General features: G+C 47.9%; 188 protein-coding genes and 3 pseudogenes (1 of these 191 cut by a window edge). 132 read left to right on the plus strand and 59 right to left on the minus strand.

The window, feature by feature from the left end; translation table 11 throughout:
- Positions 1-194: 194 nt before the first annotated feature.
- The 3 genes from P5G61_RS32020 (at position 195) to P5G61_RS32030 (ending at position 1,389) form a co-directional block, all read left to right on the plus strand.
- Entirely contained in the window at positions 195-374 is a 180-nt protein-coding gene (locus P5G61_RS32020; protein WP_435874014.1) for a transposase, read from the plus strand.
- Positions 375-548: 174 nt separating this feature from the next.
- The gene (locus tag P5G61_RS32025; RefSeq protein WP_435874015.1) at positions 549-1,013 is read left to right on the plus strand and encodes an IS3 family transposase; all 465 of its coding nucleotides are present in this window, start codon (positions 549-551) and stop codon (positions 1,011-1,013) included.
- Positions 1,014-1,044: 31 nt separating this feature from the next.
- Positions 1,045-1,389 (plus strand): IS3 family transposase, encoded by a 345-nt coding sequence (locus P5G61_RS32030; protein ID WP_435874017.1) that lies wholly within the window; start codon positions 1,045-1,047, stop codon positions 1,387-1,389.
- Positions 1,390-1,405: 16 nt separating this feature from the next.
- On the opposite strand, the pseudogene P5G61_RS32035 reads toward P5G61_RS32030, so the two are convergent.
- Positions 1,406-1,625 (minus strand): annotated as a pseudogene (locus tag P5G61_RS32035) (IS3 family transposase); the annotation flags it as partial.
- Between the two features lie 488 nt (positions 1,626-2,113).
- Here P5G61_RS32035 and P5G61_RS02900 point away from each other — a divergent pair.
- Positions 2,114-3,202, plus strand: a complete 1,089-nt coding sequence (locus P5G61_RS02900; protein ID WP_301244331.1) for a C39 family peptidase — start codon at positions 2,114-2,116, stop codon at positions 3,200-3,202.
- Positions 3,203-3,291: 89 nt separating this feature from the next.
- Positions 3,292-3,741, plus strand: coding sequence for a hypothetical protein (locus P5G61_RS02905; RefSeq protein WP_301244333.1), 450 nt, complete (start codon positions 3,292-3,294; stop codon positions 3,739-3,741).
- A 59-nt stretch (positions 3,742-3,800) separates the two neighbouring features.
- On the opposite strand, the gene P5G61_RS31890 is transcribed toward P5G61_RS02905, so the two are convergent.
- From P5G61_RS31890 to P5G61_RS02915, 3 genes are all read right to left on the minus strand, one after another.
- Complete coding sequence (locus P5G61_RS31890; protein WP_363325724.1) at positions 3,801-3,917, minus strand: IS3 family transposase; 117 nt, start codon at positions 3,915-3,917, stop codon at positions 3,801-3,803.
- A 399-nt stretch (positions 3,918-4,316) separates the two neighbouring features.
- Positions 4,317-7,124, minus strand: a complete 2,808-nt coding sequence (locus tag P5G61_RS02910) for a chitinase N-terminal domain-containing protein (RefSeq protein WP_301244335.1) — start codon at positions 7,122-7,124, stop codon at positions 4,317-4,319.
- A gap of 204 nt (positions 7,125-7,328) precedes the next feature.
- Positions 7,329-7,805 (minus strand): RNA polymerase sigma factor, encoded by a 477-nt coding sequence (locus tag P5G61_RS02915; RefSeq protein ID WP_301244337.1) that lies wholly within the window; start codon positions 7,803-7,805, stop codon positions 7,329-7,331.
- Positions 7,806-8,011: 206 nt separating this feature from the next.
- On the opposite strand from P5G61_RS02915, the gene P5G61_RS02920 reads away from it, so the two are divergent.
- The 9 genes from P5G61_RS02920 to P5G61_RS02960 all read left to right on the plus strand — a co-directional run bounded on the left by P5G61_RS02920 (position 8,012) and on the right by P5G61_RS02960 (position 20,966).
- The gene (locus P5G61_RS02920; protein WP_024628875.1) at positions 8,012-8,725 is read left to right on the plus strand and encodes a response regulator transcription factor; all 714 of its coding nucleotides are present in this window, start codon (positions 8,012-8,014) and stop codon (positions 8,723-8,725) included.
- On the plus strand, positions 8,722-10,185 hold the full coding sequence (locus tag P5G61_RS02925; RefSeq protein WP_301244344.1) for a sensor histidine kinase: 1,464 nt from the start codon (positions 8,722-8,724) through the stop codon (positions 10,183-10,185). Before P5G61_RS02920 ends, P5G61_RS02925 begins: the two co-directional genes overlap by 4 nt.
- Positions 10,182-11,339: a hypothetical protein gene (locus P5G61_RS02930; protein WP_301244346.1), complete on the plus strand. Its 1,158-nt coding sequence runs from the start codon at positions 10,182-10,184 to the stop codon at positions 11,337-11,339. The genes P5G61_RS02925 and P5G61_RS02930 overlap by 4 nt, the downstream gene beginning before the upstream one ends.
- Before the next feature lie 244 nt (positions 11,340-11,583).
- Complete coding sequence (locus P5G61_RS02935) at positions 11,584-12,288, plus strand: ABC transporter ATP-binding protein (protein WP_301244348.1); 705 nt, start codon at positions 11,584-11,586, stop codon at positions 12,286-12,288.
- Positions 12,285-13,655 carry an ABC transporter permease gene (locus P5G61_RS02940; RefSeq protein WP_301244350.1) on the plus strand — a complete coding sequence of 457 codons (1,371 nt, stop codon included), beginning with the start codon at positions 12,285-12,287 and terminating at the stop codon, positions 13,653-13,655. Before P5G61_RS02935 ends, P5G61_RS02940 begins: the two co-directional genes overlap by 4 nt.
- A gap of 87 nt (positions 13,656-13,742) precedes the next feature.
- Positions 13,743-14,834, plus strand: a complete 1,092-nt coding sequence (locus P5G61_RS02945; RefSeq protein WP_301244352.1) for an efflux RND transporter periplasmic adaptor subunit — start codon at positions 13,743-13,745, stop codon at positions 14,832-14,834.
- Between the two features lie 555 nt (positions 14,835-15,389).
- On the plus strand, positions 15,390-17,822 hold the full coding sequence (locus P5G61_RS02950; protein ID WP_301244354.1) for a glycoside hydrolase family 6 protein: 2,433 nt from the start codon (positions 15,390-15,392) through the stop codon (positions 17,820-17,822).
- Between the two features lie 489 nt (positions 17,823-18,311).
- Entirely contained in the window at positions 18,312-18,455 is a 144-nt protein-coding gene (locus P5G61_RS02955) for a hypothetical protein (protein WP_301244356.1), read from the plus strand.
- A gap of 93 nt (positions 18,456-18,548) precedes the next feature.
- A complete protein-coding gene (locus P5G61_RS02960) occupies positions 18,549-20,966 on the plus strand; it encodes a rhamnogalacturonan lyase (RefSeq protein WP_435874018.1) in 2,418 nt (805 codons plus the stop codon).
- Positions 20,967-21,171: 205 nt separating this feature from the next.
- Here the strand turns inward: P5G61_RS02960 and P5G61_RS02965 are convergent, their stop codons facing one another.
- Positions 21,172-21,774, minus strand: a complete 603-nt coding sequence (locus P5G61_RS02965; RefSeq protein ID WP_301244358.1) for a histidine phosphatase family protein — start codon at positions 21,772-21,774, stop codon at positions 21,172-21,174.
- Between the two features lie 221 nt (positions 21,775-21,995).
- On the opposite strand from P5G61_RS02965, the gene P5G61_RS02970 reads away from it, so the two are divergent.
- Complete coding sequence (locus tag P5G61_RS02970; protein WP_301245201.1) at positions 21,996-22,958, plus strand: AraC family transcriptional regulator; 963 nt, start codon at positions 21,996-21,998, stop codon at positions 22,956-22,958.
- Positions 22,959-23,138: 180 nt separating this feature from the next.
- On the plus strand, positions 23,139-24,644 hold the full coding sequence (gene melA / locus P5G61_RS02975) for an alpha-glucosidase/alpha-galactosidase (protein WP_301244360.1): 1,506 nt from the start codon (positions 23,139-23,141) through the stop codon (positions 24,642-24,644).
- Between the two features lie 113 nt (positions 24,645-24,757).
- Here the strand turns inward: melA and P5G61_RS02980 are convergent, their stop codons facing one another.
- Complete coding sequence (locus tag P5G61_RS02980) at positions 24,758-25,312, minus strand: hypothetical protein (RefSeq protein ID WP_301244362.1); 555 nt, start codon at positions 25,310-25,312, stop codon at positions 24,758-24,760.
- Between the two features lie 173 nt (positions 25,313-25,485).
- Between P5G61_RS02980 and P5G61_RS02985 the strand changes: the two genes are divergently transcribed.
- The 7 genes from P5G61_RS02985 to P5G61_RS03015 all read left to right on the plus strand — a co-directional run bounded on the left by P5G61_RS02985 (position 25,486) and on the right by P5G61_RS03015 (position 30,104).
- Positions 25,486-25,845: a PadR family transcriptional regulator gene (locus P5G61_RS02985; RefSeq protein WP_301244364.1), complete on the plus strand. Its 360-nt coding sequence runs from the start codon at positions 25,486-25,488 to the stop codon at positions 25,843-25,845.
- Positions 25,842-26,534, plus strand: coding sequence for a permease prefix domain 1-containing protein (locus P5G61_RS02990; protein WP_301244366.1), 693 nt, complete (start codon positions 25,842-25,844; stop codon positions 26,532-26,534). The genes P5G61_RS02985 and P5G61_RS02990 overlap by 4 nt, the downstream gene beginning before the upstream one ends.
- Positions 26,531-27,088: a DUF4825 domain-containing protein gene (locus P5G61_RS02995; protein WP_301244368.1), complete on the plus strand. Its 558-nt coding sequence runs from the start codon at positions 26,531-26,533 to the stop codon at positions 27,086-27,088. The genes P5G61_RS02990 and P5G61_RS02995 overlap by 4 nt, the downstream gene beginning before the upstream one ends.
- A gap of 132 nt (positions 27,089-27,220) precedes the next feature.
- Positions 27,221-27,991, plus strand: coding sequence for an amino acid ABC transporter substrate-binding protein (locus P5G61_RS03000; protein ID WP_024628860.1), 771 nt, complete (start codon positions 27,221-27,223; stop codon positions 27,989-27,991).
- A gap of 109 nt (positions 27,992-28,100) precedes the next feature.
- Positions 28,101-28,760, plus strand: coding sequence for an amino acid ABC transporter permease (locus P5G61_RS03005; RefSeq protein WP_024628859.1), 660 nt, complete (start codon positions 28,101-28,103; stop codon positions 28,758-28,760).
- Positions 28,761-28,822: 62 nt separating this feature from the next.
- Positions 28,823-29,578: an amino acid ABC transporter ATP-binding protein gene (locus P5G61_RS03010; protein WP_301244372.1), complete on the plus strand. Its 756-nt coding sequence runs from the start codon at positions 28,823-28,825 to the stop codon at positions 29,576-29,578.
- A gap of 175 nt (positions 29,579-29,753) precedes the next feature.
- On the plus strand, positions 29,754-30,104 hold the full coding sequence (locus P5G61_RS03015) for a DUF4190 domain-containing protein (RefSeq protein ID WP_301244374.1): 351 nt from the start codon (positions 29,754-29,756) through the stop codon (positions 30,102-30,104).
- A 127-nt stretch (positions 30,105-30,231) separates the two neighbouring features.
- On the opposite strand, the gene P5G61_RS03020 is transcribed toward P5G61_RS03015, so the two are convergent.
- On the minus strand, positions 30,232-32,418 hold the full coding sequence (locus P5G61_RS03020) for a YhgE/Pip domain-containing protein (RefSeq protein ID WP_301244376.1): 2,187 nt from the start codon (positions 32,416-32,418) through the stop codon (positions 30,232-30,234).
- 87 nt (positions 32,419-32,505) lie between these two features.
- Positions 32,506-33,084, minus strand: coding sequence for a TetR/AcrR family transcriptional regulator (locus P5G61_RS03025; protein ID WP_301244378.1), 579 nt, complete (start codon positions 33,082-33,084; stop codon positions 32,506-32,508).
- An 832-nt stretch (positions 33,085-33,916) separates the two neighbouring features.
- Between P5G61_RS03025 and P5G61_RS03030 the strand changes: the two genes are divergently transcribed.
- Complete coding sequence (locus P5G61_RS03030) at positions 33,917-34,600, plus strand: hypothetical protein (RefSeq protein WP_301244380.1); 684 nt, start codon at positions 33,917-33,919, stop codon at positions 34,598-34,600.
- Positions 34,601-34,996: 396 nt separating this feature from the next.
- Here the strand turns inward: P5G61_RS03030 and P5G61_RS03035 are convergent, their stop codons facing one another.
- Positions 34,997-35,227: a helix-turn-helix domain-containing protein gene (locus P5G61_RS03035; RefSeq protein ID WP_301244382.1), complete on the minus strand. Its 231-nt coding sequence runs from the start codon at positions 35,225-35,227 to the stop codon at positions 34,997-34,999.
- A 473-nt stretch (positions 35,228-35,700) separates the two neighbouring features.
- On the opposite strand from P5G61_RS03035, the gene P5G61_RS03040 reads away from it, so the two are divergent.
- The 18 genes and pseudogenes from P5G61_RS03040 (at position 35,701) to P5G61_RS03125 (ending at position 62,972) form a co-directional block, all read left to right on the plus strand.
- Complete coding sequence (locus P5G61_RS03040; protein ID WP_301244384.1) at positions 35,701-36,057, plus strand: hypothetical protein; 357 nt, start codon at positions 35,701-35,703, stop codon at positions 36,055-36,057.
- Positions 36,058-36,675: 618 nt separating this feature from the next.
- Positions 36,676-38,859, plus strand: a complete 2,184-nt coding sequence (cas3, locus tag P5G61_RS03045; RefSeq protein WP_301244386.1) for a CRISPR-associated helicase Cas3' — start codon at positions 36,676-36,678, stop codon at positions 38,857-38,859.
- Positions 38,860-38,863: 4 nt separating this feature from the next.
- Positions 38,864-39,553 (plus strand): type I-C CRISPR-associated protein Cas5c, encoded by a 690-nt coding sequence (gene cas5c, locus P5G61_RS03050; RefSeq protein ID WP_301244388.1) that lies wholly within the window; start codon positions 38,864-38,866, stop codon positions 39,551-39,553.
- On the plus strand, positions 39,550-41,403 hold the full coding sequence (gene cas8c / locus P5G61_RS03055; RefSeq protein ID WP_301244390.1) for a type I-C CRISPR-associated protein Cas8c/Csd1: 1,854 nt from the start codon (positions 39,550-39,552) through the stop codon (positions 41,401-41,403). The genes cas5c and cas8c overlap by 4 nt, the downstream gene beginning before the upstream one ends.
- Positions 41,404-41,434: 31 nt before the next feature.
- Positions 41,435-42,292 carry a type I-C CRISPR-associated protein Cas7/Csd2 gene (gene cas7c, locus P5G61_RS03060; protein WP_301244392.1) on the plus strand — a complete coding sequence of 286 codons (858 nt, stop codon included), beginning with the start codon at positions 41,435-41,437 and terminating at the stop codon, positions 42,290-42,292.
- 611 nt (positions 42,293-42,903) lie between these two features.
- Complete coding sequence (locus tag P5G61_RS03065) at positions 42,904-43,533, plus strand: TetR/AcrR family transcriptional regulator (RefSeq protein ID WP_301244394.1); 630 nt, start codon at positions 42,904-42,906, stop codon at positions 43,531-43,533.
- Positions 43,530-44,495, plus strand: a complete 966-nt coding sequence (locus P5G61_RS03070; RefSeq protein WP_301244396.1) for an alpha/beta hydrolase — start codon at positions 43,530-43,532, stop codon at positions 44,493-44,495. The genes P5G61_RS03065 and P5G61_RS03070 overlap by 4 nt, the downstream gene beginning before the upstream one ends.
- 276 nt (positions 44,496-44,771) lie before the next feature.
- A complete protein-coding gene (locus P5G61_RS03075) occupies positions 44,772-44,981 on the plus strand; it encodes a tautomerase family protein (RefSeq protein ID WP_024628846.1) in 210 nt (69 codons plus the stop codon).
- Between the two features lie 56 nt (positions 44,982-45,037).
- The gene (locus P5G61_RS03080) at positions 45,038-45,955 is read left to right on the plus strand and encodes an ABC transporter permease (RefSeq protein ID WP_301245203.1); all 918 of its coding nucleotides are present in this window, start codon (positions 45,038-45,040) and stop codon (positions 45,953-45,955) included.
- 12 nt (positions 45,956-45,967) lie between these two features.
- Positions 45,968-46,846 carry a carbohydrate ABC transporter permease gene (locus P5G61_RS03085; RefSeq protein WP_024628844.1) on the plus strand — a complete coding sequence of 293 codons (879 nt, stop codon included), beginning with the start codon at positions 45,968-45,970 and terminating at the stop codon, positions 46,844-46,846.
- Between the two features lie 43 nt (positions 46,847-46,889).
- Positions 46,890-47,927: a response regulator transcription factor gene (locus tag P5G61_RS03090; protein WP_301244400.1), complete on the plus strand. Its 1,038-nt coding sequence runs from the start codon at positions 46,890-46,892 to the stop codon at positions 47,925-47,927.
- Complete coding sequence (locus P5G61_RS03095) at positions 47,927-49,762, plus strand: cache domain-containing sensor histidine kinase (RefSeq protein WP_301245205.1); 1,836 nt, start codon at positions 47,927-47,929, stop codon at positions 49,760-49,762. Before P5G61_RS03090 ends, P5G61_RS03095 begins: the two co-directional genes overlap by 1 nt.
- Positions 49,763-49,792: 30 nt before the next feature.
- Positions 49,793-50,560, plus strand: a complete 768-nt coding sequence (locus P5G61_RS03100; RefSeq protein ID WP_301244402.1) for an SDR family NAD(P)-dependent oxidoreductase — start codon at positions 49,793-49,795, stop codon at positions 50,558-50,560.
- A 34-nt stretch (positions 50,561-50,594) separates the two neighbouring features.
- Positions 50,595-52,960 (plus strand): annotated as a pseudogene (locus tag P5G61_RS03105) (heparinase II/III domain-containing protein).
- Positions 52,961-53,102: 142 nt separating this feature from the next.
- Entirely contained in the window at positions 53,103-54,653 is a 1,551-nt protein-coding gene (locus P5G61_RS03110) for an extracellular solute-binding protein (protein ID WP_301244404.1), read from the plus strand.
- Between the two features lie 58 nt (positions 54,654-54,711).
- Complete coding sequence (locus P5G61_RS03115) at positions 54,712-59,133, plus strand: alpha/beta hydrolase fold domain-containing protein (RefSeq protein WP_301244406.1); 4,422 nt, start codon at positions 54,712-54,714, stop codon at positions 59,131-59,133.
- 152 nt (positions 59,134-59,285) lie between these two features.
- Positions 59,286-61,310: a CotH kinase family protein gene (locus tag P5G61_RS03120; RefSeq protein WP_301244408.1), complete on the plus strand. Its 2,025-nt coding sequence runs from the start codon at positions 59,286-59,288 to the stop codon at positions 61,308-61,310.
- Between the two features lie 240 nt (positions 61,311-61,550).
- Positions 61,551-62,972: a family 43 glycosylhydrolase gene (locus P5G61_RS03125; protein WP_301244410.1), complete on the plus strand. Its 1,422-nt coding sequence runs from the start codon at positions 61,551-61,553 to the stop codon at positions 62,970-62,972.
- A 92-nt stretch (positions 62,973-63,064) separates the two neighbouring features.
- Here P5G61_RS03125 and P5G61_RS03130 read toward each other — a convergent pair whose 3' ends face one another.
- A complete protein-coding gene (locus P5G61_RS03130; protein ID WP_301244412.1) occupies positions 63,065-63,979 on the minus strand; it encodes an AraC family transcriptional regulator in 915 nt (304 codons plus the stop codon).
- Between the two features lie 185 nt (positions 63,980-64,164).
- On the opposite strand from P5G61_RS03130, the gene P5G61_RS03135 reads away from it, so the two are divergent.
- The 13 genes from P5G61_RS03135 to P5G61_RS03195 all read left to right on the plus strand — a co-directional run bounded on the left by P5G61_RS03135 (position 64,165) and on the right by P5G61_RS03195 (position 79,532).
- Entirely contained in the window at positions 64,165-65,040 is an 876-nt protein-coding gene (locus tag P5G61_RS03135) for a fumarylacetoacetate hydrolase family protein (protein WP_301244414.1), read from the plus strand.
- Between the two features lie 21 nt (positions 65,041-65,061).
- On the plus strand, positions 65,062-66,528 hold the full coding sequence (gucD, locus tag P5G61_RS03140; RefSeq protein ID WP_301244416.1) for an alpha-ketoglutaric semialdehyde dehydrogenase GucD: 1,467 nt from the start codon (positions 65,062-65,064) through the stop codon (positions 66,526-66,528).
- A 16-nt stretch (positions 66,529-66,544) separates the two neighbouring features.
- A complete protein-coding gene (locus tag P5G61_RS03145) occupies positions 66,545-68,521 on the plus strand; it encodes a YjhG/YagF family D-xylonate dehydratase (protein WP_301244418.1) in 1,977 nt (658 codons plus the stop codon).
- 72 nt (positions 68,522-68,593) lie between these two features.
- Positions 68,594-70,195, plus strand: coding sequence for a glycoside hydrolase family 43 protein (locus tag P5G61_RS03150; protein ID WP_301244420.1), 1,602 nt, complete (start codon positions 68,594-68,596; stop codon positions 70,193-70,195).
- A gap of 76 nt (positions 70,196-70,271) precedes the next feature.
- The gene (locus P5G61_RS03155) at positions 70,272-70,916 is read left to right on the plus strand and encodes a Vat family streptogramin A O-acetyltransferase (RefSeq protein ID WP_301244422.1); all 645 of its coding nucleotides are present in this window, start codon (positions 70,272-70,274) and stop codon (positions 70,914-70,916) included.
- 267 nt (positions 70,917-71,183) lie between these two features.
- Positions 71,184-71,630, plus strand: coding sequence for a hypothetical protein (locus tag P5G61_RS03160; RefSeq protein ID WP_301244424.1), 447 nt, complete (start codon positions 71,184-71,186; stop codon positions 71,628-71,630).
- A gap of 33 nt (positions 71,631-71,663) precedes the next feature.
- The gene (locus P5G61_RS03165) at positions 71,664-72,902 is read left to right on the plus strand and encodes a sensor histidine kinase (RefSeq protein ID WP_301244426.1); all 1,239 of its coding nucleotides are present in this window, start codon (positions 71,664-71,666) and stop codon (positions 72,900-72,902) included.
- Positions 72,899-73,579 (plus strand): response regulator transcription factor, encoded by a 681-nt coding sequence (locus tag P5G61_RS03170; protein ID WP_301245207.1) that lies wholly within the window; start codon positions 72,899-72,901, stop codon positions 73,577-73,579. The genes P5G61_RS03165 and P5G61_RS03170 overlap by 4 nt, the downstream gene beginning before the upstream one ends.
- Before the next feature lie 204 nt (positions 73,580-73,783).
- Positions 73,784-75,595 (plus strand): ABC transporter substrate-binding protein, encoded by a 1,812-nt coding sequence (locus P5G61_RS03175; protein ID WP_301244428.1) that lies wholly within the window; start codon positions 73,784-73,786, stop codon positions 75,593-75,595.
- Positions 75,596-75,684: 89 nt separating this feature from the next.
- The gene (locus P5G61_RS03180) at positions 75,685-76,695 is read left to right on the plus strand and encodes an ABC transporter permease (protein ID WP_301244430.1); all 1,011 of its coding nucleotides are present in this window, start codon (positions 75,685-75,687) and stop codon (positions 76,693-76,695) included.
- A 1-nt stretch (position 76,696) separates the two neighbouring features.
- The gene (locus P5G61_RS03185; protein WP_090893845.1) at positions 76,697-77,533 is read left to right on the plus strand and encodes an ABC transporter permease; all 837 of its coding nucleotides are present in this window, start codon (positions 76,697-76,699) and stop codon (positions 77,531-77,533) included.
- Positions 77,534-77,537: 4 nt separating this feature from the next.
- On the plus strand, positions 77,538-78,671 hold the full coding sequence (locus P5G61_RS03190) for an ABC transporter ATP-binding protein (RefSeq protein WP_301244434.1): 1,134 nt from the start codon (positions 77,538-77,540) through the stop codon (positions 78,669-78,671).
- A 60-nt stretch (positions 78,672-78,731) separates the two neighbouring features.
- Complete coding sequence (locus P5G61_RS03195) at positions 78,732-79,532, plus strand: ABC transporter ATP-binding protein (protein ID WP_024628828.1); 801 nt, start codon at positions 78,732-78,734, stop codon at positions 79,530-79,532.
- Positions 79,533-79,803: 271 nt separating this feature from the next.
- Here P5G61_RS03195 and P5G61_RS03200 read toward each other — a convergent pair whose 3' ends face one another.
- Both P5G61_RS03200 and P5G61_RS03205 read right to left on the minus strand, forming a co-directional pair.
- Positions 79,804-80,076 (minus strand): HU family DNA-binding protein, encoded by a 273-nt coding sequence (locus tag P5G61_RS03200; protein ID WP_024628827.1) that lies wholly within the window; start codon positions 80,074-80,076, stop codon positions 79,804-79,806.
- Between the two features lie 73 nt (positions 80,077-80,149).
- Positions 80,150-80,350, minus strand: coding sequence for a cold-shock protein (locus P5G61_RS03205; RefSeq protein WP_024628826.1), 201 nt, complete (start codon positions 80,348-80,350; stop codon positions 80,150-80,152).
- Between the two features lie 172 nt (positions 80,351-80,522).
- Between P5G61_RS03205 and P5G61_RS03210 the strand changes: the two genes are divergently transcribed.
- Positions 80,523-81,449, plus strand: coding sequence for a tyrosine-type recombinase/integrase (locus P5G61_RS03210; RefSeq protein ID WP_301244439.1), 927 nt, complete (start codon positions 80,523-80,525; stop codon positions 81,447-81,449).
- A 103-nt stretch (positions 81,450-81,552) separates the two neighbouring features.
- Here P5G61_RS03210 and P5G61_RS03215 read toward each other — a convergent pair whose 3' ends face one another.
- Positions 81,553-82,065 (minus strand): hypothetical protein, encoded by a 513-nt coding sequence (locus tag P5G61_RS03215; protein ID WP_301244441.1) that lies wholly within the window; start codon positions 82,063-82,065, stop codon positions 81,553-81,555.
- 218 nt (positions 82,066-82,283) lie between these two features.
- Here P5G61_RS03215 and P5G61_RS03220 point away from each other — a divergent pair, with 218 nt between their 5' ends.
- The 6 genes from P5G61_RS03220 (at position 82,284) to mglC (ending at position 90,874) form a co-directional block, all read left to right on the plus strand.
- Entirely contained in the window at positions 82,284-84,050 is a 1,767-nt protein-coding gene (locus P5G61_RS03220) for a response regulator transcription factor (protein ID WP_301244443.1), read from the plus strand.
- Positions 84,051-84,067: 17 nt separating this feature from the next.
- Complete coding sequence (locus P5G61_RS03225; RefSeq protein ID WP_301245209.1) at positions 84,068-85,864, plus strand: cache domain-containing sensor histidine kinase; 1,797 nt, start codon at positions 84,068-84,070, stop codon at positions 85,862-85,864.
- Entirely contained in the window at positions 85,851-87,071 is a 1,221-nt protein-coding gene (locus tag P5G61_RS03230; protein WP_301244445.1) for a sugar ABC transporter substrate-binding protein, read from the plus strand. Before P5G61_RS03225 ends, P5G61_RS03230 begins: the two co-directional genes overlap by 14 nt.
- A gap of 127 nt (positions 87,072-87,198) precedes the next feature.
- On the plus strand, positions 87,199-88,260 hold the full coding sequence (locus P5G61_RS03235) for a galactose ABC transporter substrate-binding protein (RefSeq protein ID WP_024628820.1): 1,062 nt from the start codon (positions 87,199-87,201) through the stop codon (positions 88,258-88,260).
- Between the two features lie 74 nt (positions 88,261-88,334).
- Positions 88,335-89,840, plus strand: a complete 1,506-nt coding sequence (locus P5G61_RS03240; RefSeq protein WP_301244447.1) for a sugar ABC transporter ATP-binding protein — start codon at positions 88,335-88,337, stop codon at positions 89,838-89,840.
- A 14-nt stretch (positions 89,841-89,854) separates the two neighbouring features.
- Positions 89,855-90,874 (plus strand): galactose/methyl galactoside ABC transporter permease MglC, encoded by a 1,020-nt coding sequence (gene mglC, locus P5G61_RS03245; RefSeq protein ID WP_301244448.1) that lies wholly within the window; start codon positions 89,855-89,857, stop codon positions 90,872-90,874.
- A gap of 72 nt (positions 90,875-90,946) precedes the next feature.
- Here mglC and P5G61_RS03250 read toward each other — a convergent pair whose 3' ends face one another.
- Entirely contained in the window at positions 90,947-91,282 is a 336-nt protein-coding gene (locus P5G61_RS03250) for a hypothetical protein (RefSeq protein WP_301244450.1), read from the minus strand.
- 275 nt (positions 91,283-91,557) lie between these two features.
- Between P5G61_RS03250 and P5G61_RS03255 the strand changes: the two genes are divergently transcribed.
- On the plus strand, positions 91,558-93,114 hold the full coding sequence (locus P5G61_RS03255; protein WP_301244452.1) for an ATP-binding protein: 1,557 nt from the start codon (positions 91,558-91,560) through the stop codon (positions 93,112-93,114).
- A gap of 95 nt (positions 93,115-93,209) precedes the next feature.
- Here P5G61_RS03255 and P5G61_RS03260 read toward each other — a convergent pair whose 3' ends face one another.
- The 3 genes from P5G61_RS03260 to P5G61_RS03270 all read right to left on the minus strand — a co-directional run bounded on the left by P5G61_RS03260 (position 93,210) and on the right by P5G61_RS03270 (position 97,305).
- Positions 93,210-95,042 carry an ABC transporter ATP-binding protein gene (locus tag P5G61_RS03260; RefSeq protein ID WP_301245211.1) on the minus strand — a complete coding sequence of 611 codons (1,833 nt, stop codon included), beginning with the start codon at positions 95,040-95,042 and terminating at the stop codon, positions 93,210-93,212.
- Positions 95,026-96,801 carry an ABC transporter ATP-binding protein gene (locus P5G61_RS03265; RefSeq protein ID WP_301244454.1) on the minus strand — a complete coding sequence of 592 codons (1,776 nt, stop codon included), beginning with the start codon at positions 96,799-96,801 and terminating at the stop codon, positions 95,026-95,028. Before P5G61_RS03265 ends, P5G61_RS03260 begins: the two co-directional genes overlap by 17 nt.
- Positions 96,802-96,870: 69 nt before the next feature.
- Positions 96,871-97,305 (minus strand): MarR family winged helix-turn-helix transcriptional regulator, encoded by a 435-nt coding sequence (locus P5G61_RS03270; RefSeq protein WP_301244456.1) that lies wholly within the window; start codon positions 97,303-97,305, stop codon positions 96,871-96,873.
- Positions 97,306-97,526: 221 nt separating this feature from the next.
- Between P5G61_RS03270 and P5G61_RS03275 the strand changes: the two genes are divergently transcribed.
- Genes P5G61_RS03275 through P5G61_RS03290 form a run of 4 tightly spaced genes read left to right on the plus strand, consistent with a single transcriptional unit; the run spans position 97,527 to position 100,360 of the window.
- The gene (locus P5G61_RS03275; protein ID WP_301244457.1) at positions 97,527-98,456 is read left to right on the plus strand and encodes an NUDIX hydrolase; all 930 of its coding nucleotides are present in this window, start codon (positions 97,527-97,529) and stop codon (positions 98,454-98,456) included.
- A gap of 18 nt (positions 98,457-98,474) precedes the next feature.
- Complete coding sequence (gene ybiA / locus P5G61_RS03280) at positions 98,475-98,972, plus strand: riboflavin biosynthesis intermediates N-glycosidase (protein WP_301244459.1); 498 nt, start codon at positions 98,475-98,477, stop codon at positions 98,970-98,972.
- Complete coding sequence (locus P5G61_RS03285; protein ID WP_301244461.1) at positions 98,953-99,891, plus strand: TIGR02452 family protein; 939 nt, start codon at positions 98,953-98,955, stop codon at positions 99,889-99,891. Before ybiA ends, P5G61_RS03285 begins: the two co-directional genes overlap by 20 nt.
- A 46-nt stretch (positions 99,892-99,937) precedes the next feature.
- A complete protein-coding gene (locus tag P5G61_RS03290) occupies positions 99,938-100,360 on the plus strand; it encodes a macro domain-containing protein (RefSeq protein ID WP_301244463.1) in 423 nt (140 codons plus the stop codon).
- A 157-nt stretch (positions 100,361-100,517) separates the two neighbouring features.
- Here P5G61_RS03290 and P5G61_RS03295 read toward each other — a convergent pair whose 3' ends face one another.
- The 6 genes from P5G61_RS03295 to P5G61_RS03320 all read right to left on the minus strand — a co-directional run bounded on the left by P5G61_RS03295 (position 100,518) and on the right by P5G61_RS03320 (position 106,999).
- On the minus strand, positions 100,518-101,465 hold the full coding sequence (locus P5G61_RS03295) for an iron-hydroxamate ABC transporter substrate-binding protein (RefSeq protein ID WP_301244465.1): 948 nt from the start codon (positions 101,463-101,465) through the stop codon (positions 100,518-100,520).
- Positions 101,466-101,554: 89 nt separating this feature from the next.
- Positions 101,555-102,571 carry a FecCD family ABC transporter permease gene (locus P5G61_RS03300; protein ID WP_024633475.1) on the minus strand — a complete coding sequence of 339 codons (1,017 nt, stop codon included), beginning with the start codon at positions 102,569-102,571 and terminating at the stop codon, positions 101,555-101,557.
- A gap of 2 nt (positions 102,572-102,573) precedes the next feature.
- Positions 102,574-103,545, minus strand: coding sequence for a FecCD family ABC transporter permease (locus tag P5G61_RS03305; protein WP_052016823.1), 972 nt, complete (start codon positions 103,543-103,545; stop codon positions 102,574-102,576).
- A 202-nt stretch (positions 103,546-103,747) separates the two neighbouring features.
- Positions 103,748-105,466: a helix-turn-helix domain-containing protein gene (locus P5G61_RS03310; protein WP_301244468.1), complete on the minus strand. Its 1,719-nt coding sequence runs from the start codon at positions 105,464-105,466 to the stop codon at positions 103,748-103,750.
- A 33-nt stretch (positions 105,467-105,499) separates the two neighbouring features.
- The gene (locus P5G61_RS03315) at positions 105,500-106,249 is read right to left on the minus strand and encodes an ABC transporter permease (RefSeq protein ID WP_024633472.1); all 750 of its coding nucleotides are present in this window, start codon (positions 106,247-106,249) and stop codon (positions 105,500-105,502) included.
- A 9-nt stretch (positions 106,250-106,258) separates the two neighbouring features.
- Complete coding sequence (locus P5G61_RS03320; RefSeq protein WP_301244472.1) at positions 106,259-106,999, minus strand: ABC transporter ATP-binding protein; 741 nt, start codon at positions 106,997-106,999, stop codon at positions 106,259-106,261.
- Positions 107,000-107,226: 227 nt separating this feature from the next.
- Here P5G61_RS03320 and P5G61_RS03325 point away from each other — a divergent pair, with 227 nt between their 5' ends.
- Together P5G61_RS03325 and P5G61_RS03330 are read left to right on the plus strand one after the other, a co-directional pair.
- Positions 107,227-108,237 (plus strand): Gfo/Idh/MocA family protein, encoded by a 1,011-nt coding sequence (locus tag P5G61_RS03325; RefSeq protein WP_301244474.1) that lies wholly within the window; start codon positions 107,227-107,229, stop codon positions 108,235-108,237.
- 13 nt (positions 108,238-108,250) lie between these two features.
- The gene (locus P5G61_RS03330; protein ID WP_301244476.1) at positions 108,251-108,871 is read left to right on the plus strand and encodes a pyroglutamyl-peptidase I; all 621 of its coding nucleotides are present in this window, start codon (positions 108,251-108,253) and stop codon (positions 108,869-108,871) included.
- A 279-nt stretch (positions 108,872-109,150) separates the two neighbouring features.
- Here the strand turns inward: P5G61_RS03330 and P5G61_RS03335 are convergent, their stop codons facing one another.
- Positions 109,151-109,993, minus strand: a complete 843-nt coding sequence (locus tag P5G61_RS03335; protein WP_301244478.1) for a 1,4-dihydroxy-6-naphtoate synthase — start codon at positions 109,991-109,993, stop codon at positions 109,151-109,153.
- On the minus strand, positions 109,990-110,808 hold the full coding sequence (locus P5G61_RS03340; RefSeq protein WP_301245214.1) for a futalosine hydrolase: 819 nt from the start codon (positions 110,806-110,808) through the stop codon (positions 109,990-109,992). The genes P5G61_RS03335 and P5G61_RS03340 overlap by 4 nt, the downstream gene beginning before the upstream one ends.
- Positions 110,809-111,418: 610 nt before the next feature.
- Here P5G61_RS03340 and P5G61_RS03345 point away from each other — a divergent pair.
- From P5G61_RS03345 to P5G61_RS03390, 10 genes are all read left to right on the plus strand, one after another.
- Positions 111,419-111,808 (plus strand): GntR family transcriptional regulator, encoded by a 390-nt coding sequence (locus tag P5G61_RS03345; RefSeq protein ID WP_024633463.1) that lies wholly within the window; start codon positions 111,419-111,421, stop codon positions 111,806-111,808.
- A complete protein-coding gene (locus tag P5G61_RS03350) occupies positions 111,801-112,703 on the plus strand; it encodes an ABC transporter ATP-binding protein (protein ID WP_301244480.1) in 903 nt (300 codons plus the stop codon). The genes P5G61_RS03345 and P5G61_RS03350 overlap by 8 nt, the downstream gene beginning before the upstream one ends.
- Positions 112,678-114,705, plus strand: a complete 2,028-nt coding sequence (locus P5G61_RS03355) for a hypothetical protein (protein WP_301244482.1) — start codon at positions 112,678-112,680, stop codon at positions 114,703-114,705. The genes P5G61_RS03350 and P5G61_RS03355 overlap by 26 nt, the downstream gene beginning before the upstream one ends.
- 432 nt (positions 114,706-115,137) lie before the next feature.
- Complete coding sequence (locus tag P5G61_RS03360) at positions 115,138-116,046, plus strand: hypothetical protein (RefSeq protein ID WP_301244484.1); 909 nt, start codon at positions 115,138-115,140, stop codon at positions 116,044-116,046.
- Positions 116,047-116,216: 170 nt separating this feature from the next.
- The gene (gene nikR / locus P5G61_RS03365) at positions 116,217-116,738 is read left to right on the plus strand and encodes a nickel-responsive transcriptional regulator NikR (protein ID WP_301244486.1); all 522 of its coding nucleotides are present in this window, start codon (positions 116,217-116,219) and stop codon (positions 116,736-116,738) included.
- Between the two features lie 310 nt (positions 116,739-117,048).
- The gene (locus P5G61_RS03370) at positions 117,049-118,692 is read left to right on the plus strand and encodes an ABC transporter substrate-binding protein (RefSeq protein WP_301244488.1); all 1,644 of its coding nucleotides are present in this window, start codon (positions 117,049-117,051) and stop codon (positions 118,690-118,692) included.
- 41 nt (positions 118,693-118,733) lie between these two features.
- Positions 118,734-119,729 carry an ABC transporter permease gene (locus P5G61_RS03375; protein ID WP_301244490.1) on the plus strand — a complete coding sequence of 332 codons (996 nt, stop codon included), beginning with the start codon at positions 118,734-118,736 and terminating at the stop codon, positions 119,727-119,729.
- Positions 119,726-120,715, plus strand: coding sequence for an ABC transporter permease (locus P5G61_RS03380; RefSeq protein ID WP_301244492.1), 990 nt, complete (start codon positions 119,726-119,728; stop codon positions 120,713-120,715). Before P5G61_RS03375 ends, P5G61_RS03380 begins: the two co-directional genes overlap by 4 nt.
- 1 nt (position 120,716) lies before the next feature.
- Positions 120,717-121,673, plus strand: coding sequence for an ABC transporter ATP-binding protein (locus P5G61_RS03385; protein ID WP_301244494.1), 957 nt, complete (start codon positions 120,717-120,719; stop codon positions 121,671-121,673).
- Entirely contained in the window at positions 121,663-122,265 is a 603-nt protein-coding gene (locus P5G61_RS03390) for an ABC transporter ATP-binding protein (RefSeq protein WP_301244496.1), read from the plus strand. The genes P5G61_RS03385 and P5G61_RS03390 overlap by 11 nt, the downstream gene beginning before the upstream one ends.
- 195 nt (positions 122,266-122,460) lie before the next feature.
- On the opposite strand, the gene P5G61_RS03395 is transcribed toward P5G61_RS03390, so the two are convergent.
- Together P5G61_RS03395 and P5G61_RS03400 are read right to left on the minus strand one after the other, a co-directional pair.
- Positions 122,461-123,657 carry a MalY/PatB family protein gene (locus tag P5G61_RS03395; RefSeq protein ID WP_301244498.1) on the minus strand — a complete coding sequence of 399 codons (1,197 nt, stop codon included), beginning with the start codon at positions 123,655-123,657 and terminating at the stop codon, positions 122,461-122,463.
- Between the two features lie 358 nt (positions 123,658-124,015).
- Positions 124,016-126,016: a S9 family peptidase gene (locus tag P5G61_RS03400; protein WP_301244500.1), complete on the minus strand. Its 2,001-nt coding sequence runs from the start codon at positions 126,014-126,016 to the stop codon at positions 124,016-124,018.
- Positions 126,017-126,359: 343 nt separating this feature from the next.
- Here P5G61_RS03400 and P5G61_RS03405 point away from each other — a divergent pair, with 343 nt between their 5' ends.
- The 6 genes from P5G61_RS03405 (at position 126,360) to P5G61_RS03430 (ending at position 130,350) form a co-directional block, all read left to right on the plus strand.
- Positions 126,360-126,905 carry an STM3941 family protein gene (locus P5G61_RS03405; RefSeq protein WP_301244502.1) on the plus strand — a complete coding sequence of 182 codons (546 nt, stop codon included), beginning with the start codon at positions 126,360-126,362 and terminating at the stop codon, positions 126,903-126,905.
- Between the two features lie 40 nt (positions 126,906-126,945).
- Entirely contained in the window at positions 126,946-127,809 is an 864-nt protein-coding gene (locus P5G61_RS03410; protein ID WP_301244504.1) for an aldo/keto reductase, read from the plus strand.
- Positions 127,810-127,988: 179 nt separating this feature from the next.
- The gene (locus tag P5G61_RS03415) at positions 127,989-128,399 is read left to right on the plus strand and encodes a GntR family transcriptional regulator (protein ID WP_301244506.1); all 411 of its coding nucleotides are present in this window, start codon (positions 127,989-127,991) and stop codon (positions 128,397-128,399) included.
- The gene (locus P5G61_RS03420) at positions 128,392-129,090 is read left to right on the plus strand and encodes an ABC transporter ATP-binding protein (protein ID WP_301244508.1); all 699 of its coding nucleotides are present in this window, start codon (positions 128,392-128,394) and stop codon (positions 129,088-129,090) included. Before P5G61_RS03415 ends, P5G61_RS03420 begins: the two co-directional genes overlap by 8 nt.
- Entirely contained in the window at positions 129,087-129,827 is a 741-nt protein-coding gene (locus tag P5G61_RS03425; protein WP_301244509.1) for a hypothetical protein, read from the plus strand. The genes P5G61_RS03420 and P5G61_RS03425 overlap by 4 nt, the downstream gene beginning before the upstream one ends.
- 112 nt (positions 129,828-129,939) lie before the next feature.
- Entirely contained in the window at positions 129,940-130,350 is a 411-nt protein-coding gene (locus tag P5G61_RS03430) for an LURP-one-related/scramblase family protein (RefSeq protein ID WP_301244511.1), read from the plus strand.
- 180 nt (positions 130,351-130,530) lie between these two features.
- On the opposite strand, the gene P5G61_RS03435 is transcribed toward P5G61_RS03430, so the two are convergent.
- Entirely contained in the window at positions 130,531-131,424 is an 894-nt protein-coding gene (locus P5G61_RS03435; RefSeq protein WP_301244513.1) for a WYL domain-containing protein, read from the minus strand.
- Positions 131,372-132,727 carry a helix-turn-helix transcriptional regulator gene (locus tag P5G61_RS03440; RefSeq protein WP_301244515.1) on the minus strand — a complete coding sequence of 452 codons (1,356 nt, stop codon included), beginning with the start codon at positions 132,725-132,727 and terminating at the stop codon, positions 131,372-131,374. The genes P5G61_RS03435 and P5G61_RS03440 overlap by 53 nt, the downstream gene beginning before the upstream one ends.
- A 346-nt stretch (positions 132,728-133,073) precedes the next feature.
- Between P5G61_RS03440 and P5G61_RS03445 the strand changes: the two genes are divergently transcribed.
- From P5G61_RS03445 to P5G61_RS03465, 5 genes are all read left to right on the plus strand, one after another.
- On the plus strand, positions 133,074-134,567 hold the full coding sequence (locus P5G61_RS03445) for a TROVE domain-containing protein (protein ID WP_301244517.1): 1,494 nt from the start codon (positions 133,074-133,076) through the stop codon (positions 134,565-134,567).
- A 79-nt stretch (positions 134,568-134,646) separates the two neighbouring features.
- Positions 134,647-135,450 carry a nucleotidyltransferase domain-containing protein gene (locus tag P5G61_RS03450; RefSeq protein WP_301244519.1) on the plus strand — a complete coding sequence of 268 codons (804 nt, stop codon included), beginning with the start codon at positions 134,647-134,649 and terminating at the stop codon, positions 135,448-135,450.
- 18 nt (positions 135,451-135,468) lie between these two features.
- Positions 135,469-136,944: a methyltransferase domain-containing protein gene (locus P5G61_RS03455; protein WP_301244521.1), complete on the plus strand. Its 1,476-nt coding sequence runs from the start codon at positions 135,469-135,471 to the stop codon at positions 136,942-136,944.
- A complete protein-coding gene (locus tag P5G61_RS03460; protein ID WP_301244523.1) occupies positions 136,922-139,600 on the plus strand; it encodes a polynucleotide kinase-phosphatase in 2,679 nt (892 codons plus the stop codon). Before P5G61_RS03455 ends, P5G61_RS03460 begins: the two co-directional genes overlap by 23 nt.
- A gap of 248 nt (positions 139,601-139,848) precedes the next feature.
- The gene (locus P5G61_RS03465) at positions 139,849-140,100 is read left to right on the plus strand and encodes an RNA-binding protein (RefSeq protein WP_301244525.1); all 252 of its coding nucleotides are present in this window, start codon (positions 139,849-139,851) and stop codon (positions 140,098-140,100) included.
- Positions 140,101-140,292: 192 nt separating this feature from the next.
- Here P5G61_RS03465 and P5G61_RS03470 read toward each other — a convergent pair whose 3' ends face one another.
- Positions 140,293-141,213 (minus strand): AEC family transporter, encoded by a 921-nt coding sequence (locus P5G61_RS03470; RefSeq protein ID WP_301245216.1) that lies wholly within the window; start codon positions 141,211-141,213, stop codon positions 140,293-140,295.
- A gap of 120 nt (positions 141,214-141,333) precedes the next feature.
- Between P5G61_RS03470 and P5G61_RS03475 the strand changes: the two genes are divergently transcribed.
- The 3 genes from P5G61_RS03475 (at position 141,334) to P5G61_RS03485 (ending at position 144,215) form a co-directional block, all read left to right on the plus strand.
- The gene (locus P5G61_RS03475) at positions 141,334-141,849 is read left to right on the plus strand and encodes a mismatch-specific DNA-glycosylase (RefSeq protein WP_301244527.1); all 516 of its coding nucleotides are present in this window, start codon (positions 141,334-141,336) and stop codon (positions 141,847-141,849) included.
- A 199-nt stretch (positions 141,850-142,048) separates the two neighbouring features.
- Positions 142,049-142,621, plus strand: coding sequence for an RNA polymerase sigma factor (locus tag P5G61_RS03480; protein WP_301244529.1), 573 nt, complete (start codon positions 142,049-142,051; stop codon positions 142,619-142,621).
- A complete protein-coding gene (locus tag P5G61_RS03485; RefSeq protein ID WP_301244531.1) occupies positions 142,602-144,215 on the plus strand; it encodes a hypothetical protein in 1,614 nt (537 codons plus the stop codon). Before P5G61_RS03480 ends, P5G61_RS03485 begins: the two co-directional genes overlap by 20 nt.
- A 146-nt stretch (positions 144,216-144,361) precedes the next feature.
- Here P5G61_RS03485 and P5G61_RS03490 read toward each other — a convergent pair whose 3' ends face one another.
- Positions 144,362-145,417: a LacI family DNA-binding transcriptional regulator gene (locus tag P5G61_RS03490; RefSeq protein ID WP_301244533.1), complete on the minus strand. Its 1,056-nt coding sequence runs from the start codon at positions 145,415-145,417 to the stop codon at positions 144,362-144,364.
- Between the two features lie 447 nt (positions 145,418-145,864).
- Between P5G61_RS03490 and P5G61_RS03495 the strand changes: the two genes are divergently transcribed.
- The gene (locus tag P5G61_RS03495; protein WP_301244535.1) at positions 145,865-147,184 is read left to right on the plus strand and encodes a glycoside hydrolase family 125 protein; all 1,320 of its coding nucleotides are present in this window, start codon (positions 145,865-145,867) and stop codon (positions 147,182-147,184) included.
- A gap of 305 nt (positions 147,185-147,489) precedes the next feature.
- On the opposite strand, the gene P5G61_RS03500 is transcribed toward P5G61_RS03495, so the two are convergent.
- Together P5G61_RS03500 and P5G61_RS03505 are read right to left on the minus strand one after the other, a co-directional pair.
- The gene (locus P5G61_RS03500; protein ID WP_301244537.1) at positions 147,490-148,545 is read right to left on the minus strand and encodes a Gfo/Idh/MocA family protein; all 1,056 of its coding nucleotides are present in this window, start codon (positions 148,543-148,545) and stop codon (positions 147,490-147,492) included.
- Positions 148,546-148,620: 75 nt separating this feature from the next.
- On the minus strand, positions 148,621-149,508 hold the full coding sequence (locus P5G61_RS03505) for a sugar phosphate isomerase/epimerase family protein (RefSeq protein ID WP_301244539.1): 888 nt from the start codon (positions 149,506-149,508) through the stop codon (positions 148,621-148,623).
- A 130-nt stretch (positions 149,509-149,638) separates the two neighbouring features.
- On the opposite strand from P5G61_RS03505, the gene P5G61_RS03510 reads away from it, so the two are divergent.
- Positions 149,639-150,526, plus strand: coding sequence for a helix-turn-helix transcriptional regulator (locus P5G61_RS03510; protein WP_301244541.1), 888 nt, complete (start codon positions 149,639-149,641; stop codon positions 150,524-150,526).
- A gap of 124 nt (positions 150,527-150,650) precedes the next feature.
- Here P5G61_RS03510 and P5G61_RS03515 read toward each other — a convergent pair whose 3' ends face one another.
- Entirely contained in the window at positions 150,651-151,334 is a 684-nt protein-coding gene (locus P5G61_RS03515; protein WP_024632500.1) for a serine/threonine protein kinase, read from the minus strand.
- A 273-nt stretch (positions 151,335-151,607) separates the two neighbouring features.
- Here P5G61_RS03515 and P5G61_RS03520 point away from each other — a divergent pair, with 273 nt between their 5' ends.
- Positions 151,608-152,525: a PD-(D/E)XK nuclease family protein gene (locus P5G61_RS03520; RefSeq protein ID WP_301244546.1), complete on the plus strand. Its 918-nt coding sequence runs from the start codon at positions 151,608-151,610 to the stop codon at positions 152,523-152,525.
- A 146-nt stretch (positions 152,526-152,671) separates the two neighbouring features.
- On the opposite strand, the gene ald is transcribed toward P5G61_RS03520, so the two are convergent.
- Positions 152,672-153,805: an alanine dehydrogenase gene (gene ald, locus P5G61_RS03525; protein ID WP_301244547.1), complete on the minus strand. Its 1,134-nt coding sequence runs from the start codon at positions 153,803-153,805 to the stop codon at positions 152,672-152,674.
- A 190-nt stretch (positions 153,806-153,995) separates the two neighbouring features.
- On the opposite strand from ald, the gene P5G61_RS03530 reads away from it, so the two are divergent.
- From P5G61_RS03530 to P5G61_RS03540, 3 genes are all read left to right on the plus strand, one after another.
- Entirely contained in the window at positions 153,996-155,666 is a 1,671-nt protein-coding gene (locus tag P5G61_RS03530; protein WP_301244549.1) for a PucR family transcriptional regulator, read from the plus strand.
- A 109-nt stretch (positions 155,667-155,775) separates the two neighbouring features.
- Complete coding sequence (locus tag P5G61_RS03535; protein ID WP_293016766.1) at positions 155,776-155,928, plus strand: hypothetical protein; 153 nt, start codon at positions 155,776-155,778, stop codon at positions 155,926-155,928.
- Between the two features lie 433 nt (positions 155,929-156,361).
- Positions 156,362-158,431 carry an nSTAND1 domain-containing NTPase gene (locus P5G61_RS03540; RefSeq protein ID WP_301244551.1) on the plus strand — a complete coding sequence of 690 codons (2,070 nt, stop codon included), beginning with the start codon at positions 156,362-156,364 and terminating at the stop codon, positions 158,429-158,431.
- 77 nt (positions 158,432-158,508) lie between these two features.
- Here P5G61_RS03540 and P5G61_RS03545 read toward each other — a convergent pair whose 3' ends face one another.
- Both P5G61_RS03545 and P5G61_RS03550 read right to left on the minus strand, forming a co-directional pair.
- Positions 158,509-160,203 carry a sigma-54 interaction domain-containing protein gene (locus P5G61_RS03545; protein WP_301244553.1) on the minus strand — a complete coding sequence of 565 codons (1,695 nt, stop codon included), beginning with the start codon at positions 160,201-160,203 and terminating at the stop codon, positions 158,509-158,511.
- A gap of 611 nt (positions 160,204-160,814) precedes the next feature.
- Complete coding sequence (locus P5G61_RS03550; RefSeq protein WP_301244555.1) at positions 160,815-161,738, minus strand: proline dehydrogenase family protein; 924 nt, start codon at positions 161,736-161,738, stop codon at positions 160,815-160,817.
- Positions 161,739-161,983: 245 nt separating this feature from the next.
- Between P5G61_RS03550 and pruA the strand changes: the two genes are divergently transcribed.
- Both pruA and rpoN read left to right on the plus strand, forming a co-directional pair.
- Positions 161,984-163,531, plus strand: coding sequence for an L-glutamate gamma-semialdehyde dehydrogenase (gene pruA, locus P5G61_RS03555; RefSeq protein ID WP_301244557.1), 1,548 nt, complete (start codon positions 161,984-161,986; stop codon positions 163,529-163,531).
- Between the two features lie 122 nt (positions 163,532-163,653).
- Positions 163,654-164,961, plus strand: a complete 1,308-nt coding sequence (gene rpoN / locus P5G61_RS03560) for an RNA polymerase factor sigma-54 (RefSeq protein WP_301244559.1) — start codon at positions 163,654-163,656, stop codon at positions 164,959-164,961.
- Between the two features lie 159 nt (positions 164,962-165,120).
- On the opposite strand, the gene P5G61_RS03565 is transcribed toward rpoN, so the two are convergent.
- Positions 165,121-166,554 carry an aspartate ammonia-lyase gene (locus P5G61_RS03565; RefSeq protein ID WP_301244561.1) on the minus strand — a complete coding sequence of 478 codons (1,434 nt, stop codon included), beginning with the start codon at positions 166,552-166,554 and terminating at the stop codon, positions 165,121-165,123.
- Between the two features lie 322 nt (positions 166,555-166,876).
- Between P5G61_RS03565 and P5G61_RS03570 the strand changes: the two genes are divergently transcribed.
- The 3 genes from P5G61_RS03570 to P5G61_RS03580 all read left to right on the plus strand — a co-directional run bounded on the left by P5G61_RS03570 (position 166,877) and on the right by P5G61_RS03580 (position 170,125).
- Positions 166,877-168,154, plus strand: coding sequence for a methyl-accepting chemotaxis protein (locus tag P5G61_RS03570; RefSeq protein ID WP_301244563.1), 1,278 nt, complete (start codon positions 166,877-166,879; stop codon positions 168,152-168,154).
- 169 nt (positions 168,155-168,323) lie between these two features.
- The gene (locus tag P5G61_RS03575) at positions 168,324-169,169 is read left to right on the plus strand and encodes a hypothetical protein (RefSeq protein WP_301244565.1); all 846 of its coding nucleotides are present in this window, start codon (positions 168,324-168,326) and stop codon (positions 169,167-169,169) included.
- A gap of 248 nt (positions 169,170-169,417) precedes the next feature.
- Positions 169,418-170,125, plus strand: coding sequence for a stalk domain-containing protein (locus tag P5G61_RS03580; protein WP_301244567.1), 708 nt, complete (start codon positions 169,418-169,420; stop codon positions 170,123-170,125).
- A gap of 106 nt (positions 170,126-170,231) precedes the next feature.
- On the opposite strand, the gene P5G61_RS03585 is transcribed toward P5G61_RS03580, so the two are convergent.
- Positions 170,232-171,206, minus strand: a complete 975-nt coding sequence (locus P5G61_RS03585; protein ID WP_301244569.1) for a ring-cleaving dioxygenase — start codon at positions 171,204-171,206, stop codon at positions 170,232-170,234.
- Positions 171,207-171,434: 228 nt separating this feature from the next.
- On the opposite strand from P5G61_RS03585, the gene P5G61_RS03590 reads away from it, so the two are divergent.
- Entirely contained in the window at positions 171,435-172,196 is a 762-nt protein-coding gene (locus P5G61_RS03590; protein WP_301244571.1) for a YwaF family protein, read from the plus strand.
- Positions 172,197-172,352: 156 nt separating this feature from the next.
- Here P5G61_RS03590 and P5G61_RS03595 read toward each other — a convergent pair whose 3' ends face one another.
- Together P5G61_RS03595 and P5G61_RS03600 are read right to left on the minus strand one after the other, a co-directional pair.
- The gene (locus P5G61_RS03595) at positions 172,353-173,147 is read right to left on the minus strand and encodes an SDR family oxidoreductase (RefSeq protein WP_301244573.1); all 795 of its coding nucleotides are present in this window, start codon (positions 173,145-173,147) and stop codon (positions 172,353-172,355) included.
- Positions 173,148-173,308: 161 nt separating this feature from the next.
- Complete coding sequence (locus P5G61_RS03600; RefSeq protein WP_301244575.1) at positions 173,309-173,566, minus strand: YqkE family protein; 258 nt, start codon at positions 173,564-173,566, stop codon at positions 173,309-173,311.
- A gap of 128 nt (positions 173,567-173,694) precedes the next feature.
- Between P5G61_RS03600 and P5G61_RS03605 the strand changes: the two genes are divergently transcribed.
- A complete protein-coding gene (locus P5G61_RS03605; protein ID WP_024632483.1) occupies positions 173,695-173,877 on the plus strand; it encodes a hypothetical protein in 183 nt (60 codons plus the stop codon).
- A 181-nt stretch (positions 173,878-174,058) separates the two neighbouring features.
- Here the strand turns inward: P5G61_RS03605 and P5G61_RS03610 are convergent, their stop codons facing one another.
- Positions 174,059-174,706 (minus strand): peptidylprolyl isomerase, encoded by a 648-nt coding sequence (locus P5G61_RS03610; RefSeq protein ID WP_301244581.1) that lies wholly within the window; start codon positions 174,704-174,706, stop codon positions 174,059-174,061.
- Positions 174,707-174,963: 257 nt separating this feature from the next.
- Here P5G61_RS03610 and P5G61_RS03615 point away from each other — a divergent pair, with 257 nt between their 5' ends.
- Positions 174,964-176,175 carry an MFS transporter gene (locus P5G61_RS03615; RefSeq protein ID WP_285077896.1) on the plus strand — a complete coding sequence of 404 codons (1,212 nt, stop codon included), beginning with the start codon at positions 174,964-174,966 and terminating at the stop codon, positions 176,173-176,175.
- Positions 176,176-176,344: 169 nt separating this feature from the next.
- On the opposite strand, the gene P5G61_RS03620 is transcribed toward P5G61_RS03615, so the two are convergent.
- The 3 genes from P5G61_RS03620 to P5G61_RS03630 all read right to left on the minus strand — a co-directional run bounded on the left by P5G61_RS03620 (position 176,345) and on the right by P5G61_RS03630 (position 177,317).
- Complete coding sequence (locus tag P5G61_RS03620) at positions 176,345-176,548, minus strand: hypothetical protein (protein WP_285077897.1); 204 nt, start codon at positions 176,546-176,548, stop codon at positions 176,345-176,347.
- Between the two features lie 35 nt (positions 176,549-176,583).
- Positions 176,584-176,955, minus strand: a complete 372-nt coding sequence (locus P5G61_RS03625) for a hypothetical protein (RefSeq protein ID WP_301244585.1) — start codon at positions 176,953-176,955, stop codon at positions 176,584-176,586.
- 200 nt (positions 176,956-177,155) lie between these two features.
- Positions 177,156-177,317 carry a hypothetical protein gene (locus P5G61_RS03630; RefSeq protein WP_179132824.1) on the minus strand — a complete coding sequence of 54 codons (162 nt, stop codon included), beginning with the start codon at positions 177,315-177,317 and terminating at the stop codon, positions 177,156-177,158.
- Between the two features lie 135 nt (positions 177,318-177,452).
- On the opposite strand from P5G61_RS03630, the gene P5G61_RS03635 reads away from it, so the two are divergent.
- Positions 177,453-177,734, plus strand: coding sequence for a hypothetical protein (locus P5G61_RS03635; protein WP_079349793.1), 282 nt, complete (start codon positions 177,453-177,455; stop codon positions 177,732-177,734).
- Between the two features lie 163 nt (positions 177,735-177,897).
- The gene (locus P5G61_RS03640) at positions 177,898-179,799 is read left to right on the plus strand and encodes a sensor histidine kinase (RefSeq protein ID WP_301244588.1); all 1,902 of its coding nucleotides are present in this window, start codon (positions 177,898-177,900) and stop codon (positions 179,797-179,799) included.
- A gap of 77 nt (positions 179,800-179,876) precedes the next feature.
- On the opposite strand, the gene P5G61_RS03645 is transcribed toward P5G61_RS03640, so the two are convergent.
- Positions 179,877-180,137: an NHLP leader peptide family RiPP precursor gene (locus tag P5G61_RS03645; RefSeq protein WP_256984551.1), complete on the minus strand. Its 261-nt coding sequence runs from the start codon at positions 180,135-180,137 to the stop codon at positions 179,877-179,879.
- Between the two features lie 36 nt (positions 180,138-180,173).
- Positions 180,174-181,121: a hypothetical protein gene (locus P5G61_RS03650; RefSeq protein WP_301244592.1), complete on the minus strand. Its 948-nt coding sequence runs from the start codon at positions 181,119-181,121 to the stop codon at positions 180,174-180,176.
- A 220-nt stretch (positions 181,122-181,341) separates the two neighbouring features.
- Here P5G61_RS03650 and P5G61_RS03655 point away from each other — a divergent pair, with 220 nt between their 5' ends.
- Positions 181,342-182,076, plus strand: coding sequence for a hypothetical protein (locus tag P5G61_RS03655; RefSeq protein ID WP_301244594.1), 735 nt, complete (start codon positions 181,342-181,344; stop codon positions 182,074-182,076).
- Between the two features lie 41 nt (positions 182,077-182,117).
- On the opposite strand, the gene P5G61_RS03660 is transcribed toward P5G61_RS03655, so the two are convergent.
- Positions 182,118-183,380, minus strand: a complete 1,263-nt coding sequence (locus P5G61_RS03660) for an acyltransferase (RefSeq protein WP_301244596.1) — start codon at positions 183,378-183,380, stop codon at positions 182,118-182,120.
- Positions 183,381-183,536: 156 nt separating this feature from the next.
- Positions 183,537-184,526: an LCP family protein gene (locus P5G61_RS03665; protein ID WP_301244598.1), complete on the minus strand. Its 990-nt coding sequence runs from the start codon at positions 184,524-184,526 to the stop codon at positions 183,537-183,539.
- A gap of 184 nt (positions 184,527-184,710) precedes the next feature.
- Between P5G61_RS03665 and P5G61_RS03670 the strand changes: the two genes are divergently transcribed.
- From P5G61_RS03670 to P5G61_RS03690, 5 genes are all read left to right on the plus strand, one after another.
- The gene (locus P5G61_RS03670; RefSeq protein ID WP_301244600.1) at positions 184,711-185,262 is read left to right on the plus strand and encodes an undecaprenyl-diphosphatase; all 552 of its coding nucleotides are present in this window, start codon (positions 184,711-184,713) and stop codon (positions 185,260-185,262) included.
- A gap of 204 nt (positions 185,263-185,466) precedes the next feature.
- Positions 185,467-187,203: a methyl-accepting chemotaxis protein gene (locus P5G61_RS03675; protein WP_301244602.1), complete on the plus strand. Its 1,737-nt coding sequence runs from the start codon at positions 185,467-185,469 to the stop codon at positions 187,201-187,203.
- A gap of 332 nt (positions 187,204-187,535) precedes the next feature.
- Complete coding sequence (locus P5G61_RS03680) at positions 187,536-190,529, plus strand: glycoside hydrolase family 9 protein (RefSeq protein WP_301245218.1); 2,994 nt, start codon at positions 187,536-187,538, stop codon at positions 190,527-190,529.
- A gap of 94 nt (positions 190,530-190,623) precedes the next feature.
- Positions 190,624-193,899 (plus strand): glycoside hydrolase family 48 protein, encoded by a 3,276-nt coding sequence (locus P5G61_RS03685; RefSeq protein WP_301244604.1) that lies wholly within the window; start codon positions 190,624-190,626, stop codon positions 193,897-193,899.
- A 434-nt stretch (positions 193,900-194,333) separates the two neighbouring features.
- Positions 194,334-195,146, plus strand: coding sequence for a C40 family peptidase (locus tag P5G61_RS03690; RefSeq protein WP_301244606.1), 813 nt, complete (start codon positions 194,334-194,336; stop codon positions 195,144-195,146).
- A gap of 100 nt (positions 195,147-195,246) precedes the next feature.
- Here the strand turns inward: P5G61_RS03690 and P5G61_RS03695 are convergent, their stop codons facing one another.
- Positions 195,247-196,155: an ArsR/SmtB family transcription factor gene (locus tag P5G61_RS03695; protein ID WP_301244608.1), complete on the minus strand. Its 909-nt coding sequence runs from the start codon at positions 196,153-196,155 to the stop codon at positions 195,247-195,249.
- Positions 196,156-196,529: 374 nt separating this feature from the next.
- Between P5G61_RS03695 and arfA the strand changes: the two genes are divergently transcribed.
- Positions 196,530-198,035, plus strand: coding sequence for an arabinosylfuranosidase ArfA (arfA, locus tag P5G61_RS03700; RefSeq protein WP_301244610.1), 1,506 nt, complete (start codon positions 196,530-196,532; stop codon positions 198,033-198,035).
- Positions 198,036-198,369: 334 nt separating this feature from the next.
- Here the strand turns inward: arfA and P5G61_RS03705 are convergent, their stop codons facing one another.
- A complete protein-coding gene (locus P5G61_RS03705; RefSeq protein ID WP_301244612.1) occupies positions 198,370-199,140 on the minus strand; it encodes an MBL fold metallo-hydrolase in 771 nt (256 codons plus the stop codon).
- 127 nt (positions 199,141-199,267) lie between these two features.
- Between P5G61_RS03705 and P5G61_RS03710 the strand changes: the two genes are divergently transcribed.
- Entirely contained in the window at positions 199,268-199,699 is a 432-nt protein-coding gene (locus P5G61_RS03710) for an Lrp/AsnC family transcriptional regulator (RefSeq protein WP_301244614.1), read from the plus strand.
- A gap of 13 nt (positions 199,700-199,712) precedes the next feature.
- On the opposite strand, the gene P5G61_RS03715 is transcribed toward P5G61_RS03710, so the two are convergent.
- Positions 199,713-200,228 carry a DUF5381 family protein gene (locus P5G61_RS03715; RefSeq protein ID WP_301244616.1) on the minus strand — a complete coding sequence of 172 codons (516 nt, stop codon included), beginning with the start codon at positions 200,226-200,228 and terminating at the stop codon, positions 199,713-199,715.
- 40 nt (positions 200,229-200,268) lie between these two features.
- Between P5G61_RS03715 and P5G61_RS03720 the strand changes: the two genes are divergently transcribed.
- Positions 200,269-200,403, plus strand: coding sequence for a hypothetical protein (locus P5G61_RS03720; RefSeq protein ID WP_301244618.1), 135 nt, complete (start codon positions 200,269-200,271; stop codon positions 200,401-200,403).
- 4 nt (positions 200,404-200,407) lie between these two features.
- Here the strand turns inward: P5G61_RS03720 and P5G61_RS03725 are convergent, their stop codons facing one another.
- Together P5G61_RS03725 and P5G61_RS03730 are read right to left on the minus strand one after the other, a co-directional pair.
- The gene (locus P5G61_RS03725; RefSeq protein ID WP_152532745.1) at positions 200,408-202,153 is read right to left on the minus strand and encodes an ABC transporter ATP-binding protein; all 1,746 of its coding nucleotides are present in this window, start codon (positions 202,151-202,153) and stop codon (positions 200,408-200,410) included.
- Between the two features lie 106 nt (positions 202,154-202,259).
- A complete protein-coding gene (locus P5G61_RS03730) occupies positions 202,260-204,002 on the minus strand; it encodes an ABC transporter ATP-binding protein (RefSeq protein WP_301244619.1) in 1,743 nt (580 codons plus the stop codon).
- A 358-nt stretch (positions 204,003-204,360) separates the two neighbouring features.
- On the opposite strand from P5G61_RS03730, the gene P5G61_RS03735 reads away from it, so the two are divergent.
- The 9 genes from P5G61_RS03735 (at position 204,361) to P5G61_RS03775 (ending at position 218,032) form a co-directional block, all read left to right on the plus strand.
- Positions 204,361-205,284 carry an S-layer homology domain-containing protein gene (locus P5G61_RS03735; RefSeq protein WP_301244621.1) on the plus strand — a complete coding sequence of 308 codons (924 nt, stop codon included), beginning with the start codon at positions 204,361-204,363 and terminating at the stop codon, positions 205,282-205,284.
- Between the two features lie 275 nt (positions 205,285-205,559).
- Positions 205,560-207,299 carry an ABC transporter ATP-binding protein gene (locus P5G61_RS03740; RefSeq protein WP_301244623.1) on the plus strand — a complete coding sequence of 580 codons (1,740 nt, stop codon included), beginning with the start codon at positions 205,560-205,562 and terminating at the stop codon, positions 207,297-207,299.
- Positions 207,300-208,337: 1,038 nt separating this feature from the next.
- Positions 208,338-209,309 (plus strand): ABC transporter permease, encoded by a 972-nt coding sequence (locus P5G61_RS03745; RefSeq protein ID WP_079351018.1) that lies wholly within the window; start codon positions 208,338-208,340, stop codon positions 209,307-209,309.
- A 16-nt stretch (positions 209,310-209,325) separates the two neighbouring features.
- The gene (locus P5G61_RS03750; RefSeq protein WP_079351017.1) at positions 209,326-210,234 is read left to right on the plus strand and encodes a carbohydrate ABC transporter permease; all 909 of its coding nucleotides are present in this window, start codon (positions 209,326-209,328) and stop codon (positions 210,232-210,234) included.
- A gap of 41 nt (positions 210,235-210,275) precedes the next feature.
- A complete protein-coding gene (locus P5G61_RS03755) occupies positions 210,276-211,871 on the plus strand; it encodes an extracellular solute-binding protein (protein ID WP_301244626.1) in 1,596 nt (531 codons plus the stop codon).
- A 95-nt stretch (positions 211,872-211,966) separates the two neighbouring features.
- Positions 211,967-213,253, plus strand: coding sequence for an alpha-L-fucosidase (locus P5G61_RS03760; RefSeq protein WP_301244628.1), 1,287 nt, complete (start codon positions 211,967-211,969; stop codon positions 213,251-213,253).
- Positions 213,254-213,316: 63 nt separating this feature from the next.
- Positions 213,317-214,339 (plus strand): carbohydrate-binding family 9-like protein, encoded by a 1,023-nt coding sequence (locus P5G61_RS03765; RefSeq protein WP_301244630.1) that lies wholly within the window; start codon positions 213,317-213,319, stop codon positions 214,337-214,339.
- 7 nt (positions 214,340-214,346) lie between these two features.
- Entirely contained in the window at positions 214,347-216,980 is a 2,634-nt protein-coding gene (locus P5G61_RS03770) for a transglutaminase domain-containing protein (protein WP_301244632.1), read from the plus strand.
- Positions 216,981-216,985: 5 nt separating this feature from the next.
- A complete protein-coding gene (locus P5G61_RS03775) occupies positions 216,986-218,032 on the plus strand; it encodes a glycoside hydrolase family 18 protein (protein WP_301244634.1) in 1,047 nt (348 codons plus the stop codon).
- Between the two features lie 152 nt (positions 218,033-218,184).
- On the opposite strand, the gene P5G61_RS03780 is transcribed toward P5G61_RS03775, so the two are convergent.
- The 3 genes from P5G61_RS03780 to P5G61_RS03790 form a co-directional block, all read right to left on the minus strand.
- Positions 218,185-220,485 carry a helix-turn-helix domain-containing protein gene (locus tag P5G61_RS03780; protein ID WP_301244636.1) on the minus strand — a complete coding sequence of 767 codons (2,301 nt, stop codon included), beginning with the start codon at positions 220,483-220,485 and terminating at the stop codon, positions 218,185-218,187.
- A 337-nt stretch (positions 220,486-220,822) separates the two neighbouring features.
- On the minus strand, positions 220,823-222,334 hold the full coding sequence (locus P5G61_RS03785) for a glycoside hydrolase family 43 protein (RefSeq protein WP_301245222.1): 1,512 nt from the start codon (positions 222,332-222,334) through the stop codon (positions 220,823-220,825).
- Between the two features lie 12 nt (positions 222,335-222,346).
- On the minus strand, positions 222,347-224,023 hold the full coding sequence (locus P5G61_RS03790) for an ABC transporter substrate-binding protein (RefSeq protein ID WP_301244638.1): 1,677 nt from the start codon (positions 224,021-224,023) through the stop codon (positions 222,347-222,349).
- A 265-nt stretch (positions 224,024-224,288) separates the two neighbouring features.
- On the opposite strand from P5G61_RS03790, the gene P5G61_RS03795 reads away from it, so the two are divergent.
- Together P5G61_RS03795 and P5G61_RS03800 are read left to right on the plus strand one after the other, a co-directional pair.
- Positions 224,289-225,152 carry a helix-turn-helix domain-containing protein gene (locus P5G61_RS03795; RefSeq protein ID WP_301244640.1) on the plus strand — a complete coding sequence of 288 codons (864 nt, stop codon included), beginning with the start codon at positions 224,289-224,291 and terminating at the stop codon, positions 225,150-225,152.
- Positions 225,153-225,195: 43 nt separating this feature from the next.
- Positions 225,196-225,555 (plus strand): winged helix-turn-helix transcriptional regulator, encoded by a 360-nt coding sequence (locus P5G61_RS03800; protein ID WP_024632447.1) that lies wholly within the window; start codon positions 225,196-225,198, stop codon positions 225,553-225,555.
- 234 nt (positions 225,556-225,789) lie between these two features.
- Here the strand turns inward: P5G61_RS03800 and P5G61_RS03805 are convergent.
- Together P5G61_RS03805 and P5G61_RS03810 are read right to left on the minus strand one after the other, a co-directional pair.
- A pseudogene (locus tag P5G61_RS03805) lies at positions 225,790-226,318 on the minus strand (NAD(P)H-dependent oxidoreductase).
- A gap of 204 nt (positions 226,319-226,522) precedes the next feature.
- Positions 226,523-227,440 (minus strand): ArsR/SmtB family transcription factor, encoded by a 918-nt coding sequence (locus P5G61_RS03810; protein ID WP_024632443.1) that lies wholly within the window; start codon positions 227,438-227,440, stop codon positions 226,523-226,525.
- Between the two features lie 391 nt (positions 227,441-227,831).
- Here P5G61_RS03810 and abnA point away from each other — a divergent pair, with 391 nt between their 5' ends.
- The 3 genes from abnA to P5G61_RS03825 all read left to right on the plus strand — a co-directional run.
- Positions 227,832-228,752 (plus strand): arabinan endo-1,5-alpha-L-arabinosidase AbnA, encoded by a 921-nt coding sequence (gene abnA, locus P5G61_RS03815; RefSeq protein WP_301245224.1) that lies wholly within the window; start codon positions 227,832-227,834, stop codon positions 228,750-228,752.
- A gap of 132 nt (positions 228,753-228,884) precedes the next feature.
- The gene (locus tag P5G61_RS03820; RefSeq protein WP_094937226.1) at positions 228,885-230,225 is read left to right on the plus strand and encodes an ABC transporter substrate-binding protein; all 1,341 of its coding nucleotides are present in this window, start codon (positions 228,885-228,887) and stop codon (positions 230,223-230,225) included.
- 153 nt (positions 230,226-230,378) lie between these two features.
- A protein-coding gene (locus P5G61_RS03825) for a carbohydrate ABC transporter permease (protein ID WP_024632440.1) crosses the window boundary here: on the plus strand, positions 230,379-230,686 show its start. 583 nt of this gene lie beyond the right edge of the window; the window shows 308 of its 891 coding nt (coding positions 1-308); its start codon is at positions 230,379-230,381; the stop codon falls past the right edge of the window.

Consider the following 230,686-nt stretch of genomic DNA (forward strand, 5'->3'; position numbering starts at 1 on the left):
CACGAAAATGCTTGGGTTGGAGAACCGCTCACGAATCTTTCACAGAGGAACTGTCGCACTTGGTTTGACAATCTGTCGTACAAAAAAACCGAAGTAAGGTTGCCTGGAAGTGGTATTATCCCCTTTAAGTAGACACTTAAAAAAATCTTCATGTTATCATGAGGATTCAAGTGATACTTGGAGGGGATATTTTTATGGCGAAAAAAGGGCAAACATTTCAGACGTATACCGAAGAATTCAAATTGAATGCAGTTAGATCATATGTCGAAGGTTCTTCAAGTTATAAGGTGGTCGCTGAACGCGAAGGAATTCGAAACTGTTCACAACTGAAGGTGTGGGTGAAAAAGTGGAAAAACGGGGAAGCGTTCGGATGAGCGAAAAAACAATGTCCCGAATCCACTGAAGGGGCGTCTCCGTACTGCCTTTAGCAGTGTGGAAGAAGAACGAGACTATCTTCAAGCACAGGTAGATTATTTAAAAAAGCGGTATCCAAATCTAGTAAAGGAGAAGCACTGAACCAACGGGAGAACTACGATATCATAGATGAATTGCGCTGCTCGCATGGCATTACACGCCTATTATCGATTACAGGAATTCCCCGTTCCAGTTACTACAAATGGCGAGCAACACAGCCGCAGCGAGACGCAAGACAAGACCGTGAGCGTGAGATCAAAGAACACATGATGGCTATTCATCTTGCAAACCGAGAGTTTGGTTATCCTCGCATGACAACGGCGTTGTGGGAGGCTGGTCTGAACGTTAATCACAAGAAAGTATGGCGAATCATGCGGGAACTATCGATACAATCGGTAATTCGTAAGAAGCGGAAGAAGTCCAGCTATACGCCATCTGTGATTTGTTCGAATCGCCTGAAGCGCAAATTTCATGCCACAGCACCCCAGCAAAAAATGGTGACGGATATTACTTATATTTCAGATGGAAACACATTCGTTTACCTGTCTGTGATTCAAGACTTGTTCAACAACGAAATTTGTAGCTTGGCAATTATCTAAACGGAACGATGTTCAGCTCGTATTGGATACGGTGGAACAATGGACACAAAAAAGAGACGTTTCGGAAGCCGTGCTCCATTCGGATCAGGGCTTCCAATACACGTCTCAGGCGTACAACACACGATTAGAAGCATTCGGCGTGAAGGGCAGCCACTCTCGCAAAGCAACCAGCCTGGATAACGCATGCATCGAATCCTTCTTTTCGCATCTCAAGACAGAGAAGCTGTACCTTAACCAGTGTAATTCAGAAGTAGAGATTCGACAAGCCATGGAAGATTACAATTACAACTACCGACGCTTTCAAGCCAAACTCAAACAGGGCGCACCGATTGAATATCGATGCGCCCAGCATAGCTTTTTTCATTTGTCTACTTGACAGGGGTAAGACCAGGTTAAGCGGCGGCTTTTTCCCGAAATTCGACGGGGGAGAGGTCGCCCAGTTTGTTTTGGTAACGCTTTTCGTTGTAAAACAGAATATAATCCGTAAGTAAGCTTCTCGCTTGCTCCACATTCTGAAGTATCTCCAATTACAACGTATAGGTTACTTCGCTGAGAAAGCTCCCAGTGCCACATCTCATTGTTATACAAGTCCATCACGGCGGAAAGATAAGCAGAACCATGCAGTCCAAACATGCATAGTATTGGTTTCCAGCTTCTACTGGGCAGCCATAGTCGAGAATTCTCGGTCCTGTGGGCGACCACCTACTTTTGATAAGAGTCGTGATGGAAAAAAATATTATATTTTTTGGTATAAAAACTACAATTTAGAAACTTTTTGTCGTTAAAATGTGTATATAATTATGTACGAGCCTCATTCGTCTCAGTCAACTAAACTTTAGGTTGGGTGTTAAAATGGGCAAAATTTGAGTGTTGACTGCGGTCAACCAGGTACATCCTGTGCTTTTTATTTTGCTATTGTAGAGCGAACAGCTTAGTAGATACAGGAGAATGATAGTGCTTTATGATACAGCGAAAGATTCGAGCAGCTCACCAAGGAGAGGGGGGCTTTTTCGTCTGAATATGGTTTCTGGTTTATGCCAGTGTTATTTGTAATATGTAGCAACCAATAACGATAACCGATTAAGGAGGCCCATGTACTCATGAGAAAAATATGTTTATCCATTTTTTTAGGTGTACTTCTTATGTTAATGCCGGTAGCAGCTTTTGCAGATAGTCCTTCGGATTCCGCAATTCAAACCAGCACATATCATAAAGCAATGGAAGCGGCTGCTAGCTATGTTGGGATAGTACAAGCTAACACTGAAGATTGGAAAAATACAAAAATAAGCTATGATTTTCCTCTTTTTGATTTTGACGGAAACGTGACTGCATACTTGTTCTCGGTTAAATTAGAAGCTTCCAACAGCGGTTATTTAATCGTAAGTGCAGATAACAATCCTGTTGTATTGGAATCCGCTAGAGAAGGGGATCATCCTTACTTTAAAGCCAACGAAGGCCAGCCGATTTACGTTGGCGCAACAATGTACTACGTCAAATTAAACTCGTCTGAATTTATTGATATTCGGGAAGGCAAAACAATAACGAGCAACGATCTTAAAAGTAAAGGAACATTAAGCGGCAAAGCTTCCGATCAAGGCATTATTCCAGAAACAGATTCAGCTTCAGAGATTTCACCCTTAACGGTACAACCTCAAACCATAATTAGTTATTCTCAAAAACTGATTTCGGGCGTTCCTGATTTCACTTGGTACCTTGGATGCAGCCCAACCGTTTTCTCAAATATCACGAAATATTGGGATAATAACGGGTATCCTAACTTGGTTCAAAGCACTACCACCACCAACACATTAATTGAAGTAATGGCGAACTATATGAGTACGAATAGTGATGGAACAACAGGCTGGGATAATAGAGTTACGGGAATGAAGAAATTTTGGACAGATCGCAATTATAGCGTAAGCGTATCAAGGGTTAGTGCTAACTTTTCTACACATAAAACTGAAATGACGAATAATCGACCGGACGTTATTAATGTTGTAGGTGACGCGACATACGGCAATCACGATATGACAGGTGTAGGATACGAAGAATATCAGGATACGAATCAAAATCTTGCATGGTTCAGATACGTTATCGTACATGATACCTGGAGCAACACTCCAACAGACGTTTACATTTACTTGCCACAACTTTCTTGGAACGAGACGGTAAAGGTTGTACCAAACTAAAAAAGTAGGGGGTAGCCTTCTTGGCTACTTCTTTTGTTTAATGTAACTTTTTAATTGGAATCTTCGTCTTAAAGTTAGGGGGTGACAACATGCTTATTATAAGAAAATCTGCATATATGGTTGTGCTACTTGTACTATTTGCTTCGTTTCTTTCTGGATGTGGCAGTTTAGAAAACGATAAGTCGAAGGAGAAAATTATGCCTCTAACAGACGTATTAAAAAGTGATTTAACCAAAGTAAATAGTATCGATCTACAATTTGACGATGGACACAAGTTGTCGGTCACAGATTCAAAAACCATTCATGATATCGTTTCCCAAATAAAGAACATTAACGTTCAAGAAACAATTAGCAAGGGTGTCGGGTATCTGTATTATTTAGATTTGAATGAAGGGAATAAAACGTATCGATTAAATAGCAATTTAACTTTCGGGGAAAAGACTTACGAAGCCACGGACGATAATGCATATAAATTGAACGAATTTATTCTAAAGTTAGGTAGGGAAAAAATTCCCGGGCTGCTTCCAGGTGTAAAATAAATTCTGAATTTAATATAAGTCAAAGGGCGTTGGTCATAGCCCCGTCAAGTAGACATTTGTTAAGCGGCGGCTTTTTTTCGAAATTCGACGGGGGAGAGGTCGCCCAGTTTGTTTTGGCAACGCTTTTCGTTGTAAAACAGAATATAATCCGTAAGTAAGCTTCTCGCTTGCTCCACATTCTGAAGTATCTCCAATTACAACGTATAGGTTACTTCGCTGAGAAAGCTCCCAGTGCCACATCTCATTGTTATACAAGTCCATCACGGCGGAAAGATAAGCAGAACCATGCAGTCCAAACATGCATAGTATTGGTTTCCAGCTTCTACTGGGCAGCCTTAGTCGAGAATTCTCGGTTTAAGACCGTACCTGCGGTTTGTGGGCAGCAAAAGGACGGTTCTTGGGAATCACCGAAAGAATGTGTGCTTTTAGCTTAAGTAAGCATTTCCTTCCTCTAAACTACTAAAATGTTTCTTAGTCCATAACAAAAATCCCCTCCGTTTTCCAGTGTTGAGTTCATTTTAACATGATCTCTTTTTTTCACTGTCTACCTTGAGGGGATAATGGTTCTGAGTTGCTTAGCTTGCTGCTGGCAGAGATACCGATTTGGTAACCTTAACCGTAATGGTTTCAGTGCTTGTCACACCTGCTGCATTGATCAGCTCGGCGCGATACGTGTACGTTCCATTCGCGTGACCGGATACATCTGTCACGGCGCTTTGTGCATTAGGTGTTACTGCGTTTAGTGTTTTGGTATCAATCAGTTGATCATTCTCATAGAGACGGTATTCTGTTGCATTCGTTCCCCACCACAGATTCATCGTCACTTTGTAGTTACCGTCCCCATCCCAGTTGTCTTGGGAGAGAACAGCTTTGCCAGGGACAGCATTTGCAATTTTTACTGTGAGTACTTCACTGCTCGTTGTACCCTTGGAGTTCGTCAGCTCGGCTACATAGGTATAGGTACCATTAGCTTTGCCAGAAATCGTTGTTTTGGCTGATTGTGCCATCGGGGAAGCATCTGTCAGCTTTTGTGTGTCAATCAGCACGCCATTTTCATACAGCTTATAGCTTGTGCCATTGTTACCCCACCAGAGATTCATGCTGATAGTATACGATCCTTCAGACAGACCGTTGCTATAACCATTGTTGGAGGTAAGCGCAGGTTTACCCGGTGCGCCAACAGCTGGCGTAGAAGGTTCTTCTCCGCCGCCTTCCTCAACTTTTACAAAATCGTTCAAGCTTCTAGGTTTTAGTTGGAATACGTCTTTGAAAATAGCGGCAACACCTGTCACGCTGATTTTATCGCCTGCCGCATAAGGGAAGGTCGTTTGCGTTACACCTGTGCGTGTATCCACACGGACATGCGTGCTAGTTCCGTCCGCTGCAACCGCGTCAAATTCAAAGGAACCTACAGGTGTTGCACTAATGATATTTTGAACAGTTACTTCTTTCAATTGAACGAGTTGACCTTGGTTTGCAGCCGTTACTGCTGGAACCTCAACGGCAGCAGGGATGGAAGCTGTACCTGTTTTCTCAATTGCTACGATATCTGTAAGCTCGAATTCACTGTTGTACAGCGCCGTTGCTGCGGTTACTTTAACCACATCTCCGGCATGGAAGCCGCCAGTACTTTGGAAAACATAAAGGCCGCCAGTTGTGTCTTGAAGATAGAAGGATTGTCCACCAAATGCACCTGGCTCTGTAGTGACTACACCCTCAACCGTAACGGTTGAACCAGCTGCTTTGGCACGTGCATCAGCAATGCTGATCGTTGCCGGGATTGGACCTTCCTCTTCCGGAAGCTGCTCAGCCGGAACATTGCCGACTGTAACTGCATTGGTAATCAGGTTGCTGCCGTTCAGACGCAGACGCAGGCTAGCAGCGCCCGTAGTACCTGATTTAATACGGACATTAAGGTCCTTGATTGCGCGACCTTTGCTGTCGGAAGTAACGCTAAAGTTGGAGCTATAGCCGTACGAAGTCGGCCATGTGCCACTTTCGTTCTGAATCATGGCTACTTGTGTTCCGCCTGTCAGGTAGATCCCTGCACTGTAACCGGAAACCGTTGTGTTGGCAGGCATGTTCTCTACAACTACGCGGATTTGGAAATCCTCCGCATTAGGCAGGGTTTCTTGCTTCACGAAGCTGTAAGAAGCGTTCGCGCTTGAAGCTGGTCCACCATAAGAACCTGCTTTGAACGTGGAACGATCATACCATTTGTAGCCTGCAGCTGGTGCGGCCCAAGGTTCAGCCTGTGGTTCTGTAGTAGCAGCAGGTTGTTCAATTGGAAGCAATGCTGTTGCATTATCCAGTTGAAGTCCGTTCACTTGGGTCAGGCTCGTGTAATTTTCCTGATTAGCAAGCCAGTTGACTGTATTCACCAGCAATTTGCCGTCATCAACTTCTTTGAAGCCGTCATACGTTGTTTTGCGAGCGCCAGTCTCTTCGCGCAGATACTTCGGTGAAGCATCTTCAACCGGAGAGGAGTCTCCGATAAATGCTGCTTTACCGGCACCCAGCTTGGATACGGCTACGTAAGGACCTTCCTCAACGCCGCCGCCGTTGTATACACCTTGGTCAACAGCGTTTGGCCAAGCTTCATTTGTTTTCGGCAGGTATACAATACCTTTTGCCTTTGTTGGATCAGTGATCGCAAGTGTTGACCCTGCGTGCATCGCTACAGCAGATACACCTTCCGTGATGCCAAATGCTTGTCCAGCAGGCACAATGTTAGTGGCGTTAATATCGCCTAATGCGTTGTACCGGAAGCGTACACCGAAATTATCGGACAACCAGTCTGTGCTGGAAACATTTTGCATAGCCTCAGAGTTACGCTCCTCTGTGCTCATGCCTTTGGCTGGATCTTCGAATGCGCCACGACGATAGCCGTTAATCGCTTCGGAACCGTCCCAGCGGTTTTTGTTACGGTCAGCATTGTAGTGATCTCCAATGAAGAAGATGCTGCCGCCTTTTTCTACATACTCTTTCATGGCTGCCTGTTCTGTCGTTTTGAAGGGAACATTGGGTTCAGCGATGACAAACACGTTATATTCTTTCAAATCGTCATAGGTAAAAGGAGTCGTCTTGCGCAGTTCCTTAACATAATATCCATCATTCGCGAGTGCATTACCGAAGTCAGAGAAACCTCCGTCAATGACCCAGTCAGCCGCTCCGGCTGTCTGTGCATGAGTATTGTCGAACAGTACTTTCTTGCCTGCATTTCCGTTAACAACCTTCGCCTGTATGAACGGCGCAGGGTCGGTCGCCCATTCTGCCTGAACCGATGCATCTCCGTTCCATAATCCGATCTGAAGCGGCAATGCCATGGACAATGCCAGAAGTGATTTTACCCATACTCCTCGCATACGTGTCAATTTACCCAACCAAATCCCTCCCAAATAATAGTTACTACATGAGTTCGTCCATATCTTATCACACCAAAATCTCACCTAGTCATAACAATTTGTAAAAACGAACTCGACTTTTGTAAAAATGAGTCCTTTGTCATGCTCGATATAACAAATTTTGATACTTTCTAACATCATATGTTGATTTCACGACATTCCGAGTAATAAAAAAGCCATCTCTTAGGAGATGACTTTGGCCCGAATGCGATTAACAGCATGGAATACCGAGGATTTGATCATGCCTTCACTGCGGTTGACGAGCTGTGCAGTTTCCTTGATGCTGTACCCGTGAACCACGCGTAATTCAAGAATTTTGCGATGCTCTGTATTGTTGATGATTGATACAAGGTCGTTAACGCCTTCGGAGATTTCCAACTCGGATGCATCACAGTGATAGGTTTGCATCTCCAACTTACTGTCTCGCTTCAGTGTACGGGTTCGCTTGCGGAATGTATCCATAGCGAGGTTGCGGGCAATTCTTTTGAGATAGTAGAGAAGGCGTTCTTCCGGAATGTCTGCCGTTACATTCATCATTCGAATGAAGCACTCCTGCGTGAGATCCTCCGCATCCTGTTGATTTTTGACGATCTGAGATAGATAACGTGTCACTTCTGATTTATAGTTTACATAAGCATCATGAATGGCTGTTTTGTTCACGTGATGTTTTCCCCTTTGGATACCGATCTGGCCTTTTCCGGTCTGGTTTGTTCTCAATGTTCCAAGTATATCGGGATGATGTTTCCAAAGACGCCAGACTTGTATCCGAGTTGTAACATTTCCCGTGAACCTCTGTTCAATCCTGGAGCAGAGATACAAAATATAAGGCAGATGAAATTCATAGAGCAGGGAGATTAAGATTCATCATGAGACCGAAACAGATTTTGATTATTGAGGACGAAGAGTCCATTCGTGACATCCTATCCTATTCTTTGCGCAAGGAAGGATTTGAGATGACAGAAGCGGCAACTGGAAGAGAGGGACTGGATTTGCTCAGGGAGTCCAGACCAGATTTGATCCTGCTCGACCTGATGCTGCCGGACATGAGCGGGTTCGATGTATGCAGACAGCTTTCCGTGAATTCAAAGATTCCCGTGATTATGATTACGGCGAAGTCCGATATGCTGGACAAGGTGCTGGGCATGGAGCTGGGGGCGGACGATTATATTACCAAGCCATTCGACATTCGTGAGGTGGTTGTACGCATTCGGGCCATTTTCCGCCGGATTGATCTAATCAGCGAGACGCTGGAGAATCAGTCCTATGAAGTGGTACGGCTTGGCAGACACATTGAAATTCGCAAGGATGAGCGTGAAGTCTGGAAGGATGGGGAACGCGCCGGACTGACCAATAAGGAGTATGATTTACTGCTGTATCTGGTCAACCATCACCGGAAGGTACATACGAGGTCTGAATTGTTGGATAAAGTGTGGGGATTTGATTTTCCCGGAGATACCCGGACGGTAGACATCCATATTCAGCGCATCCGCAAGAAGCTGGATAGCGGGGAGCAGGGGATTTCACTTATTGAGACGGTCTTCGGCGTGGGGTACAAACTGAATATTCAGGTGCATACATGAAGTGGACGATTCAGTTCAAAATGGTCGTTCTTTTCTCGGTCATCGTATTTATCGGTTTTTCGGCCTTGCTCATTATTTCGAATAAAGTGGGTGAGGAGAACATGTACAGGGAAGTGCAGGAGGACATGGTACAATCCAAAAAAAATCTGGATATCGCGCTCAATCAATACTTCCTGATTCATAACAAACGGATTAGTGAGGACTCCCTGGGAACAGGGAATCGGGACCTCGCAGAACAGATCGGATCCGCTGTAGGTGGCAAGGTTATAGTCTATCGATCTGATGCAACCCCGTTTAGTACCGTGGGTGCTGAGGCGAAGCCGGGTGCTGCCAAAACCTCTGACCTACAGGCTGCCATGAAGTCAAAGATTGCTTATACAACCGTGGTGGATAAGGGCAGAGTAACAGGGGATCTGTCTTTCCCTGTGCTGTCGGAGGGGAGCATTCTTGGCATCATCCAGCTGGAAAGGGATTATACGGATCTGTTCAAACGGCATCTGCGTTTTCAGAACACTATCAAGGGCTTTGCAGCCGTCATTTTTGTCTTTGTTTTCATTGGCTCTGTCTTTATATCACGCCAAATTACGAAGCCCATTCGTGTGCTGACGAAACGTTCAGCCGAAGTTGCACAAGGCAGCCTGAATGCAGACATCCACATCTCAACGAAGGATGAGATTGGAGAGCTGGCTTCCAGCTTTACGATCATGATTGATCGGGTAAGGGAGCAGATTGATGTGATTGAGAGAGAACGGGATGAGGTCAAGCATTTGCAGGCACGCAACAAGGTTTTTTTTGACAATGTGACCCATGAATTAAAGACACCGCTGACTACGATACTCGGGTATGCCCAGATTTTACGGGATAATGGCTTTACGGATCAGGCATTCTTCGAGAAAGGGTTAAAATATATTATCAATGAGAGCCAGCGCCTCAACGTCATGGTTGCCGATATCCTGGAAGTGACCGTATCGTCCACACCGATTCAGACCTATCGCTTTGAGCGGGTGAATGTATCGAATATTATTCGGGAAGCTTGCGAAGACATGTCCATTAAGGCGGGCAAGTACAATATCGGCATTCGTTATGAGCTGGAAGAAACGCTGTATGTTCAGGGGGATTGGAACAAGCTCAAAGAAGTCTTCCTGAATGTACTGGATAACTCCGTCAAATACGGGAATGTGAATTCCATCATTCAAGTCCAATCGTTTCGACTGGGGGATTCGGTAGCCATACTGATTCGCGATGAAGGAGAAGGCATCCCGGAGGAAGCTTTGAAGCATGTATTTGAACCCTTTTACCGGGATAACGGGATGAACAGGACAGAGAAGGGAAGCGCTGGACTGGGCTTGTCCATTGTGAAAAACACGGTAGAGCAGCATGGGGGAACAGTGGAAATGAAGAGTATATTGAACAAGGGAACCCAGGTGAATATCAGTCTGCCTGGGGAATGGGACGTATGAAGAAACGAGGATTTTGGAGCAGACATCGCGATATGCTTATGTTATCCGGTTTGCTGATTGTATTTGTCGGAGGCATCTTTGGAATTGGCAGTCTCTTCAGTATTGGGCATGCGAAGCCGAGAACCGTTATTCTGCCGGATAAACAGTTCAACAGTCGCTTGACCCCACCGCCGAGCAGCACAATTCAGATTGAGTCGGCTACCAAGCTGCCCAATGATTTTGCCATCTATGATTTTGAGGTAGCTGATCCCAACACGGTGATATTGAATCGGCCGGATCGTTCCTATACCGGGATCAAGCTGTCACAGCTGCATATGGATGATAATCGGTTGAAAGACATTGCTACGAATACAGAGTATGGCATTACTCTGAGTCCGGATCAGAGCAAGCTGATCTATTCGCAGTATCGATCGACTCAGGCGCAGAAGACAACCTATAAATATGATTTGAAAACTGGAGAACATCACAAGTTGAAGAATGACAACTCCTATTCACGCATCTTTGTAGGCGATGAATCCTACATCGGATATGATGACCTGGTATTCAACATGGTGGATCTGAATACAGGAAAGAAACGCGAATTGTACAGTTATGATGAGTTAGTTGCCATGGTTGCACAGAAAAGCAACATTTCAAGTCAGGATGATACCCTAATCATGCTGGATTCGTATGAGATCAGTCGGGATCTGACCAAGGTGTATGTGCTGGTCAAACTGAAAGAAAATTACGCAGTTTATAGCTTCTCTCTTAACGACAAAAATGATATTACCGCATACCCCTCTGCCCAGGATATACAGCAATTCAAAGTATTGAAGAATGGGGATATGCTGATTCAAGGTATGATGAATAACGAACAGGGATTGTACAGGTACCGAGCGGATACCAAGAAGTTTGAGCTGCTGGTCAAAGGGCCCATCTGGAGCTTCGATCTGGATGAAGAGGAGTCTCGCATTGCTTATTTTCTGACACTTGAAGGACAGAAGAATGAGGTTCACATTGCCTATCTGAATGATCGCAAACTGGGGTCCGATACGATTATCTACCGGAATATCGATTACTTTATCAAATTGAAATGGAATGACAGTAATCTCTTTGTTGTTGGGAGCTCCATGGAAAAAAGCGAGTTATACCGATTTAGCTTCCGAGCGTGGTAAAGATGTGAATATGGAACGCTCAGACATAAGAGCCCTATGGAATGAAGTCGCTACGCAAGGACTCAACCTATAGGGCCTTTTTGTGATTCGAGTATTTTGCATAAATCCAAAGAGGGCATTTCAATCGCATCTCGATCCAATGGTGTAAAGGATGATTTTACAAATTGGATACAAGTCCAGATTGGACCGATACATCTGATGGCTATAATTACCTCTATTACATCGATGAGAGGAAGCCGGATTCATGCTGCGAGTAGAACAGGTGTCACACACGTTCCGCAATGCACAAGGGATCGTTCCCGTATTGCAGGACATTAACATATCCGTGGGCAAGGGCGAGATGGTTGCACTGCTGGGAAGCTCCGGTTCAGGCAAATCGACGTTACTGCACTTAATGGCAGGTCTGATGAAGCCGGACACTGGCAAGATCCTCATTGCGGATCAGGATATTGTGCGTATGAGTGAGAACCGGTTGGCTGAATTCCGCCGGACACATATTGGCTTTATTTTTCAGGCGTATGAGTTGCTGGCGAACCTGACGATTCGGGAAAATGTGGAGCTGCCGCTCGTATTTCAGGGCATTCGCCCATCACGACGTAAACAAAAGGCGATGCACCTGCTGGAACAGGTAGGCCTTGTCGGCAAGTCCGAATTATTCCCTTCCCAGCTATCGGGAGGACAGCAGCAGCGCGTCAGCATTGCACGTTCACTTATTACGGAGCCGTCCGTCATATTTGCAGACGAGCCTACCGGGAATTTGGATACGCGCACGGAGGAAGAGATCATTTCCATTTTGCAACAGCTGAATTGGGAGATGGATACGACATTTGTCATTGTTACGCATGAGGCGGAAGTGGCGGAGCAAATGCAGGTTGTCATTACATTGCAGGACGGATGCTTGGTGAAGAGTGGCCAGTCCAAGGCAGTAGAGCAAGGAGAGCGGTTGTGAGAATTCTGGATGTGTTGCGAATGTCATGGGGACAGATTGTACGCAGGAAGGTGGTTACCTTACTGTGCATGATTGGTCTGTCCATCGGATGTGCTGCCATGATTATCGCATTAAGTGTGGGGCAGTCGGTACAGGTCTATGGTGAGAAAACGTTAAACGAGAATTACAAAATGGATGAGATTACAGTATCTCCGAATGAAGGCATCAACTCGGGTGGGAGCGGGAGCAGTGGGCAAACGTCTACCTTTGAACGCGGAGCGCTAACGGCTCGGAAAATCGATATTATCGCCAGCCTTCCGCATGTCGTCGCCGTTGCTCCGATGCTGAAGCTGGATATGTTGGAGATGGCAACGCTGGATGGCAAGAGCTCCAATGTGGAAGTCATCGGTACAGAGCTTGGGTCATTAAGCCGTTTTGGCTACCGTTTTGACAAAGGGGGTGCATCGGGAATTAGCGGAGCCGCTATTGCGAATTACGGTGCAACCTTCGGACTTGTGGACGCCGAGGTCATACGTGAACTGAATGCCAAGCTCATGGAAGACTCGTTTAATGACGAGTTTCTACAGCAATACATGGCGTTGATGTCTACTCAAACCGAGCTATTTCAGGCACAGTTTAATCTTAAATATCAGGACATGAATGATGCGTCCAAAGTCAAAACAAGCTCGCCTTTGCGAGTGACAGGTGTGCTGAAAGTTCCTGGCGGCATGAGTGAGAATAATGCCATGTATGACAAAAAGGTCTATGTTTCCCTCGAAACCGCCCGGATGCTCGCCGAACAGTTCCAGAGCAGTCAGGCACAGGCCGCGGCAGCAGGACGATTGAACTCGGCGCTCGTAAAGGTGGAGGACAAGAAGTATGTGGCACAGGTGCAGGAGCAGATTCAGAAGCTGACACTGATGACAGACAGCAACCTGTATCAGGAGCAGGCGATGAAGGAGCAGCTCGGCATGTACCAGAAGGCCGCTATGGGCATTGGAATATTCGTCATGCTGCTGGCTTCGCTGTCCATTATTGTTGCGATGATCATGTCCACGCATCAACGACGCAAACAGATCGGTGTCATGAAGGTGCTGGGAGCCAATCTGTGGCAGATCCGGCAGATGTTCATTACAGAGGCCGCTGTACTTGGGGTATTGGGCGGGATTGTCGGTGTCTTCATCGCTTATGGAGCCATCCAGGGGGTAAACGGACTGCTCCAAGGGCAAATCTCGATGGAGGCAAGCACACCTCTCCAAGTGGTCATTCAGACGTCAGCTCTGCCTGCTGGAATAGCGTTTGCGGTATTAACCGGAGTGCTCTCGGGAATCTATCCGGCGATTAGTGCCTCGCGTACGAATGCGTTACAGGTGATCAAATCGGCATAAATGAAGCAGAGAGATACAGAGAATGCAAAGTTTAAAGATTGAACAGACAGAATCAGCAGACAGATTCAATGAAGGGACATAACGGCAATGAAGAATTCGGCAATAAGCAAATGGATAAAGAGAATCATCATGATCGGACTGCTCGCGGGTGCTGGATATTTCCTATACCAACAATATAAACCGGTACCCGAAGCGCCCATTGAGGCACCGCAGCCCATCACATTTGAAGTCACTCAGGAGACGGTCACGCAGGAAATTCAGGTCAAAGGCAAATCGGTTTATGCCAAGCAGACAGATGTTTACGCTCCTTTTGCCTCGAAAATAAAGCAGTGGAATGTGGAGAATGGCGAGCCCATTCGTAAGGGAGCCGTTATGTTCTCGCTTGATTCGAAAGCATTACAGACAGAAGTGCAGCAGTTGGAGACCGATATTGAGAAATCGAGGCTGGAAGCACAATTAAATGAGATTGGTCTTAATCAGGGAAACGGTTCCGAGCCATTAGGGGTCACCGAAGAAGAGCGGAAGAAAGCCTTCGCCGAGCGGGAGACCAAACGACTGACCAACGAAATGAACAAGGAATCCATCGCTGTGAAGGAGCAGGAGGTTCAGGCAAAGAAGGCGGTTATCGGTTTATCCACCGTGTATGCGCCGGTATCCGGCGTGTTTCTGATGAATGATACGGAGACCAAGACACGTATGATGAGCGAAGGTCAGTATGTGGGTACCATTGTAGATACGGGCAAACTGCAATTTGTGGCGACCATTAGTGAGCAGGACATTTTCAAAATTCAAACTGGTATGCCTGTAAGCGTACATATGACGGGCAATAAGGAGGTTGCGTTAACCGGAAAGGTCAGGAAAATCTCCAAGTTTGCCAAAAAGGGAACGGAAACAGATCTCAAGCAGCCTTCCCAATTCGATATTGTCATTGATCTGAAGCCAAACGCCAAGTTGATCGGTGGATTAAGTCTGGAGGGCAAGATTGAAACGCTGCGTAAGGAGAAAGCGACGGTGGTTCCCACGCTGGCGGTCATGCGTGATCAGGATACGGCATATGTAATGCTGGATCAAGGCAACGGGCAGTATGCACAGCAGACGATTCAAACAGGCATCGAGACGGATGACAAGACGGAAGTACTGAACGGTTTGAAACCGGGGGATATTGTAGTGCTTCCATAAAAAGAGAGCATGAAAATATACGATGTGAATTAGCTCATTACGGGGGATAAGTCCGTGATGAGCCTTTCTTATGGCTTGGGCAGGCACATCTCAAAATTCCTGCCTGATTTATGGAATTAATTATAATAATATTTAATAAATTCAATTTACAGTAATATTTACATAGAGTATAATCAGATTCATAAGGAGGTGGACACGCGATGTGAGGTTTGTATCGAGGGTAGCCTTTTTTTAAAACCTCTAAAAGTAAGCGCTTACTAAATTGAAGTCTGAGTATGCATTGAAAGTCGTTCACCGAAGATCACCCGCACACACCTACAGATGTTATCCCCCTTGATTTATCACTTAACCCCAGTGTAAGACACAATCTCTGTTTCTAGTTACAGTTCAGGCTCTATTGTTGTTGACCTACGCTTGTCCCAATTTGACTGCATTCATGGAGGTGAAGTTCCAACAGCTCATCATTATGTTCTCTACCGTGCATAGCATCTTGCCGACACAGAGGATCAGACATGAGTATATACCCAATCCAACCACAGGAAAGGTGGAACCCTAATGACAAAATCGAAAACCTTATCGAGAGGCGGAAAAATCCTTCGCAGAAGTGTGAAACAAATGCTGGCAGCAACGCTGCTCGCAGCGGGCATTTTCCCAGGCATGGCTCCAGGAGTGAGTCAGGCGGCTGAAGCACATGTGGATAATCCGTTTGTCGGAGCTACGGCGTATTTAAACCAGGATTATTCCGCTCTCGTGGATACGTCCATTGCTCTCACCAGTGATGCGTCGTTAAAAGCCAAGATGGAAACGGTCAAATCCTATCCAACGGCAGTTTGGATCGACCGTATTGCCGCCATTCATGGTGGAACAGACAATGCTGGACGCAAAAGTGTGGAGCAGCATCTGGATGCCGCTTTGGCACAAAAGAAAGCAGGCACTCCGATTACCGCTTCATTCGTAATCTACAACCTGCCGGGCCGGGATTGTCATGCTCTTGCGTCCAATGGTGAACTTCCACTAACACAGGCGGCGCTGCAGACGTATAAAAATGATTATATCAATGTAATCGCCGATATTTTTGCAGAACCTAAATATCAGGACATTCGCATCATTGCCATCATTGAGCCGGACAGTCTTCCCAATCTGGTAACCAACCTCAGTACACCAGCCTGTGCCCAGGCGAGTTCAACAGGCATCTACGAAGCTGGCGTGAAATATGCTTTGGAAAAGCTGCATGCCGTTCCGAATGTGTACAACTACCTGGATATTGGTCACTCCGGCTGGCTTGGTTGGGATAACAACCGTACAGGTGCAATCTCGCTCTATACTAGCGTTGTCCAAGGAACAACGGCAGGTCTAAGCAGCGCAGACGGATTCATCACGAACACAGCGAATAGCACACCCCTGAGCGAACCGAATTTGACCAACCCGGATCTGAACATCGGCGGACAACCGATCAAGTCCTCCAAGTTTTATGAGTGGAATCCGTACTTTGACGAAACCGATTTCACTGCTGCACTGTATAGCGGATTTGTACAAGCAGGTTGGCCGGCCAGCACAGGCTTCCTGATTGATACCAGCCGCAATGGGTGGGGCGGGGTTAACCGTCCAACGTCTGCCACAGGCAGTGATATTAACACGTACGTGAACTCCGGGCGTGTGGATAAGCGGGATCACCGGGGGAACTGGTGTAACAACAGCGGAGCAGGCATAGGTGAAGCACCAAAAGCAGCACCAGGACCAGCCCATCTGGATGCCTATGTATGGGTCAAACCTCCAGGGGAATCTGATGGCTCCAGCTCGGAAATTCCGAATAACGAAGGAAAAGGCTTCGACCGGATGTGTGATCCAACATTCACGACACGTGATGGTGTATTGACCGGTGCACTGCCTAACGCACCGGTGTCGGGTCACTGGTTCCATGATCAATTCGTTATGCTGGTGCAAAACTCATTCCCTGTTCTTCCCGACAGCAATGGTGGAGGGGGTGGAACGACAGCTCCAGCAGCTCCGGCAACACTGTCTGCGACAGTGGGCAACGCACAGGTTTCCCTGAGCTGGACCGCCTCCACAGGTGCGACCAGTTATAACGTGAAGCGGGCGTTGAGTGCATCGGGTCCATTCACGACGGTTGCTGCGGGCGTGACCGGAACATCGTATGCCAACACAGGTCTGATCAACGGTACAACCTACTATTATGTGGTTAGTGCCGTAAATGCCGCAGGTGAGAGTGCCAATTCGGCTGTAAAAAGTGCTGTACCCGTTGCAGGTGTGACTGCTCCTGCTGCGCCAACAGCGCTGACGGCTACGGCTGGCAATGCGCAAATTAGCTTGTCCTGGGCGGCTTCTGCAGGAGCGACAAGTTATAACGTGAAACGGGCGTTGAGTGCATCGGGTCCATTCACGACGGTTGCTGCGGGCGTGAGCGGCATATCCTACACCAATACAGGTCTGACCAATGGAACGACCTATCATTATGTGGTTAGTGCAGTGAACGCTGCTGGGGAAAGTGCCAATTCTGCCGCAGCTTCCGCAACACCACAAAGTGTAGTCGTTCCGACCAGTGACCTGGTTCTGCAATATCGTGCAGGAGATACGAACGCAGCAGATAATCAGATCAAGCCATTCTTTAACATCAAAAACGTAGGCAACACGGCTGTAAACCTGAGTGATCTGAAAATCCGTTATTACTTCTCCAAAGAAGGCACCGCAGCGATGGACTCTGCGATCGACTGGGCACAGGTGGGCGGTGCTAACATCCAGCGCACGTTCACCGATTCCTATGTGGAGCTCAGCTTTACTGCTGGAGCAGGTTCGATTCAGGCAGGTGCACAATCCGGGGATATCCAGCTTCGTATGTACAAAACGGACTGGAGCAATTTTGATGAATCCAATGATTATTCCTACGATCCAACCAAAACATCCTATCAGGACTGGAACAAGGTAACTCTTTATAAAGGTGGCACTCTGGTCTGGGGCATTGAGCCTTAATAGGAATGTAATACAGTTGGTTCGGTTGTGAAAAATGAAGTTCACTGATGAAGCGTTTAAGAGCCGCTTGAAGATCCGAAATTAGGGATGTGTGAACGGACGTATGAAGCAGGGCTGTCCTCTGATCATGGAAATGATCTGGCGACAGCCCTCTTTCTTTTCTAACGAACAGAGTAGACGCTATATTGGTGATATGGTGCAGTTGGAAATTCTAACGAATCCTAGACACGCTATTCAGTAAATTGGGGTGGATTTAGCCCCGCTTAGACCCGTTTTGGTCCGAATAAGGTTACTGAGGTTCTTTAGGATTCGTTGTTGGAGTTTTACGCCCCAATAGGGTGTGTGAGATTCGTTAGAAAAGAATTGGCGGTGAGCCTGAATCTTCCTTCGGACAGGTTCGTTCGTCGGTTTGAATCCCTAAATTTTTTCTGAACAACACTGAATATTGATCGTTTTGGACGGATATTTGCCTATGTCGCAGGAGGTAGGATGTCTATAATAATACCCGATGGGCAGGATGAAACTGCTCTGATGGAGAGGCAATGGAAGGGGGATGGAATCGAAGAAGTCCGAGAAGTCTGTTCAAGCAGATTATTCTCTATTATTTTTGTAAGCGCATTCAGTGAAATGTGAAGGATATGAACGTCTGTAGGATTGAAGGATGCCGCAACGATCCAGACACAACCACAAGCATCACCCATTCTGTCTCAAGGAGAGTGAAGGTCGATGAAATCCAAAACAACAGCGCCGATACATAAAGGATCGGTTTCAGGTATGCACTCCAATCGTAAAAAGGTACGTTTGCCACTTGCAGCCAAAATGCTGTCTTCGGCACTAAGCGTTGCTTTGCTCGTTGCGGGAACAGCGGGTGCGAGCGGAGCGGCAGCTTCCAATGAGAACAGCGCGGCTGAAGCCAGCCTGCAGTCACATAAGGGAGGTGGTTCTTTGAAAGACATTCAGCTTGAATATTTGGATCGCGGTCTGGTCGCGGCGTCTACTTCAGAGGGGGTTTTTCTCAGTTGGAGATTGCTTGGTGATGAGGCCACAGGGTATAGCGATAAAGGTCTGACAGGTACAGATTTTAACGTATATCGTGATGGCAAAAAGATTGCTACGGTCACCGACAGCACCAACTATGCTGATGCCGCAGGCAAATCGTCGTCCCGTTATGAAGTGGCAGCGGTAAGCCAGAAGGGCAAGGAGAGCAAACGCAGTGCATCCGTCAAACCTTGGGCGAACGGCTACGTTGATATTCCTTTGCAAAAACCGGCTGATGGCGTGACGCCAGTAGGAGAAGCCTACTCGTATTCTGCGAATGATATGAGTGTGGGCGATGTGAACGGGGACGGACAGTATGAGTTTTTTGTAAAATGGGACCCTTCTAACGCCAAGGATGTCTCTCAAAAAGGCTACACCGGTAAAACTTACGTGGATTGTTACACGCTGGACGGACAATTGTTGTACCGAATCGATCTCGGGGTAAACATCCGTTCGGGTGCTCATTATACACAGATGCTCGTTTATGATTTTGACGGGGATGGCAAGGCTGAGATGATGTTCAAGACCGCTCCGGGCACCAAGATAATCCAATATAACAAAAAAGGAAAAGTGACGTCCGAGAAGTACATCACCCTTCCGAAGCAGGATCGTAAGGCTGGTTACTCTAATGAAGATGATTACCGTTTAAGTGCAGATGGCTATTATGATCATGTTGTGGATATGTTCAAGAACTGGCATAAACATGAAGAGGTCGTGAAGGGCAACTGGCCTGCTACGCTGGAGGAAGCTTTTGGGATGGAGAAAAAGTATAGTTATCCATTGTCTCAGAAGGATGCTGAGAGCTTGGCCGATTACTTCATCGATGTGTATGCACCAAGCCGCAGTGGCAAGAATGAGCTGCGCAAGTTCGAAGGCTTCATCGTAGATGGGCCTGAGTATGTAACGGTGTTCGAAGGAGGGTCAGGCAAAGAGCTGGAGACCATTCCGTATGAGCCGGGACGGCAGGATGATGGATTGATGTGGGGCGATTACGCGATGGCGCGTATTGAACCGGCGAACCGGGTAGATCGTTTCCTGGCAGGGGTGGCATATCTGGATGGGAAGAAACCGTCTGCAATCTTTGCACGCGGGTACTACACACGTTCCACCATGGTCGCCTACAACTGGGATGGCAAAAAGCTCAAACGTGAATGGAAGGTAGACAGTGGTTGGACACCGATGAAGAACCCGTTCAATGACGGTCCACATGGGGTGGATGGTACAGATCCGGTGTATGGCTCGATTACAACGCAAGGCGCGCACTATTTCAGTGTCGCTGATGTGGACGGAGATGGCAAACAGGAGATTGTATACGGCTCGGCCACGATTGATCATGATGGCAGTGTGCTGTACAGCTCCAAGGATCTGATGCCTGCGGAGAGTGCTGCTCCGGGAACGATTGCACGTCTGGGCCATGGGGATGCGCTTCATGTAGCGGATATTGATCCGGATCGTCCGGGACTGGAGATCTTTATGGTGCATGAGGGTGGTCCTTGGGCGCCGTACGGATATTCCCTGCGGGATGCGAAGACTGGTGAAGTCATCTATGGCGGCTATACAGGCAAAGATACCGGACGCGGTATGATTGGTGATGTGGACCCGACCCGCCGTGGGCTGGAGACATGGGCCGTGGGATTGTGGACAGCCAGCGGTGAGAAAATAAGTGATAAAGCCCCTGGGACCAATATGAATATTCGCTGGGCAGGCGATATGACAACTCAGATCGTGGACGGTGCCATCGATGTCACACCTACGATTAAGGATTGGAATCGGGGCACGCTGCTGACCGCAACCGGAACGTTGACCAACAATTATACCAAGGGTACGCCATCTCTCGTAGCGGATATCTTTGGGGATTGGCGGGAAGAGATGCTGGTCAGAACCGAAGACAGCTCGGCGATCCGCATCTATCTGAGCACCGAGAAGACAGATCGCAAACTGTACACGCTGATGCATGACGCGATGTATCGTGTCGGCATTGCCGGACAGAACAGTGGATACAATCAACCGTCTTACCCATCCTTCTACATGGCATCGGATATCGACTGGTCGAAGGTTACACTACCCAAGTTCCACACGCCCAAGTCGGGTAAGGGTGGAAAGTGAGAAGTAAGAGATGATAGATGATAGATGATAAGTGATAAGTGGCCCAAAACGTAGATGATATGATCCTCTGAAGGTTGGGCTTGAAGAACGCAATACCTGTATGGTGATATAGCGGAACTCTGGAGTAACCTCGGTGCGTTTAGGCGTACGGGAGGTTACCCGGAGTTTTTTTGATATGGCTAAACCGACGCGACTGACGACATCATCATTCCAAATGTTTTACGGATGCAAAATCATGAATGGTGTAGTTCCCGTTCTCATGGATCAATGTGGTGATGGAGCATTCGGGAATCAGTTGACTTTGCATGGCTATAAAATCAGGATGCCAGACATTAAGTTCATGCTCTGAAAATGTGTTTACGAGAAAATCCGTAATTAACCCGCCGTGAGTAACGATAACGATATAGCTATCTGGTGAATCTACATTCACCAATTCCGTTAGGGAAGAGGCCAAACGTTCGCCTGCCTGCTTAGATGAGTCGCCTACGGGTGGCAGGAAGTCTGGATCGGATGTGCATCTGTCCCACATCGCAATGAATTCTTCGAAGGTTTGTTCAGGCAGGTCACCCCAGTTGGCGCGTTCCCGCAGACGCTGGTCCTCAGTCACTGTCACGTTTGTTTGGAGAGCAATATGCGCCGCTGTGTCGATTGCTCTTCGAAGTGGGCTTGCAATGATCTTGGTGACAGGTACATTAGACAAATAAAGTGCTGTTGACTTAGCTTGTACTACTCCTTCGGATGTGAGGGGTACATCTCCAATTTGCTTTTCTTTGACCCCATGTCTCACCAGAAAAAATGTAGTTTTCATCCTCAAGACCTCCTGCTTATAGATTGGATAAAAAAATGATTAGATTCATAGCTAATTATATAATTATCTAATTTATAATCGCAATGTTTTTCATTTACATGATGCTATACATCGCCAGGACTTGCTACAATGGAGAAAAGTGAGGATCGTTGAAGCAACGGAGGTGCAAGGCATTGGAAGCAAAACATTGGACAGGCAGTCTGTTTCAGGAGAAACTGCGCATGGAGGACTATGGACCGCGTTTCTATGCGTACTATTACAAGCAATGGGACAACTACCAGATGTCCTATCACGATCATGATTCCACGGAGATCATGTACATTATTTCGGGAATGTGCCGGGTCGATGTACAGATGCCGGATGGCAGCTCGGAACAGGCTGTACTGAAAAAAGGGCAATTCATTCTGCTGGACGCGGGGGTTCCGCACCGTCTGCTGGTGAAAGATGGCGTCCCGTGCCGCATGCTGAATGTGGAATTTGGAGTTGCCAGATCGGAGCCAGGGCAGCCTTCCATTCGCCAGATCGCGCAGGAAGAGGAAGAAGTCCATGCTTTTCTAACACAAGACTCGCCTTATCTGGTACTGCCTGACCCGGAAGAGGTGTATCACATTATGAAAAGCCTGGTGCTGGAGCTGGATCAGCGCGGTCTGATGGAGCAGGGACGACCTTCTGCACCCATGCGGATTATTCCTCCGGAGGAACGCTCACATCATCGCGAAGCCCGGGATCTGAAATCCCCTGAGCAGGGGACGCTGGTACGTACACTTTTTATCCAACTGCTGGTTAGGGTCGCACGACTTCGAGGGGAAATCAACCGAAGTGCGCTGGATCAGACGGAGCTGTACGTGAAACGTACGATTGAATTCATGCATCACAATATGGATCGCAATATTCAGATGAAGGATATTGCGGCAGCAGTGAATCTGCATCCGGGCTATTTGCATCGTATTTTTCGCCAGCACACGAAGCGCACGCCTACGGATTATCTCACGATGCTACGAATGGAGAAGGCAAAGATGCTGCTGCAACAGACGAATATTCCAATCTCCGAAATTTCCGATTACGTGGGGGTGGGGAGCAGACAATATTTTCATATGTTATTCAAGAAGTATACGGGCCAAACTCCGGTTGAATTCCGTTCCTCGATGGAGCGACATGTTAGTCATTATCCCGCTGAAGAATAAATCGTGCAGTTTATCTGGATAGTACGGCGCGATGGATACAAAAGTGAGGATTTTTGACAACCTTGTTGTGAAGAGGTCATGATTTTGATAACGCTTCCTTATAGCCCGTTGCTACAATGATTTCATAAAGTGAGATCATTAACCGGGACGAATATACTCGGATTACGGGAGGAACTGTGCATGTCGTTTAAAGTGGCATTTATCGGGGCAGGCAGTATCGGATTTACACGGGGGTTGCTGCGGGATTTGCTAGCGGTACCGGAGTTTAACAATATTGAGGTTGCTTTCTGCGATATCAATCAACACTATCTGGACATGGTTACCGAGCTGTGTCAGCGGGATATCCGCGAGAATGGGCTGAATATTCAGATTCAGCCAACAACGGACCGGAGAGAAGCGCTCAAGGACGCGAAGTATGTGCTGTGTACAATCCGTGTGGGTGGGTTGGAAGCTTTTGCAACCGATGTGGATATTCCGCTCAAATATGGGGTGGATCAATGTGTAGGGGATACATTGTGTGCAGGTGGAATTATGTATGGACAGCGCGGAATTGCCGAAATGCTCGACATCTGCAAAGATATTCGCGAGCAAAGCGCACCGGATGTGCTGCTCCTCAATTATTCCAATCCGATGGCCATGCTGACATGGGCCTGCAACAAGTACGGCGGTGTGCGTACGATTGGACTATGTCACGGCGTACAGCATGGGCATCACCAGATTGCGGAAGCGTTTGGACTGAAAATGAATGAAGTGGATATCGTGTGTGCCGGAATTAATCATCAGACCTGGTACATCAAGGCGTCCCATGAAGGCAAAGATCTTACAGGCGATTTGCTCGAAACCTTCGAGAAACATCCGGAGTACAGCCGCACCGAGAAAGTGCGGATCGATATGCTGCGCAGATTTGGTTATTACAGTACGGAATCCAATGGTCACCTTAGTGAATATGTACCTTGGTACCGAAAACGTCCGGAAGAGATCAAGGATTGGATTGATCTGGGCAACTGGATTAATGGCGAGACAGGCGGTTATTTACGCGTATGTACAGAGGGTAGAAATTGGTTTGAGACCGATTTCCCGAACTGGATGAAGGATGAGCCGATGCAATTTGTTGCAGAAAAACGCGGCGGAGAACATGGTTCCTACATTATAGAAGGGTTGGAGACGGGGCGCGTATACCGCGGACATTTCAATACAGTTAATAATGGTGTGATCTCCAACCTGCCGGATGATGCCATCATCGAAGCACCGGGGTATGTGGACCGCAACGGCATTTCGATGCCACATGTAGGCGATCTGCCGCTCGGTCCGGCTGCCGTGTGTAACGTAAGCATTTCCGTACAACGGCTTGCGGTTGAAGCTGCTGTACATGGTGACGACAAACTATTGCGTCAGGCGTTCATGATGGACCCACTCGTGGGTGCAGTATGTAATCCAAAAGAAATCTGGCAAATGGTCGACGAAATGCTGGTCGCTCAAGCCGAGTGGTTGCCACAATATGGTGATGCCATTGGCGCGGCAGAAGCAAGACTCGCTGCGGGCAATCTGATTCCAACGAAGGAATATGAAGGTGCTGCACGTCTCAAAGTGAAAACCGTTGAAGAGATGCAGCAGGATCGCGATGCCGCCAACAAAAATGCGGGTGAATCGGATAAAGGGAAAGATCGCGAGAAAGTGCAGCAATAGATAAAGATAGGATGTACAACAACGGAATATAAATGGGAATATGATCGAAAGAAATAACGAAATATAAACAGTAAACAGGGCCCTCTCCGGTAGTGGAGGGGCCCTGTTTGGTGTTATTTTTTCTCCACAACACGAACCACAAATGCAAAAGAAGTATCTCCCAGGCTGATCTGTGTATCTTGAGGGGAAGACCAGCGGACAAATGCTCCGTAATAATATGTCCCTGGTTCCTTGGGAAGTTGGAAGGTCCCACCCGTTGAAGTAATGGGTTGACTGCGGTTGTCCACATATTCAGAAATACTTATCTCATCCGGGGGGATATCTATGCCCATATCTATGGATACTTCCTCACCGGCAAGAACTGAGATCGGACTTTTGTCTTCAAAATTTAGGCTAGCGTAATCAGCGCACGTTCCACTCCAACAATAACTGCCCTGTACAGAAGGAATGGAGATGCCGCTTTTGCTCTTAATAATTGGTGTAGGCAGTTCCTGGGGTAAGTTGGGCTCCGCTTCCTGAGCTTTCTCCTGTTGTGATCCCATTTCGCCTTCCTTTGGATTAGTTGTTGGGGGCGAGGCAGTTCCGTTTGTACCATTAATTGAAGTAGGATTACAGCCGGATAATATCAGCAAAGTTGTAAGGAACAACAGTGAGATCAACGTTCCCATACTATTGAAGATTTTTATTGTATCCACCTCCCTAATATCTTCCAGACGAGAAGTAAGAGAAGAATGTTGCTCATTGCGATGTATATTTACCATGCGATACATATTACCTTTACAGACATAGTAATATGTCTTATAGTATACCCAGGATTGAAGAAAGTCGGTGAACCTGGCAGATGGATGAGCAAGCGATTAACAGTGATCTAATTCGAGGCAACATTGACCCCATTATTCTGAGTGTACTTATACTGAAGGATAACTACGGCTATAGCATTATTAAGGAAATTTATCGCAAGAGTGGAGAACGGTTTGAATTAAAGGAACCGACGCTATATTCCAGTCTGAAAAGGCTGGAGAAGAGTGGATATGTGGAATCCTACTGGGGGGAAGAGACCCAGGGAGGACGACGCAAATATTACCGGATTACAACGCAGGGCCAGGAAGCTTATACACAGCAGGTTCAAGCTTGGCACGCAGCCAAAACATTGATTGACTGCATGATTATTTCCGGGGAAAAGGGAGATGAAGGGATATGACATTAGAAGCTCGCATTACCCGCCATGTGAATCGTCTTTTCGATCGCGCGCAGGATACGTTAGCCAATCGGGAGTTAAAGGAAGAGATTCACAGCAATCTTGCTGCACGAATCGAAGATTATTTGGAGCAGGGAATGGACGAAGAGCAGGCTTTTCAGACCGCTATTCAGCATGCAGCTGGTATAGATCAGATCATGAGTGACCATCGCAGGGTACAGCGTGTTCCTTATTGGACTGCGGTGTTGCAGTCTGCCTTGATCTATTGTCTTATCGCCTGGATCATTACCATTCCAATGAGAGTCATGATCCAAGGTGCAACCATTAACAACTTGCTCATGCTCATGAGTGTGATTGTGGGTGGAATGTATGTATTTTATATGTTGAAAAATAAAAATACTTCGGCTGATCCAGAGGACATAACCGTAATTCGAATACCTGTGTTATGGCAATGGACGCGCAGAGTATGGTGGTTATGGGCAGGGCTCATCGTTGTGCTGTGGGGAACACAGGCTGCGCTGCGATTTGGAAGCAACATCTGGTATAGTCGTCCGATTCAGGTAGAAGGACCCTATCAATTTACGGTAATCGCGATTGCCTTTGCCATACCTTTGCTAAGTATTATTATTCCTTTGATCGTGCAGAGGGCGTATCGGATTGTGGGCAAGTATGAGGTCGGTGATGTCTTATGACGGGAAAGAATAAATGGATTATTGCACTGGTTATTCTCGGTATTTGTGGTGTCATTGTGGTTGAGGGTGTTGTTAATCCGAGAATAGAGGCCAAGCAGGCACAATATGAAGCGGAGCAGCAAGATCCGTTAACCCATGATTTTGCGGCATTAGCGAAATATCGCAGTGCTTATATGGGAGACTTCTCCAATCTCAGCCATTTAAATCAGGCCTTGCCTCTAAGCGACCAGTTGAATGGGTATCAGTTGTATCCAAAGACATTTACGGCTCAGATTAAATACAGGATGAACGCCAGTGATATGAAGCCCGAAGAGTTGAAACAAATCCTTGTATATAATGCTGCTGCCAATTTTGTATGGATTGATAATTTGGAGCATGTGCTTTATTCATTTAAGGATGTTCAATATACTTTGAGCCGTGAAGCCGCCCAGCAATGGGCTGGAACGGAACTGAAGACGCTCCAGGAACCGGATAAGTGGGATGCATCGGTGCGTAAGAAGCTGGTGGAACCGGCGCAAGTGAAAGAAGCTTTTTCACAAATTGTTGACAATTGACCGGAATAGATACGAATGAACTTGGCAACATGCTCGACTCTTCTCCCATGCTATGTTATTATAAGGCTCTGATAACGTGGTAACGAACTAAAGCGTTTGGGTTTTGGTTATAGACATGGAGGGGTTAGAGAGATGAGAAAACAAGCTATATTTTTATTATTGATCAGCATATGCATGATTGTTGTGGCGGGTTGTTCCAGTTCGGGAAGCAAGGATGATAATGCCATTATCGTGGGGATAGATGATAAATTCGCTCCAATGGGCTTCCGGGATGACAAGAATGAAATTGTAGGTTTCGATATTGATTACGCAAGAGCAGCAGCAGAGAAAATGGGGAAAGAAATTACGTTCCAGCCGATTGACTGGTCTTCCAAAGAATCGGAGCTGAACAGCGGCCGCATCGACCTGATCTGGAACGGGTACACGATTACGGATGAGCGGAAAGATAAAGTGTTGTTCACGAAGCCGTATCTGGAGAATAGTCAGGTTGCAGTTACACTCGCAGATTCACCGATCACGAAGCTGGATGAACTGGATGGCAAAAATGTAGGATTGCAGGCGCTTTCCTCTGCGGCAGATGCACTCGCGGCAAGTCCGCTGAAGGATAAAGTGAATGCGTCCGAGTTCCCGGACAATGTACTTGCGCTGACCGATCTCAAAACCAAACGTCTGGATGCAGTCATCATTGACGAAGTGGTCGCGAGATATTACATGTCGAAGGAAGAGGGCACATTCAAATTGCTGGATGAATCCCTTGCTCCGGAACAATACGGTATTGGTGTGAAAAAAGGCAATGAAGAACTGCTGAACCAGCTGCAAAAGGCATTGGATGAGCTGAATGCCGATGGAACAGCAGCCGAGATTTCCACCAAATGGTTTGGTGAGGATGAAGTTTTGAAATAGGATCAGGCCGTTTGCCTGACATATGTAGTAAACAACATGACCCCGGATTCCAAAAAGGAGCAAGTCTCCTGCGGAATTCGGGGTTAACAGATTAGAGGAGCCGATTGCGATGAGCTGGGAGTATTTACTGGGCGTTATGAAGCCCATGCTTGAAGGGGCACAGACCACGATCTTTTTATTTTTACTGGCGATTGTAGTGTCTGTACCCCTTGGATTTGGAGTAACCTTATTGATGAAAAGCCGATTCAAGCCACTGGCGTGGATCGCTCATACGTACGTCTATGTGATGCGGGGAACGCCGCTGATGCTTCAGCTGTTGTTCTTCTGCTTCGGTCTGCCGCTGCTTCCAGGCGTAGGGGAGTATCTTGTATTTGACCGCTTCACGGCGGCAGCACTGGCCTTTATTTTGAATTATGGTGCTTACTTTGCCGAGATTTTCAGAGGTGGATTGCTTTCCATTGATAAAGGACAACATGAAGCTGCACAGGTACTGGGCCTAAGCAAATGGCAGACGATGACGAAAGTCATCATCCCACAGATGATCCGGGTTGTGCTGCCTGCGACGGCGAATGAATCGATTACGTTAATCAAAGATACGGCGTTGCTGTATGCTGTGGCTGTACCTGAGCTGCTGCATTACGCACAGGCCGCGGTAAACCGTGATTTCCGTCTGACACCGTTCCTGATTGCCGGTATTATTTATTTGTTGCTGACCATGGTACTCACCTTGTTCTTCAAGGCACTGGAGAAACGTTATACATTTGAGTAAACGCGCACGAAACAGAAGTTTACGAAGTTATCCAATCTGATCAATTAAAGGACTGTCTGCATATGACACATATTATAGAAGTGAATCAATTAAGAAAATCATTCGGTACACTTGATGTATTGAAGCAGGTATCGTTCCACGTGGAGCCGGGTGAAGTCATTGCCGTGATCGGACCTTCGGGTTCTGGTAAAAGTACGATGCTGCGCAGCCTGATTCATCTCGAGGATATTTCGGGTGGATCGATTCGCATTCAAGGCCAGACGCTGGCTGAGAGCGGAACGTACGCGGGCGGCGCGGATATACGGAAGATTACGGATCGCATGGGCATGGTCTTTCAGCATTTCAACTTGTTTCCGCATCTGACGGTACAGGCGAATCTGGAACTGGCACCGAAGACGTTGAAAAAAGAAAGCTCGGCGATCATCCGGCAGCGCAGTCTGGAATTGCTCGGTAAAGTAGGGCTGTCTGACAAGGCGGATGCCTATCCCGCCAACCTGTCGGGTGGACAGAAACAGCGCGTAGCCATTGCTCGCGCACTGATGATGCAGCCTGACATTCTGTTGTTCGACGAGCCGACATCGGCACTCGATCCTGAGCTGACCGGAGAAGTCCTGCGTGTCATCAAGCAGTTGGCACAGGAGAATATGACGATGATGATCGTCACCCATGAGATGAGCTTTGCCCGCGATGTCGCGGATCGTGTCTTCTTCATGGATAACGGCGAAATTGCCGAGGCTGGACCTCCGGAGCAGATCTTTGGCAATCCGAAGCTTTCGCGTACGCGTACGTTTTTGCAGAGGGTGGAAGTGGAAGCGTAGGGGCAAGAAGAGTTAAGATATGGATATAAACGGAATCTGGGTTCATTGGATCGACGAAAGTCGACGATGAATCCGGATTTTTTTAATAAAATCGGAATATTTACAAATAATGGAGCATATTTCCTCAGCTAATCAAGTATAATGAGACTACTTAACCAACAGGGAGGATTTACCTTTGGATCAACGTCAGAATGATGTGGATCGTTATTATAGCGATTCGCTTCCGCCACCACCTTATGTAGTACCGAAAACCAATAGCAAGTCTATCGCAGCTCTAGTCTTGGGGATTTTGTCAATCGTGATTCCATACTTGGGATTTCTGATTGGGATTGTCGCTATCGTATTCGCATCTATTTCTCTTAAGGAAATCAGACTTCGCATGGAACAGGGAAGAGGACTCGCCATTGCCGGTCTCGTCTGTGGCATCATTGGTACGGCGATATATGCGATTCTCTTTTTGTTCATTCTGGTTGCATTTGCCGCATTCTCTAGCAGCGAGATTTCTTCTATTTCTTCTACATATTAGGATCATGAGGAAGGGCGAGCTGCATTTGTCTCCTCACTAAAAAAGCAAGGCCGTGTATAAGCAAACACCCGCTGTGTTCAGACGTGGGCCTTGCTTATACACATGCCTTGCTTTTTATTTTCCCATTTTATACGTGAAGTGCTGCCTCACCGCTTACTTCTTCGACCTCACTCGTACGATGCACCATGAAATACGTAAAGGTAGCCGCCAGACCAATCACGGCAAAGATGCACAGAATTCCGATCTGATCCCAAGCCACACCGAACTGTCCACTCGAAATAACAGCTTTATACCCGGTTACCGAATAGGTCATTGGCAGCCATGGGTTGAAACCTTTCAACCAGTTTGGAATGAGCTCCAACGGGAACGTACCTGCGCTGGTGGTCAGTTGGAAGATTAACATGAGGATCGCCAGGAAGCGTCCGGGATTCTCTAACCAAGTAACCAGAGCCTGAATGATGTACATGAAGGTCAGGCTGGTAACGAAACTGAATAAAAGGAACAAAGACACGCTTTGTACTTCCAGCCCCAAGCCGGACACTACAAGCCATGAGGCGAGCAGGGACTGCACGGCACTCATGATCGTGAACGCGAGTGTTCTGCTCACAAAACGATTCCACCCAGTCGCATCGGTAACCGAGCTGCCGCGTGTGGGCACAACTAACGTTGCAATCAATGCCCCGACAAACAGCCCCAATGACAGGAAGTATGGCGAGAACCCTGTTCCATAGTTGGGCACTTCGTTATGTTTATGTTCATCCACCTGAACGGGCTCTGCGTACATCGTTACGAGTTCATCCGTCTTTTTCACACTGCCTGTTTGATCGGCGGCTTCATTCAGTTTGGTGGCAAGCTCACCAGAGCCGTCGGTCAACTTGGCGGTACCTTCTTTTAAATCTCCTGCGCCATTGTCCAGCTTGTGGGAACCGTCTGCGATGGTGGTGATTCCATCTGAAAGTTGGTTCAACCCGTCAACCAGTTTACCTGCACCTGTGTTTAATTGACTGGAACCCTCTGAGAGTTTGGCTCCGCCAGCGGCAGCCTCAGATAATTTGGCGTTGAACTGCTGGAGGCCAGTCGCAAGCTGACCCTGTCCAGCGGACAACTGCGTTGCTCCTTCTAAAAGCTGCTGCTCACCCTGCACTAACTGGCTGCTGCCTTGATGCAGCTGCTGTTGTGCAGCTTGCAGGCTTTGGCTACCTTCGAGCAATTGCTGTCCCCCTTGATATACTTGTTCGCTACCAGTGGCAACAGCTTGACTTGCTGCCAGCAACTGCTGTACAGCCGGGTTAGCAGCTAACTCTGGACTGGCCTCAGCTAATTGGGCAAGACCTTGCGCAACGGCCTTGGCGCCTGTGCTTACTTTGCCACTGCCTTCGACTGAGGTTTGCAGTCCTGTGGTCAGCTTGGCGCTGCCTTCCTCGGATGCTGCCAGCCCTGCATCCAATTTTGCGGCTCCTTCCTGAGCGGATTGAATCCCAGCCTTCAATTGTTTGCCGCCAGCTTCAGCTTGTGCTGCTCCGTCACCGAGGTTCGTACCGGCTGCCGCCAATTGGGACAAACCATTGGAAAGGGAGCTGGCTCCCGTATGAAGCTCATCAATTCCCCGAGCCAAGGTGCTAGTGCCTTCTTTTAACGGGGCAATGCCTGTTTCGAGTTGGTCGGTTCCATCGGCCAGTTTGGATAGGTTCTCTTTCAACTTGGAGGCACCTTCATCCAGCTTGACCGCACCCTCGTTGATCTGACCTGCGCCATCTCCGGCATCTGCCAAACCGCTAGAGATTTTCTCCACCTGATCCAGCAACGTTTCGGTATAGGATTCCGTCACTTTGGCAGAGACTTTGGATTTGATCTGTTTGACCGCTGTCCCGCCAATCTGACCCGCAAGGAAGTTGTATCCTTCATTGGGTTCATAGATCAGCTCTGCCGGTTGGGGATGGTCATCCATTAGCGTGGTTGCTTTTGCAGAAAAGTCCTCTGGAATAACAATCGTCATATAATACGTGTTGTCTTCCATGCCTTTTTCGGCTTCTTCTCGGGACACAAATTTCCAGTTGAAGTCGTCACTTTTTTTCAATTCATCGACCAGATTCTGTCCGACTTCCAGCGATTTGTCATTGTAGGTTGCCCCCTGATCCGTGTTGACCACGGCGACAGGCAATTCATTCATTTTGCCGTAAGGGTCCCAGAATGCATTAAGGAACAGACCGCTATATAGCACTGGAATGAACAGCACCACGAGAATCGGAATAAATACCTTTGGTTTCTTGAAGGCGGATTTCAAATCCTGCCCAAATACAGTGAATGATTTCATCATGTTCTCTCCCCATCATTACGCTACTCTGTTACTATATCTATCTCTTTCTCTAATTTATAAAAGGATTCAGCCGCACATCTTTCTTTATGTAGGGGATAATCCACTTTTGAGAAAGAGGCCCACGAAATCCTTGATCTGATCCTTGTGCAGTGAAGGATGCGCTTTGTTCCAATCGGATGTTAAAGTGACATACAGCTTCAGCAGGACAAAAGACACCAGCCTGGGATCATCCTCGCGAATCTGCTGTAATTCCATAGCGCGCTGAACTTGGCGTTCCAAATATTCGAGAATGGCGGTCTCTACTTTCTGCAAACCTTCTTTGGCCTGTGGCGTGCCGAACTCGTTCACCTCCTGAAACAGCTTGATCAATAGCTCATGTTCCTCCCTATACTCCAGCAAAGAGTCCATGCTCTGGTGCACGTTTTCAAGAAATGGTTTGTCGTCCTGCACAGTTTCTTCCGTGATCTTCTTCATGTCAGCAATGATGGAGTGGAGGATCTCTCCGAACAGTTCTTCTTTGTTCTCGAAAAAAGTATAGATCGTACCCTTGCCCACATTCGCAAGTCTGGCAACCTGCTCCATGGTTGTTGCTTTGTAGCCAAACAGAGCGAATGATTTTTCAGCCGAGTCAATGACTTGCTGCCTTCGATCGATTGTTCTCATAGCAAATCCACCTCCTAGTCGTATGGAATGTTAAAGGGTAAACTCGAAATTGACTTGATTACTTAATTGGTCAATTGGTCGTTTATAACTGTAGCACTCGAACAGGCAGAGTGGATGTGATCTTTGTCATGGTGTGGATGGGGGGGATGAAAAAGGTTATTTAGGGGAATCGGTATGTGACTTAGGCAGGTGACGAATGTGATACTCACATGAAAACCCTGGGGGATTCGCACCTCAGATTTTGTCGAAAAGGGGTATTTATTGCCTTTTGGCAAAAGACAGACAGGAATAGATTGAATTATGATATGGAAAGTCATAGGATAATAGTGAAAAACGTGTTTTAGATGGATCGAATCGTTAATAAACGTATTTTTTCGGTGTCGCACTCTGTATGGAGTGCGTGGATTGAAATTCACATGAGCGTTTATTAAGGCTGCAGCCGGATCGAGTCGAACTCCGTATGGAGTGAGTGGATTGAAATAGCCTCATTGGGTAATGGGTCATCATCAAACGGGAGTCGCACTCAGTATGGAGTGCGTGGATTGAAATCGAATAGTACGTGGTCAATCGCCGGTAGAACCTTGGTCGCACTCCGTATGAAATGCAAATCGAATCGCTAAAAAAGTCTTACCTTTCTCTTGCCAAGCATGGATAAGTGGGTAGGACTTTTCTATTTCAGAGAATTAAAAAATATTAAATATAAAAATAATGCCGAAAACTGAAATGGGTATTAAATGCAGCATATTTTAAACTATTTTGTTAGACAAATAGGTTTGACCTATGGTAGAAAAATCAATATAATGTTATTAATTGTAAAATGAGGAGGAAGGGTATGTCGAGGTATTATGATGGATACGGATTAGACTCGACTGTGACACTACTCAGAATAGCTTATGATTTGAATCATTGGAGCGAAATAATTAAACTAAGCGAACCGTTATATGATGAATCCATAAGAATTTACAATTTGAATATGCTAGTTGGAGAAAGGTACACCGAAGAGATACACACAGATCGTGTAATTGTTTATTATATAGGCTATGCTCTGTTGATGCGGGGAATAGCTCATCAAAAATTATTGGAATTTGAAAAAGCCAGAGAATGTATTAAGAGTTATGGTAATCTCAAATGGTTAAGAAGCACAGATGCAGAAACGCTAAATGAAATTAAATATTATACAGAGATTTCTAAAGTTAATTTGATGGTGCTAGATTTATTGGAAGGTAAAGCAGAGGCTTTAGATGAATACCTATCATTTATACTGCAAAGTAAGGAAGAATTGATTTCTGGACTCTTAACATTACTTGAGGCAAATCGATTAAGTGGATTGCCAATAAATAATTTTGAGAGTTTATTTGAAGAGAATATACAGGCCATGAACTGGAATAGAATACCTGATGTGGATGCTTCATATTATCTGAAATTCAGTTATGAGCTTTCAATGTACTACGGAAGAAATGGGAGAAACGACCAGGCGGTACGAGTATTATTAAATTGTGCTTCAAGTCATATGTAAATAAAAATCCATTTTGGTATACGTTGAATAAGAAACTAGAGCTTTTCTAAATGAAAGAAACAAATGCGCATTGACGTAGCAATCTCACATTTATCTTGCCCGTGTTGACGATAAAACTTGAATAGTGATTAGCGGTAGCAGATTTTAGGGGTGCTATCGCTTTTTTTGTGTCCCAAATAAGTAGACCAATTATGACAATTCCAAACTTGAGGATAAAATTGATTACTTCGTATGTAATAAATTTTTCACCTTTTTTTGAAAATATGCTTAGTTTTAATTCATAATATCAACTCTAAAAACTGTTATTAGTAAGACACAAATTCTAGGTTAGACCCAACGGAAATTCCGATCGTATTATTGATTTCACGGTAATCCATGCAAAAAAGAGCCGTATAGTTAACGACCCTTTTCGTTTTTGGGTATGTATTCAAGGAGATCTCCTGGTGTAATCCCAAGCCCATAACAGAGGGCACCGAGAGTATCATAGTCAATACGTTTTGTCGCGTTACCCGCCAATGACGTGATTGTATTACGACTTACACCTGTTAATTCTACAACGTCTTTGTTTTGCAGTCCACGCTCTTTCATAATGTCACCTAGACGGCAGCGAATAACTAATTCGTTCAAGAAGATTCCTCCAATAAAATAATTGCACAATATGTTGACATGTTGACGTTAGCGTAGTATTATGAGTTGAGTATTTATGCACAACATGTTGACATATTGAAGTGTTGGTTGCATTATTACGTTAATCGTAACAAAAGGACTTATCTTTAGCAACATTGTACTCTAACGAATCATGAATTAGGTAACCTATCCTATGAAAATCGTTAAAACGTAATCTCATGTAATATTCGCGCTTGCGTCGTTGAAGCTTAGTCACTGATGTAAGTTCCAGTCAGCAGGTGGAACGTCCACAATCTCTTCCGTTCAAATAGCCATATCATATTAATAATCAAGGAGGCAAACGAAATGATTATATTTGCAAATGATAATACGCATAACAACGACATAATAAGCGCTCAATATAATATGTTCATCGTAAAATTACTCCCGTCTATCTATACGCTTGTGATAAAAGTAAGGGAAGTAAATTCGTAATGAGAGCGGCTGGAAATCTTGAACTTGCTTCGTTAGTTCTCGGCCCATTTGATGAAGATCATCAGTACGTGTTATATGAAGGTTATGTATTGAACGGTCGTCAGATTTTTATTTTAGATGAGGGAACCCTTTGGCTTCGCCATGTTTATAAAGCTCCACATATGGAGCATTTGTATATTGATGGAGACACTGGCGGCATAATCCTTGCAGAAAACTTCAAAGATGACGCAAAGGTATTCGCAGAGTTAATAGTCAGCCGACTGCGTGAAATGGACGCTTTGACATTTCTTACGGATGTTCTACTGTGGACTACGGACCGTGTCGATATGAATCTAAAGCTTGATCGGTTTCAATGAGATATTAATAATACTTGATGCCCAGGTAGGATAATAGCTTTATTAAGGATTAGACTGAGCAAGAAAGCAATTGTTACATTTCTTATGCTCATTGCGTGCTAATCGTGTGTGGATGACTTATAATACGTCATTTCTGCTGTCGCACTCTAACAGTTGCGTGGATTGAAATATCTTTTTTTGATTGATTTTGGGAGATATTGCTAATTCACACTCTATAAACGAGTGTGGAATGAAATTAAAACTGTTTAATGCTCTATATAGTAACAACAACGTGATCATACTCCTCAAATCTACTTAATATTTGAAGATGGAGGAATTAACATTTATGTAGTTGTTTAAGACAATATGTAAAGAAAGGGGGCAAGGGGCCCCCTCCTTTTACAAGTAACAATTATTCCACTCTGTTTCAATCCACGCTTCTCATGAAAAAGCGACGTATACAGTAGCTTAGGTGAAATGAGTTGACAGAATAAGGATAAGGGAATATGTTTGACTAATCGTACAAGAACAATATCATACTCTGAATATGAAAAGTTACTTATCCGATCCTCTAGCTTCAATATCCAACACTCTTTATCAACGCTGACATCATAGCATGCTTCTGGAGGCGTGTATATTATGAATTATGCTCATTCCAAGCGCGACCCTCTCACCCAAGAACTTCTTCCCAGATCAAAATGGCATCCGCTCGATCAACATCTCAGAGAAACTGCACATCAAGCTGCTCAGTTTGCTAGTTATTTCAATTCATCAGATTTAGGTTATATTTTGGGCACAAGCCATGACTATGGCAAAAACAAACCGGAATTTCAAATGAGATTAAATGGTGATACTGCACCTGTTGATCATAAAACAGCAGGAACTTTGCTGGTTCATCACCACTATCCTTTTCCTATTGGATTGATTATGGCCTATGTAGTCTATGGGCATCATGGAGGGTTACCCAACCATATTTCTAATGGGACTCACGTGGGACTTGAACAGATATTAAAACAAGATTTTAACATCATAGCAGAAATACCACCCATGATTCCGGAGTACCGACCATCATTAGTTCCGGTAACAACAGATAATCCTGGCATGTCTCTCTCGCTTTGGATTAGGATGCTTTATTCCGCTTTAGTAGATGCGGATCATTTGGATGCTGAGCGCTACTTTCAGCCACAGAAAAATGAGCTTCGTAATAAATTTCCTTCACTTTCTGAACTACAGACTCAATTTAAACGCAAGCTTACAAATTTATTGGCTAAACCTCAAGATACCAAAGTTGGGCAAGCGAGAAGATCCGTGCTTGAGAGTTGTTTAAACGCTGCGTCTGGAACTGCTGGTTTATACACCTTGACGGCACCTACTGGTAGCGGGAAAACCTGGGCATCATTAGCGTTTGCTTTAGAGCATGCCAAATATCACCCGAAGATGCGGCGTATAATTGTAGCTTTACCGTTTACATCCATAATTGAACAGACAGCAGGACTTTTTCAGCAATTTTTTGGGGAAGAGGCTGTGTTGGAGCACCACAGTAATGTAAGCTTCCGATCGGACCCGGAAAGTGAATTCAGCCCAAAGCAGCTTGCTAGTGAAAACTGGGAGGCGAATTTAATTGTGACTACTCAGGTGCAACTGTTTGAAAGCCTATTCTCCGCAAAGCCTTCAAAGGCACGTAAGCTTCATCGTTTAGCCGGAAGCATCATTATACTGGATGAAGCGCAGGCTATTCCGGCGGATTTACTTAAGCCCACACTAGCAGTTTTGAAAAGCCTTTGTGACTGCTATGGAGTGACCGTGCTGTTCTGTACGGCTACTCAATTACCATTCCAATCGGACTGGCTTAGTGGGATTACACCGACCGAAATTATAGATGACCCTTCCAGTTTGTATGACGATCTTAGACGAGTATCAGTCTCAGACATTGGTAAGAAAACCAATGAGGAGCTATTTGAACAATTGAATGTTCAACAGCGCGCACTCTGTATAGTGAACTCCAGAAAGCAAGCACGAGCATTATATGAGATGTTTTCAAATGACAGAGCGGGGATCTTTCACCTTAGTGGTCTTATGTGCCCAGAACATAGATCCCAGATTTTGCAAGCCATCTCAAGTAGATTAGAGCTTGAAGGAGAACCTTGTATCGTAATCTCGACTAGCCTAATTGAGGCGGGAGTTGATCTTGATTTTCCTGTCGTTTATCGAGAGATTGCTGGAGTAGACTCAATAGCACAGGCAGGCGGCCGGGCGAATCGTGAAGGAACGCTGGAACGGGGGCAATTATATCTATTCGAATCAGTAGATCATCCCCTGAGGAGTGGCTGGTTTAAAACAAGAGCTCAAATCGCGCAGACAGTCCTCAAGGTATACCCTGATCCTTTAGAACCGGAAGCGATTCGCTATTATTTCGAATTGGCGTACGGTGGTAAGGATCGAAACTTAGATGTACATCGTATTCTAGGTGATCTGAATGATGGAGCAAAACAATGCTCATTTCAATTTCGGGAGATATCCGAGAAGTATAAATTTATTGATTCAGATATGGTTCCGATTGTAATTCCGTATGATCATCTGGCTAATAAGTATTTGCTTGAAATTAAAAATTCGTTATATCCAGTTAGATTCAGCCGAAAACTCCAGCGGTATACCGTATCTGTTTATCCAAATGAATTCGATTTACTTTCGAAAGAGAAACGGATTGATACCCTTCATAATTCAATTCATTACCTGACTTCATTGAAAGGGGGAATTGACAAAAACATTGAAGTTTACAGTGAGAAGACCGGTTTGTGTATTCAATCAAGAAAGGAGAAATAGCCTTATGGGATATGGTATAACGCTGCGGGTGAGTGGAGATTATGCACTTTTTACTCGCCCAGAAATGAAAGCAGAACGAGTTAGTTATGATGTGATGACGCCCTCGGCTGCCCGTGGAATTTTGGAAGCAATTCTATGGAAACCCGCAATAAAATGGGTAGTCGACAAAATTACAGTTTTGAACCGAATCGAGTTTGAGTCCATCCGTCGGAATGAATTGGGTTCTAAAGTCCCCCCACGGAATGTAGCTATGGCTATGGCTGGAGCAGCAGTTGATTTACATCAGTATACTACTCCTGATCGTCAGCAGCGTTCTTCACTTCTTTTAACCAAGGTGGATTATTTAATTGACGCTCACTTTGAAATCGTTCCTGACAAAGCCGGGGAATCTGACACACCTGAGAAATTCTTTAATATGTTCCTTAGACGTGCACGGGCTGGACAGTGTTTTCACAATCCTTATCTGGGTTGTCGTGAATTTGCAGCAAGGTTTAAGTTGGTTGAACGTGATGAAGTACGCCCGAGTAGTTATTACGCAGATGAAGTGAATATGGATCTAGGCTGGATGCTATGGGACATAAAATACGGAGAAGAGGTTTTTAAGAAAAAATCAATGTATACCTATGAACCAAAATTTTTCCGAGCAACCATGTGTCAAGGCGTCATTGAAGTACCAGATGAGGTGCACTTATGATTTTGCAGGCGCTATGTGGGTACTATGATCGAATGTTAAAAGAGAAACCGACTGAGATTGCCGAACAAGGTTATGCGGTCACCCCGATATCAAAGTGCATTGTAATTGACCAAGAGGGTAATCTCGTTCAGGTGATCGATCGGATGAAAGAACAAGAATTTACAAATAAGAAAGGAAAAAAAGAATATAAGATTGTTCCGGAGCGTGTGATAACCCCACAGCAGCCTAAGCGAAGCGGAAGTAGGCCGGAGCCTGCCTTTCTATGCGAAAATGCCAACTTTATATTTGGTATCTATGGTGATCCTGCAGGGGCAAAGTATCGTTTTGATGCAAGCGGAGCATTGCATAACGAGGTTTTAGGGGATGTAGATGACGAAGGGGCAAGAGCGATTCTAACATTCTTTCAAAAGCGTAAGCAAGGATCAATCGACTACGGTGTAGCAGACACTTCAAGTCTAAATGATGGCGGGAATATTGTATTTATGCTTTTGGGTGATGTGGATTTTCTCCATCATCGGCCAAATATCAGAGCAGCTTGGGCTACATACAGATTAAACAAACAAGAAAATGCATCCATCGGACAATGTATGGTGACCGGAGAAATCGGACCCATTGCGAGGATTCATGGTAATTTAGATGGATTCGGACAAGATAAGCCCACTGTAGTAGGTTTTAATCAGGATAGTTTCGTTTCTTATCGAAAAGAAAAGGGCGATAACGCTCCAATATCGGAGACAGCGGCTTTTAAATATGTTACGGCTCTTAACATGTTGATCGGAGATCGCAACCACAGTCGAAATGTACACGGAGAAAAAATACTATTCTGGGCCGAAAAGTCATTACCTTTGGAGGAAAACGCTTTAGCTATGCTTCTGGGCGGGGGAAGACTGGAGCCAGAAATAGAGAGAGATGAAATGACCAGTAATAGATTGGCTTCGGTTATGCAACATTTGTATAAAGGAACAAGTCCAGAGGAGTTAGATTTAGCAGTGAATACTCGAATGTATATTCTAAGTATCTCTGCAAATAAAACACGTGTGGTTATTCGCAACTTTTACGTAGATTCAGTAGGGAGTATGATCAAGCGTTTGCAGAGGCACCATGCGGACATTTACATCGAGGGCCCAGATTGGGAGCCTGAGCATCCGTCCTTATCCAAAATTCTGATCGAAACGGCTGTTCGCCGAGATAGCAAAAATGTACCTGCTCCCTATCAGGCATCTTTGGTACGTAGTATTGTGACGGAGAGTTCTTATCCAAACAGTTTATTTATGGCAATGCTAGGCCGAATTCGTTCGGAGGCAGGGGCAGATGCTCATGCAGCAACTAATCGAACAAGAATGGGTGTAATTAGGGGCTGCCTGAACCGTATGGCCCGAAAATCAGGCGAAAAGGAGTGGATCGGTGTGAATCTGGATGATACGAAACAGTCTCAAACGCTTGCTTATACCTTAGGGCGTATTTTTGCCATTTTAAATCAAGCGCAGTATGAGGCTTTGTCTAAAGTAAATGCATCCATTGTGGACAAATATTTAAATGCTGCATTGGCAAGTCCTCGGCAAGTCTTTCCTTCTCTGTTATCAAATGCACAGCATCACTTTAGTAAACTTGCAAAAGCCAAAAGGTATTACACACAACAGGTATTGCGTGAAGTGATGCTCGATATCCCATCTACAGGATTTCCGCAAACACTTAATGCGGAGGGACAAGGGCAATTTATGGTTGGTTTTTACCATCAACAACAGGCTTTTTTCAGAAAGAAAGACAAAGTTATTGGAGAATCGGTTGCCGACAACGAGGGTGATCATATGGAGGAGGGACAAAAAGTAGAAGATATAGTAGAAAAATAAATTTACGACTTATTATATAGGAGGATTTAACATGAGTGAAGTTTTGAAAAATAGATACGAATTCGTCTTGTATTATGATGTGGAAAATGGTAATCCCAATGGAGATCCTGATGCGGGTAATATGCCACGAGTTGATCCGCAGACGGGACATGGAATTGTGACAGATGTAGCTTTAAAACGTAAAGTTCGTAATTATGTTCAGCATGCTCGTGAAGGCCAAAATGGATTTGATATCTACGTAAGCGAAGGGGCTGTGTTGAACAATAAGCAAAAAGAAGCATACGAAGCAACAGGGCTTACAACAAAAGATAACAAAGATGATAAAATGACTGCCCAAGCTTACATGTGTCAGAGGTTTTACGATGTCAGAACTTTTGGAGCAGTGATGGACACTGGTGATTTTAAATGCGGACAAGTACGTGGGCCAGTACAGATTTGTTTCTCCAAAAGTGAAGATCCTATTCTTCCACAAGAGGTTACGATTACACGCATGGCTTCTACGACAGAAAAAGAGAATGCCTCAGAAAATCGGACTATGGGAAGAAAATATGTTGTTCCTTATGCACTGTATAGAGTAGAAGGATTTATCTCTGCTAAATTTGCGCAGAAAACAGGATTCACTGAAGAAGATCTTAATTTTTTCTTTGAATCTTTGAAATTGATGTTTGATCACGATCACTCTGCGGCAAGAGGCAAGATGGCTGCACGTAAACTTTATGTATTTAAACATGAGTCTGAGTTAGGTAACGCACCGGCTGCAACACTCTTTGATTTAATAGAGGCCAAACTTCTGGATGAAAGTGCCCCTCCAAGAGGGTTTAAACATTATGAAATAACTTTAGACAAAGAACACGTACCAGCAGGGGTAGAATTGGTTGAGATGCTGTAAGTTCTTTAATATACTGTTCACCTGGAAAATTTAAAGATAAATAATTGCTTTTATTCGCTGTCGCACTCCGTATGGAGTGCGTGGATTGAAATCCTGTTGGATTCGAACCAACGACCAAGCGCATATAGTCGCACTCCGTATGGAGTGCGTGGATTGAAATTTATATATAATCAATGCAGCCTCATGATAGTTCTTGGTCGCACTCCGTATGGAGTGCGTGGATTGAAATTGCTAATACTTGTTTGCAGTAGGTTGGGCTTAAGCCGTCGCACTCTGTATGAGTGCGTGGATTGAAATTGGACTTGAGCCGATGTTTTCGCATAAGAGGACTTGTCGCACTCTGTATGGAGTGCGTGGATTGAAATTGGTTTGCGTTTATGAACGATCAGCAAAATACGTATGGAAAGCGAAACGTGTTCTTTCAAAGTAACCAGATACAGACAAGCCGGAGGCGCATGTTGGGCGCACTCCGGCTTGTTTGTATTTGTTGAGTTTCATCTTGCTCGTCAGTAAGATAAATTTCTCTTGCAATCATCCAAAATTAAAGATATATTATTAATTAATTAACTGATCATTTAATTAATTGAGGTATATTAGAGAGGGGAATACATTTGGCAAGACCCATCAATGAAGAAAAAAGGCTGGAGCGTCGTAAAGAGATTCTAAAAGAAGCTGTTGTCCTGTTTGCAGAAAGTGGATATTCCAATACCACAACGGCTATCATTGCGAAAAGTGCGGGAGTGACTTCTGGAACCATTTTTCAATATTTCCCTAGCAAAGAAGCTTTATTCTATGCCGCTGTTCTTGAGCCGCTTGCTGATATTCAGATGAAATCAATTGCTTGTCTACAACAAGAGGGAACGCCGGGCGCATTGATTAAGAACATGGTGGCAGAACAATTCAACCATATCTACTTCTATACCAATGAATTGCGGCTTGCCCAATCTGTCTTAGGACAACGAGAAAGATTCCCTGAACTTACACAGGAAGTCCTTGAGAGTATTAAGGTAATGACAGATGAAATCGAAGGTGTCTATGCCAAGGGACAATTAATGGGAGAGTTCAACAAAAGCTTTTCTCCAGCAATGATTTCTCGTGCCTATATCTCTTTCTTAAATGGAGTGGCCTTAACTCTTGGAGAAAGTATTGTTCATCATCCCGAGTGGGAAAATCTGAAGGCGCATGCCTTTTATTTGTTCGGACCCATATCACCTATAGAAAAACTGGAGGAGTCTGAATGAGTCAAACATCATTAGAGCCCAATCATAACGTTCGTGTGAAAAAACGTAAGAAAATTCTATGGAGCCTGGGAATCGTGTTTTTGCTTGTGGTGGCTCTTATATTTTTTATATCGTTTAAAGTAGTAGACACCTTGTTGCACCATCCTAGAGACACGAATGTTAGCTACGAATTGAATATCGATAAAACTCCCTACGAAGAGGTCGAGTTCAAGAGTTTAAAAAATGATAATACGATTAGAGGTACCTTCTTTCCTGCACATGCTGGTGTTAAATCAAGCGATAAGACGATTATTATCGTCCATGGATATACGAGCAATCGTTTAGTCAAAGGGCGGACGCCAAAGTTAGTAGAGCATTTTGTTCCAAAAGGCTACAATATATTAGCATTTGATCTCAGCTCGCAAGGTAAATCCGATGGTGATTTGATTACACTTGGTCTCAATGAAAAATACGATTTGCTGGGAGCCGTAGACTATTTAAAATCCAAGGATCATGCGGGTGATAACATTGGAGTGATCGGCTTTTCAATGGGCGCTGCTACTTCATTGCTGGCCGCGAGTGAAAGTGATGACATCCAAGCTGTAATCGCGGATAGTCCGTTTCGCAATGCCGGTCTATTTCTGAGAGAGGGTCTGCCTTTCTTTTCAGGTTTACCTGCGTTCCCATTCAGTTATACATCGACCTGGATGGCCAATTGGGTCTATAAGGTTGATCTGGATTCCGTATCTCCTAGGGATGCGGTAAAAAAGATGCAAGACAAGCCAGTAATGCTCATCCATGGTACTGGAGATCAGCAAATTAGTTATAAAAATACAGAAGTGATTTATGAGTCCTTAAAAGATAATCCAAGCGCAGAAGTATGGTATCCGGAAAATACGGAGCACATCGATGCGATCAACCACTACCCTACTGAATATTTCCAAAGAGTAGATCGTTTTTTGGATGAGTATGTAGGAAAATAAATGTAGTCCTAGAGAGCTGACTAGTAGAAGGGCTCTCTAACGAGGTGAAAAAACCATAATCTCAAGCATGTTCAGCCTATAGTGGGAAAAACCGCTATAGGCTGAATTTACATAAACTACATTGTTTTAGCCCGGAAGCGTTGAACACCAGGGCTGCTCTCACCTAAAGAAAACACAAGTGAACGAAAAGACAGTCCATTGTTGCCCTCTCACAGGAACGCTAAGATGAAGTTGTTAAAGCGTTTACATTACGTGGTGAAAGGGAGATGAACTCGGATGCCGGAAATTTCAATCAGGCTGTATGAAGGCAGGACGGATGAGCAAAAGCAGGAGATCGTGGAGGTGTTCACTCGTGAGCTTTCACGTATTATCGATCGTGAGCCGGAGTACATTTCCGTTGAATTCAATGAAATCCCATGGGACGAGAATGTTCCTGATAATTTGAGAAACATGCAATCACAGAAGCAGGGAGGGGAGAAGACGTGAAGCCGGCGGATATCGCGCCGCCAAGCCGGGGAACAGCCAGACTTAATTCGTCTGGTCTGGGCACTCGGCTCGGAGATGCGGGACGTTATCTATGGAGATACCGGATACTGTATCTGCTCTCGGTACCGGGCATCCTGTATTTTTTCCTCTTCAAATATGTACCGCTGTTCGGCTCGGTCATTGCTTTTCAGAACTACAACATTTTTAAAGGCATCACGGGAAGTGATTGGGTAGGCCTGGAGCATTTTCAGAAGATGTTCAGCCATTATGATTTTTTACGAATCCTCAATAACACACTTCTGCTCGGACTATATGATCTGGTGATTGCATTCCCGGTTCCGATCTTACTGGCCATTCTGCTAAATGAAGTACGGATGATTGTGTTTAAGCGTTTGCTGCAAACGATTGTATACATGCCTCACTTTCTGTCCTGGGTCGTCATAAGTGGTATCTTCATGGGTATTTTCTCGATGGATGCCGGGGTGGTGAACAAGGCACTTGGATTTCTGGGGATGCAGCCAATCTACTTTCTCGGGGAAGACTCATACATTCGTTCCATTCTAATCGGTTCCGGGATCTGGCGCGACTCCGGGTACGGCACCATTATTTTCCTGGCTGCCATTGCGGGCATCAATCCTGATCTGTATGAGGCGGCAGAGGTGGATGGAGCCGGACGTTTGAAGCAAATATGGTCGATTACCCTGCCATCCTTGCTGCCGACGATTATGATTCTGCTGCTGCTGCACATCGGGAAGTTCCTCGATCTGGGCTTTGAGCGGGTGTACGTATTCCTGAATCCGCTCAATCTGGAATCCGGTGAAATTCTCGATACGTACATCTACAAAGCCGGACTTCTCTCACAGCAATACAGCTATACAACGGCCATCGGGTTGTTCAAGTCCGTTGTTGGCCTGATGCTTATTCTACTGGGTAATTTCTTCAGCAAAAAAACAACCGGCGAAAGCCTGTATTAGGAGGCGAGTTCTATGCGTACCCCCAGTGTCCGTTACCGTATATTCCGCATTGGAAATCTCGTTTTTCTTACGCTGCTCTCGTTGACGATGATTCTGCCTTTCATTAATGTGCTGGCCCAATCACTCAGCAGCTCGGAAGCGATCATGGGCGGAAAGGTCAGCTTCTGGCCTGTTGCTTTTACCTGGATCAATTATGAATATGTATTCGGCGATGCTTCGTTCTGGCGGGCATTTGCGGTATCGGTTGGGGTGACGCTGTTCGGGACGCTGATCAATCTCGCCGCAACGGCATCGCTGGCCTATCCCGTTTCCCGTCCAGAGTACAAAGGACGCTCGCTGGTCGTCATGTTTGTTCTGGTGACCGTTGTATTCTCGGCGCCGCTCATTCCGAACTTTATCCTGATGAAGGAACTGCATCTGGTCAACAATCCGCTGGTACTGATTGTGCCAGGAGCGATTAATGCCTTTAACTTTTTCGTCATGCGCTCGTTCTTCGCACAGCTGCCAGGTGAACTAATCGATGCTGCCCGCATCGATGGCTGCGGGGAATTCGGCATCATCTGGCGTATCGTCATCCCATTGTCCAAACCGGCCATGGCATCACTCGGCATTTTCTATGCGGTAGGCCATTGGAATGCCTACTCCACCGCGCTGTATTATCTGAATGATCCGGCCTGGTGGCCGATCCAGGTAACACTTAAGAAGCTGTTTGAAAGTGATGATATTTCCGTCGATCCGGGCTCTGCCGTCTATAGCACCCTTGCTCATACATCGCCGGAAGGCATCAAAATGGCCACAATCATCATCGCCACCTTACCGATTATTATCATCTACCCTTTCCTGCAAAAGCATTTTGTAAAAGGAATCATGGTCGGCTCCGTCAAATCTTAAGTACAAGAAGTATACAGATCTGACGAAAAACGGGGGAATGGCGATGTTCAGAATCTTGATTGCGGACGATGAGCCGATGATTCGGATGGGTCTGGCGAAGATGATCAAGCAAGCGGGACTGTTCGACTGTGAGATTCGGCAGGCAGCACATGGGGAAGAGGCCCTTCAGGTGGTGGAGGCCTTTCGGCCACACATCCTGTTTACGGATATCCGCATGCCAACGATGGATGGTATTGAGCTGTGTCGACGTTTATCCGAGCAAGGCAGTACGATGCGCATTATTGTGGTCTCCGGTTATTCGGACTTTGAATATGCAAGAGCCTGTATGGATTATGGGGTAAAGCGATATCTGCTGAAGCCTGTGGGACGACAGGAACTCTATGAGCTGTTACTCAAATTGCTGGCATCGGTAGAGGATAAACCTACAGTTTCCCTTGTACCTGTGCGGGAGATGAATAATTGGGCGATGCGCCTGGAAGAGGCCATATGGGAGTTACGGCAGTCCGATGTGACAGAGCTGCTCGCAGCATGGTCAGGTCGTTATCCGGCATATTCCTTGATGCCTGAGCAGACAGCGGAGCTTTTTCAGGAATTGCTCGAATTGATTGTGGCCCGAATGAATGCACGTGGCAACGGAACGATGAGTACGTCCTGCGAGATTAATGTAAGCGCTTCCTCTAAAGAGTGCTTTGAGACTCTAGGCAACGAAATTCACAGATTAATGAAGACGATCAAGGAAAAGCGCAGCGGTAAGCGCAAGCATCCGGTAGAAGAAGCGAAAGCCTATCTGGAGAAGCATTTGAGCCGTGAAGTATCGCTGGATGAGATTGCAGCCAAGCTGGGGCTTAACCCATCCTACTTCAGCCAGCTGTTCAAACAGACGACAGGTCAGACCTTTATCCAATACCGGATACGCAGCAAAATGGAACTGGCCAAGCGCATGCTGGAACAGCCGGGTAACCGGATTACGGATATTTCCTACGAAGTGGGATATGCGGATCATCCCCATTTTACGAAGACGTTCAAGAAGATTACCGGACTGACACCGTCCGAGTACCGCAGCAAGTTGGGCATTGAGTGATGAAGCGCAGCCTGTCGATCCGCCTGTTCTTTCATTTTGCGATCGTGATTACACTTTCTCTGTCCGCCATCGGCTTGTTTACCTATACCTATGCCTCAACCGAAATGAACGACCAGCTTGCGGACAACATCGCCCAAACGATGCGCAATACGGCGTACCAGACCGACCTGTATTTGCAAAATTATGATCGGGCCACGTACTCCATTCTGGCGAGTGGAAGTGTTAAGCAATTTCTGGACATGAATCCGGAGGATAGTTATGCCTATTACGAATACAGCCGTCAGATTAAAACGAACGTGTTCCCGCCTGTTTTTATGTTATATCCGCAGATCAAGTTTCTGTATGTTATCGGGGAAAACGGGCGTGTTGTCATTGATGACAACCAGAATTCAGCCGGTATACCGGATATGGACGCGGCTCTTCAATATAAGGAGCTACTGGCCGCAACGCCTGCAAACGGTGAATCCACATTGCTTACACGCAGTATTCGCAGCGAGCAGAGTGCCAATGTCATTACGATTGCGCGCCGGATCAGAGGAGTGTCATCCTATACCCCCAACGGTGTACTGGCGATGGAAGTAAATGTGCTGGAGCTTGACAAAATATGGGGAGAACTCGATCTCGGCCAGGGCGGATATCAGTATGTGATAGATCAGAATGGAACGGTTATCTATACTCCCGGTGAGGCAGAGGCGCAGACAGCGATGCCATCCAGCAGCGTAAACAGACTTATGCAAATGGAGGCGGGCTCGCTTGAACTGAACACGGATGGCACCAAACGGCTGTTCATTTCGGAGCTTTCCAATTATTCTGGCTGGCGTTTTGTTGCTTCCGTGCCTCTGGAGGAGCTTCAACGACCGATTGCAACCATTCGCTCAACCACATTGTGGGTTGGTGCAGGAACACTGCTGGCTGCACTAGTCGTGGCCTACCGGATCGGAGCTTCTCAAGTGGAACCGATTCGTGTGCTGATGAACGGAATGAGACAGACCGAGAAGGGAATCTGGAACAAGGTGGAGATGAAGGAAAGGCGCGATGAAATCGGCGTGTTGATCCGTAGTTATAATCTGATGGTCAGCCGCTTGTCGGACATGATTGAGAGTGTATACGAGTCGGAGCTGCGCCGTCAAAAATCGGAAATCGAGCTTCAGCAGGAGGCGCTGGAACGGCACCGTGCGGAATTTCAGGCACTTCAGTTGCAGATCAATCCGCATTTCCTCTACAACACCCTGGAGACGATCAAATGTTACGCCGTTGTACAGGATTCGGAAGAAATTACACAGATGGTGGAATCAATGGCCCATATGCTCCGTTATTCCATTCAGACGAACTTGGAGGAAATCACGGTTGCGAATGAACTGAAACATGTGCTGGCCTACCTTTCCATCATGAAGCATCGCATGGATCGGGAGCTCGAAGTGGAGGTCATCATTAGACCGGATCTGTTGTTGGAGAAAATGGTTCGTCTCACCCTTCAGCCACTGGTGGAAAATGTGTTACAACACGCGTTTCCGCGAGGCATGGAGCCCGGTCACTTTATCCGAATCGACGCTCGGCGTCTTGAAGATCGCTTTCTTGTCATCGTCCAAGATAACGGTATGGGCATGGGCGAGGAACGTCTGGAGAAGCTGCGTCGACGTCTGGAATTGAACCGCCTGGCAGGCGAAGATTCTGATGATGTGTACCATCGCGGGGGCATTGGGCTCATGAATGTTCATCGCCGGATTCAGCTTGTTTTTGGAGAAACGTATGGCTTGATGATTGAGAGTGAGCAAGGTTTGGGAACGACCATTACGATGGCGCTTCCGGCGGATCAGCATAGCAAGCGGATTTAATTGAACCTATAACAGGGAGGACGATAGAAAATGAATATTAACTTGCAGAACAAAATTGCGCTGGTCACAGGCTCTAGCGGAGGGATTGGGGCTGCTATTGCCGGGGCATTGGCTCGCTGCGGGGCAAAGGTGGCTGTGAATGGCTTACATAATATGGATCGGGCTGAGGAGGTTGTGGCTGCAATTCGGGATGCTGGCGGTGAAGCAGCAGCATTTCAGGCAGATGTGACGAATGCGAATGCGATTGAATCGATGGTTGGGGATATTACGCTCCGTTTCGGCGGTCCGATTGACCTGTTAGTGAATAATGCGGGACATCTGGTGGAGCGGAGCCCCATTGAAACGATGAGCGAGGAGCTTTACAGCCGAATTATGGATGTGAATCTGAAGAGCGCTGTATTTGTCTCCAAAGCGGTCATTCCAGGCATGAAGGCAGCTGGAGGCGGTCGAATAATCAATTTGACTTCGGTAGCGGCTCATAATGGTGGCGGTCCGGGTGCAGCAATTTACGCAGCCTCCAAGGCAGCAGTCATTGCGTTAACTAAAGGGCTTGCCAAAGAGCTGGCTCCTGGCGGGATTACGGTTAACGCCCTCTCACCGGGCTTCATCGGGCAAACGGCGTTCCATGCAACGTTCACCTCGGAGGAAGGCCGATCTTCTGCGATAAGCAGCATTCCCCTTGGACGGGAAGGCAATCCAGAGGATGTGGCAGGTGCGGCATTGTACCTGTGTTCGGAGCTGGGTTCTTTTATAACGGGAGAAACGCTTGAAATCAATGGCGGAATGTATATGCGTTGATGCTACACCATTGCGATAAGGAGGGGACGATACGATGGAAGTGAAGCGGAAACTTGCAGAAAGACCGTTATACCAACCAATCAGCGGGCCGTTCCATGTGGACTATTCGCCTGATGAACAGACTGTTCTGGCAGAGAATCCGCCGAGGTTTACCTGGATGGCGGCACAGCAGGAGGATGAGAATGCCTATGTGTTACAGGTGTCAGTGGGGCCATCTTTTCAGGACAAAGAGACGATGACCTTTGCACCGCTTCCATATAATTTTTTTACGCCGGACCGGGTGTTTGAACCGGGGGATTATTATTGGCGATATGCGCTGCTTGTAGATCATCGAGTTCAGCAAGGAAGCGAAGCCGAAACGGATGCCGTGCAGGAGAAACAGCAGGAAATGTCGGCATGGAGTGAGGTGCGGAGGTTCACCGTGCCAGAGGGGTTACCCGAGACACCACTTACTTCCCGGGCACAGCGTTACCTTTCCACGGACACGTCTCACCCCCGGCTGTGGCTCGGAGAGAGTGGGCTGCAGGCACTCGCAGATGGTATTGCGTCCGATTCCACATATTGCGGCTGGGATGTATTTATGGCAAATTCCGTTGAGCCGTGGGCAAACCGCGAGCCGATCCGTGAACCGCTGCCTTACCCGGATAACAAACGCGTCGCTCCATTATGGCGTCAAATGTACATTGACTGTCAGGAAGTATTATATGCGATTCGCCATCTGAGCATCGCTGGCCGGGTGCTTCGTGACGAACGGCTGCTGGAAGCGGCGAAAACATGGCTGCTGCACGTGGCCGCTTGGGATACGGCGGGAACAACTTCACGCGATTATAATGACGAGGCAGCCTTTCGGGTTGCCGCCGCACTCGCTTGGGGCTATGACTGGCTGCATGATGAGCTGAACAGCGAAGAGCGACATGCGGTGAGGCGCAGTTTGCTGCGGCGGACAGAGCAGGTGGCCCAGCATGTGATGGTTCGCTCGAAGATCCATCATGTGCCTTACGACAGCCATGCAGTGCGTTCATTATCCTCTGTGCTTGTACCCTGCTGTATGGCGTTGTTGCATGAGGAGCAGCAGGCTGCAGCGTGGCTGGATTATGCAGTCGATTATTACGCCTGCCTATACTCGCCGTGGGGAGGCAGCGATGGCGGCTGGGCGGAGGGCCCGATGTACTGGACGACCGGAATGGCTTATGTTACCGAAGCGATGAATTTGTTGCGAAACTATGCTGGGATCGACTTTTTCCGTCGGCCGTTTTTCGAGCGCACCGGGGATTTTCCGCTCTATGTATATCCACCCGATGCCCGCCGTGCCAGCTTTGGCGATCAGTCTACGCTTGGTGACCCGGTAAACTTGAAAACAGGATATCTTGTCCGCCAATTGGCAGGTGTTACAGGCAATCGTTGGTACCAGTGGTACTTTGAACGTGTACGCCAATCCGATCCGGGGACAGAGGGAGCTTTTTATAACTACGGTTGGTGGGACTTTAACTTTGACGATCTGGTATACCGCCACGATTACCCGCAGGTGGAGGAAGAGGCCCCTGTAGACATCGAACCGCTCAAGTGGTTCCGGGATGTGGGGTGGGTAGCCATGCATCACCGGATGGATAATCCGGATGAGCATATGATGCTGCTGCTCAAGTCGAGCCGATATGGCTCCATTAGCCATAGTCATGCGGATCAGAACAGCTTCACATTGCATGCGTTTGGTGAGCCACTTGCGGCGGATACTGGCTACTATATCGCACACGGCAGCTCCTTTCACAGGGAATGGCGCAGACAGACGCGCTCCAAAAACAACCTGCTGATTGGTGGAGCAGGACAGTACGCCGAGAATAACAAGGTGCTGAACATGGCCGCAACTGGACAGATCGAAGAAGCCTATTGGCGGGACGGTGATGGTTATGTGCGTGCGGTAGCGACCGATGCGTATGCCAGCACGGTACCGCATGTGAAGCGTGTGGTGCGGGAAATTCATTTTCTGCAATCATCGTACTTCGTTATTGTGGACCACATTGATCTGGAGAAGCCGGACCGTGTCCAATGGCTGTTCCATGCACTGCACCCGCTACAGCTGAAAGGGCAGAGCTTCCGTCTCAACGGGAATAAAGGTTAGAGGGTACATTCGTCTATGCCTCCTCCGGTGAGCTGTCGCTCAGTCAGACGGATCAATTCGCAGGCGTGGACCCGGCAGAGTATGAAGGGCTGGAAAAGCATTATCATCTAAGCGCGGAAACGCGGCCCGCTTCAAGCCATAGAATAGTAACGCTGCTTGTGCCGTACAAGATCGAGGAGCCGAAGTACGTTCCCTATTTCATCGATGACCAGGATCATGGCATCCATCTCTATTTTACCGACAACGGTGTAACGAAGAAGATCGAGGTATCCAAGACGTACTAAGGAGTGCTGACCTAAAGAAAACGCAATCTCATCTAAAACATCTCCATTGTTGCAGACGGTGGGGATGTTTTAACATCTAATTTGAAAGCGCTTCACCAACGAGTGGTACCTAAATCTAAATCAGGATGAAAAGAGGGGTAGCATGAAAAAGTGGATGGTCTCAGGCATGGCGCTATTGCTGGTGGCAGCTGTCATGACAGGGTGTAACAAGGGGAGCGGAGCGGCATCCGGTGAGAGCGGGGGAGACGGCAAAACGAAGTTCTCCATGTCACTGCGTACGTTGGCGTATACGTATGTGGAGAAGTCGCCGGACATTAACAAGGATAAATGGGTCAAGAAGCTGGAGGATCTGACCAATACCGATCTGAAAATCGTCCTGGTGCCTCATAAGGAATATGAGCAGAAGATGGTCCAGATGTTTGCCACCAACGATATTCCTGATGTGGTTCAGGGTGACGGCGGGGTCAACGGTAAAGAGATGGCCGGATCGGTCGAAGCCGGAGTATTTCAGCCGCTGGATGAACTGCTGCAGCAGTACGGGCAAGATTTGCTCAAAGCCGTGCCGAAAGAAGCCTGGGACCAGGTAACCCATGACGGCCATATCTATGCCATCCCCGAATATTTATCCAATCCATCTCGTCGGGCAACCTGGATTCGCAAGGATTTGCTGGATCAAACGGGGCTACCGGTGCCTACTACGGTCGAGGAGACTATGGACGTTTTACGTGCCTTTAAGAAGCTTGGCGTGGAGAATCCATATATGGGGCGTGAAGATTTCAAGTATGCAGATACCTTTTTCGGTGCTTATGACGTGCAGCAATTCCTGTCCATGATGGAGCAGCAGGGCGATCAGATTGTACCAAAGTTCATGGATAACGAAAATATGCAGCAAGCCCTGACCGTCTACAAGACCATGTACGAGGAAGGGTTGATCAACAAAGAGTTCGCGACCATCAATTCAACGGTATTCAAAAATACGATCCTCTCTGGCAAGGCGGGCATGTGGTCCATGAACGCCAACGAACTTATTCAATGGGAGAAGCAGATTAAAGCGTCGGTTCCCGATGCCAAAATTGAGATTATCCCTTCGCCTGTCGGTCCGGACGGTAAAGGAGGGTACTATCTGTACGGTCCGGTGACACGGGCTTACTTTATTAACAAAGATGCGGCTGACCCGGCTTCCATTATCCGTTTCTTTAACTGGATGGTGTCCGATGAAGCGGAGAAATTTTTCACGTACGGCACGGAGGGAGAGACCTATACAGAGGATAATGGCGTGATTTCATACACGGCCCCGACGGACTCTGCTGGCGTGGACGAGGAGCGTTACCGTCAGTCGTTCTTATGGTTCGTACAGGACACGACGTACAATAAAGGCTCGTTATCACTGACAGAGGAAGGCAGAAAGCTGATGAATATTTACGATACCATTTTAGCTAAGGAAGGCCGGGATGGCATTAACTTTGATCCGCGTTTGGAGGCTTTTGTACAGAATCCCGATATTGCTCCCAACTCGGATACCCCTCCTCAGGTATTGCTCACACACATGATCAAAATGGTTTATGGGAAGGAGCCGATCTCCGACTGGCCGAAAGTGGTTGAGGAATGGAAATCCAAAGGCGGCGATCGTGCGATTGAGGAAGCCACGCAGAAATTCAAGGACGGTGAAGGCGTATCTTTGCCGCGTCGCTAGAATTGTGCGAGATAAGCAACGACTACAATTAGCATAGGATGTCCTGCTCACCGTGCAGATGAAACACGTCAACGAGAAGCAGCAGCTCCGGAGAACGGACAGATCGCAAGGGCATAATGTCAGAAGAATTGACTACCGTGCGGAGGGGATACAAGTGAATGACTTGTTCAAAACGTGGAAAAAGCGCGTTGTACTTGTTGCCATGTCTGTGATTCTCATTAGCGGCACCATCGTTCCCGTACATGAAGTCCGGGCAATGGATGACGGCGTTTCTCATTCTATTTTAAATGCTGCGCAGGAGGGGAATATCCCGGATCCAGAGGGCCCGGAGCTGGAGATTTACGCGGAAAATTTTGATGACCCGGACAATTTTGGCTCTACAGGTGGAATTGCATTGAGAGCTCCCTGGTTGCAGGAAGGGGCAGGTGGAAGCAAGGCCAAAACGTCTTCTTCCACCACTGCTCCGTCGCTGCCCAACATGATCAAGATGGACGGAACCGATGCGCTTGCGCTGCCGCTAAACCTGACCGGATACGGAAACATCCGGTTGAGCTACTACACGCGTGCTTCTTCCTATATAAGTGGGAGCGTTATTATCGAATGGTCGAAGGACGGCGGCGCATCCTGGACGACGCTGGAGACGTTCGAACTTCCCCCAGGTACTCCAGATGTGAAGAACAAGGAAGGTAATACGCTAAAAAGCTGGACGCTGGGTTCGGAAGCGAACAATAACAGCACGGTGAAAATTCGTTTTCGGACAGGAGATACCATGCAGGCCAACATGTATATCGACAATGTTGCCATTTACGGTCAGGCTATTCCCGGTATAACGCCTGCCCCATCCCCCGTGCCGCCTGGAGAGGAAAATACTGAGTTTACGCCACCACAGGGAGTGACTTTATACGAAGATGTGGAGATTGGCACGGCTGGTGGGCGGGCGATGTATTCATCCATTGCTGTTCCCGAGACAGCGGCAGCTGAACCGATGCCAGTCATGGTCTATATCCATGGAGGTGGATGGAACCACGGGGATCGGAAGCAGGCATTAAACTCCATATGCAATTATGTACTCAAACGCGGTTACATCGGTGTATCTCTGGACTACCGGCTGACGCCTGAGGCGCCTTTCCCTGCCCAGATTCAGGATGTGAAGCTCGCTATCCGATACTTGCGTGCCCATGCAGCCCAGTACAATCTGGACCCGAGTCGGATCGGTGTCTGGGGATCATCGGCGGGAGGCCATCTGGCTGCATTGCTTGGCACAACAGGGGACATGGTAGCTGGTGATACCGTAGTGCTGGATACAGGAGCGACGGTGGAGGTACCTGATCTCGAAGGTTCTGGCGGATGGGCTGAGTATTCTGACAAAGTGCAGGCGGTCGCCGACTGGTACGGACCTGCTGATTTTACGACGACCTTTGCCAATAACTATAGCTCGGTCACGGCCCTGCTTGGCGGGCATCGTGCATTCGATGTACCGGAACAGGCCAGACTTGCCATGCCGGGCACGTATGCTTCACCGGATGATCCACCGTTCTGGATTCGGCACGGCGATGCTGACGCCACTATTCCCTATACCGACAGTGTTACTTTTGCGGGACAGCTTCAATCTGCGGGTGTACCGATGGTGGATATGAAGATCGTACCCGGTCAGGGCCATGGATTTACAGGAACGGCATCCGAGACTGCTAATGCAGAGGCGTGGGCCTTCCTGGATGAACATGTGAAGAACCGGGTCGTTACCGAGCCAATCATATTTAAAAACAATCGAGAAGACACTTCACCTGGAGATGAAGAAGGTGAAGAAGAACGACCGTTGATTGAGAAGGTCATCGCCAGTAAGCTGCCAAGCGATGATGCGGCGATTGACAGCGGCAAGCCTGACCTGAATTTTAATCAGGCAACGGGCTCCAGCACCGGATTGCTCAGCATTTCCTCCACTTCGTCGACCAAGAAATATGTGTATTTCAAGTTTGACATGACCGGAAATGAGCCTGAGGCAGATCGGTATCGATTGCGGATTGCCGCGAAGAAAGGCACGTCGAATACGGATACGGAATTGTCTGTGTTCGGTTTGGATGCAACGGACTGGAGCGAATCATTACTAACTTGGTCGAATGCGCCAGTCCAAAGTCTCAGCGAAAGTTCGCTGCTTGGCACATTCCAGGTCACGGCAGATCGGAATGGAAGCCCGGCAGTCTACGAAGTCGATGTAACCGATTATGTGAAGAGTCGCCAAGAGGCGGGACAGGTGGCATTTCTGCTCGGGGATGCCGGATCAACAGGCGTTTCTGTGAACGTGTACACCAAGGAAGCGAATGGAACGAGCAATCCGCGTCCCCAGTTATCCGTCATCTCTTTAATCGAAGATGGAAGCGACACACACGCGCCAGAGTGGGGGCCGGGCGCCGCGCTGGAGGTTCGTAACTGGGGAACGGAGTTTGCCGAACTGAGATGGCCTGCTGCCAGCGATGATACGGATGTATCTGCTTACCGAATCTATCGGGATGGAGTTCTGCTGGCCGAACAAGGCAAGAAGTCATTCCGGGACAGCGGACTTGCAGCCGGAACATCGTACACGTTTCAAGTGAAGGCCATTGACGAGGCGGGCAACGTCAGCAGTGCTTTATCAACCGACCTGACCACCCTTGTCGTTCCCGTATCCCCCCTGCCTGTTGCTTCCGTCTCGGCAAGCGGCAGCGACGGCAACCTGGCTACCAATACGATCGACAATAACAGCTATACACGCTGGTCTGTTGCCGGAGAGGGACAATGGATCACATTGGATCTGGGGCAGGCGCAGCAAGTCGGCTATGTTGGTGTTGGCTTTTACAAAGGGGATGTAAGGAAGACTTTCTTTGAAATCGAAACGTCTGTTGACGGTGAACTGTGGACGCAGGTGTTCAACGGAGAAAGCAGCGGGGATACGACAGAAATGCAAGCTTTTGATATCCCGGACACTTCTGCACGTTATGTACGAATCACCGGGCACGGCAATTCCGATTCAAGTATTTATACGAGTCTGACCGATGTGCATCTGTATGCCCCCTTTGCAGGGGGAGGCACGCCTGTTGCCCTGATTCCATACATGGAACCGCAACCACCTGAGGGGACGGTGCCATTTGTCGCTCCAGGTCTAACGGAGACAGATGGAACACCACATGCGGTTCATTCCCCACATGCCGTAACCGGACGTACCATTGATGTACGGGATTACGGAATAGATCTGGCTGACAATACGAGCGATGACCGCCCCGCTATACAGGCTGCCATTAATGAGGCGAACGTCGGAGATGAAGTTTTTTTGCCTGATGGCGTGTACAATTTGTTATCCGGGCCAGATGCAACCACCAACCTGATGCTCAAATCCGGGGTGAACCTGAGAGGTGAGAGCAAAGAAGGAACCGTGCTTAAGACTTCACTGGATCAGGTGACGGGAAGTGCCGTCCTGAAAGCATCGGCTCAGCATAGCATTCTTGTATCCAACATGACCCTAACTTCATCTTGGTCCGGCAGCTACACAACCGATCACAAATCCAATAATCCCTCCGCAGGGGGACCGGATAGTGTGATCCACATCGCCAACTATGGCGAGGCTCCATCGTATAACATTACGATTGACGATGTGATTGTAGAGAAATTCAAACGGATGGCGATCCGCATTGAACACAGCAGAGATGTCGTTGTGAAGCATGCAACATTCCGCAATGCAACCGATCTGGGCCCTGGCGGTTCAGGCTACGGAATTTCCATTCAGGGAACGGCCAAGACTGATCGGCTCGGTTTTGAGAATGATACGTTATGGAATGTGGTGGAGGACAGCAACTTTGAGGGTCCTTATCTCAGACATGGAGCGTTGATCCAGTTTGTCGCCCACAACAACGTGCTGCGTGGCAATACGTTTAACGGAACGAAGCTGGATGCTATCGATCTTCATGGTGAACTGGAGTATTTCAATGAAATCTCCGGCAATGTGATTACGGATGTGCTGACAGGTGCAGGGATTGGACTGGGCAATACAGGGGGTTCAGCACCCAGCAACCACAGCAAGTCGGGCAAAGGAAACTACATTCATGACAACACGATCACGAACAGCCAAATCGGCATTTCGGTAACCATGGGCACCCCTGATACAGTAATCGAGGATAATCTCATCAAGAATACAACCACGATTGCAGATGCGGCAGGAATCAAAGTGCTGAACGGACCGGGTACGGTAATACGCGGCAATGTGATCCAGAACAATACTTCCAGCGGTTACTGGGCCGTGCGGCTTGAGCGTGACAAAGGCGATGCCGGAGCAGGCAATATTGGCGAAGGGGATCCCGAGAACGTGTGGATTGAAAATAACCGAATTGAGGGTAACACGAACGGAATCGGTCTTTTTGCCGGCATAGGCATTCGATTGAAATCCAACCTGCTCAGCAATTTGAATGAGGATTATTACAAAGCAGCAGGTGTGACAGTTACCGAGTTATAAATGATCAGAGCAAGTAGCCCAGCAGGAGTTCGGACCTGATGGGCTGCTTTTTGTTGTGAATCATTTATTTAAGATTCATTAAAGGTTTGTCCTCTACGATGGTTTCATAAGCCTAAGTTGCTTAACAGAAATCAAGAAGGAGGATTCAATCATTGAATAGTTTACTACGTAAAGTTGCAGTAACGGCTTTGTCCGTGACGATGGTAACATCATCTTTTGCCTTGGTAGGAAGCCCGAACGCTGCATTTGCCGCAGAAGATACGAGCACCAGCACAGGTGTCACGCAAGCCTATGAATCGTTGTTCCAGACGGACAACGTTATTGATGTGAATGTTACGATTGATGATGCAGACTGGAAGAGTATGCTCGAAAGCCCGCTGGATAAGGATTATAAGAAGGTCAGTGTGGAAGTGGACGGCAACAAGCTGGATAACGTTGGTTTCTCCACCAAGGGCAATCTGACTTTGAAATCCGTAGCTTCAATGGAAGATTCGGACCGTTACAGCTTCAGACTGAAATTCGATAAATACGACAAAACACAAACCCTGCTCGGTTTGGACAAAATGGTCCTGAACAACAACTACGCCGATCCATCGTACATGCGTGAAGTTCTTCATTATGAAGCACTGCGCAGCATTGGCATGGATGTACCGATGACGAACTACGTTAACTTGTATGTAAACGGCGAACTGGTTGGTTTCTATACCGGGGTCGAAGCGGTAGATGACAGCTATCTGGAACGCAATTACGGTGAAGATTATGAGGACGGTGTCCTCTACGATACGGATGAGAAGAGTTACCTGCAATATTCAGAAGGCAGTGACTACAGCACCATCACGGAAGATTTGGGTACGGACGAGAACAAAACCAAACTCAAAAACTTTATCAAAACGCTGAATGACATGCCCGAAGGTGAGAAAGGCGATATTGAGAGCGTACTGGACGTCGATTCGGCGCTGAAATATATCGCGGGCAATATGGTCTTTGGTAACTATGACAGCTATAGCGGCGACAAAGGGCATAACTACATGCTGTATGGAGATGCCGATGGCAAGTTCACCGTTGTACCTTGGGACTTTAACATGTCCTTTAATGGATATTCCGGTGGAGGCGGACGTGGAACAACGACAACCGGATCGACCACGACCAACACCAACGCAACGAATGTATCCGTGGACGAGCCTGTACTGGGCATTAGCATGGAAAATGTACCGATGATCAACAACTTGCTAGAAGTGCCTGAGTATAAGGAAAAATACATGAGCTACGTCAACGAGTTGACGGATTATCTGGAAGGCATCCAAGACCGCATCACAGGTCTGGCTGACATCATTCGTCCTTATGTAGAAGCAGATCCAACGAAATTCTACACAACGGAGCAGTTTGAATCCAACATTGCATATTCTGCCAACGCTGATACAACAGGCGGTATGGGTGGCATGGGTGGCACACCACCGGAAGGATTCGAAGGTATGACTCCGCCAGAGGGTATGGAAGGTATGACACCTCCGGAAGGTTTTGATGGCATGACACCTCCAGATGGTACGACACCGCCGGATGGAACAACGGGAACAGGAACAACGGGAACAGGAACAACGGGAACAGGAACAACGGACAGCACAGGCAATACCCAGACACGTCCTGGCGGTAACTTTGGCGGAGGCGGAGGTATGGGCTCCATGGCAGCAGGATCGCTGACGACGTTTGCCCTGAACCGACTTGCCAATCTGCAAGAGCAACTTGGACGTGAAGTAACGCCTTTGCCTGAGACTTCGGAAGATACAGGCACGACAGGCACGGATAATGGAACAGGAACGACGGACAAAACGATTACCGTAACCCTGGATGGCAAATCGATTACGTTCCCCGATCAAGCTCCGCTAGAGCAAAGTGGCCGAGTGATGGTACCTGTGAACGCTATCCTTGAAGCTTTGGGTGCAGAAGTGACATGGGACAAAACAGCGAAAACCGTAACTGCCGTTCTCAATGACCAGACACTGGTGCTCCAGATCGGAAGCAGCACAGCAACGGTAAATGGTGAAACGCTCGAAATTGATGCCCCAGCCATTATCAAGAACAGTCGCACGCTTGTACCGGTACGCTTCATCTCTGAAGGATTGGGACTGACCGTGGATTGGGATCAAACGGCTGCACAAGTGAGCCTTACTTCCAAATAATCAGGATTGAATAAAAGGGACTCGATGAGCACATCGAGTTCCTTTTATGTTCGCCTCAAAGTTATAATCAACAACCAATGAACTGAAAGAAATAAAATTTTTGAATATGATTATTGATCAATAATACTGTAGGATATGTCATTGCATCAAAAAGTCAGAAACCTTACTTTTAAATAACAAAATGACTACTTATGTTCAATTCATATTGCCTAATTACTTTTTACGAGGAGTGTAGCTTGAATGAAGAAACAGGGGTTAAATCCATACCTTCCATCCTGGGAGTATGTTCCTGATAGTGAGCCTTATGTATTTGACGGCAGAGTTTATGTATATGGCTCGCATGACCGATTTAACGGACATGTCTTTTGCTTGAACGACTATGTGTGTTGGTCGGCCCCAGTGAACGACCTTGGGAATTGGCGAAACGAGGGGGTAATCTACCGAAAAACAGATGATCCGCTAAATACGGACGGCAGTATGTGCCTCTATGCGCCAGACGTTACGTTAGGTCCTGACGGACGGTATTATCTGTATTATGTGCTGGATAAAGTGCCGGTTGTTTCGGTGGCTGTGTGCGATACACCTGCCGGCAAATATGAATTCTACGGTTACGTAGAATATGCCGACGGCACTCGATTGGGAGAAAGAGAAGGGGACGAGCCACAATTCGATCCCGGCGTGTTGACCGAAGGACAGCATACGTATCTTTATACCGGATTCTGTGCCGCCGGAGACAAATCGAGACATGGCGCGATGGTGACGGTCCTTGGTCCGAACATGCTGACGATTGTGGATGATCCCGTATTCGTAGCACCGAGTCAACCATACAGCGAGGGCAGCGGATTTGAAGGACATGAATTCTTTGAAGCACCTTCCATCCGGAAGAGAGGGGACGTCTACTACTTGGTATATTCCTCTATCGTCATGCATGAATTATGCTATGCCACCAGTACATTTCCAAACAAAGGGTTTGAATATCAGGGCGTTATCGTTAGCAACTGCGATCTACATATCGATTCCTATAAACCGGCTGACAAGCCGATGTATTACGGCGGCAATAACCATGGCAGCATGATCGAAATGAACGGGGACTGGTATATTTTCTATCACCGCCATACAAACGGGGATGCATTCAACCGTCAGGGCTGCATCGAAAAGATTTCTTTTGACGAGGACGGAAACATTCCTCAGGTGGAAATGACGTCCTGCGGTCCGAATGGGGGGCCTCTTGAAGGAAAAGGGGAGTTCCCCGCATACCTGGCATGTAATCTTTTTACGAAAGATGATCAAATGTATACAGGTGGATTCGGAGAGGGTGCATGGCTGGACAGCCGCTTTCCGAAGATTACCCAGGATGGAAGAGACGGCGATGAAGAGACCGGATATATTGCCAATATGGTGGAATCAGCAACGGCAGGGTTTAAATATTTCGATTGTAACGGAATCCGCCAGGTCACGATCAAGGTGCGCGGATATTGTAATGGAGTCTTCGAGGTCAAAACAGCATGGGACGGTCCTGTTCTGGGAATGATCCCGGTACATTTTACAAATAATTGGAAAAAATACACGGCCGAGATTACCGTTCCGGACGGTAGACAGGCATTGTATTTTACTTACAAGGGAGCGGGAGGCGCGAGCTTGGCTTCATTTACATTAGAATAAACCGGCTGAACAGATTCGACCGGCGTAAAGATAGAGCAGCTGCTGATAATCCAGCAGCTGCTTATTTAATGTGAACACTACAAAGGATTTCTTCAATCATCAGGATGATCGGCTGCCGCAGCCTGCTGGGAATGACTGCGAAATTCGCTTGGCGGGATGCCTGTCCACCGCTTGAACTGACGGCTAAAATGCGCAATGGTCTTATACCCCAGCATCATCGCAATATGATCAATGTTCAGGTCTGTTTGCTTTAACAGCCGCTGGGCTTCGTTCAGAAGGGTTTCGGACAAAAACTTGCGCGGTGCTGTGCCATATACCTGCCGAAAGATCCGATTGACCTGCGACGGGCTAATGTTCAGCGACTTGGCGATGTCTTGGATCCAGGTTCGCTCGTTCTCCTGGATTTCACCATGAAGATGGATATATCTTACGGAATCCTCAATATACTCAGCAATTTGATGGGCGATGGTTTCTTTTCTGGATAGGGTAACAGAGGCATTCTGGGATAACTGGCCGACCAGGGAGCCGAGCAGTTCGAAGACGGCGGCATGAACCTTCATTTGTTTGGAGGAAGACAGCGAGATGGACAAGTGCTCTGTGGCCAGATCATACAGTGTAGACAGTGAAGAGGACAGTCCCATAGCTAAATCCGAATCTGCCGGATAATAAATGTCCTTGTAGCGATTGAGTTCTCTGCAAAAGGACGTATCGTGTACGCTGAAATGAACGGAAAAGTAAGTGAAGCCCTGCGGTCCCGCACCGGTGCAGGAATGGGTCATACCGGGGCGGATGAACAGAAGGTCTCCAACCGACTGACGGTATAACTGTCCATTGACCACCATGTTCATCTGTCCGTCCATCATCCAATGGATTTCATACATCGAATGCTCATGGGAAGGATACGTCCAGCTGGAATCTACTTTTCTTGCATGCAGCCCCATTAATTGAAAAGACATACGAACATCGGGCAGACGGCCTAAATACACGGCTTCTGAAAGCTTGACCACAGCAACCCAACCCCCTCGTATTGTTCTATATTCCAGAAACGGATCGATTCGTATAGATTCATCTTAACAGAAAAACAATGCGTGAAAAGGGTAAATCGTCGGAGTGATTAGAACATCGTCATGAGGCATAGCTGGTGCTATGGTAGAATTATCAACCCGATGGGGTAGAATGGGGGCAAGCTTGAATGCGAATTATTCGATTTCTGGAGGGACAACAGAAGTGGCTGGCAGCCGTTACGGATGATGAAAAAGCCTATCGTTTGCCACAGGCAGATTTTATGACTTTGATCTATCAAGCAAGAGAGCAGGGAATTTCTCCAGTTCAATTAGTTGAAAGCGCTTTTAAACCATTAAATGAGTTGACCGACAATTGGACTTCCCTGCACCTGATCACTCCATTGGATGCTCCGGAAGTATGGGCGGCAGGTGTTACGTATCAGCGGAGCCGGGAAGCGCGGAATTATGAAGCCACGGATGGCAAGCTGGATGCGAAGACCTTTTACGATAAGGTTTACGATGCAGAGAGGCCGGAGATCTTTTTTAAATCCACAGCAGCCCGCACCGTTGGACCGAATGAAGCTGTCACGCTGCGCAGCGACTCCACTTGGCAGATCCCGGAGCCTGAGCTTGGATTGGTGCTTGCTGCTGATGGCTGCATTGTGGGCTACATCGTTGGCAATGACATGAGCTGCCGCGATATTGAAGGGGAAAACCCGCTGTATCTGCCACAAGCAAAAATGTGGCGCAATTCCTGCTCCATAGGTCCTGCAATTCGACTTGCGGAAACGGTGCAGAATCCCTATGCGTTCAGCATCGTCTGCGAGATATATCGCGGAGGAGGAATGGTTGTCAAGAGTGAGGCGAGCACGAGTGAATTAAATCGAAAGCTGGATGAGCTGGTCTCCTTTCTGGCAAGGGACAACGATTTGTTTGATGGCACAGTACTTTTGACAGGCACAAGCATCGTGCCACCCAATGATTTTACGCTTGAACCCGGAGACCGCATAGAAATATCCATTAGCGATATCGGAACACTCGTTAATCCTGTCATTTCAAACTAGTTTATAAGGAGGATGAATGCTATGACCGCATTTCAGGTAGAGCAGACATACAGAAATTATATTAACGGAGAATGGGTGCAGGCTGTGTCCGGAGAAACCGAACCCAGCATAAATCCGGCGAATCGGAATGAGGTCGTGGGATATGTACCAGACTCCGGCGTAGAGGATCTGAACCGGGCTGTTGCAGCGGCGAAGGCCGCAGCGAGGGATTGGCGGAGGTTAACCGGTGCGGAGCGCGGTAACTATCTATTTCAGGCCGCGAACGTGCTGGAACGCCGGGCCGATGAGGTTGCGGAGGCGATGACAAGGGAAATGGGCAAAACACTCCCTGAAGCTAAAGGAGAGACGATGCGCGGAGTCGCGATCTTAAGGTATTACGCTGGTGAAGGCATGCGAAAAACGGGCGATGTCATTCCTTCGACGGATAGCGAAGCGCTGATGTTTACGACCCGTGTACCGCTTGGCGTCGTAGGCGTTATTGCTCCGTGGAACTTCCCTGTAGCTATTCCGATTTGGAAGACGGCTCCGGCCTTGATTTACGGCAATACAGTTGTATTAAAGCCGGCACAGGAAACGGCGGTCACTGCGGCGCTAATGATGGAATGCTTTGAGGAGGCGGGCATTCCGGCTGGCGTTCTCAATCTTATATGCGGCAGAGGCTCGGTGATTGGATCTGCACTTGCTGAGCATCAGGATGTGGGCGGGATTACGTTCACAGGCTCCAATGAAGTTGGTAAGCGTGTCGGCGCCGCAGCACTGGGACGAGGGGCCAAGTATCAACTTGAAATGGGTGGGAAAAACCCGATCATCATCGCGGCAGACGCTGACCTGGATTTGGCTGTCGAGGCCACCATCAGCGGTGGTTTGAAATCTACCGGCCAAAAATGCACGGCCACCAGCCGGGTCATTATTGAACGAAAAGTATATGACGCCTTTAAAGAAAAGCTCCTATCGCAAATCCAGGAGATCCGACTGGGTGACGGCATGTCTTCGGGAAGCTGGATGGGTCCATGTGCGAACGAAGGACAGCTCAAGACCGTGCTGAGCTATATTCAAAAAGGACAGGATGAAGGTGCCGTTCTGCTGGCAGGTGGACAAAGACCGGACGACCCAGCGCTTGCGGAAGGATTTTATGTCCAGCCGACCGTATTTGAAGGTGTCGAATCGCACATGTCTATCGCCCGGGAAGAAATCTTCGGCCCGGTGCTTGCATTAATGCCAGTGGATTCCTTGGAAGAAGCTATAGAGGTGGCTAATGACAACGATTATGGTTTAAGTGCTTCCATTTATACACAAAATGTCGGAGCTATGCTGACTTTCATCCGGGATATGGATGCAGGATTGGTCAGGATCAATGCGGAAACGGCTGGCGTAGAGCTGCAGGCTCCGTTCGGTGGAATGAAGATGTCGAGTTCACACTCCAGGGAACAGGGACAAGCGGCTATCGAGTTTTTCACGGCTATCAAAACGGTCTTCGTGAAGTCATAAACTGTGGGAGGCTATCATGTACGAACAGATTATGTCGATTATGGGGGAGAAGGAGTCTGACTGCTTCGATATCATAGCACATGCTCCAGGGGCAGCAGGACGTCTGCCTTTAACCGATGATTTGCTGCGGAATGCTCCAAGCGGCGACTTGTTCGGCATGTCCCAGAATGTTGGAATGGGCTGGAAGCCCGGAGAATTGAACGGTAAACAGTATCTGATCCTAAGTACTCAAGGTGGTATCCGCAATGAGGACGGCAGTCCCGCAGCTCTCGGCTACCATACGGGCCACTGGGAAGTCGGTCTGCTGATGAAAGCTGCCGCGGAAGAACTATCGAGTCGTGGAGGAATCCCGTTTGCCGGATATGTCAGCGACCCTTGTGATGGCAGATCACAGGGAACGACCGGTATGTTCGACTCGCTCCCCTACCGGAACGATGCCGCTATGGTGTTTCGCAGACTGATTCGCTCACTGCCGACGCGTAAAGGCGTGATCGGCGTCGCAACGTGTGACAAAGGTCTGCCAGCGATGATGCTCGCGCTTGCAGGCATGCCGCAGCTGCCGGGAGTGATCGTTCCCGGTGGCGTCACGCTTCCGCCCATCGATGGAGAGGACGCTGGTAAAATTCAGACCATCGGCGCACGATACGTCAACGGAGAAATCTCTCTGGAAATGGCATCGGATTTAGGATGTCGGGCTTGTGCTACCCCGGGGGGAGGCTGTCAGTTTCTAGGTACCGCGGCAACAGCCCAGGTCGTAGCAGAGGCCATGGGTATGACGGTGCCGCATGCTGCCCTTGCCCCTTCCGGTCAGCCCATCTGGATCGAGATGGCGCGCCAATCCTCACGCGCACTGATCAACATGGAGTCCCAGGGGATGAGGATGGCGGACATTGTTACAGATGCGTCGATTCGCAATGCCATGACCGTTCATGCCGCGTTCGGCGGATCTACGAATCTGCTTCTTCACATACCAGCTATTGCCCATGCAGCGGGTTTAACTGTGCCCGCAGTACAGGACTGGATACAGGTCAACAAGAATGTTCCGAGACTGGTGAGTGCCCTGCCGAACGGACCAATCTTCCACCCGACCATTCGGGTTTTTCAGGCCGGAGGTGTGCCCGAGGTCATGCTGCACCTCAGAAAGCTTGGTCTGCTGGATGAGTCTGTACCTACCGTGACTGGTACGTCATTGGGCCAGGTGCTGGATTGGTGGGAATCGTCGGAACGCCGGCATCTCATGCGAAAGCAACTGAAAGAGAAGGACGGCATTGATCCGGACAGTGTCATCATGAGCGTAGAACAATCGCAGCGTCTTGGAATTTCATCGACTGTGACATTTCCAACCGGGAATATCGCTCCGGAAGGCTCTGTCATTAAATCTACATCTATTGATCCTTCGGTGCTGGATGAGCATGGCGTGTATCGTCATCGTGGCCGGGCAAAGGTGTTCACAACCGAACGTGAGGCGATCCGTGCAATTAAAACAGGCGGTGTTCTGGCCGGTGATGTTGTGGTCCTGCTTGGACGTGGGCCCTCTGGGACCGGGATGGAGGAAACGTATCAGCTTACGTCTGCGCTCAAACATTTGCCTTTTGGCAAATATGTGTCGCTCATCACCGATGCCCGGTTCTCCGGTGTGTCCACCGGAGCGTGTATTGGCCATGTTGGCCCCGAAGCGCTGGCAGGCGGGCCGATCGGCAAGCTGCGAAGCGGAGACTTGATTGACATCGTCGTGGATCGGGGCACGCTGGAGGGCAGTGTTAATTTTGTCGGAGAAGGGGAGACGGAGGTTTCGCCGGAAGAAGGAGCCCTCATCCTGGCACAAAGGCCTTTTCATCCCGATATGCGGCCTGATGTAGATTTGCCGGATGATACCCGGCTGTGGGCTGCGCTGCAATCCGTCAGCGGTGGTACATGGAGAGGAAATGTGTACGATGTAGAGCGAATCATAACCGCGCTGGAAGCTGGCAAAAAAGCGCTAGGCTGGTACTGAAATCAACCCATTCTAGTACATTTTCCGTACCTATTTTGTACAGATCATCACTTTTTACCGGAGGTTTCTTCAATGAATATGATCACGAACCCCATTCTTCGCGGTTTTCATCCCGATCCGTCCATATGCCGGGCGGGAGAAGATTATTATATCGCCACTTCCACCTTTGAATGGTTCCCGGGTGTACGGATTCACTATTCCCGGGATCTGGTTCATTGGCGGCCGATAGCTTCTCCGCTGACCCGTATCACACAGTTGAACATGGAAGGAAACATTAACTCCGGAGGGGTATGGGCTCCCTGCCTTAGCTACGACAACGGCGTGTTTTACCTTATCTACACCGATGTCAAAAGCCGGGTAGGCGCTTTTAAAGATACCCACAATTACCTAGTAACAGCAACGGATATCGAAGGCCCTTGGTCCGATCCGGTGTATCTGAACAGCAGCGGCTTTGATCCTTCCTTATTTCATGATGAAGACGGACGCAAGTGGCTGGTCAATATGATTTGGGATCACCGTAAGGGCAAGAACCGGTTTGCGGGCATCGTTCTGCAGGAATATTCCGTCCGGGAACAAAAGATGGTCGGGCCTGCGGTCAACCTATTTAAGGGAACTGAATTAGGACTGACCGAAGCGCCGCATCTGTATAAGCACAAGGACTATTATTATCTAGTAACGGCTGAAGGGGGAACCGGTTATGAACATGCGGTTACGGTAGCACGTTCCCGTACGTTACAAGGCCCTTATGAGGTTGACCCTGCCAATCCAATCCTCACTTCATACGGCAGGCCGGATTTAGCCCTGCAAAAGGCAGGTCACGGCAGTCTCGTCGAAACACACACCGGCGAATGGTACATGGCTCATCTGGTCGGCAGACCTGTTAATGAGAAATTTTGCATCCTTGGACGTGAGACTGCTCTTCAGCAGTGCGCTTGGAGCGATGACGGCTGGCTGAGGCTTGCGAGCGGTGACCGGTATCCCGAGGTTCAGGTGCCTGCACCGAAGATCGCGGCACACCCATTCGAACTGGCAGCGGAGATGGACCACTTTGATCAATTCGAGCTCCAGAACGATTGGAATACACTTCGTATACCACCGGACCCGGCTTGGCTCAGCCTGACGGAACGTCCCGGTTACTTGCGCTTGCATGGAATGGAATCCATGAGCTCAACACACAGGCAAAGCATGGTCGCCCGGAGACTGCAGGCTTTGGAGTGCGAAGCCGAAACTTGTCTGGAATTTGCGCCGGACCATCCACAGCAAATGGCAGGATTGATTCTGTACTACGATACCCAAGACTATCTCTATTTACGGGTAACTTATCATGAAGAGAAGGGGCTGTGCTTGGGGATTATTCAGTCCAGGTACGGGATATATGACGAGCTGCTGGAGGATATCCCGTTAAAATCAGTGAACCGGATCCGGTTAAAGGTTGTGGTGGATCATGATCGTGCCTGCTTTTGTTATGCGTTAGAGGATGATCCATCCTGGTATCCGGCAGGCGGCTGGACGGATATCACACATCTGTCCGATGAATCACCGGAATATATCCGGTTTACGGGAACCTATATCGGTCTTTGTGCGCAGGATGTGGGTGGGACCCGGAAACACGCGGATTTTGATTACTTTGTATATAAAGAAACGAACAACCAAACGGCTTCATTACATTTCTAGCAGCATTCTCCTTGATACCTATAAGAACGTTTTATTTATTATTTCTGGTACAATGAGGGAAAAGGAGGGAACACATATGGCTCCCGATAAAACAAAACTTTTCCCTAACGACAATATTCGTACCGTTTGTTACATTCAAAATTTGCCACCGCGCTCCAATGTGCTGATCGGTGATTATACGTATTATAGTGACAACAGTCGTCCACCTGAGCAATTTTATGACCGCATTCAGCATCATTATGATTTCCTGGGTGATCGTCTGGTGATCGGCAAATTTTGCGCAATTGCCGAAGGCGTGACATTCATTATGAATGGTGCCAATCATCGAATGGAGGGCATGACGACTTATCCCTTCAATATTTTCGGTGGTGGTTGGGAGAGAGTTACCCCTACGCTGGATCAGCTTCCTTTTAAGGGAGACACTGTATTGGGAAACGACGTCTGGATTGGGCAAAATGTAACCATCATGCCTGGTGTAACCATCGGAGACGGTGCCATCGTCGCTTCCAATGCGACAGTCACCAAGAACATCGAGCCCTACACCATTGTAGGAGGCAACCCGGCCAAGCCAATCAAACAACGCTTCGATGATGAGATCATTACTTTGCTGCTGGAACTGAAATGGTGGGATCAGGATGAGGCGTGGATGGACGCATATTTGGAACAACTGGTCTCTACATATGATCCGCAGACATTGCGTGAGCTTCTGAAGAGCAAGTAGAGAAAGCGTACGTGAATTGATTTGCAAAAAAATGAGGCTATAGCTGGTTCCTTACGGAGCCGGCTTGTTTTATTTTGAACTCCATATGCTCCATATGCTCCATGTGCTCATCATCATCACACTTCATGAAAACTTACATTTCCACGCTAAGTCCCTGGATGGAAGAGGGTAGAGAGCCAATCCATCTGTAGGTGGACTTAATTCCCGCGGAATTCGGCTACACTGAATGTAGATCGAAGGACATGTGGAGAAGGTGAGGAAAAAAACATGATGAATATTGTGATTATAGCCGTCATTGTTCTATTGTTATCTCTGAGGGAGAAGGAAGTGAAGACATCCCGTTTATGGTTGTTACCAGCGATTCTTGCGTTTTGGGTGCTTTCGAGCATAGCACAGACGCCACTAACGGTGGGAAACATCCTGTTATATATTGTTTTTCTCATCATAGGTTGCGGGCTTGGTGCGTGGCGTGTGCATCTGGAGCAGCTTCGAGTCCATCCAACCACAGGCAAAATGATGTCCAAGGGATCACTGGCCAGCAGCTTGCTCCTGATCGTGGTTATGATGCTGAGACAGCTCGCCAGCCAATGGGATGTGCATCATGCTGTGGTTTCACTGAGCAGTGCTCTGTTGTTTCTGCCTTTGGGAAGCATTGCTGCCCGGCGTTATTTTCTGTATGCCAAAGTCCAGCGTTTTCAAGGCAGAGGTGTATAATCGTTTCACATTTTAGGATTGGAAAGGATAGCTATGCAGAACGATTCGAAATGGATGCGGATTCGAACGGTTGTACTGGATCATACAGCAGATATCATTTTAACGTTGTTACTGCTCTACAGTCTGATTGAGCCCCTCAAAGAATTGTCGTGGGTCGAGTTGGGTGCAGGACTGATCGTTAGGCTGCCGTACCTGATGTTGGTTTGGGTTCCACAGTCACTTCGAAATGAGCGGATGCGGACGTTAGGGGTATTGGTGATTTGGGTCGTGACGCTGCTCTATGCCCAGTTCTTCCAAGCCGAGAGTCGCATATTTGAATTAACCTTTTATCTCATCGGATATACTGCGCTGAAGCTGCCCCTCCATCGTTCTTCGTTGCTTGGTATCATTATTCTCATCGGGAATGCGGCGCTGCTCTATGTGGATGAATACGAAGCTAATCAGATTCTGGTGTATTCGATGGCTCACGCTGTAACCTATATTCTTTGCTGGGCCGCAAGAATCAGGCGTGAAAGCAGACAGGACAGCAAGCGGCATTATGAGGAATTGCAGAAGGTTCACGCTGAACTGACACATGCCCATCAGGAGCTTCAGGATACACATCAGGAGCTGGAGCAGGCTACCGTTCGATTGATGCAGTATGCTGTGCTTGAGGAACGGAGCCGGATCTCGATGGATTTGCACGACAGTGTTGGCAACCGATTGACCTCCATTATTGTTCAGCTTCAGGCATTACCTTATATGATGAAGATGGACGCAGCGGAAGCGGACAAAGCGATGGGAACAATACTTGAAGTGGTCAGACAATGTCTCCAGGAGGTTCGAACCGTTGCCCATCAGATGGGCAGCAATGAAGCCGGCCTCGGCCTGGTCGCCTTGACGAGTCTGGTGAATGAGATACGAGAGATGGCAGGCTTCACGATCAAACTCACTCCCCAGGAGCAGACGAGTCATTGGACGCCAGAAACGTCCGAACTATTGTACCGTGTACTTCAGGAAGCGTTAACGAATATCATTCGTCATGCCCAGGCTTCCCAAGTGAAGGTGGACATATTGGAGAAGGAGAATCAGCTTTATATGATTGTGGAGGATAACGGAATGTATCAAAAAGAAAATCCGATCTCCCCCGGTTTCGGGCTGTCGAGTATGAGAGCAAGGAGTGAAAGGGCAGGCGGTTCCTTGTCCATTGATGCGGTCGACCCACATGGAATGAGGCTAACCCTTACGATTCCTCAAGATGCGAAGGAGATGATGGGAGGTGATGAACAATAATGGAGCAGAACATACGTGTACTACTCGTGGACGACCAGCATCTGGTCCGGCATGGGCTCCGTTTTATTATTAATGCACAGCAGGACATGGAAGTGGTAGGCGAAGCGGGCGGGGGACATGAAGCAGTCCGCCTGGCAGCTGAGGTTCGTCCACATGTGGTATTGATGGATGTGCAGATGGAAGCAGGAGACGGACTCGAAGCGACAGCGGAGTTGCTGAAGTTGCTGCCTGATTGCAAAGTGGTCATCCTGACCACATTCGATCATGAGGACTATGTGTACAAAGGAATACGTGCCGGGGCCGTCGGATATTTGCTCAAGGATGCGGCACCGGATGAACTTGTTGATGCGGTCCGTGCTGCGTATCGGGGGGAGGCTATCTACCGCACTGCGGTGGCAGCCAAGGTGATCGGCCTTGCCATTCGTTCAGCGCCGAGTCATTCGGATTCAGTGAAGGAAACGGTAGCAAACGAACAACTGCCTGAACCCTTTACCGGACGGGAATTGGAAGTTTTGCAAGAGATGGCATACGGATTACGGAATGAGGAGATTGCCCGCAAGCTTTTTATTGGAGAGAGCACAGTCAAGACTCATGTACATCGTATTCTGCAAAAGATTCAGGTGGAAGACCGCACACAGGCGGTCGTCTTTGCCATTCGTAATGGATTCGTCAAGTAAACCGTTCTGTAGCCTCTGTGGAGTAATATACAAATTCAGTACATAACCAGCTGCCCCATGCGGAGCTGGTTATTTCGTGTGACCGCAAAAACAATGTCTCAATATTGAGAAAAGAGATGGAATGTTTGGTGTGAGATAAGTCATAGAATAACATTAAGTAAGCGCTTCCAATAATGTCAAAATGAATTCACGGAGGGGTTCAGGATGCGATTCAAGACTGCTGCAAAACCGCTCGTTGCTTTGTTCATGTCTGTCACGCTGTTAGCCGCATGCCAAAGTGTTCAGCCACCATCAGTAAGTGAACCACAAGGGACGGTGGATACACCGACCACGACAACACAGAACGAACCTGCACCACAAACCAACAAGGAGACCCCGCGTAACGAGACCTTGTATATCAACGGGCTGCAATGGGGGCCACCTACGAACTTTAATTTGTTGAGCGGAAATCCCGCATTTCCTGTGAATTACGGCAACTCCAGGGAACTGGTATATGAGACGCTGTTCATGGTGAATCAGCTGGACGGCGGGCTTGAACCTCTCCTGGGCAAGTCGTATGAATGGACGGATGAAACCACACTGCGCATTGAATTGAATGCGGATGCGAAGTGGAGCGACGGGACGGCTTTTACGGCAGATGATGTTGTATATACCTATGAGCTGGGCAAAAAATACGATATCAACTGGAGCAGCTTCTGGACTTACATCAGTGAGGTGAAAGCAGATGGAGCACAGGCCGTGGAAATCAAGCTGAACCCCGATAACCCGAACAAACTGACCGTACTGGACAGCATTGAACTGATTCCGATGCTGCCGAAGCACGTCTGGGCAGAGATCGAGAAGAAGAACAACAATGATCTGACCGCGATTCGCAAAGAGATCAATGACAATCCGGTGGGCACCGGAGCATATAAGCTTCATTTTTATAACGACCAGAAAATTACGATTGCTCGTGACGACAACTACTGGGGCCAGAAATTGTTTGGCAAGTTGCCTGCTCCGAAGTACATCACGCATGTGATCTACAAAGATAATGCCGCAGGTGATTTGGCGTTCAAGAGCGGTCAAGTGGACGTCTCGCAGCAGTTTATCCCTCAGGTGTGGAAGATGTGGGAAGGCGGGGCTGCCGTCAAAACGTATCTGAAGGATGCGCCGTATTATCTGCCCGGTTCCATGCCAAGTATTTTCTTCAATCTGTCCAAAGCTGGACTCGATAATGCAGACGTTCGCAGGGCTATTGCCATGAGCATTAACTATGACAAAATCTCGGAGCTCGCCATGAGCGGATACTCTGCACCGATGCAGCCTTCCCTGACCTTGAACTCGGACGCCGAGTCCAAATACATTGACCAGGATGCCATCAAGTCGTTGCAATGGACGATGGATATTGAAGGAGCCAATGCCCTGCTCGACAAAATTGGAGCGAAAAAAGGCAAGGATGGCATCCGTGTCCTTAACGGCACACGCCTTGGGCCTTTCGAAGTTGAATGCCCTTACGGGTGGTCCGACTGGAACGCTGCTCTGGAGATCGTAGCACAGAGTGCAAAGGCCATCGGCATCGAAATCCGCACCAAATTCCCGGAATCCCCGGTGTGGACCAATGATCTGCAAACCGGCAAATTCGATATCATCATGAACACACCTGCGGGCGGGGTCAGCCCAAGCCAGCCATGGAACCGTGCGATGACGATCATGTACTCCAAAGGGGTTGCCCCAATGGGCGAGATGGCGTTCTGGAACTGGGGACGTTACCAGAATGACCGCGCAGACGCCATTATTGAAGAGATTCCATCCGTGTCTGACGAGGCGAAGCTGAAGTCACTGTACACCGAACTGAATACCATCTGGCTGAAAGACATTCCTTCCATTCCGCTGATGTACAGACCATGGGTGTTCGACACCGTGAACGAATCCGTCTGGAAAGGCTTCCCGACCGAAGGAGATGGCACTAACATTCCGCCGCAAATCTCGATGGACGGAGCAGGCATCAAGGCGTTGTATCAGATTCACAATTAAGGAACTCATAATGAGGCAGGACACGATGAAGTAACACGCCAATTCAGACATAAGGCCCTTATCCGCTAAACTCGGGGGTGCTAAATCCTATGAATGCCTATTCCAGATATGTCGCCAAAAAAGTATTCTGGTACGGCCTGACCCTGGTCATCGCCATCGGACTGAATTTTATTTTGCCAAGACTGATTGAGGGCAACCCGGTGAGCATGATCGCTTCCAAAATGACGTCAGGCATGACCGACTCGGATTCCATCAAGCGGGTGTATGAGACGTTTACGGTTGAGTTCGGCATTGATCAGCCGCTGTGGACCCAATTCGGCATCTATTTGAAAAATCTGTTCACAGGCAATCTGGGTACGTCCTTTGGACTGTATCCGAAGCCTGTGACGGACATTCTGGCCTCCGCCGTCCCTTGGACGGTGGGGCTTCAGCTTCCGGCCATCCTGGTCGGATGGATTATTGGCAATTTGCTCGGTGCCATTGCGGCGTACCGGAAGGGTGTTTTTGATAAAGTGCTGTTTCCGGTAGCGTTGTTTATCAATTCCATTCCTTTTTTTACTCTGGCTATTATTATGCTGTATGTCTTTGCGTTATCACTGAAATGGTTTCCGCTATCAGGCGGATATGACTTCCAGATGGTGCCGCAGCTGAGCTTCGATTTCATCATGTCCGTGGTTCGCCACCATACTTTGCCGTTCCTCTCCATTGTGCTCGTGACCATTGGCGGTCAGGCTATTGGCATGCGGGAGATGTCCATCTATGAGCTGAATTCCGACTATGTGCTGTACAGTAAACTGCTGGGCATACGCGACGGAAAGATCTCCCGTTACGTCTTCCGCAACGCCATGCTGCCGCAAATTACGGGACTTGCGCTCTCCATCGGCACGATGGTGGGCGGGTCACTGATCTGTGAGATTGTCTTCAGTTATCCGGGCATCGGCACATGGCTGTTCACGGCCATACGGCAGCTGGATTATCCTCTAATCTCGGGGTGCACGCTGCTGATTGCTATTGCTGTCTTACTTGCCAATTTTACCATCGATGTCATCTACGGCTTCATTGACCCGCGCATCAAGGCCGCTCAAATGGAGGAACAGTGATATGAAGCATTCGATCTCGATTTTGCTGAAGTCACCCAAATTCATGATCGGCGCGGTGACTTTTGTCGGCATGCTGCTCTTGGTTACGATCTATCCGCTCATCAATCGCAGTGATCCTCTGGAGATGATTGCAATGGCATTCCAGCCGCCTGGCGATGGCCTGCTATTAGGATCGGACAATTTTGGAAGGGACATTTTCCTTGAATTGATGTATGGCATTCAGACGTCCATACGAGTCGGACTGATCGCGGGTGTGTTTGCGACTGTGATCGGTCTCGTTATGGGCCTGGTGTCAGGATATATCGGAGGAATGCTGGATAACTTTCTAACGGCGATCACGAATATTTTCATCGTTATTCCTTCGTTCATCATCCTGATCTTGATCTCGGTCAGCATTGATTCACGCAGTTCCCTGGTGACGGCCATTATTATCGGAATAACCAGCTGGCCTTGGACAGCCCGGGCTGTGCGAGCCCAGACGACATCTCTTCGCAGCCGGGATCATGTGCATATTGCGAAAATTTCGGGACACAGTACGCCGCGGATCATTATTCATGAGATTTTGCCGTATATCGCGTCTTATGTAGTGATGGCTTTTGTACTCCAGACGGCCTCGGGCATCCTGTCCGAAGCTTCCATCTCCATGCTGGGGCTGGGACCGTATAATACGATCTCACTCGGCATTCTGATGAACTGGGCATTGGTGTTCGAAGCACCAGTAGCAGGGGCATGGTGGGCATTCATTCCTGCGGCGCTGGCGATTGCCGTCATTACCTTCTCGCTTTATCTGATGAATACGGGCATGGACGAAATTTTCAATCCGAAAATAAGGAGCTAAGACCATGAACCAACCTATACTTCAGGTCAGCGGTCTCAAAACCTACTACCGTACCCGGCTCAAGGAAAATGTCTTTGCCGTTGACGGGGTGGAGTTCGGACTGAAAGAGGGGCAGACTCTTGGTATTGCAGGTGAATCGGGCTGTGGCAAATCGACGCTGGCACTTAGCCTGATGGGCTTTTATTTCCCGCCCCTGCATTATGGCAGTGGTTCGATCCGGATCAATGGTACCGATATTATGCAGTTGAACAAAGAGCAGCTTCGTGCTCGAATTCTGGGCAAGGAAATTGCCTATATTCCACAGGCCGCCATGAATGCACTGAATCCAACGCTGCGGATTATCAGGTTTATTGAAGACATCATGAAGGAGCATCGTCCGGAGATGAAACGTCCGGATGTGCGGAAGATGGCTACGGAGCGCTTCCAATCATTGAATCTGTCGCCGGATGTGCTGGATATGTATCCAAATGAATTGTCCGGCGGTATGAAGCAGCGTACGGTCATCGCGATCTCCACGATTCTGAATCCGAATGTGCTGATTGCGGATGAACCTACTTCGGCACTGGACGTCACTTCTCAGAAGGCGGTCATTCGTCTGTTGAAGGATTTGCTGAAACGCAAGGTCATCAAGTCACTGGTGTTCATCACACATGAGCTGCCATTGCTGTACCATGTCACGGATGAAATTATGGTCATGTATGCCGGGGAGATCGTGGAGCGAGGAACGGCAGAGCAAATGATTTTCAATCCACTGCATCCATACACTCGCAAGCTGATGGGCTCCATTATTGTGCCGGAAGAGGGCATGAAGGAGCATAAGCTGGCTGCGATTCCCGGTGCACCACCGAATCTGAAAAATGTGCCGGAAGGCTGTCGCTTCGCAGAGCGCTGTACATTGGTGACCGACGAGTGCCGACAGGGAAAAATTGAGAACATTCATGTTGATGGGCGCATATATCGCTGTCTCCTGACGCCGGAGATGCTGGAGCAGATCAGGGTGCAGGAGCAGGAAGATCATTTCGAGCAGGAGCGGAATGATGAGTTCCAGGAGAGGGAACAGAACCAAGAGGAGAACGCTTCAAACGGAGAAGAAGTCCAGGATGTTCAAGTTGACACAGACGATAGTGCAGACCAATGAAATGATTCCTTCTGGGCGTAGTGGGCTCGGATCAAGGCTCCCCGAAAGGAGTGAGGTAGTATGACGATGGGCAAGGTGCTGATCAGCGGCCGCCATCTGACCAAGGTGTACGGTACAGGTAATCGCAAAAAGGCAGCGGTGGACGATGTAAGCTTTGATTTTCATGAAGGGGAGATTATCTCCATTGTGGGAGAGAGCGGCAGTGGTAAGACCACGCTTGCGAAAATGATTATGGGATTGCTCAAGGAATCGGGTGGAGCGATTGAATACGATGGCAAGCCCAGACAGCTGAAGCGGTACCGCGAGCGAAAAGCCTATTGGAAGGATATCCAGGCCATTTTCCAGGACCCATTCTCTTCGTTTAACGTGTTTCACCGGGTGGAAAAGCTGCTGGTGGACTGTATCAAACTTCAGGGGCTGAAGCTGAACAAGGACGAGGAATATGCCAAAATGAAGGAAGCCTGTTCTTTCGTTAACCTGAAGTTCGAGGAATTATACAACAAATATCCGTTTGAGCTGTCCGGTGGACAGATGCAACGGCTTATGATTGCTCGCATTTTCATGCTGCATCCCAAGGTGCTGATTGCGGATGAACCGACTTCCATGGTGGATGCCTGCTCGCGTTCAACCATTCTGGATATGCTGCTCAAGCTGCGTGACGAGAACCGCATGACCATTGTGTTTATTACGCACGACGTGGGGCTGGCTTATTATGTGAGCGACACGATCTGTATTATGGAGCATGGACGAATGGTGGAGGCAGGGAGAGCAGAGGAGGTCATTCACCATGCAGAGCATCCCTATACCAAGCAATTAATCAATGACGTACCCAAAATTCATTCTCCCTGGGTGCTCGATTGACACAAATCAAGCCCTGGACCGTGTTGAGCGGAACAGGGCTTCTTATTGTCCAAGATGAAAGGTTCGTTTTAGCGAGTGGGTGGTTGTGGCGTCTGTGCAGACTCTTCTAATGGGGGTGTTGAATGGGTGTGATCTTCCGCGTTATTCTGGTCTGTCTGCTTGCCGGAATAAAAGTTAATGATATCATCAACCGTAGAAAACACGACATTTACATCAAAATGTTCATTGTGTGTTTGAATAAAAACCTCTTTTCCAATCCTGTTGTTGCTGTTTAGTTTAAAGCTTCTTTCATCGTTAATCCGGCTGTAAATACAGGAACCTTACCTGCTGGAAGTTGAATTTCTTTGCCCGTTCTGCGGCTCTTGCCCGTACGTGCTTCACGATTGCGTACTTCGAATTTGCCGAATCCGACCAGTTGAACCTCTTTGCCTTCTTTTAATGCTTCCAAAATTGAATCTAATACAACGGTAACGGCCTTTTCAGCGTTCTTTTTGGAGAATCCGCCGTTTTTGGCTACTTCTGTGATCAATTGTTCTTTATCCATTTGTCATACCTCACTTTTCGTATTTGGTTGAAATAAAACAAAAAGCTGCCTTGTACAGGCAGCCTTAATATAATTAAACTTTAGTAACGTTCTCAGCTTGTGGTCCACGGTTACCTTGAGTTACTTCAAATTGGACGCGTTGTCCTTCATCCAAAGATTTGTAGCCGTCGCCTTGAATTGCACTGAAATGAACGAATACGTCTGTTCCTTCTTCAGTTTCGATAAAGCCAAATCCTTTATCCGCGTTAAACCATTTCACTGTACCTGTTTGCATGTGATTCCTCCAAAAAAATAAGTTTTTTAACGACCATTTTGAAAAGGTTAATTTAGAAAATTAACGCTAATCAGGTATATTCAAACCCACAGACTTGATGTCCGCTAATGTATCGATTAATATGATAATACCATGTCCGCTAATATAAGTCAAGATTTGGAGGTTTTTTCTAATGGATAAGGGTTCTGGTACTTCGGTACAAGGGGAAATGGTTGTTCAAGAATTCATACATATGCTTACGATTCAGGGAGAATTGACTCCCAAAACCTTGAAGGAATATGCAAGTGATTTGAAGCATTTTACCGAATGGTATAGAGGAAACGATGCACGGGGTGAAGGAATCTCATTCCAAATCGAGGACGTGCATACATCAACTTTAATCAGTTACCGGGAAGATTCACAGAAAGTAATGCAATTGAAACCATCTACCATTAATCGCAGACTAATTACATTGAAACGTTTTTTCAAGTGGGTTGCATCGGCGGCCAGGATTAACATGGATCCTTCCAAACCGCTGAAGTTCATTCCGGAAGACAAGGTTAGCCCACGCCGAATGACAACCGAGGAAGAACAATCGTTCATATCTGCGGTCGAGAACGGCAACTCGCTTCGGGATCAGACCATCCTTACTCTCATGTTTCATACGGGGTTGCGAACGATGGAGGTATGCAATCTTGCTCCCACAGATATTGAATTGGGAAAACGAAGCGGGCAACTCACCGTGAGGGCCGATAAACGAAACGGTCAACGGAAAATCCCGCTGAATATGACGTGTATTGCGATGTTGAAGGCGTATATGGCTGGACTTGATCTGGATAGTCCTTACCTGTTTCCTTCCGAGAAAACCAGTGATCGCTTAACGGAGAGGGCACTGCGCCATTTGATCAAAAAGGTGATGACCACAGCCGGACTGGAAGGGCTAAGTTCCCATGATCTTCGTCATCGGTTCGGATACGCTATGGCCGAGCATACACCACTGCATCGCTTGGCCGAAATGATGGGGCATACCAATCCCGATACCACCATGATTTACGTGAAGGGGTTAAATGCCAAACTATCTTCGTCAGTAGAAGAGGATGGAGAAGCGGAATCGGATTAAAGCACATGCAGCAATTGAGCATGAGTGTACACAGCAGTGGATAGAACTGGACCTAAGCAGTTCCCTCTTGAGAATGATTAATGCCCTAGCCCGCTGAAGTGGGTTAGGGCCTATTTATTTCCTGCGAACGACTTACATACCACTCGTCTTTTCCATTTTCATTGATTCGGGTATCCATCATTATCATGGCATAGGTTCCATCATGCTTTTCCCAAAAGAGTATCGCCTTTGTATGATCTGGATGTAAAAGCAAGGCTGGCATGATGTCCCCTTTTTCCAACATAGTTCTTCGTTCGTTACTATAATAGGCAGCGATGAAGGAAGATTGCTCTTTATGGGGAAGTGTGGTTAATGAATCCTCCAAGCTGTTGAACAGTTTCCATTCAGTTATATTTTGTTTCTCACCATTCTCATTCAACGTATTACGTATCGCCTCTATTCCTTCGCTCCATGATTTTGATAGCTTCTCCTGAAGTTCTTGAGGTTGGTCCTCCCAGTGCGAAGACTCAGTGGATGCCTCAAATCGATCGGTTCGAATCGTCTCTGTGATTGCACCACTGCAGATTAATATTGCGGCAATACCGGTCGTTATCACTCCGGATTTCAAGTAATTCATCAATGGATGGACTCCTTTCCTATTTCATAATTAACTCCTTTCAATAATTTACCATATATTCCGTTTGTGAGCGCTCATTATATTAATCTTTCACTTCATAAAGTAAGCGGTTACACAATCGAATTTATATTGTATATTATGATGGCAACCTTGGATCATATCGACATATACATTATTGCTTGGGCTTAAGGCCCCTTAAATAAAGGAGGAATCCGAACGTGTACCGGGTATTGCTGGTGGATGATGAAGAGGATGTACGCGAAGGGTTGGTCGTAGAGGTGGATTGGGAAGCGCTGGATCTGCGCATTGTTGGTCTGGCGGAGAATGGCCGGGAAGCACTTGAAATGGCAGAACGGGTAGAGCCGGATATTGTGGTGACAGACATCAGTATGCCTTTTATGGATGGACTTGAACTTGCCAAAAGGTTACGGGAGCGTAATCCGCTTGTGAAAGTGGTGATTTTGACCGGATATGATGAATTTGACTACGCCCGGCAAGCGGTCTCGCTGAGTGTGGATGAATATTTACTGAAGCCCTTCTCGGCAGGACATCTGACAGAACTGCTTACCAGATTGCGTGCGCAGATGGAGTCAGAAGTAGCAGAACGGGAAAATGTACAACAGCTGCGCGATCACTATTATACAAGCTTACCCTTGCTGCAGGCAGATCTGATGGCAACTTTGCTGCATCGGCAGAAATCGCTGGAATATATTCATGACAAAGCGAAGCAATGCGGACTGGATCTGCACGGTGAACGGTATGGTGTCTCTGTACTGACCCTCCATATGGATGGAGAAGGGAAGAAAACGCCGCGGCGTGAGCAAGCGGAAACTTCACAGGCACGGAATGCTGAGATAGTGCAGCAAGGAGTGGATCGCGAGCCGTCTGGTGCTGAACGTCAAAATACACTTGAACATAGACAAGGTACAGGACAGTCTTTGCTTCAATCGGAGGATGCGGAGTTGAAGCAATTTGCTGCGCTGAACATTGCAGCAGAAGTGTGGACGGAACACGGGGCCGGACATGCTTTTATGCATCAGGAGACGATTGTACTGCTTTACGTGGACCGCTGGGGTGCAGCAGAGGGGGAGAAACGCCAGCAGCAGGCACTCGAAAATGTCATGCGCAGCATCAACCACTACTTGCGCATTCCGGCTACCGTAGGATCAGGACAGATTGTAAATACACTGGCGGGTGTAAAGCATGCCTATGAAGATGCACTATTAGCGCTGGATTACCGACTTGTGCCAGGGACCGATCCGCTCATCTATATTGCCGATGTCGAGCGGCAGACGGCGGGCAAGCTTCGTTTTGACGAGTTGAAGCAGCAGACACTGACACGTTGTCTGAAGGCGGGCACACAGACGGAACTGGAAGAAGCGCTGGAGATCATTTTCCGGGAAATTACGGTAGAGCATGGGCGAAGTGACATTCAGCTCTATCTGATAGAAGTTTTAACGACCGTCTGGAAGGCAGCTCAGGCATCAGGTGAGGCGATGGAGGACATCTTTGGGGCGGGGTTTCAATTGTACGCCGATTTGTTCCGTTTGCCAGGGTTGTCCGAGGCACAGGGCAAGGTGCGGGAGGTATGTCTGCTTGTACAACATCGCATCGCCAGCGGACGGCAGCATGTATACAAGGATATTGTGGAACAGGCGTTATCGTTTACCAAAGAACATTATGCTGACCCGGATCTGTCCATTCAGAAGGTATGCGGGCATCTGCATATTAGCTCGGGATATTTTTGTGGCATTTTCAAAAAAGAAGTGCAGCTCACCTTTCTGCAATATCTGATGCAGATCCGTATGGAAGCGGCCAAGGAACTGCTTCGCTCCACGGAGCTGAAGTCGTTTGAGATTGCGGGTCAGGTAGGTTTCGCCGAACCGAATTATTTCAGTTTTTGTTTTAAAAAACATATCGGCGTCTCGCCCAAAGAATATCGTAAACAGGCAGCACTAACTGCCAGTGAAGGTTCAATCCGATGAAACCGTCTGACGGATGGATGAAATCCCTTTGGCTAAGGCTGCGATCCAGATTGCGTTCATCAAGAGTCAGCAGTATCCGCTTTATTATTACGTGGTCCTTCTCTGTCTTCATCGTATTGGTGCTAACCACCATGGCGCTGCTGCTGCATGACAAATTCACACAGGCTGCGGAGCGAAGTGCGGAGCTGACGACGAGACAGATCGTGGACCAGGTCAGTTACAATCTGGAGGATTATGTTCGCAGCATGTCGCATCTGTATCGAGCCATCGAAGAACATATGCTGCGGGATGGCACGTGGGAAGGGGACCAGGTAGACAAACAGCTCGACACGCTGCTTAGCAGCCGCGAGGATATCATCTCTATTACTTTGCTGGATTCAACAGGGCACTTGCTCAAGAACAGACCTTCAGCCGAATTAAAACCGAGTGCCCATGTGACACAGCAAGGGTGGTTTCAATCTGCGCTTAGAGTGCCGGATCACCTTAGTTTCTCGCTGCCTCATATCCAGAACATGTACACAGGCCCATACAAATGGGTCGTTTCCATGAGCAAAGGCATTACCGTACGGCAAAATGGTCAGGATCGGCAGGTCATTTTGCTGGTGGATATCAACTTCAAACAAATGGATGAACTGAGCCGCCGGGTCAGTCTGGGACAACGGGGATATGTCTATATCATCGACGAGAGTGCAGGTAATATCGTATACCACCCACAGCAGCAATTGATGTACATGGGGCTCAAAAGTGAGAATATCGAACAGGCACTGGTTGCAACGGGCAGTTATGAAGATGAGGCGGATGGGCAGAAAAGGCTGAATACGGTCAAGTCAGTCGCCAATATCGGATGGAAGATCGTAGGTGTTGCCTACCTGGATGAGATCATGACAACCCGCAAGGAGGTCAATGGATATCTGATTCGAGTGCTGCTGGTTGTACTGGTATTGGTCATCCTGGTTTCACTGTTCCTCTCTTCCAGTCTGACACGTCCGATCCGGCGCATGGAACGAAAGATGAAGGCGGTGGAGCGAGGGGATTTCAACGTGGAGTTACCTATCGAAGGGCCGCTGGAAGTGGAACGTTTATCCCGTCGCTTTAACCTGATGGTCTATAAAATCCGTACCTTGATGAGTGAAATTATCCATGAACAGGAACAGAAACGGCGTCTTGAACTGGAAGCTTTGCAGGCTCAGATTAATCCGCATTTCCTTTATAACACGTTGAATTCGGTCGTACGCATGGTGGGTATGAGCCGGAATGAGGAAGTCATTACGATGATTACTTCGTTATCCCGATTGTTTCGCATCAGTCTCAGTCAAGGCAAAACGATTATTACGGTCAAAGAAGAACTGGAGCACGCCCATCATTACCTGACAATTCAGCAAATGCGATTCAAGCGAAAATTCAATTTCAGCATGAATGCGGATGAGGACACACTGGACTGCCTGACACTTAAGCTGGTGCTTCAACCACTCATTGAAAATGCCATCGTACATGGCATTGAGTATCACATGGACGAGGGATGCATTGAGATTCGTGTATATCGGGAGGAAGATAAGCTGGTGTTCCGCATTACGGATAATGGGGTCGGCATGACGGAAGAACAGATGTCGAAACTCCTGGTGGGCAGTCCTATCGTGAAAAGTGGTGCAGGATCAGGTGTAGCTGTACGCAATGTGCATGATCGGATTCAGCTCTATTATGGCGAAGCTTACGGTCTTGAATTCGATAGTGAACTGGAAGAAGGCACAACGGTCTGGATTCGGATTCCGATCCAATGGGAACGAGAGGAGGACAATGCTCATGATGAACAATAAAGGGAACAGCATGTGCACCAAGCGAACCAATAAGTCGAATAAGATGATTAGAACGGACTGGATCGGACATTTGGTTAAGAAAATAAAAATCTGCTCCCGCGTAGAAGTCATACGGATGAGAGTCATTATCCTTCGTTATATGGCCATGACAGCAGCCGTCTGCTGCCTGTTGTTATGTATGGCGTGTGGGTTGTCGAACGCTGATCCGGCCGGGTCGCCGCCGCGCATTGCACTGATTACGCCAGCGGGAACCGGAGAACTCGCAGAAGCGATACGTCTTGGGGCAGAAGCGGCTGCCAAAGAAGCGGGGGCTGATCTGATTACGGTGGAGGCTTTTCCCTCCGAGGGGTTAACTTACGCGCCATCTAACCCCGACTTCACAGCAGGACGGATAAAGGTTAAGCAGGAGCATTTGCAAAATGGAACTTACCCATTGAGCGAGCGTGAACAAGCCCAGGTCGATGCCGTATCACTGGCACTGGAACAGGGAGCCTCGGCCCTGTTGATCGATCCCCTGAGTCAGAAGGCACTCAGCGACATCATCCAGAAGGCACAGACAATGGGTATCAACGGCATGGTTATCCCCGTGATTTTGTTGAATGATGAGTTTCCTGTAAAAGGCATAACGAGTGTTATCTCGATGGATAACGTAGAGGCTGGACGGCAGGCAGGCCAGGCCATGGCTGTGCTGCTGGGAGGACGAGGGCGAGTTGCCATGCTCGGTCCTGATCCTGTAAATCCGGGTCTGATTAACCGAGAACAAGGGGTAGAGGAATCACTAGCCCGTTATCCGGACATTCATGTGGAGACACAATCCGTGTGCAGCACCCGGGATGGTTGCTGGCAGGCGACGAAGCAACTGCTTGATCAGCGGAAGGTGGACGGAATAATTGCCCTTCAGGAACCTGCTTCTCTGGGTGCAGCGGATGAATTGAACCGGCGAATTTCCGAGAGAAATGGGAACAAGGTAAAGATTGTGGGATTTGGCAGTGAACAGCAGCAGTTAGAACAGTTACAGGAAGGCAGAATTCAGCACTTAATTGTACAAAACGGATTCAGCGCAGGATATCTTGGCGTGAATCAGGCCGTTGCACGGCTGAACAATCAACAGGTGCAAGCCAGAGTAACGCTGGAAACGAAGCTGGTCAGTACGGACAATATGTTCTGGATGGATAACCAGAAGCTGCTGTTTCCTTTTGTACAATGAAGACAGGAAGATAATTGAGGAAGATTTCGATAAAACAGAGGAAGATATTGTATTCGAATTTATTGTAAACCCTTTCATAATAAAGATATCGGTAAAGCCGAATGAACTTGGGGGAGGTCATTAGGATATGAAGAAAACGTGGATGACATTGTTGCTTACAGCATGTATGGTTGCGGCGGCGGGGTGCAGCAGTGGCGGAGACAGTGCAGGCGGAAGTACGGGAACAGATGCAGGAGGTCAGGCAGCAGGAGGAACAGAAACGCCGAAGATCGGTGTGGCGATCTATAAGTTCGATGATACGTTCATGACGGGGGTAAGGAATGCGATGACCGCAGCAGCGGAAGGCAAAGCCACACTCGATATCGTGGATAGCCAGAACGCACAGCCAACCCAGAATGAAAAAGTCGATCTGTTTGTATCCAAGAAGTACAATGCAATGGCCGTGAATCCGGTGGACCGGACCGCAGCAGGCGTCATTATTGACAAAGCCAAAGCGGCAAGCATTCCGGTGGTCTTTTTGAACCGTGAGCCTGTTGCCGAAGACATGAACAAGTGGGATAAAGTGTATTACGTTGGAGCCAAGGCGGAAGAGTCCGGCACGATCTCGGGTCAGCTCATTGTGGATTACTGGAAGGCTCACCCTGAGGCAGATAAAAACGGGGACGGCAAGCTGCAATACGTCATGCTGAAAGGTGAACCGGGCCACCAGGATGCTGAGCTGCGGACCAAATATTCCGTTCAGGCCATTCAGGATGCAGGTATCGAGGTAGAGGCGCTGGCGGAAGATACGGCGATGTGGGATCGGGTCAAAGGCCAGGAAAAAATGCAGGCGTTCCTCGCCTCCCATGGAGACAAGATCGAAGCGGTACTGGCTAACAACGATGACATGGCACTTGGCGCCATTGAGGCGTTGAAAGCAGCCGGATACTTCAAGGACGGTAAAACGATGCCGGTTGTCGGTGTAGATGCGACCGCTCCAGCCATTCAGGCTCTTCAGGACGGAACGATGCTGGGTACGGTGTTGAATGATGCCAAGAACCAGGGCGCAGCAACGGTTGCACTCGCTTCCGTACTCGCGAAGGGTGAGACGCCAACGAAGGAAAATACGGGTTATGACATTACGGATGGCAAATACGTCTGGATTGCATACAAAAAAATTACGAAAGACAACATTGCCGACGCCCAATAACAGCAGCCAACAGGGACGTCCGTCATGAGAGGGCGTCCTTTTTTTGCCGGGTTTACGGAAGGAGAGGATGAAAGATGGAATCACCTTACCTGCTGGAGATGGATGGAATATCCAAAGCATTTCCGGGCGTGCAGGCACTGAGTCAAGTCACATTGAAGGTAAAGCCGGGCACGGTACATGCGCTGATGGGAGAGAACGGAGCGGGCAAATCCACCCTAATGAAATGTCTGTTCGGTATGTATCGCCCGGATGAAGGAACGATTCGGATGGACGGCAATGAGGTGGAGATTCCGAGTTCGAAAGCGGCGCTTCAGCATGGTATATCGATGATTCATCAGGAGCTGAATCCGGTACCTCATCGTCCGGTGATGGAGAACATTTGGCTCGGACGGTTTCCCAAGTGGGGACTGCTGGTGGATGAGAAACAAATGTATGCTGATACATTGAGCCTGTTCCAGGATCTCAATCTGGAGATTGATCCCAAGGCTCTGGCCGGAACTCTATCCGTTTCCAAAATACAGTCGATGGAAATCGCCAAAGCAGTCTCTTTTCAATCCAAAGTCATCGTGATGGATGAGCCAACGTCCTCGCTCACGGGCAAGGAAGTGGACCAGCTCTTCGCCATTATTAATCAGCTGCGCAGTCGCGGCGTGTCCATTATCTACATTTCGCACAAGATGGAGGAAATTCTGACGATCTCGGATGAGGTCACGATTATGCGGGATGGCTTTGTGGTGGGTACTTGGGATGCTGCCGATTTAACGACCGATCTGATCATTACCCGCATGGTTGGACGTGATCTGGATGAACGGTTCCCGGAACGGACGAATGTACCTGGAGAAGTGATTTTGAAGGCAGAAGGCTTAACCTCCAGCCAGCCGAATTCGTTCAGGGACGTGACGTTTGAACTGAGGAAAGGCGAAGTGCTTGGAATCGGCGGTCTTGTTGGGGCACAGCGAACAGAATTGATTGAGTCGCTGTTTGGCTTACGCGGACTTGCTTCAGGTACGATATCAATTCATGGACGCAAGGTGAAGATCAAGTCGCCCGCCGCAGCGAAGCGCCATAACATAGCGCTGCTGACCGAGGAGCGAAGAGTCACGGGGATTTTTCCAGTGTTGTCTGTATATGAAAATACCATTATTGCGAGTCTCGGACGTTACCGGAATCGGATTGGTCTGTTAGATGAGAAGAAAGGCCGAGATGAGGCACATGAGCAGACTCAGAAGTTCAGAACCAAAACGCCTTCGGTTAACACGCTAATTCGCAACCTTTCTGGCGGTAATCAGCAGAAGGTGCTACTGGCTAGATGGTTGTTGACTGATCCGGAAATTCTACTGCTCGATGAACCTACACGCGGGATTGATGTGGGCGCCAAATTTGAAATCTACACCATTATTACGGAACTGGCCCGCCAGGGCAAAAGCATTGTTATGATCAGTTCGGAGATGCCCGAACTGCTGGGCATGTCCGATCGAATTATGGTCATGAGCGAAGGACGGCTCACCGGAATCGTGGATGGAGCCGAGGCAACAGAGCAGGATATCATGAGGCTGGCCGCACAGCAGCGGATGGCTTAGTCAGGAGGGAATACATGAACACACAGGTTATCAATCAGGTGAAGCAGTACGTGGCGCAGCGTGCGATCTTTATTGTGCTGATCCTGCTCATTATTGGTATTGCTATTGCCGATCCACACTTTCTTGCTTTCTCTACACTTCGGGATATATTACAACAGTCCTCCACACGGGCCATTATTGCGCTGGGTGCGGCGTTTATCCTGGTGACGGGTGGGGTCGATTTGTCGGCAGGACGGGTCGTTGGTCTGACGGCTGTTGTATCCGCATCCATGCTGCAAATAGACGAATATGCGAATCGGTTCTTTCCTGATCTGCCACACTTATGGGTGGGATTTCCGATCATCATCGGGATCTTCGCTGGTCTTGCGGTCGGACTCGTTAACGGCATCATTGTAGCCAAACTGCATGTTCCACCCTTTATCGCGACACTGGGAACGATGGTTGCAGTATATGGTTTGAACTCGATTTACTTTGATACCGAACCCAACCAGTCACAACCAATTGGTGGACTGAGACAGGACTTTACTGTTATCGGATCTGGTTACATTGATCTTGGTGGTGGTTATTCCATTCCGTATATCGTATTGATTGCCATAGCTGTTGCGCTGATCTGCTGGGTGGTCTTTAACAAGACTCGCCTCGGGAAGAACATGTACGCCATTGGTGGCAACATTCAGGCTGCACATGTGTCCGGCATTCACGTGGCACGCAACCTGATTGCGTTGTATGCCATTGCAGGTGCATTGTATGGATTGGGCGGTGTGCTGGAAGCCGCGCGTACGGGCGGTGCAACGAACAATTACGGCAACATGTATGAGCTGGATGCCATTGCCGCTTGCGTTGTGGGGGGCGTCTCCACTGCGGGTGGTATTGGTACGGTGCCCGGTGTAATGGCAGGGGTGCTGATCTTTGGGGTTATCAACTATGGTCTGACCTTTATCGGGGTAAGTCCTTACTGGCAGCTCATTATTAAAGGGTTGATTATTGTGGCCGCTGTGGCATTTGATATCCGTAAGTATATGGCGAAAAAATAAAAATGATGTAATGAAGTATAAGGCCAGCTTCCTGGAATGATAGGGGGCTGGCCTTATACTTGTTTTACTTTTTTAATGAAATATAGTCCATATTATACCATAAAGTGGAAAGATCATAACGCTAGTAATCAGCATGAAACCACCGACCTTGTAGGCCACCTTTGTACCATAGTGAGAATGATACTTGCGGGCAATCAAAAAGGAAGATAACCAAAAGATTATAGCTACCATAAAGGGAATGTTAAATCCTTGATGACCATTGCTATAAATAGGCAAGTTCAGTAGATTAAACAAATAGTGACTGATCTTAAACTTTTCTGGGCCCCAAGGAAAATTAAAAGCAAAGCCCAGAACAAGCACAAGCAGAGAAAATGTCCCGATGCCCAAAGGTTTTCTTTGTATTATCATGCTTATCCCTCCATAACCAAGGTGATATCCTAAATAAACCCATTAATGTATTGTAACATAGTGTTGGGCAATGTGATGTAAAATAGTTTCGCATTCTCCGTTTTCCTATAAACCGTTTGTCCTACTTTAATAATAAATTTATACATTCATGTGAATTTGACAAGGTTCCACTAATCGACAACATTAGCTAAACATAATCGATATAATACATGTAATTGAGGTATTTGATGTGAGTAATATGTCAAAGGGGGCGAGGCTTTTTGCTAAGTTACACGATGAAAATGCTTATTTTCCCGCTGGGATGTCTGCTTGTTATCCTGTCCTCTTATTTTCTAGGGCTTACTCCCCATCTCACGTTAATGATATGTGCTGGTGTGTTATTTGTAGCAAGTGTATATGGGGAGAAACGTTATCCTGCACTGCGTAACGTCCACTGGGTCTTTCTTGGTTTATTCCACTACTTCAGTGAATTGAACTGGTGCAATATGTTGTATTACCTGCTCATTATGTCGATGATTCAGGATAAACAGCGTGTCACGCAGACGTTACCCATTTCGATGCTGCTTGTGCTCGAATATACAGTGATTCGGCTTTCGTATGTGACGATTGATACATATGCTTTGCTGGCATCCCTGTTTGACATGTTAACTGCGATAGTCATTATATTTCTGTATCATACCTTAAGTGCAAGTGAGGCAGAGAAGCGCAGACTTCGAGAGAAAAATCATTTTTTGACCCTCCATGATCCACTCACCGGGCTGCTGAATTACGAAGGATACATGGATGCCCTTAATAAAACGGTGGAGGAGCACCACTCCTTTTTGCTGATTATCCTGAATATTCAGAATCTCAACGGGTTTGACAAAGAGGTCGAAGACAACTGGTGCGGCGTAATCAGAAATACGGGCGAGAGCATTACAAAACAATTTTCGGATTCGTATGGTATATCCCGCTATGCAGGAGATCGCTATGCAGTCATTTTGCCTGAGACACAGGACATTGAAGAACGCATGACATCACTCCTGTCAGGGGATTTGCGGGAGTTGCAGGTGAACTACAGTATTTCCCTGTATCCGGGAATGTCCGATACGCTGCAGCACTTTATTACGGTGGCGGAGGACAGTTTATTCCAGCATCAGCGCAATAAATGGTTGAAAAACGAAGAGGAGGTCTTCCGTTCCGAAAGACTCCGGGCTGTTGGTGAACTGGCCGCTGGCATGGCTCACGAAATTCGCAACCCGCTGACGGCCATTCGCGGATTCCTGCAGTTGTCACGGGGGCAGGCCTTCAATATCGCTCCGTGGTATGAAGTCATTATGGGGGAGATCACACGGGTTACGGAACTGACGGCTGAGTTTTTGCAATTTTCGAAACCACACACCAATCACATGAAACCTGAACGAGTGGGGCATTGTCTCGAACGAGTCATGTCGTTAACTGAGTCGGATGCAGCATCACGGGGTCATCGGATTACGCTTGAAATGACTGGTGAGCCAGTCGTGGTCAACATGGATCGGGACAAGATCGTACAGGTACTGATCAACCTGATTCGTAATGCATTTGAAGCGATGACAGACCCCGGTGAGGTGCATATTGATCTGTTGCATGATGGAGATAAAGCACTTATCTCGATTAGCGATACGGGCAGCGGTATTCCGGAGAAATCTTTGGCCACGATCTTTAATCCATTCTATACAACCAAGGAAGAAGGTACAGGACTTGGACTGGCGCTCTGTCAGAAAATCGCTCTGGACCATCATGGAAAAATCACCGTTCATAGTGAAATGGGGATTGGCTCTACGTTCACCCTTCATTTACCAATGGGAGCGTAATTCCAATCATAAAAAACGCCGCATTCGGGTTCCAGAAGAACCGTTTGCGGCGTTTTTGGGTGTGTATTCTAATCAATCCATGAAGATGAACCCAATCAGCTAAGCTGACCCTGATGCAACTGATAATAAAAACCTTGCTGCTGCATCAACTCATCGTGGCTGCCTCGTTCGGCAATTTTGCCGTCATCGATGACGAGAATCTGATCGGCTTCACGGATCGTGCTTAGCCTGTGGGCGATGACGAAGCTGGTGCGATCCTTCATCAAGGTTCGCATTGCTTCCTGAATCTGCATTTCGGTGCGAGTATCGATGCTGCTGGTCGCTTCATCCAGAATAAGAATGGCAGGATCAGCGAGAATGGCACGAGCGATGGTTAACAGTTGTCGCTGTCCCTGACTCAGATTGCTGCCACCGGAAATGATTGGGGTGTCGTAACCCTGCGATAATTTGCGGATGAAGGAATGGGCATTGGCCAGCTTCGCCGCTTGCTGAATCTGTTCGTCTGTTGCATCCGGTTTGCCGTAGGCAATATTGTCACGAATGGTTCCGGAGAATAGATAAGCATCCTGTAACACAATGCCAAGTTCGCGCCGAAGCTGATCTTTCTCAAGTTCCGAGATGTCGCAGCCATCAATGGTAATTCGCCCGCCCGTAATCTCATAGAAACGGGGCAGCAGGTTGATAATGGTTGTTTTACCCGCACCAGTCGGTCCAACAAGTGCAATCATCTCGCCTGGCTTGGCGGTAAAGCTGACCTTTTTGAGAATTTCTCTCTCAGGGCTATACCCAAAGGATACCTCCTCAAATACCACTTTACCTTGAATCTGTTCCAGCTGTTTCTTCTGTTCTTCCACGTATTCACTTGGGGTATCAATAATGTGGAATACACGTTCAGCACCTGCAATGGCTGCCTGAATCAGATTATACTGGTTCGCCAGATCATTGATGGGCCGCTCAATCTGGCGGGAGTAGGCAAGAAAACTCACAATCAGCCCGATGGACGTCAGATCATGATAAGCCATCCATCCACCTACCGCTGCCAGTATGGCAAAGCCGATATTGTTCATGACATTCATCGTTGGCCCGACCAGACCGGATACGCTCTGAGCCTGGGTACTGGAAGTGCGAAGCTTCTCGTTCAGGTTCTGAAAATGTTTATGCGCCTGCTCCTGACGATTATAAGCTGCGACCACCTTTTGTCCGGCAATGGTCTCCTGAGCGTAGCCATTAAGCTCTCCAAGCAGCTTCTGTTGTGCAGTAAAATGTTTGCGTGTTCTTGAAGCGATCAGACGAGTGGCGATCGTAATCAGGGGAACCGTCACCAAACTGAGCAGAGTCAGTCGGACATCCAGGGCAAACATAATCGACAGGGAGCCAACCAGCAAGATGGCGCTGGACATCAGCTGGGTTACACTTTGATTCAGCGTCGTGGACACGTTATCGATATCATTGGTAGCCCGGCTCATCAGATCACCGCTCTGATTTTTGTCAAAAAAGTGGATCGGTAGCTGCTGCAGCCTAGAAAACAAAGCATGGCGCAGATCCTTCACGGTCAGTTGGGATACGCCGATCATGACATAGGATTGAGCCCACATCATGAACGAGCCGAGCACGTATACAGTCAGCAGTAGCATGCATTCTTTCAACAGACCATCCGTCAATTTGGGAACGATATGTTCATTGACCGCACGACCGAGCAGATAAGGTCCTGCCAGATTAAGCAACGTTCCAAGAGCCGTCAGTACCAGAGCCGAGATAACCCCTTTGCGATGACGTCCCATGTATGACCATACTCGAATGATGGCGTGCCGGGCGTTCTTGGCTCTTACTTTAGGAACCGGACCTCGGCCGGGTGGCCCAGGTCTTCCGATCGGCGGAATAACGGTCTGATGGATGGAGGAAGAAGCATCTTTAGCCAAATTGAACATTCTCCTTCCGTTGCTGCGAATAATAAATGGATTGGTAGTGTGACGAATGGGCCATGAGATGCTCATGTGTCCCACTGGCCACGACCTCTCCTTCATCAAGCACGTAAATGCAGTCTGCATCCTTCACGGAAGAAATCCGTTGTGCAATCAGGAAGGTGGTGCTGTTTTTCATTAGGGAATGCAAGGCTTTCTGAATGCTCGCTTCCGTGCGCAGATCGACGGCGCTGGTGCTATCGTCCAGAATCAGAACTTCCGGTTGCATGAGTAGGGCACGAGCGATGGATATCCGCTGTTTCTGTCCACCCGATAGATTGACCCCGCGCTGGCCCAACTCCGTGTCATACCCCTCTTTCAGACTCATAATAAAATCGTCCGCTGCCGCTGCTTGAGCTGCGGCACGCAGTTCAGCTTCCGTTGCGTCAGGTCTGCCGAAGCAGATGTTATCCCGGATGCTGCCACTGAACAGAATGGACTCCTGCAACACGATGGACACTCGGCTGCGAAGGTCATGGAGATCCCAGTTACGCACGTTCACTCCATTCACAAGCACTTCACCCTGTGAGGCATCATACAAACGGGGAATGAGCTGTACCAATGATGTTTTACCTGATCCTGTAGATCCGAGCAAGGCGACTTTTTCTCCCGGTTTAGCCGTCAGTGTAATTCCAGATAGGGTATGCTCCCCATCATAGCGGAAATAGACGTCCCTGAATTCTACCTGACCAGCTGTGCTGGAGGGCCAATGAATCGGCCGATGTTCGGACCCGTCCTGCGATGGCTGTTCTATCCCGGACACATCATGCCCGGATCGAATATCTGCCTGGGTATGAAGCACCTCATTGATCCGTGCAGCAGACACCTTGGCGCGGGAGAAGCTCATCATCATCATGCCGATTGAAGTGAGGGACGAAAGTACAACGGTCACGTAGTTGATAAAAGCAATCAGATCCCCGGCGGCAATATTGCCTCCCACAACCTGAAAGCCCCCAAACCAGAGCACCGCTACAATGGTAGTATTCAGCATCAGGCTTAATACCGGTGCATTCAGCGATACGATGCGCCATGCTTTCACTGCCGTATGGGTGTAGTCTTCATTGGCTTGCTGGAAACGTTTCTTCTCCTGACGTGCGCGTGCAAAAGCTTTGACGACACGAATGCCGGAAAGATTCTCCTGAAGAACCCCGTTCACCTTGTCTAGCTTGTTCTGAACGCTGGCGAAGAGCGGATAGGAAGCGGAAATCAGGATATATAAGATGATAAACAGAATCGGCACGGACAAAATGAGAATTAACGCCAGTTTGACACTGATCGTAAACGCCATAATAATACTGCCGATAATCAGCATCGGCGAACGGATAAACATGCGCAGAAGCATCTGTACAAAGGTCTGCATCTGGGTGATATCACTCGTCAGGCGGGTGATCAGCGAGCCCTCCTGGAAGGTATCCAGATTACGGAACGAGAACTTCTGGATATGATCAAACAATTCCTGGCGCAGATCGGTGCCGTATCCAACGGCAGCTTTGCTTGAAAACAGCGTACATCCTGCACCGCCAACCCATCCGATTAACGCAAAAAGAAGCATAAACAAACCTGTAGTCACGATGTGGGACAGGTTCCCTGCAAGCACACCATCATCCACAATGCTGGACATCAGCTTGGGTTGAAGCAGGTCCATGGCAACCTCAAGGACCATGAGCAGCGGAGCAAGAATGGCCGCTGACTTATACGGGGTAAGGAATCGTTTTAACGTCCACAATAGGAAAAATCACCTCATCCGTTATGAAATAATCATGTTGCAAATATTCTTGAGACAGAAGCACATCATTTAATATTCTTGCAGATTCTGAACCATGCGCCGGGCGAGCTCCGACATGAGTTGCGATTCTTCAGGTGTAAAATCTTTTTGAGCTTGGTGTTCAAGCTCCTGGAATACTTCTCTCAGTTCCTTAAGCGCATCACGGCCCTGATCGGTCAGATAGACACGCAGACTGCGCAGATCCTTAGGGTCGGCTTCACGCCGTACAAACCCCGAGCTTTCCATGCGTTTCAGCATAACTGTTACCGTTGCAGGGGCGCGGCGCAGCTGTTCGGCCAACTGTTTCTGGGTCTGACCATCTTCCCGTTCAAGCTGGAATAACAGCGGCGGTTGTCCAGGATATAACTCAGGGTGGTTGACAAGCTTCTCATGAACCTTGTATCGCTGTAGCTTGACGAGTTCCGATAACTGGCCCATTAAACGTTCATTCCGAGCTGATTTCATAACTGCTTCCATCCTTTTAATTAGTCGACTAACTAAATGATAAGTTTCCTTTGACATATCGTCAAGTGATTTTTGATATTCCGAAGATGCTTGTTAGAGCGAGACATAATGTGGGTTTGTGAAGGGATGGGAAATATTGACGCGGGTCAGAAGTATATGTTAGATTGTTATTATCTAATTGTTAATAACAAAATGTTAATAACAGAATGGGGTCTTTCGAAATGACACATGCGGGTAATTCGGATCAAAATTCATCAGATCATCAGAATCACGTGAACATAAGCGAACAACAGTTTCTTGAAACCTATGACGCAGGCGATTACGAACGTCCTTCCGTTACCGTGGACATGTTGGTATTTACAATACGAAATGAAACGCAGGAGAATTATCGCAAACTCGCGGAGCCAGAGCTCCAGCTGCTGCTGATTCGTCGGGGAGGTCATCCCTATATGGGGCAGTGGGCGCTTCCGGGTGGATTTGTCTCTATGCAGGAATCGCTGGAAGATGCCGCCAGACGGGAACTTTTTACCGAAACCGGACTGGATGATATTTATCTGGAGCAGCTCTATACCTGGGGGGATGTGCATCGTGATCCGCGTACGCGTGTAATCAGCTGTTCTTACATGGCGCTGGTCGACAGCAGCGAGCTGCAGCTTCAGGCTGGCGACGATGCCAGCGAAGCGGACTGGTTTCGGATGGAGCAGCGGCTACAGGAGGAGAAACGTCATATCCATGAGCGTGGACGCGTGACGGAGCGCAGGGTGCAGTTGATTTTGACCAATGGAACAGAGGAATTGTCGGCTGTCATTGAGACGAAGGAAACAGTGGAAGGTAGAATGCGTCACAGCAATATTTCGGTGAATGAGGTTCAAGGAATTGCCTTTGATCATGCGAAGATCATACATTACGCGCTGGAACGTCTGCGGGCCAAGGTGGAATATACGGATATTGCTTTTAATCTGATGCCGGAGACATTCACATTAACTGCTCTCCAGAAAGTATACGAAATCATCAGTGGCAAAAAACTGCTGGCTGCCGCTTTCCGGCGCAAAATCGCCGAATGGGTTATCGAAACGGGTGAGTATACGGGGAATGCAGGACATCGTCCATCCCGTTTGTACAGATTGAATCCGGAAAGATTGGCCCCATAAAGTTAGGAGGGAATTTCGATGGAGAAGTTTACATTTTTCTGGCGTACAGCGTCTCCGTTCTCGCAGTGGCATCCGGCGGATTTTACCGTCAATGGCGTTCACTACAGCAGTGCGGAGCAATATATGATGCACCAGAAAGCGCTGCTTTTCGGCGATGAGGTTATTGCAGACAAGATCCTGAGAGCAGGCTCCGCTTCCGTACAAAAAAAGCTGGGCAGACAGGTCGCAGGATTCGACCAGACTGTATGGGAAGAGGAGTGCAAACGTATTGTCTATGAGGGCAACGAAGCCAAATTCACCCAAAACAAACAACTACTGACCACGCTGCTCGCCACCCGAGGAACGACTCTTGTAGAGGCAAGCCCGGATGACCGCATCTGGGGTGTTGGGCTGGCGGAGGAAGACCCGCGCATTCGCAATAGAAGAACGTGGCGGGGGACCAACTGGCTGGGTGAGATTCTCACCTGTCTAAGAGAAAATATAGGAAGTGATGAAGATGAACGACCAACAACATAAGAACGATATTCAGAATAACAACCGCAATATAACAACAGGCGTCAACAGCACGAATGCACGCTCCAAACGTTCTCGTATTGCCCATCAGACACTGGTTATTTTGGAAGCAGGAGAATATGTGAACGGATATGATCGCCGGGTTCAGATCGGTGCGGACTTACAGCGAGCGATCCGGGATTCGGTATTATACCGTCCTACGGAGCTTATCGCTCTTCGAGAAAAGCGAAGTGAAGAAATGATTCGAATGCAAGCTCCGGCGGAAGCTTCAGCCTTTCGCATCGAGGTTACGGGCGAGACCACACTCGCGGCCGCTTCACGCCTTTCTGTGGATGAAGGAAGGAAAGATGTTGTTTGCCTGAACTTTGCATCGGCGAAAAACCCCGGTGGCGGCTTCCTGGGAGGCAGCCAGGCACAGGAGGAAAGCTTGGCTCGGGCTACAGGACTGTACCCATGTATCGCCCAAATGAACGAAATGTATGATTACAATCGCAAGCAGCGGTCTTGTTTGTACTCCGATTACATGATCTATTCGCCTGCTGTTCCGGTGATCCGTGATGATGAGGATCGGCTGCTCGACAAATATAATCTGACGGCATTCATCACAGCGCCTGCTGTAAATGCAGGAGTGGTGAGAGAGCGGGGAGATGCTGATGATCAGCAAATTGAGTCCGTCATGAAAGGGCGCATTCGCTATATTCTGGACGTGGCCGCGCTGCATGGGCATCAAACTATTGTATTAGGCGCATATGGCTGCGGTGTATTCAGGAATGATCCGGCAAAGGTAGCGGAATATTTCCATGATGTATTGGTAAGAGAGAACTTCAAGCATTCCTTTGAGCGCATCGTATTTGCTGTATTGGACCGGACAGCCGGACAGAAAACGTTCAAAGCATTTGAGGATCGTTTGGCTGGAGAATGATTTGGAGAAGTTTACAAAGTCAAAAGGTATAAGGGAGAGGACAGGTATGAAGTTTCGCGAGATACAGCAGGATTTGTTTGCCATGGATGATCACTACACGCTTGCACACTGCATTTCTGCGGATGCCCGGATGGGTGCAGGAATTGCTGTACAGTTTCGGCAGCGATTTGGATTGGAGGTTCTTCAGGAGCAGGCGCAGCAGGAGCCGCTTGAGATCGGACAATGTTATCCGGTGGGGCGGACACTGAATCTGGTCACCAAGGCCAAGTTCTCTAACAAACCAACCTATTCGTCGTTTACTCGTGCCGTGGAATCCATGCGTGACGTTTGTGCCAGAGAAGGGATCAACAAACTGGCGATGCCGCAAATTGGCTGCGGGCTGGACAGGTTGAAGTGGGATAAGGTGAGAGTCATTATCCAGGATGCTTTTGCCGAAACAGATGTTGAGATCGTCGTTTGTACCTTGTGATTAGACTTTGTGGATGGACTTTTATCTTCAGATACAATTTTGAATACAAAAAAACCTCTGCTTTGAGCGGATGGAGAGAGCATGTTAGCTAACTCTGTTCCAATCTACAAAGAGAGGTTTTTTGATGTTTTATTATGGGTTGTGCGTAAGGATTATTTTATTTCTTGGAAAACATTTCTTTGGCTTCATCCATGGCCATTTTGTTGCCGATTGAAGAATAATCCAGCCAAGGCTGAGCACCGATCGGGTAGACATGGCCTGCTTTGACAGCCTTAAGCCTCTGCCAGATTGGATTGTTTTGCAGTTCTTTGAACATGCTCTGAGCTTCATCATCCGAGTTCACCACAACAAAGATCGCATCTGCGTCAAAGTCGGGCAGCACTTCACGGGAAACGACCTGATAGGGTTTGGACGAATCGAATTCCTCAATGCCTTTAGCTGGGGTCAACCCCAAATCCTCATACAAAATCGGCCCCATCGGACGGCGTGGACTGAACACACGCAATTCTTTGGCAGTAACACGGATAGCCATTACGGTGCCATCCCCAATGGTGTCATGGATTAGAGATTTCACTTCATCCGTTTCTGTCGCATAATGCTGAATATATTGCTCGGCTTCCTTCTCACGGTTCACGAGTTTGCCAATGTCTTTTAAGTGGTCGCGCCACGTGCCATCATCCAGATTGAAGACGTGTACAGGAGCAATTTTCTCGAATTTGGCGATATCATCACCGGAAAATTCTTCGTCCAGGTAGATGACATCCGGTTTCAGGGCAAGTAAAGCTTCCATGTCCGGGTCCTTAACGGGACCGAGCGGTGTTGTATTTTGAAGACGGTCAGCAACGTGGGACAGGAAGGCTTTGGCTTCCCCGCCGATTACCGAACCAACCGGAGTAATCCCGAGAGACAGCAGGTCATTGGTCAGATGGATCGACATGGATGCGATGCGTTGGTCTCCGGAAGCGGAATTGGTGTCCTGTGTAGCGTTCGAAGTGTCCGTAGTGGAACCTTCCGAAGCAGAGGATGAATTATTGGCGTTCCCGCAGGCTGCGAGTACAAGCACCAGACAGATGCTCATGAAGAGCATAAGGTTTTTCTTTAACATGGGTAATCTCAATCTCCTTGAACATCTCATGGATGTCGTTTTTATGTTGGGTATAACGGTGGAATCATTGGATTGTTGCGGTAAAGCTATTACTTGGTTCGTACCAGCAGGTATAAAAAGTAAGGTGCGCCTATCGCCGCGACCACGACGCCTGCCGGAATGGAATTGGGCTGAAAGATCGTTCGCCCAACCGTATCGGCGGCGACCAGAATAACCATACCGATGAGTCCGGCGGCTGGGATCAGATGGCGATGCATCGGGCCAACCAGTCTGCGGGCCAGATGAGGCGCCGCCAGACCAATGAATCCAATCCCGCCAGCCATGGACACACTGACCGCAGACAATGCCACTGTGCACAATAGCAAAATAACACGTTGGGATCGGACGGGTGTACCAATACTTGTCGCGGCAGCATCTCCCAGATTAAAGGCATCCAGCGTTTTGGAGCGACTCCATATGTACGAGATGCAGAGTACAATCCATGGAAGCAGAGCCTGGACATGAACCCAGTCTCTGCCCCAGACGCTGCCTGCCAGCCAGCGAGCGGCGAAGGAATAGGTATCTTCATCCAAACGGAGGGACAAATACAGCGTCAAGGCATGGAATCCGGCCGCTACGGCAATGCCCACCAGAATCAGCTTAATGGGGGATACTCCGTTATGACGATCATAGGATAGCAGCATGATAATTAGCGCCGCGGCGACACTGCCTGCAAAAGCAAACAACGGAATCAGCAAGGCAACCGAGCCGTTCATGGAATGGGCGAAGCTTACAAATACCATCAATCCAAAGGCCGCTCCTGCATGCAATCCAAGGATGCCTGGATCGGCAAGTGGATTGCGTGTAATACCTTGCAGCGCAGCACCAGCGACGCCGAGGCCTGCTCCAGCCAGTACAGTAACCAGAATGCGTGGCAGTCGATAGTCAAACAATACAATCTGATCATCCGGCGTACCATTGCCTAGCAGGGTGTGAAGCACGGCCATTGGTGACAGGCGAATCGTTCCCGTGTTGAGGCTGATCACGATGACGGCACAGGCTATGCAGAGCAGCGTAACACTGACCGCTATGGAACGTTTTCCTCGTGAGGGTGTATTGGAGTTCATCGCTACAAGGCCCTCCTTTCTTTACGGGCCAGATAGAGGAAGAAGGGTACACCGACAAAGGCGACCATAATGCCTACTGCCAGTTCCTGAGGCGGATTCACAATGCGTGATCCCAGATCGGCGAGCACTAGCAAGACGGCTCCGAGCAGGGAGGACATCGGAATGATAAGTCGATAATCCACGCCAACCAATTTGCGAGAGATGTGTGGAATAACTAATCCAACGAAGCCGATTGAGCCTACAGCAGATACGGATACGCCAGCCAGCACTACAACCGCCGTCAGGGCAAACAGCCTGGTCCAGCGGAGGTTGATCCCGAGATTAATCGCAACTTCTTCTCCGAGCGACATAAGGGAGACACGACGGGCCATGGGCATGGTGAGCACGAGGGCAACCAGCAGCACAGGCAGAATAAGCTTCAGATGCCGCCATTCAATACCGCCGAAACCACCCGCATACCAGAAGGCCAAATCCTGACTCAGGTCAAAATATATGGCTACACCAGTGCTGAGCGAACTTAACATCGCTGCAATAACGGCACCCGCAACGGTAAGCCTTATCGACGTCAGTCCTCCGGGAGCGGCCATGCCCAATAGGAAAATGAGCAGAGTGCCCAGAACAGCCCCTGCAAATGACAGGAACATGATCCAGCCATAAGGTAATCCCGGCCAGAAAGCGAAGCTGAGAGCCACGACAAAGGTAGCTCCTGCATTGATTCCCAATATGCCGGTGTCTGCCAGCGGATTGCGTGTAATCCCCTGCATGAGCGCTCCGGCCACAGCAAAGGCGGCGCCAATGACAGCAGCTGCAATGACACGTGGCAGCCGCAGCTCGTGAATAATCTGATGCGGTGTCAAAGCCGGGTTGTACTGAAATATGGCAGTCCATACGGTCTCCAGTGTTAACCCCTTGGCCCCCAGAGAAATGGCGACAAACATACTAAGCAGCAGCGCGGCAATAGCTGCCAAAAACATCAAGCCCACCGTCACTGCGGATTTTTGTGATTTGGACGGACGTTGTGACAGTCCCGGATGTTGAATGCGGGTCACTCCTTTGTTACCAACAACACCTTGCTGTTGTTATTGATTATCATTATCAATTAGTGAACATTATAAAATCTTAATTCAGGCCCGTACATGGCATAAATTAAGATTATAGAGATGGACATTTTTTAGATTACAGAAATGTGGCTTTGTTCGTCAACATGGAGAGCGCTTCTTCGAGCTGGATGTTGATGGAATAGGGAGCGTATACCACCCATGAATTCCAGTCTATGACATGCACGCGTCCGTTTTTTACTGCGGGATAGTTTTTCCACAACGGATCTGTAGTAATCTGCTGCAGCAGGGCGCTCCGATCATGCATGGATGTAACTGCAATCAGGAGCACATCTGCTTCCAGGCCATCCCATTCCCCAGGCGTGAAGGACATCCAGTTGAAACCTACACCGACAGGTTTGCCTGCCAACTCTCTCTGAATCTGATCGGGAGCGGCCAGTTGCAGGCTGCGGTAAAATACATGGCCGAAGTTGCGATTGCTGTACATGCGCGGTCCTTTTGCAGTTAAGGTACAGACAGCGACGGTGACTTGCCCTGCCGTTTCCCTAACCTTTTTGCGTGCCCGCTCCGCCTTGCGCTCATACCGATCAAGCCACTCCTTCGCCGCTTGAGTACGATCCACGATAGAGGCGATTTTCTGCAAATGACCGAAGATGTCTGTCTGATTCCAAGGAATGGTGATGATTGGAGCCACATCTCCGATATGTTCCATCGCTATAGCTGCTGCGTTATCCTTGGTTAGAATCAAATCGGGATTCACATCAAGGAATGCCTGGCGTCCCTGTTCCCAGGGTTCATAGGCATGGAACGGCAGCGTCAACGATTTGGGAACATGGGGCAGATGGCCCTGGATCTGAGCCGCACATGGTGTGATGCCAAGTGTCATCAGGTGATCGGTGTATGGATAGGAGAGCGATACGATATTTCGATGGACCTGCTTGGCATAGGAAGTTGGCGCATAACCGGCATGGTTCCTGAACCGTCGGCTGAAATAGAATTCGTCCCGATAGCCTACCTGGCGGGCCACATCACGAATACGCAGATCTGAAGTCATGAGCAGTTCCTTGGCCCGATTCATTCGTAAATGAGTGATATATTCGATTGGATTTTTCTGCATCCGGCTCTTGAACAGCTGTGAATAATACGATGGGTGCATGCCGGCCAATTCGGCCAGCTTCTCCAGCTTGATTTCGTTCATATAGTTTTCACGCATATACTGCAAGGTTGATCTGAGCCACTGTTCAGGCTCGTCCTGTCCTTCCGCATCCGACTGACCTTCCTGCGGCCAGAGCATATGAAGCAGATCGGTCAGGAGCAGCTGCACTTTCAAGCTGTTTTGTGAAGCTTCAGTTGTTAATTGTGCGGCAATTCGCTGTATCCCATAGTAAGGGCCTTGAATCCACCCTGTGACAGGTGAACCAAGCTCTCGCTCATATATTCGCCGTTCTTCCGTTTTCTCGGCAACCCGAAACAGATCGAAATGAATGATATACAGTTCAATTTCATGGTCAGCATCAGAGTAGAGCTCCAGAGAAGTTCCCGGCGTACACAGGAAGGCGGACTTGCGGGCAACAAGGGTTTCGATATCGTTCGCCACCAGTTTGCCCGTGAATTTGTGCATGTAGACAAAGGTATGGTGAGGGAGTTTGGTCTGACTCCATTGCCAATGCGTATTTACGGTGATCAGCTCTGCCTGACAAAGTTCGAGCAGCGCATCGTTCAGAAAAGCACTCATTTCCGTTCGTGAAATGGATTCATCAGCGCGTTTCGGCTGATCCGGTTGGGTCAACATGTGGGCGGTACATGGGTTAGGGTTGTTGCTCGAATGGATTAACATGGTGTGACCTCCTTTCCTGACAGATTGGATGTATCATAGCGAGCGCAACCGCATATCCGATGTGAACCACTGTCGGTATGTCATCAGGCTGAGCAGGATGCTGGTAATTGCGGCTGAGCTGGTAAAAGCAAATACGATCAGAATCTGGTAACGAACGGCCTCAACCGGATCGGCACCCGCAATAATCATACCTGTCATCATGCCAGGAAGCTGTACGAGTCCTACCGTTTTCATCCCATCGATCGTGGGTATCATGCTGGATTTCACGGAACGTTTCAACACGTCCTGAAAAGCACGTCTTGGCGTTGCCCCCAATGCAAGCAGGGATTCAATCTCACCTTTGGAGGACTCGACCTCGCGTTTCATCTGGTTCAGAAACAGCCCGGACACCACCATGGCATTACCGATGGTCATGCCGCTCAATGGAATAATGTATTGGGGAGTAGGCTCCACGATACCCAGACCTAACAATAACCCCATCATAAGCAGCTCCGTAACCGTAATTGCAGCCGCAATATATAAGGAAATCCAGCGAAGTCCTTTTCCGCGTTTGCCGGCATTAATGGAAGCTACTGTAATCATGAATCCGACAATGGCAATAATCAGAGCGGGGTGGTCCGAGTTAAAAATAAATTGAAGTACATAGCCGACAAGCAACAGCTGTACAGCGGAACGAACAGTGCCTATGGCAATATCCTTCTCCAGATCAAGCTTCTGCCAGACCGAGATGAGCATGGTGAGCATTACAAATATAATGGTAAAACTCAGAGCGATGAGTGACATGATTTCTCCTTATTCTGCCACAGGGGCAGGACGCATAATGAATTGTCTGGCCAATTCGGTGGACGGATTGTCAAAAAAACGGGCTGTTGGCTGACGCTCAAGCAAGGTCTGGTTGCCCATGAACCAGGTGGTTGTACTGAATGATTGTGCCTGTTCCTGATCATGTGTAACCCAGACAAGAGAAGTGCCTTCCTGCTGGCTCCATCGGGTCAATTGTTCTTCCACGAATCGGGCGTTAGTCCGGTCCAAGGAGGCAGTCACTTCGTCCAGCAGCAGCACCTCGGGCCGCAGCATCATGGAACGGATCAGGGCTATGCGCTGTTTCTCCCCACCGGAGAGGTCGCTGGCCCGCTTTTGAATATCAAGATCCTCCAATCCCATCCCTGCAAGCAGTCGTTGGGCCAAGTTCTGATCATAGGGCTGCTTGTGAAGCAAGTGTACCGTTTTCAGGTTATCTTCCACACTGCCTGCCAGCATAACAGCCTGTTGTGCCACATAAGTCATGCGCATACGCCAGGTACGTGGGTCCGAATCCCGGTAAGAGATTCCTTTCCAGATCAGGTCTCCTTCATCAGGAATATCCAGTAGGGCGAGGATGCGAAGCAATGTGCTTTTCCCCTGGCCGGATGCACCGAGTATCGCAATACGCTCTCCCTGATCCACTGCTGCGTTCACTTTTTCGAATAAAATACGCTGTTCGGTTATACCGAGACGTTTCACTAGCTTATTAATGGTTAAAAGTGTGGACAAAGTCGGGTCGTCCTTTCATCCGTGATCTGCAATTATCTTAGCAAAAATACGGAATAATTGAAATGAGAGTGGATCTCAATTCGTTTGTTGAATGTAGATCATGGAATGGGGGAGATGAAACCGGTCTGACGCAAGCGGTTCTTTTTGGTAAAATAAAGAAGACTCCGTGTTGGCCTAATCAAGATCGTGATCTTTTTAAAATATTTGATATCAGGGGAGGCTTTACGATGACGAAAGTTGTTGGACGGGACAAAGTAAATTGGGGCATTATGGGCACAGGATGGATTGCATCTCAGTTCGCGCGGGATTTGGAGCATGCCGGGAACGCCGTAAAAGCAGCGGTAGGTTCACGAACAGCCGAAAGCGCAGAGAAGTTTGCAGCTGAATATGGTTTTGCACGCGCTTACGGTTCATATGATGAAATGCTGCAGGACCCTGAAGTGGATATTATTTATGTGGCAACTCCCCATCCGTTACATAAGGAAAATGTGCTTGCCTGTCTGGAAGCGGGCAAAGCGGTACTCTGTGAGAAACCGTTTACGATGAATGCCCGTCAGCTGGAGCAATTGGTGGAGAAGGCGCGTGAGCGCAAGCTTTTTCTCATGGAAGGCATGTGGACACGCTTTCTGCCGCCGATCACTCAGGCCAGAGCATGGATTGCGGAAGGCAGAATCGGCGAGGTACGTCTGGTCAAAGCAGACTTTGGTTTCCGTGTAGGCTGGGAGCCGGAAGGCAGGTTGCTTAACCCGGATCTGGGTGGAGGTGCTTTGCTCGATGCAGGCGTATATCCGATCTCCTTTGCGTCCATGATTTTTGGCGAGCAGCCTCAGCATGTGTGGAGTACGGCGAACATTGGACAGACGGGTGTGGATGAACAATTCTCCGTACTGTTGTCTTATTCCGAAGGTCGTTCTGCATCGCTGAATGGGGCCATTCGGCTTAACCTCAGTAACGAGGCGGTCATATATGGCACAGAAGGATACATTCGTTTACCGCTCTTCTTGGCAGGCAAGGAAGCTTATCTTCACGTGAACGGGCAGGAGGAACCGGAGAAATTTACCGATGACCGGACGTGTATTGGATATGCGTTTGAAGCGGAGGAGGCAGGGCGCTGCATCCTGGAAGGACGCACGGAGAGCAGAACGATCCCACTGGATGAATCCCTGGAAATCATGAAGCTGATGGACACGATTCGTGGGCAATGGGGCCTGCGTTACAAATCCGAAATAAATAGATAGGAGTGGTGAAGCGATGGTGAAAATTCTGATCTCCGGATTTGAACCTTTTGGCGGGGACGCGGTGAATCCGACGGGAGAACTGATGGAAGCACTTGCACTTGAAGTGATGGAGGGAGCGGAGTTGAAAACAGTACTGCTGCCTGTGCACTTCAATGAATGTGCAGATCTGCTAATCGCAGAGATGGAATCCTATCAACCGGATGTCGTCATCGCCTGTGGTCTGGCTAAAGGCAGGACGGCTGTTACACCTGAACGGATTGCGGTCAATGTGAAAGACATTCCTCCTGGCTCTTATGCGGACAATCAGGGCCAGCGTCCCGTGGACGAGCTCATTATCGAAGGCAGCCCCGACGGCCTATTCTCCACGCTGCCGATTCGTGCAATGGTGAATAACATGGGGACAGCAGGCATCCCGGCTGCGGTGTCCAATACGGCAGGCACGTATATTTGCAACAATACGATGTATCGGGTGCTGGACCATATCCTATTGAAACAGCTTCCGATTCGTGCCGGATTTGTACATTTTCCGGCTTCAACAGAGATGGCTGTGCTTCAGCCTTCGGTGCCGTCATTGCCCATCCCCATGATGCTGGATGCTCTGCGGGTTATGATTCGTACGGTAGTGGCGGAGTGATAGAGTTTGAATCGTTGTAAGGTGTAAGAAGAACGATGAATTACATTGGAATGCTGCGTGGTCAGTTCAACATGCGGAGTGTTTGGAACAACATGGTGTAGAGGTTCGTTTTATTGTTGAAATAGCTTAAAAAGGGGTGTCCTATGGTCATGAACATGACTTACAGGACACCCCTTTTTGTTATAGGTAGTGGCATTGAGTGGCTGTACAGCCACTTGGGGGGCATTGAACAAATCAAAAAACCAACCAACCAACTGAATCGTATTTATGCCGGGCTTATTAGATCCGCAACAAATCCAGATCGAACTCAGGAACAAGTCCTTCTTTCATCGCTCGTCCAAGCAGCGCGGTAATTGCACCGTAACCGTCATCGCCCAGGTTGGCGCTGAACTCGTTAACATACAAGCCGATATGCTGCGCAGTTACATCCGGGTCCATCTCTTGTGCATGTTCCATGACGTAGTCTTTGGACTCATCCGGATGCGCCCAAGCATATTCCACCGAGGCACGTGCCCAACCCGCAAGAGCGTGCGCATCCAGGTTACGACGGGCGATGATGGCTCCAAGCGGGATTGGCAGGCCTGTGTCACTTTCCCACCAGTTACCGAGATCTGTCATAAGTTTGAGATCATAGTTCTGGTACGTGAAGCGTGCTTCATGGATAACCAATCCTGCATCGATCTCGCCGTCCCGGACAGCAGGCATAATCTGGTCGAATGGCATAACGACAATCTCGCCTACGCCGCCGGGAACATTTTGTGCTGCCCAGAGACGGAACAGCAGGTAGGCTGTCGAACGTTCGCTTGGTACGGCAACTCGGCGTCCCGAGAGATAGGACGGATCGGTTGTGCCGTTTGCGGTCAACACAAGCGGACCACATCCTCTGCCAAGTGCGCCGCCCGCAGGCAAGAGCGCATATTCATTCAGCACATAAGGCAGTGCTGCATAGGATATTTTCATGACTTCAGGTGTATCTGGTCCATCCGGATTAGCCGCAAGGCCGTTGGTAATATCGATGTCCGCATAACGGATATCAAGCTCAGGTGCACCAGGAATCAGTCCATGCACCCAGGCGTGAAAGATAAATGTATCGTTAGGACAAGGGGAAAATGCAATTTTCATGATGTAAGTACCTCCCGTAAAATGGAACTTGCAGCCTGGAGCGAATCTAGGGCGTCCTTGATGCGCCAGGCGTCGCGGTCGCGTGGACCGACCGCGTTGGATATAGCCCGCAGTTCGAGTGCAGGCACGCCGAACTGCTTGGCTGCGGTTGCCACGCCGAAGCCTTCCATGCCTTCGGCGGCGGCATCCGGCACGCGGCGCAGCAGCTCCGCGGCCGTCTCGGCAGTTCCGGTCGCCGTGGATACGGTGACCGCCGTGCCTCCGCTGACAGCGAGCCCTGCCCGCTGCAGCTCATGGCGCAGGCGTGCGGCAAGCGCCGCGTCCGCCGCCACACGGGACGAGCCGAAGCCGAGCTCGTCCACGCTGAGGAAGCCATCTGGCGTCTGCGAGCCCAGATCGGCGGCAACCATGGCGTCGGCCACCACGAGAGAGCCGACGTCAGCCCGGCCGGGGAACCCGCCGCCGATGCCGGCACTGACCACCAGCGTGTACGCTGGGGTCAGTCCGGTTCCGGCCAGGGGCCCCGGCCTTGAGGATGCGGCAGATGTCTGGGCCGCATCGGGTTCGCTTGGCGTGGCGGAGCCTTGCGCCAGCGCATTTGCGCCAGCCGCTGCTGAGGCAAATGCCAGCGCGGCAGCGGTTCCGGCTGCAGCCGAGGCAGGGCCTACGCCCGCTGCAATCACATCAAAGCGTGCCGCAGCCTGATCACCCAGGCCGCGGAGTACGGCCTCTTTTTCCGCATCAACGGCGGTTACGATTAATACACGTTGTATCGAAGATGCTGATGCCGACTTTGTTTCTAAGCGACTTGCCATATTGGTGGTTGCTGAACGATTGTGTTCTATAGAATCATTCTGTTTCTGTTCATTCATCCCGGATTCTCCCTTATGAAGTGTTAGATTCAAAGCTGTATACCCTCATCAAGATCATGCTGTCTATCTGAACTGGACATTCATTCTAATCGACAAATATTCAATATGTACGCACAAAGCGGACGCTAAGACCACGGTAAAGACAACAAGCGAAGCGAGCAAATGAACAAGCACATATTTCTTCTCCATCATAACGGAAGGGTAAAGAGCTGAACAAGCTTTGAACGTATTTAGCCCAAAAAGTGTGTTAACCACCTATAACAACCAGCCCGATCCGAACCTATTCAATCCACACTAATCCGCCAATCCGAACCAAGAAATTGCATCCTTTTCATTTCAGAGTGATTTATTTCTTTAGCATATATGTCATTTCAATCATATATAAACCTAACGCGAAAAATACGATAAGTCAAAGTAATGGGTTGACAATCTGTATCAACTGTATTAATAATGGTAGTACAGTTAATACACCTTAATGTTGGAACCAATACACTTCATATACAGTCATCGTTCTCAATAGGGTATTACAACATTTATAGAGAGGAGGTGCGGGATGTTCGAATTGGATGTACGCAGCCGTAAGGCGATCTATGAGCAGCTGGTGGACAAAATCAAAGAAATGATCGTGTACGGTGTTCTCCAACCCGATGAGCAGCTGCCTTCCGTTCGCACGCTGTCCGGGCAGCTTACTGTTAATCCGAATACGATTCAGAAAGCGTACCGGGAACTTGAACGTGAAGGCTATATTTATTCATTACAGGGAAAAGGGAGCTTCGTATCATCGTCCGTGGAACATCCGAATGCTGCCATGAGAGATGAAATTAGAGCGGCTCTGGTGAAGCTGATTGCGGAAGCTTCGTATTCCGGTTTGACCAAAGCCGATATGACGCTTTTATTTGAGGAAGCGATGGCCCGCATAGAAAAGGGGGAGCCGAATGATTGAGCTGAACCAGGTCATCAAAGCGTTTGAACAGGAAAAGGCAGTGGATGGTGTAACGTTGCAGGTACATAAGGGGTCCATCTATGGTTTGCTTGGTTCCAATGGGGCAGGCAAGACGTCGTTGCTCAAAATTATGGCAGGCATCTATCGACAGGACAGCGGCACGGTTCGCATGGATGGGCAAGAAATATATGAAAATATGGATCTCAAGGGCCGCACCATTTTTATGGCCGATTCCCCATACTTTTTCCCACAATCGTCCATCCATCAGATGGCGGCCTTCTATCGTTCGGTATATCCGCGTTGGAATGAGGAGAGATTCGTACAGCTCAGCAGTGTATTTAAACTAGATGTCAAAAGAAAACTGCATCGCATGTCCAAAGGCATGCGTCGTCAGGCAGCCGTATGGCTTGGACTTAGCTGTATGCCTGAAGTGCTGCTTATGGATGAGCCGATCGATGGACTTGATCCCGTCATGCGGCAGCAGATCAAGAATCTGCTGTTCCAGGAAGCAGCGGAGCGTCAAGTGACGATTCTGATCTCGTCCCACAATTTGCGTGAGATTGAAGACCTGTGCGACCATGTTGCCATCATGCACAAAGGCCGGATTATCGTAGAGAAAGATCTGGATGATCTGAAGGCGGATACGCATAAAATTCAGGTTGCTTTCCGTCATCCAGATCATGCCAAGGCAATGGATGAACAGGTGAATATTTTGCATGAAGAGAAGCGGGGGAGTGTATCCCTGTTTATTGTGAAAGGCAATCGCGAGGCTGTGACGGAACGATTCCGTGCATTGGATCCGTATCTGCTGGATGTGCTGCCGCTGACGCTGGAAGAAATATTTATCTATGAAATGGAGGATGCAGGATATGATATTCAACCGATTGTTCTGTAACCGGGGCATCCTGTTCCAAAATTTCAGGCAGCACGGGTGGATCGGCATCTTGTACCTGATCACGTTGTTGTTTTCGCTACCGCTTTATATCGCGACGGAGTACCGGGAAGTGCCTCAGAAAATAACAAGTTTGTTTCAGGCGAATGGTCAGGTACAGATTCTGTTTGCCATTACGCTTCCGGTAGCTGCGGGTATTTTTCTGTTCCGGTATGTGCAATCCGGTGCACCTTCGGATCTGTTCCACAGTTTGCCGCTGCGTCGCAAGCATCTGTTGACCGTTAATTTGTTGACAGGATTTATGATGATACTGCTTCCGATCTGGATAACAACTGCCATTACAGGTTGGGTATGGGGCGTTTTGGATCAGCCCGCGTTTATATTCGGAGGTAGTTCAATCTGGATGTGGGGCCTCAGTATGAGCATTTACTCGTTGTTTATGTTCATGTTAGCTGTGGTGGTAGGCATGTGCATTGGACAGTCCGTATTGCAGGGACTCACCGTGTACGCGCTTTTGTTGTTGCCTGTTGTCGTATGGTTCATTTTATCCCTGCATCTTCAGCATTACCTGCTTGGATATCCGTACGATGATGTTGGAAGTAATGCAGAAAAAATATCTTTAGTCCTTCGCATGGCTTCAATTAGTGGAGCTCCTGTGATCGGTTGGGAACTTATTATTTATTCATTATTGACACTGTTGTTCATCCCGCTGTCTTACGTATTCTATGCGAAGAGACAGGTGGAGTCTGCTACCCAAGCGGTGACGTTTACGCTTGTTAAACCCATATTCCGATTTGGTTTAATGTTTACGCTGGTTTTAATTGGCGGAGCCTACTTCACCATTATTGCTCCAAGGGGATCATCGGGGTGGGGCATCTTCGGATATATCCTCGGTGGTATTGTCGGTTATATTGTTGCCGAGATGATTATCCGCAAGACGTGGCTCATCTGGAGCAGCAAGCTGCTGCCCAAGTTCGCTTTATATGGTATCGTGGCTGGATTGATTTTGTATGTACCCGTCGCTGATTGGAATGGATATGCGGCCCGTGTGCCTGAGCTGAATAAAGTCAACAGTATCAAGCTTGGAGGGGAAAGGTACACCTATACTAATGGTGTATCACAGAAGGTGGATGATGCTCCATTCTATTCGAATGATGCAGAATATATGGAAGCTGTCCTTGCCCTCCACCAAAAGATCGTGGATTCGGACCTTCCTCTGCTGGATGCTTCCTTCAATCAAGGTATGCGTAATGACGAGTATGTGTTTATTAACTACAAGCTGAATAACGGCAAGGTAATGAAACGTAAGTACTACATTCCGGAAGCTGAATTCCATCAGGAATTGATGGCGCTGAAGCAGTCTCGGGATTATAAAAAATTCACATATGATACCTATAAGCTGGAAGAGGACGCACTGAGTATCGGGCTTCGCTCCACGATTAGCTCCTATCGAAAAGTGTACATCAGCAATCCAGAACAAGTCCGTGAATTCAAGGAATTGTTGAAAAAGGATATTTTGGATCAGACGTATGAAGAACAGCGCTCCCCATGGCAGTCTTTTGCATACGCGGAAATGAATCAGGCGTCATCATCTTCTAATTCTAATCAGCCGAAGGAGATGTGGAATTTTGAAATCAAACCCAACTTCGAACGAGTGCTGGCATGGTTGAAAGAGAACCATTTATATGATCAGCTTCAAGTCCCAGCAGACGAAATTGCTTCGGCGCAATTTGCGAAGCAGGAGATCGATAGTCCAGGAAATCCGAAGACGATTTATCCACAATCAGAGTATATTGACGATAATTTGAATGGCAACAAGCAGGTCGCTACTAAAAATAAAAAAATAATCAGCGATCTGCTTCAACGTCAACGGTCTGCATATATAACAGATAAAGATACCCTCTATCAGATCAAGTTGAATGTCACCCGCGGGGAGAACATCTACATGATACTGAAAGAAGAAGACCTGACAGAAGAGATGAAAGCCATCTTGGTCGGACAATAAGACAATCTTTAAGCGGGAAGGGTTCTCCCGGTAAATATGTTGATTTCTCTATCTGACTTGACCAGATACACCGTATGGAATATATTAGAAAAAGGAACGATTCGATTCGAAATTGGTGACTGTTTCGTCGAATCCCATATGGAACGGCTTATGAGGGAAGCACCCGTAAGAGCAGGCAATTCGCCTGACTTGCGGGTGCTTTTTTTTGTTTTTGCCAGTTTGATATCAGGGATCGTGATCCAATCAAATCGAATCACCGCACAGACACATTCAGCAGGTTATATCTATCAATTCAATCGAAGGGAGCAGAAGAAAATGCATACAGAAATATTTTGGATGGACCAGGAAAATAACCTATCAGGTCTTAGTTCATGTTCAGAACGAGCCAGTCAATCCGGCTTTAATGAGAGGAATGCTGAGGAGCAACAGATCATGAATCAATCCCGTATGAGGAGCATGAGAAGTCATAGCTTCATGAGCAACCGATACGGGTCACGACCTAACCTTCGGGCTAACGTATGGACCCGTATGAGCCTGGGACTCATCATCATGTTCAGTATGAGTGTGATGTATTATTCCTCCACTGCTGAAGCGGCGGGTCCTGAGCTTGGCGTAACCGCACAGAAGGCGTGGGAGACCGTTCTGAGCAAAGCAGATTCACAGACAAAGTTATCCCTGCAACGAGCGTACGAGAACGTTGGGAACTGGACGACGCAGGAGCAAACTTGGGAACAAAAGACAAAGACCATTCATGCCGCCAATACCAAAGAGCTGGAGCAATTACGAGTGAATATAAGGCAAATCGATGATGCAAAGATCACAGGTTTAAACGAAAAGGTAAAACAAACCGAAGCCCGCTATGAGCCTTTGTTTGCCTTATACAGCTCAGTGAACAGGCAGCTTGACGCTGCCAAAGCGATCAAAAACAAGGAGTGGAGTGCGGCTATTCGTACCCAAGCGGATACATTGAAACCTGTTGTTCAGCTTGCCCGAGAAGACATTCGTTTCAAGAAAAAGGAGCTTGCCGAAGCCCGCAAATGGAAAAGTACAGAAATGAAACGGCTGCGTACTTTACTGGCTGGAGCCGATCAGGTGAAGAAGCAGATTCAAACGGGTAAAAAACAGGCGAGCCTGTCGAGAGAACGATATTCAAACGCGTTACAGCAGTTCAAACAGAGTACAAAGCTAGGCCAGTCTTCACGTGTATTAAGCTCGTTGAACGCATTGGCTGCAGCGGCAGAGAAATGGGCAGGCTCCAAACAACATATTTATACACTGGAACAGAAAGTAAGTGCTACCTATGCTAAAGTCAGTCAGGAACTGACCAAGAGACCTAAATAAAAGTACACCATATCAAAGCGCCATAAAAAACATCATAACAAACAACCTATCTCACCGCACTGTACTATACTATATTATCCATTCTGCCACTACCGAAAAACAACAGTATAGTCGATGAGAAGACAGGACTGTGGTACACTCGAAGCAAACGAGGCGGCAGGAGGATATGAATGGCAGACAAAGAAGATTTGACCCGGTTCGGCGTGGCATTTCCCACACCTCTGATCGAACAGTTTGACCATTATATTGAAGAACAGGGGTACAAAAACCGTTCGGAAGCTTTCCGTGATTTGGTCCGCAAAACATTGCTGGAGCCTTCTGCATTGCATGCCGAGCAGGATGTAGCGGGAACTATTGTGATGGTGTATGACCACCATATCAGTGATCTCCCTATTCGGTTGATGGAGCTGCAGCATGAGGCGCACCATGACATCATCTCAAACATGCATGTGCACCTGAACCATGATCAGTGTTTGGAGGTTATTGCGGTACGGGGAAACCTGGGACGATTACGTCATCTGCATCAGCAAATCCAGGTTCAAAAAGGAGTGCTGTATGCAGAGCTGTCTGTAACGTATGTGGATGAGCTTAATAAAATGGCAAGCCATCATGACCATAGTCACAATCATGATCATGATCATAGTCAAATTGACCATAATGATCGACATCATCCTGATTCTTCAACGGATTAACTTCAAAATTTCAATAACCAATCCATTGGCTTTCGCTTAGTTCACTTAGTCCATAGCCCGTATTTAGAACAACAGATCATTGGTCCAGAACCGATAATCTGTTGTTTTTTTGTTTGTTATAATACCTCACCTCAAATAAGGGGTTCTCTATTGATTCTCTAATAACCTCATTTAAATCCCCATTAAATGAAAATAAATGGATTTTAAAGTTAAGTTTGTTGACACAATAAAACTGTTTTGTGCTACAATTTTCAGAAAAAGTAACACGAAATTGGATTGAACAGCAAAAATTAAAGGGGGAACAGCGTAGATGAGCGGATTTTCATGGGGGAAACGATCAGTTAGAGCAGGATTAGGCATTTTGCTTAGTTGTGCTGTTGGGCTATCGGGATGTACACAGGGGAAGTCATCAACAATAGAGAATGCCCAGCAGGCAGCTTCTCTCCCAAAAGACGAATTGGTGTTGGCCGTGGGTACGGAACCGGAAGGTGGATTCGATCCGACTACGGGTTGGGGACAGTATGGTTCGCCGCTTTTCCAGAGTACCTTGCTAAAAAGGGATGCGAAGCTTCAATTGGTCAATGATCTGGCGACAGACCATACCGTCAGTAAAGATGGTCTGATCTGGACCGTTACACTCCGGGATGATGTAAAGTTCTCCGATGGCGAGCCACTGACGGCCGAAGATGTCAGGTTTACGTTTGAAAAGGCTGCCAAGAGCGGATCGGTCATCGATTTGACCAATATGGCTAATGTGGAAGCCCCAGATGCGACAACGGTCGTCTTCACATTAAAGTCGCCGCAGTCCACGTTTATCAGTCTTCTGACTACGCTAGGTATTGTGCCTGAGCACGCCTATGGTCCTGATTATGCCGAGCATCCGGTCGGGTCGGGTCCATACAAGCTGGTGCAGTGGGATAAAGGGCAGCAGGCCATCGTTGAGGCGAATGAGCAGTATTACGGGAAAAAGTCCACATTCCATAAACTGACGTTTCTCTATCTCGATGAGGATGCAGCCATTGCAGCTGCACAGGCAGGAAGCGTCGATATTGCCGCCATCCCGGCGGCATTCAGCAAGCAGCAGGTAAGTGGCATGAAGCTGGAATCGGTAAAAACAGTCGATAACCGGGGCATCATGTTCCCGATGCAACCGGCAGGCGCTAAGTCTGGTGACGGCCTGCCGGCAGGTAACGACGTTACGTCCGACATCTCCATTCGCAAAGCGGTGAATGTGGCAATCGACCGAACTGCTTTGGTCGAAGGGGTGCTGGAGGGACATGGTCGTCCAGCCTATTCGGTCAGTGATGATCTGCCTTGGAGCAATCCGGATTCTGTATTTGCAGATGCGAATCTGGATGAAGCGAAGCAGATTCTGGCTGATGGTGGCTGGACGGATACTGACAGTGACGGAATTGTCGAGAAGAACGGCACAAAGGCCGAGTTCAATCTGCTTTATTTTGCAGGGGATTTAACAAGACAATCTCTGGCTCTGGCTGCTGCGGATATGGTGGCTCAGGCTGGGATCAAGATCAATGTGGAAGGCAAGAGCCGCGAAGAGACAAAAAAGCTGGCCTATACCAATGCTGTATTATTTGGCTGGGGAAGTCACGATCCGCTTGAAACATACAACCTCTACAGCAGTACCCACAAAGGGGAAGGTTACTACAACACAGGATTGTACAGCAATTCAACCGTGGACCACTGGATGCAACAGGCCCTCCAAGCGACAACGGAAGAAGAGGCATTGCCCTTCTGGCAGAACGCTGAGTGGGATGGATCAACAGGATTCAGTTACCAGGGCGATGCGCCATGGGCATGGCTGGTGAACATTGATCATCTGTATCTGGTGAAGAATGGTTTAAATATCGGTGAACAGCAGATCCATCCACATGGTCATGGGTGGCCTGTGACATCCAACCTGGAAGAGTGGTCCTGGGATGAAGATTCGAAATAGAAACGCTGCGGTAGCTTTAGCCTGAATTGGGGAGAGATTGGATGGAGGACAGGGTGGGATGGGTCAGATTTGTCGGCTTTAAAATGCTGCGGCTTGTATCTTTGCTGGCAGGAGTCAGCGTGGTGTCTTTTATATTGATGCAATTCTCTCCAGTGGACCCGGTGGAGGCCTACATTGGTGGAGACATGATCAGGGTGAGCGCAGAGCAGCGCACTCTGATTGAAGAACGTTGGGGACTCAATGATTCACCCGTAGAACGACTGTTTACTTGGGGGCAGGCGCTGATTCAGGGTGATCTGGGAACCTCGATGATCTATAGACAGCCGGTTGCAGACATCATCCAGGAACGATTCATGAATTCTGTCACTCTTATGGCGGTGGCATGGATGTTATCCGGTCTGATTGGATTCGGTCTGGGTGTTGTTGCTGCCATGAGAAGAGATTCGCGGCTGGATCGTCTGATCTGTTGGTACTGCTACACACTGGCTTCCACGCCAGTATTCTGGATTGCGCTGTTATTGCTCATGGTTTTCGGTGTATGGCTTGGCTGGCTTCCGGTTGGACTTGGTGTACCTGCGGGCATGGCGGCAGATCAAGTGACATGGGGGGATCGGGCCATACACATGATTCTTCCTGCACTGACGTTGAGTCTGACGGGCGTCGCCGCCATCGCCTTGCATACCCGGCAGAAGCTGGTGGATGTGTTGGACTCGGACTATATCCTTTTTGCGAGGGCACGAGGTGAGCGAGGTGTTCAACTGTTTCGTCGTCATGGGTTCAGGCATGTGGTGCTGCCAGCTTTGACGCTGCAATTGGCTTCATTTAGTGAATTGTTCGGTGGGGCCGTGCTCGCGGAGCAGGTGTTTTCCTATCCCGGACTGGGGCAGGCAACGGTTCAGGCGGGATTACGTGGTGACGTGCCGCTGCTGTTGGGGCTTGTGCTGTGCAGTGCGATATTTGTGTTTACAGGCAATATGCTGGCCGATATTCTGTACCGGTTCATTGATCCGCGCATGAAGGAGGAGACGATAGGATGAAGCAGACGTTGGAACGTCACTCCCGGCCTGCCACTCAAGTTTCACAGAACCAAGAAGTAAAGTCTGCGAATGGTAAGCGGAGCAACAAAGGAGGGAGGGAATCAGTACTTCCACATGCTCAAGGAGCAAAAGGATATCCCGATCCCGGCGTCAGCAATCCTCGTTTTCGTAATCCGCGCAAATGGGCACTTATCTGGGGCAGCCTGGGCGTGATCTGGATCACCATCGTGTGGCTGACAGGCAGGCTGCTTCCCGGGGAATCGACGCTGACCTCCTTGATGGATCGGAATCTGGCTCCGTCCTGGGTACATCCTTTCGGTACGGATTGGCTGGGACGAGATATGTTCATGCGTACATTAAAAGGATTGGCAACGAGCATTCAGGTAGGTTTGCTTGCGGCTTGCGGCGGCGGTTTGATTGCGCTGGTGCTGGGTCTGGCTGCTGCTTCTGGGAAAGCTGCGGATCGGGTGATCTCATGGGTTATTGACCTCTTCCTGAGCGTCCCACACCTGGTATCGCTGGTGATGCTCGCCTTTGTATTCGGTGGAGGTTTGCCTGGGGTGGCGTTAGCAATTGCCCTCACCCATTGGCCGAATCTGGCCCGGATTGTACGGGCAGAGATGATTCAGCTGAAATCAGCGGAGTATATTCATATCTCACGCAGGCTGGGTCAATCCCGAATGCGTATTGCGGTGCAGCATATGCTGCCGCATCTGGTCCCACAGCTGTTCGTGGGTGTGCTGTTAATCTTCCCCCATGCAATTCTGCATGAGGCAGCGATTACGTTCCTCGGGCTGGGGCTGTCGCCGCAGCAGCCAGCGATCGGGATTATTTTGTCCGAGTCGATGAGATATTTGTCCGCAGGCATGTGGTGGCTGGCCTTTTTCCCGGGACTCGCATTGTTGTTGGTCGTTCGTGCGTTCGATGTGCTGGGTGGTAGTCTGAAGACATTAACGGGTACCGGCAGTTCAAGGGAGGTGGGTTAACATGGCTCTTCTGGAAGTGGAGGGAGTATCGGTTTCATTCCGGCGCGCGCGGGGGTGGTTTGGGCACGAGGAGACCCATGTTATTCAGGATCTGAATCTGTCTGTAAATGAAGGTGAGATTGTCGCGGTCGTCGGGGCGAGCGGATCTGGTAAAAGTGTATTGGCACAGGCGATCATGGGCATTCTTCCTGCCAATGCCAAGCTGGAGGGCCGGATCAGCTATGCGGGCGAACCCTTAACCTTGGAGCGGCAGCTTCATCTGCGTGGCGATGAGCTGGTGTACATTCCTCAATCGGTCAGTTATCTGGACCCGTTATTGAAGGTAGGCAGGCAGATTCAACCCGTAAGCCAAAAGTCAGGGCGAAAGCATCGATCGACACCCCGATCCGTGATACAAAGGGCAGAGCAGGAGTTGTCAGGGCGCTATCACTTGCCTCAGGGCACGTCAGGGAAATATCCATTTCAATTGTCAGGTGGCATGGCCCGACGCGTGCTGATGGCTACAGCAACTTCGGGTGAGCCGAAACTGATTATTGCGGATGAGCCGACACCTGGCATCCATCCCGAAGTGCTGGCTGAAACGATGAAGCAATTTCGACAACTTGCGAATGAAGGCGTTGGCATCCTTTGGATTACCCATGATATTACGACTGCCTTGACGGCAGCAGATCGCATATCCGTATTTTACGCAGGCTCCAATGTAGAGACGGCACAGATTTGTGATTTCACGGGAAAGGGCGAACGTTTAAGACATCCATACACGAAGGCTCTTTGGAACGCTTTGCCGCAAAATGATTTCCAACCCTTATCTGGTACACAGCCTGTAGCGGGTCAACAGCTGGCAGAAGGATGCTCTTTTGCACCTCGTTGCATTGGAGCAACCATGGCATGTACCAACGGCAGACCTGAGCTGCGCGAAATCCGTGGCGGGGAAGTGAGGTGTATACATGCCACTTGAAGCTCAAAAGACAGGGTATCGTTATCACAAAGATACCTGGGTATTTCAGGATTTAAATATGGAAGTACAGCAGGGAGAAATCGTTGGCTTGTGGGGGCCTAGTGGTTGTGGCAAAACAAGTCTGGGACGTATCCTTGCAGGTTATGTGGAACCGTTGGCAGGTCAAGTGCTGCTGGATGGGAAGCCGCTTCCCAAAACCGGAGCCTGTCCGGTTCAGCTTGTATTCCAGCATCCGGAGAAAGCCGTGAATCCACGCTGGCGCATGCGTCGTGTGCTGAAGGAGGCGGCAATCGAGGATCAGGGATTGCTTGATGACTTGGGTATTCAAACGAATTGGATGGATCGCAGGCCCGGTGAGTTGTCAGGCGGCGAATTGCAACGATTCTGCGTAGCGCGCGCACTCGGCTCGGCAACTCGATACGTGATCGCCGATGAGATGACCACCATGCTGGATGCGATCACCCAGGCACAGATCTGGCATAGCGTGATGAACATCGCACGTCAGCGCAATCTGGGACTGCTGATCATCAGTCATGATCAAGACTTGCTGGACAGGTTATGTGATCGGATTATTCAAATGCCAACATTGTAGTATGCTGGATATCCGTATTTTGCATCATTCGATTTTCTATCACTAATGGGTACAAATTATAAAAGGGGTGTCCGGGTAGTCCATCATGACATTAATCATGAAAATGACTACGGGACACCCTCTTTACAATTTTAACGAACTATACAGGCTCTATTAGCCGAAATTTTGAAAATATAGCTTTGCATCTAATTGAACTCATTCCGCCGACAGTCTGCTCACCAGCACAGACAATCTGCGCATGGCTTCTTCTACTGTTGAACGTGGACAGGCCACATTCATGCGCATGAATCCTGTGCCTTCCACTCCGAAAATGCTCCCATCATTGAAAGCGAGTCCCGCTTCTTTGAGCAGCATCGTACACAGTTGCGCATGCGGGATATTCAGCTTCCGAAAATCCATCCACAGCAGGTAAGTTGCTTCTGGAAGCTGGATTCCGATTTGCGGCATATGCTCCGCGACATACTCCTGCACGTATTCCATATTTCCGCGGATATAGGAAAGACAGTCATCCAGCCATTCTTCAGCTCCGGTGTAGGCAGCTTCGGCTGCAACTGCTCCCAGCGTACTGATGTTGGCAAGCCCCATCGTTTTCACTCCCTGCATGAACGTTTCCCGCAGCTTGGCATTTGGAATGATGATATTGGAGGTGCAGAGACCTGGAATGTTGAACGTTTTGCTTGGTGCTGTGCAGATGATGCTGAGATCAGCGACAGCTTCGGAAATAAGAGCAAGCGGTGTATGTGCACCATGTCGGTGAACCAGATCGGCATGAATCTCATCCGAAACGATGAGTATATCATATTGCACGCAGAGCGCAGCAAGGCTTTGAAGCTCCTCACGAGTCCATACTCGTCCCACCGGATTGTGAGGACTGCACAGAATCAGCATTTTGACCCGACCCGTCTTCAGGCAGGATTCCAAATGCTCCAGATCCATAGCGTAATGTCCATCGTTCTCCACCAATGGATTGGTCATCAGCTCTCTGCCCTGACCGCGGACCACTTCATAGAAGGGGGCATATACCGGAGTCTGGATTACTACCGCATCTCCCGGTTCAGTGAAACGTTGTACAGCAATGCTGAGTGCAGGCACAATCCCCGGGGTGAATACGATCCAATCCTCGTTAATGCTCCAGTTGTGACGCCGCTCCATCCATCCCGATAGCGCTGTGTGATATGCATTTGTTCGAACCGTATAGCCAAAAATTCCATGCTCCATTCGATTCTTCAGCGCCTGAATGACCGAGGGTGGAGCGGCGAAATCCATATCGGCAACCCACATGGGGAGCGCATCTGCGACGCCAAAAATCTCTTCAAGCGCATCCCATTTCTCTGATCCTGTGGAGAGCCGACTAATCGGCTCGTCAAATGGTTGATTATTGTTCTTGCTCATGACTTAAATCCCCCCTTGATATCCGTTCCTTCGACTACAATCGACAGATTATTATCTAATAAATTGGCTGATTTCGCAACTTGTAACCAGCAGAATAGATTCCATTTTGTAAGGGGCTATTTCCAGGACTTTTGTTCATCTAGAAACAGTGATTCGAGCGTGCAAAGGGATACCCCCACGGCAGTAACTATCCCATACCCAAATATGAACACAGTAAAAACCACCAGAAAAGGTCAAGATTTTGACCCTTCTACTGGTGGTTTTTGTTAATTCATTATTCCTTCTCGCTCACGCAAAAAAGAGAAGCAAGAAGAAGCTGATTTATTTTTATATCATATCATGTGATCTTATGATGGCATTACAGGTGCTCATTGAACCATCCAGCAATATGCTCCAGCCGACGTACCCTTAAGTGCGGGTGGCCTCCGCGGGACAACTCGTGATTGGCTCCCGGGAAACGAACGAACCGGGTCGTCTGTTTGCGTCGCTTCAAAGCAACATACAACTGTTCTGCCTGTTCAATCGGACAACGCAGATCCTGCTCACCATGCAATATCAGGAGCGGGGTGTTAACGTTGCCGACATAGGCAAGCGGGGAGTGTTTCCATAACTTTTCGGTGTCATCCCACGCATTACCGCCAATCTGGTCCTCCGTGAAAAAGAATCCAATATCACTGACCCCGTAGAACGAGAGCCAGTTCGAGATCGAACGCTGAGTGACGGCTGCCTTGAAACGGTCGGTATGTCCAACGATCCAGTTGGTCATGAAGCCGCCATAGCTGCCGCCAGTGACGCCAAGACGGGACTCGTCGATAAACGGATATCGGGACAACGCATAATCCATGGCTTCCATCAAATCACGATAATCACCGCCGCCATAGTCACCACGGCAGGCATTCACGAATTGTTGTCCGTATCCGAGACCACCCCGCGGATTGATATATACAACAGCGTATCCCTGTGCTGCGAGGATCTGAAACTCATGCATAAACGTAAAACCATACATCATATGTGGACCGCCATGAATTTCAAGGATGGTTGGGACTTTGACTCCTTCCACCATGCCAGCCGGTTTCAACATCCAGCCTTGCAGTCTTAAGCCGTCAGAGGAATCAAACCAGAAGGTCTCTGGTGTGCTAAGCTGAATCTCTTCTTCCAGTTGAGGATTGCTATGGGTTAATTGAATAGGCACGGCCCCAACTTCATCAGGTTGAGTATACAGAAAGAGATCACCAGGACGAAGTACGTCTGCTACGGCAGCCACGATCTGTCCATTTTCCAGCTCAGCAAACTGATAGAATTCTTTCTCGTTCGGCAAGATGTATTCGGCATGACTGCCGTCCCGCGCAAATCGGGCAATTCGGACACTGCCTTCAATAGTGGCAAGACAGAGGATGGATGAACCATCGCGACTGAATACCGGACCCGTATTGGTTAAGTGTGAGCGCATATCACCAACGAGGCTGTGATTCATCTGTACATCCCAATCCTTGCTCAGGCATGTGGGTTTGCCACCCGAGATTGGAAGGGTGTAGAGCTTGACCAACGTAGCATTTCCATAAGAACGGTCGCTGGCAAGTAGCGCAAGGGATTGTCCATCAGGAGCGTATGTCAGCCGGCCGAAAGAGTATCCTTCCGGGGTCAACTGCTGTATGTCAGATCCGTCAGCCGTGGCACGATACACGTGGTTCGTCAGGGTGTAATCGTTATGCTGCTCGCCCTCTTCAGGCATCTGAGCGATCCAGGCAATGGACTCTCCATCCGGTGACCAAGCATAGTCCCCAACATCATAATGGCCTGTAGTTACAGGGATAGCCTCTCCGCCTTCGGCTGGAACACGGAAGAGATGGGTTCGTCTGCCATTCCACAGTCCGCCACTGTCGGACTTCATTCGAATACGATCCACAACAAGTTCTTGCAGCAGTCTTTTATCTGAATCTTCGGTTTCATCTTCGTTTTTCTCGCTCATGTCCACCGATGATTTAACCAGTAAAGTAAGTCCATCCGGCGACCAGAGCAGGGAACTGACCCCATGCTTCAAATGGCTGATTTGCTGTGCTTCTCCACCATCTGAGGCGATCAGCCATACTTGTGTTTTGCCTTCATGCTCTCGTAAAAAAGCAAGCTGTGAGCCATCCGGCGACCATGCAGGAGCATGATCCTTATCTCCAGATGTGAAAGGTCTGTCCTTCCGGTTCTCCAGATGGAGGAGTCTCAGGTGAGAAGTATAACCGTCCCGTGCTTCATTTGTTTTTCGGCTTACATATACCACTTGTCCGCCCTGAGGAGACGGAGTTGGATCATTAACCCATGTAATCTGAAAAAGATCTTCCGATGTTATGCCGCGCAGACTGTTCATTGTTTGTCCTCCCACCATGAATCAGAATATGTTAATTTCCTAACCTTTCCATTTATACTAACGGAAAGTATGACGCAGGACAATACGATTCTGAACGAACGTTTTCCTATTTCTTAACAATATCACCTGCGCTGAAAAGGAATTATTGGATGCATGACGAATCCTAAATGTTGAATAGTCATGAAATGGACGAAATGTGTCTGAAAATGATGTTTTATGTTAGTTCATTCTGTTTAATAAACAAGGCCATTTGAGTATTTTTGGTAATCAGCTCATTCAATGAGCTGAACCCCGTTTATATAGATCATTCTTGTCTCAGTCACCATGAAGGAGGAGCATCACATTGTCCACATCCTATGATCAACAGCACGTGGAATACCCGAGCCGGAAACGCATGGCATGGCTAACGGTGGGGGCGGCACTTTTTGTAGCAGCCGGATTTTTTTTGATGTTTGATGATTCTTCAACCAAGGGATCCGCTATTTCTTCCGTTATAGGCATGTTCTCCATTTTGTTTTTTGGGCTTTGTCTCTGCTATAGTTTGGTAAAGATGATTAAGAAGGAACCTTCCTTTGTTGTTGATGAGCATGGCTTTGTGGATTCCTCTTCTTACACATCGGGAGGGATAATTGCCTGGAAAGATGTAGAGAGTATTTTTATGTATGAATTCATGGGACAGAAGATGATTGAGGTTAGACTCTGGGACGAGAATGTCTTTCTGGATCGCCAGAATGGGATGAAACGCAAATTAATGGTCGATGCTACTGTAAGTATTGCCCAGAACAGCCTCACGTTACCGCTGGATCAGTTGTATAACATGATGGTGGAGCGTTGGATGCGATCGAATGAAGACGAAGGTATTGGCTTTGACAAGTTTAATCATGAGTAGATAGGGAAGAAAGTATTCTTAGATTGGAGGAATACAGAAGATGCAAGGAAATCAGGCTCGTACGATTCAGCTACCCGATGGGACAACATTGCCAGCCATCGGGCAGGGAACATGGTACATGGGTGAGAGGCAGTCCAGTCGGAGAGAAGAAGTTCAGGCATTGCGTTATGGCATTGAACGTGGAATGACGGTGATTGATACGGCCGAGATGTATGCAGAAGGCGGGGCAGAAGAGGTCACTGGTGAGGCGATAACGGATTGTCGGGATGATGTATTCCTGGTGTCCAAGGTATATCCTCATCATGCGGATCAGAAGCAAATGATCACCGCTTGTGAGCGCAGCCTGTCACGTCTGGGTACAGATCGCCTGGACTTGTACTTGCTGCACTGGCGTGGGGGTGTACCGTTGGAAGAGACGGTCGAAGCGATGGAACAGCTGAAACAATCGGGTAAAATTCTGCGCTGGGGTGTCTCCAATCTGGACAAAGAGGACATGCAGGAACTATGGAACGTTCCGGGGGGTAAACACTGTGCAGTGAATCAGGTTCTGTATCATGCGGCTTCCAGGGGGATTGAATACGATCTCCTTCCCTGGCTGCGGGAACGTCATGTTCCTGTGATGGCGTATTGCCCGCTGGCTCAGGGTGGCAGGCTCCGGAAAGAACTGCTGGAGCATCCAATCATCCTTGACATTGCCGGTGATCGGGGAGTTAGTCCATCGCAAATCGCGTTATCCTGGGTTATCAGGGAGGGTGATGTACTTGCGATCCCGAAAGCTGTACAGTTAGATCATGTTGCAGAAAATGCGGCGGCGATGCATGTTACTTTGACTCCAGATGAAGTGGTTCGGTTAAATGAGGCATTCCCTGCACCTAAGGGCAAAGTGCCTTTGGATATTGTATAGATGGCTTCTGATTAGATTGGACACCTCATATCATGAACATAGTCAGAAGAATCAAGAGCAGATCTCGGGATCTGCTCTTTTTTTGCATGGATATCAAAATAAATAAATGGGCTTTACAATACCAAATCACTAGTGTACTATGTAACTAACACACAGATACAGAGAGGAGCGAGAATATTGTGAGCATCGAATTTGACAACAACTTGCCCATCTACCTGCAGATCATGCAGTACATCAAAAGACAGATCGTAACAGGCACTCTTAAGGCAGGCGATAAAATTCCTTCGGTTCGTGAATTGGCGGCCGAATTACAGATCAATCCCAATACGGTACAACGGACATTCCAGGAGTTGGAGCGGGAAGAAGTGGTTGAAACCAAGCGAGGTCTGGGCCGATATGTGACAAGTGAGGAGTCGAAAATTATGACGATCAAAAAAGAGATGGCTGGCGAATTACTGGAGCGTTTTCTGACAGGAATGCAGGAGTTGGGCATTGAAGAGCAGGACATCGTAAATATTGTGGCGGATGCTGTTGCAGAAGGAAAGAAGTCATTGGATCACGATGGAAGAGGAGGAACATTGAATGAGTAATATTCTTGAGCTGAACCATATAAACAAAACGTATGGCAGCAAGAAGGCCCTTCATGACATCACATTTGATATCGCACCAGGCCGAATTGTAGGTTTGCTGGGCAGCAACGGTAGCGGCAAAAGTACGCTGATGAAGCTGGTTGCAGGACTGCTGCATCCCAGCAGCGGAGACATTTCGGTAACGGGAAAACCGGTTGGGTTGGAGACGAAGTCGCTGGTATCGTTTATGCCGGATCGGCCTTTGACCGAGAACTGGATGAAGGTTCGGGACGCGATTGCGTACTACCGTGATTTCTATGCTGATTTTGATGAAGTTAAAGCCAGAGAGATGCTTGAATTCATGAAGCTTGAAGAGGGAGTGCGGGTACGGCATTTGTCGAAAGGCATGAATGAACGACTACAACTAACACTGGCTCTTTCCCGTAAGGCTCGTCTCTATTTGCTGGATGAACCGATTGGCGGGGTAGACCCGGTTGCCCGGGGCAAAATTCTGGACGCCATTGTGAAGTTCTACGATGAAGACAGCAGTCTGATCATTTCTACGCATCTTGTAACGGATATCGAACGAATTTTTGATGAAGTAATCTTCATTCGTGAAGGTGAGATGGTCATGCGGGAAGAAGTTGAGACTCTGCGTCTCAAGTACGGAAAAAGTGTGGATGAAATGTTCAAGGAGGTCTATGCAGAATGATGACGTTGCTGAAGTACGACTTTAGAAGGAATTGGAACACGCTGTTTGCCGGGCTGGCAGTATTGATTATCGTGCAAATTGGGCTGGCAATGTTCATGTCAGATATAACAGGCAGTATTATAGGTGTTATGGCATATGTCGGTGTAGGCGTGTCTATTTATGTGAAGATGATTAAGACGTACTGGTCCAATATCCGTTCTTATAATCGCCGTCTCGTTCCCGTAACAGGACTGTCTCACGTTTTGTCTCCTTTAATATTCGGAACGCTTTGCGGGCTGGGAGTGATGGTTGTAGCTGTCATTCATTACTTCATCTTCAGTGCAACGCACACAGATATGAACTTGGCCAGTGCCATTAATATGTCGGGCATTCATGTTTCGGAGATCATTTCCTTGCTGCTGTTTGTCTGGTGGGTAGTTTTGTTCATAACCGTCATCATCTTTCTCTCCATATCCATTGGTGGCAGCTTCCGCTTTAAAACAGGGCCCTGGATTAGTATCATCGCATTCTTCGTATTAACCAATCTCATTAGCTGGTTGGAGAATATCATCTTCTCAGGTCGTTTTAACCCAAATGAATTATTTCAGGTGACGGAAAAAAGTACAGGGATCTCCATTACGTCCAATCGGATCTTGTGGTCACAGGGAACATGGTGGAGTGTTATATTCGAAATTATCGTGGCTGTGATTTTGGTTGCAGCTGCCGTATACCTGAATAATAAAAAAGTGGAAGTGTAAGTAAAGATTCTGTCAGCTGCAGGTTGAGCTGACAGATTTTTTTATTTTGAAGCAATTCCCAGTTCTTATCCGTAAATAGAACCCTGAACAGGAACAGGCAGGTCATCTTGATTTGAAAAGTGCCTTTGGCTCATCGCTGGATGTATTCGATAACTCGAGACTCATTTGCAGTGGCAAATTTCGCATGTTAAGTAACCGTTGGGATGTGACCTCAGCCGATGGAAGGGAATGGGGTGTCTTACGGGCGAGGATTAGCTTCTTCAGTAAAAAGTATGAGTACGATGCCGGACCGCGTGGTGTGTATGATGTCTCCGCTCCAGCGTTTTCACAGGAATATGATATCACCGGGATGAGCGGCAAAATTGTGGCAAGCTTCAGGCGTACAAGTGGCTGGTTCGGTTCAGGTGCGTTTGTGTTAGACAACCAATCCGAACAACTGGATACGTATGAATTGATTGCCGTTGTGATGGGTGTGCATGCAATTAACAAAAGAAGGAATTCGGCTGCCAGTAGCGGAACGTAGAAGCGGACGAGTGGAGTGGGAGAGTGCTAGGAACTCGAATAGAGCCTGCTCAGTTCGTTAAACGTTCGTATCGCAAATCATCAAAAGGGCTTCCCCATCATCTCCATGACTACGGGGCAGCCCTTTTCTGTATTGTGGAAATTTATCAGCAACTTATCGGCCCATCAGTTGACGTGCACGTTAGGCAGAGTCACTTCCGTCTGCCTTGATGGAAGGCTCCTCCACGTGCTGGCTCCGCACTCCTCTATAAGTCCGTTCAGGTTGTGTTTCAGGCTCGGATTCATCATAGCGTGCCAGCACTTTGGCGGCTGTCTCAGACATTCGCGCTCGAAGGGCAGCATTGTCTGCGATCCGTACCCGTTTGCCCAGAAAACGCATTTTGGACAGCACATAATCCATCTCATTCCGAGGAATTGTCAGCTCAATCCGATAGGTTTGTTGTTTTTCTTCATATTCAACCTGCTTCTCGAAGCAGGAGAAGGCGTACAGAATCCGCGACAACTCCTGGTTGAATTCAGGCAGTACTTCAATGGTCACGGCTGTCTTTCGATTCTCCGTCAAATTAGCGATTTTGGTAGCGTATTGAGAAGCGAGTTCCGGTTGGATCGGCTGGGCTTCCGCAGCAATAATGCTGTGCAGCTTGGTTGACATCAGCTTGCCGAAGCGTGGAGCATACCAGAGCACGTACCATTCCTTTTTGACCATGGAATATTCGAGCTTGTAGGGAAATCCGAACTGATCCTGGCTGATGCGTCCATTGCGGACACGCCCTGTCAAACGAAACCCCTGATGATGCAGAATCATCTGCCGTAACGGTTTGAGCAGCGGATGAAAGACGCTTTTTTCTTCACTTTTGGCCTTTTCGGTCAGATAATCCTGAAGGTCCAGATCCTGCTCCGCATCCAGCATGTCATGCATTTTGTGCAACGTGTCGGGGTTCAGTGCTTCTGGTGCAGCAGGGTGATTCAGCATCATGCGCAGCCAGGCTCGTTCCTGAGAGGTCCAGGTGAACAGTCCGGTTTCATTCAATCTCGTCATCATCTGATAGTTGAACATCTTCTCGAACAGATTCATAATATTGCGCAATCTCCTTCCATTCCTCAATCATCTCCTGACGCAGCCTCTGTGGAGCGATCACCTCGCAGCTTGAGCCAAAACTCCGAAGCCACGGCTTAATCTCGGTGGTACCGTTGACCCGAATTTTATAGAGAAAGGTATGTTCTGTTTCGGGCGTAATCGTTCCCCATTGACCTTGCAAACGTACCCGATCCAGAATGAAGTTACGCTGACCATCCCGTGGATGGAAGAATCGGGCTTGAACCGTCACGGTGTTCCCCGTATCCACCAGCCAGCTGTAGCGGCTGATCTCGGCCCACTGCTGCTTCAATTCGAGCATATATTCTTCTTCAATCGAATCCTGCTCCTCCAGCTGCGTAATGCCTTCCATCCGAAATTTCACAAAGCCACGGCGCCCCTGATATCCAATGACATACCAGCGGCCATACTGATGATCATAGACCACTTCAAGGGGGATGATCCGGTTGGATCGTCCGCCTGCTTCCCGTTCAAAGCGTGGATTCGTATTCTGCGAGCTGTAGCTGGACGGTTTTTTGGGTGAATAATACAGGAACTGCACATGTTTTCGTTGTCGAATTGCACTAAGCAGGGTGTACAGATGCGCTTCGTCCAGAATGCGGGAATAATAGTGGTACTTGTATATAAATGGTTCGGTGGCTTCTTCCTGCGGATAGCTTGCCGCAATGGCTTTTTTGAGACTGTCGCGTAGTAAATACCCCTGTACGGAAGGAACCTGGGTGTTCGCCATAATATCCACAAAATCATACAGCTCCAGCTGTTCTTCCACGGTTAGCCCCGTAAGTACATCCTGCTGCAAAAGGTAACGATAAGGTCTGCCGCCAGATTCCTTGCGGATCACCCCGACTTCTTCCAGATACTTCAGATCTGAACGAATCGTCTTTTCGTCAGGCAATGCCAGATCCTCCGGCAGATCTGCGCAGCAGGCGTCCAACAATTCCATGGCCGTTAAAGCTTGATCCTGTAAGGTATGCAAAAGGACGGATAGACGCTGAACTTCAGTCTCTTTCATCGACTTGGCACGAAATAGGAAGAGCAGCATAGGCTCGGCGGATTCCCCATACTGGAAGCGTACGAGTTCTGCCATTTCTTTATTTTGTTCTGAACCGGTGCGTTGGTCTGCGACGGTCTGCATGATTTCTTTTAACCTACGTTGGGTTTTATCAAAAGTATGTACGGATATGCCGAGCCGCTCGGCGTATTGTTTACGGTTGTACGCGCCGCTTGTAAGGGACAACATGCGCAGAAATTGAATTTCTTTGTCAAAGCTCTCTTTAGCCATGAGCATTCACTCCTTGTTATCCCTTCATTGTATCAGGATGAGTGGCTGGTTTCATTTTAAACTTATGAGGGTCGCCATACTTTCGCCATGTTCGCGTGCAAATGCATGAGGCATAATAAGGTTGTGAAGCGGCGCAGCAACAAGCTCTGTGGATCAAGGTTCCGAGGCGCCAGGGAGGGTTACTTCGACTGTTAATCGACCAGGTCGTTGGTTCGAATCCAATCGCCGCCGTCCATGGCGGTGTAGCTCAGCGGTAGAGCGGGTATTATACCTTCCTACCTTTTTCCTCGGAACATTTTATGTTGGGACATGAATGAATTAGACTCACACCGGGAGGTCATGCGTGATGAGCAGAGCGGAACAATTATTCAATCAACCTCAGCCAACCACACGCAATCATGAGGACTATGGAGCCTATGAGCGATTGGTGGAGGAACAATATATACAGATGTTGATGACCAATACATTGAACAATACGTTTTATGCAGATACACAGCAGCTGATGGCCGATGCCATGGTCAGTCACCAAGAGATGGCTGAGGTCGATGCGGGGTTTATGGCGCGGGCGCTGGTCTATGCGCGTAATGAAGGCTTGATGCGGTTACAGCCCCTATTCGGGCTGGCACTGTTGTCGAAGGTGGACCCGGATCACTTTGCAAAAGTATTCTCCCAAGTAGTACAGACATCGGCTGACTTGGCAGATTTTTTGACCATTCTAAGAGGAACAGGTCGAGGCCAGGGCGGTCGAGCGGTGAAGCTTCAGGTGAGTCTCTTTTTGAACGGAGTCAGTGAATATTGGGCGATCAAATACAACGGACGTGGGCGTGGGTACAGTTTACGCGATATGATTGCTACAGCACATCCCAAGCCGAGAGATATGAAGCAGCAAGCCTTGTTCCGTTATTTGCGCGGCCTTGAAGTAGATCTTACGGACCTGCCGCAGTTACAGGCGCTGGAGAAGCTGAAAGCTACCCCGAACCCGGCAAGTCAGATGCATCTGATCGAAAAAGGTAAACTGCCATATTCGGTGGTCACATCGATCATGCAGCCAACACGTACGGTATGGGAGGCGTTGATGTTACAAATGCCGACCTTTGCGTTGTTGCGTCATCTGAATGTAATGGATCGGGCGGGAGTTTTTGAAAAATCGAAAAATATGGATTACGTCACACGTCGTCTAACGGATGCGGAAGCCCTGCGCAAGTCGCGCATCTTACCTTTCCGATTCGCCAGTGCCTATGAAATGACTGCAAGGGAAGAGCTGCGGGAGGCTTTGCGCCAGGCCGTGGAGCTATCGATTGGAAATCTGCCAGCGTTGCCTGGAAGAACGGCCATTTTCCTGGATCGCTCCGGCTCCATGCAAGGGGATTATCTGCGAATTGGTTCGGTGCTGGCACTGGCGCTTTATAAACAAACCCGAGGCAACTCACTGTTCTGGTTATTCGACCATATGGTTGAAGATGCTCATCCGAAGATGAATGAAAGCATTCTTTCCCAGGCTCATCGTATTCGGGCACAAGGTGGAACGGACACGGGGCGTCCTGTACGAGAGCTTCGGGATATCGGAGAGAAAGTGGATCAGATTATTATGATCACCGATGAACAGCAGAATGAAGGCAGTCCGTTATATGCCGAGCTTGAACGTTATCGCCGGATGGTGAATCCGGAGTTGAAGGCGTTTATCGTGGATATTGCACCTTATCAGCAGGCAATGGTACCACCACGTGATGGTAAAACCTTTTATATCTATGGCTGGAGTGAAACGGTATTGACGTATATTGCCGAGACGGTAAGGGGATATGATACACTCGCAAATCGGGTGCGGGCGATGAAAATTTAATTCATTTGCAAGAATGACCTGTAACGGGGAGATCACCCGTGAATTTATAACGTGATTTTGCTTAAAGGAGGCAACGGACATGACCCATGTTCATGAAGAAATGAGAGATACGATTAGACAGCAGCTGAAGCAGATTGAACAGGAGAAGAACGTACGGATCATCTATGCCTGTGAATCGGGCAGCCGGGCGTGGGGGTTTCCTTCACAGGATAGCGATTACGATGTGCGTTTTCTATATGTGAGACCGCTGGAATGGTACTTGTCCATTGAGGATAAAAGGGATGTGATCGAACGTCCGATCAGCGATCAGCTTGATATCAATGGTTGGGATTTGCGCAAAGCTTTGAAGCTGTTTCGCAAGTCAAATCCACCGCTGCTGGAATGGCTGCAATCCCCAATTCAGTATGATGAACCGTACAGCGTGGCAGAGCATATTCGTGCCCTATCGCCTTTGACCTTCTCACCGAAGTCCTGTATGTATCATTATCTGAATATGGCGAAGGGGAATTTTCGGGATTATTTGCAGGGTGAGCAGGTGAAGATCAAAAAGTATTTCTATGTGCTGCGCCCATTGCTCGCCTGCGGCTGGATCGAACGTTATGATGCGATGCCGCCGATGGGATTCGAAGAGCTGGTGCAAGAGCTTGTGCCTCAGAGCGCGCCGCTCTATACGGAAATCCATGAATTGCTGCGGCGGAAAAAGGCAGGCGAGGAACTGGATCTGGAACCGCAGCTATCCGCGATACAGGCTTTTTTGGCAGAGCAGATCACGCATTTTGAACAAATGGCCGCTCTGATGGAGAAGGAGCAGATGATTCCATATGAAGAATTAGACCGGATTTTTCGTTATGCCCTGCAAGAGGTGTGGGAGGTAAAGGTATAAGAAGAAGGAGGAGATCTGATGCATCTGATATTGAAAGTAAGAGGAGCAGGGGCAGGAGCTGTATCGCGCTTGCTGGCGAAGAATCCACATAACGTATATGACCGGACGGAAAAGGATGCGCGTGTACGAATTGTTTATATCACTGATACAGAGAGCGAAACCGAAGTGTTGATTCATGCCGAGCCTGATCCTGTTAATCTGGTAAGAGGTACTCCGAACGGTTACGACATTACACAATATATTAACGACCGTGAATTTGTAACGAGCAGTTTGTTCTGCTCCTACATACGCTCTGCGCTGGGGACAGCGTTGAATGGTAAACCGAAGGAAGACTATTTGCAATGGGTGGAGCACCCGTTCGATATGGAGCTGTCATTTGGACCCGTGGCATCGGACCTCCCTGATCGGGTTGTGGAGAAACTATTCTCGTCACTAGGCTACACAGTTACCCTTGAGCGGGATGAGTTGTCTTATACATTTGATCTGAAAAAGAATAGTACTGTCCGCCGTATCAGACTGAGCGGACAAGTTACAGTACAAAATGCACTGCGTCAGTTATTTCTGCTGATTCCAGTGTTGGACAACTACAAACATTATTTCATTAGTGAAGATGAGATTGATAAGATCAAACGTTATGGCGAAGGATGGCTGGAAAACCATCCATTGAAAGAGCTTATTGTCCGACGCACGCTGCGATTTTCCGAATTAATTCGGAAGTATGAGCACCAGGAAGGGAACCTGTCCGTCTCGGTTGAGCGGGCAGGTGGAGTGAATCAGATTTCCGATAAGGGAATCAATGAGAGTGATGAGGGGATTCAAGATACCTCTGCAGGTGAGCTTGAGCGATTTGAGTCACCAGTAAGGTTAAATGAACTGCGTTATCGAGCAATAGCGGAAGTAGTTGAAGCTCTTCCATCCAAGCGACGTATTGTCGATATGGGAGCCGGGGAAGGTAAACTTTCTGCCCGCTTGGCCTATATTTCGGGCGTGGAATCCATTCTTGCCGTTGAGCCATCAGGTCAGTCACGGCTTCGGGCCATGGAGCGCTTCGCGAAGCTGGAAGACCGAAGTGGGGTCGTTGCTATGCCGGAGCCTGTGATCGGCTCGCTGTTTTATTTTGATGAACAGATGCAAAATCAGGATGTCATGATCCTGTGCGAAGTCATAGAGCATGTCGAAGCGTATCGCTTGGACGGGATTATGGATACCATTATGAGTAATTATCGACCCGATGTGTTGCTGGTGACAACTCCAAACAAAGAGTACAACGAAGTATATGCGATGGAGCAGGATAGTTTTCGTCACCATGATCATCGTTTCGAGTGGACTCGGGCGGAATTGGCAGCCCAATGTGAAGAATGGGCACTCAAAGGAAATTATGACTTTGAAATAAGGGGTATTGGTGAGTGCGCAGAGGGATATGGACAACCTACACAACTGGTCATTTTTGAACGGAGAAGGGAGACCAACTATGAAGAACAACAGAGAGCCTAAAGAAATAGAAGATACAGTCAGGCATCAGGTCGATGGTGCGAATGCTTTGGATCAAGTACAGCGTGAAATTCGCTTGCCGCATGCAGGCATCGTCGTTCTGGTAGGGCCCTCAAACAGTGGGAAAAGCACGTTGTTGGATCGTCTCGTTGTAGAAGGTGTCATCCGAAGAACCGAAGCGGTATCATCTGATCAATTCCGAATGCTAATTGGAGATGACGAGTATGTGGATTGGAAACATAGGCCCCGTAGCGAAGCAGATGTAATCTATGCCGAGTACCAGCAGGTATCGGCCAAGGCGTTTGAAACAATGGAAGCCATGCTCGCGACCCGTTGCCGTCTGAACAAGCTGACCTGGGTTGATGCCACACATCTGTATCCGGAGGATCGTCAGCGGTTGATTCAACTGGCCAGAAAAGCTCATGTGCCCGTGATTGCTGTAGTGTTGGATATCCCTGAAAAAGAACTGCTCGAACGTGATGCTCAGCGAAAGTATCCGCGCGGACGTCAGCGGGTGAAACAACAGGTGCAGCAGTTCAAACGCACACTACGCGCCATTCGTGAAGATGGCTTCGACGCTAATTATGTGCTGAAGCATCCGGAAGACATCTCGTTTGTTCGTACATCCAACCCACTTATAATCGACATGGGTACAGGTATCGATATTATTGGAGACATTCATGGCTGTTACGAGGAAATGATGGAATTAATTCTCCGACTCGGATATGTGGATGAGGATGGAAGCGGGCTATACCATCATCCAGAAGGAAGAAAGCTGGTCTCGGTTGGTGACGTAACCAGCCGGGGACCAGAATCGCTGAAGTGTCTGTTGTTCTGGCAGCGGCAGTGTGCATCTGGACTCGCCTACATGATCGACAGCAATCATGGGTGGAAAATAGGACGCTATCTGGACGGTCGTGATGTTACATTGAGCCATGGCGATGAACATGTGGAGGCCGAGCTTATTCAGTTGGAGCAGGAGCAAGGTAAAGAAATGGCACAGAAAGTGCGAACAAATTTACGGGCATTTCTGCTTGATGCACCATCTCATCTGATTTTTTCCCGGAATGGCGTACGTCAGGTGGTCGTAGCACATGCCGGGATTCGGGATCACTTTATCGGAAAACAGTCCAAACGCATTCAGGATTATTGCCGCTACGGCGATGTGGAGGGAACGGATGAACACGGCAGACCGATTCGCAAGGATTGGTACGTAGATCACGCTTCCGGAGAATGCATTGTCTGGGGACACGATCCGCATCCATATCCAACGATAGTGAATGATACGGTCAATATTGACCAAGGCGTTGTCTTTGGAGGTATGCTCACGGCGTGGCGGATGCCGGAACGCGAGGCAACTAGTGTTCCAGCGAAGCAGGATTACGCTGAAGATCCGAAAAGTCCGCTCAAACGATGGGAACGGCGGAGATTTGCTCCACCTAACTTGCGCAAGTTCAAGGAAGGATTCACAGTGCAAACCGGGTCCCGGATGGATGTATCCATTCATTCTGAGGTGGCAAAAACGGCGATCGATACCTTTTCCCATTTTACCGTACCGTTGGAGGAACTGGTTTATATCCCGCCCACGATGAGTCCACCACCAACAACTTCTTCGATAGAAGGATATTTGGAACATCCACAGGATGCGTTCCAGTACTACCGGTCTCAGGGCGTTACTCGAATGGTAGCGGAGAAAAAACATATGGGAAGCCGTGCCATTGTGCTCCTGTTCCGGGACGAACAGGTAGCTGAGAAGCGAATAGGAAGACCAACGCTGGGGAACATTGTGACCCGGACGGGCCGCTCCTTTTTTGACAGGGCAACTGAGAAGGATGTGTTATTAAGATTACACACGGATTTGATCGCAGCGGGCTATTTTGACCGTCACCAGACGAAGTTCGTATTACTCGATGCAGAGATCGTACCCTGGAATCTGAAAGCGCGGGAGCTAATCTCCTCGCAGTATGCACATGTAGCTGAGGCTTCGTTGATGGATCGGGAGTTGGTGCTTGGAAAGCTGCGTGATGCTGAAGCGACCGGCCGAAATGTGGAGGAGTGGTTGCAGGACACAGAACGTAAGCTCGCCAATGCTAGAACATTCCGCGATGTATTTCAGAAATATTGCTGGGATGTAGAGGATATCGGAGATATTCGTATTGCACCGTTTCATACCTTGGCACATAGCACTGGGGCGTTTTGGGATCAGACGCATGAGTGGCATATGGAGCAAAATCGTGAGTTCGCCCGGATGTCCACGATGATGATGGAAACGGAATACCGTGTAATCACCAGTAGGGCAGATGAAGAGGAAGTCATTCGTTGGTGGGATGAGATCACGGCTGAAGGACATGAGGGCATTGTCATCAAGCCGGAAACATTCCGTGCCTGGAACGCCAACAAAATGATCCAACCTGCGATTAAAGTACGAGGTCGTGCGTATTTGCACATCATTTATGGTATGGATTACCTCGCACCGGAAAATTTGTCCCGGCTCAGCAAACGCAAAACGTCCAAAAAAGAGCGCCACGCTCTGATGGAGAGTGCCTTGGGTATGGAGGGAATTGAGCGTTTTGTACGCATGGAGCCTGTGGAAAGAATTCATGAATGCGTGCTGGCGACATTGGCTCTGGAGTCTGAACCGGTGGACCCACGTTTGTAACAAGATCGGTGAAACATGAGACTTCTGATTCCTTTGGATGCAAGGTAATTGGGCAGGTTTGGTATTTCCAAGCCTGCTTTATGTATATTTTTCAACAAAATACTTCATTCAAGATAATTAAAATTAGGAGTTTTAACGTTAATATAAATAACTAAAGCCCTATATGTTTCCAATCCGTTCTGGGTAATAATGAATAGTAAGTAAGTAATCATTGGAATCTCACCACGTAACGATAGGGGGTAACCTGTATGGCGTCAATCATTCTGCTGGTGAAACAGGCGGAGGACGATGAAAAGGTTATTTATCGATTCGGACCGAATGAGCGGAAGATGGGACTCATTGAGATGAATAAGATCAAGGAAAGTGTAAAGGAACTGGAGCCTGTTCATGTGGAGGGTGTCAGTCCGAGTTTTTATTTCAATCGGGCCGCGCAGCGACTGGTTCGATGTTTGTTCAGAGAAGGTGGCAAGTTCCCTGAACGGACGACGTTTGAATCTTAGTTCTCTTTAGACTGACAAGTCGTACAAAGGATTTGATCAGATGGAATATGCAGGTAACAAAAGAGGTCCAAGCGCACCCGGAGTATGGGCGCGTTTGGACTTTTTTAAGTTGAGCTGTCATCAACCGCTTAACAAAAAAAGTTCACAGCTCCTTGCGGGAGAGTGAACTAGTCATTTTATAAAACTATAAGGTCAGAACGTCTTCGCAAATGAAATCAGAGCAGTAATCGTAATGATGTTAAGCAGCGTCGAGATCAGAACTGTCTGGGCAGCAAAGTCTGGCTCGTTATCATATTCCTCCGCGAGAATGGACGCATTGACTCCGGTAGGCATACCGGATGCAATAATGAGCGCCTGAGCGGCGATGCCTTGCAAACCGAGCAGCAGCACGATGGAAATCCCAATGGCTGGGCCAATCAGCAAACGCAAAAATGTGCTAATATACACATCAAGACGATACAGGCGGATCGGATATTTTACAATTTGCGCTCCGAGTGTTAATAGAGCTACAGCCACCATACTTTGCTGCGCATAGGTCAGCGGCATGGACAGGAAGGTTGGCAGTGGGATATTTCCCATATGAAACAAAATGCCGAGCAACAACGCATAAGGAACGGGCATTTTTAGAAATCCGATGATCACCGCACGGTAATTGCCTTTGAGCTTCGCACCCTGAATGGACAACACACCATAGGTAAAGGTCAGCAATGCCTGTAAAGACATGACCAATGCCTGGATGGACGATGCCAGTGGATCGCCACGGAACACTAGGGAGTTGATGGGCAGACCATAATTGCCTGCATTGTCCAGCATGATACTGTTGTTAAAGGCGGCTTTCATGCCTTTGTTCATGCGAAGCGAGCGTGCGAACACAGACCCCACAATATAGAGAATAAATACATATATCGCGTAAAAGAGTGTGACGGTTCCGAGCAGCTCACCCGACATATCGGAGTGATACATGCTCATAAATACGGCTGCGGGGGTAATACAATAGAAATTGATTTTGGCGAGGGTGTACAAGTCCAGCTTGAACACCTTTTGCATCCAGGACCCGACGGCAATCAGGAGAAAGACGGGCAGGACGACTTCAAGCATGATGTCTGCAATCATCAGTTCAGCTTCCTTTTTCATGAAAATTTCAGTCCGATTCGAAAATACTTCAACCATTATATCATTTTATACACAGATGAAAGATGTAAATGACTAAAAAAGATAAGGGGGCTTTTCTTTATGATTCCAGATCATCTGGATTATGGTTTATCGATCTTATTTATCGGTTTTAATCCCAGCATCACGTCTGGAGAGACGGGTCATCATTATGCTTACAAAGGAAACCGTTTCTGGCGTATTCTTGAACGGTCCGGATTGACTCCTCGTTTATATGATGCCAAAGAGGATGGAGAGCTGCTGAAGCTGGGATATGGTTTTACGAATATTGTGGCCCGGCCGACAAGAGGCATGGAGGATATTACAAAGGAAGAATATGCAGAGGGACGGCAGATTTTACGGCAAAAGCTGGAGGAATACCGACCGGACATCGCTTGTTTCGTGGGGAAAGGAGTATACACTCAGTATAGTCAGCGTGCCAAAGCGGAATGGGGATTTCAGGACGACCCGGTCGTCAAGGAAATTCATGAGTTTGTAGCCCCGTCATCCAGTGGATTGGTCCGCATGTCGATGGACGAAATCGTAGCGATCTATTCACAGCTTAGTGATTTTGTATCGGAGAAAAGCAGGGACGACTGAAGAAAGAAGCAAGGGAAGAGTTTGGAATTACAGTCATTGCAGCAGTCACAAAGAACCAAGAATGGTTGCAGAGTTCGCTCATCCGGTTTTCACCTGGTGGCGCGAATTCTTTTTTTTGGATAAAGTGAGAGGTTTCGGGAAGTGCTTCCGTCTATATAGTACAGAACCATGCATGGAAGCTGTAGAGAAGGGGGATTACATGACTCAACAGATACCAGAGGAGGAGCTCATTCAGCGTATTATTGCGGGGGACAAACAGCTGTTTGCTGTGCTCGTGGATCGATATAAAAATAAAGTATTCGGCATTTTACGCGGAATGGGTGCGAGTCATCAGGATGCACAGGATCTCGCTCAGGATACGTTTCTCCGGATTTACCGCTATCTTCCTACACGAAGGGAAGGAAGCAGTTTCTCGTCCTGGGTGTACACCATCGTTGTTAATCGGATGCGGGATTTTATGCGGCAACAGAAACCTGTGATGACTGCCGTTCATATGGGCTTGGAGCAGACCAATGGTGAAACGCCAGAGAAACATTTACTGCATAAGGAGATGCAGCGTGAAATCTATCGCCAGATGGAGCAACTGCCGGAATCGTATCGGCTTGTGCTGCTGCTTAAATATACGAATGAGTTAAGCTACGAAGAGATTGCAGATATTACGGACATGAGTCCCGCCCAAGTGCGGAATGCACTTTACCGGGGGAAGAAAACGTTGAAGAAACAAATGGAGCGCAAAGGAGGTTTATCGACGTATGAAGCCTATTCCAAATGATGAGGATCGGATGTGGGAACAGCATTTGTTCCGTGAAGAACCAGATGCGGAATTTACACTTGAGGTGATGCGGAAGCTTGATGGCGTGTCTATGTTGAGCGCAGAAGACTGCAATCCGTTTACGAAAAAAGCCTCCAAATCCCATTGGATGCGCCGTACTGGGATTGCAGCGGCGGCAGTTGTGATCCTTGCGGGAGGGGCATGGTTTGCTTTTGATCACACAGTTAAATCGACGCAACCAACGGTAAATGCCGTAAATAACCCGCCTTTACCTAACATACCTGTTCCAGAGGCGCTGAGATATTCCAGTTTGGCGGATGATTATAAACGTCTTAAACCTCATGGACTTGTGGTTAATCCGAATATTAATATTGATGATCAGGGCTACAAGCTCAAGATTGAAGATGTGCTGGTAGATCGTTCTCAGATTGTAATAAACATGCAGCAAACAGCACCTGATGGTACAGGAATAACCGTGTTATATCCCGAATTGGGGAAAATTTATGTTACTGATGAAAAGGGGAGAGAGGTTGCGACCATTGCGAGGGATACCAGAATAAGCAGTGCCTCTCTTAACAAATTTGTATTTCAACTGCAGCAAGATATCCCTGATAAGGTGATCGTGCGTGGAGAATTGGGACATATAAGAGTAGGAGATTTCTATAATTTTGTGAAAGAGCCATATGAGGATAGTGATGTAACGGTGGATTGGAGTTTTCAGTTCAGCATCGATATGACCAAGGCCAAATCACTGGCTGTTGAGGCTCCTATGAACAATACCTACACCACTCCTGAGGGTTTGAAACTGGATATGACACAGCTCGTACGTACGCCAAACGGGACCCGCCTTGACATGAACATCAGTCTGAATGATGAGCTTCAAGCCAAAGCTGATGAGAACTGGGCGAACTATTTGAGCATTATTTACCATCTTGAGATCCCTGAAACCAATGAATATCGAATTTTCAATGGGTTTAGACCAGATGCCCGTGAAGCCAAGTTTCGGCTTCATGATCAGAGTGGCATGAGAGACGGAGGGCCGTTGAAGTTGTCGGAGACATGGGATCCTTCTTTTGTTACGGTTGATGCTAAGAACATTCGCTTTGTCCTGGATGGTTATACCCTCCTGGTGAAAGAAGAGAAATCAGTGGAAGTTGAATTGGATAAGAGGCGTACGGACATTGCATTTCATACCTTTGTAAAATTTGAGCAGCTTGGCGATAAGATCCTATTTGATGATTTTGATTATAAGCCTGTTCCGGAATCATCTAACTTTCAGAAGAGTAGTGTGAATAAAGGATATTCCCTTGTTCTTAATGGAACAGGGACGTTCCGAAATGCTTTCGTGGGTGATCGCTGGATAGCGGTAGATTCACAGGGGACGGAATATCCTGTTGAAGTGGTTGGTTATCCAGACGAGCCTAACAATAACGGTGAATACGTTGCTGATAAACTGAAATTGATCATCCGTGGTTTTTACAAAGAAAACGGTACGAAATTCACCTTAAAAAGAACCGTAGTTAATCGAGAGTATCGAGATGTGAATTGGGAAGTAGATCTTCCGTCGTACACAAGCCTTCCTTGGCAAAAATAACAGTGATGAATAACATGAACGGAACGGAATAAGCTTGGATGAATAACTAGATAGAGATGAAAGGCCTCGCATAATAACATGCGGGGCCTTTTTGGTATTCAATAAAGTTAAGTTGCACTGAGGCCAAGGAGGTTGCACGTTATGAGTTACGCGGATTCCCGTGGAATCAAAGTAGTCGATAACATGACCGTTTCCTTTGGTGTACCAGGACGTTCAATCCGGCGCTGCAAAGCCTCGATCGCGCGGTGTCCGAGTTCCTCTTTGCAGAGATTAACTGTGGTCAGGGGAGGGGACGAGGTAGCAGCGGCATGCACATTGTCGATACCGATAACAAGGCAATCCCCGGGCGTGGAGAAACCCATTTCCTGCAACTTATTCATCCACTGCAAGGCAATATCATCATTGACACCAATCCAGGCATCGGGGCGTTCGTCGGCGGGCATGTTTTTAATTGTAGCAGCCAATTGATTGATCCATTCGCCGTTCTCATAAGGAATATTCCATTCTCTGAAGGTAGTCATACGACTGCTGTCTGCATGAAAATGGTTCAAGGCCAGTTCAATGCCGATCTTCCGCTGTGCGAAGCTGGCAGCCCGGCCGTCATCTGTAATCAGACCGATGCGGCGGCACTGCATCGACATTAGATATCTCGCTACAGTAATGCCTGCTTCCAGGTTATCATGGCTGATGGTATCACAGTTCAACAGTGGCTCCTGATGATCCACGAGTACAATTGGACGACCTGTCTGAGCCAGTCGTTGCAGGACAGCATGGGGGAAAGCACCCATGACGATGACCCCGGCACACCTTTCCCAGTCCAAGTGAGGAGCGATTGCCCGTTCAGGAGGTGTGTGTTCATCAGCGACTCCCAGAGAGGGGGAGACGATGGCATGATGCCATCCTCTTTCATTGCAGGCAGAGATCATGCCGGAGAGTACGCGCTGCCAGTAGTGGGGTTCGCCCCGGTTGAGCTGATTCATGCAGATAAGGGCAAACGGCGGCTCAGATTGATCTTCATTTCCAGTGGGCACAGCACTACTGCCTGGGGTGCTCTGGCGATATCCCAAGGCACGGGCTAATTCCAGCACACGGGCACGAGTCGCTTCACTTACGCCTGTTTTGCCGCTGAGTGCGCGGGAGACAGCGTATTTGGATAATCCAAGCTGGTCAGCCAGCGACTGGATGGATACTTTACGTGACATTTCATTACTCCTTCATATGTAAACAATTTGCATAAATCTAACGAGCCATTTCAATCTATATAAATTGAACAAAACATTTACACGATAACGGAGAGGACAGAAATAACCTGAAGAAGCGGAGCGTTCGCCTTTATCCCCGGATTTTTCCCTTTGAAAAAGGGAATCCAAAAAAAAAATCTGGGGATAACAGCGATCGGAAGGTTGTTCTGTCATCGGAGTGGCAGGTGTAAATATTCTTTAGTTCAATTTATATATACAAGATATGATCGAATTTATTTTTTTCAATGAACCATCCGTTATGAATTGACGATAATCTTCCGGCACAGTACACTTACAAATAATAATGTTATTATAAATTATCATAACGAAAATAACAATATGATAAAAACCGTTGAATGAAACTATGCAAACAAATGAGAAAACTTCATCTCAAAGGAGACGACATCCATGGAACAGTTCAGATTACCGAAAATACCCATGCCGCATCTGGAATTGCCGCAAGCTGTTCAGAACATTCTTACCGAGGCCGAGGAACGGCTGCAACATAGACCCAGATTGCTGGCGCAGTTCCGTAACTGTTTTCCCAACACGCTGGAAACGACGACAAAGCTATTGGATGATGGAACAACCTTTGTAATTACAGGGGATATCCCGGCCATGTGGCTGCGTGATTCAGTGGAGCAGGTGATGCACTACGTTCCGCTCGCGAAGGAAGACGAACAGCTGCAACGGATTATTGGGGGGCTGATCAAACGGCATACGTTCTATGCGGACCTCGATATCTATGCCAATGCGTTCAATGAAACGGCTAATGGATGGCATTGGGATGCAAATGATGAGACAGAGATGTCGCCTTGGGTGTGGGAACGCAAGTTTGAGCTGGATTCACTTTGTTTCTCTATGCGGCTCGCCTATGCGTATTGGCGTGAGACGGAATTGACGGATATATTTGACGAGCGTTTCAAGAGGGTGATGGAGAGTGTGTTACATCTGTGGAAAACGGAGCAGCGTCATGGTGGGCAGTCCTCATATCGATTCATGCGCCGGAATTGTCCAGCCCATGATACACTCCGCAACGAAGGATCGGGGATGCCTGTAAACTATACCGGGATGATCTGGTCCGGCTTCCGTCCCAGCGATGATGCATGTGATTTTCATTATAATATCCCGGCGAATATGTTCGCAGCGGTGACTCTACGCCAGATGGGGGAGATTGCGAGGTGGGTATTTCGAGATGAGAAGCTGGTCAGCGAGATGGCTCATCTGGAAGAAGAAATACGACATGGTATTTCCTTATACGGTACGTACCGTCACCCCGAGTATGGGCAGATTTATGCCTATGAGACGGATGGTTACGGCAACTTTTGCCTCATGGATGATGCAGGCACGCCGGGGCTTATGTCGATTCCGTATTTCGAGTATGCTTCCACCGAGGATATCGTGTACCAGAATACACGCCGTTTTATTTTGAGCAAGGAAAATCCATTTTATTATGAAGGACAAGTCGCCAAAGGCATCGGTAGCCCTCATACTCCGCCCGGGTACATCTGGCATATGGCGTTGTCCATGCAGGGTTTGACGGCAGACAACGATAAGGAAATGCTGGAGATGATTGAGCTGCTGGAGAACACGGATGCAGGTACCGGGTACATGCATGAAGGCTTTCATTCGGATGATCCGAACACGTTCACAAGGCCGTGGTTTGCCTGGTCGAACAGTCTATTCTCGCAGCTTGTGTACAAAGCAATGAAAAAAGGAATTCTATAAAATGATTTAATTTCAAAAAAATAACTGCCTGCAAAGCAACCGTTCCGGTTACGAATCGTTCTTTCGATCGCTGTTATCCCCGGATTTCCTGATCGCCTTTTGGAAAGTCGAAATCCGGTGATAAAGGCGAACACTTCGTTTCTTCAGAATCGATTTCGTCCCCTGCATTACTTCGCGTTTTGTCAGAAACTAATTTTTTGCACCTAGTATAGGAAAGGGAAGTAGGTAAAAAACAACAACAAAGCCCAAACTGTTGAATTTTTGCAGTTTGGGCTTTGTTTAATATGAAATATAGAGGTGCTTCGTTATACAGTCTTAAGCAGATCCTTAATGAACACCTTTTGACCTGTGCGGGCACTTTCGAGGGATGCAAGGACCATGGCCATGCTGAACTGGTTGTCACTGCAATCAGTTTCAGGCAGTTGCCCGGATTCCAGAGCTGCGAACATGTCTTCGAGACACCCGTGATGTCCTGTTTTCTCCATGACAGGCTGTTGCCCTTCGATCCGTTCGCACGGTTGGAAAAAGGACGGTTTGCCTTCCGCATCCAGATGCTGCGCCGAGACAACTTCAGCATAAATGTCATCATGCCCATCCCAGATCGCGGTTCCTTTTTCTCCGGTTACGCGCCAGGATGCTTCCCATGAAGTAGGCACACCTTCTGTGCACCAGGACCCGCGATAGTCAAATACGGAGCCATCGGACATTTCAAAAATGCACAACGCCATCGCATTACCTTTATACCAGGAGCCTGGAGGATTGAATTCGTGGCAGTAGACCGAGACCGGATTCGCACCGAGAATATATCGTGCTTGGTCGAAGGTATGTATCGCCATATCCAGCAGCAGTGGACTATCCATTAGATCGCGGAAGCCACCGAAATGGGGTCCAAGGAAGAAGTCTGCTCCTGCATAACCGACCTGACCAATGGTTCCTTCCGAGATAAACTGCCGATAAGCGCGAATGCGCGGATCAAAACGGCGATTTTGCATCACAGCCTGAATATTACCGGTACGGCGTGCAGTCTGAACAATATCTTCACAATCAGCGAAGGATTCCGCCAGTGGCTTTTCACCAAATACGTGGCATCCTTGTTGTAACGCCGTCATGGCAATGCCATGATGGCTCGCTGGAATAGTGACATCAAATACGATATTGGCATTAGTCGTTTGAATGGCCTCGCTGATATCCGTAAACGTAGGACAGGAGAGGCCGTGCCGTGCAGCCAGTGCAGCGGCAGTTTGTTCATACAGATCGACAAGCCCTACAATTTCCGTGTCCGGTCTTTGCATGGCGTAATCGACCCAGGTGTTAGACATGGCCCCACAGCCTGCCACAACTACCCGATAAGGATGACTCATCCTATCATCTCCTTATGCTTTTCATTTTCTTTGTTCTTGCAATGGATATCATATAACTCAATGTTATTCCCGTTTCTATACCGGATTGGGAACAAAATCTCCACCGCGGCATTGTTTTAAATACCTTAGTGCGTGTACCTGTCCGGTCATTTCGAGTTCGTCTTTGTAGACAGGATCATGCCAGCCTTCAATGTCGATCGTTCCCTGATACCCGTTTTGACGCAAGATCGTAATGATATCAGACCAGCTGGTATCCCCGAAGCCGGGCGTACGGTGCCAGACAAATTCACGCGGGCCGTGAACGCCATATTCTTTGACTATATCCCAGGCAATCGTGGCATCTTTCCCGTGCACATGGAACACTTTAGGCGCCCACTTGCGCAGCTGTGGAATCGGATCAATCAGGCTGGACATTTGATGGCATGGCTCCCATTCCAGTCCAATGTTTTCAGCGGGTACCGCATCGAACATCATCTCCCAAGCCGTTGGGTTATGTGCAATGTTCCAATCGCCCGTCTGCCATGTACCACCCATATCACAGTTTTCAAAAGCAATGCGCACACCCCGGTCCGCTGCCCGGCGTGCCAGTTCTCCAAACACTTCCTTGAACCGTGGAATTGATTGGTCAATCGGCTGATCGGTAAGTCGTCCGGTGAACCCGGAGACAATATCCGCCCCGAAGAGCTGGGCGTGATCAATAACCCGTTCCCAGCTGGCGAGTGTATCGGCATTATCCCCGGTTCCGGTGAGCGGATTGCCAAATACACTTACTGCAGAGATGATAATTCCCTGTTCGTCCACGATTTCACGGACACGTTTGGCTGTTTCGGCCAGGTCCAAATCACCCGTCGTTTGCCAGAAGGTCAGATTGAAGGATTCGAAGCCATGTTTCATGATCTGTGGAATGACGCGGACTGCGTCGTGGCCACCTACGAGGGTGCCTATGCGTAACGGATTATTCATGGTTGTATTTCACTCCAATATTGGCTTATAGTACTTCGTGACACACTCATTATAGCCGGGCGTCTGCCGGATGGCTCTATACAATCTTGTGCAATATTAGTCTGATCTTGTGGGGAAAGGGGGAGACAGCGTGCTGGATCTGAAAGCGCTTCACGAAAACACCCGCATTGACCATAAATCTCATCCATTTCAGCTGTTCCAGAATCGTTGTCGGGGGATGAAAACGGAAGAATGCATTCTGTATTTGCACTGGCATGAACACTTTGAGCTGATTTTTATGCGAAAGGGCAGTGCACTGTTTCATATTGACAGCAGGCCCTACGTCGCTCAAGCAGGTGAGGTCATTATCATTCCTGGAGGGGCACTGCATGTCGGGTATGCACTGGAAGAAGGGGATATCAACTATGATTCAGTCGTGCTCAACAGTGCATTATTTCATGATTTTACCCATGATCCCGTTCACTTGAAATATGTTGCGCCATTTCTGGAGGGAAAGGTAAGGTTCCCGGTAAAACCGGCGGAGCAGAACATAGTCTGTCAGGGCTATTATTCCCTGTTGGATGAAGCTATTGAGGAGATGGCCTCACAGCCGCCAGCCTACCAACTGGTTGTGAAGTCCAAGCTGCATGCCTTGTTCACCCTGCTTGCACGAACGTTTATGCCACATCAACTTTCTGATAAAACAGCCCAATCCTATTTTCCCAATCGAGAACGATTCAAACATTTGATTGAGCAGATTGAAGCGGAGCCGACAGGAAAAATGTCTGTTACCGAGGCAGCGGGCCAGGTGGGGCTGAACACGTATCATTTTTGCAAAATGTTTAAAAAGTTGACCGGACGCACCTTCGTGGAATATGTGAACGGGTGTCGAATGACAAAAGCCGAACAGCTGCTGCAGGAGAGCAGTATGACCGTTACCGAGATCGCTGCTCAGGTTGGCTGCGAGAACGCCAACTATTTTACAAAGCTGTATAAACAATATAAAGGGATGACACCCTCCCAGGGGCGGTTGAAATAAGAGTCCTAGCGTCAACATCGTCAACATCGAACATACAAAAATCCGGATACTCGCGCATTTCTGGCAGTGATCCGGATTTATTTTATAAATATAAGAACTACACTTGATCTGTTTAGGAAGATACTTATTTCATGAATTTGGAGAATAGTCGGTTAGCCTTTTTGGAGAGGTCGTCCATCTTGACATTAGCCTGATCCAGTTGGTTATATCCCCATTTGATCGTTTGCAGCATGCGTGGGGATATGGGCGTACCTTTGATCCGTGGATAAATGTTGTGATAGGCCCAGACGAGATGCTCCCAGCGATTATCATTGCCGTCCTGAATATACTCCGATACGTCGATGACTTTCCCGCGTCCATTCTGGAGAATTACATTTTTCAGGTGAATGTCCCGCGGGTTCAGGCCGCGGCTGCGTACGGCCTCACGCGCTTCGTCTACATCGAGCATGACCTGCTCGGGCACCGGGATGCCCTTTTCCAAACATTCAAGCAAGGTATCTCCCGCTTCAAAACTGATCACAAGAATATTCCGGCCGCTACCGTAATAGGTGGGAAAATAGGGCAGGCCTTTGAGCTGTTCATAAACCTGTTTTTCATTTTCCAGTTTGTCCAGGGCATGATCTGAGTACATCTTGAAGGCATACTGCGGCAATCCGTCATACGTAAATACCGCCGCATCCGTTCCTGTGCCAATGCAATTCAATCCTTCTACATGGCCTATGATGTTCACGAGCTCATTCCGGTCGCTTCCGATGACTTGGATTTGTTGTAATGCTTCTTCCGCCTGGAACCAATCCGGTCGATTCATGGGTGGTGCCTCCTTTTAGGATATGCCTGTACAATTCATCTGTCTAATTGCAAAATCCTGTACTCTATTTAGTATAGTATGCGTTCTGCGCTGTCATTTCATCTTTTGGTGATGTTACTATATAAACGTTACGCATTGAATCGGAAACGGTTGCGGTTAGAAGAAAATAACGGAAGGGTGCTTGCGGCGTTTTTGCCATTTCCTATATACTGTGAGCATTAAGGGATGTTAGAAACATGCAGAAATCCGGCATACAGAAAGGCAGAATATCTTATGGCACAATACCCGCAGTGGTCTTATTCGCAGTCGCGGGCGAGTATGTTCGATGAGTGCCTGCGCAAATATTATTATCATTATTACGGAGCCCATAACGGCTGGAAGGCAGAGTCGGCGGATGAGATGCAGGTACGTCTGTATCGGTTGAAGCAGCTCAGTAATCTATACCTTGTATTCGGTGACCTCGCGCACCGGATGTGTGAATCGGCGGTACGCAGCAGGGAGGAAGGCAAAGACAAACCTCGTGAACACTTTCTGGAACAGACGATGCGCAAGCTGCTGAATCAGGCTTATGTGGAATCAATGGATCAGGATCAGTGGCGGCTGGACCCCAAGAACCGGGTGATGTTGTCCGAGATGTATTATGGAGACGACACATTGAATGACCGAATTGCCACGATCAAAGAGCGAGCTTCGGCCTGTGTCAGCAATCTGTATCAGACGCTCACGTGGGAGGATCTGTCCCGTGCGAGTACGGATATTTTGGAGATTGAGAAATGGGATACCATGATGCTGCACGATACACGCGTGTATGTGAAGATGGACTTGTTATATCGTCGCAGCAACGGCAATATCGTCATTGTGGACTGGAAGACGGGCAAGGAGGATGACTTCTCGGATCAGTTGATGCTGTACGCATCCTATGTGAGGGAGCATTACCGGGTACCGCTGGAGCAGATTGAGCTGCGGGTGGAGTACCTGTTAACCGGGACAAACCGAGAGTTTACAGCGACGGAAGAGGATATCCTGAAGGTAGAGGAGAGCGTGGGGCGGTATATTGCGGAGATGCGCTCCTGTGTGGATGATGAGTATTACAACCGTCCCAAGGACGTCTCCTATTTCACGCCGATGCCTTCGCGCCGCGCCTGTCGGGACTGTAACTTCCGCGAGGTCTGCAGTGAACGTGCAGTATAGCGAGCCACCCGAAGCCTACTCAGATATCTTCCCTTTTCGGGGAAAAAACAAGAAGCGCCAGCCTGGACAGGATCTGCCCGACTGGCGCTTCTGTTTCGTTCCACAGGCTCGGCAACAAGGCGCCGGGTGGAACGGTCATCCAAAGATCATTGGACCGCGGCGGTATTCTCCAGCGCCTGTCCTGCGGGAACGTAGGCGTGCCCGAGATCCCGGGCAACCGCCTCATACGTGATATGTCCATTCAGCACGTTTACTGCGCTGCGAATGGACGAACTGCCGCGAATCGCGGCGGCTGCACCATGGTTCGCCAGCTGCATCGCGTAAGGCATGGTGGCGTTGGTCAGCGCCACCGTAGACGTGCGCGGCACCGCGCCTGGCATGTTGGCTACCGCGTAATGCACCACACCATGCTTCACGTAGGTCGGTTCATCGTGGGTCGTGATATGATCAATGGTCTCCACAATTCCGCCCTGATCAATCGCCACATCCACAATGACCGAACCGGGTGCCATGGTGGTAACCATCTGCTCGCTGACAAGGGTTGGCGCTTTGGCGCCCGGAATCAGCACCGCACAGATCAGCAGATCGGCAGCAGCTACAGCTGCCGCAATATTGGATGGACTCGATACGAGCGTATGAATCTGATTGCCAAAAATATCATCCAGCTGGCGCAGACGATTCAGATTCAAATCGAGGATGGTCACATCGGCACCCAGACCAATCGCAATTTTGGCGGCATTCGTACCCACCGTGCCGCCACCAATAACCACGACCTTGCCACGGCTAACGCCGGGTACACCGGATAACAGAATGCCTTTGCCGCCTTCCGTCTTCTCCAGCAGCTGCGCTCCAATTTGCGCCGACATACGTCCGGCAACTTCACTCATCGGGGTGAGCAGAGGCAGCGTACCATTGACCTCCAGTGTTTCATACGCAATGGCGGTTACCCGGCTTTCAATCAGTGCCTTCGCCAATGCAGGCTCCGCTGCGAGGTGCAGGTAAGTGAAGAGAATCAAGCCAGGACGAAAATAGGTGTATTCGCTGGCAAGGGGTTCTTTGACCTTGATGATCATATCTGCCTCTGACCATACGGATGCAGCTGTATCCCGAAGCTCCGCTCCGGCCGATTGATACTCGCTGTCCGTGAATCCACTGCCGAGTCCCGCGCCTCGTTCAATCATGACCTGATGTCCGGCTCTGACAAAATCAGCAGCTCCAGCCGGGGTCAGTGCTATACGGTTTTCATTGTTTTTAATTTCTTTCGGAATTCCGATTCTCATCGCCATGCACCTCGTCCATTTAATGGTTGTTAGCTTATACTACAAGTTTATGACCTGGATAACAGATTTGCACCTTACCTAATGTCTAAGTTTTGAAGAATTGAATCAACATAATGTCGAGAAAAGACTATTCAGGACATTTATCCATAGCTTATAATGTAAGAAAAAATGACATTATGAGGGATCGATATTGAGAAATGACCGAGTGTTTACGATAAAGGATATTCTGGCTCGCCCCGTCTTTGCCAAAGCCCGGCTTGCTGCGGGGAAAGAGGGAACATCCCGTCAGGTCGGATGGGTCCATGTGTTGGAGATCACGAATGTCTCTCCATTTGTAAGTCCTCATGATCTTATTTTATCCACAGGACTATGGCTTCAATCGGAAGAAGGGCGTGAAGAATATCTGCTCCAGTTAATTCGGAGCGAAGCGGCCGGGCTATGCGTGGAGTTTGGCACGAGCATTCATGGCATCCCCGAAGAATTGATTGAACTGGCTGACAGGCATCAATTCCCGCTTATCGTGTTTGAGCAACCGGTCCGGTTCGTTGAGATTACGCAAGATATTCATGCTTTGCTTATTAATCATCAACACCAGCTGCTGAAGAGCCTGGAAACCTATTCTCGTCAGCTTCAGCAGCGAACATTACAGAGTACAGACATGTCGGCTGTGCTTAACCTTCTGCATGAATACGCGGCCAAGCCGGTGGTGTATATCTCGTCCATGGAACCGGGCAGTTTTGTGCCGGAGCTGCCTTCGGAGTCGCAGCAAGCGATCTACACATGGTACGAGCAGGAGGTTGAGCATCTGGATCTTAATGATTCAGACACCGAGTTATGGTTCCATTTGGATGAGGAGCAGGTGTTACTGTGTCACCCGGTCGTATGTTTTGGTCAGGTTTTTTCGGCAGTCGGCATGGTTGTACATCCTTCAGCACCGGTCGAGTATCTCAAGCTGTTGCTCGATTATACAGCGAAAGCAGCTGCGGCACTGACTTTGCGCTCCCAGTTTCTGGAGGAGAAGATGGTACGCAACCAGAATGAGCTGCTCCAGGATCTGATGAACGGTAACATTTTGCATGAGGAGCAGGCCCAGACCCGAATGGGACTCCGTCTGCTGGCGAAGGGACAGTATTGGTTTGCAGGCGGGGTTATTGAGATGGAGCACCGTCTGAAAGGGATCGGCCGTGAGCGTATGGAAACCAACCATCAGGATATTCTGGTGCTGCTGCGTTCCTTGCTCAAAAAGAACAATCTGTCCAGCCTCATCATGCTGAAAAATAATCAGGTATATGTATGCTGTGCCAAGGAGGAGAGCAAGACATTCACACGAAAACAACTGGTAAAATCGTTGGAAAGCATTGTTGGTGATGTGAAGCGATTTGCGAGTCGCAACCTGAAGCAGGTAGTGATTCATGCCGGATTTGGCAAGGTGCGCAACCGTTTAACAGGCATGCCGGACAGTCTGCAGGAAGCATATCAGGTCATCGAGGTTTCGCGATCCATAGATCGGCTGGAACATATTCATTTTTACGAACACATGGGTATATATCAAATGTTAAAAGCATTACCCCAATCGTTCCTTCAGCCTTTTGTGAATGACCATCTGGGCGTTCTGATTGAATATGATCAGACACACCATCTAAGGTTGGTGGAAACATTGGATGCCTTTCTACAAAACTTCGGTTCCAAGCGGGATGCGGCTGCTCAATTGTTCATACATCGACAAACCTTGTACAATAGATTGGAGAAATTAGAAGAATTAATGGGACCTGACTTTATGGATCAGGAGAGAAGAATCTGCCTGGAGATGGCACTGCTTGCTCATGCTATGATCGAGGAGGAACAGGATTTTCCAACTTAATAGACCAGGCTGGAAGAAAGTCCAGACTGTGCATCATTGAAAGATGTGCACAGTCTAGCAATTTTTACTGATGCGACGAGAGAGTCGTAATGCTCTTGGTAATACGGGAGTGCCAGAATCAGGCCGGCGGCCGCGAAACAGTCTGGGATGGCCGGAGGAAGGTGCAAGGGATAACGAGGTAGGAGCGGCCAAGCGATATGGCGAGGAACTTCGCTCCGGAAGAGTTCCTGTATCCAGCTTTTTGAATGAAACACCGCTTTGACACAACCACTCATCAAGTTGTTCACGGGTGATTCCTAATTGTCCGCTTAAATTACAGATGTCGAGATTTTTTCTCACACAAATCCGCCTTTCCTTAAATATCGGGCTGTATTAGTTATGAAAGGGAAGCATGGAGCATGAAGTTGGAAATGGATTGGTGCTCATGGACTTCAGCAATTTGCATCACGCAAAATGCCCAATGGATTGGTTTGCCCGATCGGCGGAATAATCGATTATGATGATTCAGCGGTGTGGGAAAGGTCTATGTAAACCGGTTAAATGTTTGTTTACCGCTGTTTTGTGTAATTTTTCTATAATTTGGCTTTTCACTAAATTTTATCACTTCATATGTATCTGTGCGTCTCAATATAGTCTCAACTTTGTGAGAAAATCAAGGTTATGGAAAGTACGAGTATCTAGTACGGAGGACACTGATGGGAAACAGTAGTGAGGTTCAATACGACAGATATCATGGTCATGGAAAACGTTTCGTAGGTCGAGCTAAGGAACTGATGATGTTGGACCGTTGGTTCAACAATCCGGAAGCACCTTTAACCTTTTTTTCAGTTACGGGCATGGGGGGGATTGGTAAATCCTCTTTACTGTCCGAGATGTTATCCGTTGCTCGAAACAAGGGAGCGACTGCCATATGGATGGATGGCAGATCCTGTGGCTCGACACCGTCGGTCTTTTTGGAATATTTGTCCTCTACACTGGACCTGGAGACCATGGGTAGTGACGGTAACCCTCGGCCATTAAGCCTGCTGAGTGAGACTTCAGTACAGAGGCGACTGGTCCTTGCTGTGGATAATTATGAAGAGCTGGCTTTACTGGAGAGCTGGTTTATGGAAGTTTTCGTATCCAAGCTCCCGCTATACGGTGTGCTGATCATACTGGCCTCACGACCGGAGCCAGCTTCAGCGTGGCGGACACATCCTAGGTTGCAGCAGCGCCTTGTGCAGATGCCTCTTAAACATTTTACGTGTGAAGAAGTATCAGAATATATTGCAGGGGCAGGGTCATTAAACAAGAGCATGGCTGGTACGATTGCACGTATGACGGATGGGCATCCGCTGGGATTGGCACTTGCCGTGGAGGCAGCAGATCAGCGCAGGAATTTTCCCCTTTCCGATTGGACTGAATTGTCACAAATGATTAGCGCCAGATTGCTGCTTGAATTGACGCTTCCCCGCCTGCATCCGATGGTTGAGGTATTAACTCTGCTGGAAACAGCGAACCAGGAATTGCTGGCATCCGTGCTGCAAACAGAGGTGACGCTTGAAGAATACAACGTCCTGAGGCGTATGTCGTTCATTCGTTCCGGCCCTAATGGTCTGGCGCTGCATGATATGGCCAGATTACATCTGCTTCGAGATTTTCGTCAACGTGAACCACAGCGTCTGCAAGCCATGCGTGTACGAATTGCGGAGTTGCTCAAGCCGCTCCATGAACAGGCGGGTCCACATGAGAGACGCCAGATCACCCGAAAAATGCTCATTTTGTGTCAGGAATCGATGCTCCAGCACCGAAAGTACGCTGATGTCTCGGCTGATTCACTGTTCTCTCCAATGGAAGTGATGCGAGCGGAGGACTTGCCTGCGTTGCACAAATTGCTCCGACAGTGGTGTGAGTATAGTGTGGAGCCCTGGCAGGCGCCATCTTATCCTGCTTTTTTGGATGAGCTTGCACACCGTTATCCTGAGGGGATTGTATTGATGCGTGACCAGGATGGCGAGCCGATCGCGATGTTCATTACGGTGCTCGTGCACCGCGAGAGCAGCGGGATGCTGTCGAACTATTTTCCGGCCGAAATGCAGGAATGTTTCACACCGGAAGAGCTGGATTGCGATCCGAATCAGACGGATACTCACTTTGCGGTGCTCGCTGCGGCGAGGGATGATATACCGGGCTACAAACGTGAGGAACTTGTGGGTTATATGTCACTGGATCGGTTGTCACTGCTCGGAGAAGGGGCCAGGGTGATACTGGTCGCGACTAATCCGCATCTAAAGCTGTTTTTGCAGAGTATTGGTTTTCGGAGCAGAAAAGCACGTACACGTTTATGTGACGTGTATGCAGATCAGGCAAGTGTACTGGATCTGGATTTGCGCAGTGGACAATTCGGTGACTGGGTGATGTCCCTTCTGGGTCTGGATATGAAGAGCGGCCGGTTACAACAGAGGACATCTGGCGAGAGTCGGATACCCTGGTCCGAACAGGATGTGCGCAAAATGCTGACTCATCTGCATTCTCCCGGAGAATTGCATGAGTACGCAGCGCGAGTGAAGGGTATGACGGATGGAATTCATCTACAGAAGCATATCCTGGATTTGCTGGAGGGCCGAATTCATGGGATCTCCCAGCAAGATCAGATGCTGTTATACGCGGCCTATTGGACACATGATGGCAATCCAACTGCCGCAGCAGAGGCATGCTCGATGAGTCGGGCCACATTCTATCGGCATCTGCGAGCCGCATTGATCCGACTGGCGAGAGTGCTATAGGGAATAGAAAGAATCATTCATCGAGGCTTAACAATACGCTGGATCATTCATTATAACGACAAGAAAGAAGAGGCTGGTCATAGACCGAGCCTCTTCATGCGGTTATAGAGCGTGGCTCTGGAGATGCCAAGCTGCCGGGCAAGCGTTCTTTTGTTGCCTCCGGCGGCTTTCAGATATTGCAGCAGGAGTTCCGACTCGTAGATGTCCAACCTCTGTTGATAGGATAGGTTGGAAGAATCCGTAGATTCGTCTATTACGCTTTTATCGGATGGAGCAAATGTGTCCGTACTTCTGGAGAAAGGAGACAAGCTCGATTCCGGCCCAGGCTGTGAATGCAGCTGTACCGTCTCCTGCAATATGGCTGGTTCCTGCTCCATGGGTGAAATGAAGGTGTCAGGGAGATATTCAGGCTTAACCTCGCCATCCGTGGTGAGAATGGTGATTCGCTCAATCACATTTCTTAATTCTCGTACGTTGCCTGGCCAGTCATAGTGAAATAGCAGCTTGAACACCTCGGGAGGAACGAGTTCAATATGCCGATTATAGAGCAAGGAGAACTCTTGCAGGAAGGTCTGTGTCAGCTCGTAAATGTCTTCCTTGCGCATACGCAGGGGAGGGATCACGAGATTAATGACATTCAATCGATAGTAGAGATCCTCCCGGAACTGATTGCGGGCAATCATGCCCAGCAGATTCTGATTGGTTGCGGCGATAATGCGGCAATTTGCCTGTTTCATGCGTGTTCCTCCAACAGGAAAGTAACTTTTCTCCTGCAATACACGCAGTAACTTCACTTGAAGTTCCAGCGGCATTTCGCCTATTTCATCCAAAAAGAGCGTGCCGCCTTCGGCGAGTTCGATTTTCCCCTTTTTCCCCTTTGGATCAGCCCCTGAAAATGCCCCCTTCTCGTAGCCAAATAACTCACTCTCAAATAATGAACCAGGAATAGCTCCGCAGTTAATGGCGATAAACGGCGCTGTCTGTGGTTCACGCAGGTCATGGATGGCTTTGGCAAATAGTTCTTTCCCCGTTCCGCTCTCTCCAAGAATGAGCACGGTAGCTGAGGTGGTACTGATCTTGCGAATAGTTTCCAGACACTGGTTAATTACAGGGCTACTGCCTTTGATTCTGGCGAACGGATCGGAATCCGGACGTAGACGGGCAACGGCTTTCTCCAGATGCTGAACTTTGGATGTCATATGTAATAACTCTTGATGAAGACGAATTTCGGTTGTTATATCCACTTCGGCGGCAACTGCACCTACAATGCGTCCATCGAGCTGCACCGGACGTGCATTAATCAGGGCGAACAGATCGGGTCTTGGCTGGTGCTGCTTTCGGTACACGGTTTCCCCTGTATATAACGTTTTGAGCGATTGAAGGCGATCAGGGGGAAAGAAATCCGCTGCCGGTTTCCCGATGATATCTTTTTTGTTAATTGAAAAAACATGCTCCGCACCCGATGTCCAGTAGGTCACCTTTGCTTCTTCGTTAATCAATGTTAGAGCTGAGCCTGCCGTCTCCAGTGTTGTCTCGAAATAAGCTTCCATAAGTCGATGAGCATGCATCATTTCTTGCAGAACATCGGATACAGCGATATAGCCCAACGAGGGTCCATCATCCTGAATTAACAGATAAGGACTGGTATTAAATAGGGGGATGGCGTCTGCCAGCCCTGTTGTTGAAGGGATGACGGGCATGCAGAGTCCCGAATCCAGGATACTCATATCTGTACGTAATAAGGACATCAAATCTGGAAGTAAATGTTTCATCGGTATCACCTCAGCTAGAGCATAACTTTCGGAAACCAAGTCAGTTACATGAGCCACATACAAGTGGTCTGCAAATGAAATGATTGGAATAATGATGGTTACCCATATTATAGCTTTCCAAATGAAGTGTGTATATATTTTTTGACATGAAGCATACATGTTATCGGGATGGAAGAGAGGAGAATGGGTCATCCAATTTTATAATGCGCTTTCATTTCTATAGTCTAGGAATAATTGTTAATTCAATAAGACGAATCAGGAATTTAGGTTAGATGCGAGTCATTAAAACTGACATTTATAATGAGACTGTACTCTTTTATCTCACTCCATAATACCGGGCAGAGCCAGAATGTTCTATGTGGCCGTTCCGAGCCATTAGGTTCTGAATGAATGAAGTTCACTTGTGAACAGCAAAAGATGTGTCCATAAAAATAGACATTTTAAATTGGGGATGCTCATTTTTTAGACATTAAGAGCTGAGCCGAGTAGAGGAAAAAGTGGGATGCTCCGGGGTGCTTTACAAATATAAAAACCATGTGCCCTCAAAGAAGGTGGCAGCATGGTTTTTGTTCTTATCGTTGTATTTTATATATGTTGACCCAGCTGGAGAATTATCTGAACATGTTTTTCAGCACCATCCAGAGATTTGCTGGTTTCTCGGCCAGACGACGGGTGTAATATGGGTACCACATGGTTCCGTAGGGAACATAACAACGAATACGATATCCTTCCCTCGCCAAACGTTCCTGTTCGTTCATGCGCAAACCGTACAACATTTGAAACTCAAACGCATCCGGGGAAATTCCCCGATCCTTCGCGTATTGCTTGGTCCAGGAGATAATGTGGTCATCATGTGAAGCAACCGCAGTGTATACGCCTTGATCAAGATGATTGCGAATCATCGTTTTGAATTGATCAATCACTTCGGAAGTGTTCTGATAAGCTACGGATGCAGGTTCCTTGTAAGCCCCTTTGACCAGACGCAGCCGGATTCCTTCCCGAATCATATCACGTGTATCTTCTACAGTACGATGTAAGTAGGCTTGCAGCACAGTACCTGTATTATCCAGTCCTTCCGAATGTAAACGGCGCACAATATCCAAAGTCGCTTGGGTGAACGGGCTGTCCTCCATATCAATCCGCACAAACAGATTATTCAGTTTGGCTTGAGTGGCAACCGCACGTATATTTCGATATCCCTCTTCAGGGTCCAGCGCGAGTCCCATTTGAGTTGGTTTTAGGGAGACATTGGAGTCTGCACCCTGCCGGGCGATGCCTTCCACCAGACGTACATACTCATCCCGGTACAACGCGGCTTCTTTTAAATGAGTAATACCCTCACCCAGATGATCCAGTGTAGCCATAATGCCCTTGTTGTTGAGTACCCGAATCTCTTCGAGAGCCTCTTCCAGTGTATTGCCTGCGATAAACTTGCCAGCCAGCTTTTTGCCGTATTTGATGGAGAGATTCTCCACAGCTTTATTACCTGCGACGGTTAGCAGCGTTTTACGGTACATTTCCGTTCCGATACTCATCGGGGTTCCTCCTTATGGATCATGTTTCTTTATAACAAAGTTATCAAGCAATAATCATGCCAAGGTTGATCTGCGCAGAAAAAAACGGGCGGTGCTTTGAAAAAAAATATTTTTTTGCAAAAAATATTCATTCTTCAACCGGAGTTGGCACGGATCTTGCTACATATATTGGGTGATGAGTAAAATGCATGGCACAACTTAGGCAAACAGCCAGCGAACCCCCACATCTGAAGGAGGAATCATTCATGAATATCCCTTTTGTTAACGAACCATTCACATCCTTTGCAGTCCCGGCCAACCGGGAAGCTTTCGAGAACGCGCTTCGCAAGGTGGAGGCTGAACTTGGCCAGGAATACGCTATTATTATCGGCGGACTAAAAATAACGAGCGCCCGCACGTTATCTTCAGTAAACCCTGCATCCAAAAATCAGGTTGTCGGAACGGTCTATCAGGCGGATCAGGAACTTGCCGAGCAGGCAATCCAGACTGCTGCGGAAACATTTCACACCTGGAAGCATACGGACCCGAATGAACGTGCCCGTTATTTGTACAAAGCGGCAGCGCTCATGCGGCGGCGCAAGCATGAATTTTCCGCCTGGATGGTATATGAAGCAGGCAAAACATGGCCGGAGGCGGATGCAGACACAGCCGAAGCGATTGATTTTATGGAGTTTTATGCCCGTGAGATGCAGCGTCTGAGTGAGCCGCAACCGCTCACACGAATTGCAGGCGAAGATAATGAATTGAGTTATATTCCGCTTGGTGTGGGGGTTGTCATTCCACCATGGAACTTCCCACTCGCGATTATGGCCGGCATGACCTCGGCAGCATTGGTATCGGGCAACACCGTTGTATTAAAACCAGCCAGCACAACAGCGGTGATTGCCGCCAAATTCATGGAGCTGCTTGCAGAAGTGGGTGTTCCGGATGGTGTAGTGAACTATTTGCCAGGACCAGGCAATGAGGTTGGCGATTATCTGGTGGACCATGCGCTCACGCGTTTTATTAGCTTCACCGGCTCCAGAGATGTTGGTCTGCGAATTAATGAACGTGCAGCACGCACCGCACCGGGCCAGAAATGGATTAAACGGGTTATTGCTGAAATGGGCGGCAAGGATTCGATCGTTGTGGATAGCGACAGTGATCTGGAACTGGCTGCGGAATCGATTACGGCTTCGGCGTTTGGTTTCTCCGGACAGAAGTGTTCCGCGTGTTCCCGTGCCATTATTCATAAAGATGTATATGACGAGGTATTGCAAAAAGTGATTGAACGAACCAAGCAGCTGAGCATGGGCAGTCCGCTTGAAGTTGGAAGCCAGGTTGGTCCAGTTGTCGATGACAAGGCGTATGCCAAGATCACGGAATATATTGAAATCGGCAAGAGTGAGGGTCGCCTTGTACTCGGTGGGGGTACAGGGAACGAAGAAGGATACTTCATTGAACCGACGATTATTGCCGATGTGGATCCACAGGCACGGATTTCACAGGAAGAGATTTTTGGACCGGTACTGGCTTTTATCAAGGCGGAGTCCTTCGGGGATGCACTGGATATTGCCAATAATACCGATTATGGCCTGACGGGTGCGGTAATCTCGCGCAATCGAGAACATCTGGAACAAGCCAGACGGGAATTTTTTGCGGGTAACCTGTACTTTAACCGTAAATGCACAGGTGCACTGGTGGGTACACATCCATTTGGCGGATTTAACATGTCGGGGACCGATTCCAAGGCAGGTGGAAGAGACTACTTGCTGCTGTTCACCCAAGCGAAATTGGTATCGGAGAAATATTAAGTTGAAAAATGGGGTTGGGGCCCGCTAACAATCGCTTGGTTTTTATGCTATCATTTCCTGAAAATAGTCTTTGTTCGTCAGTTTTACTGGAGTTGCTTGAGCATCGCTTAAGGGGGAGACGGATGTTAGGATTTCAGTTGGTGCAGGAGGCGCGTATTCGATTATCGATTACGCCGGAGATGAAGCAATCCATTCATCTGCTGACCTTGTCGGGTCAGGAATTGGCTCGTTATTTGCAGGAGGCAGCAGAAGAAAACCCGGTGCTTGAGCTAGAAGAGCCCTCTGCCCTGCGCACCCGTCTTTCCCGACGATTACATGTGGGGAGTTTCTCTTCTCATGATCCGCTGTTACAGGTAAAAGGGGCCGAACCTACCCTTGAACATCTGTTAATATCCCAGCTTCGGTTGCAGAGTCTCCCACCTTCTTTGGAGAAAACAGCTATATTTTTGGCTGGCTGTGTCAATGAGGATGGCTATCTGACGATGGATCTGACTGAGGTTATGTCGGCAAGGGAGGTACCCATGCCGGAGGCTGAAGCAGCTCTGGAGATCCTTCAGTCGTTAGACCCTGCAGGTGTAGGCGCACGCAATCTGCGTGAATGCTTGTTGCTTCAGATTAGGCGTGATCCATTGGGTAACGAGCATGCGGAGCATATGGTGGAGGAAGGTTTGGAGGAACTGGTTCGTTTCCATCCGGGCAGGGCGGGAACAAGACTGGGGCTTACTTCACAGCAGGCTCAGGCAGCGTACGATTATATTTCCCGTTTGGACCCGAAACCGTGCCGATCCATGGGGTGTACGGAACGTCCACATTACATCGTACCCGATGCTGTTGTGCAAATAAGGAACAATGAAGTTTCACTACGGTTAAACTCGGCGGGTGTGCCGCGTGTATCCCTGAACGAAGCTTGTTGCCGCTGGATCAGGGAAATTGATGCTGACGAGGTCTGGTCAGGTCGGGCAGCTGAGGCAAGAGCGATTATTCGCAGCGTACGCATGCGTCGACGAACGTTGATGCGTGTTCTGGCTGCGACCATGACTGAACAGGAAGCTTTTCTACGTGAAGGACCTGCTGGTTTGAAGCCGCTCAATCTGGCGGTTATTGCCCAGGCCATCGGCATGCATGAGTCGACGGTGAGCCGTACGGTCACTGGCAAATATGTTCAGACACCGCATGGTGTATTTGAACTTAAGGCTTTTTTTGCCTCAGGTCTTGAAACAACGAACGGAGAGATGGCCTCGGCGCCGGCGGTGAAGCTCAGACTGAAAGAGCTGATTCGTTCTGAACGTGCGGAACGCCCTTATTCGGACAGTCAACTCACGGCATTACTGGCGAAGGAAGGTATCGTTATCTCCCGCAGAACCGTTGCGAAATACAGGGAAGAGCTTCAGATTTTGCCTTCACTTGAACGTAAACGTTGGGGTAAATGACCCTGTGGTTCATTTACACAACATAACGTATAAACGAGCAACCCCCGCAGACCGTGAACTCGGTTTGCGGGGGTTGCTCGTTCTTATTTAACAGTGATCAGAAGGATATTCTGTCATCGGAGAGTCAATGTGCATATTCATTCGTTGGACTTAAACAGCCTACAAGCGTTCCATATTACGCAGGAAATGCTCGCCGGCAATCCCTGGAGTAGTCATCTGCTCCGGGTGCAAAATTTCTTCCAGTTCTTCCGGTGTCAGCAGACCCCGTTCCAAAATAATCTCCTGCAAGGTGTTCCCGGTTTTCAGTGCTTCCTTCACAATGGAAGCTGCTACATCATAGCCAAGATGCGGATTCAGCGCTGTAATAACACTGAAGCTCTGCTTCATGATTAACGCACAACGCTCACGGTTCGCTTCCATCTCTTCAACGGCATAACGAGTGAAGACGTCGATGCCATTGTTCATGATTTTAAGCGATTGCAGCAAGTTGAACGCGATAACCGGACCCATGACGTTCAATTCAAATTGACCAGCTTCACAGGCCATGCAGATCGTATGGTCATTCCCCATCACCTGGAAGGATACCTGATTGATCACTTCAGCCATAACCGGATTCACTTTGCCCGGCATAATGGATGAACCTGGCTGACGTGGTGGAAGCCGCAGCTCATTGAATCCTGCACGTGGACCGGAAGCCATCATCCGAATATCGTTACAGATTTTGGACAGACTGACAGCACATACTTTAAGAGCAGCCGACAATTCCAGATAGGCATCCGTATTCTGTGTGGCATCGACGAGGTCCTCAGCCGTTTGCAAATTCAATCCTGTCACATCAGATAGATGCTCCGTGACTTTGACAATGTATTCCGGTTTGGCGTTGAGACCTGTACCTACAGCCGTCGCTCCCAGGTTAATGGTGAGCAGGCGACGATTGGCGAACTCGAGACGTTCGATATCACGTCCAATAACGCGTGCATAGGCACCGAACTCTTGTCCAAGGCGAATAGGCACAGCATCCTGAAGGTGTGTCCGGCCTACTTTGACTACGTCGTTGAATTCCTGTTCTTTTTTGCGGAATGCATCTTGCAGACGTTTCATCGTATCCAGCAACGTTTCAGACAACCGATACGCAGCAATACGCAGTGCAGTTGGGATTACGTCATTGGTGGATTGGGACATGTTCACATGGTTATTCGGGTTACAGTGGAAATAGTCACCCTTGTTCTGCAATAACAGCTCCAATCCACGATTGGCCAAAATTTCGTTCATATTCATATTCATGGAGGTGCCTGCACCGCCCTGAATGGAGTCAACAATAAAATGATCCAGATGATGGCCTTTCATCATTTCTTCAGCAGCCATGACGATGACATCGCCGATTTTGCGTGGCAGCATCTTCAGCTCCATATTCGTAATTGCCGCAGCCTTTTTCACCGCAGCCAGAGCTGTAACCAGCTCCCGGTGTACAGGAACGCCGGTGATCGGGAAGTTCTCTACAGCCCGAATCGTCTGTATTCCATAATAAGCGTAAGCAGGAATTTCTTTTTCTCCAATAAAATCTTTCTCCGTCCTTGTGGACATTGTAGACATTTCGTTCGCCTCCAGTGGCATCCAAAAATAGGTCAGCTCCGGCAATGCCGAAGCGCACTCAGTATATCATTTAAGCAAAATGGATGCCAAGCTAAATCATTTCACCCTTCTTACCGATAAATAATTTAAATTCAGGATATCACCTTGGCAAAACGATTCTCAACTCAACTCGACATTGTTGTCTTATCCATTATGCTCCACTGGAATGAAGTCATGCATGAACGTTTACACAATGATCAATTTGTCGTTTTCAGTGATCTAAATCACATGTAATTTGGTTATCTATTGGTAAAATAGGAAAAAAGGACTATGAGGTGTGAAGATGAAATGGACTTTAGGCGCAAAAACCGTCGCAGGTTTGGTACTGATTTCACTGATTACGTACGGAACTAGCGGTTTTTTTATATTCTTTCTCCAGGACTGGCTCTCGTTCTCTATGCCAAGCTGGTTGTACATCTCCATCGTGCTCATCATGGGCGTGTGCTGGAATGCGATTCTGGGCTGGTTTGCCTCCCGCTGGTTGACTCGTCCAATTGTACATTTGTCCCGTGCGGCACAACAAATCTCATCGGGGGATTTGACGGCTGAAGTTCCAGAGCGGCGTACACAGGATGAAATTACTGTATTATATGATGCTTTTCGCGTAATGGTTTTCAATCTGAGAAGTATTGTAAACGATATTACGGATAGTACACGGACAACCTCGCAGAACGCACAGTCACTCAGTGAAGCAATCGCCCAGGCAGCAGAGCAGATCGAGATGATGTCTGATGCGGTGGATCATATTGCGGTGGGTGTGGAAGAGCAGAAAACGACTTCACATCAGTCGCTGGTTACAGCAGATGAGATGTTGAATGATTTTCAGCGTATGCACAGCCAGTCGATCGGTATGACAGAGATGTCCGGCCAGATGGAACGCTCGGTAGATCATACGAAGCAGACCTTCTCTTCTCTGATGAAAGGAATGGACGAGCTGACGGAATCCCACAATCGTTCCCGTGACATCATGGTGCTGCTCGAGAAGGAAGCCTCGGATATTGAAGCCATTACTCAATCCGTCAAAAACATTGCAGAGGAAACAGGGCTGCTTGCCTTGAATGCTTCCATTGAGGCTGCACGTGCGGGAGAAGAGGGAGCGGGCTTTGCTGTGGTGGCGCAGCAGATTCGTAAGCTCGCAGACGAGAGCAAACAATCGGTGCATCGGATTAATGAGCTGATCAGCCGCGTACAGCAGCGAATTAAGGATACAGCTCAACTGATTCATGAGCAGCACGGTTTGGTTGTTAACGAATCCGAGCGCACGGTCTCGGTTGACCAGACGTTGCAGGAGCTTACAGGTACGGTAGAAGTGTTTATGAAGGGCGCTTATGAAATTGGATCCAAAATTGGGGAACAGACCAGCCGCGTAGAACAGACGCACGGTCATGTGAAGAAGATTCAGGGTAAAGCCGGAACATTCTCGGATGAGGCGAGACGAATTATGGATGCCGCACATGAAGAGACCGCGATTATGCAGGAGATTTCGTCCTCCGCTGAAGAGTTGAGACAGTTAACGGATCGGTTAATGGATAAAACCAGAGCATTTCGGATGCAGCCTTGAGCTGTTTCCGAGATGTTTTTTTGCTTATTATGGTTAAAGCCGAACATTCTTTCGCAAAAACGGAAATTTGTAAAGATTTTTTTATGAAACATTAACAAATTCGCAACGCTTGGGCGATAAATGAAGATATAATAGTAGTATTCCACTACAAATTAAGGAGCCCAGCATATTGAAAACTTGGACAGGTATCCTGCTGATGATTATTTTGGCGGTAGCTACGATTAGTACAACGTCGTCTGCCAGAACCATGAATGAATCGCAAAAACAGCTTAACATAGATGATCAATCCAGCCAGACCTCAGCGGTCGCGGCCTCCAATATGGAAACAATGAATGAAGCAGCGTTTACAACGAAGGAATCGATCCCTGTTAAGGGAGAGTACGTTTCGGTTGCTCCGGAAAATGAGAACGTAAGACTGTACCCCATGAAAGTCGAAGGCTCAGGGTATATATATAACGGAATGGTGTTGGAAGTGAACGGCAAGAAACGAGAATTCGGTAAATGGCAAGGAGAAGGTGGCTCTTACAAACCGGAAGTACACGAACTGGATCTGAATGGAGATGGACAGAAGGAGATTGTTGTGTTGTTTACAGCCGGTCATGGAACAGGAATTTATCTGGGCGAGGCTCATATTATCGATCCAAACACGATGGAAGAGATGAAGATGCAATCGTTGGATGAGATTGTGAAGCAGCATGTAAATTCGAAAGTCAGTGTTACACCAGGTCAGGTTAAGATCAACGTTACCGTTGATGGTGTTCATGCAGAGCCTTCTCTGATGGAGGAAGACACAAGCGAGGGAGTGTATAACGAGGAGCTCAAGTTCGGCGGTGTTGTTTATTACAGTGTGGAGAATGGCAAGTTGGTGGTGTCAGCATCCGGTGCATACGGTATGGGTTTATATGACGGTGATCTGAACTTTACCTATGAACTAAAGGATGGTGAGTGGCAGGCTGTTGAATTGAAGTACAGCACGGAAGAGTATGAAGAGGAGTACTATGAATCTTTTGATTGAATTGATTAATTAGCGAAGAGCGGAATTACGGGTAGTTATGACAAAAAAATATACCCCCATTGTCTTAAATACACAGGGAACCGAGTGAGGCTGAAAAAAATGATGAAACTTTAGCCTCATTTTGTGCTGTCCGAATACAGAACGTATTCCATTAATTTACCAAGAAATGATTGACATTAGCACTTTAATGGTTTAAATGTATAAAGGACTACTGTCATTTTATTTCATACTTTCAGGAGGGATAATTAATGAAGAAAAAGATGGTACTGGGATTAATGGTAGGCACACTTACGCTCGGAATCGGTACTGGGGCACTGGCGGCAACGGGACTGGAGCCAATCAAAGCGTATCTGAACAGCAAGATATCTCTGAAAATGAATGGAGCAACGGTAACCGCCAAAGATGCCAATGGCAAGACTGTTTTGCCGATTACGTATAATGGAACAACTTATCTGCCTGTACGTGCAGTAGGTGACCTGTTGGGTACTGAAATCAGTTATGACAGTGCCAGCTCCTCGGTTATTATTGGCGGCAGTAATGGATCAGCTCCAACGGAAACGAACAAACTGACTTTGAGTTCGCTCGGAGAAACCGTGTTGGGAACGTCTGATTGGCATACCAAAGATCCAGCAGATACTTCCTATAAGGGCAAGGATTACAAAGATGTTTATTTGCATGATGATTCGGTCAAGCTGGGAAACAGCTTCCAAATCATGACGAAAAAAAAATATTCCAAATTACATCTGGAACTGGCAGCAGTAGGTGGTTCTCAGGAAATTAAAATAATGGATGGCAATAATACAACCCTGAAATCTGTATCGCTTGCTGCGGAAGATGGTATGACTGGTGTTGATGTGGATGTATCCAAAACGGACTTTGTGGTTGTCGAGATTGTGGAAGAGACGCCTGGTTCTTCCTTGTTTGTGCCCCTGACTACATCTTATTTGATCAAATAAGATAACTTTATGGAACGTGAAAAACGATTATCGTCTGAACATCAGTCGGGTTTCTCGGGATGATGTACAGCGATAATCGTTTATTTTTTTCTATTGGAATCGTTGATTATCGAATCATGGTATCCAGTGGTTTCAGTTTGGATTCAATCTCTGCCCGGCGGCCTTCAAGGAATGGAGGCAAAGCCAGGGACTCGCCAAGATGAGCCAGTTCTTCATCCGTATCGAAGCCGGGACCGTCGGTTGCAAGCTCGAACAGGATACCGTTTGCTTCACGGAAATACAGGGAGCGGAAGTAGAAACGGTCTACGAAACCGGAGTTCGGGAACTGGAAGTTATGCACGCGTTCCACCCATTGTTTCAGTTCTTCCTCATTGTCCACACGGAAGGCCACATGGTGCACGCTGCCACGTCCCGGGCGTTCTTGAGCGAGGTCATTCCGTTCTTCGACATGCACCTCGGAGCCGCTGCCACCTTCACCGGATTCAAAGACGAGCACATCGGGTTGGCCTGCGACAAAAGCGGGATACGTTCCTTTTTGACGGAAACCGAGCAGTTCGGTAAGGACTGGAGTGGTAAGGGATGCATCTTTAACGGTAAGATGGATTGGGCCTAATCCTACAATGCCATACTCGGCGGGCACAGGGCTTTGATCCCACGGTTTACCGCCTGCAACACCTGTATTATGTTCATCGGAGACGAGAATCAGGCGTTGTCCTTCAAAGTCCGTAAACGAAAGAGTGGCCCGCCCCCCGCGCTCGGTAATTTCTCCATGAGGGACATCGAATTCATCAAAACGTTGTTGCCAGTACGTCAGAGCTGCATCGCTAGGAACACGAAGTGACGTTGCCGAGATGCTGTTCACACCTTCGCGTGTCTGCCCGGCCATTGGAATTTCAAAGAAGGTAAGTTCGGTACCCGGATTCCCTTTTTCATCTCCATAGAAGAGGTGATAGACCGAGACATCATCCTGGTTGACTGTTTTTTTGATCAGTCGCAGCCCCATAACGTTTGTATAAAACCGATAGTTCTCAGCGGCGTGGGCAGTGAGTGCAGATACATGGTGAAGTCCTTTGATTTGCATTATAAATACCTCCTGATAGTTTAATTCTATTTTATAGTATTCTCTTTAAGAAAGTTACTAACTTTAAGTGTGTTTTGTTCTTGAATTTATCTTAACATAAAGATATTTAAAATACAATCCTAATTTAGAATTCCATCTGGACAGTCTACTCATTCAATGCCAAAATGAAAAAGTTAACATTATAGAGATATTTTGTGTTTGTGTAACGAGAAGGAGAGAAGAGGTGCAATGGCATATCCCCAGTGGCTAGACCCTTATGATGCGGAACCTTTTATACTGTTTTCAACTTCACACCTGTGGGCGATCGGTCTGATTGCTGCACTGATTATATTGATGTTCCTGTTACGAAACTGGCTACGCTCATCGTCATCCAACCTACGCCGAACCTTTCGCATTGCTCTGGCCTGTGTCATGTTCGGCTGCGAGATTGTGCTTCAACTATGGTACGTGTATGGAGGCGTGTGGAGCCTGCAGACTTCATTGCCGCTGGAGTTATGCAGTCTGTCACTATTATTATCAGCGCTGCTATTATTGACACGCAGTCGACTGCTGCATTCTGCATTGCTGTTCGCAGGAATAGCAGGAGCCTTGATGGCAATCGTAACGCCTAATCTCGGTTATGCTTATGCCCATTTTCGTTTCATTCAATTTTTTACTGCCCACGCTTGTATTATTCTGGCGCTGCTCTATATGACTTGGGTAGAACAGCTTCGTCCAAGCTGGAGAACTGTGTTGGGTTCAATGATATTTGTGAATGTGGCAGCGTTAGTCGTGTACGGTGTGGATGTTCTGCTTGACACCAATTATATGTTCCTGAGACACAAACCGGATACCCCTTCAGTGCTCGACCTGTTGGGCCCTTATCCCTTGTACATTCTTGGGGAGGAGGTGCTGGCAGCAGTAATGTTTTCCCTGATGTATGTCCTGCTATTTGCGATTCCGGAGCGGTTGAATAACCGAGTGAAGAGAGGAAGGAGTTCAGCGCTCTAGAAAGGCTATTCGAAACCAATGGGAGAGCAAAAGGGAGTTTGTTCTTCGTTCTGCTATAAAGTCATATCTTAAACAAAACATCCCGCAGCAGTCTGAAGAACAAGACCGTTTGCGGGATGTTTGGCTGTTGACTGCTCATTGAGCCTGATATTAGTATTATCCGCGGAGCAAAGATTCCGCACCGTCCACGTAGATCCGAGTCCCTGTCACATGGGAAGATTCGTCGGATGCGAGGAAGAGCACCAGATTGGCGACCTGCTTCGGCGTTCCTGGTTCACCCTTGAGCGGGTGTTCATGCCCCTCCGGGAATTCAACCGGGATCTGTACTTCTTTTAGATCGTCCGAAGGATAGGTGTTGTCATCAATATTCGTATCAATGGCTCCCGGACAGACGGCGTTGACACGGATCTTGTAACGGGCCAGTTCCAATGCAGCCATCTTCGTAAAAGCCGTTTGACCCGCTTTGCTGGAAGCGTATGCAGAGAAGCCGATGCCAGAGAATACGCGGTTACCGTTAATGGAGCTTGTAATAATAATGCTTCCTCCGCGATCTTTCAAATGGGGAATGGCGTACTTCACGGTTGCGAACGTGCCGCGCATATTAATTCCCATCGTCTGATCCCAGTCCTCAGGTTCCATCGTTTCAATTGGAGCCATCGTGCCGTTGATACCCGCATTGGCAAACACAATATCCAGCTGTCCAGCTTGCTCTGCTGCCTGATTGATGGCCTTTTGCACGTTGTCCGGTTTGGATACATCACATTCAATGACGTGGGCTTCTCCGCCTGCATTCTCGATTGTCTGTTTGGTTTCCTCTGCATTCTCCGGGGTCCGGTCCAGCAAGAACACTTTGGCCCCATGTTCAGCGAAACGAATGGCTGTTGCCTGACCAATTCCTGAGCCACCTCCGGTTACAATCGCGACTTTCCCTTGCAAACGTTGTTCAGTCATCCTGATCCCTCCGTATCGTATAGATTGTCAGTCAGTATACTCTCTATCTCTACATACCCGACTAAAGAGTGATGAATCATATGTACCATACAAAAAACAGGACCGTTGAACGGCCCTGTATCGGTAATGTAGATATCATGATAATCTGGATTGCTGCAAAATTATTTATGTTTCTTCCAGTCCATCGAACTGTTATTCAACAGGTACTCAAAGTCATTATCTTTCCGCTTCTGTTCCGCTTTACGAGCTTCTTCCGCCTGCAGGCGTTCCTGCTCTTTGCGGTCTGCCTCGGCCGCCTTGGCTTCATCTGCCTGTGCGTTCAGTTTCTCAAGCACGTCACTGCTTAGCAGATCCTTTAATGTGGTCGGTTTATCCTGTGCTGCTTTGGGAGCAGGGGGGTGTTTTTTGGATTTTGCCATGGAATAATCTCCTTTCAAAAACATAAATCAGCTTCCATTATCGTTCAGTATTCATATTATATCAGGTTCACCCAACCCATTCCATGAAACGGCGGAACAAAAGCAGGATATAGAGGGTGACGTGACGAATGAAAACAGGTATAAATTCATATATTATTACCGATACTGCGACTATTCCCTGGAGAAAGGAGTCGTTGTTCGTGGAAGTAAACCGCAGTTTACTGAAAGGGCTTGCATGGGGTGTTGCTTTCAGCTGTCCGCTATGGATTGCGATCATCGGTTGGTTGCGTTTGATGGGATGGATGTATTGAGAACAGAGGGTTGCAGAGCTGCTGCATATAGAATCGTGCCAGAAGAGGGCATTTTTTATAAAGTCATTTATGTAAACGCTAACATTGAATAAAGCTCTGCCTGGCGAGAATCGCACAGGACAGAGCTTTTGTTTGTCTTACATAGGATGAATCAGAACGACGACTCGTTCAGTTCCACAGGTTAAGGCATTTTTACCGGTTCTGGATACTCCAGACCATGGGTGTCGACAGTGACTTTTTTCATCACTTGATCGTTGACTGGTTTATCGTTTTCACCTATTTGTTGAGCCGCAATGCCATCAACGACATCCATACCTTCTGTGACTTTACCGAATGTGGCGTACTGATTATCCAGGTAGTCAGCATCCGCTAACATGATGAAAAACTGGGAGCCTGCGGAGTCCAGATCATTTGTCCGGGCCATGGAAATGACCCCACGGGTATGATTCAGATGATTTTTGTGCCCATTGGAAGTGAATTCACCCTTAATGGTATATCCTGGTCCACCCGAACCATCACCGTTGGGATCACCACCCTGAATCATAAAACCTGGAATGACGCGGTGAAAGATCAGACCGTCATAGAAACCCTTATTAGCGAGTGAGATAAAATTGTTCACCGTGTTTGGAGCGATCTCTGGATAGAGCTCGATGACGATCTTCTGACCATCTGACATTTCAATGGTGGCTACAGGATTTGGACCAGTAGGTTCCGCTGGAGCCGGTGTTTCCGTCGCGCCGCTTGTAGGGCGCCCACAACCACTAATGACGATAAGCAGCATCGCTAGAACCAGCGACACAGCTGTTGTTTTTTTCCACCGAAAAGACATGAGAACGTTCCCCCTTGCATCTCTGCATAATATATTTAGTCAGAATTATTCTCGGATAATCCCTCAACTATCATACCGTTTTTGCGGACAAGATGGCAATGCAAGGCATGATTCTATGGGCGATAAGGGATGGTGTAAATGCTTACAGAGGTGTAAAATAAGGAAAATGCTTCCGCAGTCAGGGACGTACGGGTCTGTTCCGTCCGCTCCAATACACGGCAGTCCCGTCGTCAGTAACGGAAAGGGCGTGCGGGTATATGGACTTCTCGTGGAAGCGTAATCTGGTGATTTTGTGGATAGGTGTGTTTTTCTGCAGCACCGCTTATTCAATCTCCATCCCATTTCTGCCTTTGTTTTTGAGTGGCGATCTGGGCGTTCGTAATCACCTGGAGTTCTGGTCAGGGCTTGCCTTTGGTATCACGTTTCTGGCAAGTGCCCTGGTGTCTCCCTTCTGGGGATCACTGGCTGACAAATACGGGCGCAAGCCAATGCTGATCCGGTCGGGATACAGCCTTGCGGTTTTGTATTTGATCAATTATTTTGTGCAGGACCCGTATTCACTAATCGTGGTTCGTTTGTTTCAGGGATTGCTCGCTGGGTTTGTACCGGCAGCGATTGCACTGGTCGGTACGAACACACCGGAAGAGAAGACGGGGTATGCGCTTGGCATCATGTCTACCGCCGGGGCAACAGGAGGTATAATCGGCCCATTAATTGGCGGTGTAGTAAGCCATTATTACGGCAACCGGAATGCGTTTTTATTTTCCAGTATCGTTGTATTGGTCTCTGCGTTGATTGCAACCTTCTGGGTAAAAGAAGAGAACTTCAACCGGAACAAGGCTCGTTCTCATGTGATGGATGACATCCGTGAAGCCCGGGCCAATCGATTGTTTATTACGGTGCTTGGCATGATGGGTATATGTACCTTCTCCGTCATGATTCTGGAGCCATTATTGACCGTGTACGTGATGGAAATGGGCATTCAGCCTGATCGTGCTTCTCTCAGCTCGGGAATTATTTTCTCCGCAGTTGGTGTAGCTACGGTCATTATGGCACCGCGTTGGGGTAAAATTGGTTCGCGAATCGGATATGGCAAAGTGCTGATTATTGGCCTTGTGGGTGGGGCAATTGGTAACCTCCTGCAGTTCTTCACTACAGGTTATATAGGCTTCGGCATATTGCGATTTGTGTATGGATTGTTCTTCGCTGCGGTGTTCCCGGCGATCAATGCGATGATTGTGCAAGTGACTGAACCCGGCTTCCGGGGGAGAGCATTCAGCCTGAATCAGTCGGCTTCCCAGATTGGTACGATGGCGGGACCAATTATCGGTGGTGTTCTGGGTGGCTGGTTACCGATTCGCTGGATTTTTATCATCAACGGAGTTGCGCTTCTGATTACCGCCATTGTGGCGAAATGGTCCAGACTGGAACAGAGGTTGCCGGGATCGGGCAAACCTTTGGCGAAGTAGACGAAATGGTTAAATGACTAATCGGATAACAGAGAAATGGGATGGCACTGTAGAGATACGGTGGCCATCTCTTTTTCGGATGAACGCTTTGTCATTGTGAAGAGCACAGCAAAAAGAAACCTCTTGGCGAAGAGGTTTCCTATACGCTCATTGAATGGGTGATACGATCCTATTGATCCTCAGATGTATGTGAATCTTTCCGGTTAACATTCTCCTTCGGAATAGCATGTTCAACAGCATCAAGCTGATCTTCATCCGCTAGAGCTTCTGGAAAGGAATCTTCTGTGAACAATCCAAAATTCGGATCAATATCTCGTTCGGTTACCAGATTTTCCGGCTCATGTACGTGTCGTTTGTGATCATCCTTCATCATGTTTGCACCTCCTAATCAGGCTGTAGCATGAGGATTTAACGCCGGGGTGGAATGTCGTTCTCTGGTTTGGCATCCGCTCCAGCGCCGTTCAGCAGGTCCGTCCCGTGAAGGGCATTGGGGTCGGGTGCGGCCGGATCCACTGGACTATTCGGTTGAATAAGATCAGCATCAGGTACGGATTCGAGTTCAGGCTCCGCTGTCCGTGACTCCAATTCCGGCTCATCCGTAGGCACTAAAGCTACAGGCGGATTCACTGTATTTTCGGTGTCGATACGTCTTCCCGTAACTTCATCAAAAGTGTCTATGTCACCTTCAGGGACTTCGGTTTCTGGTGGAATATCACGGGACCTCTGATAACGGTCGTAGTAACGATCACTCTCTTCATTGCTAATCGGTCTGTCTGACATAAATAACACTCCGTTTCAGTGAAATTATATTTAATGGTTGTTTGTGTAATTGGGCATCCTCTTGAAAAGTTTCTTATCCCGTAGTTACCCAAAGGGCTAATGTTGTAATCTCGCACCCATTATGGTTCCCTTGAATTACCTAAATATGAATATAAGATGAAAGTAAAAGATGTACAAATTACAGAGTCAACTTATATACTTTAAAATTTGGGGAATACATATTTGACCAGAAAGTACAGGAATCCAAAGAAAATAATAATATAAGCCGCATATTTGATAAACGTGGAAGCAACCTTGCTCGAATCCGATTTATGCTGAACATCCTTATGCTCTACCTCTACCGTTTTGTGTGGCTCATTCATTCCAATCATCTCCTTAAGGGTAATTGTTTGCTTTGAGGAACCATTACACCCGGCAGGCACAATTGAATCGCAGACGCCAGTTTTACAGCTGCCTATGTTATGATGAAACATGGATATATGAGGGAGGAATTCCAATTGGATTGGTTTACGCTGGGTAATATGATCACTCGAATCCGAATCGGGCAAAAAGCGTCTACGCCCGGGTTTTCCCGTACGGTTATTCGCCGTCCGGACGGGCTGTTCTGGGTAGGCGGGATATGGTCAGGACAGATTGTCCAGTTGAGGGACTATCTTTTCTCGGATATATGGACCATTTATGACGATGAGGAAACGGAGCAGTGGTTGGAGTATCGCACACAGATCGAACAGAAAGAGCGCGAAATGATTGTGAACCAGTTCGAAGATCTGCGGGAATAACCGACAAAACACTTCGGTTTCAACAATAAAATGGAAATAAAACTATAAATCTACTAAATTGTGAATTTTCATTTTCTTCCAAGAAGGTGACACGTTAAACTATGGCGAATGATAAATGAGAGAACTTGGGGATAGAGAAAATAAGAACTTTGAGGTGCTGTGAATGAAAAATGTGCCCAAAGCTATCATCATCTTATGGATAAGTATGTTGAATATTCTCTGCTTGCCGCATGACTTCGTTTCAGCGACTGCTGGAGAAGTTGACAGACCTGTATCCATAACGGGATGGGAAGTAAAATGGGGGAACGTGCACGATCAGGGATTCATCAGTGAGGTTCAAGGTTCGGAGGAGATCTGGGAGAAGCAAGGTGCAGAGAAGCTGGAATACAGCAGTGTTGAAGCTCCTACAGGTTCCTTGTGGACTCGTGTGACCATTCCTACAATAAGCGAAGAGAGCTCGGCAATCCGTTTTGAGAATATTAAAGGAAATCACATTGTAATCTATCTGGAAGATCGTAAGGTGTATGAGAATTATCATTACAATTATGATAATAACGCGGTGTTGTTACCTCTATCGAGTGAGAATTCAGGTGGGAAACTGTATATATGGTCCGAGAATGAGAAAGGCAGACTTGGCATCTACGGAATGGTTCAGGTTGGGTCTTATGCTACCTTACAGGAAAAGTACATTCACAATGGTCTGCTTGATGTGATACTGGGAGCAACCTTTGTATTCACGGCTCTAACGATGCTGAGCTGCACATTTTTCCTGGGCAAGTTCCATAAAGGGATGTGGATTTCGCTATGTATCGTGATGGGTTCTATCGGAACGATGATTATCACCTATTCGCAATTTTTATATACGTTTTACCAGGTTTACGGGAATCTGTATTCCGTATTGTTTGATCTGGCGATGCTCATGGGCATGCCTGCACTCTGTTATTTTTTTGAACAAATTATCGGACCAGGTCGTTATGGCATCTTTACCAAACTAAGAAAATTTCAAGTCATCTATTCTGGAGTAGCTGTAGCTGCCCTGATGATCGATTTTATTTCAGGCGGTCAATGGGACATGCTCTACAGTTTGTTGGTTCAGAACGTGATTGGATTCATTCTCGTAATCCTGTTAAGCATCTTAATGATCGGTACCATCTCCAAAGCGCTTCAACGGAGCAGGGAAGCTCTATTGCTTGCTACAGGATTCGGCACATTTGCCTTAATCAGTGTTGCTGAACTACTGTGGTATTACCAGCGTAATGAAACATATCATCTGATATGGTGGAAATGGTCGATGGTTGCTTTTATTATCTCACTTATTGCCATACTGGGAAGCAGATTTGCTGAAAAACATACCAAAGTGCTTGAATACTCGAAAGAGTTGGAATTGTTTAATAATGAATTGCAGCGATCCGAGAAAATGGAGATTATTAGCGAACTGGCAGCGTCGGTTGCTCATGAGGTTCGTAATCCGCTGCAGGTGACACGAGGATTCCTTCAGCTCATGACAGAGCAGGAAGACAACAAAAACAAGGGGTACGTGCGGATTGCTCTGGAGGAGCTTGATCGGGCTTCCGGCATTATTACCGACTTCCTGACGTTCGCCAAACCAGAGTTTGATCATATTATCTCCCTGAATATCGCAGATGAATTTAACCATATTGAAGGTATTCTTGTACCGATGGCTAATCTCGAAGGGGGTAAAATAACAACTGACATTCCGCCAGATCTATGGATTAGAGGGAACTCTTCCAAGTTCAAACAGGCCTTTATTAATATTATTAAGAACAGTATTGAAGCTCTGCAAGGACAGGGCCAGATTGATATTTGGGCTTATGCCCAGGATGGGGTCATTAAGGTACATGTTAGAGATAACGGCGAAGGCATGGATGAGGAAGCGTTGGTCCGCCTTGGTGAGCCTTATTTCTCGAACAAAATTAAGGGGACAGGCCTTGGCATGATGGTGACCTTCCGTATCGTTGAAGCCATGCATGGGCAGATCAGCTTTACAAGCACAAAAGGGGTAGGAACAGAAGCTGTTGTATCTTTTGCCGCGTTCGTCGAATGACGAGCGGCAGAAGTGTACAATGGCTTTTTTGTTCGCTACCCCTTCTGTATTCAATTTACATATTTAATCTAGTTCGTTTAGCTTCTCCACGGTCCGCAATTCACATCATATTGTACTTTGGATGGATTGGGAGGAATTACGAGAACATAGTCGTTCTGTTGTTCTTCAACGGTACGGACTTGAACGTGCTCAGGAATATCAATGCCAAATGCTTCACGAAGCGCTTGCTTCGGGTTGGAGTGCAGTTGTTGTCTGAAGTGCTCATCTGTCCAGGCCTTTTCAATAATATCCTCGTGCAACGTTTTCTCTGATACCATCATCGTCAACATTCCCTTCATATTTAAAATTCAACTGTACCAGCTCTTCAATTATGATTAGGACAAATGTTGTTTCTCGCTGATCCAGTAATGAAACCCGCCTTGAAGAAGCATTTTTTTGTGCTGTTCAATGTCCTGAACAGCTTGTCCCAGAATGTCGCATAAGTAGGAATTAAACGCTTCAAGATGCGAAATACCCGAGTTAGAAGATGTCAGTCTGATGTTATATCGCTGAGCAATGTCTACATAGGAGTTCATGAATTGAGTATTGTATACATTGTCATGTACACGTTCGCTTACAGGATGAACCGGATAGTTATGTTCCAGTGCTGCGGATATGTGGGAGAGGAAGCTGTTGTAATTTCCATGCACAGCATCTTGTTTCGTGTCTGTAAAGTCATCTGTCATCTGGAGAGTCATCAGTGCAATGTTGACGGCAGAACACACCGGAGTAATGCGATGCTTCTGTTCCAAAAGAAGGAGTGAGCCAGCAGCTCCAAGCTGAAGTGGGGCGGCTTTTTGGGCAATTAAAAGCGGGCTTCTCTTGAAATAATCGATGGAGTTCTCACCGGTGACGCTCATAGCCCAATCCTCGACATACTGTCTGAAATACGTCCAGAACGGGGATGAAAGGCTGAATAGCTCTGAATAGGCACAGATGGCATCGACGTAATACAGATTACCCAGTGACAATTTCAGTGTCACATCTTCGGGACGTTCGTCCATAACTTCATCCTGATTCAAAAAATATAACATATGCATGAGGCAGGCAGTACTCAGTTTGTGTGCTTTCTCTGGAGGTAGTCCATCCGAGAGCTGCAACCACAACGGAATAATGTAGCCGATGTAGCTGTGACCCGAATCTCGTAACAAAGGATTGACCAAATGAATTTGTTCTAGTGCATGTTCTGACATTGGTTCAGGATATTTCTGTACCAGCTGCTCTGCCGCAGCGAACACCACCTCCACATCGGATCTAAACGGATCAAACCATTCTCTCCGCATCGTTTGGTTACGCCCTTCCCGTGATAAAGTGATTAAGGACTATTTGACTAGATCATGAAGTTACTTTCAGTATACCGGAAAAGAATAGAAAAAAATAGGAGGTTTTGTGATGAATTGTGAAAAAAACAATGACATTTTGTATTTTTATGGCATAAAAAAGCGGAAGTTAGGCTCAAACTAAGAAAGCACAGGATTTTGACATACGAAAGGAAGAAGAGAAATGAAATACCATTGGAAGAAATGGATGGCGGCCGGACTGGCAGCCGTATTTATAACAGCAGCAACCGGCTATACGGCATTCGCTGATCCAAATGGATCTGTTGAAGATCATGTGTCGACACCATCCTCCTCCACGAATCAGACCAAGCCATGCATGCAGGCAGGTCACGGCCTGTTTATGATTGGAGAAACCGCAGATTTGCTCGGCATTGGGCTCCGGGATTTAAAGGAACAGATGGAGCTTGGCAAAACGCTGACTCAGATTGCCAAGGAACGCAAGGGACTTAGTGAAGATCAATTGTTGGAGAAGCTGAAGCCTTCCCTCTCTCAGCGATTGGATAAAGCAGCCGAAGAAGGCTGTCTCACGAAGGAGCAGGCAGCAGCAGCCAAAGCGGGTATGGATACCAAGCTGAAAAAGGTAATCAATACACCACTGCGGGAATTAAGACGTGATTTTGCTCACCATGGTAACAGACGTCCAATGATGGACAAGGGCGCTATTGCCCGCTTTATCGGCATCACCCCGGAGCAGCTCCATCAGCAGCTTCAGAGCGGGAAGTCCCTGGCTGAGATTGCCCAGGCAAAAGGCATCAGCGAAACGCAGCTGGTTGACAAGCTGAAGGAGCAATTGACAGGTGACCTGAAAAGATTCGTTAACCAGAAGGGCAATGTACTCCAAGCCCCTGGTCCTCACGAACCTGTACCCGGAAAATCCGCTTCTACAGAAGTGAAGTAAAAAAGAGCGTCTTCCTCAAGGGAGACGCTTTTTCTATACGACTAAGACTGGCTGGTTTCCGGACTGCGATTGGCGCTGGCTGACGGATTGCGCTCGGGTGAACTTGTTCTGCCCGTGCCCGGAATAACAGCATGATGCAAGCGACGGCCTGGGCGCTTCTTCCGTTGTAATCCTACGGTAAAGCGAGAACCCGGAAGTTTGGAAAGTCCCCAGCTGATGGCAAGAGCCGTCGCCACGGTGACGAGAAACGACAACAACGTTACGGGCAGATGCCATCCGGTAAGCATAAGTGGCCGGGTAATATACGCGATGCAGTATAGAACCAGTGCATGAACAAGATAGCCTCCAAACGAATATCGGCCAATCCACGTCAGGAGACGCTGAAATGGGGTATCTTTGCCTCGCAGCAGTACCAGGAACCCATAGAACATAAACATCTGAGCCATGATGATAATGAATGTCGTCGGTTTCAGATAGGTTGAGATATTCAGGTTAACGACATCCCCTGACCCCCGCAGCACATCGTATCCAAGCCAGATGTACATTCCGATAAACAGACAGATCATCCAGGGCAATGCCCTCGCAGTCCAACCCCTCCAGCTATCCACGGACCACGCACATACTGCACCCAGCAAAAAGTAGAACCAGTACATAACCCATGAATAGGAACGATACTGAAGCAGGCCTGCCCAGGGCTGTGGCAGAGATGCTGTCCATCCTGCCATGTCGTAGTAGGACCATTTCATAAGCAATGTGTATAATGCCATTCCAATGAGAACCAACATAATAATCGATTGCATCGGTGTGAAAAGAGTAACTTTTTCAATACGTCTTTGAATGAACTTTGCTCCCTTAAGAAACAGGGGGAACAAAATATAGAACTGAAACACCATAATCACAAACCACAGATGATATGCCGTCTGGGGGAGGAACAGTTCCCGAACGAGACTACGGAAGTCCGGCATACCCGAAAGCCAGAACTCAGGGGTAAATACCCGGACAAACAACCAGTAGATGAACGTCCATACCACAAAGGGCACATAGATATCACCAAACCGTTTGCGGATAAACCGGGGGTAATCCGGTTTGGTGTGACTGTGATGGTAGAAGAGCATTACACCAGCCAGAAAGACGAATGTCGGCGTACCAAAACGAGTCAGATGATAAATCATGGTCAGCATGACGGAATCAGGTTGTTCAATATCGGCGCGATATATATATTCCGCGATGTTATGCTGCATCACAATGGCGAGAAATGCAAGGCCGCGCAGTTGTGTCCATTCCACGATTCGCGGTTTATTCACGTGTAATCCTCCTTCTGTAACCGGAATTCATCATTTAAGGGTACATGCTGAACATTAAGGCTGCATTAAATGGGGGAAATAGGTACAAAAAAAGACGGCGTTCGCCGTCTTTTAATCAAATTAGCCTATGCTATCATTGCTTCATTTTCATTTAATTCAGTTCAAGTCCTGTACCTTCGTTGAATCATCCTCTGAAGATTTGGCATCTTCCTCAAACAGATTCTGAATGTACGCCTGGAGTTTCGGTTTATTCACACCGAGTACCTGAGCAGAACCTGCAAGCTCATTGGTTAGCAGCTTGTTAGGAGGAATCTGCTGTTTATCAATTTCATTCACATTAATATCAAATCCGAGCGAAGCCAGTTTTAACATTTGTGTTGGACTGAGGTCTGTCTCGATATATGGAGCGACAGCTTCCAATATTTCAGGGATTTTGAAGAGCGAAGTGGTGCTTTGCATCTTCTTGGCCAGCTCAGTCATGAAAATCCGCTGCCGTTCGGTACGCGTAAAGTCCGAGGTGGCATCGTGCCGGAACCGGACATACTGCAGGGCAGTCTTGCCATCCATATGCTGAAGTCCTTTTTTGAGGTCAATATCGTACATATGTTTATCTGCTTTGCTGGTATAATACATGTCTTTCTCCACATCAATGTCGATCCCGTCCACAGCATCAACCAGCGCCATGAATCCGATAAAATCGGTATACACGTAATGCTGAATAGGGATGCCGAGCAAGTCACCGACCGTTTGTTTGGTTAATTCCGCTCCACCGTAGGAGAAGGCTGCATTGAGTCTGCTCTTGCCATGTCCAGGAATCTCAACATATGTATCCCGCAGTATAGAGAAGAGATGGGCTTTCTTGGATACCGGATCAATGGACGCGACCATGACTGAGTCTGAACGGCCCGGATCATCTCCTCTGGTGTCACCTCCAAGCAGCAAAATGTTAACTCGTTCCTTCCCTTCCCATTTGGGAACAGGGGTAGTTGGGGTGTCTGTATTTTTGTTTTTGTCAGAAGAGGAGGTGTCCGAAGCGGTTGAGATGCTATTGGCAAAATGAACGATCGAGTATCCGTAATATACAATGACACCCGCTATGGCGAGTGCCAGGGTTAGGGAGGTCCCCCATAACCATTTCTTAAGCATAATCTTCACCTTTCTATGAATGAACTATTATGTAACCCAAACTAGTTTAACAAAAAGTAAGAGAATTGTCCTCTTTGATTTCGAAAGTTCGGCTACCAAGCGATATGTTTGACAAATAGTTAGTGTATATTTATTATGTAAAAAATAATCGTGTTTTGTGTAATGGAGGTATTAAACGACTGTTATGAATCAATCTGTATTTAATTGGATCAACCAGTTTGCAGACCGAATTCCGTTTCTGGACTGGTTTATGATTACATCTGCTGAATATGCGGTTTGGGTTATGATAGGACTGCTAGTGATTGTGTGGTTTCTTGGTAATCCGTCTAAACAACGAATTGTGTTTTATGCGTGTGTAGCCTCGATAATAGCGCTGGGTCTGGCAAAATGGGGAATTTCACCTGCGGTAGGTCATCCAAGGCCGTTCGTGGAAGGCACCGTGAATCAACTGGTTCCGCATGTGCCAGATCCATCTTTTCCAAGTAAACATGCTTCCTTTGTATTCGCGCTAGCTGCTGCTTCGTTTTTTATCGGTCGACGATTCGGAGCATGGATGCTGTTGCTTGCTGTGTTGACAGGAGTCTCGCGTGTCTACGTAGGTGTACATTACCCTGGGGATATTCTGGGCGGATTCATTCTGGGTAGTCTGGTCAGTGTAATCCTGATTGCTACGCGTAATTATACCAAGTCGATTCCCGATTTTTTCATTAACATTCATCGGCGGGTGTTTCGTTAGTTCTGGAACGTATATGTTTGAGATGAGAGGTACATTCGTATAGAGTCCCAAGTTCCTTGGCATAGCCAAAGAGTTGGGGCTTTTTTTGCGTTAATTTCGGAGTTACATGAAATTTCTGAAAATCGAATTCGGATATCTACAATTCATGACGTTAGGTGTCGATATATTATATTAGTTATGCGCTAAAGCTAAGGAGTGGGGAATATGAAAGGTTCGCGGGGAAAAATGATGGGGAAGTTTAGATTTACAATTCGGATGAAGTTACTGACTGGATTTTTAATGGTTGTGGCGTTGCTTGTTTTTGTCAGCATATATGCGCTCACCCAAATCCATGGTATGTCAAACAAAGCCGATGATGTGGACAAGACATGGATGCCCAGTGTATCTTTGTTGGGCCAGATGAATGGGGACATATCCGATGTGGAGCGGCTTGCTCTGGCCATCATTGTTGAACAGGATGAAAATGAAACTGCCAAGCTGAATGAATCTCTGGAACAGCTCCTGGTCAAGATTGAGGATGAACGTAAACAGCTGCTAGTCTTCATTGAAAACAATGCAGAGGCAATGAAACTTTACAATGAGTTCAGTACGAACTACGAGGACTATATCGCAAAAATGCCCGCATTCATTGAATTAGGCTTGAATAACAATTACAACGAAGCCAGCAAACTACACACTGCGGCTTATTCATTATGGTATTCAGCCAACGATACCATTGCCCAATTGATTGTAATGGGGAATGAAGGATCAGATTCGGCTACGAATGCATCGGTTGATCTGGCCAAAAAAGCATTTAATATTATTTTGGGAGTAACCATTGTTGCTTTTCTGATGGCTATGTTTATTGCCTTCTTCATTGCAAGCATCATCTCACGTCCAATTCAGAAGATGAATGCAGCGGCGATGTTGATTGCAGGTGGGGATCTGACTAGTGAGAAGATCGTGCTCAAGAACAAGGATGAACTGGGAACGCTGGCTGATTCCTTCAATACGATGACAGGCAACCTGCGGGAGATGATTCAATCTGTATCGATGACATCCGAACAGGTAGCTGCTTCCTCGGAAGAACTTCTGGCAAGTGCAGAACAGAACACCAGAGCATCGGAACAGATCTCCGAAACGGTTGAAGAATTGGCCGTGGGTACATCCGATCAAGTAGATATGGTGAAGCGTTCTTCCCAGGCGATGAGTGAAATGGCTCTTGGTTCGGAACAAATTGCCGAGCTTGCTCAAAGTGTATCCGTATCTGCTGTTGATGCAGCGAATCAGTCTGCCGAAGGAAATATGATTATTCAGCAGGCTGTTGAACAGATGGGTTCTGTTCGTAATTCCATTGCCTCGCTGACAGAACTGGTTACAGGGTTGGGAGAACGTTCCGCAGAGATTGGTACCATTACCGAGGTTATCAACAATATTGCTCGTCAGACCAATCTTCTTGCATTGAATGCAGCGATTGAAGCGGCACGTGCAGGGGAGCACGGGCGTGGTTTTGCGGTCGTAGCTGGAGAAGTGCGGAAGCTGGCAGAGGAGTCTTCTACATCTGCACAACGGATTACGGATCTTGTGCAATTAATTCAAAAGGATACGGATCATGCCGTGCAGGCTGTGAAAGTGAACAGCAATGAAACGGAGGCCGGAATTGAGATTGTAACCGCGGCAGGACAAGCATTTGAGCAGATTTCAAACGTAGTGAACAAGGTTGCTGGTGAAATTCAGGAAGTATCCGCAGGTTCGGAGGAAATGTCAGCAAGTACGAATGAAGTTGTAGGTTACGTGGATCAGATCTCCAACATAGCTGGAGAAGCAGCAGGTGGCGTGCATAATGTATCTGCCGCAACCCAGCAGCAGCTGGCTTCAATGGAAGAGATTGCTTCATCCGCGGGCTCTTTGTCCAAAATGGCAGAAGAGTTGCAGGAGCAAATCAACAAATTCAGAGTGTAAACGATCCAAAAGACGGGTGTTCAGACTGAATAATGGAATTGATTATAATTCAGCCTGTACCAAGGGTGATACGAATTATCAGGACTGTTTCTCATATCGCGTTCATGCGATATGAGAAACAGTCTTTTTTTGTCATATCACTCCCCAAACATGTCACAACAATGTTATTTCAGAAGTCACCAGCGCTGATATTGCAACTGAAACAAAAGACTATAATGGTAATTAATGGTGGAAATACATGGAGTCACACCATAGAAAGGAGCGGGTCATTACATCAGTGTAATTGGAAAATGACGAGATACCGAATTGTAAAAGGAGATGAATGGTTGAAGATGAAGGGAAGCTGGTGGAGACGAGTCGCTATTCTCGCGTTATCGACAGGGCTACTGGCAGGAAGTACATCCATACAGGCATGGAATGGCAAGGCAGATGCGGCTGCCGGGAATCATAACTATGCGGAAGCATTGCAGAAGGCGGTTTATTTCTATGAAACCCAGCGTTCAGGGAAATTGCCGGAAGACAACCGGGTGGAATGGCGTGGTGATTCCGGATTAAATGACGGAGCGGATGTTGGGGTTGATTTGACCGGAGGGTGGTACGATGCTGGAGATCATGTGAAATTCGGCCTGCCTATGGCCTATTCTGCTACGATGCTTGCCTGGTCTGTTGTGGAATACCGCGAAGGGTATGAACAGGCAGGACAATTGGAAGAAATTAAGGATAATTTGAAATGGGCGACAGATTATTTTGTGAAAGCGCACACGAAACCAAATGAATTATGGGGACAGGTCGGAGCGGGCAATACGGACCATGCCTGGTGGGGACCGGCTGAAGTGATGCAAATGAGTCGTCCTGCATTTAAGATTGATGCATCCTGTCCGGGAAGTGAGCTTGCGGGAGAAACCGCAGCGGCACTCGCTTCTTCATCCATCGTGTTCCGGGATAGTGACCCGGCGTATGCCAACAAGCTGCTCCAGCATGCCAAGGAGCTGTACAGCTTTGCCGATACGTATCGAGGTAAATATTCGGATTGCATTACAGATGCCCAATCGTTCTACAATTCATGGACAGGTTACTATGATGAACTCGCCTGGGCTGCAACATGGTTATATATGGCGACAAATGATAGCGCTTACTTGTCCAAGGCGATTGCTACGGCGAATCTGTGGCAGGCGGATGGACAGAGCGGGAATTGGGCTTATACATGGACCCAAGGCTGGGATGACAAACATTACGGTGCCCAGATTCTATTGGCTCGTATTACGTCGAGTCTGAACATGCCAGAAGCGACACGGTTCATTCAATCAACAGAACGCAATCTGGATTATTGGTCCATAGGCACGAATGGACAACGAATCAAGTATACACCGGGCGGGCTTGCCTGGCTTGATACATGGGGATCGCTCCGTTATGCAGCGAATGCATCCTTTATTGCTTTTGTGTATTCCGACTGGGTCAGTGATCCGGTGAAGAAAGCAAGGTATCAGGATTTTGCAGTCTCTCAAATGAACTATATTCTGGGGGATAATCCTCGCCAGAGCAGCTATGTGGTCGGTTATGGACAGAATCCGCCTAAACACCCACATCACCGTACCTCCCACAGTTCATGGACGAACAATGAAAATGTACCTTCAGAGCATCGTCACACGTTGTACGGCGCGATGGTTGGTGGACCGGATGCCTCGGATGCTTATACCGATTCTATTGGTGACTATGTCAGCAATGAGGTGGCAACCGATTACAATGCAGGCTTTACAGGCGCGTTAGCCAAAATGAATCTGCTGTTCGGCCAGAATGATCAGCCCATTGCGAATTTCCCGGCTCCCGAAGTGAAGACGGATGAGCTATTTGTTGAAGCTGCCGTGAAGGCGTCCGGTTCCAATTACACGGAAATCAAGGCTCAACTGAACAACCGTTCGGGTTGGCCTGCCCGAATGGGGGATAAGTTGTCCTTTCGCTATTTCGTGGATCTGAGTGAAGTTTACGCTGCAGGATATACCGTTTCCGATGTCCATGTTACAACCGCATATGCCGAGGGAGGGACTGTATCCCAACCGGTTGTGGTTGATGCAGGAAAACGAATTTACGCTGTTACTGCGGACTTTACTGGGACTAAGATCTATCCAGGCGGGGAAGGTCATTATCGCAAAGAGGTTCAGTTCCGCATTACCGGCCCGGAAGGCACGTGGAATGCGAATAATGATCATTCATTCCAGGGCTTGGGCACAGGCAATGTGGCGAAGAGCACATATCTTCCGGTCTACGATGCCGGAATACGGATATACGGCCAGGAGCCCGGTGTCACACCAGTCGTCACACCTATTGCACCTTCGGGGGTGCAGGCTGTATCGGGGAATGCTCAGGTCATCCTGAACTGGGGAGCATCGCCTGGGGCAGAATCGTACACCGTAAAGCGTGCCGAGGTGAATGGGGGGCCATATACTTCTGTCGCGACAGGTGTACATGGATTGACATACACGAACACTGGGCTGACGAATGGAAGAACCTATTATTATGTGGTGACGGCTGTGAATTCAGCAGGGGAATCGCCCGGATCTGCACAAGTCTCTGCCACGCCGCATGCTGGAACATCGTTGCCTGGCGCACTGACATTAAGCGGTACGGCAGGTAATGCCCAGTCGATTCTGACCTGGACGGCAGCAACGGGAGCTGAGACTTATAAGGTACAGCGCTCCGTTGTGGGCGACGCATATGCCGATGTGGCAACTGGGTTGGCAGTGCTGAATTACACCGATGCAACAGCGGTAAATGGCACGGCGTACAGTTATCGAATCGCCGCGGTGAATGCGAGCGGACAGACGTTGTCCAATATCGTGACGTTGACACCGAATGTGCCTCCGGCAACGACAGGCACGCTTGAGGTGCAGTATCGTAATGGAGGATCAGGTGCTTCCGGCAATGCGGTGACTCCACAGTTTAATTTGAAAAACACAGGGACTCAGCCGATCGATTTGAGTACTGTGAAGCTGCGGTATTATTTTACGAAGGACGGCACTGGAGATCTGACCTTCTGGTGTGATTATGCCCAGATCGGCAGTGCCAATATTGAAGGCAAATTTGTCACGCTGACTCCGGCAAAGGGTACAGCGGATACGGTTCTGGAGATCAGCTTCAAATCCGGGGCTGGCAGCCTGGCTGCCGGAGCGGAGACAGGCGTGATCCAGGGGCGCTTTTCCAAGAACAATTGGAGCAATTTCGATCAGAGCAACGACTATTCCTATGATGCAACCAAGACGGCTTTCACTGCCTGGAATCAGATAACGGGATATCAGGGAGGTACGAAGGTCTGGGGCATAGAGCCGTAACGTTAAAGGTAGATCAATATAACAAATCAGATCAACAGCATGCGCAGACCCAGAGTGATTCAAATTGAATTCACCATTCCAGGGAGGGATATACATGTTGAAATCAGCTGCCAAAAAAAGCTTGTCTGCCATGCTTGCAGGGACCGTTATGCTGACCGGGTACACCGGTTTGTGGGCAGGTCCCCAAACGGCTTATGCCGAGGAGCAGACCGTTGATGCTCAGGCGGACGGAATCAATGAAGCGCGGTTTTTGCAATTATATGATCAGCTGAAAGATCCGGCAAACGGTTATTTTTCTCCAGAGGGCATTCCCTATCATTCCATTGAAACGCTGATGAGTGAGGCACCGGATTATGGGCACATGACGACATCCGAGGCGTACAGTTACTGGCTCTGGCTGGAAACGATGTACGGTCACTATACGGGCGATTGGTCCAAACTGGAAGCGGCTTGGGACAGCATGGAGAAATACATCATCCCTGTCAATGAAGGCGACGGCAAGGAAGAGCAGCCTACGATGAGTTATTACAATCCGAACAGCCCGGCCACTTATGCAGCGGAAAAACCTTTTCCGGATCAATATCCTTCAGCTATTAACGGGCAATATGCAGCCGGGAAAGACCCACTGGATGCCGAGCTGAAAGCTTCCTACGGCAACAATCAGACGTACCTGATGCACTGGCTGCTGGATGTGGATAACTGGTACGGGTATGGTAATCTGCTGAATCCGAATCATACAGCGGCTTACGTGAATACGTTCCAGCGTGGAGAGCAAGAGTCCGTATGGGAAGCCATTCCACATCCGTCTCAGGACAATAAAACGTTTGGCAAAACGGGTGAAGGTTTCATGAGCCTGTTCACCAAGGAAACCCAGGCACCGGCAGCCCAGTGGCGTTATACCAACGCAACGGATGCTGACGCACGTGCAGTGCAGGTACTGTATTGGGCGAAGGAGATGGGCTACACCAATACAGCGTATCTGGATAAAGCGAAGAAGATGGGTGACTATCTGCGCTATGGGATGCACGACAAGTACTTCCAGAAGATCGGAAGTGCCAAGAACGGCACACCGACGGCCGGTACGGGCAAAGACTCCAATATGTATCTCATGGCGTGGTATACCTCATGGGGAGGTGGACTTGGCGAGGGGGGCAACTGGGCTTGGCGGATTGGCGCCAGTCATACACATCAGGCATACCAGAATCCGGTGGCAGCTTATGCCTTGTCTGATCCGGCAGGTGGCCTGATTCCAAAATCGACAACAGCCAAGGCAGATTGGAATGCATCGCTGAAGCGCCAATTGGAATTCTACACCTGGTTACAGTCTCACGAAGGAGCGATTGGCGGCGGAGCGACGAACAGTTTTGATGGCTCCTACAAAGCGTATCCTGCCGGAACCAGTACGTTCTACGACATGGCTTATCAGGAAGCTCCGGTATATCGAGATCCCGACTCCAACACGTGGTTTGGATTCCAAGCCTGGTCGCTGGAACGTGTAGCGGAGATGTATTACATTCTTGCCGAGAGCGAAGACCTCAGCTCCGAGAACTTCCAGATGGCCAAAAAAGTCATTACCAAGTGGGTAGACTGGGCCAAGGATTATGTATTCGTCGATGAGCGTCCGGTAACGGATGCACAAGGATATTATTTGAATGCGGCAGGCCAACGGATTCTTGGCGGTACCAACGCACAGGTTGCCACTACACCTGCACCAGGTGAATTCTGGATTCCAGGCAGCCAGGAATGGCAGGGGCAGCCGGACAAGTGGAATGGGTTCAGTTCCTTTACGAACAATCCGAATTTCCATGTGGTTACCAAAGATCCTGCTCAGGATACAGGTGTGCTGGGGAGCTATATCAAAGCATTGACGTTCTTTGCTGCGGGGACTCAAGCAGAAAGCGGCATGCTCAGTAACAAAGGACAGGAAGCCAAAAATATGGCCGAGAAACTGCTGAATACAGCATGGGATTACAATGATGGTGTGGGGATCGTGACCGAAGAAGTTCGTAAAGACTACTTCCGCTTCTTTGCCAAAGAGATTTACATTCCGGCGAACTGGACGGGAACCTTCGGACAGGGCAACACCATTCCGGGCACGGCAGGTGTACCTTCCGATCCAGCCAAGGGGGGGAATGGCGTATATATTGGCTACGCTGACCTGCGGCCGGCCATCAAGCAAGATCCGGCATGGGCTTATCTGGATAATCTGTACAAAACATCTTATAATCCAACAACGAAAAAATGGGAAAATGGCGCACCAACCTTTACGTATCACCGCTTCTGGTCACAGGTGGATATGGCTACGGCATATGGCGAATATGATCGTCTCCTCGGGGACGCAGGAGGTCCAGTGATCCAAGTGCCAGCAGCTCCGGCGGGGCTGACAGCGGCAGCAGGCAGTGAGCAGGCTGTTCTGAACTGGAATGCTGTATCCGGTGCGACTTCTTACACGGTAAAACGTGCAGAGGTGAACGGTGGCCCGTATACTTCCGTAGCAACGGGGGTAACCGGTTCGACCTTCGCGGATACAGGACTGACCAATGGCATTACGTACTATTATGTGGTGACCGCAGTGAATACGGCAGGTGAATCGGCGTCGTCTGCTCAAGCATTTGCTACTCCGCAAACGGGAACGTCCATACCGGGAGTGTTAACCCTTACGGGAACGGCAGGCAATAATCAGGCTGCGCTAACTTGGACCGCATCGACCGGAGCTGCAAGTTACAAGGTACAACGCTCGGTAGCAGGTGGAGCCTACGACGATCTGGCTACAGGACTGACGGCACTAACGTACACCGATGCCACGGCAGTGAACGGTACTGCATACAATTACCGAGTGGTGGCAGTAAATGCAAGCGGGCAGACCTTGTCCAATGTCGTGACGGTGACCCCAACAGCACCTCCTGTAACAACAGGTGCACTTGAAGTGCAATACCGCAATGGCGGTTCAGGAACGTCAGGCAATGCGGTGACCCCGCAGTTCAATGTCAAGAACACAGGCACGACAGCAGTGGATCTGAGCCAGGTGAAGGTGCGGTATTACTTTACGAAGGATAGTGCATCCGATCTGAGTTTCTGGTGTGATTACGCTCAGATTGGCAGTGCCAACGTTGAAGCTCATTTTGTGACGGTAGATCCGGCAAAAGGGACAGCGGATACGGTTCTGGAGATTGGTTTCAAATCCGGGGCAGGCAGTCTGGCAGCGGGGGCGGAGACGGGAATTATTCAGGGTCGTTTCTCGAAGAACAACTGGACGAATTTTGATCAGACCAATGACTACTCTTTCGATGCTTCTAAAACGGCCTTTAGCGCTTGGAACAAGGTGACCGCTTATATTGGCGGAGTCAATGCTTGGGGTATTGAGCCATAATCGATTCGTAATGAAACAGAGTACAGCCGGGGAGAAATCTCCGGCTTTTTGCATGTTGGAGGCGTTTAAGTTCTTCAGGTAAGCAGCTGATTCAGAAAATGAATCATAGTAATGTTTACCATATATAGAATTTAAATATTAAAATGTAGGTCATATGACTTATATCCTGAGTGAGGGGTGGCTTATGTTTCTTTTGTGCGTAAAACGAAGCCCAGCAAATAGTTACAATAATTTAACCTTTGAAAAAGAAGTGATTTACGGTAGTTTTAGCCAACTGGTGTGAGATGTTTCCCTGATTCTTAGTGCTCAAGCCTGCCAGATTGAATACAGGACTTTGGACTGATGATCGTTATGGACAGCCCGTTTTACAATGGGGCAAGCCCGGCAAATGAGGCCAGGTTAAAATTCTGTAACATCAGGGGGAACACGACATCATGAACTGGAAAAGCAAGATCATTACTGCGAGTGTAACAGCAACGATGCTGATGGGAAGTCTGACAACAGGAGCATTAACGGCACCGGTATCGGCAGCCGCAGTTGAGAATTCAAAAGTTAAAGTCATCTGGGGAGTAAACCTGCGTACATCACCCTCTTCTTCCGCAAGCATCGTTCGTTTGGTTCCAAAAGGGGAAACGGTTACGATAACTCAAAAATCCGGCTCAGGCTGGTATAAAGTTAAGGATTCTGGCAACCGGACAGGGTACATATCTTCTTCTTCAAAATATACACAAGCCGTAAAAGGCAACACGACCACAGGAAGTGGCAGCACAAGCGGATCGGGATCAAGCAGTACATCTGTTACAGGCAGTGCTTCTGTGGAGAAAGTGATTGCGGCAGGCATGAAATATTGGGGGACACCCTACGAGTTTGGTGCTAGTCGTACCAGTACAGCTACGTTCGACTGTTCAAGCTTTGTACGTCAGGCATTTATTGATGCACTCGGAATCAAGCTTCCGTCCGATTCACGTAAGCAAGGAGCATATGTGAAAGCTAATGGAACCGTTCAGACCAATTGGAAAAATCTGAAACGCGGTGATCTGATGTACTTTATGTCCTATAAAGGCACATCGGCATCATCATACTCCAGTGTGAACAAATCCACTGCGACCATTACCCACACGGGAATTTATCTGGGTGACGGCAAAATCCTTCACACGTATTCCAACGCTGGCGGCGGTGTAACAATCAGCGATATCTCCGGCAAACACTGGGAGTACCGTTTCCTGTTTGGTGGAAGTGCGCTCTAAGTCGTACGTATAATACAAGCCTGAAACACCTGGAAAACATATAAAGGAACCTTCCATCTCTGCCTCTGCGGCGGGATAGAAGGTTCTTTTTGTTGTTCATTCAGTCCTGATAATAAAGGCGGAAAAGAATATCCTGATCATAGTTGCCGAATCCCTGACCATACAATGTTAGCCCGCCAACATGCTGCGCATCTTCCTCCACGGAGAGGCGTAATGTCCACTGGTTCCGTTCTACGGGAATATCCGCAAGCGTAACTTCGGACATATGCTGTCCATCAATAAATGTGCCCTCATGCGTAATTCGCAGCACCTTGAGCATGCCATATTGATTGACACTGTCGCTCCACCATTCCGGGGTGAACATGCCGCGTCCATTTCCCGAATCTCCAGGACTTGTCCATTCACCGAGATGAATTCCATTGAGCATAAAGGTAATATCCGAAGGCCAGTTCGGGTTGACTGAAGGTGCCTCTGAGCCGATCTCAAGTGATAATTCAATGGCGCTGATTTGTTGGCCGGACAAGATATAGTTTGGAATCTTGTATTCCACGAATCCACGTCCAAACCAGAGAATATGGGCATGCATCCGCTCGGGATCCAGAAAATAGCGTGGGTCATCATACTGTCCAATGACCTGATTGGACGTAGCCAGGCCACAAGTTGGATACACATCAAAATGGGTGTAATGCCCGACAGGGATTGCCACTTCATGAAGCTTGCGGGAGGCTCCCGTTTCTTGTGGCATGGAGATGCCAATCCAGTCGACGGCCAGGCTGTTCATTTTGTGCGTGCCGCCGTCCTTGCGAATCATTTTGGATTGAATGATGCCCACATCCTGAAGCTTGCGAACATGCATGGTTACGATGGCACTGCTCAGGCCGAGTGAGGCGGCAATGTCCTTCACGTTCATTGGGTTCTCCGCAACAAGCCTGATAATCTGCAGACGGACCTCACTCGCGAGTGCCTCGTATAGGGGCAGCCATTCTGTATCGGTATTTGCTCTGATCACATCTGTTCCTCCAGTAATATGAGTTGATTTAAGTGTTATTCACACGAGTCCACTACGCTGACAGAATAACCTTCCGATCGCTGTTATCCCCGGATTTTTTTGATTCCTCATATAATGGGAAAATCCGGTGATAAAGGCGACAGCTGCGCTTCTACAGGTTTTTTCTGTCCTCTTCGTGCACGTGTGAATAACGAGACAAACTCATATCAATTATTTTTATAGAATTAAGTTAAACATAAATCCAGTTAAAAGAATAACATTTTGCAAAATTCATGTTGAAATTGGTGCCATAATCGATTTTAATATAAATATGAACGTTGATCCATAGATTATCAATTAATTTTTATATTAATCTTAAGGGGCTGAACTTCACGATGGAAAAAGCAAAAATGACGGTAGACAAGGATTTCACAATTGGTGTAGTCGACAAACGTTTATACGGTTCATTTATTGAACATCTGGGACGTGCCGTATACGGTGGAATATATGAACCGGGGCATCCTTCCGCTAACGACCAGGGCTTCCGTACCGATGTGCTGGAGATGGTCAAGGAGCTGCAGGTTCCGATTGTACGTTACCCAGGAGGGAACTTTGTATCCGGTTACAATTGGGAGGATTCCGTTGGGCCTGTGTCTGAACGAAAACGCAGACTTGAATTGGCCTGGAGAACCATCGAGACCAATGAATTCGGGTTCAACGAATTCGTGGATTGGTCGAAACAGGCGAATTCGGAAGTGATGATGGCAGTCAATTTGGGAACACGGGGAGTAGACGCAGCCCGCAACATCGTGGAGTACAGCAATCATCCGGAAGGTTCCTATTATAGTGATTTGCGTATTAAACATGGATACAAGGAGCCTCACGCTATCAAAACCTGGTGTCTTGGCAACGAAATGGACGGTCCGTGGCAGATTGGTCACAAAACAGCAGAAGAATATGGACGGATTGCACTCGAAGCCGCAAAAGTAATGAAGTGGACAGATCCAACGATTGAGCTGGTCGCTTGCGGAAGTTCATCCCTGGGTATGCCATCCTTCCCGGAATGGGAAGCAACGGTGCTGGATCATACGTATGATCATGTTGAATATCTATCTCTACATCAGTATTACGGCAATCAGGAGAATGACACACCAACCTTCCTTGCACGCTCATTGGAGATGGATCGTTTCATTGATACGGTGAAAGCGACTTGCGATTATATCAAAGCGAAGAAACGCAGCAAAAAAACGATGTATCTGTCCTTCGATGAGTGGAATGTATGGTACCACTCCAATGAAAGTGACAAGAAGATGGACCCATGGCAGATTGCTCCGCCTCAGCTGGAGGATGTATACAACCATGAAGATGCACTGCTTGTGGGTTGTATGCTGATCAGCATGCTAAAACATGCGGACCGTGTCAAAATGGCGTGTTTAGCACAGCTCGTCAACGTTATCGCTCCAATCATGACGGATAATGGTGGTGCAGCGTGGAGACAGACGATCTTCTATCCGTTCATGCATGCTTCCGTGTTTGGACGTGGAACAGCACTTGTGCCGTTGATCCAGTCACCGAAATATGACACCAAACAAATTACGGATGTTCCTTATCTGGAGGGCATTGCGGTGCATAACGAAGAGCAGGGTGAAGTGACTGTTTTCGCTGTAAACCGTCATCTGGAAGAATCACTTCCGCTTGAAGTGGATCTGCGCAGCTTCGGGAAATGCCGCTTGATTGAGCATATTGTGCTGGAGAGTGATGATCTGAAAGCAGCCAATACTGCCGCACAGCCGAATCGCGTCGCTCCGCATAATCGTGGTGATGCAGAGGTATCGGATACATTGATCACGGCAAGCCTGGCCAAAGCATCGTGGAACGTGATCCGATTGAAAGTTCAGTAATAGATTAGGAAGTATCATGCGGGTTGCAGCGGGAATAAAGGAGTCATAGGAACACAGGACATTCCGATGGCAGAACAATGCCGTATTGATGTGATCTCAATAAGAGAAAAGGGCTGGATGCGAGTTTATACGCATTCAGCCCTTTTCGTGGTATAAAGTGTCCGCCTTTAAGTGAAGTAAAGCGAACTCAAAACCCATTTTGAGTGCAACAAGAGAAGAGAACTTACTCTGGTGCTCCAGCCTCTAACGAATGGTGTGCGCCTTATTGTGCAGATTAGTGTGGTACAGCAAATCTAACGAACTCAGGAATCGCTATTCCGATAGAAACCTGCAATTACGCGTGGGTCCCCGGTCCAAACTCAAAGCTCTCTCCATCGCGTGGAATGAGTACTTGTCCGTCCAACTGCTCGGAGGTCAGGTAACTGGCGAGGTCCACGCGGGACATCATGCAATGGTTAATGGCATCCATGTGCACAGCGATCACATGCGCATTCGGTGCATGGCGTTTCACGGCAGCCACGTCAGGTCCGTCCATCGTAATCGGATCTCCTTGCAGGAAGCGGGCACCGCCAGCATTCACCACAATCACCTCAGGCTGATATTGACGAATGGCTTCGGCTGGCTCTTCACACCAGATGGTATCACCAGCGATATACGAGACAGGTTCTCCGTCCGCTTCCAATACAAAACCAGACACCTTGCCCATACGCTCGCCGATTTCCCCGGTTCCGTGATGTCCCGAAGTACGGGCAAAACGTACGGAGTGATACTCATGTTTGTCATCCACGGCGGTAACGTTGGTGAATCCGGCTCCTGTGAACACGGCCTCATCTCCTGGCTGGCACAGCAGAGGTACATCTTTGCGGAGCTGCTTCGCTGCTACTTCATCCCAGTGATCGGGGTGGGTATGTGTAACGATTAGTAGATCCGGATTAAGATAATCCGTTTCCGTCTCAGGCAGAGACACTCTTGGATTGCGCAATTCATTGGGCGTGTTCGGAAAAGCAGGCATCACTTCTTTATCCATCAACATGGGATCGACCAGTATATTCAGACCCCCATATTCCAACCATAATGTAGCATTACGAATCAATTGAATTTTCATTGAACCTGCACTCCTTCGGGAATTAATGTTATTATCCTATATGTTATACAACCCGTTTATCGGCGTAAATAACACACTGAAAGAAAACAGACCACTTTAATTTCAAGTTGAAAGGATTGAAAAATAGATGAATGAAACGATTGATGATACAGATATACGTATACTGAAAAGCCTGATCAGGGACTCCAAACGCTCCCACAAAGAGATCGGGGAAGAGGTGCATCTGACCGGACAGGCTGTAGGTGCGAGAGTACGCAAGCTGTATGATCTGGGTGTTCTTGAAGGGTATACGGTAAAATGGAACCCGGAACGCCTCGGCTTGGGCCTGCAGGCATTTGTAACGATTTTTCTGAATTCCGGCGACAGGCATGCTGCCTTCCGTGAATTTATGGCTGCACGTGAAGACATCGTGGAGGTTCACCGTGTCAGCGGAGAGGGCTGCTACCTGATGCGTGTGCGCACAGGAACGATGGAGCAGCTTGGCAGCTTGCTGGAAGCCATTTTACCGTATGGAAATTATAGAATGAACCTGTCTGTTGGTATCGAAAAGTCGGAATGATGTGAGCTGGATTTCAGATGTCGTGTTGCTGTTTCTCGCGCAGCGTCTCCTGCAAAAGGAAAACTGCTCGGCTGAGCTCTTTTTTGGTTAGCAAATGATCGGTCTGGATATGACGCCGGGTGCCGTCTTTCAGATACAGGGCAATCATGGGCGATGAGGACAATATCAATTTGCTAAATGCGGGAGAGCCAAGCTCAATTTTACGAATTTCATCCCAGTGGATGGTCCGCTTTAGGGTATGAAGCCCTTCATCATTCCAGGATAATAACACGGTAGAACTCGCGATTGCCCGGGACAGAAACATAAAAAATAAAGGCCCGATAAACCACATGCCAAGAATGGCTGCGATGGAATAATACAAAGTCTCCAGTTGACCAGCGCGCTCGTCATAAATAATCCATAACAGGGTCACACATAACAGCAAGAATAGAAGACACAGCGCTCCTTTCCATAGAGCCGTAAAGCGACGGTAGCTGATCTGACGATGCTCAAGCTCCGCCTCCGATGATGTATGTAATTCAGGTTTCATAAGTACGCCTCCTTATCATTTCCCAGAAAATATACCAAACATGCCGCCTGCATCGCAGAGCGGCATGTTCAACGTGGATGCGCGTGAGATGAGCCAGGTGAGTACACAGGACGGTGCTGAACCTCGTGGGCTGAACCTCTTGAAGTTAAAAACCTCCCTTGGTTCGATCGGCTAATGCGCTATCCAGAGATAGCTGAATCATTACCGGCTTCACGCGCATGGGTGTAGAGATCAGCATACACACCTTCTGCATCAATCAGCTTCTGATGTGAGCCTTCCTCGACAATCTCACCGTTCTCCATAACGAGAATCCGATCTGCATGCATGACCGTAGATAGACGATGCGCAATGACGATCGTTGTTCTGCCCTGAGATACGGATTCCAGCGCCTGTTGAACCAATTGTTCGGTATGTGAATCCAGATTTGCGGTTGCTTCATCCAGAATAAGCACTCGGGGCTGAAAGACCACGATTCGGGCAAACGATATCAGTTGACGCTCGCCGGCAGACAAACCGCTTCCGCGTTCGGAAAGCCGTGTATCATAGCCTTGCGGCAAACGTGAAATCATCGCATGTGCTCCGACAAATCGGCAGGCCTGAATAGCCTGCTCCCTTGTAATATCTTCGCGAAACATTCGAACATTGTCAATGATGGAGCCCGAGAAGAGGAACGGTTCCTGCTGGATCAGACCAACAATCCGGTGAAGATTGGCCTGCGGGAAATGACGAATGTCTATTCCATCAATTTCAATGCTGCCCTGATTCACATCGTAGAAACGATTGAGCAGGGAGATCAGTGTACTTTTGCCTGCCCCTGTAGTTCCTACAATGCCCACCATTTCTCCGGGATAGAGATGCAGATTCATATGCTGAATCAGAGGGCGGTCTGCGCGATAACCGAACGATACATCATTAAAATCAATCTGCCCCATCACATGCCGTGGTTCAAGTGTGGAGGCGGTCCCGGGATTCGGGTCAGCGACTTCCGGACGGGTACTCAGAATGTTCCAGATCCGATCCATGGATACGGTAGTTGACTGAAACGTGTTCCACTGCATGGTGATCTGGTTGATCGGCTGGAAGAACTGACGGATGTAACTGATAAACGCATAGAGCACACCCACCTGCAATGATTCACCCAGCACGGCACGTCCCCCAAGCCAAACCATCATGACGAGCGCGGCATTACCTAGGATATCAAACGTTCGGTTGAAAATAACATTGGAGCGGGCCTGTGCGATATTTGCCTTTAGGTGAAGCGTGTTCTGCTCCTTGAATCTTTTCTTCTGTTCTTCTTCCTGATGGAAAGCCTGGATCAAAAACATACCGGACAGGTTCTCTGCCGTGAATGCAATCAGACGGGAGAGGCGAGTGCGGGCATTCTGATAAGCTCTGCGCAGTCGACTTCGGAACAATACAGCCACAATGGCGATTACAGGCAATACGATAAGAGAATACCCCGCAAGTACCGGATCGAGCTGGAACATAAAGACAATAATAAGCACCAGCATCATGCCATCCCGGATAAGACTCAGCAGCACCTGGGTGAAGAAACTGCTGATTGTTTCCGTGTCACTGGATACATTCGTAACCAGACTGCCAATATGGAAACGGTCGAAGAAAGACATCGACATTTTGGAGATATGCTTGAACAGGTCTTTCCGGATGCGAGAGACGATGTTCTGACCAACATGTTGCAGCAGATTGTTTTGTACATAGGTGAAAATAAAGCTGATTACAGCCAGCCCCAGAAAGATGGCTGCCAGTTGGATAAGGAAGCCTACACTGGTCTGACCGATTGCCAGATGATCATCGATTGCAATCTTCACCAGATAAGGCTGAAGCAGATCTGCGGAAATACCGAGCAGTGAGCAGAAAAAGATACCTGCAAAGGCCCATTTATGAGGCAGGGCGTAGGACATCATCGCTTTGAACGAGGTACGTTTACTCTGGTCTGCGCCTGCATCGGAACCGGACCCATGCCCTGACGGTGCTTGTGCTCCCGCATCTGAACGAACTTCTGCGTTACGGTCAGTCATGATGTAATCCCTCCTCCTGCAAACGATAGGTTGCAGCATATAACCCTTTTGCGGTCATCAGCTCTGCGTGTGTTCCCTGTTCAACGATTCGGCCTTCATCCAGAACGATAATTTCGTCGGCATGACGGACCGCGCTGATTCGATGGGAGATGATTAGCGTTGTTTTACCTTTGCCGATCTCACGCAGGCTGCGCAGAATGCCACTTTCGGTGACGGCATCTACAGCACTCATGCTATCATCCAGAATGAGCACCTGAGCTTTTTTGATCAAGCCCCGGGCCAGACTGGTGCGCTGACGCTGACCGCCAGACAACGTGAGTCCGCGTTCACCCAGCAGGGTATCGAACTGATCGGGGAACCGAATAATGTTTTCGTAGATCATCGCTTGCCGTGCACTATGCTCTACGGTGTCCAACGGAACCTCCCGGTTGCTAAAAGCGATGTTGTCCCGAATGGTTGTACTGAACAGGAACCCATCCTGGGGAACATAGGCAATACGGGACCGCAGGCCCTCCAGCGACAGCTGCCGAATGTCGGTACCGTTAATGCGAATCGTGCCTTCAGGCGGCTCATATGTACGCAGCAATAGTTTGACAAAGGTACTTTTACCCGAACCTGTTTTACCCACAATACCCACGGTTCGTCCTGCCTGGATGTTCAGACTGATGTTTTTGAGCGCAGGGGATGAACTGTTGGGATAGGAAAAGGACAGATTTTCAATTGTAATGTCATTCACCGTTTGAAGTCTTGTTGCGTTGGGAAGCTCACGTACATCAGGCACTTCCGTCAGCAAATCATTTACCCGCTCCAATGACGCTCCAGAACGCTGCATGGTATTGATCACATTACCGATTTGTTGAAGCGGGCCCATGATGATCCGCAAATATAACGTCAATGCCACAAAACTTCCGAGTGTAATGGAATTTTGCATCGTCAAGATTCCGCCGACAAGCAGGGAGACAACCAGTGAAATGGCACCCAGCAGCGGTAGCAGGGCCTGAAATAGAGAGGACAGACGAACGAGTCGCAGCTGCTTGCTTTTGATCGCATCTACTGTGATCCCAAATCGCTCACGAGCGCTGTCTTCAATGGCAAATGTTTTGGTTACACGAATGCCGCCCAGCTGCTCTTCTGCCGATTCCGTCATCGTTGCAAGAGCATCCTGTACATCACGAGAGCGCTTGCGAATTCGCGGACCGAAAAAAACGACCAGAAAGGGAATGGCCAGCAAAGGCACAATACTGATCAGAATGAGTCTCATCGGAATTCCGCTGAGCAGCATCATCACGATGCAGGATAATAATAGAAATGTTGCATTGGTCATCATTGTGACGCCGTTGGAGATGGCTTCACGTACAGAGGTGACATCATTCATGACGTAACTGAGCAGTTTCCCATTTCCCTGTTTGGAGAAATAGTGCTCGCTCAGCTCGGAAAATTTACCGAAAATACGCTCACGTGTCATGAATTCGAAGCGGCGTCCAAGCTTCATGATCATGAATTGTCCGGTACCGAATAACAGGTTATAAGCGATGGCTATGGCTAATAGCGACAGGCTGTACCGGATGACTGTATTCATCTGAAGCGTGTTTTGCATGAGCTGATCCGTAAAGCTGCCCAGAATTCGGGGCAAGGACGCCTGACCCACATTGGAGGCAATAATCAGTAGTACAGCGAACAGATATACGGGCCAGTTGGAAATGACATAGCCTCGTAGTAATCCTCTCTTGGACATAAGATTTGTTCTCCTTTGTTCAGGGTGAAATTTGGTCGCAAGCGGAGTCAAGAAAAGGGCCGACACCTGATAATAGCGCGTCGTGCCCTCTTACTTTATGCGATCCGGTTTGCTGTTTATCCGTCATTCGATAGAATTCTCTATTCTTATTTTTGCGCTTATCGATAAGGATGTCAACGAAGCAAGTAAGCATTCATGGAAGAAAGCAGATCAGCGCCCGCAGCGAAAGTGATATATGCGGTATATTCGTCATTTATTCACCAGATGTCGATTTTACTGAAACATTTCCAGAGGGTCTCCCGTCTGTAGGGTTGAAGAGGTCAAAAATTGGGTTTACTAACTATGGAGGTGCCACGAAATGAAACATAAAAAAGGATTGGCTGCAACGCTTGCGCTCTGCGTGTCTTTGACTGCAGGAGGTGCATCGGTACTTGCTTTTTCGGATGTAAAAGATGAAGGGCAAAAAATGATTGTAGACTCGTTACATTCCAAGGGTATTGTTAATGGAGTAACGGCGGATCTGTTTCGTCCGGATGTCGCATTGTCCGAGCCACAGGGTGTTCAATTGATCGTGAACGCTTTTGGTCTGAAAAATGAATACGCTGCCGCTTCGGCACAAAATAAAATTAGTCCAACGACCTGGTATGCTGATGCAGTTCAGGCTGCAACACAGAATGGCCTGTCCATTCCGGTGGAATTGAATCCGCAAGGGAAGATGACGCGTGAGCAGTTTGCCATTTTGCTCCTTGAAGGGATTAATACAACCGGAGAATATCCGGTGATCATGCTGTATAATGATATTAAGGACGAAAATAAAATCGGTAAGGACGCCAAATCTGCGGTCCAGAACCTGCTGAACATGGACATCATTGAACTGGATAAGGACGGAAACTTCCGTCCAGATCAGTCGCTTACCCGTATGGAGGCTGCAAGCATGATCTTCAATGCACTTGAATTTGTGGATAAGCACGGCAATGGCGGATCGACAGAACCGACTCCAACGAACCCCGGTGAAGGCCAACAGGCGATTGTGCCTACCGTGACTTCAACCAAGGTAGATGACAAGACGGTAAAAGTAAAACTCTCCGCGCAAATGCCTCATCCGGGCTATGGGTTGAAGATTGAAGATGTGAAGCTGGAGAAGGATGGACGTGCCATCGTGCTGTATACGATTATCCAACCTGACCCGGACATGATGTATCCAATGGTCATTACCGATGTAACAGCAGAGACAGACATTCCAACAGGTTACACTGCGGAAGCGCAGCCTTCTGGAAAGTAAAAATTAATGCAAAACGTCTAGCATGGGCAGGTTGTATGTCCACATTAATAAGACGATGTAACCCACTAGAAACCCACCGATCCATGCGTGCATGGAGGGTGGGTTTTTGCTTTTGCATGTAGTTGAACATCCTATAGTCGTAGAGGTGAAATCCTATGATTTGACAGGTTAAAATTGAGTAATAAGTAAGTTAAAATAACATGAATTGAGTCAAACATTCTTAGATTCAAAAATTTTTGTTGAGTTCTGAAACGATGTAGGTAGGGGGCTGGCCTATGAATCCAACGCGGACAGTGATTATTGAGATTTTACAACAAAGTAAAAAAACTATTTTTTTTATTTTGTTGTTTAATATCTCAGCTTCATTAGTCTCTATTGCTCAACCACTCCTATTTAAAGGTTTATTTGATGATATTTTACCTGAAAAGCATATGGGAACGGCTACATTCTATATTGTGCTGCTCATTCTCCTTCCTATCTTGTATGCCGCATTTAACAGCGTCACCTCTTATTATAACAACGAATTGGGGAACCAATTATCCAAAAACCTTCGCCTTCGGTTATTTTCTCAATTGCTTCAGATCCGACCGAGGAATGTGGACAAAATCGGAAGAGGTGAGATCATTAATCGGATCACCTCTCAAGTGGGGATGCTTTGTGAAATTTTTGTGGTAGACACCATCATGTCGATTGTATCCAATGCCTTTTTATTGATCGCTACCTTGTGGATTATGTTCTCGATGAGTGTTGAACTTACTTTAGTGGCCCTCATTTCATTTCCTGTGTTCATGTATGGTTTCAAGCGCTTTAGGAACAAAACGGAGAGATTGGATAAACATTATTATGGTATTTTGGAAAAGGGAATAAGTTATTTGAATGATTTCTTTTATAATTTGAAAGCGGTTCATATGTCTAACGGCCAACAGGCTGAAAAAAAGCGATGGAGCGACTGGAACGATGAAGCCTGGAAGGTTTCAAAGCAATCCCGTGTTTTTCACCATATGGTATTAAACCTTGTTGCTGATACGGTCATTTCCTTGATTACGGGGATCATTTATGGCTATAGTCTGTACCTGATCCTGAAAGGCCAAATCTCACCAGGCACGTTGCTGGCATTTATTGTGATTCTTCCAAGGTTATATGGGATTTTTAAGTCGCTATTTACGTTGAATATCGATATGAGCCGCATGAAGGTGATTGTGGATAACCTGAATGAAATCCTTGAATTGGAGAAGACCGAATCAGGAGCTAAAGTTCCTGATTATACCCGAATTCCCTGGCTTCAGCTGAGAAATGTATCATATCGGTATGCGAGAGACGACTCTTTTGGTATTTCGAATTTCAATCTGGACATTAAGCCAGGAGCTTTCGTTGGTATTGTTGGATTAAGTGGCTCAGGGAAATCTACCATTTTTGAACTCATCCACAGGTATATGGAGCCGGATGATGGGGAGATATTAACAGACGGGATTCCGATCAAGGAACTGAATATTCATGAACTTAGAAAATATGTGGGCTACACTCCACAAAAGGGAGTGCTGTGGAATATGTCCATTTTGGAAAATATCATTTATCCGCTGCAAAAGGAAGATATGGATGAAGAGACGTGGCTCAGATTTAATACCGCAGTTGAAATTGCGCATGTTAAAACATTTGTTGAAGCCATGCCTGAGAAATATGACAGGCAGGTCGAGAGCCATGGAGAGAACTTTTCTGGTGGAGAAATACAACGGATTTTGTTAGCCAGGGCATTCATGAATGAATCCCGTATCCTTATGCTGGATGAGTACACCTCTGCTCTGGATGCCATGACGGAGAGTGACTTGAATGATACGTTGTTAAACTTAAAGGGGAAGCAAACGATTCTGGTCATTGCACACAGGCTCTCAACCGTGAAGAATGCTGATAGCATACTGGTGGTAGAAGAGGGACGGATTGTAGATCAGGGCAGCCCGGATGAATTGTTATCTCGAAAGGGGATTTTTTACGAGATGGTGGAGAAACAGAAAATATAAACCTCTCTACAATTTAAAATTTCCTCTAAATGATCATAGCTCTTCTAAATCAGGTGGCATGGTGTTTTTTATGTTAAGTTAAATTAAATGACTTGTTATAAAATATATAATTAATTGATGGCATATTAACTGACACATATATTCCGTTTATAAGGTAATGAAATTGATATTTTCATCGACTAAAAAGCTGTTCCTTTTTAAAGGAACAGCTTTTTTTTGTTTTTTTATCGAAATATTTGATAAATCTGAGTTGCCATGTCATGCACAAGATCAACATATATGACTTGATATTCCCAGTGTTTATCTGGGCTTGTGTGGCTTCTAGTACAGGATAAAAACGACATATTTACGAAGCTGGGAAGAAACTCATAGAATAAAGCCACGCAATAAAGGCGTTTAAAACAGGTGGTAATTACATGATAGATAATATTACATTTATGTGATTGAATTAAATCTATCTTGGAAAGAAAAATGCATGAGGAGGGGAGTGGAGCAGTAGTAACGAAGGGCACCTCTATCTCATTTTGGATTGAGATGCGTTGAACATGACAAGACCTTGCGACTTGACTTGGATCATGGAACTGCCCAGAATCCTCACAATGATGATTGCATCTCTGGATATCTTTCTCCGAAGCATATGTGGGTTTTGACTTTAAGGTTTGTTTCTCAACTTTTGTTCAGATCTGGCATCTGTCAAGTTCATGCGAAGCTACCCCTTATGACAACTTCAGGACGAAAATAAGTCAAATTCCACATGTTTTACTTCTCCAAAATGACAATGACAAGCTGTAATCAAAAGTGTAAACCCCCGTTGTAGCAGCACTTTCCTGGTTTTTGGGAGGGAAGATCGAAATAGCATATTTACGAATTCAAAATTGATCCATAAACTCAGTATGTAAGCGTTACCAAATTGAGAGGGAGCAAAAGCTTCTCATGATCGAAATGTGGTCCGGGACTCATTCCTTACAATTGAACAGGAGTGTTTCGCTCTTCTTACAAAACGGACGGATTTTCATTTAGAAAAGGAGGAAACAACTGATGCAGCCAGAAGGGAAGTCCGCCTTGTCGCAAAACCTATCGGTGCACACGATTCCGAACCGCAAGAAAAATAAATTAGGGAGAAGGATGATTCGAAACTGGGAGTTGTATCTGTTTATCGCGCCAGCATTTCTATACTTTCTGATTTTCCATTACGGGCCGATGTACGGCATACAAATCGCATTCAAAAACTTTATCCCAACGCTTGGTGTCACGGGAAGCCCGTGGGTTGGGTTCGATCATTTCATCCGTTTCTTTAATTCGTATTATTTCTGGGATTTGTTATGGAATACCCTCAGCATCAGCTTATATGAGCTGGCTATAGGTTTTCCGCTACCGATCATTCTGGCGTTAGCCTTCAATGAAGTAAAGGACTCCTTTTTCAAACGTACCGTGCAGACGGTCACGTATGCTCCACATTTTATTTCGGTCGTTGTAATGTCGGGTATGATCATCACCTTCTTGTCGCCTTCGTCAGGTATGATTGTCAATTTGGTGGAGGCTCTTGGATTCCAAGCCCCTCAATTCCTGACGGACCCTGCGTGGTTCAAGACGGTGTACGTGTTGTCGGGTGTCTGGCAGAGTGCAGGCTGGGGTACCATTATATACCTTGCGGCACTATCGGGTGTGGACCCGCAACTGCATGAAGCTGCCGTGGTAGATGGTGCGAGCCGGTTTAAACGGATTTTGCATATTAACATTCCAGCGATCATCCCTACGATCACCATTCTGTTAATTCTGAATATGGGCAGTATTCTGGGCGTCGGATTTGAAAAAATCTTACTGCTGCAAAATCCGTTGAATATGGGTTCATCAGATGTCATCTCGACATTTGTCTATCGGTCCGGTCTGGTCGATGCGCAGTACAGTTTCTCAACAGCTGTAGGATTGTTCAACTCGGTAGTTAATGCGATTCTGCTGATTACAGTGAACCAAATTGCACGTCGTACAAGTGAAAATAGCTTGTGGTAAAAGGAGGGGGAAACACATGTCATCCGCGGTTAAGGAAAGCAGAAGCGATAAATTGTTCTTATGGTGCAACTACATCTATCTGACGATAGCGCTCGTCATTGTGCTTTACCCACTGTTATACATCATTAGCGCCTCAATCAGTGATCCCAAATTTGTAAGCTCCGGTGAGATGTGGCTGCTGCCCAAAGGCATTACGTTTGAAGGTTATGCCCGCGTGTTTGAGAACACCAACATCTGGATCGGGTACAAAAATACGATTATCTATACCGTCGTAGGTACACTCGTCAACCTGATGGTCACTCTTCCGGCAGCCTACGCGCTTAGCCGCTCTGATTTTGTAGGACGTGGATTCTTCATGGCGATGTTTATGGTAACGATGTTTTTCAGCGGAGGGCTTGTCCCGAGCTACTTGCTGGTTAAGGATCTTGGTATGGTGAACAGCATGTGGGCGCTTATTCTGCCAGGAGCTGCATCCATCTGGAATATTATCGTATGCCGTACGTTCTTCCAATCGACTATTCCCAAGGAGCTGCAGGAAGCGGCGCATATCGACGGGTGTACCAACACCCGGTTGTTCATCCGAATTGTGCTTCCGCTCTCCATGCCGATCATTGCCGTGATGGCGCTCTTCTACGGCGTTGGACACTGGAACAGCTACTTCAGTGCGATGATCTATTTAAATGATTCCTCGAAGTATCCGCTGCAGCTCTTTCTGCGCCAAATCCTTGTACTTCAGGAGATGGCAGCACAGGGCGGGGGAGCTATCGATACCTCTTCCGCAACGGCGATGAATTCCAAAGCGGAAATTGCTGCGCTGGTCAAATATGCCGTCATTATTGTTTCAACGTTACCTGTTATTGCCATTTATCCATTCCTTCAGCGTTACTTCGTGCAGGGTGTTATGATCGGTTCCGTCAAGGGATGATCTTAAACCATAATCCACACTAAAAAAGGGGAGTTGTCGTCATGAAAAAGCTTCGCAAGGCTTCATCCATTGTACTCTGCCTCACCCTATCAGCAGCATTGCTTGCAGCTTGTGGTTCCAATGAAGATGGAGGTTCTGCGACTTCAAATGTCGAAGGGGTCAAGAAAGAAGGATTCCCGATTGTGGACAAACCACTTACGTTAAAGGTCATGTCCCAGGATGCGGGCGTAGCCGACTGGAATACAATGCCAGTCCTGCAAGAGATGGAGAAATTGTCAGGTATCAAGCTGGAATACCAGCTTTCGCCGATCGACAGCTTTGAAACAAAGAAGAACCTGGTATTCGCGAGCGGCGATTTACCGGATATGTTCTATGCTGCGGATCTCAAGCCAGCTGAGCAGGTTACTTATGGAACTCAAGGCATTCTGATCCCACTGGAAAAATACATTGATGAGGGTTATGCCCCGAATATTAAGAAGATTCTCGACGAAAACCCGGATGTCCGCAAATCCTTTACAACGCCTGACGGACATATGTATGCACTGCCATTTATCGATACGGCTGCCGTGTGGTACAGAGGCCCGATGTGGTATAACGGTGAATTCCTCAAAGCACTTAATGTAGAGGAGCCTAAGACGACAGAGGAATTATATACGTACCTGAAGCGTGTTAAGGAAGAAGATCCTAACGGCAATGGTCAACAAGATGAAATTCCGCTGACTTCTGTAAAACTGGATGATCTGCGTATGTACTTCTTCGGCTTCTGGGGCATGTACAACGAAGGAATCTACGCGGATAAGGATGGAAAAGTCCACTACCCTTACCAAGAAGAAGGCTACAAAGGTTATCTGACGTTCATGAACCGTCTGTGGAAGGAAGATTTGCTGGATCATGAGACCTTCTCGCAAACCGGCGATCAGAAAAAAGCAAAAGGTGAAAGCAACAAGCTGGCGCTGTTCAATGACTACCATCCGTACTTCACGCTTGGCGGCGAGCCTAGCACAAAACATCCGCTGATGACACCAGTGAAGAGTGAGATTGCAGACTCACCTGTATACGGTAAACACCCAGGTATATCGGCACGTGGTACCTTTGCGATTACTAGCAGCAATCCGTCCCCTGAGGCAACCATGCGCTGGATTGATTATTTGTACAGCTATGATGGGGCGACCCTGTTCAATCAAGGTCCTGAAGGCGTGCTGTGGAAATTCAAAGACAAGGAGAACCTTGTGAAAGAGTGGCTTCCTGTTCCTGGCGGCGGTGATCGTGAGGAATATCGCGGTAAAATCACACCGAACTATGGCATTTTGACACCAGGCATTAATGATCCTGATATTGCCAAAGGTCTTCGCACCGAATTTGATGAGTGGATTGACCAGCAGAATCAAGAGAAGTTGGTGCCGATCGGCAAAGCACCATTCCCTAACGTTTATTTGACAAATGAAGAGCAAAGCGAAGCGACCGCTCTATTATCTGATCTCGATACGTACGTCAAGCAGATGGAAGCGAAGTTCGTAACGGGCCAGGAGCCGCTTGAGAACTGGGATAAGTATATTGCGCAAATCAAAAAAATGGGCAGTGACCGTATCGTTGAACTATATCAAGGGGCATACGACCGCTGGAACACAGGCCAATAAGAGCAATGTCTATGGCCGTACAATCGATAAGCTAGACTGCGATTTTACGATTTTCTATTCCCATAGAAGGACTTCAGAAAGAGGTGTGAACAAGGATGCAGAAATGGTTTGAAGAGGCCAAGCTGGGAATATTCATTCACTATGGCATCTATGCTGTGGACGGGGTTTCCGAATCGTGGTCTTTCTATAATGGTAGGATCTCCTACGAAGAATACATGAAGCAGCTGGACGGTTTTACCGCATCGAAGTTTAATGCGGAGAAGTGGGCGGACTTGATTGAGAAATCGGGAGCTCGATATGCCGTGCTGACAACGAAGCATCATGACGGCGTTGCGCTGTGGGATACGCAGTATAGTGACCTCAATGTTGTGAAGAAGACACCCGCGAATCGGGACCTCGTGAGGGAATATGCAGAAGCGATTCGGGAGAAGGGGATACATCTGGGGATGTACTTCTCGCTGATTGATTGGTCGCACCCGGATTATCCTAGCGTATATGAAGGCGGCAAGGTACCCGAGGATCTCAGCAGCGTGAATCGGCATTCAAGTCCTGTAGACGGCGTTCAGGATGAGGAGAAATGGCAGAAATTCCTTGAATTCAATAACCATCAACTGCAGGAGATCATGACGAATTACGGAAAGGTGGATCTGCTGTGGTTCGATGGGGATTGGGAACGGAGTGCAGAGCAGTGGAATCTCCCGGAGTTCAAGCAGTACCTGCAATCCTTTAACCCGGATATCATCATCAACTCCCGCCTTCAAGGCTATGGGGATTATAAAACGCCGGAGCAAGGCATTCCGATCACAAGACCGGAGGGACCATGGGAGTTTTGCACCACGATTAATACCTCTTGGGGTTATGTGCCAACAGACGATAAATACAAATCGCTGAATCAGATCATTCGGATGTTCTGTGACTGTATTTCGATGGGGGGCAACATGCTGCTGGATATCGGTCCGCGCGAGGATGGCACCATCGATAAGAGGCAGGAGGATATTCTGCTAGGGCTGGGAGCATGGATCCGAACCCATGAAGAGGCTGTATTCGGAACGGGTGAAGGCATTATGCCCCGCTACTATCTGGGGGGCAGCACCGTATCCGAGGACAGAAAGACATTGTACCTGTTTGTTTATGACGAGCCAAAAGAAAATGTATGCATCAAGGGACTGTGTAATAAGATCAGGAAGATTACCGTGCTACATTCGGGCAAAGAACTTAACCATGAGATCCACGGGGGTGTGCCATGGTTCAATATCCCGGGCACAACATGGATCAAAATGACCCCGGAGGACACACATGAACAGGTGACCGTTCTTAGGCTCGAATTCGATGAAGAGCTGGAAATGTACGGCGGCTCAGGAGCCGTTGTCACCCATAACTAATCATTACGGGGAGGGCATGTGCCGATAGTTGCATGTCCTCCCTTATGAATTGGAGAGAGCGAAATGAACCAAAGTGGAGTGCCGGAGCCGAGGATTGAGTATGCTCCCAAACATTATATATGCAAGCGTGCAAAGGAGCCGCTGGTGCTGGACGGCCGCGTGGATAAGGCATTCTGGGATGCGGCTGATTGGACGGATGATTTCGTTGATATCGAAGGCGATCTTCGTCCGAAGCCAGGGAAACAGACGCGGGTAAAAATGCTGTGGGATGACGACTATTTCTATTTTGCTGCCGAACTGATTGAAGATCAGATATGGGCTACGTTGACCGAACGTGATTCCGTTATTTTCTACGATAATGACTTTGAGATTTTTATCGATCCCGACGGAGATTCCCACCAATATTATGAGTTCGAGATCAATGCGCTCAATACGGTATGGGATCTGTTACTGGTGAAGCCTTATCGTGATGGTGGACCTCCGGTCAACGGTTGGGATATCAGCGGTCTCAAGACGGCCGTACATATTGATGGGGAGCTGAACGCACCTGGTGCTGATAATCGGAAATGGAGCGTGGAGGTCGCGATTCCCTGGACCAGTCTAAAGGAATGTGCCGAAGGCAACCGTCCGCCTGCGCCGGGTGAGTTCTGGCGTGTCAACTTCTCGCGTGTGGAATGGCAGACCGAAGTACAAGACGGTGAGTACCGTAAGGTGCTGAACCCGGAGACAGGCAATCCTTATCCCGAGGACAACTGGGTTTGGTCGCCCATGGGCATTATCAACATGCATTACCCGGAGCTGTGGGGCTATGTTGTATTTTCGGGTGATGGAATGGATCATTCCTTTGAGCTGCCGGAAGACGAGCGAATCAAATGGGAGCTTCGCAGACTTTACTACCGTGAACGCAATTATTATGAAACCCATGGTGAATTTACGAAGGATGTGAAGCAACTTATGGGGGATGAACCATTGAATTGCCAGCCTGTAATTGAAACGACCCGTAGCCTGTTCCAGATTACTGCGCCTTCCTCGGACGGTACGACCTTAATCTGCATTCGGGAAGACGGAAAGCTGTGGAAGGAGTGAGCCAGCAATGACCAGTCAAACCTTGGTATTTTCCCTGGATGCACAGGCATTGGAGCGGATCGAGCAGAAGTTCCAGGGGAAGGTACGTTTTGCAGAGGCCCGCAAAGATAAACTGTTTCATGTGTTTCAGCAGCAATTAACCGAAGAAGAGACCTGGGCCTTGAAGGTTGTATATGCCTATATGCCAGTGAATGACATGGCTGATTATGATGGGGAACTGTTCCTCAGCCATGTGCGTCGGGCGCTGGACATTCGCAAACGTGTGCCTTGGGGCGAGCGTGTACCGGATCATCTGTTTCTGCATTTTGTGCTACCCTATCGAATCAATACGGAGAATATTGAGGATTTTCGCGGCATTATATTTGATGAGTTGGCTGGCCGGACAGCGAAGTTATCCATGGCGGATGCCATTCTGGAAACCAATTACTGGTGTCATGAGAAAGCGACTTATATTGGCAGCGATCTGCGAACGATATCGCCGCTGACGATGATTCGGAATGCTCGCGGCCGTTGTGGAGAAGAGTCCACGCTGGCGGTAGCCGCTCTTCGCAGTATCGGCATCCCTGCCCGTCAGGTCTATACGCCGCGCTGGGCTCACAGTGACAGCAATCATGCCTGGGTAGAAGCTTGGGCAGACGGCCAATGGTATTACATTGGGGCATGCGAGCCTGAAGCTGGATTGAATCAAGGGTGGTTCACTCCGCCAGCCCGCAGGGCCATGCTGATCAATACGAGGGTTTTTGCCGATTATCCGGGACCAGAGGATATAACCCTTAACGAGAAGGGATTTACGGAGATTAATTTGCTTGAAAACTACGCACTGACGCGAACCATCCGCGTGAAGGTGAAAGATATGCAGGGAGAGCCTGTGCCTGGAGCGAGCCTCCGCTTCGAGCTGTATAACACGGCTGAATTTTATCCGATCGCCGAAATTAAGACCGATGTGCTAGGGGAGGCTGCCTTCAAGACAGGTTATGGTGATCTATTGATTCGTGCGGTTAGCGGAGACCAATGGAGTGAAGTCCTATTCAAAGCTCAGGACAGCGATCAGGTTGAGCTAGTGTTGGACTCGTCAGAGCAGCCATCAGGGAGCGTGGATTTCGATATGGTTCCTCCTCCCGAAGGAGAGGGAGAAGCAGCAATTGTTTTACCGGAAGAGAAGATTCAGGGACATAGCCGTCGTCTGGAGGAGGGCACGAAGATTCGGAGTGGATATGAGGATACATTCCTGAGTGAGGAAGAGGTGTATGCATTAGCTCATTCGGCTGGACTTCCTCGGGAGCGTGTATGGGATATTCTCCAGAAGGCACGGGGCAACAGTCGTGAAATCGCAGCTTTCCTGGAGGAGCGTTCCGAGAAATACGGTGAGTGGCCGCTCCGGCTGCTGGAGTCGATGAATGAAAAAGATTTAATTGATACTTTTCGTCAGACGCTGGACGATCATCTTATAGGTGCGCTCTCGCAGCGAGGATCATGGGTAGAAGATACGTTCGTGGAGTACATCCTGTGCCCGCGGGTCTCCTATGAAATGGTGGTGCCTTATCGATCCGTGTTCCAGAATGCCTACTCGGAGGAAGAGGCAGCGGCGTTCAGGAAGGAGCCTTCGGCGCTTGTCCGGCAGCTGGAAAAGAGTTATGCGTATTATGAGGACCTCCCTAACTTGAAAGGCAAGGGAAACCCGGTAGGCACTTACAGCCTGATGAAGGGAGATCCGCAGTCGCTGGATATTCTGTTTGTCGCTGTGTGCCGCAGTTTGGGCATTCCGGCCCGATTGCATCCGAGCGAGCAGAAGTCTCAGTACTTAGGTGACAGGGGCTGGGAAAATGCGATGTTCAGTCACAACGCTTCTCGTAATCAGGACAACACAAGCTGGGGAATGCTGCAACTTCGTAGGGATGAAGAGGGGCCGCAGGAAGCACCAACAGCATCCTATGGCGAGAACTTCTCGTTAGCCCGTCTGGAAGATGGCGTGTACAAAACGTTGATATATCCTCATGGCAGCACGGATGTCTATAGCCAGCCATATGAGGTTGAACCGGGAGCTTATCGCTTAACAACGGGCATTCGTTTAAAAGATGGAACGGTAAGAGTACGCTTTCTTTACTTCACTGTCCACGCCGGAGACACTACGGAGGTTGTATTAACTTATCGCGAGACGGTGGTAGACATTCCTGTGTTGGGCAAACTGGCACCCGGCAGTGTACTGACCCGTCTGGATGGTTCAGAGGTGGTACTGGAGGCTCTTCTGGGATCAGAGGGTGCCATTGCTGCCTGGATCGAACCCGAGCGGGAACCAACCAAGCATCTGATTCGTGAGCTGGGCGAACTGGCTGAGCCGCTGGATAAGCTGGGTCTACCCATCGTGCTGCTGATCGGAGATACGGAATGGAATACCTCCTTTGATCCTGCTGCTTATCCGAAGCTGCCCGTACGTACGATTTTTGTAAGGGATTCAAGCTATGCGTCCTTATCCGGTTTCATTCCAAATCCTGCAGCTCACGAAGCCGGCTATCCACATCTGTTCGTGCTGGATAGCCAGGATCAAGTCCGTTATTCGGCTTCCGGGTACAAGATTGGTACCGGGAAGGAAGCCTTGCAGATTGCTGCGGCGTTATCTCAATCATTGAATGGATCGGAGTGAAGAGGGTGCCAAACTATATTGCTGCAGGTTATGTCGTCGATTCAGTTCTTCCCGATATGAGGCATGAGGATCTATTGAAGTTAACACATCTGAACGTAGCCTTCGGTCATGTCAAAAATGATGAAATCACCACCGAGCATTTGAAAAACGGTGAGGTTATCCGGAATATAAAGCGCGATCATCCGAATCTAACGGTGCTGTTGTCCGTCGGGGGTTGGAGCGCTGGCGGTTTCTCTGAAGCCGCCTCAACCCAAGCCGGAAGGGATAGCATGGCCGCATCGGCGATTAGGGTGCTGGAGGAATATCCTTTTGACGGGATCGATCTGGATTGGGAGTATCCTTGTTACGGTGAAGCCGGTATCGCCTCGAGTCCTGATGATAAACGGAATTTCACCTTGCTTCTCAAGACGATCCGGGAGGCAATGGATGCCAAAGGCTCCCGGGATGGCCGTCATTATCTGCTCACGATTGCGGCAGGGGCTGACCAATACTACGTAGACGGTACAGAAATGGCTGAGGTGCAGAAGTATTTGGATTTTGTGCAGTTGATGACCTATGATATGCGCGGTGGTTTTCAGGTTCTGACCGGACATCATACGAATCTGTATACGCCAACCGGAGATCTGTTCCGAATTAGTGCAGATGCTTCCGTAAATTTGTTCGTCCACGCCGGCGTTCCGAAAGAGAAGATTGTGATCGGTGCCGCGTTCTATTCCCGGATCTGGACTGAGGTTCCTGACCGGAACCGTGGCCTCCACCAAATGGCTGGCAGTACAGGCGGGTACGGTCCGGCTTTTGCCCAGCTGGATGCAAAGTACATCAACAAGAATGGTTACGTCCGTTACTGGGATGATGAAGCGTGTGCACCGTTTCTGTTTAACGGGTCCAGTCTAATATCTTATGATGATGAGGAATCAATTCAGTGCAAATGTGATTACGTGAAGGATCAAGGCCTGGCCGGAATCATGTTCTGGGAATATGGCTGTGATCCGACCCACCGTCTGCTGGGTGCAATGCATCAAGGTCTTCAAGGTATTTCGGCTGCAAAATAGAAGAAGCTCGGCGTACGAACTGCTTTGGATCACTCGAAAGTAAAACTTGAACATACGAAAACCTCCCCTTACCCATACGGTGAAGGGGAGGTTTCTATTTATTCGGTGAATCGGTATCCGATGCACTTCCTTGTCGACTTCATTCGAAGCCATTATCCGATACATTCCTCGTCGTCATCATCCGGGGAATCGGCGGAGCCGTTGGGACGGTGCATTTTGCGGTACTGTCCGGGGGTGTAACCCGTCTCTTTTTTAAATTTGCGGATAAAGTTCGGCGTATCCAGATAACCGACGCGAGTGATGATATCTTTTAACGGATCGGTTGTATTCAGCAGTTGCCGGATGACCTCATCCATCCGTTTCTGCCAAATGTATTGGGTAAAGTTCATGCCGATCTTCTCTTTAAATGATCGGCTGAAATACGATGAGGAGATTGTAAATTTAGACGAGATCGTACCCAGGCTCAGGTCATAATCCGAGAAATTGGCATCGATATAAGCAACGATTTCATCCATCAGCGAGCTTTCTTCCGTCTCACTCTTCGCCTCGACATGGGCGCAGATTTCGGCGGCAAGGCCTGTCAGTTTTTTCTCCAAATCCTCCAGCGAGTCATAGGAAGTGATTCTTGGAAGTTGATTAACGACATGATGAATGCCGAGCTCTGATGCGGTTTTCAGCATCGTATTCAGAATATCGAAGCAGATGCAGCGCAGCAGCGGTACGGACGGCATTTCAGCTTTTAGGGTATTTAACGCGGTTGATACCATCTGAACCGCCACATCATAACTGCCCTGTTTCAAGCTCTGAACCAGCTTCAGCAGCACATCCTTAGGGACCCAGAAGGAAGAGTCCTGTGTACCGGAACCGGAAAGGGCGTTGAAGAAGGTGCTGCTTCCCTGTCCATGCAGCATCGATGCTTCCAGTGCGGTTGATGCCTCGATGTAGGATTGATTCAACTGCTCTGGATAACTATACCGATTGCCTATACCGATTGCGGGCGCAACGCCGGTGTGTTCTGTCACCATCCATTGCAGTTGTGCAACGATAGGCTCCATACGGGCATTCAAGCTGGCTTCATGCCCGATTTCAGCATCAAATCCGACAATGAGGGCCAGTTGGTCAGCCTGTGGAAGCTCGACGCCGTAAGCATAGGCGGACAACTCCGGCAGTTCCACGTCATTCATCAGCTGCATGACCGTACGCTGTTCAGGGTTATCCCCGATGGGAAAAGCATGCATTTCCCAGCCCATGGTCATGACAAAATAATGGGATCGGTTGAAGTGTATGCCGAGCTTGTCCGTAAACTCGGAGGGGAATTCTCCAGTATGACCATGCTTCAGTAACATGAGCAGTATATGATTGCGAGCGTAGGGCTCCTGAAGGTCTACGCGTTGACTGTAATCGTGCAATGTCTTCTTGATCCATTCCAGCTCGTTGGTAGTTGTGGACGTATCAGGATCGTTCTTCAACCGTATGAACTCCATTAAGTCTGAAATCGGATGGTATTGTCGACGGGCTAACATAATGGCGAGGATGGTACCCATCACCACCATAAAGGAGAAAACAAGGATAATAAAGGTACGAATATGGACAATTCGGCTAAAAAATTGGTTGCTTGGCATAGCGGTAACATAGGTCCAGCCAGCGTCTGATTTGACGGATACAACCGAATGCGGTTCATGGTTTAAAGAGAGACTGTGCGTTCCGGGTTCAAGTGCAAACAGAGCTTTGACTTCCTGCTCGGTAATGGTTTCCCCTTTATAGTTGGCGGCCAGCACCTGCCCATAATTATCGAAGATATAAGTCATCCCATGGTAGTCGCTGAGTATGGAATCAATCAATCCGGTCAGATTGGACTCATGAATCAGGTACATGACGGTTCCGTGGGCGGGTGTATTGTTAGGCGCAATGGGTACAAGGTAGGCCAGCATGGAATTAGGAATTTTGGTTCCTTGAACGACTTGCTCGGCCGGTCGGATCGTTGGAAACTGAACGTTATTCAAATCCCGGATCATGTCCGTTTCGTTCCATGTATTGAATTTGTAGCGGCCAGTGAATACATCCAGGTTCTCCGAGCCCTGAGACGAGTAGATGCTATCATCTCCGCGGAAAAACAGGAATAGTTCATCGATAATGGAACTGGTCGCTTTGTATTTGACCAAGGCACTAATCGATTCCCGGCTATAATAAGGATGGTGGGTCCAGTACCGGGTTAGCTGCTCATCGTAGGCGATGCGAAATGCAATGTCCTGCAATTCCTTCATTCGGTCATCGATGACTGTTTTTGCTTGGGTCAACTGATTAACATTGGTCTGTTCGATCTCTGAACGGAGCGTGTCCACAGCATTGTGATAAATAATGATAGTTAATATAACAAGAGGGATAAGGAAAATGGAGATATAGGATAGTGTGTACTTAAGCAGAAGCTTGGACTTGAAGTGATTCCATTTCATATCTGCAACCTCCCGTTTTTCTTTAGTGCTGCAGCGATAGCGCTCTCATAAAAACAGTGAAGCTATTGCCTTGCTGTCGAGCTCTGGGTGTTCCTACTAAAAATACTAGGAGAACTTCTCAAATAAATCAATGGACTTTCTGAAATTTTAAGAGGGGTGTACAGAAAGTTTCTTCAAAGAATGGATGTATATAGCCATAGCAAAATCCCCTTCAAGTGAACTCCTTTCCTTATGTTACCACATAAGGTTTTTCAAAGAGTATCGACTTGAAGGAGATCATTTTAATACAGCTTATATTTTGTTTGTTTACATTAATCTTTAAAGATGAAACCGTTATTTAATCCAACGGTTTATAATCAAACCAATCGAATAGGCTTGGCGTACCTTCTCCCGATGAATTGTGCGCATACATGGCAATGATGACTCCTGTGAATCCACCCGCCACTTCAGTAGAGAGCAGATGTGTTTCACCCGAGCCAAGTACAACGCCAGCTGCTGAACCGTGCTGTATGGAGAACGTAAAATGATCACGTTGGGCCTGGATCTGTAATATCACAGGTCCGGTACCGCAATCCTGAATTTGTTCTGTTTTTAATGAAGCGACCGTTCGCCGGAATATGATTTTTTTCTGACCGTCAATCTGCTTTATAGCCAGATCGTAATGATATTTCTCATTCATGAAGACGGTCAATCCTGCTTCGTCGCCATCATGCGTGGGTTCAAAGTTCAGTTTGGCAGCCATGTTGCATAAGAAATGGCTCAAGCGGCGACCTACAAAGGCGGGATTTCCACCATCATTGAGAGACATGTGGTTCCCTCGCAGAACAAGATGGCCCGGGTGTTCTGTGAGTGACCAACTGCCAGGAGCTGGATTCCGCAGGAAAATCCAGTCCATGCCCAGTGTGCATACATCGAAATCATCCCGAATGGCTTTGCCGGGCCATTGAACTTCAGGCAGCTGCGGTCCGGTCATGACGGGTTCAATACGTCCGTCTTGACCGATAATCGGCCATCCGTCACTTGTCCAGGTCACGGGTGCGAGGAACGTCTCACGCCCCAAATGATGACGCATGGGGTAGCCTGCAGGGCGAATTCCAAGGCATACCGCCCACCAGCTCCCATCCTGTGCTTGTACCAGATCTGCATGCCCAGTGGCGTGAATATTACTTTTCATGCTTCGATTGGACAGGATCGGATTGTGAGGACAGGGATCGAATGGTCCGTAGGGGTCCGTGCTTCGCGCAATGGTTTCCATATGCCCATATTCGGTTCCCCCTTCGGCAATCATTAGATAATAGAAGTCATTTATTCTGTACAGGTGAGGGGCCTCAGGTGCAGCACCGCCGGTGCCCCTCCAGATGAATTGGCTTTCTGTCCGCTTGTGACCTGTCGAGATGTCGATCTCACACTGATAGATTCCTTCGCCTTTATCACCATTACAAGCGGTTTGAAAGTATACACGGCCATCCTCATCAAAGAATAGGGAGGGGTCTATACCGTCCTGGGCAACAAAAATGGGCTCAGACCAAGGTCCTTCAGGTTGCCTGCTGCGAACATAAAAATTGCCTACTCCGCTTACGTTGGTGGTTGTCATGTAGAACCAGCCATCATGATGACGAATGGTCGGTGCATAAATGCCACCGGAGCTGCCTGCTTTGGCGAGTGGAAGCTGCTCGGCAGACGTAAGAACATGGCCGATCTGGCGCCAATTCACGAGATCTTTGCTGTGAAAAATCGGCACCCCCGGGAAATATTCAAATGTGCTGGTTACGAGGTAATAATCATCGTCTACCCGACAGATGCTGGGGTCAGGATAAAAGCCCGGAATCACGGGATTGGTGTAGTTTATCATGTTGTGCTCCTATTCATTCCAGAGTTTAACCCGATCCTGGACGTATTTGGTGAATCCCTGTTCCATTTTTTCGACTCCTGCATCAATGAGCTTCTGCTGATAGTCATTCCAGATCGCATCGAATTCTTCCGGTTTGGCCATCACGGCCTGTGGAATCTGCTTCCATGTAATATCCTTCACCTTGTTGGCTATAATGTTGATTTCATCATCACTTGGTACGGAGATGTTCCATACCGCTCCCCATGGTTTTACCGGGAAATCCTTCTCATTCGGAAACAGATCCATCCAGGTTGCTGCATCATAAGCTTTGAGGGTCTCTTTCTCAGCATCCGTATAATTCTCAATGATCTGTTCCGGGAAGTTCTTGGTAAAATAATTGCCAGTGGAATCCTTGACTCCATCCCCGTAATGCCCTCCGATATTGGTGTAGAGTCCTACGCCGGATTCTCTGGTAAAAGCGATATTGTCATTGATAATACGCTGCTGCACATCCGCAGGCACAACACGTTTACCGTCCTCAACGGTATATTGCTTGCCTTCTAGCCCCCAATAGTTGAGAACCTGACCTTCTTCAGAAGCGAGGAAATCCAGAAATTTAATGGCTCGGACCGGATCTTCTGCACTTTCAGTTATGCCTACTCCCCAGCCAGCCATGAAACCTGTGGACTGGTAGCGGTTATCCTTGTATTGGTCGGACAGCATGACAGAATAATGTCCATAAGTCTGATCATTTTTTCCTGAAGCCTTCAGTGCTTTCTCCCCATCGGAGTAGCCCCAGTCTGCATCGATCAGACCAATGACGCGACCAGAAGCGACTTTGGCCAGATATTGGTCGTTTTTCTGAACAAAAGATTCCTGATCAAGCAACCCGGTATTATACATATGGTTAAGCCACTGAAAATACTCTTTCTCACCTTCCGTACGGAAATGATAAGTTGCTTCATTCGTATTGGGATCAATGTAGTATTCTCCATCGCCCGATTTGCCCGTGGTCTCAGCTGCGGGGTTTGTCACGGTAATTTGGATGTGCCAATCATCCGCGTTCAATGTCATCCCGATATTTTTGTTGCCATTCTCATCGGTAGGGTGCTTCTCCAGATAGGATCGAATGACATTTTCATAATCTTGGAGTGTATTGATCTGTGGATATCCGGCTTCCTTCACAGCACGATGCTGAAGCTCGAAACCTGCGCCTGCCACGAAGTTGACTCCATCGATGGCGGAGTAAGTAGGGATGACATAGATGGACGGGTCATCGTTACTGTAGCGCAAACGCTTGATTTGGTCACCGAACAGTTTCTTGATGTTTGGGGCATGTTGTTCGATTAGATCGGTAAGGTCCAGCATGGCACCTGCATCAACCAATTTGTCCAAATCCCCTTTGGGACTGATCAGATCGGGGTAATCTCCACTTGCCGCGATCAGTGCCAGTCTCTGTGCGGGGTCCGACACTGCAAATTCCGCATCAAGTGTAATTCCTGTCTGTTTGGTTATCTCCTTACCCACATCATCCTGCATCTTATTCCAGTTTGCGTTGGAATCTGCTCCAAAGAAAGTCAACGTCATCGGTGAAGTATCACTGTCACTTCCTTCATTGCCTTCCACGCTTTCATTACCACTACTGCATCCCGCCAACAAGCTTAAGGAGAGTGCAAGTGCGACAGAGCATTTTGCGATCTTTCTCATCGAATGAACCATATTAACCCCCTGATGTTTTCTATTATTTTCTTGAATGCGTTTACAATTATGGATTTTAAAAAAGTCCCTGCATTCGACAGATCAATCATATAATCGTGTTTTCACGATCCATAACACCCCTCGTTTCTGTGCTGAATTTGCATGGCTACATGAGGAATTATAGAGATCTTATGATCGGCAAACCTTGATTTTTCGGTCCAGGAGTAGCATGATATAGACATTCATCCCAGCATGAACCATGGAGGGCGAACTGTTGAGCAACGCCTATTTGAATTGGTTTACAGCCGATCCGGAGTTTCCATTTTATATTCAATACGGAGGACATGACGAAGATACCGAACTTCACAGGCATGTGGATTTTTCGGAACTTGTCATTGTCCTGAATGGCAATGCGACACATGTTGTCAATACAGAGGCGTTTTTTGTTAAAAAGGGAAATGTATTTGTAATTAATGGTTCCACTCCGCATGCCTACAGAGATCCTCAGGATTTTCAGATATGCAATATTATGTTCAGACCTGAAATGCTCGCCTCAGCAGGACCGGATTTGAGAAAATCCAAAGGCTTTCAGGCTTTGTTTGTATTGGAGCCGTATTATCGCAGTATTCACTCTTATCCGAGTAAAATGGCGTTGCCAATTCCCAATCTGGAGTACGTGGAGTCGCTGATTTCTGTCATGATTGAGGAATATAAAAGTAAGCAGCAAGGGTATCAGACCATGCTGATTTCTCGTTTTACGGAGATGGTTGTTTATTTGTCGAGGCATTATGATACACAGGAGAAGGGGATAGAGGGCAATAATCTGATGCATTTGGCTAATGCCATTTCCTATATTGAGGATCATTATCTGGAACCTCTGTCCCTGGAAGAGATTGCAGGAAAGTCGAATGTTTCTATAAGGCATCTGAATCGGATCTTTAGATCTTATTATCGGATGACGCCCATCTCCTATCTGCAGAAGTTGCGTCTGGAAAGGGCATGTTATCTGTTAAAACACGGGAACCTGTCCATTACGGAAATTTCGTATGAATGCGGGTTTAACGACAGCAATTATTTCACCCGACAGTTCAGAAAGGCATATGGCATGTCTCCCAAAACGTTCAGGCAGTCTCTATAACTTTCCACTATGGTACGATGAACAAAAGAAGGAGGGGGAACTTATGCGCGAAACCTGTGTTCCGACTGGCGTGGCATTAAAAGACACCGGCTTTGGATATACGTTGTCCCTGGTTAGTGGTAAATATAAAATGGTCATTTTGTATTGGTTGGCCGAAAACAAGGTAATGCGGCATAATGAGCTGAAGCGAAGTATCGGTACCATTTCTTTTAAGAGCCTGAGCGTTATGCTGAAAGAGATGGAGGAGGATGGTTTGGTGATACGTCAAGAATATCCCCAGATTCCGCCTAAAGTTGAATATTCATTATCTGAGCGGGGGCGTTCACTGATGCCGCTGCTCCATATGATGTGTGATTGGGGAGAAGCCAATATGGGATCTGACCCGGAGTCTGTTCAACGCTAGTGCAGCCGTTTTATAACAAAAGGATCTCCCATACGTGATATGGAAGATCCTTTTGTTATAATGATTGATTTACAAGATTTATAAGCAATTTATCTCCAGCGGTTTCGATGCCACTTTAATCATCCAGAAGACGTTCCTGGTCAAACCATTGACCATGCATTTTATTTTCTTTTTTGCCAACTTCTCTAGACGACGAACAAGCATAGTGCTTTCTCAACGACCTGGTGATTAGGATTACATATTGTCAATAAAATTCAAATAGCCTTGTACACTTTGATTCCAATTCACTTGATGCAGGCTCGTGTTCTGCCCCATAAAAGGCAAAGAATGATCGATAATCCGCATCGCAGTAAAGCATGGTTGTCTCAAAAGGAGATAACAGTTGTCCAAGGGTATAGCGATATTTGCCCTCTTCCGTGTAATCCGCCTCTTTGATTCCGGCGGATACGGCCAAGGCAACTTTGCGTTGCTGTAGTTTGTCTCCCTTAGAGCCATAAGCCCAGCCATAAATAAAAACTTCATCCAGCCATTGTTTAAGAAGAGGTGGGCTGCTAAACCAATAGAACGGAAATTGCAGGACAAGGCGATCATGGGATTCAATGAGCTCCTGTTCTTTCTCCACGTTTATGTTTCCATCTGGATAAACTTTATATAGTTCATGTACGGTGTACTTTTCCGGGTATTTCTGAAGTTCGGTTGCCCACCGTTTATTAATGACAGATGTTTGTATGCTTGGGTGTGTGACGATAACAAGGGTTTTCAATGATTATTCCTCCCTGAGCTCTAGTATTTCTTGAGTATAAAGGGAGGTTCGTCATGATGTAAGTATGCACTTTTAGTTCATGTACTTACCTCAAGGTAAGTACTCTATGAAAAAAAGTGCAGAAATAGATAAAAGCCGCCAAGTGTGACCATTGGCGGCTATTGGTTGTTTTCTTGTCGTATGACTTGGCTGAGAAGAAGGAGCCTATTCCTCTTGCACGTTATAGAGCACACGGGCGAGCAGACCCTGTCCATAGTTGCCGAAATGCTTGCCGAAGATCGTCAATCCCCGTTTGTTCACCGGTCCGTCCGTTACAGCAATCCGAAAGTGGATATCGCTTTTGTAATCCAGGCCGATCTCGTTCAAGGTAACATCCGAGATACGGCAACCGTCAATATAGCTACCTTCCTGAGTAATACGAATCAGCTTCAGCATTCCGTATTGATTCAGATGCGGTGGCCACCAGTCTGGATTGAATGTACCGCGTGTATTGCCGAAATCCCCTGGACTTGTCCAGCACCCAATCTCAATTCCATTGACGTAGAAATAAATATCCGAAGGGTAGTTATCGCAATAACCCGGTGCTTCTGAGCCCAACTCCATGGATAGCTGGATCTCGCTAAACGATTGATTAGGCTTGAGATAGTTCGGAATCCGGTATTCCAGATAACCCTCAGCCAGCCAAATCATCTCCGCATCAATTCGCAACGGGTCCGCAAAATACCGCGGATCATCAAATTCCCCAACAATACTGTCCCGGGTGGCGAGTCCACAAGTGGGAGCTGCCTGATAATCACTGTAGTGTCCCACCTGAATTTCAACTTCATAACGATTGCTGATCTCCTGAGAACGCAGATCAACCATCAGTTTTTCCTCATTCAGATAACAAATCTTCTGTATTCCGTGTTTGCCGACTGCGGTGTTAATTTCAATCAGGCCGCTTTCTTCCAATTTCTTAATATGCATTGTAATGGCGCCATTGCTGAGCCCCAGTTTGGTCGCGAGATCATTGAGGTTAAGACTCTGGTTCTTGGCAAGCAACTCAATGATCTGGATCCGAATTTCCGAACTGAGTGCCTTGAATATATTAACGCCAGACATCAGATCTTTAATATAAATCATAGGTGGGTTTCCTTTCCACGTTCTGAACGAAGCCCTTCTGATCCAGGCTTCTGCACATTTATATGGTTTGTTTTAGATAATTATAAATGATTCGTTGAAGGAAGGGAAGGGCAGAGAAAAGGATGCCAAATCCCCTGTTTATACAACAAAAATGTAAGTATAAATCACATATGGATGAATTGATGATCTGAAAAATAGTGTGAATCAATTTATATATATTTGAAATATACCATTGAAATGTAATGTAACCGCTTTTATAATCCTATTATACCTAAATTGATTTAATACTTCATGAACCAAATTAACGATTTGATCAGGAGAGGTGGAATTCAGTTTGGAAAAGTTCAAAGGATTGACAGGATTCAGGAAAAAACGTTGGGCGTTACCTGCACTGCTTGTACTTGTGCTGTTATTGGCGGGTCAGTCTCGGGCATTTGCAGCATTCTGGAATCTGACCGGAGATATTGCCGTCCACGATCCATCCATCATCAAAGAGGGAAGCTCATGGTATACCTTTTCAACGGGTGCGGGCATTCAGGTGCTGAAATCGGATAACGGGTCATCATGGTACCGCGTTCCGCAGATTTTTCTGAGTAAGCCCTCCTGGTGGGCCTCTGCTGTTCCGGGTCAGAGCGGCCTGGATGTATGGGCACCAGACGTTGAGCAATACAACGGGAAAGTGTGGCTGTATTATTCCATCTCTACCTTTGGCTCCAACAGATCGGCGATCGGGCTTGCGTCTGCAACCAGCATTGGAGCAGGCTCGTGGAAGGATGAGGGGTTAGTGCTTCAAACCACATCTGCTAACGATTATAACGCTATTGATCCGAATCTGGTCATCGATGCTTCTGGCAACCCATGGCTTGCTTTCGGTTCTTTCTGGAGCGGTCTGAAGATTGTGAAGCTTGATAAATCCACGATGAAACCTACCGGAAGCATATCCTCTATTGCAGCACGTCCGAACAATGGTGGGGCCATTGAAGCACCGAGTGTTGTGTACCGGAATGGTTATTATTACTTGTTTGCCTCCATTGATTCCTGCTGCCAGGGTGTGAACAGCACGTACAAAATGGTCTATGGTCGTTCAACGAGTATTACAGGTCCGTATGTGGACAAAAACGGTGTGAACATGTTGAATGGCGGCGGAACCCTGTTGGATTCAGGGAATGTCAAGTGGAAGGGACCGGGCGGTCAGGATGTGTATAACGGTAACGTCATTGCACGCCATGCCTATGATGCTGACGATAACGGCAATCCAAAATTGTTAATCAACGACTTGCTGTGGGATTCCAGCGGATGGCCAACGTACTAGTTTATTTTATATAAACATAAAATGTTTTAATAAAGTATTGACTAAAGTGATCTGGGTTTGATAAATTTAACAACAGAAATCTTATTTCAGCTAATTGAATACGTTTACAAATCCAGATCAGGAGGGGTTCAGATGGTAAAGAAAAAGAGGTTGGTTACGATCATGCTTCTTATGCTTGTGAGCGCAATTGTGTTTGCAGGCTGTGGTGGCAGCAGTGGTTCAAGTGGGGACAAGGAACTGACGTTTATGTTCCGGGGTGGCACGGATGAACAGAAGGCTTATCAAGCTGTTGTTAAAAAATATGAAGAAGAACATCCCGGTGTCAAAGTCAAAATTATCGTAACAGCTGCGGATCAATACGCGACAAAATTGAGAGCTGCCATCACAGGCAACAGCTTGCCAGACGTATTCTATATTAACCCTGGCGATGTGAAAGCCTACGTGAACAGCAAAGTGTTGATGAATCTGACACCTTACGTTGAAAACAATGCGGATGTGGATCTGGACAACATCTGGAAATATGGTGTCGACCTGTACCGCTATGATGGCAAAATGGCAGGTCAGGGTGATATCTACGGCATGCCGAAAGATTTGGGTCCGTTTGCACTCGGATATAACAAGACGTTATTTGAAAAAGAAGGCATTCCATTCCCTGATAAAGACAAACCTTATACCTGGGAAGAATTCATCAAGGTCAACCAGCAAGCGACCAAGGATACGAATGGCGACGGAAAACCGGACGTGTTCGGTACAGGTTTTAACGTACAGTGGGCCTTGCAATCCTTTGTATGGAGCAATGGTGCAGACTGGCTGGATGCAAGCAAAACAAAAGTGACGATTGATGATCCCAAGTTTGCTGAAGCGTTACAATTCTTTGCCGACATGCAAAACAAATATAAAATCACGCCTTCCATTGAGGAAGCGCAAACATTGGATACGTACCAACGCTGGATGAAAGGGGAAATGGCTTTCTTCCCTGTAGGCCCATGGGATATGAGTACCTTCGAGAAACTGCCTTTCGATTATGATTTGCTTCCTTTCCCAGCGGGCTCTACTGGAAAATCCGCAACGTGGATCGGCTCCCTCGGTATCGGGGTGTCTGCTAAAACGAAATACCCGGAAGAAGCCGCAGCATTGGTGAATTACCTCACGGCTTCCAAGGAAGGCATGCAGCAGTTGGTGGATGCCAAAGTACAAATTCCGAACCTGCTCGATATGGCTGACGAATGGGCCAAAGATACTTCGACGAAACCTGCTAACAAACAGGAATTCATTGATATCGTAAAAGATTACGGCCGTGCTCTGCCAGGTAACTACACGTACAATGCGGAATGGTATGACCTGTTCTTCACCGACATTCAGCCGGTATTGGACGGCAAGATTACAGCCGCAGACTATGTAAAGCAGCAGCAGCCAAAAATGCAGAAGCTGTTGGACAAAGCAGTAGAGCAAGAGAAGAAATCACAGAAATAATAGATGAAAAGGCGATGCCAGCGGTCTGTGATCATGCTGCTGGCATCGTTATTATTGGATGATTCCATGCGGGTATGTGGCATCAATTGATCGGATCGTTTCAATCGAATGATGCCACATGCTGAACTGATACTAGAAACAGGGGTGACTGCCGTGGTTACAAAATCGAAATTGTATCGCAAAGAGATGCTGTACGGTTACTTATTCATTTTGCCTCCGGTTCTTGGGCTGCTGATCTTTGTCATGTTCCCTTTTCTCTACTCCCTATATGGTTCGTTTACAGACTGGGATGGACTGGGACAGATGAATTTTATTGGTTTGGCCAACTTTAAGGACCTGCTGACCGATGACCTATTTTACAAAGCGATGTTTAATACATTCTATCTCATGCTTGGCATTCCGATCGGTCTCTTGCTGGCGCTGCTGCTGGCGATGGGGCTAAATCGTAAAATTCCGGGCAC

This window comes from Paenibacillus vandeheii, from assembly GCF_030433635.1.
GTDB lineage: Bacteria > Bacillota > Bacilli > Paenibacillales > Paenibacillaceae > Paenibacillus > Paenibacillus vandeheii.

What these genes read in the sequence shown, in the direction of transcription:
- P5G61_RS32020 (WP_435874014.1), top strand. Translation starts at nt 195, where the DNA reads ATGGCGAAAAAAGGGCAAACATTTCAGACGTATACCGAAGAATTCAAA.
- P5G61_RS02900 (WP_301244331.1), top strand. Translation starts at nt 2,114, where the DNA reads ATGAGAAAAATATGTTTATCCATTTTTTTAGGTGTACTTCTTATGTTA.
- P5G61_RS02905 (WP_301244333.1), top strand. Translation starts at nt 3,292, where the DNA reads ATGCTTATTATAAGAAAATCTGCATATATGGTTGTGCTACTTGTACTA.
- P5G61_RS02920 (WP_024628875.1), top strand. Translation starts at nt 8,012, where the DNA reads ATGAGACCGAAACAGATTTTGATTATTGAGGACGAAGAGTCCATTCGT.
- P5G61_RS02925 (WP_301244344.1), top strand. Translation starts at nt 8,722, where the DNA reads ATGAAGTGGACGATTCAGTTCAAAATGGTCGTTCTTTTCTCGGTCATC.
- P5G61_RS02930 (WP_301244346.1), top strand. Translation starts at nt 10,182, where the DNA reads ATGAAGAAACGAGGATTTTGGAGCAGACATCGCGATATGCTTATGTTA.
- P5G61_RS02935 (WP_301244348.1), top strand. Translation starts at nt 11,584, where the DNA reads ATGCTGCGAGTAGAACAGGTGTCACACACGTTCCGCAATGCACAAGGG.
- P5G61_RS02945 (WP_301244352.1), top strand. Translation starts at nt 13,743, where the DNA reads ATGAAGAATTCGGCAATAAGCAAATGGATAAAGAGAATCATCATGATC.
- P5G61_RS02950 (WP_301244354.1), top strand. Translation starts at nt 15,390, where the DNA reads ATGACAAAATCGAAAACCTTATCGAGAGGCGGAAAAATCCTTCGCAGA.
- P5G61_RS02955 (WP_301244356.1), top strand. Translation starts at nt 18,312, where the DNA reads ATGTCTATAATAATACCCGATGGGCAGGATGAAACTGCTCTGATGGAG.
- P5G61_RS02960 (WP_435874018.1), top strand. Translation starts at nt 18,549, where the DNA reads ATGAAATCCAAAACAACAGCGCCGATACATAAAGGATCGGTTTCAGGT.
- P5G61_RS02965 (WP_301244358.1), bottom strand. Translation starts at nt 21,774, where the DNA reads ATGAAAACTACATTTTTTCTGGTGAGACATGGGGTCAAAGAAAAGCAA.
- P5G61_RS02970 (WP_301245201.1), top strand. Translation starts at nt 21,996, where the DNA reads ATGGAGGACTATGGACCGCGTTTCTATGCGTACTATTACAAGCAATGG.
- melA (WP_301244360.1), top strand. Translation starts at nt 23,139, where the DNA reads ATGTCGTTTAAAGTGGCATTTATCGGGGCAGGCAGTATCGGATTTACA.
- P5G61_RS02980 (WP_301244362.1), bottom strand. Translation starts at nt 25,312, where the DNA reads ATGGGAACGTTGATCTCACTGTTGTTCCTTACAACTTTGCTGATATTA.
- P5G61_RS02985 (WP_301244364.1), top strand. Translation starts at nt 25,486, where the DNA reads ATGGATGAGCAAGCGATTAACAGTGATCTAATTCGAGGCAACATTGAC.
- P5G61_RS02990 (WP_301244366.1), top strand. Translation starts at nt 25,842, where the DNA reads ATGACATTAGAAGCTCGCATTACCCGCCATGTGAATCGTCTTTTCGAT.
- P5G61_RS02995 (WP_301244368.1), top strand. Translation starts at nt 26,531, where the DNA reads ATGACGGGAAAGAATAAATGGATTATTGCACTGGTTATTCTCGGTATT.
- P5G61_RS03000 (WP_024628860.1), top strand. Translation starts at nt 27,221, where the DNA reads ATGAGAAAACAAGCTATATTTTTATTATTGATCAGCATATGCATGATT.
- P5G61_RS03005 (WP_024628859.1), top strand. Translation starts at nt 28,101, where the DNA reads ATGAGCTGGGAGTATTTACTGGGCGTTATGAAGCCCATGCTTGAAGGG.
- P5G61_RS03010 (WP_301244372.1), top strand. Translation starts at nt 28,823, where the DNA reads ATGACACATATTATAGAAGTGAATCAATTAAGAAAATCATTCGGTACA.
- P5G61_RS03020 (WP_301244376.1), bottom strand. Translation starts at nt 32,418, where the DNA reads ATGAAATCATTCACTGTATTTGGGCAGGATTTGAAATCCGCCTTCAAG.
- P5G61_RS03025 (WP_301244378.1), bottom strand. Translation starts at nt 33,084, where the DNA reads ATGAGAACAATCGATCGAAGGCAGCAAGTCATTGACTCGGCTGAAAAA.
- P5G61_RS03030 (WP_301244380.1), top strand. Translation starts at nt 33,917, where the DNA reads ATGTCGAGGTATTATGATGGATACGGATTAGACTCGACTGTGACACTA.
- P5G61_RS03040 (WP_301244384.1), top strand. Translation starts at nt 35,701, where the DNA reads ATGAGAGCGGCTGGAAATCTTGAACTTGCTTCGTTAGTTCTCGGCCCA.
- cas3 (WP_301244386.1), top strand. Translation starts at nt 36,676, where the DNA reads ATGAATTATGCTCATTCCAAGCGCGACCCTCTCACCCAAGAACTTCTT.
- cas5c (WP_301244388.1), top strand. Translation starts at nt 38,864, where the DNA reads ATGGGATATGGTATAACGCTGCGGGTGAGTGGAGATTATGCACTTTTT.
- cas8c (WP_301244390.1), top strand. Translation starts at nt 39,550, where the DNA reads ATGATTTTGCAGGCGCTATGTGGGTACTATGATCGAATGTTAAAAGAG.
- cas7c (WP_301244392.1), top strand. Translation starts at nt 41,435, where the DNA reads ATGAGTGAAGTTTTGAAAAATAGATACGAATTCGTCTTGTATTATGAT.
- P5G61_RS03070 (WP_301244396.1), top strand. Translation starts at nt 43,530, where the DNA reads ATGAGTCAAACATCATTAGAGCCCAATCATAACGTTCGTGTGAAAAAA.
- P5G61_RS03075 (WP_024628846.1), top strand. Translation starts at nt 44,772, where the DNA reads ATGCCGGAAATTTCAATCAGGCTGTATGAAGGCAGGACGGATGAGCAA.
- P5G61_RS03085 (WP_024628844.1), top strand. Translation starts at nt 45,968, where the DNA reads ATGCGTACCCCCAGTGTCCGTTACCGTATATTCCGCATTGGAAATCTC.
- P5G61_RS03090 (WP_301244400.1), top strand. Translation starts at nt 46,890, where the DNA reads ATGTTCAGAATCTTGATTGCGGACGATGAGCCGATGATTCGGATGGGT.
- P5G61_RS03095 (WP_301245205.1), top strand. Translation starts at nt 47,927, where the DNA reads ATGAAGCGCAGCCTGTCGATCCGCCTGTTCTTTCATTTTGCGATCGTG.
- P5G61_RS03100 (WP_301244402.1), top strand. Translation starts at nt 49,793, where the DNA reads ATGAATATTAACTTGCAGAACAAAATTGCGCTGGTCACAGGCTCTAGC.
- P5G61_RS03110 (WP_301244404.1), top strand. Translation starts at nt 53,103, where the DNA reads ATGAAAAAGTGGATGGTCTCAGGCATGGCGCTATTGCTGGTGGCAGCT.
- P5G61_RS03115 (WP_301244406.1), top strand. Translation starts at nt 54,712, where the DNA reads ATGAAACACGTCAACGAGAAGCAGCAGCTCCGGAGAACGGACAGATCG.
- P5G61_RS03125 (WP_301244410.1), top strand. Translation starts at nt 61,551, where the DNA reads ATGAAGAAACAGGGGTTAAATCCATACCTTCCATCCTGGGAGTATGTT.
- P5G61_RS03135 (WP_301244414.1), top strand. Translation starts at nt 64,165, where the DNA reads ATGCGAATTATTCGATTTCTGGAGGGACAACAGAAGTGGCTGGCAGCC.
- gucD (WP_301244416.1), top strand. Translation starts at nt 65,062, where the DNA reads ATGACCGCATTTCAGGTAGAGCAGACATACAGAAATTATATTAACGGA.
- P5G61_RS03145 (WP_301244418.1), top strand. Translation starts at nt 66,545, where the DNA reads ATGTACGAACAGATTATGTCGATTATGGGGGAGAAGGAGTCTGACTGC.
- P5G61_RS03150 (WP_301244420.1), top strand. Translation starts at nt 68,594, where the DNA reads ATGAATATGATCACGAACCCCATTCTTCGCGGTTTTCATCCCGATCCG.
- P5G61_RS03155 (WP_301244422.1), top strand. Translation starts at nt 70,272, where the DNA reads ATGGCTCCCGATAAAACAAAACTTTTCCCTAACGACAATATTCGTACC.
- P5G61_RS03160 (WP_301244424.1), top strand. Translation starts at nt 71,184, where the DNA reads ATGATGAATATTGTGATTATAGCCGTCATTGTTCTATTGTTATCTCTG.
- P5G61_RS03165 (WP_301244426.1), top strand. Translation starts at nt 71,664, where the DNA reads ATGCAGAACGATTCGAAATGGATGCGGATTCGAACGGTTGTACTGGAT.
- P5G61_RS03175 (WP_301244428.1), top strand. Translation starts at nt 73,784, where the DNA reads ATGCGATTCAAGACTGCTGCAAAACCGCTCGTTGCTTTGTTCATGTCT.
- P5G61_RS03180 (WP_301244430.1), top strand. Translation starts at nt 75,685, where the DNA reads ATGAATGCCTATTCCAGATATGTCGCCAAAAAAGTATTCTGGTACGGC.
- P5G61_RS03185 (WP_090893845.1), top strand. Translation starts at nt 76,697, where the DNA reads ATGAAGCATTCGATCTCGATTTTGCTGAAGTCACCCAAATTCATGATC.
- P5G61_RS03190 (WP_301244434.1), top strand. Translation starts at nt 77,538, where the DNA reads ATGAACCAACCTATACTTCAGGTCAGCGGTCTCAAAACCTACTACCGT.
- P5G61_RS03195 (WP_024628828.1), top strand. Translation starts at nt 78,732, where the DNA reads ATGACGATGGGCAAGGTGCTGATCAGCGGCCGCCATCTGACCAAGGTG.
- P5G61_RS03200 (WP_024628827.1), bottom strand. Translation starts at nt 80,076, where the DNA reads ATGGATAAAGAACAATTGATCACAGAAGTAGCCAAAAACGGCGGATTC.
- P5G61_RS03205 (WP_024628826.1), bottom strand. Translation starts at nt 80,350, where the DNA reads ATGCAAACAGGTACAGTGAAATGGTTTAACGCGGATAAAGGATTTGGC.
- P5G61_RS03210 (WP_301244439.1), top strand. Translation starts at nt 80,523, where the DNA reads ATGGATAAGGGTTCTGGTACTTCGGTACAAGGGGAAATGGTTGTTCAA.
- P5G61_RS03215 (WP_301244441.1), bottom strand. Translation starts at nt 82,065, where the DNA reads ATGAATTACTTGAAATCCGGAGTGATAACGACCGGTATTGCCGCAATA.
- P5G61_RS03225 (WP_301245209.1), top strand. Translation starts at nt 84,068, where the DNA reads ATGAAATCCCTTTGGCTAAGGCTGCGATCCAGATTGCGTTCATCAAGA.
- P5G61_RS03230 (WP_301244445.1), top strand. Translation starts at nt 85,851, where the DNA reads ATGATGAACAATAAAGGGAACAGCATGTGCACCAAGCGAACCAATAAG.
- P5G61_RS03235 (WP_024628820.1), top strand. Translation starts at nt 87,199, where the DNA reads ATGAAGAAAACGTGGATGACATTGTTGCTTACAGCATGTATGGTTGCG.
- P5G61_RS03240 (WP_301244447.1), top strand. Translation starts at nt 88,335, where the DNA reads ATGGAATCACCTTACCTGCTGGAGATGGATGGAATATCCAAAGCATTT.
- mglC (WP_301244448.1), top strand. Translation starts at nt 89,855, where the DNA reads ATGAACACACAGGTTATCAATCAGGTGAAGCAGTACGTGGCGCAGCGT.
- P5G61_RS03250 (WP_301244450.1), bottom strand. Translation starts at nt 91,282, where the DNA reads ATGATAATACAAAGAAAACCTTTGGGCATCGGGACATTTTCTCTGCTT.
- P5G61_RS03255 (WP_301244452.1), top strand. Translation starts at nt 91,558, where the DNA reads ATGAAAATGCTTATTTTCCCGCTGGGATGTCTGCTTGTTATCCTGTCC.
- P5G61_RS03260 (WP_301245211.1), bottom strand. Translation starts at nt 95,042, where the DNA reads ATGTTCAATTTGGCTAAAGATGCTTCTTCCTCCATCCATCAGACCGTT.
- P5G61_RS03270 (WP_301244456.1), bottom strand. Translation starts at nt 97,305, where the DNA reads ATGAAATCAGCTCGGAATGAACGTTTAATGGGCCAGTTATCGGAACTC.
- P5G61_RS03275 (WP_301244457.1), top strand. Translation starts at nt 97,527, where the DNA reads ATGACACATGCGGGTAATTCGGATCAAAATTCATCAGATCATCAGAAT.
- ybiA (WP_301244459.1), top strand. Translation starts at nt 98,475, where the DNA reads ATGGAGAAGTTTACATTTTTCTGGCGTACAGCGTCTCCGTTCTCGCAG.
- P5G61_RS03285 (WP_301244461.1), top strand. Translation starts at nt 98,953, where the DNA reads ATGAACGACCAACAACATAAGAACGATATTCAGAATAACAACCGCAAT.
- P5G61_RS03290 (WP_301244463.1), top strand. Translation starts at nt 99,938, where the DNA reads ATGAAGTTTCGCGAGATACAGCAGGATTTGTTTGCCATGGATGATCAC.
- P5G61_RS03295 (WP_301244465.1), bottom strand. Translation starts at nt 101,465, where the DNA reads ATGTTAAAGAAAAACCTTATGCTCTTCATGAGCATCTGTCTGGTGCTT.
- P5G61_RS03300 (WP_024633475.1), bottom strand. Translation starts at nt 102,571, where the DNA reads ATGAACTCCAATACACCCTCACGAGGAAAACGTTCCATAGCGGTCAGT.
- P5G61_RS03305 (WP_052016823.1), bottom strand. Translation starts at nt 103,545, where the DNA reads ATGTTTTTGGCAGCTATTGCCGCGCTGCTGCTTAGTATGTTTGTCGCC.
- P5G61_RS03310 (WP_301244468.1), bottom strand. Translation starts at nt 105,466, where the DNA reads ATGTTAATCCATTCGAGCAACAACCCTAACCCATGTACCGCCCACATG.
- P5G61_RS03315 (WP_024633472.1), bottom strand. Translation starts at nt 106,249, where the DNA reads ATGTCACTCATCGCTCTGAGTTTTACCATTATATTTGTAATGCTCACC.
- P5G61_RS03325 (WP_301244474.1), top strand. Translation starts at nt 107,227, where the DNA reads ATGACGAAAGTTGTTGGACGGGACAAAGTAAATTGGGGCATTATGGGC.
- P5G61_RS03330 (WP_301244476.1), top strand. Translation starts at nt 108,251, where the DNA reads ATGGTGAAAATTCTGATCTCCGGATTTGAACCTTTTGGCGGGGACGCG.
- P5G61_RS03335 (WP_301244478.1), bottom strand. Translation starts at nt 109,993, where the DNA reads ATGAAAATTGCATTTTCCCCTTGTCCTAACGATACATTTATCTTTCAC.
- P5G61_RS03340 (WP_301245214.1), bottom strand. Translation starts at nt 110,808, where the DNA reads ATGGCAAGTCGCTTAGAAACAAAGTCGGCATCAGCATCTTCGATACAA.
- P5G61_RS03345 (WP_024633463.1), top strand. Translation starts at nt 111,419, where the DNA reads ATGTTCGAATTGGATGTACGCAGCCGTAAGGCGATCTATGAGCAGCTG.
- P5G61_RS03350 (WP_301244480.1), top strand. Translation starts at nt 111,801, where the DNA reads ATGATTGAGCTGAACCAGGTCATCAAAGCGTTTGAACAGGAAAAGGCA.
- P5G61_RS03355 (WP_301244482.1), top strand. Translation starts at nt 112,678, where the DNA reads ATGATATTCAACCGATTGTTCTGTAACCGGGGCATCCTGTTCCAAAAT.
- P5G61_RS03360 (WP_301244484.1), top strand. Translation starts at nt 115,138, where the DNA reads ATGAATCAATCCCGTATGAGGAGCATGAGAAGTCATAGCTTCATGAGC.
- nikR (WP_301244486.1), top strand. Translation starts at nt 116,217, where the DNA reads ATGGCAGACAAAGAAGATTTGACCCGGTTCGGCGTGGCATTTCCCACA.
- P5G61_RS03370 (WP_301244488.1), top strand. Translation starts at nt 117,049, where the DNA reads ATGAGCGGATTTTCATGGGGGAAACGATCAGTTAGAGCAGGATTAGGC.
- P5G61_RS03375 (WP_301244490.1), top strand. Translation starts at nt 118,734, where the DNA reads ATGGAGGACAGGGTGGGATGGGTCAGATTTGTCGGCTTTAAAATGCTG.
- P5G61_RS03380 (WP_301244492.1), top strand. Translation starts at nt 119,726, where the DNA reads ATGAAGCAGACGTTGGAACGTCACTCCCGGCCTGCCACTCAAGTTTCA.
- P5G61_RS03385 (WP_301244494.1), top strand. Translation starts at nt 120,717, where the DNA reads ATGGCTCTTCTGGAAGTGGAGGGAGTATCGGTTTCATTCCGGCGCGCG.
- P5G61_RS03390 (WP_301244496.1), top strand. Translation starts at nt 121,663, where the DNA reads ATGCCACTTGAAGCTCAAAAGACAGGGTATCGTTATCACAAAGATACC.
- P5G61_RS03395 (WP_301244498.1), bottom strand. Translation starts at nt 123,657, where the DNA reads ATGAGCAAGAACAATAATCAACCATTTGACGAGCCGATTAGTCGGCTC.
- P5G61_RS03400 (WP_301244500.1), bottom strand. Translation starts at nt 126,016, where the DNA reads ATGAACAGTCTGCGCGGCATAACATCGGAAGATCTTTTTCAGATTACA.
- P5G61_RS03410 (WP_301244504.1), top strand. Translation starts at nt 126,946, where the DNA reads ATGCAAGGAAATCAGGCTCGTACGATTCAGCTACCCGATGGGACAACA.
- P5G61_RS03420 (WP_301244508.1), top strand. Translation starts at nt 128,392, where the DNA reads ATGAGTAATATTCTTGAGCTGAACCATATAAACAAAACGTATGGCAGC.
- P5G61_RS03425 (WP_301244509.1), top strand. Translation starts at nt 129,087, where the DNA reads ATGATGACGTTGCTGAAGTACGACTTTAGAAGGAATTGGAACACGCTG.
- P5G61_RS03435 (WP_301244513.1), bottom strand. Translation starts at nt 131,424, where the DNA reads ATGAATCTGTTCGAGAAGATGTTCAACTATCAGATGATGACGAGATTG.
- P5G61_RS03440 (WP_301244515.1), bottom strand. Translation starts at nt 132,727, where the DNA reads ATGGCTAAAGAGAGCTTTGACAAAGAAATTCAATTTCTGCGCATGTTG.
- P5G61_RS03445 (WP_301244517.1), top strand. Translation starts at nt 133,074, where the DNA reads ATGAGCAGAGCGGAACAATTATTCAATCAACCTCAGCCAACCACACGC.
- P5G61_RS03450 (WP_301244519.1), top strand. Translation starts at nt 134,647, where the DNA reads ATGACCCATGTTCATGAAGAAATGAGAGATACGATTAGACAGCAGCTG.
- P5G61_RS03455 (WP_301244521.1), top strand. Translation starts at nt 135,469, where the DNA reads ATGCATCTGATATTGAAAGTAAGAGGAGCAGGGGCAGGAGCTGTATCG.
- P5G61_RS03460 (WP_301244523.1), top strand. Translation starts at nt 136,922, where the DNA reads ATGAAGAACAACAGAGAGCCTAAAGAAATAGAAGATACAGTCAGGCAT.
- P5G61_RS03465 (WP_301244525.1), top strand. Translation starts at nt 139,849, where the DNA reads ATGGCGTCAATCATTCTGCTGGTGAAACAGGCGGAGGACGATGAAAAG.
- P5G61_RS03470 (WP_301245216.1), bottom strand. Translation starts at nt 141,213, where the DNA reads ATGATTGCAGACATCATGCTTGAAGTCGTCCTGCCCGTCTTTCTCCTG.
- P5G61_RS03475 (WP_301244527.1), top strand. Translation starts at nt 141,334, where the DNA reads ATGATTCCAGATCATCTGGATTATGGTTTATCGATCTTATTTATCGGT.
- P5G61_RS03480 (WP_301244529.1), top strand. Translation starts at nt 142,049, where the DNA reads ATGACTCAACAGATACCAGAGGAGGAGCTCATTCAGCGTATTATTGCG.
- P5G61_RS03485 (WP_301244531.1), top strand. Translation starts at nt 142,602, where the DNA reads ATGAAGCCTATTCCAAATGATGAGGATCGGATGTGGGAACAGCATTTG.
- P5G61_RS03490 (WP_301244533.1), bottom strand. Translation starts at nt 145,417, where the DNA reads ATGTCACGTAAAGTATCCATCCAGTCGCTGGCTGACCAGCTTGGATTA.
- P5G61_RS03495 (WP_301244535.1), top strand. Translation starts at nt 145,865, where the DNA reads ATGGAACAGTTCAGATTACCGAAAATACCCATGCCGCATCTGGAATTG.
- P5G61_RS03500 (WP_301244537.1), bottom strand. Translation starts at nt 148,545, where the DNA reads ATGAGTCATCCTTATCGGGTAGTTGTGGCAGGCTGTGGGGCCATGTCT.
- P5G61_RS03505 (WP_301244539.1), bottom strand. Translation starts at nt 149,508, where the DNA reads ATGAATAATCCGTTACGCATAGGCACCCTCGTAGGTGGCCACGACGCA.
- P5G61_RS03515 (WP_024632500.1), bottom strand. Translation starts at nt 151,334, where the DNA reads ATGAATCGACCGGATTGGTTCCAGGCGGAAGAAGCATTACAACAAATC.
- P5G61_RS03520 (WP_301244546.1), top strand. Translation starts at nt 151,608, where the DNA reads ATGGCACAATACCCGCAGTGGTCTTATTCGCAGTCGCGGGCGAGTATG.
- ald (WP_301244547.1), bottom strand. Translation starts at nt 153,805, where the DNA reads ATGAGAATCGGAATTCCGAAAGAAATTAAAAACAATGAAAACCGTATA.
- P5G61_RS03540 (WP_301244551.1), top strand. Translation starts at nt 156,362, where the DNA reads ATGGGAAACAGTAGTGAGGTTCAATACGACAGATATCATGGTCATGGA.
- P5G61_RS03545 (WP_301244553.1), bottom strand. Translation starts at nt 160,203, where the DNA reads ATGAAACATTTACTTCCAGATTTGATGTCCTTATTACGTACAGATATG.
- P5G61_RS03550 (WP_301244555.1), bottom strand. Translation starts at nt 161,738, where the DNA reads ATGAGTATCGGAACGGAAATGTACCGTAAAACGCTGCTAACCGTCGCA.
- pruA (WP_301244557.1), top strand. Translation starts at nt 161,984, where the DNA reads ATGAATATCCCTTTTGTTAACGAACCATTCACATCCTTTGCAGTCCCG.
- rpoN (WP_301244559.1), top strand. Translation starts at nt 163,654, where the DNA reads ATGTTAGGATTTCAGTTGGTGCAGGAGGCGCGTATTCGATTATCGATT.
- P5G61_RS03565 (WP_301244561.1), bottom strand. Translation starts at nt 166,554, where the DNA reads ATGTCTACAATGTCCACAAGGACGGAGAAAGATTTTATTGGAGAAAAA.
- P5G61_RS03570 (WP_301244563.1), top strand. Translation starts at nt 166,877, where the DNA reads ATGAAATGGACTTTAGGCGCAAAAACCGTCGCAGGTTTGGTACTGATT.
- P5G61_RS03580 (WP_301244567.1), top strand. Translation starts at nt 169,418, where the DNA reads ATGAAGAAAAAGATGGTACTGGGATTAATGGTAGGCACACTTACGCTC.
- P5G61_RS03585 (WP_301244569.1), bottom strand. Translation starts at nt 171,206, where the DNA reads ATGCAAATCAAAGGACTTCACCATGTATCTGCACTCACTGCCCACGCC.
- P5G61_RS03590 (WP_301244571.1), top strand. Translation starts at nt 171,435, where the DNA reads ATGGCATATCCCCAGTGGCTAGACCCTTATGATGCGGAACCTTTTATA.
- P5G61_RS03595 (WP_301244573.1), bottom strand. Translation starts at nt 173,147, where the DNA reads ATGACTGAACAACGTTTGCAAGGGAAAGTCGCGATTGTAACCGGAGGT.
- P5G61_RS03600 (WP_301244575.1), bottom strand. Translation starts at nt 173,566, where the DNA reads ATGGCAAAATCCAAAAAACACCCCCCTGCTCCCAAAGCAGCACAGGAT.
- P5G61_RS03605 (WP_024632483.1), top strand. Translation starts at nt 173,695, where the DNA reads ATGAAAACAGGTATAAATTCATATATTATTACCGATACTGCGACTATT.
- P5G61_RS03610 (WP_301244581.1), bottom strand. Translation starts at nt 174,706, where the DNA reads ATGTCTTTTCGGTGGAAAAAAACAACAGCTGTGTCGCTGGTTCTAGCG.
- P5G61_RS03615 (WP_285077896.1), top strand. Translation starts at nt 174,964, where the DNA reads ATGGACTTCTCGTGGAAGCGTAATCTGGTGATTTTGTGGATAGGTGTG.
- P5G61_RS03620 (WP_285077897.1), bottom strand. Translation starts at nt 176,548, where the DNA reads ATGATGAAGGATGATCACAAACGACACGTACATGAGCCGGAAAATCTG.
- P5G61_RS03625 (WP_301244585.1), bottom strand. Translation starts at nt 176,955, where the DNA reads ATGTCAGACAGACCGATTAGCAATGAAGAGAGTGATCGTTACTACGAC.
- P5G61_RS03630 (WP_179132824.1), bottom strand. Translation starts at nt 177,317, where the DNA reads ATGAATGAGCCACACAAAACGGTAGAGGTAGAGCATAAGGATGTTCAG.
- P5G61_RS03640 (WP_301244588.1), top strand. Translation starts at nt 177,898, where the DNA reads ATGAAAAATGTGCCCAAAGCTATCATCATCTTATGGATAAGTATGTTG.
- P5G61_RS03645 (WP_256984551.1), bottom strand. Translation starts at nt 180,137, where the DNA reads ATGAAGGGAATGTTGACGATGATGGTATCAGAGAAAACGTTGCACGAG.
- P5G61_RS03650 (WP_301244592.1), bottom strand. Translation starts at nt 181,121, where the DNA reads ATGCGGAGAGAATGGTTTGATCCGTTTAGATCCGATGTGGAGGTGGTG.
- P5G61_RS03655 (WP_301244594.1), top strand. Translation starts at nt 181,342, where the DNA reads ATGAAATACCATTGGAAGAAATGGATGGCGGCCGGACTGGCAGCCGTA.
- P5G61_RS03665 (WP_301244598.1), bottom strand. Translation starts at nt 184,526, where the DNA reads ATGCTTAAGAAATGGTTATGGGGGACCTCCCTAACCCTGGCACTCGCC.
- P5G61_RS03670 (WP_301244600.1), top strand. Translation starts at nt 184,711, where the DNA reads ATGAATCAATCTGTATTTAATTGGATCAACCAGTTTGCAGACCGAATT.
- P5G61_RS03675 (WP_301244602.1), top strand. Translation starts at nt 185,467, where the DNA reads ATGAAAGGTTCGCGGGGAAAAATGATGGGGAAGTTTAGATTTACAATT.
- P5G61_RS03680 (WP_301245218.1), top strand. Translation starts at nt 187,536, where the DNA reads ATGAAGGGAAGCTGGTGGAGACGAGTCGCTATTCTCGCGTTATCGACA.
- P5G61_RS03685 (WP_301244604.1), top strand. Translation starts at nt 190,624, where the DNA reads ATGTTGAAATCAGCTGCCAAAAAAAGCTTGTCTGCCATGCTTGCAGGG.
- P5G61_RS03690 (WP_301244606.1), top strand. Translation starts at nt 194,334, where the DNA reads ATGAACTGGAAAAGCAAGATCATTACTGCGAGTGTAACAGCAACGATG.
- arfA (WP_301244610.1), top strand. Translation starts at nt 196,530, where the DNA reads ATGGAAAAAGCAAAAATGACGGTAGACAAGGATTTCACAATTGGTGTA.
- P5G61_RS03705 (WP_301244612.1), bottom strand. Translation starts at nt 199,140, where the DNA reads ATGAAAATTCAATTGATTCGTAATGCTACATTATGGTTGGAATATGGG.
- P5G61_RS03710 (WP_301244614.1), top strand. Translation starts at nt 199,268, where the DNA reads ATGAATGAAACGATTGATGATACAGATATACGTATACTGAAAAGCCTG.
- P5G61_RS03715 (WP_301244616.1), bottom strand. Translation starts at nt 200,228, where the DNA reads ATGAAACCTGAATTACATACATCATCGGAGGCGGAGCTTGAGCATCGT.
- P5G61_RS03720 (WP_301244618.1), top strand. Translation starts at nt 200,269, where the DNA reads ATGCCGCCTGCATCGCAGAGCGGCATGTTCAACGTGGATGCGCGTGAG.
- P5G61_RS03725 (WP_152532745.1), bottom strand. Translation starts at nt 202,153, where the DNA reads ATGATGTCCTACGCCCTGCCTCATAAATGGGCCTTTGCAGGTATCTTT.
- P5G61_RS03730 (WP_301244619.1), bottom strand. Translation starts at nt 204,002, where the DNA reads ATGTCCAAGAGAGGATTACTACGAGGCTATGTCATTTCCAACTGGCCC.
- P5G61_RS03735 (WP_301244621.1), top strand. Translation starts at nt 204,361, where the DNA reads ATGAAACATAAAAAAGGATTGGCTGCAACGCTTGCGCTCTGCGTGTCT.
- P5G61_RS03740 (WP_301244623.1), top strand. Translation starts at nt 205,560, where the DNA reads ATGAATCCAACGCGGACAGTGATTATTGAGATTTTACAACAAAGTAAA.
- P5G61_RS03745 (WP_079351018.1), top strand. Translation starts at nt 208,338, where the DNA reads ATGCAGCCAGAAGGGAAGTCCGCCTTGTCGCAAAACCTATCGGTGCAC.
- P5G61_RS03750 (WP_079351017.1), top strand. Translation starts at nt 209,326, where the DNA reads ATGTCATCCGCGGTTAAGGAAAGCAGAAGCGATAAATTGTTCTTATGG.
- P5G61_RS03755 (WP_301244626.1), top strand. Translation starts at nt 210,276, where the DNA reads ATGAAAAAGCTTCGCAAGGCTTCATCCATTGTACTCTGCCTCACCCTA.
- P5G61_RS03760 (WP_301244628.1), top strand. Translation starts at nt 211,967, where the DNA reads ATGCAGAAATGGTTTGAAGAGGCCAAGCTGGGAATATTCATTCACTAT.
- P5G61_RS03765 (WP_301244630.1), top strand. Translation starts at nt 213,317, where the DNA reads ATGAACCAAAGTGGAGTGCCGGAGCCGAGGATTGAGTATGCTCCCAAA.
- P5G61_RS03770 (WP_301244632.1), top strand. Translation starts at nt 214,347, where the DNA reads ATGACCAGTCAAACCTTGGTATTTTCCCTGGATGCACAGGCATTGGAG.
- P5G61_RS03780 (WP_301244636.1), bottom strand. Translation starts at nt 220,485, where the DNA reads ATGAAATGGAATCACTTCAAGTCCAAGCTTCTGCTTAAGTACACACTA.
- P5G61_RS03790 (WP_301244638.1), bottom strand. Translation starts at nt 224,023, where the DNA reads ATGAGAAAGATCGCAAAATGCTCTGTCGCACTTGCACTCTCCTTAAGC.
- P5G61_RS03800 (WP_024632447.1), top strand. Translation starts at nt 225,196, where the DNA reads ATGCGCGAAACCTGTGTTCCGACTGGCGTGGCATTAAAAGACACCGGC.
- P5G61_RS03810 (WP_024632443.1), bottom strand. Translation starts at nt 227,440, where the DNA reads ATGATTTATATTAAAGATCTGATGTCTGGCGTTAATATATTCAAGGCA.
- P5G61_RS03820 (WP_094937226.1), top strand. Translation starts at nt 228,885, where the DNA reads ATGGTAAAGAAAAAGAGGTTGGTTACGATCATGCTTCTTATGCTTGTG.